Consider the following 197,198-nt stretch of genomic DNA (forward strand, 5'->3'; position numbering starts at 1 on the left):
GCGCCAAATGCAGGAACCAGCGCGTCTAAGCCCCTCGCCCACGGAGTGGGAGAGGGGTTTGGGGTGAGGGCCGTCGCATGCCAGAGACGAAGTTGGGTCACCCGCGCAAGCCCACAAAGATTTTTATGAAGTTTTCGTGACCTCCGGTGGTTTCGGCCCGGCCAGCCCGTCTAGAGAGCAGGCAGTCACAGGGATTGAGGAAAACAAGATGAGGGAGAAGAAGATGTTCGGGAGCATTGGCGTGCCGCGTCGCGTGGTCTGCGCGACCTGCGCCGCCGCCGGCGTGCTCGGCGCCTCGCTGGCGCAGGCGCAGGCCGCGCCAGCCGCGCAGGGCGTGCCGGCCGCGTCCGAGGCGCCCGCCAAGGCCGATGTCGCGCCCGCCAGGCAGGGCGCGCCGACCACGTCCGAAGCGCCCACCCAGGCCCCCGCCGACACCGCGCCGGCCGCCGACGACACCCGCCCCGTCGACGTCTACGAGTACCTGGTGCGCGGCAACACCGTGCTGGACGCCCGCGCGATCGAGCGCGCGGTGCTGCCCTACCTCGGCCCGGCCCGCTCCCGCAAGGACATCGACGGCGCGCGCGAGGCGCTGGCCGCCGCCTACCAGGCCGCCGGCTACCAGTCGATCTACGTCGACCTGCCCGAGCAGCAGGTCACCGACGGCGTCGTGATCCTGCAGGTCAGCGAGGTGCGCGTGGGCCGCCTGCGCGTGACCGGCAGCGAGTACTCCTCGCTGACCGAGCTGCGCGACCAGGTCCCGTCCCTGCGCGAGGGCGAGGTGCCCAACTTCCAGCAGGCGCAGACCGAGCTCAACGCGCTCAACCGCGGCGGCCAGCGCCAGGTCATGCCCCTGGTCCGCCAGGGCGCCATGCCCGGCACCATGGACGTGGACCTCAAGGTCGACGACCGCAGCCCCTGGCGCGTGAGCGCCGGCCTGAACAACGACAAGAGCGCCGACACCCGCGCCCTGCGCGCCAGCCTGTCCGTCGGCCATGACAACCTCTGGCAGGCGGGGCACAGCGCCTCGCTCAGCCTGTTCGCGACGCCGCAGGACTACCGCCAGACCAACGTCGTCTCCGGGTCCTACACCGCGCCGATCAAAGGCAGCCACTGGGCCGTCGAGGCCTCGGGCTACGTCTCCGACAGCCAGATCGCCACGCTGGGCGGCACCACCGTGCTGGGCAAGGGCCACGCGGCCGGCCTCAAGGCCACCTACACCGTGCCCGATGCCGGCGTGTGGTGGCACGCGCTGAGCCTGGGCCTGGACGTCAAGCGCAACCGCGAGGCCGTGCGCGTCGGCGTCACCGCCGACAACGTGCCGCTGGACTACGTCCCGCTGACGCTCAGCTACTCCGGCGTTCGCAGCGGCGAGGACAGCCAGCTCGCGCTGGGCGTGTCCGCCGTGGTCGGCACCCGCGGCCTGCTGGGCTACGGCAGCGACTGGCGCCAGTTCGACTACAAGCGCTACAAGGCCTCGCCCGGCTTCCTCGTGCTCAAGGGCGACCTCAACGGCAGCCACAACCTCTGGGGCGGCGCGCAGATCGCCACGCGCCTGGCGGTGCAGGCCAGCGACTCCGCGCTGGTGTCGGCCGAGCAGATGGCCGCCGGCGGCATGAACTCGGTGCGCGGCTACCTGTCGGCCGAGCGCGTCGGCGACGTGGGCGTGGTCGGCTCCTTCGAGCTGCGCAGCCCGGCGCTGAGCCTCTCGGCCATCGCGCTCGAGAACGCGCGCCTGTACGCCTTCTTCGACTTCGGCCATCTGCGCCTGCGCGACCCGCTGCCCGAGCAGCAGAGCCGCTTCACGCTGTATTCGAGAGGCCTGGGCGCGAGCTTCGCGCTGGGCCCGGGCCTCAGCGGCCGCCTGGACTACGGCTACCCGCTGCGCGCGGGGGAGCGCACCCGCCTCCACGACGCGCGCCTCACCTTCAATCTCAACGCCAGCTACTGAGCCGGCCAGGAGCACCCTGTCATGCGACGCATCCTCTTTCTCGCGCTCTCCCTGATGGGCGCCTTGTGGCCGGGCCTGTCCCACGCCTGGTGGCAACCCGACTGGGCCTACCGCAAGCCCATCACGCTGGACGCCGGCCCGCAGGGCGCGGCCATCGGCGGCGACGCCGGCCGCGCGCCCGTGCTGGTGCGCCTGCACACCGGCAACTTCAGCTTCGAGGGCGTGTCCGAGAACGGCGCCGACCTGCGCTTCGTCGCGGCCGACGACAAGACCGTGCTCAACCACCAGATCGAGCAGTTCGACCCACTGCTGGGCATGGCCCTGGTGTGGGTGGACGTGCCGGCGCTGCCGGCCGGCACGCCGCAGCAGATCTGGATGTACTACGGGAACAAGAAGGCGGCGGCTTCCGGCAACGGCCAGCGCAGCTTCGACCCGGACTACACGCTGGTCTACCACTTCGCCGAGGCCAACGCCCCGGCCCGCGACACCACCGCCTACGGGAACAACGCGCAGACCACCGTGGTCTCCGCCGAGGGCACCGTCATCGGCCGCGGCGCGCAGCTGGGCCGCGCGCCGCTGATGCTGCCGGCCTCGCCCTCGCTGGCGGTGGCCGCGGGCTCGCCCTTCACCTTCAGCGCCTGGATCCGTCCCGAGGCGCTGGGACCGCGCCAGATCGTCTACGCGCGCCATGACGGCAGTGCGCAGCTGATCCTCGGCGTCGACCAGGGCGTGCCCTTCGTCGAGGTCAACGGCCAGCGCAGCGCGCCGGGCCAGCCCGTGCAGGCCGGCCAGTGGTCGCACCTGGCGCTCAAGGCCACGGCCGACAGCGTCACGCTGCTGGTGGGCGGCCGCGTCGCCTCGCGCCTGAGCACCGGCCTGCCGGCGCTCGGCACCGCCGCCGCCGTCGGCGCGGACGGCCCGCAAGGGCAGGGCGCCTTCGCCGGCGCGATCGACGAGCTGCGCCTGTCCAAGGTCGCGCGCCCCGACGCGCTGCTGCTGGCCGACGCGGTGTCGCAGGGCTCCGACTCCAAGCTGACGAAGTTCGGCGCCGACGAGCAGCAGGCGGGCAAGAGCCACTTCGGCTTCATCCTGGCCGCGATGCCGCTGGACGCCTGGGTCGTGGTCGCGATCCTGGGCCTGATGATGGCCGTGTCCTGGATCATCATGATCGGCAAGGGCCGCGCCTTCGGCGCCATGGAGCGCGCCAACACGGACTTCATGACCCGCTTCCGCGAGACCGCCGGCAACCCGCTGGACTCGCTCGCCAGCGGCGACCGCGTCGCCGCGGCGGTGAAGGCCGATTCCCCGCTGTGGCGCCTGTATGCCGTCGCCATCGAGGAACTGCAGCGCCGCCATGAGCGCGGCTACGACGTGAACGCGGTGTCCGCCTCGACCATCGGCGCCATCCGCGCCGCGATGGACGGCGTGATGGTGCGCGAGTCCGAGAAGATGGCGCGCCGCATGAACTGGCTGTCCACCACCATCGAGGGCGCGCCCTACGTCGGCCTGTTCGGCACCGTGATCGGGATCATGCTGGTCTTCGTCGTGGCCGCGATGGCGGGCGCGGTGGACATCAACTCGGTCGCGCCGGGCATGGCCGCCGCGCTGCTGTGCACGGCCGCGGGCCTGGGCGTCGCGATCCCGGCGCTGTTCGGCTACAACTGGCTGGCCGCGCGCTCCGACGCGATCGGCGCCGACATGGCCGTCTTCGTCGACGAGTTCTCCACCCGCCTGGCCGAGGAGCAGGGCGAGGGCCGCCAGGCGCGCGCGCCGGTGACGACGATGCGGAGCGCCTGACCATGGCCAGCGCAGCGAAGTTCGGCGTCAAGAAGCGCGCCGGCGGCATCAACATCACGCCCTTCGTCGACGTGCTGCTGGTCGTGCTGGTCATCTTCATCCTGACCAGCAACGCCAGCATCCCCGGCATCAAGGTCGACCTGCCCAAGGCCAGCTCGTCCACGCCGCTGGAGAAGCCCAAGACCAAGGCCATCACCATCGACGCGGGCGGCCGCATCTTCCTGGACGCCTACCCGGTGTCGCTGGCGGAGCTCGAGGAGCGCCTGCGCACCGAGAAGGCGCTGACCCCGGACTTCCCGGTGATCGTGCGCGGCGAGTCCGCCGTGCAGTACGCCAAGGTGGTCGAGGTGCTGGACCTGCTGCGTCGCATCGAGCTCAACCAGGTCGGCCTGGTCACGGGCAAGCCCAGCTGAGGACGCGGCGTGGACTCGAACCGTCTTTCCCCCGGGCCGCTGCGCGCGCTCTGGCGCCGCTGGGGCGGCTGGGCCGTCGGCGCGGGCGTGCTGCTGCTGGCGGCGGGCCTGCTCTGGCACCTGCTGTCGGACACGGCCGCGCAGCGTCGCGAGGCGCCGCGCACCGCGCTGCTGACGCTGCCGCCGCCCCCGCCGCCTCCACCGCCGCCCGAGCCCGAGAAGCGCCCCGATCCGGAACCCGTGAAGCCCGAGAAGATCGTCGAGCCGACGCCCACGCCGGAGAAGCCGGCCGACAAGCCGATGGACGACGCCAAGGCGCCGGACGCGGCCAAGGACCTGGGCGACCCGGTGACCATCGCCGGCGACGCGCAGGCCGGCAACGACGCCTTCGGCATCCAGGCCGGACGTGGCGGCGGCTCGGCCGGCACCGGGACCGGCGGTGGCGGCCTGGGCGGCGCGAGCTATGCGCGCTACGTCTCCAGCCGGCTGCAGCAGGCGCTGTCGCGGGATCCGCGCACGCGTCAGCTGGCCTTCGAGGACCTGCGGCTGGACCTGTGGCTGGACGCCGCGGGCAAGCCCTCCCGCGTGGAGCTGGTGCAGGGCTCGGGCACCTCGCGCACCGACGGCCTGGTGCTGGCGGTGCTGCGCGAGCTGGAGGCGCTCGACGAGCGCCCGCCCGCGTCCATGCGCTACCCGATGCGTGTCTCCATGAAGGGCGTGCGGCCCTGAGCCCGCGCGGCCGGCGAGCGGCCGCGACGCCCCCTCATTCCGACTTTCGAGAGTTCGTCATGATCGTCATGAAACAAGTTGCTGAACGATTCCCCCTGGCCGGCGCGGTGGACCGCGTCGACGCCGCCCCCGCGCCGCGACGCGCGCGGCCGCTGAACACCGTGGCCGTCGCGAGCCTGCTGTCGCTGGCCGCGCTGTGCGCGCCGGTGCTGGCGCACGCGCAGGCCGCGGGCGGCACGCCCGCCGGCGAGAGCACCATGGTCCAGCTGATCCGCGGCCTCATGAAGAGCGGCGCGCTGGCCAAGGACGTGGGCGAGGCACTGCTGGCGCAGGCCCAGGCCGAGGCCATGGCCAACCAGGCCGCGCAGCGCAAGGCCGCGACGGCCGGCGCGGGCGCCGGGGGGGCGGTCGCGGCCGCCGGTGGCGCGGTCACGCGGGCCGAGGGCGGCGACGTGCGCGTGACCTACGTGCCGCAGGTGGTCAAGGACCAGATCCGCGACGAGGTGCGCGCCGAGGTGATGGCACAGGCCAAGGCCGAGGGCTGGGCCGCGCCGAACGAGACGCCGGAGTGGTCCAAGCGCGTGCGCGTCGAGGGCGACGTGCGGCTGCGCAACGAGTCGCGGCTCTACTCGGGCAACAACAGCAACCAGGAAGTCAACTTCGCCGCCATCAACGACGGCAACGCCTACGACGTCAACCCCAACACCGCCGCGGGCCTGCCGCCGCTGCTCAACACGCGCCAGAACCGCGACAATCTGTGGCGCGTGCGCGCCCGGCTGGGCGTCGTGGCCACCCTGTCCGACGAGACCCAGGCCGGCGTGCGCGTCGCCACCGGCAGCGACGCCAGCCCCGTCTCCACGACGCAGACGCTGGGCGGCGGGCTCGGCAAGAAGTCGATCTGGCTGGACCAGGCCTGGCTGTCCTACGCGCCGCTCAAGGGGCTGACGCTGACGGGCGGCCGCTTCGGCAACCCCTTCGTGTCGACCGACGTGCTGTTCTCGTCCGACCTGAACTTCGACGGCGTCGCGGCGAAGGCGAGGTTCGTGCCGTCCAACAACCCGGGCGTGGAGCTCTTCGGCACCGGCGGCTTCATCCCGCTGGAGTACCTGGGCGCCGACTTCCCCAAGACGGCGCAGAACAAGACCGCCAGCAAGAACAAGTGGCTGCTGGGCCTGCAGGGCGGCGTGAAGTGGCAGCTCGACGCGTCCAACCGGGTCGAGGCCGCAGTGGCGGGCTACGACTTCCGCAACATCAGTGGCGTGCGCTCGGCCCCCTGCGCGCTGTACGCGGGCGAGGACCACTGCAGCACCGACTGGTCGCGGCCGGTCTTCATGCAGCGCGGCAACACCATCATGGCGCTGCGCGACATCGCGCTGAATCCGGACAACCCGGCCAACACGCCGATGCCGCAGTACTTCGGCCTGGCCTCGCGCTTCCGCCTGCTGGACGTGAACCTGCGCTGGGACACGCGCATCGCCGGCAGCTACGGCCTGCGCCTGGACGGCAACTACCTGCGCAACCTGGCCTACAAGGCCGACGAGATGTTCGCGCGCTCGGGCAACAACATCCTCAACAACTTCGACGGCTCGGGCGGCACGACGCGCGCGGCCTTCCGCAGCGGCGGCTCGGCCTACCTGCTCCAGGCCACCTTCGGCTGGCCGACGGTGCAGGCGCGCGGCGAATGGAACGTGCTGGCCGCCTACAAGCGCATCGAGCCCGACGCGCTGCCCGACGGCTACAACGACTCGACCTTCCACGGCGGCGGCACGAACGCGCGCGGCTTCATCGTGGGCGGCTCCTACGCCTTCGACAAGAACGCGTGGTTCACCGGCCGCTGGATCTCGTCGAAGGAGGTCTACGGCGCGCCGATGTCCATCGACACGCTGCAGATCGACTTCAACGCCCGCTTCTGAGGACGACGCCCATGCCTTCCGAATCCCTGTCCCGCCACGGCCCGACGCGGTCGACGGCGATCCCGCCGTCGCCCTCCGCGACGCCCGTGGGCGCGCGATCGCCCCTGGCACGATCGGGCCCGCGGGCCGCCGTGGCCGCGATGCTCGCCGGACTGGCGCTGGCCGCGCCCTGGACGGCGCAGGCCCAGGGCGCGCAGCCATCGATGGAGGAGCGTCTGCGCACGCAGCTGCGCGCCACCACGGCGCAGCTGCAGCAGGCCCAGAACGAGCTGGCCGCGCTGAAGAGCGCCGCGCCCGCGCCGGCCGCGCCGGCGGCCAGGCCGGCGGAGCTCGAGGCGCTGCGCCGCGAGCTGGCCGAGAGCCGCGCCGCGCTGGCCCGGGAGCGCGAGGCCCGCGGTCAGCGCGACGAGCGCGATCAGCAGCTGGCCGCCGCGCGCGACGCGGCGCAGGGCGCGTCGGAGCGCTCCACCGCGCAGGTGGCGCAGTTCCGGGCCGCCTACGACCAACTGCTCAAGCTGGCCCGCGAGTCCGAGGCCGAGCGTCAACGCCTGGCGGCCGGCGCCGCCGCGCAGGACGCGGCGATCAAGCAATGCCAGGTGAAGAACCAGCAGCTGTACGAGGTGGGGCTGGACGTGCTCAAGGCCTACGAGACGCTGGGCCCGGGCACGATCCTCGCGACGCGCCTGCCCTTCGCCGCGAGGAGCCGCGTGCGCCTGGACGAGGTCGCCCAGCAGTACGGCGACAAGCTGTACGACGGTCGCTTCGACCCGCGCGCGGCGCAGGAGCCGGCGCCGGCCGCGCCCACCGCGACGCCGACGGGATCCGCCGCCACGCAGGCGCCGGCTGAGGGCGGGCGGTGAACCTCCCGGGGCAGCGCCCGCCGCGGCACCCGCGGTGGCGCCCCTTCGATCCGATGCGCGCGCGGTCTGGCGCGGACGACGGCACGCGCGTGATCGGTGCTTCGGCGATGTCAGCGATGTCGGCGATTGCCCCGAACGAGACCCGCTGCGCGAGCAGCACGAACACGAATACGAGCATGATGACCATGACGAACGAGCAACCGACCCCGAACGCCGCCGACGCGGCCCTGCTGACCGCGCTGGACGCCGGCGTCGTCGCCGCGGCGATCCAGGCCGCCGGCTGCGGCGTCACGCCGGTCGAGCAGGACGGCGTGGTGCTCCTGCACAGCGCCAGCCAGGGGATCGGCTTCCAGGTGTTGTGGGGGAACCCCGCGCCGGTGGTCGACGCGGGACCGGCCGCCGGCCAGCGTCGCTATGCGGACCTGACGCTGAGCTGCCCGCTGCGGGTGCAGGGCGGCACGCTGCCGGAGTCGCTGCTGTCGGACTGGCATCGCGCCAAGCGCTTCGCCCGCGTCGCGCGCCATGGCGAGCATGTGGTCCTGGAGATGGACGTGATCGCCGTGGGCGGCATCTCGCGCACGCATCTGGAGGTGCAGTTGCAGCTGTGGACGCAGATGATGGGCCAGTTCTTCAGCTTCCTCCGCAACTTCCGGCCGGAGGAGAGCACCACCGCGACGGCGTCGGCGGCGAGCGAGTCGACCGGGGCGTCGGCCTCGGCGCCCGTCATCGACGCGGCGGCCCCGACCCTCGCCGACGGCGCGGCCCAGCCCGCATGACCTGACCCCGTTCAGGGGTGGGCGGCCTCGCCCGCGGCCGCCGCCCGCGTCATCGGGCGGCGCGCCACGCCGCTCACCACCGCAGCCAGCGCCGGCCGGCCCACGCGCCCAGGCCGGCCGACGCGGCCATCCCCAGCACGTACCAGACGGCGAGGAAGGGCGCGTCCATCTCCGGGCAGTGCAGCGAGTAGACGCAGGCCCCGACCGCGCCGGCGAGCCAGCCGGCCATCGCGCCGGTCAGCATCGGCCGCGTCGGCGCCAGCCCCCGCAGCGCCCAGAACAGACCGGCCCCGACCGGCAGCGCCGTCGCCACCACGTTGAACACGCACACGCGCCAGGTGCTGCCCAGCAGCAGGTCCGCGCGCGCGGCCGGGTCGGCCTGGAGCAGCACGGTCACGGCCCAGATCCAGAGCAGCAGCACCGGCAGGCCGGCGCCGATCCACCAGCCCCGCACCCGCGCGCCGGGATGGGCCAGGCGGAAGACCACGACCAGCCCGCTCGCGGCGACCGCCAGCGGCATCGCCACCTTCTCCCAGAACACCGGCATGAACACGATGCGCGACAGGTCCGCCCGCAGGCCGTAGGCGGCGGCCACCCAGGCCAGCGCGACCAGGGCGCCCGCCGCCAGCGCCAGCGCGAAGCGGCGCTCTCCCGCATGTCGGGGGACGGGGGCGGTGTCCGCCGCCAGCAGTCCGATCAGGTCGTCGGTCTTCATGAGGATTCCTTCCATTGGCGCGCCAGCGCCTTGAGCCCGCGGTGCACGCCGACCTTCACCGCCGATTCGCTCATGCCGGTCAGGCGCGCGGTCTCCTGCACCGACAGCCCCTCCAGCTTGGTGTGCAGGATGGACAGCCGCTGGTGGCTGGGCAAGCCGTCCAGCAGCCGGTCCAGATCGCGCCGCGCGTCGCCGGCCTCGTGGTCCGCCTGCGCGAACACGGCCAGCTCCTCGTCCAGCGGCTCGTGCAGCGCCTCGTGCCGCTCGCGTCGTCGCCACAGGTCCACCAGCTTGTAGCGGGCCACCGCGTGCACCCAGGCCGTCAGCGGCTCGCCGCGACGGTAGGTCTGGCGCTGTGCGTGCACGGCCATCAGCGTCTCCTGGACCAGGTCCTCGACCTCGTCCGGCAGCTGCTGCAGGCGACGTCGGAAATAGCCGCGCAGCAGCGCGCCCAGCGTCTGCAGGAAGAGGTGGTAGGCCGCCCCGTCCCCGTCCAGTCCGGCCAGGAAGAGGGCGTGCAGCTCGGGTTCCGTCGCGATCACGGGATCTATTCGCGTCATGGCCTGGAAAGGTTACAGCGGGCCTCAAAAAAATAGTCGCGGGATTTCGAGGTGGCGCTGTAACCCGGCGGCCGCCCGCCGCGAATTAGCCATCGGAACGTCACCGCGGCGCCATCGGCGGGCGGGGCGTCCGACCCACAAGCGTCTTTCAACTTTCACCTGGAGTGCCTCATGAACAGCACCAACACCTCGACTTCCGTCCGCTTCGTCCTGTCCGCGCTGGCCGCGCTGTCCGCCGGCGCCGCGCTGGCCCAGCAGCCGCAGATGCCCGACGCCAAGGCCGCCGACGCCAAGGAGAAGTGCTACGGCGTGGCGATGGCCGGCAAGAACGACTGCGCGGCCGGCCCCGGCACCACCTGCGCCGGCACGGCCAAGGCCGACTACCAGCCCAACAGCTGGAAGTACGTGCCGGCGGGCACCTGCACCAGCATCAAGACGCCCAAGGGCATGGGCTCGCTGACCCCGATGAAGGGCTGAGGCCGTGAGCGGCGTCCTCGGCGCGGGCCTGGGCTTCAAGCCGGAATTCGCGGAGCACGCGCTGCGGGCGCGCGCGCCGGGGCTCTGGTTCGAGGTCCATCCCGAGAACTACCTGGTGGCGGGCGGCCCGCGGCTGGCCTTGCTCGACGCGCTGCGCGACGCGCATCCGCTGTCGCTGCACGGCGTGTCGATGTCGCTGGCCGGGGACGAGCCGCCGGACGCCGATCACCTGGACCGCCTCGCCGCGCTGGTGCGGCGGGTGCGGCCCGCGCTGGTGTCGGAGCACCTGGCCTGGAGCCGCTCGGGCGGCGCCTACGCGCCGGACCTGCTGCCGGTGCCGCGCACCACCGAGGCCTTGCGCCGCGTGGCGGCCAATGTCTCGCGCATGCAGGACCGGCTCGGCTGCCGCGTGGCCATCGAGAACCCGTCCCACTACCTGCGCCTGGACGCGCACGAGTGGGACGAGGTCGACTTCCTGCACGAGCTCGCGCGCCGCAGCGGCTGCGGGCTGCTGGTCGACGTGAACAACGTGTTCGTGTCGGCGGCCAACGTCGGGGTCGACGCGGCGCGCTGGATCGATCGCGTCGACGGGGCGTTGGTGATGGAGATCCATGTCGCGGGACATCAGGCGGATCCGGCGCTCGGCGACGGGCTGCTGATCGACAGCCATGACGCGCCCGTCGCGGCACCGGTCTGGGCCCTGCTGGAGTGCCTCACCGCGCGCATCGGGCCGCGGCCCACGCTGCTCGAGCGCGACGGCAAGCTGCCGGCCTTCGACGCGCTGATGGCGGAGCGCGCCATCGCCCACGCGCTCCACGCGCGGCAGGCTCAACAGCCGCAAGCACCGCAAGCACCGCAAGCACCGCAAGAACCGCAGCGGCCGCGAGCGCTTCAGCCGGCTCGAAACGCCGCGCCGCTGGAGGTCTCGCCATGACGCTCGCCGAGTTCCAGCAGAGTTTCTGGCGCGAGCTGTGGGCCGAGCACGCCTCGTCGGTCTGGGCCGCGCAGCCCGGCCTGGCGGTCTATCGCAACACCGTGCTCCAGGGCTGCATCGACGCGCTGCGGTCCTTGTACCCGGCGGTGCGGCGGCTGGCGGGCGACGACTGGCTCGCCGCCACCGCACTGGCCTACGCGCGCGAGCAGCCGCCCTCGGACGGCGGTCTGCACGGCTACGGCGCGCGCTTCCCCGACTTCATCGCCCACGCGCTCGCCCAGGGCGAGCACGCCGACGACTGGCCCTGGCTGTCCGAGGTCGCGCGCCTGGACCGGCTCTGGAGCGAGAGCCATGTCGCGGCCGATGCCCCGGTGTTGTCGCTGGCCGCGCTCGCGGGGCCCGCCGGACCCGACGGCGAGGGGCTCGCGCGCCTGCGGCTGTGGCCGCATCCGGCCGCGCGCTGGCATCGCAGCGAGGACTGGCCGGTCTTCAGCCTGTGGGAAGCGGCGCGATCGGCGAAGGACGATCCCAATCCGCCGCATTGGCACGGGCAGGCGGTCCTGATGACGCGCTCCGAGGGCGCGGTCGAGGCCGTCGAACTGGATGCCGGCGACCACGCGCTGCTCGTGGGCTGCGCGCGGGGACTGGTTCTCGGCGAGGCGCTCGACGCGGCGCTGCGCCATCACCCGATGACGGATCCCGGCGCCGCGCTGGCCCGTCTGATCACACGAGGCGCCTTCACGGCGATCACCGCATGAACACCATCCATCCCCGCGAGGTCGAGTCCACCTCCGTCCCCCTCGTCGGCACGGCCGGCCCATCGCCACGCAGGGCGGGGCGGTGGACCGGTTCATGAGCCGCGTCGTCGATGGGCTCGACGGTCTCGGCGAGCGGCTGCGCCGCGTGTTGCCCGACGACCTGCTGCTGCTGGCCTGCCGCTTCAGCATCGCGGGCGTTTTCTGGCTTTCCGGCCGCACCAAGGTGGAGGGCTGGTTCACGCTGACCGACACCACCTTCCTGCTCTTTCGCCAGGACTACGCGCTGCCGCTGATCCCGCCGGAGATCGCGGCCTATTTGGCCACGACGGCCGAGCACGCGCTGCCGATCCTGCTGGTGCTGGGCCTGGGGACGCGCTTCGCGGCGCTGGGCGTGCTGGGCATGACGGCGGTGATCCAGACCTTCGTCTATCCCTCGGCCTGGCCCACCCACCTGAGCTGGGCCGCGCCGATGCTGGTGCTGCTCGGCCGGGGCGGCGGCCGCTGGTCGCTGGATCAGCTGATCGCGCGGCGCTGGCGGACCAGGTAACCCAGCGACAGCACCCCCAGCCAGACGGGGATCAGGTAGACGGACAGGCGCAGGCCCGGGGTCATGTACATCACCACCAGCATGCCGGCCATGAAGACCAGGCAGAACAGGTTGGTGAGCGGATAGCCCAGGCTCTTGAACCGGGTCTCCTGGCCCGCGGCGCGCTTGGCGGCGCGGAACTTCAGGTGGATCACGCTGATCAGCGCCCAGTTGATGACGACGGCCGAGACCACCAGGCCCATCAGGAACTCGAAGGCGCCGCCGGGCATCAGGTAGTTGATCAGCACGCAGACACCGGTGGCGGCGGCCGAGGCGGCCAGCGCCGCGACCGGGATGCCGCGCCGGTTCACCGCGAGCAGCGCCTGGGGCGCGTTGCCCTGCTGCGCGAGGCCGAAGAGCATGCGGCTGTTGCAGTACACGCCGCTGTTGTAGACGGACAGGGCCGCCGTCAGCACGACGATGTTGAGCACCGTCGCGACCGCGTCGCTGCCCAGGGCCTGGAAGATCAGCACGAAGGGGCTGCCGCCGCCGGCCACCTTCTGCCAGGGGTACAGCGCCAGCAGGATGGCCAGCGCGCCGATGTAGAAGATCAGGATGCGGTAGATGACCTGGTTGGTCGCGCGCGGGATGCTGTGGCCGGGGTCGTCGGCCTCGGCGGCGGTGATGCCCACCAGCTCGAGACCCCCGTAGGAGAACATGATCCCCGCCATGGCCATCGCCAGGCCGGTCACGCCGTTGGGGAAGAAGCCGCCGTGCTGCCAGAGGTTGGCGACGGTGGCCTCGGGACCGCCGTGGCCGCTGATCAGCAGCCACAGGCCGAAGCCGATCATCCCGATGATCGCGAGCACCTTGACGATGGAGAACCAGAACTCGGTCTCGCCATAGGACTTCACGCTGGCCAGGTTGATCAGGTTGATGACCGCGAAGAAGACCAGGGCCGAGACCCAGTGCGGCATGTCGGGCCACCAGTAGCGCACGTAGACGCCGACGGCGGAGAGCTCGGCCATGCCGACGAGGATGTAGAGGAACCAGTAGTTCCAGCCCGACAGGAAGCCGGCGAAGTGGCCGAGGTATTTGTTGGCGAAGTGGCTGAAGGAGCCGGCGACCGGCTCGTCCACGACCATCTCGCCGAGCTGCCGCATGATGAAGAAGGCGACCAGACCGGCGAGGCCGTAGCCCAGCAGGACCGAGGGGCCGGCGAGCTGGATGGTCTGGGCGATGCCCAGGAACAGGCCGGTGCCGATGGCGCCGCCGAGCGCGATGAGCTGGATGTGGCGGTTCTTCAGACCACGCTGGAGGTGGTTGTCTGGCGGGGAGGACTGCATTCTCTTGAGGCGACGGCCGTGGGGCACGTCACCGACTGCTGCGGAGAAGCGGGCATTTTCCTCGATCGGACAAATGCCTCGCGCCAGGGCGCGAGGGGTCATTGGACGCCCTCTTCCGCTGCGCGGGCGAGGGAGCAATGCAGGCTCGCTGACTTCGACGGCCCTCACCCCAAACCCCTCTCCCACTCCGTGGGCGAGGGGCCGCGATGCGCTCAGCATCTCGGGATGGGTTCGTCGCCCAGCATCTCAGGATGGGGTCGTCGCTCAGCATCTCAGGATGGGGTCGTCGCTCAACATCTCAGGATGGGTGCGTCGCTCACCATCTCGGGGTGGGGGTATGTCTTGCTTGGCCTGTCTGCCCCGCGAGTGCCTGAGCGCTGGCGACTCCCTCTCCCGCTGCGCGGGAGAGGGCGGGGGTGAGGGCCGTCGCACACCAGAGCCTTAATCGCTCCCGCGCCCGCGCAGCGGGAGAGGGAGTCCAATGACCCCTCGCGCCGTGGCGCGAGGCACTTCTCAGCGCAGCAACACACGCCGCCCCAGCGCCGCCAGCGGCCGGATCACCGCGCGCTGCACGCCCGGGCGCAGCGCCAGCGGCTTGATGGCCATGCGGATGGCCAGTTCCATCGGCAGGTGCGCGCCCACCAGGTCGATGGCGCGCTGGGCCAGCGCCTCGGCGTCGGCGATCGGCGCGGGCCCGCCGTCGATCGCGCCGCTCCTGAGCCGCCAGGCCACCGCATGCCGCAGCGCGATCGTGGCGTCCTCCCGCCGCAGTTCCAGCGCGCGACGCACCAGCGCCGCCAGCACCTGGCCGCGATGCAGCTTCTCGCGCTCGCGGTACTTCTGGAAGTAGGCGTAGAAATGCTTGTAGTGCTGGACCTCGTCGCCGCGGATGCGCCAGAACAGGTCGCGCAGCACCGGCTCGTCGCAGGCCTCGTGCAGGGCCTGGTAGTAGGTGGTGGTGCCCATCTCGACGATGCAGCGCGCCGCCATCTCCTGGCCGCGCGTGGGCTCGAGCTCGTCCATGGTGCACAGCCGGGCGTACTCGACGAAGAAGTCCGCGTAGGCGGCCTCCCAGTCGAAGCCGGGCCAGACCCGCTGGACATAGGCGCGCAGCGCGCGGCCGTGCTGCAGCTCCTCGGGCTCCCACTGGCGGTCGAGCCAGCCGGCGACCTCCTCGTCGTCCTCGAAGCGCTCGATCAGGTTGCGGGTGTAGGTGTCGCTGCCGCTCTCGACGAAGGAGGCGCTGCACACCAGCAGAAACAGCGAGTCGTTGTGGCGAATCCGGTCGACGTCGATGTCGTTGAGCGCCAGGTCCTCGATCGACCAGTGCGCCGCGGTCTGAAGTTCGGTCATGGAGGTTCAGCCGGCAATCGGCATGCGGAGACCTGGCCATGCTGCCCGCGCACTGTGTTCCGGGTGTGAACCCGCCTGGGGAGGCTGTGTCGGAAGGTGAACGAAGAACGCGGACGGCGACGTCCGGGTTCCGGTCAGTCCCGACCGCGCGCGGCGCCCGCCAGCGGACGACGCACGCGGCCCGCGCTCACTGCAGGTTCAGCGCGTTCGTCAGGTCGCCCATGGGTTGACCGCCGGCGGCCTTGAGCGCGTCGTCGCGCTTCTGCAGGCCGGGCAGCGTCGTCAGGCCGAAGCGGCGCGTGATCAGGCGCAGCACCGAGGCGGTGTCGTACTGGGTGTGGTCCACCGTGCCCATCTTCGAGAAGGGCGAGATCACCAGCGCCGGGATGCGCGTGCCCGGGCCCACCTTGTCGCCCTTGGGCGGCGCGACGTGGTCCCACTGGCCGCCGTTCTCGTCGTACGTGACGACGATCACCATGTTCTTCCACTGCGGGCTGGCCTGCAGCTTGGCCACCAGGTCGGCGATCTTCTGGTCCGCGTTGGCGATGTTGGTGTAGCCCGGGTGCTGGTTGTACAGGCCTTCCGGCTTGTAGAAGGTCACCGCCGGCAGCGTGCCCGCGGCCGCGTCCTTGACCAGGTCGTCGTAGTCCTTCAGGTGGGCCGCGCGGTCCGAGGCGTGGGTCACCGGGTCCATGTTGGCGTAGTAGTTGAAGGGCTGGTGATGTGGCTGGAAGTCCACCGCGTCCGCCGCCGCCACGCCGTTGGCGTTGCCCGCGTAGATCACCGTGCGCTTGGCCGTGGCCACCTGCTGGCCGTCCTTGGACGCGTTGTTCCAGGAGCCGCCATACCAGGCCCAGTTCACGCTCTTGGCCGTGAGCAGGTCGCCGATGTTCTGCTGCGTCTGCACCGGCAGCGTGGTGCTCTTGGAGGCGTCCGCGTACAGCGCGTCGTTGCCGTTGAGGTCGGCCGGGCCGTTGCCCGAGGGCTGGAAGGCCGGCTGCATGGTGTTGACGGCGTAGAACTTGTTGTCGCCGAAGTAGTTGGCCGGCGTGATGTTGCCGCTGCCCGCGAAGGTCGGCGCGCCGTCCAGGGCCGAGGCCTTGCTCGTGCCGGCCAGCGTCAGGTTGCTCGTGTACGAGCCGTCGGCGTTCTTGTCCAGGACCTGGATCGTGGGCTTGGCGGCGGCCGTGTCGGCGTTCGGGTACTCCGGCGCGCAGGCGCAGATCAGGTACTGGTGGTTCAGGAAGGAACCGCCGAACGCGCCCTGGAAGAAGTTGTCGGCCAGGGTGAATTGCTGCGCCAGCTTGTACAGCGGCGAGGCGCTGTAGTCGAAGTAGCCCATCACCAGGCCGCCCGAATCGCCGAAGGCGGCGAACATGTCGTTCTTGCCGCCGTTGATCTGCATCTGGTTCTCGAAGAAGCGGTGATACAGGTCGCGCGTGATGACGCTGCCGTCGATGGTGGCGTTGGCGCTGGCCTGGAAGGCGGTGCCGACGTTGAAGGGCGCGTTGGCCAGGCCGGCGCTCTGCGCCTGCGTCACGTTGACGGTGCTGCCCGGCGCGGTCACGCCGCCCCAGACCGGCGGCAAGGTGGCCAGCACGGTGCCGTTGCGGTCCTTCTGCGCGATGTAGGCGGCGGTGACCTTGCCGGTCGCGTCGACCACCGTGCTCAGGCCGTTGGCGCCCGGGAAGTTCCCGTACAGGTTGTCGAAGGCGCGGTTCTCCGCATAGATCACGACGATGTTCTGGACCTTGTTCTGCAGCGCGGTGGTCGTGTCCACCGGCGCGTCGTTGCTGTCGCTGCCGAAGCAGCCGCCCAGGGTCAGCAGCGCGCCCAGCGCGATCGGGGTCAGGACGTGCTTCAGGCGCGGGGTACGGAATGCAATCTTCATGAGCGGACTCCAGCAAGGAGAAATGGCGAACGGCGCGCAGCTTCGTGTCGGCACATGACATGTCCGTGTCATTCGTTGCCGGTACACCGTGGTTTGCGCACAGTTCCTGCGCGATGCGTGAGGATGTCGTTAAGAACCTTTCGCGACACCGTTAATCTGTGCGAATTCCTTGCTGTTCCCCGTTCCCGTTGCCTGCCGTACCGCCGTGACCGTCCTGCCTGACTCCCGATCCGTGACCGCCCCCATTCAGGTGCTCCAGAATTCGCCCGCGCGGGCATCCCGGTGGCGCCGCCCCGTCCCGGTGCTCGCGATGGGCGCGGTCTGCGTCGCGGTCGACGCGTTCGTGGGCCAGGCGTTGGGCGGTGGCGCCGCGCGGGCGGCGACGGCCGGATCCGCGGCATCGGCGCCCGCGGCGCCCAAGCCCTTCTACGCGACCGCCTTCGAGCGCCGTCCCGGCGCCAACGAGCTCACCGAGATCGGCCGCAAGCTCTTCTTCGACAAGACGCTGTCGGCCTCGGGGGTCATGTCTTGCGCGTCCTGCCATGACCCGGCCCATGCCTACGGACCACCGAACGCGCTGCCCGTGCAACTGGGCGGCCCGACGGGTGCCGTGCCAGGCCTGAGGGCGGTGCCCTCGCTGAAGTATCGGCAGACGACGCCGCAGTTCTCCGAGCACTTCTTCGACAACGACGGCGACGACAGCCTGGACCAGGGCCCCACCGGCGGCTTCGCGTGGGACGGCCGCGCCGCGTCGGCGCACGAGCAGGCCGAGGCGCCCTTGCTCTCGCCCTTCGAGATGGCCAACGCGGACCGGGCGGGCGTCGTGGCGCGGATGCGGGGCTCGGCCAACGCGGCGCTGCTGCGGCAGGCCTTCGGCCCCCATGTGCTCGACGACCCGGGTCTGGCCTGGAACGCGCTGGTACTGGCGCTGGAGGTCTTCCAGCAGAGCCCCCGGGACTTCGCCCCCTTCAGCAGCCGCTACGACGCCTACCTGCGCGGCAAGGGCGTGCTGACGCCGGCCGAGGCGCGCGGGCTGGCGCTCTTCGAGGCCAAGGACAAGGGGAACTGCGCGTCCTGCCATCCCAGCGTGATCAAGCGCGGCGCGATGCCGGTCTTCACCGACATGGGCCACATCGCCATCGGCGTGCCGCGCAACGCCGCCATCCCGGCCAACCGCGACGCCGCCTTCCACGACCTGGGCACCTGCGGTCCGCTGCGCACCGACCTGAAGGACCACCCCGAGTACTGCGGGCTGTTCAAGACCCCGTCGTTGCGCAACGTGGCGACGCGGCGGGTGTTCTTCCACAACGGGGTCATGCATTCGCTGGAGGAGGCGGTGCGCTTCTACGCGCAGCGCGACACGAACCCGGAGCGCTTCTATCCCCGCGATGGCCGGGGCCACGTGAAGGTCTTCGACGACCTGCCGGCGAAGTACCGCGACAACCTCAACGACGAGGCGCCGTTCGGCGGCAAGCGCGGCGGCAAGCCCGCGCTGAGCGAGCCCGAGATCCGCGACATCGTCGCCTTCCTGAAGACCCTGGACGACGCCGCGCCGGCGCCCGCGGCCGGGCGCTGAGCGCCCCCGGTGGCGACCCCGTTTGCGGCGCCGGCACGACGCCGGGACGCAGGCTCCGGGTCTGTCAGGTTGACGCCAGCGATGGGGTGGTTAATCCTGCCTTCGCTCATCAAACCAACAAGCCCAACAGGAGACTTCATGGAGCGTCGTTCGTTCGTCAAGCAGGCGGGTCTGGCCGGGGTGCTGGCCGCCGGGGCGGCTCCGGCCGTGGTGCATGCGCAGGCCAATCTGCGCTGGCGCATGGCATCGAGCTTCCCCAAGCAGCTCGACACCATCTACGGCGCCGGCGAGGTCTTCGCCAAGAAGGTGAGCGAGCTCAGCGGCGGCAAGTTCCAGATCAGCGTCCATGCGGGCGGCGAGCTGATGCCGGCCTTCGGCGTGGTGGACGGCGTGCAGAACGGCACCGTCGAGATCGCCCACACCGTCCCCTACTACTTCTTCGGCAAGGACGAGACCTTCGCCATCGGCAGCGCCATCCCATTCGGGCTGAACTCGCGCCAGATGACCGCGTGGACCTATCACGGCAACGGCCTGAAGCTGATGCGCGAGTTCTACCGGAACTACAACATCATCAACTTCCCCGGCGGCAACACCGGCGCGCAGATGGCGGGCTGGTATCGCAAGGAGATCAAGTCGGCGGCCGACTTCAAGGGCCTGAAGTTCCGCATCGGCGGCTTCGCCGGCCGCGTGATCGAGCGCATGGGCGGCGTGCCGCAGAACCTGCCGGGCGGGGAGCTCTATTCCGCGCTGGAGAAGGGCACCATCGACGCGGCCGAGTGGGTGGGCCCGTACGACGACCTGAAGCTGGGCTTCGACAAGGTCGCCCCGTACTACTACTACCCGGGCTGGTGGGAGGGCGGTCCGCAGGTGGACTTCTACCTGAACATCAAGGCCTACAACGCGCTGAGCCCGGAATACAAGGCCATCGTGGAAGCGGCCTCGGCCTACACCCACGTGGACATGCAGGCCAAGTACGACGTCGTGAACCCGCAGGCGCTCAAGCAGCTGGTGGGCGGCGGCAAGACCAAGCTGATGCGCTTCCCCAAGGACGCGATGGACCTGGCGTTCAAGGAGTCGATGCAGCTGTACGCCGAGCTGTCGGCCAAGAACCCCAACTGGAAGAAGGTCTACGAGGACTACGCCAACTTCCGCCGCGACCAGAACCTGTGGTTCCGCTTCGCCGAGGCGGGCTTCGACGACTACATGCAGTCGCAGCGCTTCTGAGCCTCCCGCGGGACGGGCCGCGCGACGGGAGTCGCCGCGGCCACCCCGACGTGAATCGAGCCGGCGCTCCCGCGAGGGAGCCCGGCTCGATGTCCATGGGCGGGCGCCAAGCGGCGCCCAGGGGCGGATCAGTCGTTCAGGAAGGGCAGGGTGTCCTGGAAGTCCTGGGCCTCGACCTTGCGGGCGACCAGGCGGGCGCAGCCCTTCAGGCGGGAGAGATCCTCGGAGACCAGCGCGGGATTGGCCTGCAGGCTGAAGCAGCACACGGTGCCGAAGATGCGGCCGTCGGACAGCACCACCGGCGTGCTCAGGTGGGCGCCGATGGGCACCGGGGTGGCGGGGAGCTCGTACTGCCGGGCGACCTGGGACGCGTCGGTCATGAGTTCGGGGGCGCGACCCTCGACGATGCGCTGGCAGTAGCTCTGTTCCAGCGGGGCGGCGTCGCCCACGGCCACCTCGATCGCGGAATGGCCGTCGACGAAGCGGAAGACCCGCTCACCGTCGAGGAACTCCGAGACGAAGACCACGTCCATGTGGAGCTGCTCGCGCAGGCCCTTGAGGACGTCGCTGATGCGGGCGTCGAGATCGGTGTCGAAGGTGTCCGAGGTGGCGGCCAGCAGTTCGGAGATGGCCACGTCGAGGGAATGAGCGGTGAACGGGCGGTCGTACATCTGATGCGAGACGGCGGATGGGTGAAGCTCAAGCTACCACCGGCGCAGGGCCGGATGGCGCTCCGACGAAGGGCTCAAGGTTACAGCCTGTAGGGGCCGGGCGGACCTTCGGAAACTGGGGGACGGGCTCTATGCGAATGCCGATCGCGAGCCTAGACTTCCGGGCGTTTCCTGCCATTCGCCCCTTGTCGCCGGAGAAGCTCCACGGGTGTCGCGTCGCGCGATGCGAACCCCAGTGACGGCCACGCGCACAAGGAGGCCCGAACCACACGCCGACACGGCGACAGGAGGGTGGTCATGTGGGAACGATGGTTGACGAGCGCCCCCAACATCGCGGGCACGCTGTCCATTTCCGCGGGGCTGGCGCTGATTCCGGCGTCGGGCCTGCTCGACGATTCGAAGTTCAGGGAGAAATGCGAGCGCGCCGCGCAGGCGACGGCGGAGCGCATGGCCCGAGCGACGCCGCAGGCCACCGCGCCCACGCCCGCGCGGGCGGCCAGCGCGACGCGCCTCCCGGTCCGCTGAGCGAGACGCCGGCACGCGCCCGGCACGCGCCCGACATCCGGGCTTCACCTCCCGTTCACCGACCTTCAGCGGATCCTCAGGTGCCGGACAGGCTTCCGACGGCCTGCGCTGGCATCCTGGGCGGCATCGGGGCGCGCCGCCACGGGCGCGCGGGATGTCGACCATGGACCTGCCGACGATGGATCTGGACGAGCCTCAGGCGCAGCGGCCCGCGCAGACGGAGTTCATCGCGCTGGCCCTGGGGCTGCTGCTCGTGCTGGCCTGGTCCGCGAGCGGTCTGGATCTCGTCGTGGCGCGGCATTTCGGGTCGGCGCGCGGTTTCGACTGGCGCGATGCCTGGCTCACCCGGCGCCTGATCCACGACGGCTCGACCGGGGTCGCCTGCGCCGCGATGGCGCTGCTGGCCGGCTCCCTCCTGTTTTCCGTCCCCCTCCTGCGAGACGTGCCGCGCGCATGGCGCTGGCGCTGGATCGCGACCACGCTGGCCAGCATCCTGCTCGTCGTGGTGCTGCGCCAGCAGAGCGGCGTGAGCTGCCCCTGGTCCCTCAAGGAGTTCGGGGGCGTCGCCGCCGCCTGGACCTCCTGGACCTGGCTGGGCGGCAGCGACGGCGGCCCCGGTCAGTGCTTCCCGTCGGCGCATGCGGCGATCGGCTTCGCCTTCCTCTGCGGCTGGCACGCGCTGCGACCCCATGCGCCGCGCGCGGCCACGGTGTGGCTGATCGCGAGCCTGGTCTTCGGCCTGGCGCTCAGCGCGACGCAGGTCGTGCGCGGGGCCCACTTCGTGAGCCACTGCCTGTGGTCGGCCTGGCTCTGCTGGGCGACCGCGGTCGTCGCCTTCCGCGTGATGCCGCTTCGCGGGCGGTGAGACGCCGTCGCGCCACGCGACGCGATACGGCCCGCGCCGCGTGACCGGTCGCGCACGAGCGCTCAGAACATCGTCGAGCGATGCGCGCCGAGCGCCGCCATCACGCCGTCGGCCACCGCCAGCGTCACGTTCCCGGCCGCGCGCGCGGCGTCGCCGCAGGCGAACACGTTCTTGAGGCTGGTCTCCTGCGTCGGTCCGACCTGGATGAAGGGCCCCATCGGCCCGTCCTCCATCGCGCAGCCGAGTTGCGCCGCGATCGGGCTGCTCGGCGAGGTGCGCGGCTGCGTGAACAGCCCGTTCATCGACAGCCTGCGGCCGTCCTGCAGCACGACCTCGGCGAGACCCTCGATGCGGACGATGGGCGTGGGCTCCACGACCGTCCCGCGGCGGGCGAGGGCGTCGAACTCCTCGTCGCTCGGCGTGAAGGCGCCGTTGAGGAACAAGGTCGGCGAGCCCCAGTCGGGCAGCATGAGCCCGTGGTGCTGCGCCATCGCGGAGCTGGCGATGATGCCGATGCGGCCGGCGTCCATCTCGTAGCCATGGCAGTAGGGGCAGTGGAAGACGCTGCGTCCCCAGCGCTCGGCAAGACCTGGCACCGGCGGCAGCTCGTCGCGCACGCCGGTGGCCAGGATCAGACGGCCGGCGTCGACGGTCAGCGCGCCGACGCGGAACTCGAAGCGGCCGTCGTCCCGCGTGCGGGCCTGGTCGGCGAGGCCCTCCAGCCAATGGACCGTGGGATAGCGGAGCAACTGCCGGCGCGCCTCGGCGGCGATGGCGGCGGGGGCGCGGCCGTCCTGGGTGAGGAAGCCGTGCGATTCGCCGTCCGCCTCGTCCACGAAGCGGTTGCGGCGCTGGCCGGCGTCGACGACCAGGACCTGGCGGCGGGCGCGCGCCAGTTGCAGCGCGGCGGACAGGCCGGCATAGCTGCCGCCGATGATGGCGAAATCAGTCTTCATGGCGGTGCTCCTCGAGTCGGTGATGCCCGTCGCCGCCGGCCTGGTGGTGCCGGGCCAGGCGGTGATGGAAGTCGCGGGACAGGGCGGCCAGTGTCACCGTGCCCAGGCGCTTGAGCAGGGCGGCCTCGGCCTCCTGCACCGCGGCGCCGAGCGACTCGTTCACCGCCTGCGCGACCAGGCACTCGGGCCGGTCCTCGCGGAAGCCGAGCGACACGAGCGCCGGCGCGCCGAGGGCCTCATGGACGTCGCGCAGGGTGATGCGGTCGAGCGGGCAACTGATCACCCAGCCGCCGCCATGGCCCTTGGCCGACGCCACGAAGCCGGCCTCGCGCAGGCCGGTCATCAGGCGGCGCAGGACGACCGGGTTGGTCGACATCGCGGCGGCGAGGGACTCCGAGGTCGAGGGGCCGTCCCCCTCCGCCATGTGGAGGAGGACGTGCAGGACATCCGACAGCTGGCTGCTTGGTTTCATGCAACATTATGAGTTGCATGAGAAAGACCTTGTGACGGAACGGGAGAAGCCGGGCGGGCGGCGAGGGCGCGCCGACCGGTGGCGACGAGCAGGACGATCAGCGCGGCCTGCAGCACCAGCGCGAAGATCGAGGCCTCGAGCCCGAACTCCCCGCCGCTGAGCCAGGTGGGCTGCTGGCCGAAGTGGACCTGGAACCAGGCCTGGTGCGAGGAGATGCCGCTCACGCCGAAGCCCAGCGATTGCTGCAGCAGGTTCCAGCCGAAGTGCAGGCCGATGGGCAGCGCGAGCGAGCCGGTGCGCAGGTAGAGGACGGTCTGGAGGACGCCGTTGGCGAAGAGGTTGGCCATTGCCGTGGCCAGCAGCGCGGGACCGACCTCGAGGTTGCCCGGCAGGTGGGCGATGCAGAAGAGCAGCCCGAAGAGCACGGTCGCCGGCCAGACGCCCATGCCGCGCAGGGCGCGCTGGAAGGCGAAGCCGCGGAACAGCAGTTCCTCGAAGAGCGCGCCGCCGAGGAAGGTGGCGACGAGCTTGAGCTCGACGGCCCAGGTGGGGCCGGCCATGGGGCTGAGCCGCACGTCGGCCCACAGCATCACGGCCGCGGCGCTGACGCCGATCATGGCGGCGCCGGCCAGGACGCCCAGGACGGATTCACGCAGGAAGCGGCCGTCCAGCCGCAGGCCGAGATCGGCGACGCGGGACCCCTCCAGCCGGGTGGCCCCGTAGGTGATGGCCAGGCCCATGACGGTGATCAGGATGGCGCTGGGCGCGAAGGGTTTGACGGAGGCGGGGAGGCTGTGACCGACGACGCCGACGATCACGAAGCAGGCCATGGCCGCCAGGATGAAGAAGAGGCTTTTCCAGCCGTCACGGACCTGGGCCCGTTCGTTGCGCAGGGAGAGTGTCAAGGTCGCTCCTCCGGAGGGGTGTGGTGGATCAAGGCGGGCGCATGATCTCCACTCGCCGTCCGGCGGGCGACCGCGCGCCGCCGCAACGACGTCGCGCATTGACGAACTGCAGGGGCGGGCGACGAACGGGAAGGGCGTCGCTATCTCAGGCGCTGGTCGTAGCGCCAGGCGCGGACCTTCGCGGCACTGATCTGTCTTGCGTCGGCGTGCACGGGATTCAACAGGACGTTGAACTCCTCGGGGACCAGCACCGAGGGCACGACCAGCAGCGCGCTCTCTCCTTGGGCGAGCCAGCCATCGCCGAGATCGAGCGAGATTCGTCCGACAGGGATGGCGTCCCAGCCGGGGTTGATGGTCTCCGTGAGCAGGGCCTGCTTGCGGGCCCAGATCTCGTCGGGGATGTCGACGCGAACGAGGTATCGATTCAGCGGCAGCGCGCCGCCGCCGAGATGGACCATGGTTTCGAGGCAGGCCAGCGCGGCGGTCGTGGACAGGTAGACGACGGCGCGTCCGGGGCGGTTCCAGCGGCCGCCGGTGATCTCGGCGCCGCGTCCCTTGAGGTCCTCGGCGACGTCGTCCGGCGTGTCCGTTCCAATGCGCCAGAGATGCACCGTCACGCGTAGGCCCCGCTCTGCATCTGGGCGACCAGTCCGGACACCAGGAGCTGACCTTCCGCGGTGTCCATGTACTCGGCGGGGCGCCGCCCGGCCAATGCGGGGACCGGGCCATCCAACCACGACCAGGTCCACGCGGCCGCGTCGAAGCCACTGGGGTCGCCCGACTCGTCGACCATGGTCTGGACCTGACCGATCAATCGGATCAGGCCCATGATCCGGGAACTCTCGTCGGGGGAGAGCATGCGGCCCTCACGCGCCTTGCGCTCGATCGTGGCGCGTGCCAGTCCGAGGGCGCCGAGCAGCCGTTCCTTGGAGAGCCCCATCCGGCCGGCAAGCGTCTCGACGATGCCGGGGGGCAAGCCTTGCTTCACCAGGGACACACGCTCCAGGGGATCGGACTTGTGGAAGGCGACGAAGTCCTCGCCGCGCCACTGACCCGACTCCGCGAACCTGGCCAATGCGGCGCCGGCAGCCGAAGGGGGCTGGGCCGTCGGGCGCGCTCGAGCGAGGCCGCGCGACGACGGGGGCGGCGGAGAGGTCTTGGACATGAAGCGCTCCTTTGAGCGCTGAGTATCGCTCGATTGAGCGTATGGCAAAGCGGCATGCATCGAGATCCTCGCTGGGCGGTTCGGCCGTTGGAGGAGGCGAGTCTCGGCGACGCTGGGCGAGCGCGCGATCCGCTGAACCAGTCGTTGTGAGGTCCCGGACAGCATGGATGCGGGGATCCCGCCCCTGGAGTAGGGGAGAGCAGGCCGGCGGCGTGCCTGCTCGCGGCCCGGTCGGGGACTGACGATCATTCGGGCAGCGGCGATCAGTCGGACGAGGGTTGGCGTCAGGCCCGCGCCAGCACCTCCCGGATCGCCCGCGTCAGCGTCCCCAGCTCGATGGGCTTGGCGACGTAGGCCTGGAAGCCGGCCGCCAGGCCTTCCTGCCGGTCCGCGACCATGGCGAAGGCGGTCAGCGCCACCGCCGGCAGCGCCTCCGGGCCGCCGCCGGGCAGTTGCCGCACCGCGCGGATCAGCGATCGACCGTCCATCTCCGGCATCCCGATGTCCGAGACCAGCAGGTCGAAGCGATCGGGGGCCTCGCGCAGCAGGTCAAGCGCCTCCCTCGCGCTCGCGGCCACGAACACCTTCGCGCCCAGCCGGCTCAGCGCCACCTGGCCGACATCGCGTGCATCCTCCTCGTCGTCCACCAGCAGCACCCGCACGCCCGCCAGGCTGTCCTCCGACAGGTCCACCGGCTCGGTCGAGGGCGGCGGGGGCAGGGCACAGTCCGGCAGCGGTGGCAGGCGCAGCTCGAAGGTCGCGCCGCCGCCCGGGCCGGGGCTGTCCGCGGCGATCCGGCCCTGATGCAGCGTCGCGATCGCCCGGGCGATGGCCAGCCCCAGACCCAGCCCGCCGGCCTTGCGCGTCGAGGACCCGTCCTCCTGCCGCAGCCGATCGAAGACATAGGGCAGGAACGCCGGCGAGATGCCGCGCCCCGTGTCCCTGACCCGCAGCACCGCGCCGTCCTCGTCCAGCGCCACCTCGACGTCCACGCGGCCGCCGCTCTCGGTGAACTTGATCGCGTTGCCGATCAGGTTGGTCATCACCTGCGACAGGCGTTGCGCGTCGCCGGAGACCCACACCGCGTCGGGCGCGCGGCAGTTCAGCGCCACGCCCTTGCCCTGGGCCTCGTGCAGCGCGCCCAGCACCGACTCCGACGCCAGCGCCGCCAGGTCCAGCGGCGCCGGTTGCAGCACCAGCTTGCCGGCCACCACCGCGCTCATGTCCAGCAGGTCGTTGATCATCCGCGCCTGCAGCTGGGCGTTGCGGCGGATCACCGCCGCGGCCTTGCCCAGCAGCGGATGGGCGTCGGCGAAGTTGCCAAGGATGTCCGCCCAGCCGGTGATCGCGCTCAGCGGCGAGCGCAGCTCGTGCGACAGCACCGCCAGGAACTGGTCCTTGAGCTCGTTGGCGCGCTCCGCCGCCGCCTTGCCCTCGCGCAGCGCCTGCTGCGCCTCGTAGGCCGGCGTGGCGTCGCGGATGATCTTGGAGTAGCCCGTCAGGTCGCCCGCGGCATTGAAGTGCGGCGTCACCACGCCCTCGGCGCGGAAGCGCGATCCGTCCCGCCGCATCAGCCAGCGGTCGTCGCGCGCCGCGCCCTGGGTCGAGGCCATCGCCAGCTCGTTCTCCAGCACGTCGGCCGCCCGGTCCTCCGGCGTCAGCAGGAGCTCCGCCGACAGGCCGCGCACGGCATCCAGCGCGTGGCCGAAGATCGTGCTCGCCGCGCGGTTCCAGTCGCGGATGCGGCCCTCGGTGTCCAGCAGCACCACCGCGTAATCGTGCAGCGAGTCCACCACCCGCGCATACAGCGCGTCGGCCTCGCGCAGCTGGGCCTCGACCTGGCGCTGGGCCTCGCGCTGACGCACCTCGCGCAGCGCGCGGTCGATGGCCACGGGGAGCCGCGCCAGCCGGCCCTTCATGACGTAGTCGGTGGCACCGCGCTTGAGCAGCTCCACCGTGTTCTCCTCGCCGATCACGCCGGACACGAAGATGAAGGGCGTGCCCGGCACCGCGTGCTGCGCGAGCGCAAGCGCCTCCGCGCCGGTGAAGCCGGGCAGCTGGTAGTCCGACAGGATCAGGTCGAAGCGCTGCGTCTCCAGCGCGCCCAGCAGCCCGGGCTCGTCCTTGACCCAGGTCACCCGCGCGCGCGGATGGGTGGTCTCGAGCGAGGCCTGCAGCAGCTCGGCATCGAAGGTCGAGTCCTCCAGCAGCAGGATCTCGAGCGGCGGCTCGGGCTCGGACACGCGTTCAGTCATGGGTCATTCGTAGCGTCGCGTGGCGCGCAGCGAGCCCGGTGGCGGCTCGTTGAGCACGGCCCAGAACACGCCCAGGTCGGCGATCGCCGAGACGAACTGCTGGAAGTCCACCGGCTTGACCACGTAGGCGTTGACGCCCAGTTCGTAGCTCTGCACCACGTCCGACTCCGTCTGCGACGAGGTCAGCATCACCACCGGGATGCTCTTGAGCGGCTCGGTGCCGCGCACCGCCTTGAGCACCTCCAGGCCGTTCACCTTGGGCAGCTTCAGGTCCAGCAGGATCACGGCGGGATTGCCCTCCGAGCGGCCGCCGTGCGCGCCCTCGCGGTTCAGGTAGTCCAGCGCCTCGGCGCCGTCGCGCACCACGACCACCTCGTTGGCCAGCTGGCTGCGCGCCAGCGCGACCAGGGTGAGCTCCAGGTCGCGGGCGTCGTCCTCGACGAGCAGGATAGGCTTGAGCATGTCGGTGCGGGTCGTGGGTGTCGTCATCGTCGTCATCGTTGTTGGCGTCGTCTTCGTCCTTGTCGGTGGGGGTCAGGCCTTGCGCTCGCCGTCGATCTCGGCCGTCGCCGTCATCGCCGCGTCGCGCAGCGCGCCATCGAGGGCCGCCTCACCGGACTGGGCCTCCTGCATCTCGCGCGTGGGCAGCGTGAAGCCGAAGCGCGCGCCGTGGTCCGGCGCGCCCCAGGCCTCGACCTGACCGCCGTGGCGCTCGACGATGCGGCGCACGCTGGCCAGGCCGATGCCGGTGCCCTCGAAGGATTCGGTCTGGTGCAGCCGCTGGAACACGCCGAACAGCTTGCCCACGTACTTCATCTGGAAGCCCACGCCGTTGTCCGTCACCCGCAGGCCCGCGCCCTGAGGGCCGGCGATGCCTTCGATCTCGATGCGGGCGGGGTCGCGCGGCCGCGTGTACTTCACGGCGTTGCCGATGAGGTTGCGCACGGCCACCTGCAGCAGCACCGGATCGCCCCACAGCGCCGGCAGCGGCCGCTGGACGCGCCATTCGATGCGGCGGTCCTGGAGCTGGGTGTTCTGCTCGTCGATCAGGTCGTCGACGAGGTGCTCGGTGTGGATGGCGGACGGCTTGAGCGCCGAGCGCCCCATGCGCGAGAAGTCCAGCAGCGCGTCCACGAGCTGGCCCGCATGGGCCGAGGCCTCCTTCACATGGGCCAGATAGCGGCGCGAACGCTCGGAGAGGCCGGCGCCTTCCATCTCCAGCACCAGGTCGACGAAGCCGGCGATGTGGCGCATGGGGGCGCGCAGGTCATGGGACACGGTGTAGGAGAAGGCTTCCAGCTCCTTGTTGACGCGGCCCAGCTCCATCGCCACCTCGGCCATCTCCTCGGCGCGGCGCAGCACGATGCCGATCAGCGCCTGGCGCAGTTCCTGCACCGCGTTGACCTCGCCGGGCGTCCAGGGCAGGGAGCGGCCGCCGACCTGTTCCCGCCAGCTGTCGAAGCTGAGCCGCGGATGCAGGCGCTGGCGCGCGTCGGCGGCGAGCTCCTTGCGCGGATCGCCGGCCCACACGATGGTCTGCACGATCTCCGGCCGGAACCACACGATGTAGTGGCGGTGCAGCTTGGAGATCGAGATCGCCAGCAGGCCCGCGGTCGTGCCGAGCTCGGCGGCCAGCGCCGGCGCCTCCAGGGGCAGCCGGTCGCCGTGCCAGACCTCGTCGATGCGGTTGCCCAGCCACTGGCCCAGCTGGACCAGCGTGCCGTGGGACGGGGTCTCGCCCACCGACCAGCATTGGTCGTTGAGGATCACCGCGGCGCCCGTCGCGCGGCCCAGGCGCAGCAGCGGGCCGGGCTCGTCCATCAGGCGCTGCAGCGTCGCGTCGCTGTCCGCCAGGTGGGCGACGATGGCCAGCGTCAGCTGCCGCAGGCGCAGCTGCTCGGTGACCTGCTCGTTCTCCTCCTTGGCCTCGATCTGCAGCGACAGCAGCTGGCCCAGGTGCTCGCAGGCCATGCGGGTCTGCCACGACAGGTGCCGGGGGGCGTGGTCGTGGCAGGACACCAGGCCCCACAGCCGGCCGCCGACCATGATGGACACCGACATCGAGGCCAGCGTCCCCATGTTGCGCATGTACTCGAGGTGCACCGGCGACACGCTGCGCAGCGCGGCCTGGGAGAGGTCGAGCGCCGTGCCGTCGCGGCCGTCGACGAAGCGCACGGGGACCGGCTGGTAGTGCGCGTCGGCGATCAGCCGGATGTGGTTGACGCGGTAGAGCTCGCGCGCCTGGGGCGGGATGTCCGCGGCGGGGAAGTGGTGGCCGGCGTAGCTGGCGTAGCCGCGGTCCAGGACCTCGGCCAGCACCTCGCCGTGGCCGTCGGCGTCGAAGCGGTAGGCCAGGCAGCGGCCGAATCCGGTGAGCCGCTTCATCTCGGCGACCACGACGCGGCAGAGCTCGTCCACCGCGCTGGTGCGCTGCATCAGGGGCACGAGGTGACGCGCCAGGCTGTAGATCGGGGCGCGGGTGCCGGCGTCGGCGGCGTCCGGGAGCTCGGGTTCCAGCTCGACATAGACGAGGTCGCCGAGGCGGTGACCGGTCGCATGGAGCCGGCGGCCGCCAAGTGCCAGCGGCCCGCAGGACACCGGCCCCTCGCCGTCGCGCAGGGCGTGGCGCGTGTCGAGCACCGGGCCCAGCGCGTCCTCGATGTAGGCGGCGAGCAGGCCGTCCGGCGCGTCGAGCAGGGCGGCCCAGTTCTCGCTGCGGGCTGTCAGGCGACCCTCGCGCAGGTCGAAGACCGCCAGCCAGCCATGGGGCTGGATCGCGCCGGGAATGCGGATCGGCTCGCTGGCGCAATGGGCCAACTGGGCGTCGGACAGCGAGGAGACGGGCGGCGGCGTCTGCGTCATGGACAAGGGCGGGGCGAGGAGCGGCAAGTGGAGGGGATCGTCGCCCGGGCAAATGCCGTTCCCGGGGGATGATGCGGGCTCGCAGACGGGCGGTGGGAGCGGGATTTGCCGAACCGTCCCGATGCCCGTCCCCCGTGGACGCCCCCTTGGACCTCTTGCCGCAGGGTTTGCCATGCCGCACGCCGTCATCGTCGACGACAACCTCGAATCCAGCGAGACGCTGGCCATCCTCCTGGAAATGGAGGGCTACTCCGCCGCCACGGCGGCCTCGCTCCGCGACGCCCGCCAGCAGATCGCGGACCATCGGCCCGACGTCATGGTGCTCGACCGGGCGCTGCCGGACGGGCAGGGGATGGACTTCATCGTGGAGGCGTTGAAGGGCGGGCCGATGACGGTGGTCATGCTCACGGGGACCTCGGATCCGGGGGACGCGGCGGAAGCGATCCGGCGGGGGGCGGCGGCCTACCTGGTGAAGCCGGCGACGATCGATCAGCTCAAGGCGGTGCTGGATCGGGCGCCGTTGTCGGCGTAGGGGTGGGGAGGGGCCCGAAGACCCTCACCCCAACCCTCTCCCGCAAGCGGGAGAGGGGGCACACCGCGCACTGTCAATCGCGGGGGCGCGGTCCCTGTGCGCTCCCTCTCCCGCTTGCGGGAGAGGGCAGGGGTGAGGGTCTTCGGCCTCCGCAGGCCTCGGTCCCGTGTTCTCAGCGGAACTCGTCCAGCTGAATCCCGTGACGGTGGAGCTTGTCGTACAGCGTCTTGCGTGGCGTCCCCAGCAATTCCATCGCGGCGGGGACCTTGCCGCCCGAGCGGCGCAGCGCCTGCTCGATCAGCGCCTTCTCGACCATCTCCATCTGGCGAGCCAGCCCCAGCGTCGGCACGGCCTGCAGCGCCTCGCTGCTGTCCAGGTCGTCCAGCGCCAGCACGAAGCGGTCCGCGGCGTTGCGGATCTCCCGGACGTTGCCCGGCCAGTCATGCGCCATCAACTCGCGCAGCTTCTCCGGCGTCAGCTCCGGTGCCTCGCGCTCGTAGCGCTTGCAGGCCTGCGCGACGAAGTGCTCGAACAGCAGCGGAATGTCCTCGCGCCGCTCCCGCAGCGGGGGCAGCGTCAGGGTCGCGATGTTCAGGCGGTAGTAGAGGTCGCTGCGGAACTGGCCGCGCTCGCCCAGCTCCTTCAGGTCGGCCTTGCTCGCGGCGATGAAGCGCACGTTGATCGGCTGTTCCTCGTTCGAGCCCAGGCGCTCGACGCGACGCTCCTGCAGCACGCGCAGCAGCTTGATCTGCAGCGGGATCGGCATGGTCTCGATCTCGTCGAGCAGCAGCGTGCCGCCGTTGGCGTGCTCCAGCTTGCCGATGCGGCGCTTGCCCGCCGAGGTGAACGCGCCGGACTCGTGACCGAAAAGCTCGCTCTCGAAAAGCGCCTCGGGCAGACCGCCGCAGTTGATCGCCACGAAGTGGCGGTCGCGGCGCGGGCTCTGGTCGTGCAGGCAGCGGGCGACCAGCTCCTTGCCGGTCCCCGTCTCGCCCAGGATCATCACGTCGGCCGAGGTCGACGCCAGGTTCAGCACCTGGCGACGCAGCTGCTGCATCGAGGCCGACTTGCCCAGCAGCGCGGCCTCGATGCCGCTGGCCGCCTGCAGCTGCGAGCGCAGCTCGTCCGCCGAATGGCGCAGCATCCGCAGGTCCAGCGCGCGGCGCGTCGTGTCCAGCAGGCGCTCGGGCGCGAAAGGCTTCTCGATGAAGTCGTAGGCGCCGGTGCGCATGGCCTGCACCGCCATCTGCACGTCGCCGTGCGCGGTGATCAGGATCACCGGGATGCCGGGATCCGTGCTCTGCACGTGCGCCAGCAGCGCGCGGCCGTCCATGCCGGGCAGCCGCACGTCGGTGATCAGGATCACCTGCGCGCCGGGCTGCAGATGCGGCAGCGCCTCCTCCGCCGTGCGGCACGGCACCACGCTCAAGCCCTCGAGCTCCAGCGTCTGGGTCAGGCTGACCCGCACCGGCAGGTCGTCCTCGACGAACACGACCTTGTAGCCCTCAAACATACTGACCCTCCTCGGCCTGCCAGGTCTCGACCGCGAGGTCGAACTCGAAACTCATGCCCTGATCGAGCCGGTGCGCCCGCAAGGCGCCGCCGAACTCGTGAACGATCTTCGACGAGATCACCAGTCCCAACCCCAGACCCTCGCCCGCGGGCTTGGTCGTGAAGAAGGGCTCGAAGAGGCGAGGCAGCAAGGCCTCGCCCAAGCCCGGTCCGCTGTCCTGGACCTGCACCAGCACGCGCTGGCCGTCCTCCAGCGGCACCGCCGCCACGCGCAGGCGCCGCTCGGCGCCGTCGTGCGGCGGCTCCGACGCGATCGCGTCGATGGCGTTGGCGAACAGGTTCACCAGCACCTGCTCCAGCCGGTTGGACTCGGCCCGCACCCGCAGCCCCTCGGGCACCTCGACCTCGAAGCGCAGGTCCAGCGCGCGGGTCCGGTGCTCCAGCAGCAGCTTGGCGTTGTTGACGCAGCTCAGCAGCGACACGGCCATGCTCACCCGCTCCGCCTTGCGGGCGAAGCTCTTGAGCTGGCGCGTGATCTGCCCCATGCGTTCGACCATCTCGTCCATCGTCTGCAGGTTGTCCGCGACCGCTTGCGTGCGGCCGGCCTCCAGCAACCTTTGCGAATTCCGTGCCAGCGCGCGCAAGGCGGTCAGCGGCTGATTCACTTCGTGCGACAGACCGGCCGACATCTGCCCCAGCACCGCCAGCTTGCTGGTCTGCAGCAGCTCGCCCTCGGCCTGTTCGCGCTGCGCGATCTGCTCCAGCAGCTCCTCGTTGGTCTGGCGCAGCTCGGCCGTGCGCTCGTCCACCGTGCGCTCGAGCTGGGCGTGCGCGTCCTGCAACTGGCCCTTGGCGTGGAAGAGCTGCCGCAGCGCCCGCCGCCGCGAGGCCAGGTACAGCAGCAGCATGCCGATGGCCGCGCCGAAGGCCGCGCCGCTCCAGGCGGCGAGCCGCGCCTGGCGCCGCACCTCGGACAGGTCGGACAGCGCCAGCAGCCGCAGGCCCAGCGGCAGCAGCTGCCGCTCCTGCGCCAGCAGCGTGGCGCTGGCGGGGGCGGGCGCCCGCACCAGCAGGCTGTTGTAGGCCTCCAGCGCGCCGGGCAGGCCCAGGTCCGGACCCACCTTGGGGTAGCGCGCGCTGGCCTGCAGCCGGTCGCGCTCGGCCGCGTCGGCGTGGTTGAGCACCGCGTAGCGCCAGTCCTCCACCGAGCTCATGATCACCACGCCCTGGTCGTCCGACACCAGGATGCGCTCCCCCTGCGAGCGCAGCCCCAGGTCCACCCAGGTCGCCTCCAGCGGGGCGAGGTTGAGCTTGACCACGATCACGCCCTGCAGGGTCTGGTTGCGGCGCAACGGATGCAGCAGGAAGAAGTTGGTGCTGCCGGTGGCGCCGGCCTGGCCCGCGTCGGCGGCGAAGAAGTGGTGGCGGTCCTGCGCGATCGCCTGCTGCAGGCGCAGCGGCGGGGTCAGCGGCTCGCTGGACGCCAGCACGCGGCCCTCGGGGTCGGCGACGAAGATCTGGGTCGTGCCCGCCCGGACGTTCACCCGCGCCAGCGCCAGGCTGGCGGCCCGCCGCAGCGACTCGTCCTCGGGCTGCTCCATCAGCCGGGTGACGCTGTCGTCGATGGCCAACAGGCTGGGCAGGTAGGCGTGGCGGCCCAGCTCGGTCTGCAGGTTGGAGGCGTAGAGCTCCAGCCGCTCCGTCGCCAGCGCGCTGAGCTGGTCCAGGCTGGCGCGCTCGCTCAACCGGTGGCCCAGCAGCAGGCCGGCCAGCATCAGCACCCCGGTGAGATACAGGTAGAAGCTGGGCCGGCCGAGTTGTTGCGTCAGCCGCTGCTGCAGGGTGGGGGTGGGGGCTGCCGAATCCATGGGGGGCGAAAAACGACGCCTAGTGTGCCCAAGTTGGCACGGGCGGTGCATGGCACGCCCCCGTTTTTTCTCCTCTGGCGACTATTCGCCCGGCTGGCTAGGCGGTTTGTGCGGATTTCCGCACCCCGTTGCGTGGCCGAGACTGGAAGCACAGTGCCGGACGCTGTCCGCGAAGCGTGACACGTCGGTGAATACCCTCGAAACGAGCGGGCTGGCACGGGGGTTGCACCCCTCGGCCCGTCACGCGGCGCAAGCCGTGTCCAACAACATGCTGGGGCCCTATGGAGATACTTTTTCAGCAGATCATCAACGGACTGGTGCTGGGGAGCATGTATGCCCTCGTCGCGCTGGGATACACGATGGTCTACGGGATCATCAACCTCATCAACTTCGCGCACGGCGAGGTGCTGATGGTCGGCGCGATGGTGAGCTGGACGGTCGTGACCGCGCTGGCGCCGCTGGGCCTGCCCGGCTGGATGCTCATGATCATCGCGCTGTGCTGCGCGATCGTCGTCTGCACGCTGCTCAACTTCGCGATCGAGAAGATCGCCTACCGGCCGCTGCGCAACGCGCCGCGCCTGGCCCCGCTGATCACCGCCATGGGCATGTCGCTGCTGCTGCAGACCCTGGCCATGATCATCTGGAAGCCGAACCCCAAGCCCTTCCCGCAGCTGCTGCCCGCTGACCCGATCATGATCGGCGGCGCGGTGATCACGGTCACCCAGATCCTGATCCTGGTGTCGACGGTGGTGATCCTGGGCGGCCTGATGTTCCTGGTGAATCACACCAAGATGGGCCGCGCGATGCGCGCCACCGCCGAGAACCCGCGCGTGGCCGCGCTGATGGGCGTCAAGCCCGACTTCGTCATCTCGATGACCTTCGTGATCGGCGCCTCGCTGGCCGCGGTGGCCGGCATGATGTGGGCGGCCAACTACGGCACGGTGCAGCACTCGATGGGCTTCATGCCCGGCCTGAAGGCCTTCACCGCCGCGGTGCTGGGCGGCATCGGCAACCTCGCCGGCGCCATGGTCGGCGGCGTGCTGCTGGGCCTGATCGAGGCGATCGGCGCCGGCTACCTGGGCGACCTGACCGGCGGCGTGCTGGGCAGCAACTACGCCGACATCTTCGCGTTCATCGCGCTGATCCTCGTCCTGACGCTGCGCCCCTCCGGCCTGCTCGGCGAGCGCGTCGCGGACCGCGCCTGAGGAGCCTCACATGCAGAACAACAAGTCCACCAAACTCATCGCCTTCCTGATCGCCGGCGTGCTGCTGCTGGCGCTCCCGCTGTTCGCGCAGTCCTTCGGCAACGGCCCGGTGCGGATCATCGACCTGGCGCTGCTGTACGTGCTGCTGGCCCTGGGCCTGAACATCGTCGTCGGCTACGCCGGCCTGCTCGACCTGGGCTACGTCGCGTTCTACGCGGTCGGGGCCTACATGGCGGCGCTGCTCAGCAGTCCGCACCTGGCCGAGAACTTCGAGAACATCGCGGCGAGCTTCCCCAACGGGCTGCACCTCCCGCTGATCCTCACGATCCTGGCCGCGGCGGCGCTGGCCGGCTTCTTCGGCATGCTGCTGGGCGCGCCCACGCTGAAGCTGCGCGGCGACTACCTGGCCATCGTGACGCTGGGCTTCGGCGAGATCATCCGGGTGTTCCTGAACAACATGGAGTACCCGCTGAACATCACCAACGGTCCGCGCGGCATCGGTCAGATCGACGGCGTGCGCTTCCTGGGCTTCGAGTTCAACCAGGCGCACGAGTTCTTCGGCTTCACCGTCAACTCGGTGACGATGTACTACTACCTGTTCCTGGCGCTGGTGGTGGGCTCGGTGCTGGTGTGCTACCGCCTGGAGACCTCCCGCATCGGTCGCGCCTGGATGGCCATCCGCGAGGACGAGATCGCCGCCAAGGCCATGGGCATCAACACCCGCAACATGAAGCTGCTGGCCTTCGGCATGGGCGCCACCTTCGGCGGCGTGGCCGGCTCGATGTTCGCGTCCTTCCAGGGCTTCGTCTCGCCGGAATCCTTCAGCCTGCAGGAGTCCGTGATGATCGTCGCCATGGTGGTCCTGGGCGGCATCGGCCATATCCCGGGCGTGATCCTGGGCGCGCTGCTGCTGGCCGCGCTTCCCGAAGTGCTGCGCTACGTCGCCGGTCCGCTGCAGGAGCTGACCGACGGCCGGCTGGACGCCGCCATCCTGCGCCAGCTGCTGATCGCGCTGGCCATGATCGTGATCATGCTGATGCGCCCGCGCGGCCTGTGGCCGTCGCCCGAGCACGGCAAGTCGCGGCCGCAGCCGGCCGACGGCAAGTCCGCCAAGCCCGCCGCCAAGGCGGCCTGACCGGCAGGAGCAAGAACGAATGACTGAAACCGTGTTGAAAGTGGCCGGCGCGTCCAAGCGCTTCGGCGGTCTGCAGGCGCTGTCGGACGTCGCCATCGAGATCCGCAAGGGCCAGGTCTACGGCCTGATCGGTCCGAACGGCGCCGGCAAGACGACCTTCTTCAATGTCATCACCGGCCTGTACGTGCCCGACGCGGGCACCTTCGAGCTGGGTGGCCAGGCCTACAAGCCGCAGGCGGTGCACCAGGTCGCCAAGACCGGCATCGCGCGGACCTTCCAGAACATCCGCCTGTTCGCCGAGATGACGGCGCTGGAGAACGTGATGGTCGGCCGCCACGTGCGCACGAGCTCGGGCCTGATCGGCGCGGTGCTGCGCACGCCCGGCTTCAAGCGCGAGGAAGCCGAGATCGAGGCCCGCGCCCGCGAGCTGCTGGCCTACGTGGGCATCGAGCGCCATGCCGACTTCAAGGCGCGCACGCTGTCCTACGGCGACCAGCGCCGGCTGGAGATCGCGCGGGCGCTGGCCACCGATCCCAAGCTGATCGCGCTGGACGAGCCGGCGGCCGGCATGAACGCGACCGAGAAGGTCGTGCTGCGCGAGCTGATCGACCGCATCCGCAACGACGGCCGCACCATCCTGCTGATCGAGCACGACGTGAAGCTGGTGATGGGCCTGTGCGACCGCGTGACCGTGCTGGACTACGGCAAGCAGATCGCCGAGGGCACGCCCGCGGACGTGCAGCGCAACCCCAAGGTGATCGAGGCGTATCTGGGCGCGCACGCGGCCCACGAGGCGCACGCGGCTCCCTGACCGGCACAAGGAAAGCAAGACGATGGCAGACAACATCCTCCTCAAGGTCGAGGGGCTCAAGGTCGCGTACGGCGGCATCCAGGCGGTCAAGGGCGTGGACTTCGACGTCCGCCAGGGCGAGCTGGTGAGCCTGATCGGCGCCAACGGCGCCGGCAAGACGACGACGCTCAAGGCCGTGACCGGGCTGCAGCCGCTGGCCGTGGGCGACATCAAGTTCCTGGACCGCTCGATCAAGGGCCAGGGCGCCTGGAACCTGGCCAAGCAGGGCCTGGTGATGGTCCCGGAAGGTCGCGGCACGTTCACGCGCATGACCATCACCGAGAACCTCATGATGGGCGCCTACATCCGCAACGACGCGGAGATCGAGGCCGACATCGACAAGGTCTTCGGCCTGTTCCCGCGCCTGAAGGAACGTCGCAACCAACTGGCCGGCACCATGTCGGGCGGCGAGCAGCAGATGCTGGCGATGGGCCGCGCGCTGATGGCGCGTCCCAAGCTGCTGCTGCTGGACGAGCCCTCGATGGGCCTGTCCCCCATCATGGTCGACAAGATCTTCGAGGTCGTGAACGACATCCACCGACAAGGGGTCACCGTGCTGCTGGTCGAGCAGAACGCCAGCCGCGCGCTGGAACTGGCGACCCGCGGCTACGTGATGGAGTCCGGCACGATCACCATGCAGGGCGACGGCAAGACGCTGCTGAACGACCCGAAGGTGCGGGCCGCCTATCTGGGCGAGTGAGCCCGGCGGAAGCAGCAACGAGAAAGGGCCGCGAGGCCCTTTTTTCATGGTCCCGCGACTGCCGTGACCTGGCGTCGCGAGACGCCCGCTGCGACGGCGTCCGCCAAACCCGCGGGCCAGCGCCTGAGCGCGCCACCGCTGCAGCCGCGGCGCGTCACGCTTTGTCAGGAGCGGCGTTTGCAGCGATTGGAAATCGCTCCGGCAGCCTCATCATTGCCCGATGTCCGCCGACCCCGCCGCCAAGCCCCGCCTACGCCGTCCCGTGCGGCCCAAGGCCGAGGCGCCCGTGGCCGCCCACGATTTCCACCCCGCCGTGCAGGCCTGGTTCGCGCGCGCGTTTCCCGCGCCCACGCCCGCTCAGGCCGCCGCCTGGCCGGCGATCCAGGCGGGCCGGCACACGCTGGTCGCCGCGCCGACCGGCTCGGGCAAGACGCTGACCGCCTTCCTCGCCGCGCTGGATGCGCTGGTGCGGCGCGGCCTCTCGCCCGAGGGCCTGCCGGACGAGTGCTGCGTCGTCTACGTCTCGCCGCTCAAGGCGCTGTCCAACGACATCCAGCTCAACCTCGAGGCGCCGCTGGCCGGCATCCGCGAGGAGCTCGCCCGCCTGGGCCTGCCCGACGTCCATCTCCGCACGGCGGTGCGCACCGGCGACACGCCCGCCGGCGAGCGCCAGCAGGTGCTGCGCCGTCCGCCGCACATCGTCGTCACGACGCCCGAGTCCTTGTACGTGCTGATGGGCTCGGCCTCGGGGCGGCGGATGCTGGCGTCGGTCCGCAGCGTGATCGTCGACGAGATCCATGCGCTCGCGTCGAGCAAGCGCGGCAGCCACCTGGCGCTGACGCTGGAGCGGCTGCAGGCGCTGACCGGCGCGCCGCTGACGCGCATCGGCCTGTCGGCGACGCAGAAACCGATCGAGGTGGTGGCGCGCTTCCTCACCGGCGACGCGCCCTGCGAGATCGTCGACATCGGCTACGGCCGCGAGCGCGATCTCGCGCTGGAGCTGCCGCCCACGCCGCTGTCCGTCGTGATGTCCACCGACCAGTGGGAGCAGGTCTACGCCCGGGTGGCGGAGCTGGTGCTGCGGCACCGCACGACGCTGGTCTTCGTCAACACCCGCCGCATGGCCGAGCGCGCCGCGCGCCACCTGGGCGAGCGCCTGGGCCGGGAGCGGGTGGCCGCGCACCACGGCAGCCTCGCCAAGGAGGCGCGGCTGCAGGCCGAGCGGTGCCTCAAGGCCGGCGAGCTGCGGGTGCTGGTGGCCACCGCCTCGCTGGAGCTGGGCCTGGACATCGGGGAGGTGGACCTGGTGTGCCAGCTCGGCTCGCCGCGCTCGATCGCGACCTTCCTGCAGCGGGCGGGCCGCTCGCGCCACCAGGTCGGCGGCGTGCCCAAGGCGCGGCTGTTCCCGCAGACCCGCGACGAGCTGGTCGAATGCGCCGCGCTGCTCGACGCCGTCCGGCGCGGGGAGCTGGACGCGCTGCGCGTGCCCGTCGCGCCGCTGGACGTGCTCGCGCAGCAGATCGTGGCGGAGGTCGCCTGCCAGGAGTGGGGCGAGGCCCCGCTGTACGACCTGATCCGCCGGGCCTGGCCCTATCGCGCGTTGTCGCGGGAGGACTTCGGCGCCACGCTGCGCATGGTCTCGGAGGGCTTCGGCACCCGCCAGGGGCCGCGCGGCGGCTACGTGCACCGGGACGCCGTCCACCAGTTGCTGCGCGAGCGCAAGGGCGCGCGCATGACCGCGCTGACCTCGGGCGGGACCATTCCCGACGCGGGCGACTACACGGTGATCCTGGAGCCGCAGGCCGACAAGATCGGGACCGTCAACGAGGACTTCGCCGTCGAGAGTCTGGCCGGGGACGTGTTCCAGCTCGGCAACACGAGCTACCGCATCCTGCGCGTGGAGCCGGGGCGCGTGCGGGTCGAGGACGCGCAGGGGGCCGCGCCCAACATTCCGTTCTGGCTGGGCGAGGCGCCCGGGCGCACCGACGAGCTGTCGCAGGCCGTGTCGCGCCTGCGGGCGGACTTCGAGCGGTGCTGGCGCGCGGGCGGCGAGGCTGACGCGCTCGCCTGGGCGCGCGAGGTGCTGCGACTCGACGAGGAGTCCGCGGCGCAGCTGGTGGACTACCTCGCGCGCGGTCTGGCCGCGCTGGGTGTGCTGCCGACGCAGGACCGCATCCTGCTGGAACGCTTCTTCGACGAGAGCGGCGGCATGCAACTGCTGATCCATTCGCCACGCGGCAGCCGGCTCAATCGTGCCTGGGGCCTGGCGCTGCGCAAGCGCTTCTGCCGCCAGTTCAACTTCGAGCTCCAGGCCGCGGCGACGGAGGACGTGATCGTGCTGTCGCTGTCGACCAGCCACAGCTTCCCGCTGCCCGAGGTGGCGCGCTACCTGCACAGCGCCAGCGCCGAGCACGTGCTGATCCAGGCGCTGCTGGACGCGCCGCTGTTCGGGGTGCGCTGGCGCTGGAACGCGACGACCGCGCTGGCGCTGCCGCGCATGCGCGGCGGGCAGAAGGTCGCGCCGCAGTTGCAGCGGATGAAGTCCGAGGACCTGCTCGCGGCGGTCTTCCCCGATCAGGTCGCGTGCCTGGAGAACATCGTCGGCGAGCGCGAGGTGCCCGACCACCCGCTGGTGCGGCAGACGCTGGACGACTGCCTGCACGACGCCATGGACACGGCGGGCTGGCTGGCGCTGCTGCGCCGCATGGAGGCCGGCGAGGTCGAGGTGATCGCGCGCGATCTGCCGGCGCCGTCGCCGCTGGCGGCCGAGGCGCTCAACGCGCGGCCGTATGCCTTCCTCGACGATGCGCCCATCGAGGAGCGCCGCACGCTGGCCGTGCAGAGCCGGCGCTACGGGGAGCCCGCGCCGGGCGATGAGCTGGGTCAGCTGTCGCCCGAGGCCATCGCGGCGGTGCGCGAGGAGGCCTGGCCGCGCGCCCGCGACGCCGACGAGATGCACGAGGCGCTGCTCACCCTGGGCGTCGTGACCGATGCCGAGGCCGCCGGGCAGGCGCAGTGGTCGGCGCATCTGGCAGCACTGGTGGCCGCGCGCCGCGCGACGCGGCTGGTGCCGGTGGGCGAGGGCGGTGCGGGCCCGGGCGCTCCGTCGGCCGGGACGACGTCGAAGGCATCGAGGGCTAGGCCGGCATCGTCGGATGAGCGCGGTGCCGGGCACGCGCCGGGCGACGCGGGCGGCGGGCTGTGGGTCTGCGTGGAACGGCTCGCCGATCTGCGGCTCATCCATGCGGGCGCGGCCGAGCATCCGTCGTTGACACCGCCGCCGGACTTCGCGCAGCCGTCGGGGTCGCGCGAGGACGCGTTGCGGGACCTGCTGCGTGGGCGACTCGGCGGGCTCGGCCCGGTGACGGCGACCTCGCTCGCGACGGCGCTTCGGCTGCCGCGCGCGGACATCGAGGGCAGCCTGCTCGCGCTGCAGACCGAAGGCGTCGTCATGCAAGGACAGTTCACGCCGGGGCGCGCGGCCGATGCCGACGTCGAATGGTGCGAGCGCCATCTGCTCGCCCGGATCCATCGCTACACGCTGAAGCGGCTGCGCCAGGAGATCGAACCCTGCCAGCCGCGCGATTTCATGCGCTTCCTGCTCGACTGGCAGCACGCGGGCCCGACGCATCGGCTGGAAGGTCGCGAGGCCTTGCCGGAGGTGCTCGCGATGCTGGAAGGCTATGAGGCCGCGGCCGGTCAATGGGAATCGGAGATCCTCCCCGCGCGCCTGGGCGACTACGCCAGCGCCTGGCTGGACGAGCTGTGCACGGCGGGGCGCATGACCTGGTCGCGGCTGCGGCCGTCGACCTCGGCCGGCGGCGGCGCGGGCGGCTCGTTGAAGACAACGCCGGTGCTGCTGGTGCCACGCCGGCAGGCGGCGGTGTGGTCGCGCGTGGCGCCCTCGGGTGAGGACGGCGCGGGCGAGCCCGGCTCCCGCGCGCAGCGGGTGCTGGCCTTCCTCGCCAGCCATGGCGCCGCGTTCTTCGACGAGATGCGACAGGACACGCGCTTGTTGCCGGCGGAACTCGAGGACGCGCTGGCCGAGTTGGTGCAGCGCGGTCGCGTGACCTGCGACAGCTTCGCGGGCCTGCGGGCGCTGATGCGGCCCGCGTCCAAGCGCACGCCCTCGCGGGCATCGGCGGCGCGCGCCGGGCGCGGCGGCCGGGCCTTCCTGCCGCTGACGGGCGTGGAGGACGCGGGGCGGTGGTCGTTGGTGGCGGAGCGCCTGGAACCGGCGTCGCCGGAGGACGTCGAGCATGTGGTGCGGACGCTGCTGCGCCGTTATGGCGTGATCGCGTGGCGCCTGCTGGAGCGGGAAGCGGCCTGGCTGCCACCGTGGCGGGCGCTGGTGCGGGTGTGTCGACGGTTGGAGGCGCGGGGTGAGCTGCGCGGGGGACGTTTCATCGCCGGGCTGAGCGGCGAGCAGTTCGCGCTGCCGGAGGCGGTGGCGCGGCTGCGCGAGGTGCGGCGGCAGAAACCGGACGAGCGCTGGACCGTGCTGTCCGCCGCCGATCCGGCGAACCTGCTGGGGACGGTGGTCCTCGGCGAGAAGCTGCCGCGGATGGCGGGCGCGCGCGTGTTGTGGCGCGGCGGTGTGCCCGTGGCGACGCAGCAGGGCGGGGAGACGCGGTGGCTGGTCGAGCTCGAGATGGCGGAGCGGCGGGAGGCGGAGCTGTGGTTGCTGGGCGGAAGACCCTCACCCCGACCCTCTCCCGCAGAGCGGGAGAGGGAGTGAGCCGGGCCGTGCGATCGGGGCGTGGGGGCGAGTGGCGGGGTGCCGGAAGACCCTCACCCCGACCCTCTCCCGCAGAGCGGGAGAGGGAGTGACCCGGTCCGGGCGATCGAGTCGTTGGGGCGAGTGGGCCAGTGGGCGAGTGGCCGGGGTCAGGCGGCGAAGCCGCCGTCGATCAGCAGGTCGCCGCCGGTGACGAAGCCGGCTTCGGGACCGGCCAGGTAGGCCACCATCGCGGCGATCTCGTCGGCCTTGCCGTGGCGGCGCAGCGCCATCAGGTCATGCAGGCCGGCGCCGAACTCGGTGTTCTCCGGGTTCATGTCGGTGTCGACCGGGCCCGGGGCCACGTTGTTCACCGTGATGCCGCGCGGACCCAGGTCCCGCGCCAGGCCCTTGACCAGGCCGACCAGCGCCGACTTGCTCATCGCGTAGGTCGCGCCGCCGGCGAAGGGCATGCGCTGCGCGTTGGTGCTGCCGATGTTGATGATCCGGCCGCCTTCCTTCATGTGCCTGGCCGCCGCCTGCGAGGCGACGAAGACCGAGCGCACGTTCACCGCCACGGTCTGGTCGAAGTCGGCCAGGGTGAAGCTCTCCAGCGGGCCGACCTTCAGCACGCCGGCGCTGTTGACCAGGATGTCCAGGCGGCCGAACTGCTCGGCCACGCTGTCGATCGCCAGCGTCAGCGCCGCGGCGTCGGTCGCGTCGGCCTTGATCGCGAGGGCGCGGCCACCGGTGGCCTTGATCTCCTCGACCAGCGCCTCGGCGGCGATGGCCGACGCGGCGTAGCCGATGGCGACGGTCGCGCCTTCGCGGGCCAGGCGGCGGGCAGTGGCGGCGCCGATGCCGCGCGAGCCGCCGTGGATGAAGGCGACCTTGCCGTTCAGCGTGCCGGTGGCGGTCTTGGAGGTGGTGTTCAGGGTGCTCATGACGGGTTCCTTGTCGGAAGTGGAGGTTGGTGAAGCGAAGTTTGGGCGTCCGGACCTGATCCCGGTAGTCGATAAACGTCGCTTTCAGCTTCAACCATTGGTATAAGGTCGCCCCATGTTGACCGAACTCCGCAGCTACCTGGACGCCTTCATCGCCGCCGCCGACGAGGGCAGCTTCTCGGCCGCGGCGCGCCGGTTGGGGCTCACGCCGGCGGCGGTCAGCAAGAGCGTCGGCCAGTTCGAGGCCCGTCTGGGCGTGCGGCTCTTCCAGCGCAGCACCCGGCGCCTGGCGCTCACCACCGACGGCGAGCGCCTGTATGGCCAGGTGCGCCTGCCCTGGGGCGAGATCGGCGACGCGCTGACCGATCTGCGCCAGGGCGCCGGCAAGCCCGCCGGGACGCTGAAGGTCGCGCTGGCCCACACCGTGGGCCGCGAGTACTTCGTCCCGTTGATGGGCGAGTTCGTGCGCCGCTATCCGGACGTCGTGCCCGACCTGCATTTCGACAACCGCCAGGTCGACCTCATCGCCGAGGGCTTCGATGTCGCCATCGGCGGCGGCATCGAGCTCACCGACGCCCTGATCGCGCGCGAGCTCGCACGGCTGCGCATCGTGCTGGTGGCCGCGCCGGCCTATCTCCAGGCCCATCCCGCGCCGGGCCACCCGTCCGAGCTCGCGCGGCATCGCGGCCTGCTGCGGCGACAGCTGAGCTCGGGCCGACTCGCGCCCTGGGCCCTGAAGAGCGAGGCGGGCGAGGAGGTCGTCGCCAGCGTGCGGCCCGTGATGGTGCTGGACGACCCCGAGGCGATCGCCCGCGCGGCCGCCACCGGCATGGGCATCGCGATGCTGCCGCGACCGCACGCCTTGCCGCTGCTGGAGCGCGGCGATCTGGTGCGCGTGCTGCCCGACTGGTACGCCGAGGCCCGCCCGCTGTCGATCTACTACACCAGCCGCAAGCTGGTGCCGGCCAAGGTCCGGGTCTTCGTCGACTACATCGTCAAGGAATTCCAGGCCAGCGGGCAGGCCGCGCGCTTCAGCGCGCGCTGAGCCACCGCGGCGTCCCGACGCGCCGCGGACCGCGCACCGTGGTCCGAGACCCGAGACCCGAGACCCGAGACCCGAGACCCACCTGACGCAGTCATGAATTCTTGAATGCTGGAAATCACATCCAGTATGATGGAATGATGGATGTCGACCAACACGTGGCGCGGCGCATCCGCGACCTGCGCGCCCACAGCCAATGGACGCTCGAGCGTCTGGCCGAGCTCAGCGGCGTGAGCCGCTCCACCATCTCCGCGATCGAGCGCGCCGAGACCAGTCCCACCGCCACCGTGCTGCACAAGCTGGCCACGGCCTTCGGCATTCCGCTGGCGGCGCTGTTCTCCGAGGATGCGGAGGACGCCGAGCCCTCGCCGCTGGCGCGTTTCGCGGACCAGCAGACCTGGACCGATCCCGCCTCCGGCTATGTGCGCCGGCAGGTGTCGCCCACCGGCGCCGATCCGGCGATCGAGCTGGCCGAAGTCGTGTTCCCCGCCGGCAAGACGGTGGACTTCAACAGCCCGTCGCGCCGCGTCGTCCATCACCAGCTGGTGTGGATGCTGGAGGGCGAGATGGAGGTCACCGTCGGCGACGAGGCCTGGCGCCTGAAGCCCGGCGACTGCCTGGCCGTGGTGCTGGACCGGCGCATCGCCTTCCGCAATCCCACCCGCAAGGCCGCGCGCTACGCGGTCGCCCTGACCCAGAGAACCCCGAGGACCTCCTGATGAACGCCCCCAAGACCGTCCCTCCGCTCGTGCCTTGCAGCTTCGAGCGCCATGCGCCCGCGATCCTCGAGATCCTCAACGACGCGATCCTGACCTCGACCGCGCTGTACGACTACCAGGCCCGGACGATGGACCACATGGTCACCTGGTTCGACGTCAAGGCCCGGGGCGGCTTCCCGGTGCTGGGCATCGAGGATCCGGACGGCCCGGCGGGCGCGCTGCTGGCCTTCGGCAGCTTCGGCGCCTTCCGGCCGTTTCCGGCCAACAAGTACACGGTCGAGCACTCGGTCTACGTGCGCAAGGACCAGCGCGGGAAGGGCCTGGGCCGCGTGGTGCTGGAGGCCCTCGTCGCGGCCGCGACCGAGCGTCAGCTGCACTGCATGATCGGTGGCATCGACGCGACCAACGCCGGCAGCATCGCGCTGCACGAGCGGCTGGGCTTCCGGCATGTGGGCACGCTGCCGCAGGTGGGCTTCAAGTTCTCGAAATGGCTGGACCTGGCCTTCTACCAACTGATCCTGCCCACGCCCGCCGAACCCGTCGACGGTTGACGTCGAGATCGGACCCCCGAGGCAGAATCCGGACGTTCGGGGCGGGACCAGGCCGGCGTCAGGCCTGCTGGGACGCCTGGTTTTGAGGAATGGAGCGGCATCAATGGCACTGACGAAGAAGGGTGAGTTCTGGTACGGGACCACGTCCGGCGACACCCAGGCGGAACTGCGCAGCTACAGCATTGCGAATCGTCACGAGGCCGTCAGGTTCGCCTCGTCCAAATGCGATTGCGGATGCCGGACCTTCGCGCTGCAGACGGATGAGGAGGCCGGGGTGGCCATCCGCACCTGCACCGACTGCGGGCAGGAGCACCTGATGGGCGACAGTGGGGACCACGTCGCGGACGCCGCGCCCGAGACGCACGAATGCGTGTGCGAGAACGAGGTGTTCGAGCTGGTGTCCGGCGTCTCCGTGTACGAGGGCACCCATGACGTGCGCTGGTACTACATCGCGTGCCGCTGCGTGGAATGCAATCTGGTCGGGGTCTTCGCGGACTGGAAGTGCGAAGCCGGTGATGCGGCGGCCTTCCTCGCGAAGGTCTGAGCGGGACGTCATCGATGGGCGTGACGGGCTCCATGACCCGCGGCGCTGCGATGCTGCCGGGGATCTAGGCTGGGAGCGGACGCACCTGGTGCGCTCAAACGAGCACGAACTTGAACGCTCGAATATGCGGGATCGCCCCGCCATCGCGGCGCAACTGCAAGGTGTGCACGCCAGCGGCGACGCCTATCGAGCCCTGCCGCATGAATTGAAATGCCTCCCAGCCGCCCGTCGTCGCCGCACAGGTTCCGGCAAGCAACTCCATGTCCATTTGGAACTCGGTCGGGCGCGACTCCAAGGCAGCGTACTCGACGTAGAAGTCATAGTTGCCGGTGGCGGGGAATGCGATCTGATACTTCGCCATGCATTCGAACGGCGGTTCTCCCGATGATCGCGGTTGCGTATAGATGACTCCTTCGCCGACGGGTCCTCCGACGAGGATATGAGCCGACGAGTTGAAGTCTGAAGCCCTACGGAGAATGATCGTTTCCATGCTCATCCTTGAGTCACACCTCCGGCACGATGATCGAGAGAAGGGGGAGACGCATCCCCAACGTTGATGAGACGGACTCGAGGCGAATCGCCTGATTTTCAGCTGGAGGACACCGTGCTCCCATACGCTGGTCGGTGCCGGTGCTGCATCCCCGTGAACGTGATGCCGGCCGTACCTGCACCAGCGCCTACCGACCTTGACTGCTGCTCATGAGGGGCGCCATGGAACTTCGTTGCGAGCCAGGAGCCGCAGCGACACAGCGTGTACGCCACTTCGATACTGATCAGCGGCCACTAGTTGAGACTGTTTGCGGCAGCACTGCGGCCAGGCCGAGGACTGCTTCAGGCTGGTGTGAGACGTTCGTCGCTGAAGGCCTAAACAGCGGGAGCTGTCAACACCGGTCATCGAGCGCCGGCAGCTTCGACCGACCACTTCACGGCCGATTCCCGCCCCCCGAACACGGCCAGCGAGCGGGAGGCGGCGCCAAACGACCGCTCCCGCAGACCCCATCCGGCTCAATGCGACCCGTTGCGACCGCAGCGTCTTCGTCCCGGCCGGCAGCTATGTGTCCATAGCGGAAGTGCAGTTAGGCCAGGTGCGCCGCCAAGAACCGGACGTTCAACGTTCGAGCTAAGCTGCCGCTAGGCAGATGGCTTCCGACCGCCCGGAAGGCAGAATGCCACAGGCCCATGAAGTGGCCAAGCGACGCCCGCCGTAGCGAGTCATGTTGAGCCATTGGTTTGGCGTGATTCGAGAACGCGCGCTCTTCTGCTATCTGGGAGGATAAGACCAACATGCCGACAAGGAAGATCCCTGCAGCCAAGAAGCAAAGTGGCAAACAGCCAGCTAGTACTTCAATCCATCGATTTGAGCCGGCAAAGCTGGACTCACTATTCGTGGCGCTCGATGCAATCGCTTGGCTGGATACGCCCAGCACTGCGCAGGTTGCTCAGTTCGCGGGCATTGACCCTCGTACCGCTGGAAAGCTACTAAAGAACGCATGCCAAATCGGCCTCGCCGATGCCGTAGGGTCTGGCTACGCCTTGACCCTGCCGTACCCTTACAAAGGGTCAAAGGAACAAAAGGAAGCCGTAGTTAAGGAGGCCTTGGTTCGGCTGCCGTTGCTTACTGGAGTTCGGCAGTTCCTACGGTTGGGCGATAGGACCGAAGTAGCGCTTCGTAAAGCTGCAACGATTGCAGGCGTCACACCCTTTGTCCCAACCGACCTTAATCCGCTCTTGGAGTGGGCGCAGACGTTGGGGGCGCTGCAACCCAGTCTAGTTGCCGAAGATCTAGTTGAGGCGGCCGCGATTGGTAAGGAGGAGCGCCACCGGCAAGAAAAGGACCGCCGAATCGCATTTCTTTCTCATAGCTCCAAAGACAAGCCGTTCATTCGTCAACTCGCCGCCGACCTCACCGCAAATGGCATAGATGTATGGCTTGATGAGCAGCGAATACGAGTTGGAGACTCCATTCCGGAAAAGCTGGCACAAGGGCTTGCCGGATCAGACTTCTTCTTGATCGCCATGAGCGAGCACTCAGCTGGTTCGGCGTGGGTTCAGAAAGAGCTGAACAATGCCCTAGTCCATGAGGTTCAGAGGCGCAACGTACACATTCTTCCATTGCGACTGGACGACACGCCAATGCCCACGATCATCAGTGACAAGAAGTACGCCGACTTCTCGAAGTCTTATAAATCGGGGTTGGACGAGCTGCTTGCAGCTTTGAAGGGGAGCGTATGACTGCGACACCAGCGAAGAAGGTTCGGCAAATGCCGAAGGGCGGAAGAAAAGGAGGCTCAGTTTTTCCGCGGGTGGCACTTGCTGATGCCCTCGGTTACGCGAAGAAGTTGGTGAGTAAGACTCATACTGGCCCGCAGACGAGGGACGTGATCCTAATGGGAGTGATCGGCTCGAAGCACGAGAAGGGGGAGGTTGGCATGTCCGCCCTCAAGCAGTACGGCCTCATGACCGGCGACACCAAATCTAACTTCTCCGCAGACGATCTAGCCAAGAAAATCTCAGCGGCACCGCCAGAGGAACTTATCCCGCTGTATCGCAGGGCTGCGCTGAAGCCGGCAATCTTTAGGGCGCTCTTCGAGACGTATCACGGTGACACTGTCTCCAAGGCCAAGTTAAAGCAGCGAGCGGCTGACCTCAAGGTCCACCCCGACGAAACAGGAAACTGTGTAGACCTGTATTCCGCAAGTATGGTCACCGCGCAACTGGTGACCATTGCAGGGGATCAAGTCGCCCATCTCGCCTCTGCCGAAGCATCGGCACCGTCCGTACAACTTAATGATGAAGTAGATTGCAATGCCTCGGAGGCTGAGGCGCTTGCGAGCGACAAATCCGCCGCCAGCGGCAAGTTGGATGGCGTCGTGGCGGCTCCACAAGAAGGCACCACAATGTCCACCAAAGGCGACGGTGCATCGGCACGTGAGATTGATGGGGGAACCGCTCCCCGTGCCGTCTTTAATGTCCACGTGACTCTCGATGCTAGTTTGGATGTCGAGAAGTTGGAAAAACAGTTGGCTTTGCTGCGTCGGTACGGAGCGCTCTAATTGCTTGCTGAGCACGAGCGTTTAGCGTCAGGTGCCCTGGGCTGATGCCCAACCGCCTCGCTCAAGCGTAGCGCCAGCGGCAAGCGGCCACCCCGAGCGGCCCTTTGGTCCACGATGCACTGCGCGGGACGGGCCGTTTGCCGCTGTCGCCCGCTTCGCTCGACAGTTGAACGTCCGGTTCGCGGCGGCGCACTTGGCGTGGCTGTACTTCCGCTATGGGTTGAATGCGCCGGCTCGTCCGTCATTGCAGCGGTCATTCCTGTCTACATGAAACAGTGGGCGGCGACCGGACGGCCTGGGCGGCCGCTTCGCTCACGACAGCCGTCATAGCGGCTGGCTGGTTGACGGCTGTGGCGATGGCGGCTCTGGGGCCGAGACCGTAAGGCCGCCTACTTGCCGCAGAGGACCGCAACCGCTGCAAAGCCGACGCCTTCCCCAAGCTGAAGTCGCCCCGGCATCGCCGCGGAAACGGACCTTAGACTTGGCGAGCCAATCGATCGCCCCAGTCCGAGACCATCTTTCCGGCGGGTCGGCGAAGAGCACCCGAAGCGAACTCAACCCAGGGACGAAGTGAATCGAGCCAGCGCTTACGCGTTGCTTGCAAGCGAGCTGGAGGCATGCCGCCGACTGCCTTGGCTCAGGCTCGTCGACCTGATTGGGCAGAAGCCAGTCGAGAAGCTTGTTGTCGTCGACGGCGAGGAACTTCTGCTTGAGGTTCAGGCCACGTGGGCTTCGGCCAAGAGGTCGTCGGTCCATGTGACCGCCATTGCCTATGGTCCCAGCCACCTGACGATGGAACGTCTCGAGGAGCGTCTGACGATTGCCATGAGTGGCTCCCGTGCCGCATGACTCGAACGACGTCCCGCGCCCCTCATGTGAGGGTCGCCGGCCGGCAACGCCGGACGCGCCGCTGCGGGACACTTGCCGGATGGGGGCAAGTTCATGAATGTCGAGTGGCTGGTGATCCTGGCGATGGCCGTCTGCATCGCGATGCTGCTCTCGCGGCTGTCGCAGCAGGGGCGGCGGCACGACCGCGCGCGCCGTCGCGCCGATCGCCTGACGCAGGTCCTGCTCACGCTGTCGCGCGCGAATCGCATGGTGCTGCGCATCGACGACGAGCACGAGCTCTTCCGCGAGGCCTGCCGGATCTGCATCGACGCGGGCCATGCCGTGCTGGCCACGGTCTACCTGAAGGAGGGCCACCTGGCGCATCGCGTCGCCAGCGCCGGCCCCGCCGCCGAGGTGCTGCGCAATGTGCCGAATCCGCTGGACCTCAGCGCGCCCGAATTCCAGTCCACCTACACCGCCCGCGTGCTGCGCGAGGGCGTCAGCGCGCTCAGCAACAACTACGGGCTGGACGCCACCGGCGGACGCTGGCGCACCGAGGCCGTGGCCGAGGGCATCCGCGCGATCGCCTGGATCCCGGTGCGTCGTGGGGACGCGACCGTGGCCGTTCTGATGCTCTGCGCCGGCGAGCTCGACTTCTTCGACGCCGAGCTCATGGGCTTGCTGGAGGAGTTGGGCGCCGACCTGTCCTACGCGCTCAACCTCATCGACGAACGGCGGCATGCGCACAAACGTGCATGAACGTGCGAAAGCAAGAATAAACGTGCATACTCGCGGCTCTTCATCCGAGAGCCGCCATGTCGACCATCGATCTGCCGCAAGCCCGCCGCCAGCTCATCGCCGAGCGGCTGGCCGCCGGCCACGCCGTCATCGCCGCCGATCTGGCGGCTGAGTTCGGGCTGTCCGAGGACGCCATCCGGCGCGACCTGCGGGCGCTCGCCGCCGAGGGGCTGTGCCGCCGCGTCTACGGCGGCGCGGTGCCGGTCACCGCGGGCGATCCGCCGCTGGCGGCGCGTCTGCGCGAGGCGCCGGATCGCAAGTCGGCCCTGGCCCGCGCCGGCGCCGCGACGGTGCAGCCGGGCGAGCTCGTCTTCATCGACACCGGCAGCACCAACCTGGCCCTGGTGGACTTCCTGCCCGAGGACGCCGGCCTGACCGTCGCCACCAACGGCGTGGACGTGGCGGCGGCGGTGCTGCATCGGCAGGACCTGCGCCTGATCGTGATCGGCGGGGAGGTCGATCCGCATCTGGGCGGTTGCGTCGATGCCGCCGCGGTCGAGTCGCTGCGCGACCTGCGCATCGACCGCTGCTTCGTCGGCGCCTGCGCGCTGAGCACGCAGGGCCTGATGACGCCGCAGTTCAACGAGGCCACCTTCAAGCGCACCGTGATCCGCAACAGCCGGCATCGCGTCGCGCTGATCACCTCGGACAAGGTCGCCGCCCAGGCGCCGCACCGCATCGCCGAGCTGTCGGCGCTGCAGACGGTGGTGCTGGAGCAGGGCGCCGATGCGGGCGTCATCGACGCGCTGCGCGAGGCCGGCGTCGCGGTGATCCAGGTGGAGGCGGCGCGATGAGCGCGTCCGTCCCGACCCTCGCGCCGGCGACCGCCGCCGTGGACCGCCCCGAGCACCGGCTGGCCGTGCGGCTGGCCTTCCTGGTGGCGGGCTTCGGCATCGCCTGCTGGGCACCGCTGGTGCCCTTCGCCCGCGAGCGCCTGGGCATCGACGACGGCGCGCTCGGCGCGCTGCTGCTGTGCCTGGGCCTGGGCTCGGTCGCGGCGATGGTGGCGGCCGGCGCGCTGAGCACGCGCTTCGGCACGCGGCCGGTGATCGTCGGCAGCGGGCTCGGACTCGCGCTCGTGCTGCCGTGGCTGGTGGTCGCCGCTTCGCCGTGGACGCTTGGCCTGGCGCTGATGGCCTTCGGCGCCTGCCTCGGGTCGCTCGACGTCGCGATGAACATCAATGCGCTGGAGGTGGAACGCGGCGCGGGCCGGCCGATGATGTCCGGCTTCCACGCGCTGTACAGCGTCGGTGGCTTCATCGGCGCGGGCGTCATGACGCTGCTGCTGTCGACCGGCTTCGAACCCTTGCATGCGGTGCTGCTCGCCGCCGCGCCGATGGTGGTGGCGATGGTCGTCGCCTGGCCCTACGTGCTGGCGACAGGCCGGTCCGCCGAGGGGCCGCTGTTCGTGCGGCCGCGCGGTGTCGTCTGGCTGATGGCGCTGCTGGCCGCCGCGACCTTCCTGGCCGAGGGCGCCGTCCTGGATTGGGGCGCGCTGCTGATCACCGGCGCCGGCCTGGTGCCCGAGGCGCAGGGCGGGCTGGGCTTCATGCTGTTCTCGGTGGCGATGACCGCGGGCCGCTTCGCGGGCGATGCGATCGTGTCACGGCTCGGCGACCGCGCGACGCTGCGCGTCGGCGGCCTGGTCGCGGTGGCGGGCGTCGCGGCGCTGCTGCTCGCGTCATCACCGATCGTGGCCTTCGTCGGCTTCGTGCTGATCGGCCTGGGCGCGTCGAATCTGGTGCCGGTGCTGTTCCGCCGCGCCGGCCAGCAGAGCGTGATGCCCGCGGCCTTCGCCGTGTCGGCGGTCACGACCGCCGGCTATGCCGGCGTGCTGCTGGGGCCGGCGCTGATCGGCTTCCTGGCGCAGGCGATCGGGCTGGCCTCCGCGTTCTGGCTGCTCGCCGCGCTGCTGGTGCTGGTGCCGCTGAGCGCCGGTCGTCTGACGCGATAGGGCGGGCGTCGCGCCGCGCTTCAGCGCTCCTCGCGTGAGCCCTGGGGCTCGACGATGCCGCCGTTGCCGTTGCCGTTGCCGTTGCCGTTGCCTTGGCCGTGGCTGGGGCTGTCGCCGGGGCTGGTGTTGTCGCTCTCGTCGCTCGATGCCGCCTGCTGTCGGCGTCGGAAGGCCGCGACCTCGCCCAGCTTGAGCCCCTCGGGCCAGTGGCGCAGCTTCCCTTGTCCGACGCGCTGGGCCTTGTAGATCCCCGTGTGGCCGGAGAACAGATAGCTCACCACGCAGGCGAGCCCGGCGAAGACGCCGATCTCCGCGCCGAAGAGTTCCATCGCCATCAGCGTGCAGGCCAGCGGCGTGTTGGCCGCCCCGGCGAAGACGGCGACGAAGCCCAGTGCCGCGAGCATGGGGAAGGGCAGATGCAGCAGCGGCGCGAGCGCATTGCCCAGCGTCGCGCCGATGTAGAACAGCGGCGTCACCTCGCCCCCCTTGAAGCCGGTGCCCAGCGACGCGACGGTCAGGCCCATCTTGGCGGCGAACTCCCACGGGGCCGCGGGCTGCTGGAAGGCCTCGACGATGGACGGGATGCCCAGGCCCGCGTAGCGCCACGCGCCGGTGAACCAGACCAGCGCCGCGATCGCGAGACCGCCGACCAGCGGGCGCAGCGGCGCGTAGGCGATGTGTCGCTTCATGAAGGCCGAGGCCGCATGGGTGGCCTCCGCGAAGACCATGCCCACCAGCCCGAACACGATGCCGGCGACGAGGACCGCGCCCAGCGACCACGGGCCGATGCCCGGGAGCGCGCCGGCCGCGTAGTGGACGTGATGCACGCCCCACAGGCCGGTGACCTGATCGGCGACGACGGCGGCGACCACGCAGGGCAGCAGCGCGTCGTAGCGCAGGCGGCCGATGGCCAGCACCTCCAGCCCGAAGATCGCGCCGGCCAGCGGCGTGCCGAAGACCGAGGCGAAGCCCGCGCTGATGCCGGCCATCAGCAGGATGCGGCGGTCCTCGGGACGCAATTTGAAGACGTGGGTGAACTGGTCGGCGAGCGCGCCGCCCATCTGCACCGCCGTGCCCTCGCGCCCGACCGAGGCGCCGAACAGGTGCGAGACCACGGTGCTGAACAGGATCAGCGGCGCCATGCGCAGCGGCACGACCTGCCGGGGGTCGTGGATCTCGTCGATCAGCAGGTTGTTGCCGGCCTCCACCTCGCGGCCGAGCTTCAGGTAGAGCCAGCCCACCGCGAAGCCTGCCAGCGGCAGGCCCCAGATCAGCCAGCGATGGTGCTCGCGGGTGGTCGTGGCCCAGTCCAGCGCGAGCAGGAACACGGCCGAGGCCGAGCCGGCCAGCACGGCCACCGCGCAGGCGAGCAGCAGCCAGCGCCCGAGGTAGGGCAGCAGGGGGAGGGGTTCTGGAAGGGTGTCGAAGCGCTTCATCGTGTCGCCGGGTGGGTACGGGGCAAACCTGGTCGATGAAGGCTCGAGGCGAACGCCCACAAAGCCCCGGTCTCCCAGGACGTTGTAGGCATCATCAGCGTCACGTCGGGCGGGGCCCGGCCGTGAGGCGGTTCGCGGAGGCATGCCATCTCCGAAGCGGCGCAGTGTAGCCGAGCCCCCCGGCCGTCGGGTCGTGCGCCGTGCCGGCGCGTCAGCCGGCGAGCAGCGCCGGCAGCCGCCCCAGCGCCGCCGCCAGCGCCTCGTCCTGCATCGCGCTGTCGCCGACCAGCACGGCCGGCGGCAGGTCGCTCCGATGGCACAGCGCGCCCAGCCCCTGGAAGCGCAGCCCCACGCGGGCGGCCCGATCGAGGAAGGCCGCTTCGGTGAGGCCGGGCGGCAGCCACCAGGCGAAATGGAAACCCCCTTGCTCGCCGGTGAGGTGGAGCTGCTCGCGCGGGACCACGGCCTGCAGCGCCTCGACGACCCGCGCGCGCCGCTGCGCATAGACCGCCCGTGAGCGCCGCACGTGGCGCGCGAAGGCGCCGCTTTCCAGGAAGCGGGCCAGCGCCGCCTGCTCCAGCACGCTGATCGAGCGGCCTGTCGCGTACCGGCCGTCCAGGAAGCGCGAGGCCAGCACCCGCGGCACCACCGCATAGCCGATCCGCAGGCCGGCGAACAGGGTCTTGTTGAAGCTGCCGCAGTGAATGACGCGGTCGCCCTGGTCCAGGCTCTTGAGCGCCGGCAGTGGCGCGGCCTGGTAGTTGAACTCGCTGTCGTAGTCGTCCTCGATGAGCCACGCGCCCTGGGCCTGCGCCCAGGCCAGCAGCTCCAGCCGCCGCGAGATCGGCATCGTGACGCCCGTCGGCGACTGGTGCGCCGGCGTGACGTGGACCAGCCTCGCCGCCTCGTGCCGCCGGGCCTCGGTCACCGAGAAGCCGTGCGCGTCGATGGGCAGCGGGATCACGCGATCGGTGTAGCCGCGGAAGATCGTGCTGGCGGTGGGATAGCAGGGATCCTCGACCAGCGTGGTGTCGCCGGGGCCGACCAGCACCCGCGCGCAGAGGTCGATGGCATGGCGGATGCCCGAGACCACCAGGAGCTGGTCCGGGTCGCAGGCGATGCCGCGCGCCGCGCCCAGGTAGCGCGCGATCTGCTCGCGCAACGCGCGCGAGCCGCGCGGGTCCTCGTCGGCCAGGGCCTGGACCGGCGTCGTCCGCAGCGCGTGTGCGAGGCAGCGCTTCCATTCGGCCATCGGAAAGAGGCCGGGATCGGCCACGCGCGCGATGAAGCCGGCGTTCAGGCGACCGGTGTCGGTGGGGGGCGTCGAGGGGCCAGGTCTTGCCGCGATCGAGGCGGGCCGTTCAGGATCGAGGAAGCGATCCGGCACCTGCGCGCAGACATAGGTGCCGGAGCCGGGGACGCCGACCACGTAGCCCTCGGCGCGCAACTGGTCGTAGGCCCATTCGACGGTGGAGCGCGACACGCCCATGCGCTGCGCCAGGCTGCGCGTCGACGGCACCCGGGCTTGCGCGGCGAGCGCGCCGCCCAGGATCTGGCCGCGCAGGGTCTCGTAGACCCAGGCCTGCTTGCCGTTCTCGGCGACGGGCGGCGACATGGCGAGATCGAGGCTCGATTCACGCTTGCCGCGATGGCCGCGTGCGCCGCCTTTGCCAGACGCGCCGTGGTCGCTGAAGGATTCAAGTGGCTGGGTCATCTGTCGAGAAATGGCTCTTGGAGGCCATCCAGTCGGAACGTAGATTCTGCGCTCATCGGGCGACGTTTCCCTGTCGGAGCGCGCCCCGACTCACGCCTGAACCCACGCCATGGACACCGCCCCGACCTCGCCGAACCCCGCCAATCCCGCCAATCCCGCCAATCCCGCCAATCCCGCCAATCCCGCGAATCCCGCCAATCCCGCGAATCCCGCCAACTCCGCGCTCGCCGACAAGCTCGCGAGCCCCGTCGACGCATCGACCGCCCGCCACATCGCCCTGAACACCGGTGCCTTCAGCGTCAAGCCCGGCCAGACGCTGCTCCATGCCGCGCTGGCGGCTGGGGTCTCGGTGCCGTACTCGTGCCAGCGCGGGGCCTGCGGTTCCTGCCGCGTGCGGGTGGTGTCCGGCTCGCACGAGCGCATCCGGCCCGCGACCGCGGACGGCTTCCGCGTCGCCGAGGACGAGCTGCTGATGTGCCAGTGCCGACCCACCTCGGACATGCGGCTGCATGTGCCCGACTGGACGCCCAAGCCCGTGCCGAGGATCGACCTGAGCGCCGCCGACGCGCCGGCCTGGGAGCAGGTGGGGGAGGGCTTCGACCTGCGCGGCGTGCTGGAGGCCCGGCGTCTGAGCATCGAGGCCGTGGAGCGCATCGGGCGCCTGATGACACCCGGCATGACCACGCAGCAGGGCCTGGACGCGGCGGAACGCTGCCTGCGCGAGATGGGTTCGATCCGGACTTGGCACCCGACCTACATCCGCTTCGGCGCGGATGCGCAGTTCCCGTGGAACCGGCCGCTGGACCGGGCGCGCGTGCTGCGGGAGCGGGACGTGATCGTGGTGGACATCGGCCCCGTGTGGGGCGAGTACGAGGGCGATTACGGCGACACCTTTGTCGTCGGCGACGATCCGGAGCACCAGGCCTGCGCGCGGGCCGCGCGCGAGATCCACGCCGAGACCCGTGCCGAATGGGCGCGCGGCCTCACGGGCGTCGAGCTCTACGATTTCGCCGCCGCCCGGGCGAGCGCGCGTGGCTATGAACTGGTGCCCGAGGTGGCGGGACATCGGATCGCGGACTTCCCGCACGCGCTGTACGGAAAGCAGGACCTGGCCAAGGCCGGCTTCGCGCCGGCCCACGGCTTGTGGGTGCTGGAGATCCAGATCCGGCAACCGGAACGGCAGATCGGGGCGTTCTACGAGGATGTGCTGCTGGGGGAAGAGGCCTTGGCCTGAGGTTCGCCCCCCGGGGCGTCAAGGAGGACTGTTCCCTGCGCAATCGCGAAGTCCTCGGTGCGGTCGGCCGCGGCCAGGCCGGATTCGCGATCGATCCGCGGACCGGCCAGCACTTGCCTCCCCCATGGGACGGTATTGCGGCCGATCGATTCGGAGAGACACTGCGCCGTCATTCAAAGGGAGAACAACTTGACAGCTCGCATCTTGTCGATGGCCGCCGGCCTGCTCATGGCCGGCACCCTGTTGACCGCTCATGCCGCGGAGGTGGATTACAAGCTGCTGCCGAACTTCGGCGTCTCGGTCGGAGAGCCGTTCCCGCTCGATGCGCTCGTCGATCCGGAGGGCAAGGCGACCGGGCGAGATCGATGGCTCGGCAAGCGGGTGCTGATCAACTTCTATACGCGGCATTGCGCGCCCTGCATCAAGGAAGTCCCAAAGCTCAATGAAGTGATGAAGCGCCGCGGCGACATCCACGTCCTCGCCATCACGCCCGATTCGGGCGTCGAGGCGGCCAAGTATGCGAAGCAGCACGGACTGAACTGGCCGGTGGCGGCCGATGCGGAGTCATTGCTCTTCAAGCAGTTGAAGGTCATGGCCTTCCCCGCGTTCGCGCTGCTCGACGACAAGGGCCGGCTGATGGCGACCGTCCAGGCCAACCAGCTCGGCGGCGAGGATGGCCACGCCACCGTGGCCGGCATCGAGACCTGGTTGGACACGCAGCTGGCCAAGGCGGCGAACTGAGCGGGGCGGCGTCGCCGCTCCGGCGGCACTGGGCCCCGCCGACAGGGGCCCCGTGGACAGGGGGGCGCGATGTCGCCATGAAGCAGAAGGGGCCCTCGCGGGCCCCTTGTCTTCTTCTGGCGGCCGAAGCCGCGAGCCCGGTGGCAGCTTCGATCAGGCCGGCTTGACCAGCAGCGAACGCGCCCAGGCGTCGGCTTCACGGGCCGGCGTCAGACCGCTGACCTTCACGCGGTCCAGCAGCTCGGCCACGCGGCCGCGGATCTGGCCGACCTCGGCCATCACGGCCGCTTCCTCGCCTTCGCCGCGGAACTCGCGCGCGACGCTGATGATGCCGCCGGCGTTCACCAGGTAGTCCGGCAGGTAGGCGATGCCGCGGGCCTGCAGCGCGTCGCCATCCGCGGCGGTGGCCAGCTGGTTGTTGGCCGCGCCGGCGATCAGGCGGGCCTTCAGCGCCGGGATGGACACCGCGTTCAGCGTCGCGCCCAGCGCGCAGGGCGCTACCACGTCGACGTCCGCCGCCAGGATCTCGCCCACGCCCACCGCCTGCGCGCCCAGCTCGGCCACCGCGCGGGCGACCTTCTCGCCGTTGACGTCGGCGACGACCAGCTTGGCACCGGCCTGGTGCAGGAACTCGGCCAGATGCCAGCCCACCGCGCCCAGACCCTGCAGCGCCACGCGCACGCCGTCCAGCGATTCGCGGCCCAGCACGCGCTTGACGCCTTCATCGATGGAGACGAACACGCCCCAGGCCGTCTTCGGGCTGGGGTCGCCACCGAAGGCGCCGTCGCGCGGGATGCCCGACACGTACTGGGTGTGGGCCATCATGCCCTTCATGTCGGCGGTGGTCGTGCCCACGTCCTCGGCGGTGATGTAGGCGCCGTCCAGCGACTGCACCGCGCGGCCGAAGGCCGCGAACAGCGCGGCGCGGTCGAACTCGCCCTGCGGCTTGATGATCACGGCCTTGCCGCCGCCGAAGGGCAGGTTGGCCAGGGCGTTCTTGTGGCTCATGCCCTGCGACAGGCGCAGCGCGTCGTTCAGCGCGGCCAGCTCGTTGTCGTAGCTCCAGAAGCGGCAGCCGCCGAAGGCCGGGCCGCGCGCGGTGCTGTGCACCGCCAGGATCGCCTTCAGACCGGTCACGGGATCGGCGGCCAGCAGCACGCGCTCGTGCGGGGCCTGGTCCGGGAGACCGAAGAGCGAGGAGGGGAGGGAGTCGGACGAGCCGGCGGCCAGCGCGCGGGCGATGTCGGTGAGGGCGTTCATGGATGAGCCTGCACTTGTGATGCTTGAAGAGAAACCGGCGCCGTGAGCGGCGCCGATGCGACCCGCACGCGCTTGTGACGCATGGGGGGCCGCCAGTGTAAGCGGAGCGCCCCGGGCGACCGCCCACCCGGGCCCGTCGCCCCGTCCAGGGGACGGCCTCTCCTTGGCGTACAGCCCACGCCCGTGATACACCCTGGGTTCGGAGTCGTGCGTAGTGCGCACGTTTTCAGGGAGGCTCCGTGTCAGACAACCCCGCCGACGACCGGTTCCGGTCGATCGTGGAGGCGATTCCGAGCGCCATCGTGCTGGTGGACCGGGAGCGCCGCATCCGGCTGGTCAACCGCAAGGCCGAGGAGCTCTTCGGCTACGCGCGCGAGGAACTGCTGGGCACCACGGTCGAGACGCTGATCCCCAGCCGCTTCCAGGCCGGTCACCCGCGCCATGTGAGCGACTTCTTCGCGCGGCCGGAGACCCGGGCCATGGGCGCGGGGCGCGACCTCTTCGGGCGCCGCAAGAACGGCGAGGAGGTCCCCATCGAGATCGGCCTGAGCCCCATCGACACCGCCGAGGGCCTGTGCACGCTGGCGTCCATCATCGACATCACCGAGCGCAAGCGGGCCCAGGAGCGTTTCGAGCTGGTGGTCGAGGCCTCGCCCAGCGCGATGATCATGATCGACGCCTCGCGCCGCATCCGGCTGGTCAACCGGCGCGCGGAGGAGATGTTCGGCTACGAGCGGGCCGAGTTCCTGGGGCAGCCCGTCGAGATGCTGGTGCCGGAGCGCTACCGGGCCGGGCATCCGGGCCATGTGGCCTCGTTCTCGGGCCGGCCCGAGGCGCGGCCCATGGGCGCGGGGCGCGAGCTCTTCGGCCTGCGCAAGGACGGCTCGGAGATGCCGGTGGAGATCGGCCTGACCCCGATCGCCGCGCCCGACGGGCATTTCGTGGTCGCCTCCATCATCGACATCACCGAGCGCCGCCGCAGCGAGGACGAGCTGCGGCGCAGCAACGCGGAGCTGGAGCAGTTCGCCTACGTCGCCTCGCACGACCTGCAGGAGCCGCTGCGCATGGTCGCCAACTACACCGAGCTGCTGGCCCAGCGCTACGCCGGCCAGATCGACGAGCGCGCCGACAAGTACATCCGCTACGCCTCCGACGGCGCGCGCCGCATGCAGCGCCTGGTGGCGGATCTGCTGGCCTACTCGCGGGTGGGCTCGCAGGGCAAGCCGCTGGTGCCGGTGGAGGCCGGCCAGGTGCTGGAGGCGGTCACCCATGCGCTGCAGCGGCTGCTGCGCGAGTCGGGCGGCACGGTCGAGGCCGACCCGCTGCCGCGCGTGCAGGCCGACGAGGGCCAGCTGCACCAGCTGCTGCAGAACCTGATCAGCAACGCGATCAAGTTCCGCTCGGAGGCGCCACCGCGGGTCAGGATCTCGGCGCGTCCGCAGGGGCATCGCTGGCTGTTCCAGGTCAGCGACAACGGCATCGGCATCGACATGCAGTACGCGCAGCGCGTCTTCCAGATGTTCCAGCGCCTGCACGAGCTGGGCCGCTACGAGGGCAGCGGCATCGGCCTGGCCATCGCCAAGCGCATCGTCGAGCGCCATGGCGGCGCGATCTGGATCGACTCCGCGCCGGGGCAGGGCAGCACCGTGTCCTTCACCCTGCCGCCGGCCCGCACGGAAGGAGCCTGAGCCCATGAGCCAACCGCTGAACATCCTCCTCATCGAGGACAACCCCGGTGACGCCGACCTGGTGGCGGAGACCCTGGAGCAGAGCCGGCTGCGGCTGGACATCGCCGTGGCGGTCGACGGGGCGCAGGCGCTGTCGCGGCTGCTGCGCGAGCCGCCCTACGAGGACACCGCCCGGCCCGACCTGATCCTGCTCGACCTGAACCTGCCCAAGGTCGGCGGCCGCGAGGTGCTGGCCCGCATCAAGACCGAGCCCGAGCTCAAGGAGATTCCAGTGGTGGTGCTGACCTCCTCGGACGCGGAGCACGACATCGTCAAGAGCTACCAGCTGGGCGCCAACTGCTACGTGACCAAGCCGGTGGGGCTGGTGGCCTTCCAGTCCATCGTGAAGGCGGTGGAGGGCTTCTGGTTCACGGTGGTGAAGCTGCCATGAGCGCGCTGCCCGACGATCTCGCCGTGCCGGCCGCCGCCCGTCGCCCGGTCCTGCCCATCCTGCTGGTCGAGGACAACGACGGCGACGCCGACCTCATCACCGAACTGCTGGCCGAGGCCGCGCCGTCGCCGCCGCGTCCGGTGGTGCGCGCCACCCGGCTGTCCGAGGCCGTGGCCTTGCTGGAGCGCCACCGGGTGGCCGCCGTGCTCCTGGACCTGCACCTGCCCGACGCCGCCGGCATCGAATGCGTCAGCGCCGTGCGGGCCCAGGCGCGGGACACGCCCATCGTGGTGCTCACCGGCATGGAGGACGATGCCCTGGCCTTGTCCTGCATGACCGCCGGCGCCCAGGACTACCTGTCCAAGCAGGATGTGCGGCCGCGCACGCTGGTGCGCGCGATCGACTACGCCGAGGCGCGCACCCGCGAGGCCCGCGTGCGGATGCGGGCCCAGGCCCTGCGCCTGCGCAGCGCCGAGCTCGAGCTGGAGAACAAGCGCATCCTCGAGGTCAGCCGCCACAAGGGCCGTCTGCTGGCCAACATGTCGCACGAGCTGCGCACCCCGTTGAACGCCGTGATCGGGTTCTCGCAGTTGCTGGCCGACGGCGCGGCCGCGTTGCCGCCGGACCGCGTGCGCAACTACGCCGGCCACATCCTCTCGAGCGGGCGGCACCTGCTGGGCCTGATCAACGATGTCCTGGACTTGGCCCGGCTGGAAGCCGGCGGGATGGAGCTGCATCCGGGCGAGACCAATGTCGCCGACGTGGCGAGAGAGGTCCTCGACGTGGTCACCGGCAGCTTCGCCGACAAGCCGCTCGCGGTGGACCTGGAGATCGACGACCACCTGGGACTGGTCTGGACCGATGCGTTGCGTTTGCGCCAGGTGCTCTACAACTACCTCTCGAACGCCTGGAAGTTCACGCCCGAGGGCGGTCACCTGACGGTACGCGCCGGACCCTGTGGCGATCACCGCTTCCGCGTCGAGGTCGAGGACACCGGGCCGGGCATCGCCGAGGAGGACCTGGCGCGGCTGTTTACCGAGTTCACGCAGTTGCCGGGCGCCTCGCGTTCGCCCTATCCCGGGACGGGACTGGGGCTGGCCCTGACCAAGCGCATCGTGGAGGCCCAGGGCGGCCGCGTGGGCGCGCGCAGCGAGCTCGGGCGAGGCTCCACCTTCTTCGCGGAGCTGCCCGATCCCGAGGAGCATGGCCTGGCGGACCCGCCCCGTCCGTCCTGAGCGCGCGTCGGAGAACGCCGCGCCCCCGGCGCCTCAGCGCCCCATGAACGCGTCGGCGCGCAGGGTCACGACCAGCGTGTCGCGGTGACCGGGATGGGTCGGGTCGACGGGCTGGATGGGTGTGGTCTCGTGGATGACGCGCTCGTCGTCGAGCAGCAGCAGCGTCCAGGGCTCCATCATCGTGAAGCGCTGGCCGCGCGGGCCGTCCGCCTCGAAGACGCGGGACTCGCCGCCCTTGATGCCCTGACGGGCCAGCATGAACACCGCCACCAGGTCGACGCCGTCGCGGTGCGCGCCCTCGGGCGTGGGTCGGCCGATGCCGCCGGCCGTGTCGATGCGGAACTGATGCGCCTCGACGAACCAGGGGCGCGCGCCCTTGAGCCGGTCCGCGACCCCGGCCAGGCCCAGCAGCAGACGCGGCCAGATCGGCAGGTCGACAGCGGCCGGCTCCATGGGCTCGAACCAGCGCTCGATGCCGCCGTGCAGGGCGTTGTAGTCCACCGGCTGCCAGTGCGCGCGGTGCGGCGCCAGGCGCACCGCCGGATCGGCCTGCGCGTCGACGACAAAGCTCGCGTGGCGGCGGAAGCGGTAGCGACCGCCGTCGCGCAGGTAGGCGTCGGGCGGCAGGTCGTTCCAGAAGGATTGCAGCGCGCGCAGGTCCGTGGCCTGGCAGTGCAGCCAATGCGTGAGGCTCTCCGGCGCGATGACCGTGTGGCCGAGGTCCTGCAGTTGCTGCTCGAACTGCGCGGCGCTGGAGTAGGGCGGCGGGAAGTGCTTCATGTCCCCAAGTATCGGACGGCCCCGCCTGCCCTGGCACATGTCACGCCCCCGACGCGGGATTCGCGGTGCGGAAGGCGGATGACCGGCATCAACGAAACGTGAAGCCCCGAGCGACCGAGTGGGCCCCCAGCGGGAGGCCCCAGCTCACATCGACCCGACGGTCGACATGAGCCTCGTCGCGGGCACGTCGGCTCAGGCGGCGTGCTTGTCGGCTTCGGAAGTGAACGCGTCCGCGTAGAACTCCTCCACCGGGAGGTGGCATCGCGCGACGAAGTCGCGCTGCGCGGACTCGACCATGATGGGCGCGCCGCAGGCGTAGATCTGGTGGCGCGACAGGTCCGGCAGGTCGGCCATCACGGCCTGGTGGACGAAGCCGGTGCGGCCGGTCCAGGCGTCCTCGGGCTTGGGCTCGGACAGCACCGGGACGTAGGTCAGCGTGGGCATCGCGGCCGCGGCCTGGACGGCCCAGTCGTGCAGGTACAGGTCGGCCTTGCCGCGCGCGCCCCAGTACAGCGTGACCGGGCGGGTGATGCCCTGGTCCTGGATGCGTTCGAGGATGGCCTTGATCGGCGCGAAACCGGTGCCCGAGGCCAGCAGCACGATGGGCTTGTCGCTGTCCTCGCGCAGGAAGAAGCTGCCGAACGGGCCTTCCATGCGCAGGATGTCCTTCTCCTTGAGCGCGCCGAAGACGTGGTCGGTGAACTTGCCGCCGGGCATGTGGCGGATGTGCAGTTCGATCGCGGGCGGCGTGCCCAGGCGGCTGGGCGCGTTGGCCATCGAGTAGCTGCGGCGCGCGCCGTCGCGCAGGATGAACTCGACATACTGGCCGGCGCGGAACTGCAGGTTCTGGTTGGCCGGCAGCTGCAGCTTGACGACCGCGACGTCGGCGGCCGGCTTCTCCAGCGTCAGCACGCGGCTGGGCAGCTTCAGGACGGGGAACTCGCCGGCGCCGGGCACGGTGCGGGCCTCGACGGTGCAGTCGGTCTGCGGGCGGGCGCAGCAGGTGAGCACGAAGCCGGCGGCCTCCTCGTCCGCGGACAGCGCCTTGGGCTGATGCTCGCCATGGATCACCTGGCCTTCGACCAGCTTGCTCTTGCAGGAGCCGCAGGCGCCGTCCTTGCAGCCATACGGGAGGCCGATGCCCTGGCGGATGGCGGCGGCCAGCAGGGTCTCGTCGTCGTCGACGGTGTAGTTGCGGCCGGCGGGCAGGACGGTGACCTGGAAGCTCATGGTGCGGGATAGCGACGTGGAGGAGGGCGCGCGAGCACCCGGAAATGGGGCGAAGCGACACGGCCCGCGCGGTCCGGAAGACCAGGGCGCGAGCCGTACACTGGGCCGCCATTTTGCCTGAGCCCCAATCCCTCGTCCGCCCGCGCGGCCTCTCGCCGCGCATCGACGACTTCTCCCTCGCCCATGACCGGACCGAATCCCGCCCCGCCCCCGCCCGTACCGATGGACACCGCGCGCCGCGCCCGCCGCGAGCGCCTGCTGATCGTCGGCTGCGGCGACGTCGGCCTGCGGGTGCTGCGGCAGTTGGCGGGACGCTGGACGGTCCTCGCGCTGACCAGCAGCGCGGCACGCGTGCCCGCGCTGCGCGCGGCGGGCGCGGTGCCGCTGGTGGGGAGTCTGGACGATCCGGGGACGTTGCGGCGGCTGGCCGGTGTGGCCGACCGGGTGCTGCATCTGGCGCCGCCGGCCGCGCAGGGGCGCGACGATGCCCGCACCCGCCGGCTGCTGCAGGCGCTGTCGCGCGGCGCGGCGCCGCTGCATCTGGTCTACGCGAGCACCAGCGGCGTCTACGGCGACTGCGGTGGCGCGCGCATCGACGAGACGCGTCCGACGAATCCCGCCAACGATCGCGCCTGGCGGCGCGTCGATGCCGAGACGCAACTGCGCCGTTGGGGGCGGGAGACCGGCTGCCCGGTGACGATCCTGCGCGTGCCCGGCATCTACGCCTTCGACCGCGAGGGCGGTCATCCGCGCGAGCGTCTGGCCAAGGGGCTGCCGGTGCTGGCGCGCGCGGACGACGTCTACACGAATCACATCCAGGCCGACGACCTGGCGCGGGCCTGCCGTCTCGCGCTGCTGCGCGGTCCCGCGGGCCGCGTGATCCACGCGAGCGACGACAGCGAGCTGTTGATGGGCGACTACTTCGAGCTGGCCGCGCGGCTGTGCGGCCTGCCGCCGCCGGCGCGCGTGGCGCGGGCGGACGCGGCGACGGTGTTCTCGCCGATGCAGATGAGCTTCATGAATGAATCGCGCCGGATGGACAACGGTCGCCTCAAGCGGGAGCTGCGACAGCGGCTGCGCTATCCGACGCCGGCCGACGGCCTGCTGGCGGTGGAGACCTGACCCCAGTCCCTTGATCGCTGAACGCTGATCGCTGATCGAGGGACGGGTCATGTCGGCGAGGGCGGCGACCGGGCGCCGCCGACTCAGCGCCGTGGGCTGCGCCAGTGGTTGATGATCAGCCAGGCGCCGAGCATGCCGCCCAGGTGGGCGAAGTGGGCGATGCCGCGACCGCCGGTGAAGCCCAGGATCAGTTCCAGTCCGCCGAAGATCGCGACGAAGTACTTCACCTTCATCGGGATGGGCGGGAACAGCGGCATGATCACGCGCTCGCCGAACTGCAGGCCGTAGGCCAGCAGCAGCCCGAACAGCGCGCCGGAGGCGCCCACGGTGGTGGACATCGAGTTGGTGACCAGCGTGAACACCAGCTGCGCCGCGGCGCCCGTGAGCGCGCTGGCCAGCAGCAGCACGCCGTAGCGCGTGCGGCCGAGCACGGTCTCCAGCTCCGCGCCGAACATCCACAGCCCCAGCATGTTGAAGAACAGGTGCAGGAAGTCGCCGTGCAGGAAGGCGTAGGTGATGGGCTGCCAGATCTCGAAACGGCCGCTGTTCAGCGGCCAGAGCCACATCGCGATGAAGAAGGGCTCGCCCGGCATCAGGAAGGTCAGGCAGAACAGGCCCACGCAGAACAGCATCAGGGCCTTGGTCACCGGAGGGATGAAGGGCATGGGGAAGCGTCTTCGAATGGCGCCACCAGGGGCGCGTGGCTGAGGCGGGCGTCCCGTCGTCGGGGCCCGGGCGTTCGGGCGAGTGTATCCAAGCCTGATACAGGCAAGCACTGGCCCCCGATGGTCGCGCCGAGCGTCACCGAAGGAATGTCCGAAAGTGATCGCGGGGGTCGTCAGAGAGGGGGGCGCAGTGAGGCCGCGATCGCCGGAAACGCGGAACGGATCGCGGAACAGATGCGGAACGTGGTGGTGCTGATGACGCGTGCGGGACACCTGCATTCAGAGGTGGTGCCCGGAGTCGGACTCGAACCGACACGCCTTGCGGCGGGGGATTTTGAGTCCCCTGCGTCTACCGATTTCGCCATCCGGGCGTCATCAGCAACGCGGCCCCGGTCGGATGACGCTGGGGCCACTGCGCGGGCCTGCAACTGAAGCTTCGTCGTGGACAGAGCCAGAGGGGCCGCGAAAGAAAAGGCATTATGCCACCACGGCCACACGCCGACTGAGAGAATGCGCGGCTATGAGTGAATCAAGCGCCTTCGATCCCAAGAGCTACCCGACCCTGGAAGACGTGATCGGCAACACGCCGCTGGTGCGACTGCAACGGGTGCTCGGGCCCGAGCTGGCCGCGCGCGGCAATGTGCTGCTGGCCAAGCTGGAGGGCAACAACCCCGCCGGCTCGGTGAAGGACCGTCCCGCCATCAGCATGATCAAGCGTGCCGAGGAGCGCGGCGAGATCAAGCCCGGCGACACGCTGATCGAGGCGACCTCGGGCAACACCGGCATCGCGCTGGCGATGGCCGCGGCGATCCGCGGATACCGCATGGTGCTGATCATGCCGGAGGACCTGTCGATCGAACGCGCCCAGACCATGAAGGCGTTCGGCGCCGAGCTCATCCTGACGCCGCGCTCGGGCGGCATGGAATACGCCCGCGACCTGGCCGAGCAGATGCAGCGCGACGGCAAGGGCCGGGTGCTGGACCAGTTCGCCAACAACGACAACCCGCGCATCCATTACGAGACCACCGGTCCCGAGATCTGGCGCGACACCGGCGGCCGCGTGACCCACTTCGTCAGCGCGATGGGCACGACCGGCACCATCACCGGCGTGTCGCGCTTCCTCAAGGAGAAGAACCCCGAGGTGCGCATCGTCGGCGCGCAGCCGGCCGAAGGCTCGCGCATCCCGGGCATCCGCAAGTGGCCGCAGGCCTATCTGCCGAAGATCTACCGCGCCGAGAACGTCGATGAGCTGGTGCTGGTCGGCCAGTCCGACGCCGAGGACATGGCCCGCCGCCTCGCCCGCGAGGAAGGCCTGTTCGGCGGCATCAGCGCCGCGGGCGCCTGCTGGGTCGCGCTGCAGATCGCGCGCCAGGTCAGCAACGCCACCATCGTCTTCGTCGTCTGCGACCGCGGCGACCGCTACCTGTCGACGGGCGTCTTCCCGGCCTGAGGCCGCGGACCCGCCCACGACGCCAGCGCCCGCCGCCTCGACCGCGCCACGCCCCTCACGGCCGCCCGTCCGGGGCCATCCACCACGAGCCGCCGCCATGACCTTCCGCTTCTGCCCGCAATGCGCCTCGGAGCTTGCCTGGATCGAGCTGCCCGAGGACGGCGGCCCCAAGACCCGGCTGCGCTGCCCGAACTGCGACTTCACGCACTGGAACAACCCGACGCCGGTGCTGGCCGCCATCGTCGAATGCGTGGATCGCGAGGGGCAGGTCTTGCTGGCGCGCAACGCGGCCTGGCCGATGCGCTTCTTCGGGCTGATCACCGGCTTCATGGAGGCGGGCGAGACACCGGAGGAGGGCATCCGGCGGGAGGTGCTGGAGGAGACCTCGCTGGAGGCGCTCGGGGCGACGCTGATCGGCGTCTACGACTTCCAGAAGAAGAACCAGGTCCTGATCGCGTACCACGTGCCGGCGCGCGGCGAGATCGCGCTCTCGCCCGAGCTGATCGAGTACACGCTGACGCCGCCGGAGCAGCTCGAATGCTGGCCCGCGGGCACCGGGCAGGCGTTGGCGCAATGGCTGCGCAACCGCGGCATCGAACCCCAGTGGATGCCGCCGCCGACCTGAGCGGCGGCGCCTCCCGGACCGGGGCTCGCGACCTCTAGAATCCCGACTCACCGCCGCGCGCGGCCGTTCCCGCGAGGGGCTGCCCCGCGGCCAGCAAGGACGCTCTCATGGACATTCACAAGGAACTCGACACCCGCGGCCTGAACTGCCCGCTGCCCATCCTCAAGGCCAAGAAGGCGCTGGCGGAGATGGAGAGCGGCCAGCTGCTGAAGGTGGTCGCCACGGATCCGGGCTCGACGCGCGACTTCCAGGCCTTCGCCCGCCAGACCGGCAACGAGCTGGTCGAGCAGAGCGCCAGCGGTGACGAGTTCATCCACGTGCTCAAGCGCCGCTGAGACCCGGCGGCGGAAGCGCCGCGACGAACGCTTCGACACCGCCCGTGCGGTCCGTTGCAAATGCAGAAGGCCACGCATCGCGTGGCCTTCGTCGTTTCCGCCGCCCGATCGATCGGGCCGGTGGTCCTTGCCGTCAGATCTCCAGCGTCTTCAGGTACTCGCGGAAGCTCGCGCCCAGCTGCGGGTGATCCAGCGCCAGCTCGACGTTGGCCTGCAGGAAGCCTTCCTTGCTGCCGCAGTCGTAGCGCTTGCCTTCATAGCGGAAGGCGAAGACCTTCTCGCGGCGCATCAGCGCGGCGATGCCGTCGGTCAGCTGGATCTCGCCGCCCACGCCGCGGGGCTGGGTGGCGATCTCGCGGAACACGCCCGGGGTCAGGATGTAGCGGCCGGCCACGCCCAGGCGCGACGGGGCGTCCTCGGGATTGGGCTTCTCGACCATGTGGGTCAGGTCCATCAGGCGATCGCTGATGGGCGCGCCGGCGACGATGCCGTAGCGCTTGGTGTGCTCGGCCGGCACTTCCTGGACCGCCAGGATGCTGGCCTGCCACTCGGAGAACTGGTCCACCATCTGCTTGAGCACGGGGGCTTGCCGACCATCAGGTCGTCGGCCAGCAGCACCGCGAAGGGCTCGTTCACGACGACGCACTGCGCGCACAGCACCGCGTGGCCCAGGCCCAGGGCCTTGGGTTGGCGGATGTAGATGCACTCCATGTCGTCGGGCTTGATCGAGTGGACCAGCGCGAGCAGTTCCTTCTTGCCAGCGGCTTCCAGCTCGGTCTCGAGCTCGAAGGCAGTGTCGAAATGGTCAGGGATGGCGCGCTTGTTGCGGCCGTTCACGAAGATCATCTGGCGGATGCCGGCCGCGTAGGCCTCCTCGACCGCGTACTGGATCAAGGGCTTGTCCACCACGGGCAACATCTCCTTGGGCTGAGCCTTGGTGGCGGGCAGAAAGCGCGTTCCCAAGCCTGCGACCGGAAAGATTGCCTTGTTGATAAGGGCCATTTACGTACACTCCCGCGAGTAGTTGCGTTGGGCATTGTTGCATGGCAGCAATGCAAGAAAGTCAAACAATCCTCTCCAAATCCCTCATGTCAGTGCTCGTCCTGGAACCGCTGGAGGCCGACGTCCTGGACTGGCTGGCCGAGCGCCATGCGGTCCAGGCGGTGCCCGAACTCGCGGCGGTTCCCTCGGCCCTGAAGGAACATGTTGCGCAGGCCCAGGCAATTTTCCTGCCCGCCTCGATCGCGCTCGATGGCGAGACGATTCGCCGGGCGCCGCGTCTGCGTGCGGTCGGTCGCATTGGCGCCGGAGCGGAGAACATCGACCTGGACGCCTGCCGCGCCGCCAACATCGAGGTGGTGCGCGCGCCGACGGCCGCGGCCTCGGCCGAGGCGGAGTTCGTCATCGGCGCCTTGCTCGCGCTGCTGCGCCGGGTGCCGGTGCAGTCGGTGGACGGGTCCTGGGTCGGTCGCGAACTGGGCTGCGCCACCGTGGGCCTGGTCGGCCTGACGCCGGCGGCGCGCCAGCTGGCCACGCTGCTGCCGGTCTTCGGCGCGCGGGTCATCGGCTACGACCCCAGCCTGCATCACGCCGATCCGCTCTGGGCCCAGTGGGGCATCGAGCCCTACGGTCTGCGCGAGCTGATGCAGGCGGCCGACGCGGTCAGCGTGCAGCTGGCCTACTTCCCGCGCTATCGCGGTCTGATCGGGGAACGGGTCCTGGGCTTTTGCAAGCCGGCCCAGGTGATGGTGTCGACCTCGCACTCGGCGCTGTTCGACGAGCAGGCCCTGGCCGACGCCTTGCACGCCGGGCGGCTGCTGGCGGTCTGGATGGACCTGATGGAGCCGGGCCTGATGGAAAACGGGCGCCCGCTGCATGGGGCGCCCGGTCTGCAGGTCACGCCGCGGGTGGCGACGACGACGCGCGAGTCACGGATGCGGGCCGCGTGGAGCGTGGCACGCAGGATCTCGGAGGTCCTGTCCGTGCCCGCCGCGCAGCCCGACTTCAGGCCGACGCACCCAGGCGCGCTGCCTGATCTTTTAGCCGAACCAAAGTGGCGCTGAAGTCGGCGATGCGCTGACGCTCCTGCGCCACCACGGCCTCCGGCGCGCGCGCCACGAAGCTCTCGTTGCCCAGCTTGGCCTCGGCCTTGGCGACCTCGCCCTCCAGGCGCGCGATCTCCTTGGCGATGCGGGCCTGCTCGGCGGCCACGTCGATCTCGACCTTCAGCGCCAGGCGCGCGGCGCCGTGCACCAGCACCGGCGACATGGCGCTCTGCGCGTTGAACGCGGCCTCGTCCTCGATCAGCTCCACGCTCTGCAGCTTGGCCAGCACCTTCAGCGCCGGCGCCGCTTCACGCAGGAAGCTCAGATCGCCGCCGGCCAGCAGCGGCACGCGGTCGGACGGGCTCAGGCCCATCTCGCCGCGCAGGCTGCGGCAGGTGCCCACCACCGCCTTGAGCTGCTCCACCCAGGCCACGGCCTGCGGGTCGATGCGCTCGGGTTGGGCGATGGGGTACTGCGCGCTCACCAGATAGTCGGTCGACTTGCGGCCCGCGATGGGCGCCACGGTCTGCCAGAGCTCTTCGGTGATGAAGGGCGCGATCGGGTGCAGCAGACGCAGGATGGTCTCCAGCACGCGGATCAGCGTGCGGCGCGTGGCGCGCTGCGCGGCCTCGTTGCCCTCGGCCTGCGCGGTCTGCAGCTGGACCTTGGCCAGCTCCAGATACCAGTCGCAGTACTCGTCCCACACGAAGGAATAGATCGCGTTGGCGACCTGGTCCAAGCGGTAGTCCGTGAAGCCTTGGGCCACGGCCTGCTCGACCTTCTGCAGCTCGCTGACGATCCAGCGGTCGGCCTGCGAGAACTGCAGGTAGCCGTGGGCCTTGCCGCCGGGCGCGCACTCTTCCTTGCTGTGCTCCATCAGGCCGCAGTCCTGGCCCTCGGTGTTCATCAGCACGAAGCGGGTCGCGTTCCAGAGCTTGTTGCAGAAGTTGCGGTAACCCTCGCAGCGCTTGCTGTCGAAGTTGACGCTGCGGCCCAGGGTCGCCATCGCGGCGAAGGTGAAGCGCAGCGCGTCGGCGCCGTAGCCGGGGATGCCCTCGGGGAATTCCTTCTCCGTGGCCTTGCGCACCTTGGGCGCGGTCTCGGGTTTGCGCAGGCCCTGGGTGCGCTTGTCCAGCAGCGGGGCCAGCTCGATGCCGTCGATCAGGTCGACCGGGTCCAGCACGTTGCCCTCGGACTTGCTCATCTTCTTGCCCTGCGCATCCAGCACCAGGCCGTGGATGTACACATGCTTGAAGGGCACCTTGCCCGTGAAGTGCGTGGTCATCATGATCATCCGGGCGACCCAGAAGAAGATGATGTCGTAGCCCGTCACCAGCACCGAGGACGGGAGGAACAGGTCCTGCTCCAGCGTCTTCTCCGGCCAGCCCAGGGTGGAGAAGGGGACCATCGCCGACGAGTACCAGGTGTCCAGCACGTCCTCGTCGCGGGTCAGCGGGCCGGTGTAACCAGCGGCCGCGGCCTTGGCCTGCGCCTCGGCCTCGTCATGGGCGACGAAGATCTCGCCGGTGCTGGCGTACCAGGCCGGGATCCGGTGGCCCCACCAGAGCTGGCGCGAGATGCACCAGTCCTGGATGTTGTTCATCCACTGGTTGTAGGTGTTGACCCAGTTCTCGGGCACGAACTTGACCTCGCCGCTGGCGACGACGTCGATGGCCTTCTGCGCGATGGACTTGCCGTCGCGGCCCGGCTTGTTCGTGGCGATGAACCACTGGTCGGTCAGCATGGGCTCGATGACCTGGCCGGTGCGGGTGCAGCGCGGCACCATCAGCTTGTGCTTCTTGATCTCGACCAGCAGGCCTTGTTCTTCCAGCGCGGCGACGATGCGCTTGCGCGCGACGAAGCGGTCCAGGCCGCGGTACTCGGCGGGGATCTCGTCCAGCGAGTCCACCACGGTCGCGTCCAGGCTGAAGATCGTGATCATCGGCAGCTGATGGCGCTGACCGACCTGGTAGTCGTTGGTGTCATGCGCCGGCGTGACCTTGACGACGCCGGTGCCGAATTCCTTGTCCACGTACTCGTCGGCGATCACCGGCACCAGACGGCCAGTGATGGGCAGCTTCACCTGCTGGCCGATCAGGTGCTTGTAGCGCTCGTCCTCGGGGTGGACCATCACCGCCGTGTCGCCCAGCATCGTTTCAGGACGCGTGGTGGCGACGACCAGCGACTCGTCGCCCTCGGCCATCGGATAGCGGATGTGCCACAGCGAGCCGTCCTCCTCCTCGCTCTCGACCTCCAGGTCGGAGACGGCGGACTTCAGGATCGGATCCCAGCTCACCAGACGCTTGCCGCGGTAGATCAGGCCTTCCTCGTGCAGCTTGACGAAGGTGTCGGTGACCACCTTGGACAGCTTCTCGTCCATGGTGAAGTACTCGTGGTCCCAGGACACCGAGTCGCCCATGCGGCGCATCTGCTGCGTGATCGTGGAGCCGGACTGCTGCTTCCATTCCCAGACGCGGGCGACGAAATTCTTGCGACCCAGGTCGTGACGGTTCTGGCCCTGGCCCTGCAACTGGCGCTCGACCACGATCTGCGTGGCGATGCCGGCGTGGTCCGTGCCCGGGACCCACAGCGTGTTCTGGCCCAGCATGCGGTGGTAGCGGGTCAACGAGTCCATGATGGTCTGGTTGAACGCATGGCCCATGTGCAGCGTGCCGGTGACGTTCGGAGGGGGCAGCTGGATGCTGAAGGACGGCTTCGCCGGATCGAGCGTCGGCTTGTAGAGGCCCTTGGACTCCCACAGCGGGCCCCAATGGGCTTCCAGAGAAGAGGGTTCGAAGGACTTGGCGAGTTCGGTCATGGAGGAGCTCCGCCTCTCGGCGGTGTCATCTGGGCAAGGGACACAAGGTGAGCCGGCGATTGTAGAGGCGCCCCACCCGGACCCCGCGGGACGCGGCCGGAACATGCAGGGGACACCGGCAGGGGACAAGCAGGGGGAATCGGCGCGGTCCGGCGCCAGGCGCGGCGCGGGCGCACGATCGCGTGACGGCCCCTGTCGAAAGTGGGCCCCCTGACGCGTCGTGTCAGCAGGGACGCCGTTTCCCCCCGAAGAGGCATTCCGTCGGTCGGGGCGGTGGCGATACAAAACGAAAAGCAGCGATACCGCGGTGAGATGCCCCGGCGAGCGGGCATGGGAATCATGGCGACATGGATTCACCGCCCGGACACCCGGGCTTTACCGAGGAACCGCACCATGCATTTGTTTCGACGCTGGAGTCACCCCCATGAACGTCACCACCATCACGTCGGCCACGATGGCCGCTTCGGTCCTTTCGGCCCTGTGTGTGACGCTGGCTTCCACGGCCCGCTGCCCGTCGACGGACCCTGGTTCCGCTTCGGCGGTTTCGGTGGCTTCCCGCATGGCTGGGGAGGCATCGGCGGCTTCGGACATCGCCACGGCCACCACGGTCGCCATGGTCACCACGGTGGTCATGGGCGGTCCGGCTTCCACCGGGGCCTGGGACCCGATGCCCAAGGCCGCCGCGGTGAAAGGCTGCAAGCCCGGGCCAGTGCCCTTCTGGACCTGAGCGAGAGCCAGGAGCTGCGGCTCGAGCACGTGCTCGAGCTGCTGCGCGCCGCGCGGCGCGCGCTGAAGGCGCTGGCGCGCGGCCCCGAGGTGGCCCGTCTGATCGAGACGGACAACTTCCGCCGCGACGAGGCGCAGGAGCTCTTCGACGGCCAGATCGAGGCCTTGCGGGCGACCGGTCCGGCGCTGGTGGCCGCCTTCGGCGACTTCTTCGACGCGCTGGATTTCGACCAGCAGCAGATGCTGCGATTCGCCCTGCGGCGCCTGCGTCGGCGCTCGGGTCGCGAGGATCAGGAGGAGCGCGACACCCGCGGCCCGCGCGGCGGCCGGCATCGGGACGACCGCGACGAGCGCGACGGCGAGGCCTTCTGATGGACGCGCGCGAGTGCCGGCAGCCCCCGGGGCTGCTGCGGCCGGTCATCGACCGCAACCGCTGCGAGGGCAAGGGCGACTGCGTCGCGGTCTGCCCGCACGACGTCTTCCTGGTCGGCACGCTGCCGGCGAATCGCCGCCAGGAGCTGAGCCTCTTCGGCAAGCTGCGCGGCTACGCGCACGGCTGGCAGCAGGCCTTCACCCCCAATGCCGATGCCTGCCGGGCCTGCGGCCATTGCGTGAAGGCCTGCCCCGAGCGCGCGATCACGCTGGTCCGCACCCGCCACAATGGACGGCACGATGCATCGCTTGCTGCTGATTGACGACGACGAGGCGCTGGCCGCGCCGCTGGCGCACTACCTGGCGCGTTTCGACTTCGAGCTGAGCGCGGTGACGCGGCCCAGCGCCGCGTTCGCGCGCCTGGCCGAGGAGCGTTTCGACGCGCTCATCCTGGACGGCATGCTCCCCGAGATGGACGGCTTCGCCTTCTGCAAGCGGGTCCGGGGCGGCACGGACCCGTGGAAGGACATGCCCATCCTGATGCTGACCGCGCGCGGCGACCTGACCGACCGCGTGGTCGGCCTGGAGCTGGGCGCGGACGACTACCTGGCCAAGCCCTTCGAGCCGCGTGAACTCGCGGCCCGGCTGCAGACCATCCTGCGCCGTGCGCGCCTGGCGCCCGCCGCGGCCGCGCCGGCCACGCTGCTGCGCTTCGAGGGCCTGGAGATCGACACCGCGCGCCGCCAGGTGTCCTCGGACGCCGGGGCGATCGAGCTGACCAGCACCGAGTACGAGTTGCTGGTGATGCTGGCCCGGGAGCCGGGTCGGGTCTTCTCGCGCGACGAGATCCTGAACCGGATCCGCGGCCAGGACGCCGAGCTCTTCACCCGCGCCGTGGACATCCTGGTGAGCCGGATGCGCCGCAAGCTCGAGCCGCTGGAGGCGCTGAAGACGCTGCGCAACGCAGGCTACTGCTTCGCGCTGCCGCCGCGCGGGGAGGGCGGGGCATGAGGGGGCCTCGCCATCCGTATGACCATTGGGGGCCCCGAGGTCCTCGCGGGCCGAGAGATCCGCGCGACCCGCGCGGCCCTCACGGGGCGCAGGGGCCGGACCATCCGCCGTCGGACGACGATCCCCGCGGCCGCCGCGAGGCCCGCCATCGCGCCCACTACGAGGAGCAACTGCGCCGCATGGAGGAGCTGGGTCATCTGCACGGGCTGAAGAAGCTCAAGCGGATGCGGCAGTTCCAGCGCTGGATGGCGATGGAGGCGGGCGCGATCCCGTTCCCGCGTCAGCGCGACTGGCGCTGGCACTGGCGCGCGCGGCACCGCTGGCATCAGCGCTGGCATCGCCATCACGCGCAGTTCCAGCATTCGCTGGGCGCGCGGCTGATCGCGATCTTCATCCTGCTGGCCTGCCTGAGCAGCGTGATCCTGTGGGGCGCGATGCAGCTGGACTACGGCCTGGTCTGGGCGGTGCCGCTGCTGCTGCTGGTGACAGGTCTTGCCTACGGCGGGATCCGGCACATGATCCGGCCGCTGCGGGCGCTGGCGGCGGGCGCCGAGGCTTTCGGGCGGGGCGACCTGAGCTATCGGGTGCTGGTCCATCACCGCGACGAGATCGGCGATCTCGCGCACCGCTTCAACCAGATGGCCGAGGACATCCAGGCGATGCTGGACGGCAAGCGGGCGCTGTTGCTGGCCATCAGCCACGAGCTGCGCAGCCCGTTGACCCGGGCGCGGCTGCATGCCGAGCTGGTCGACGAGAGCCCCTCCAAGGCCTCGCTGCTCGACGAGCTGGGGCAGATGCGGGAGCTGATCTCCGCGCTGCTGGAGAGCGAGCGGCTCGGCAGCGGCCACCGTGCGCTGCAGGTGTCGGATTGCGATCTCGGCGCGCTGGCGCGGGAGCAGGACCAACCCGGCGTCGCGCTGCGCATCGACCGCGACCTGCCGGTGCTGAAGCTGGACCGGATGCGCGTGCAGCTGCTGCTGCGCAACCTGGTGCACAACGCGCTGCGGCACAACGACGCGGCCGCGGGACCGGTGCTGGTCGCCGTCGAACGTGATGGCGACGGCGCGCGCGTCACCGTCCGCGACCACGGTCCGGGGGTGCCGTCCGAGTCGCTCGCGCAGTTGGGCCAGCCGTTCTACCGGCCGGACGAGGCCCGCGCCCGCAGCGACGGCGGCGTGGGGCTGGGTCTGTCGCTGTGCCGGCTGGTGGCCGAGGCGCATGGCAGCCAGCTGCGGCTGCGCAACGCGTCCCCGGGGTTCGAGGCGTCGGTGCGTTTCGGCGCAGGGTGACTCCCGGTGGCGCGGCGCGGACATGGCAGGATGCGCCGATGCCCGCCAACTCCCCCGAGACCCTGCTGCGCGACCTGGCCCGGCTGCGCCGTGTCCGTGACCGTATCGATCGCGACTACGCCCAGCCGCTGGATGTCGACGCGCTGGCCGCCGGCATCGGCATGTCGGCCGGCCACCTGAGCCGCCAGTTCCGGCTGGCCTATGGCGAGTCGGTCTATTCGTATCTCATGACCCGCCGCATCGAGCGCGCCATGGCGCTGTTGCGCCGGGGCGACCTCAGCGTGACCGAGGTCTGCTTCGAGGTGGGCTGCTCGTCGCTGGGGACCTTCAGCACGCGGTTCTCCGAGCTGGTGGGCGTGTCGCCCAGCGTCTACCGGCGCGACTCGGCGGGGGAGGCCGAGGGCATCCCGTCCTGCGTCGCCAAGCAGGTGACGCGACCGATCAGGAATCGAGAAGCGCCGTCCGGCGGGGATGCCTAGACTGCCTCCCATGGTTCGGAACCGGCGCGGCGACGGCCGCGCGATCACCCCCGCCAACCTCCATTCATCGGGAGACTGACATGAGCATCACCATCCACTCGACCTTCCTGCCCCACACCGACGCGGAGACCTCGCTGGCCTTCTACCGCGACGTGCTGGACTTCGAGATCCGCAAGGACGTGGCCTTCGGCGGCAACCGCTGGATCACCATCGGACCGAAGGGCAAGCCCGACACCTCCATCGTGCTGTTCCCGCCGAACGCGACGCCCGGCGTCACCGACGACGAGAAGCGCACCATCGCCGAGATGATGGCCAAGGGCACCTACGCGATGCTGCTGCTGGGCTCGCAGGACCTGGACGCCACCTTCCAGCGCCTGCAGGCCGGCGACGCCGAGATCGTCCAGGAACCCACCGACCAGCCCTATGGCGTGCGCGACATGGGCGTGCGGGATCCGGCGGGGAACATGATCCGGATCCAGCAGCTGAAGTGACCGGGAGCTCGGCCAGGGCCGCGCGGCGGCCACCATGGCCGGGCGCTTGAACCGCGGCGAGGGCATCGCTCCGGTAAGACGGCGGTAAGTCGAGCGACTCGACCATCCGCCCGTCTTCACTTGGAGTCGCCTCGATGGCCGCCTTTCTGTCCTCCGCCTCCCCGGCGTCGTCTCTCCCTTCGTCAGCGTCCTCGCCCGCGCCCGCGTCCGCGCCCCGATACGAGCCCTCCTTGCGCGCTCCGCGCTGGATTCCCAGCCTGCCAGGGGCCGCCGCGACCTTGCGCGTCGGCGCGCTGCTGGCGCTGACGGCGACGCTTGCCGTGCTCGCCCCCGGCGCCCACGCGCAGGTCTTCGGCGATCGCGACCCCGCCGCCGCCTCGTCGACGACGCTCGGCCTGGGCGTCGCCGGCGCCTTCCGCCAACGGCCATACGCGGGCGCCGACCGCAAGAACGACGTCGTGCCCGTGCTCTTCGTCGAGAGCCCCTGGTTCCGCCTCTCCGGTGGCGCCGCCGATCTCAAGCTGTGGCGTCACCAGTTCGCGCCTGGCAACAGCCTGGAGGCCAGCGCCCGCCTGAAGTACGAGCCCGAGGGCTACAAGGCGGGCGACTCGCCGGCACTGGCCGGCATGGACAAGCGCAAGGACGCGTTCCTGGGCGGCGGCGCGCTGGCTTGGCGCACGCCCTGGGTCGATGTCGGCGCCGAGTGGGTGGCCGACCTCGCCGGCGACAGCAAGGGCCAGAAGCTGAGCCTGCAGGTCGAGCACCGCTTCACGCTGGGCCCGTTGGGCGTCACGCCGCGCGCCAAGGCCCAGTGGCTGGACAGGAAGTACGTCGACTACTACTTCGGGGTCCGCGCGGCCGAGGTGCTGCCGGGGCGCGCGCTCTATCTCGGCGAGGCCGCCACCACCGCGGAAGCGGGCGTGCGCGTCGACTACGCGATCGGGCGCCGGCACTCGGTGTTCATCGATGCTAGCGTCACGCGTCTGCCGGACGAGATCCGGCAGAGCCCCATCGTCTCGCGCAAGGACAGCTCGCGCCTGGCGGTCGGCTACCTGTACCGCTTCTGACGCCGGGGCCTCTCGCGCTTCCGGCTTCCCGTTCCCCATCCCCTGTTCCCCGAGTCCCGTCGCCGTCCCCATGAATCGAATCGCCCTGGTCGAGGACCATCTCCGGCTCGCCGAGCTGATCCGGCAGGCGCTGCAGACCGCCGGCATTCCCACGGACGTCTTCCACGCGATGGAGGCGGCCTGGGTCGCGCATCGCGAGCTCGGCTACGCGGCGCTCGTCATCGACCGGGGCTTGCCGGATGGCGACGGGCTGGCCCTGGTCAAGCGCTTGCGCGGCGCGGGGCAGGGGACGCCCTGCCTGATGCTCACCGCGCGCGACGCGCTGCATGACCGCGTCGAGGGGTTGGAGTCGGGCGCGGACGACTACCTCGTCAAGCCCTTCCCGATGGAGGAACTGGTGGCCCGCGTGCGCGCGCTGATGCGCCGCCCGGCGGCGGTGCGGTCCGAGCGCGCTGTCTTCGGCGACCTCGAGGTGGTGGCGGAGGAAGGGCTGCTTCGCTGCGGGGCGCAGTCCACCGCGCTCGCGCCGGCCGAGCTGCAGATCGCCGTCGCGCTGGTGCGACTGCAGGGGCGCATGGCCCGCCGCGGCGCGCTGGAGGCGGCTGCCTGGGGGCTGTCCGACGCCGTCACGCCGAACGCGCTGGACGTGGCGCTGCATCGGCTGCGCAAGAAGCTGGCCTCGGTGGGCTCGCGGCTGCGCATCGTCAATCACAGGAGTCTGGGCTATGGCCTACAAGATCCGCTGGCCGAATAGCCTGCGCAACCGCGTGCTGGCGGTGCTCGCGGTCAGCATGGCGCTGAGCGCGCTGCTGGTGGGCGCGGCCGCGAGCCTGCTGTGGGATCCGTTCTCCCGCTGGGTGCTGCGCACGCAGATCGAGGACAACGGCGTCGCGCTGGTCGGGCTGCTGCGCTTCGACGCGCAAGGGCGTCCCACCGGCTTCGACGCCCGCAAGATCGAACCGTGGGTGTTCGACAGCTTCCGGTCCGAGGTGATGCTGCGGGTCTCGGACGCGCAAGGGCAGGTCATCTTCTCGACCGATGGCCAGACGGGCCTGCTGACCCGCGACGGGGCGCGCTTCGAGCCCCGCCGGCAGGCCTTCAGCTTCGTGCGCGACGGCGTGGCGATGCATGGCACGACCATCCCCTTCCAGCGCGACGGTCGTCAGCTGTATGGGCAGTTCGCCGTCACCGACCGGGTGGTGCTGCTGATGCGCACCTCGATCGGATTCGATGTGCTGCGGCAGGGGACGCTGGCGCTGGGCGGAACCTTCGTGCTGGTCTTCCTGGTGATCCTGCACCATGCGCTGTGGCGGGCGCTGAAGCCGGTGCGCCAGGCCTCCAGCGCGGCCCGGCGGATCGCGCCGCGCACGCTCGGCGAGCGCCTGTCCGTCGCCGACCAGCCGCGCGAGCTGCGCCCGCTGGTCGAGGCCTTCAACGCCGCGCTGGACCGCCTGCAGCGGGGCTTCCAGACGCAGCAGGACTTTCTCTCGAACGCCGCGCACGAGCTCAAGACGCCGCTGGCGCTGATCCGCGCGCAGGTCGAGCTGACCGAGCCGGGCATCTGGCGCGAGCAGGTGCTGGAGGACGTCGACCGCGTGGCTCGGCAGGTGCAGCAGCTCCTGCTGCTGGCCGAGGCCAGCGAGCCGCAGAACTACCGCATCGAGGCCATCGACCCCGGTCCCGCGGTGCGCGAGGTCTTCGACTTCATGGAGCGCGTGGCGACGCGGCGCGGCGTCACCTTGGGCTTGCGGCTGGACCCGGCGCTGTGCCTGTGGCGGGCCGACCGCGGCGCGCTGTTCACGCTGCTGAAGAACCTGGTCGAGAACGCGATCCAGCACAGCCCGCCGGGAGGCGTCGTCACGCTCGCGGCCGGGCCGGCGGGGTTCTCGGTGTCGGATCAGGGGCGGGGCGTGGACCCGCGGGACCTGCCGCGCATCTTCGAGCGCTTCTGGCGCGGCGCCGACCGGCGCGAGCAGGGCGCCGGGCTGGGGCTGGCGATCTGCACGGAGATCGCCGCGGCGCATGGCTGGCGCTTGAGCGCGCAGGGGCGGTCGCCGGGATTGGCGGTGAGATGCGGCATGACGGCCGAGGCCGAGGCGCCGGACGATCGCGACGACGAGGACAAGGACGAGGCCGGTGGCCCGCCGCCGTCACCGCGCGCGCCGATGCCGATGACCGAGCCCCCGTTCCTGTCGCGGCGCTCGAACCCGGCGGCCTACTCGCGCGCGATGCTGCGGGCGCTGTTCTGATCGTCGATCCCGCGCATCGGGAGACGCCCGGCGTCCGATGCCGAGGGCTGGGCGGCGATCGCCGCCTGGGCGCGGGCCAGGGCGCGCTGGCGCTCGAGGTCCTTGAGCTCCGGCGGGACCGTCAGCGTGGCCCCCCGCGGCGACGCGTAGAGGATCAGCGGATTCTCGCGAGCCGGGTCCGAGACCTCGGCGACGCGTTGGCGGAGCCGTTCGCGCTCGGTGACCAGGGCCTGATATCGGCGGTAGGCCTCGGCACGGTCCTCGGCGGACACGTGGGGCGCGGTCAGGCGCTCATTCAGCCGCTGGACCTCGGCGTCGATCTCGACGATGCGCTCGCGCAGCGGCTGCACGGCGACGATCGCCGGCTGGAAGGCCGAGACCGTGCCCACCCCGAGCAACAGCATCAGCGGCAGCGCGAGGGCGGTGGCGTGGCGAGACAGGCGTCGGGTCATGTCGAGGACGTCGAGTGCGGATCGGCGCATCTTACGGGGCTCGCGGACTCGGAGAGGACTCGGAGCGGGCCCGGTGCGAGCTCGGCGCGAGCTCAGTGAGCACTCGGTGAGCGTCCCGGCGCGGGGTCAGGCCTTGACGGCCTTGGTCTTCTTCGGCGGATTGAGCGCGGCGGCGGCCCTGAAGAGCGCCTTCAGCGCCTGCTCGTTGATGGCCTCGCCTTCGCGGATGTCGATCGCGCGGCGCGCGTTGCCTTCCAGGCTGGCGTTGAACAGCCCGGCCGGATCCTCGACCTTCGCGCCCTTGGGGAAGGTCAGCTTCACGGCCTGCTTGTAGACCTCGCCGGTGCAGAGATGGCCGTTGTGAGCCCACACGGGCACGGCCCACTTCCATTCCTCGACGACGTCGGGGAGGGCCTCGTGCATCAGCGCGCGGACCTTGGCCAGCACCTTCCCGCGCCAGTCGCCCAGTTCCTCGATGCGGGCATCGATCAGCGAGGACGCGGCATCGCCGGTCGGCGCCGGCGCGGCCTTGGCCGACGGTCGCGGTGTCGCCTTGGCCGCGGGCTTCGCGGGCGCCTTGGCCAGCGCTGTCGCGGCGGGCTTCGCGGTGGACGTCGTCGCTGTCTTGGCCGCTGTCTTGGTCACGGTCTTGGCGGCGCGCGGCGCGGGGGACTTGGCTGCTGGCATCGGCATCGGATCGCGAAGTGGGCGAGCGCCGCATGTTGCCAGCACCGCCCTCGGTGAGCCAGTCCGGCTTTCCCCGAGCGGTCGGGGAAAGCCGGCGCGTCATCAGCCCTGCTGGCTCGCGAAGGTCGCCTTGTACGGCGCCTGCGCGTCCTCGCGGGTGTTGACTTCCAGCATCACGTCGCCGGGCAGCCAGCAGAAGAAGCGCGAGCCGCGCACGTGCTCGATCAGCGGGGTCTGCATCGGCACCTGGTCCGCGACCATGGCCGCGTACAGCTGCTCGAGCTCGGCCCGCGTGGCCAGCTCGACGCCGATGTGGAAGTTGCCGGGCCAGGCGACGTCACGGTCGCGCGCGTCCTCGATGACGATGTCCCAGCCGTCCTTCTTCACCACGCAGCTGGTGCCGAAGGGCAGGGTCTTCGCGTCGAGGTAGTGCTCGAAGAAGGCGACGGTGCCCGGCACGTCGTGCGTGGGCAGACTCATGTGGTTGAGCGTGGTGCGGGGGAAGCCGGAGGACGTGGTCGCGGACGCGCGGGCCAGGTCGGTGGACGGGATCGCTTGAGCAGAGGGGTTCGTGGTCATGGTGAAGGTCGATGTCGGTCGCCGCGCGGCCTCGTGGGCCATCGCGCGGACGTGAGGGGATGAACCCCGACGCGACGGACGCGCGCGGACAGGCGGGCGCGATCCGGGTCGTCGGAGCGGGAATGCGAGGAAGTGGGGAGTCGTCGTCCCGGACGGGCGGGGCCCGTGGGGAGCCCGGCGTTCGCAGCCGGTTCGGGCGGGGTGCCCGGTGGGGGATCAGCATCGTCGAACCTCGCGCGCGAGCCGGCTGGCACGCACGAGGGCGATCCAGATCGGCAGGTTGGCGCGTTGGTTGACGTTGAACGCTTACGGCATCCGGCGGGCGCGAGGGTCGATGACATCGACGTCGTGGGCTGCCGGAGCGGGCGCGATATTAGGGGCGAGTCCCCGCGCGGGTCAAGTGACGAATGGGATGGGCCCACGCGCCATGCGGCGATGTCGCGGCGCGGCCATCGTTGCCGCCATGAAAAAGGGCCGCCCTCGCGGACGGCCCTCGGGGCACGGTGTCGCGGCCGCCGCGCCGGCTCGAGCGACGCGGCGACGCGGGGCCGGCGGGTCCGACGATCAGAACTCGTAGGACGCGTTGACCGACAGGAAGCGGCCGTAGGCGTTGGCGACGCTGCCGGTCACGCCCACCTCCGTCTCGTTCGGATCCAGCGGCGGGCGGGAGTCGGCCAGGTTGCGCACGGTCGCGCTCAGGCGCATGCCCTTGAAGCCCTTGTAGCTGACCGAGAAGTCCAGCGTGCGCCAGGCCTTCATGCGGCACAGGTCGGCGTAGCCGCCGCTGACCAGCGTCGAGTCGCAGCTCGCGCCCGCGTCGAAGCTCTGGAAGCCGCTCTGGTAGTTGCCCGTCAGCGTGGCGGACCACGACGCGCGCGACCAGTTGATGCTGGCCGCCGCCTTGCTGCGCGGCACCTTGTAGTAGCCCAGCGTCTCCACGGTGGGCTGACCGGCCTCGGTCTGCTGCTTGCGCATCAGCATGCGGGTGCCGCGCAGGCCCAGCTTGACCATGCCGTACTCGCCCAGCGCGAGGCGTTGCGACAGGTCGTAGTCCACGCCGGAGGTGCGCGTCATCGCCAGGTTCAGGTAGGGGCGGCGGACCTGGAAGACCTGGCCCAGCGTGCCGTCGGTCGTGGGCAGGCGCAGCACCATGCCGGGGAACTCGGACTCGCGGTTCAGGATCTCCTGCGCGCTCAGGCGGTCCACCTCGCCGCGGCGCTCGATGTACCAGCCGTCGACGATGATCTCCGACGACTTGGACGGCGCGAACAGCACGCCCAGCGTGTACGAGTCCGACTTCTCCGGCTTCAGGTCCGGGTTGGCCAGCGACACCGTCGACAGGCTCAGCGAGCAGTTGTTGTTGGTCGAGTCCACCACCGGGCACAGACGCGGATCGCGGTAGCCCGAGCTGAACGAGAACACCGAGGACTTGCTGATCTGCGACAGCGAGGGGGCGCGGAAGCCGTTGGCCCAGCTGCCGCGCAGCGCGATGGCGCTGGTGAGCTGGTACTTGGCGCCGACCTTGGCGGTCACCGCGTTGCCGAAGTCCGTGTAGTGCTCGGCGCGCAGGGCCGTCTGCGTCTCCAGACCCTTGATGAAGGGCGCCTGCACCTCGGCGTAGGCGGCGGCCACGTTGCGCGAGCCGCTGGCCTCGCCGATGCCGCGGCCGATGATGTCGCCGGCCGCGGTGCGCGGGTCGGCGCCGACCTCGAAGCTCTCATGGCGGAACTCGCCGCCCACGCCCAGCATCGCGGCGCCGCCGGCGAGCTGACCGATCTCGCGCGAACCGCGCAGGTCGGCCGAGCTGGTCTGCGCCTTGCCCCAGTCGTGCAGGTCGGGCGACATGAGGGCCAGGGTCTCGGCGCTGTTGACACCGCCGAAGACGTAGCTGCCGTTGTTGACCACCTGGTTCAGGCCGGACAGGCTCAGACGGCCGTGCAGGTCCTTGGTGTTGCGCTGGAAGTGGTGCAGCAGGCCGCCGTCGATGTCCCAGCCGTTCCACTCGGTGGAGCCGCTCACGACCATGCGCACGTTGTCCGCCTCGGTGCTGTAGCCGTAGGGGATGTCGGCGAAGCGGTAGCGCAGGCCCAGCACCGTGGGCTTGGTGTAGGTCGTCGTGCCGCCGCTGCTGTTGGGCAGCTTGACCGGGTTGCTGGCGCTGGCCAGGCGGGTCGGGTTCTGCGGGTGGTTGGCGGGCAGCGCCAGGCCCATGTACTGCACCGTGTTGCCTTGCGAGTCGCCCCAGGTGGTCAGCGATTCGGAGCGGCTGGTGGGCGAGTCGGTGTACTCGTTCTTCACCCGCGAGGCCATGATCTCCGCCGACAGCGTGGTCACCGCGTTCACGCGCAGCGCGCCGCGCGCGAAGACCGAGCCGCGCTTCTGCTCGCCCACGTAGGAGGCGTACTGGTTGGAGTCCCACAGGCAGCGCGGCGTGCTCACCGTGGACGAGTAGGGCGCCTGCGTCGCGCAGTCGCTGGACAGCATGCCGCGGAAGCTGCCGCTCAGGCCGTTGTTGTAGGTGTAGAGGTTGCCCGGGTAGGACGAGGTGGAGCTGGGCACCAGGCGGTTGTAGAGCTTGGTGAGGATGTCGCTGCGGACCAGGTCGGGCGCCTCCTTGATGCCCACGCCGTCGCGCAGATAGACCTCGGCGCCGAGCATGACGTTGTAGCCGTCGTCGGCGATGTTGCCGAAGCCGACCATCCCGTTGACGGTCTGGTTCTTGAACAGGCCGTCGAAGCGCTGCTTGGCGTTGACCTCGATCAGGCGGCCCTGGTAGTCGTTGCGCAGGATCACGTTGACCACGCCGGCCAGCGCGTCGGAGCCGTACAGCGAGGACGCGCCGGACTTCAGGATCTCCACGCGCTCGACCGCCGACATGGGGATCGAGTTGATGTTGAACACCGTCGACTGGCCGCTGTTGGGGTCGACCACGCCGGCCGGCGCGATGCGGCGGCCGTTGATCAGCACCAGCGTCGCCGCCGAGCCCATGCCGCGCATCGAGATCGACGCGGTGCCCGCGGCGAAGCCGTTGCCCGAGCCCAGGTCGTCCAGGCCGCCGGCGCCGGTGGAGGGATCCATGCGCAGCAGCTCGTCCAGCGAGGTGGCGCCGGAGCGCAGGATGTCCTCGCGCTTGAGGATGGTCACCGGGGCGGGCGTCTCGGCGTCCAGCCGCTTGATCATGGTGCCGGTGACCTCGACCTTCTCGAGCTTGTGGTCGGGCGTGGCCGGGGTCGAGGGCGCGGTCTGCGCCGCGGCCGGCAGGGTGGCCGCCAGGCAGGCGAGGGCGACGAGGGAGAGACGGGTCTTCATGGTGGGAGGCCTATCGGTGAGAGGAAGGAAAGGAACGGAGGGACCGGACGGCCACAGCGGAGCGCGGCGCCCCGGGGCGGGGCGTCGTGGGCAAGCTCGGCGGTGGGGAGGTTCAGACGCCCGGGATGGGCGAAGCCGGCCGGGCGGCACGGGGCCGCGTCGGCAAGGGCGAGGGGGACCGCGCGAGGCGGTCGGGATCAGCTCAGCGCGCGGCGGCCAGTTCGGCGCGGGCGCGCTGGAGGTCGCGCTGGAACTCGGGGTTCAGGTCCAGCTGGGACACCACGGCGGTCGCGAGCTGTCGACCCGCTTCCACGTCGCTGGGGAAGTGCATGCCGCAGATCAGGCGGCTCTCGGCGTAGTCGCGGGCCCGGGCCAGCAGGGCCGGGGCCTTGTCGGGCGCGACGCGAGCCAGCACCAGGGCGGTGGTCCAGCCGTAGGTCGAGTGGCCCGAAGGGTAGGAGGTGCGCTGCTGCGCGTCCGGATCGGGCTTGGACGTGCCGGTGCGGCCGCAGACGTGCTCCAGGGTCAGGCGTTGATAGGGGCGCAGCCGACGGTAGAGGGTCTTGGCCGCGAAGGCCGGCTGGCCGGCCTGCCGCACCGAACGGTTCAGCAGGTCGATCAGCGCCGGGAATCGGTCGCGGCGCAGCTCGACGCCCAGCACGGGCGCGAAGCGGTCGTAGAGGAACTCGCCGTCGGTCTCGGCCATGGCGCGGCGCTCGGCGTCGACCTGCTGGCGCGCCAGCACGGCGGCGACGTCGTCGCGGTCGGCCTGCGTGCCTTCCTCGGGCGGCGGCGGCAGCGTCGTCGCATGCAGCGGCGTGACGTCCACATAAGGCTTCACGTTCTTGTGGCTGACCGCGGGCGTCTCCCACTCGGGCGAGGCGGCACGCGCCACCTCGGCGCCGAGCGACAGCAGCGTCGCCAGCAGGAACAGCGCCTGGGCGCCACGCTTGGAACGGGGGGAGGGTTCGTTCTGCATGGTTGGCATTGTCTGTTTGTGTAAAAAAATCGCAAATCAATACTTACCCGCATCGCGTCGCACAACGGATGAGGGACAGTGTGTCGGTCTGATGCATGATCCGGCCCGCCATTCGCACGGCAAGACCGCAGATCGCCTCGCGCCCGGGACCGAGACCACCATGAGTGCCAACACACAAGAGCAATCCCTTCACATCGCCACGCTGCTGATGCGGCCGCTGATCCGGCTGCTGGTGCGCGAGGGCGTCGGCCTGGCCGAACTGGTCGAGCTGTCCAAGCGCGTCTACATCGAGCAGGCCGCGGCGCAACTCGAGGACGAGGGCCGGCGCATCACCGATGCGGCGCTGAGCACGCTGACCGGCGTGCATCGCAAGGACGTCAAGCGCATCGGCGCGGAGGCGCCGCTGGCGCAGACCGAGCGCCGTCGCAAGAGCCTGCTGGACGCGGTGATGTCGCTGTGGAGCGGCGATGCGCGCTTCATCGACGAGCGCGGCGCGCCGCGCGCGCTGGAGCGCCGCAGCACCACGCGCGAGGCCGGGGCCGAGACCTTCGAGGACCTCATCGAGGAAGTCACCAAGGGCGTCCCGCCCAAGGCCCTGCTGGACGCGTGGCTGCAGCAGGGCGCGGTGGCCCTCGACGACGCGGGCCGCGTGCGCTGGGCCCAGCCCGAGCGCGCCGCCGGCGAGGAGCTGCAGAGTCTGACGCGCAGCGCGCGCATCGCGGCGGACCGCATGCAGGCGGCGTGGGAGAAGCAGTCGGGCGGCGAGGCCGGGCACTTCCTGTTCTCGGTGCGCGGCGAGGGGCTGCTGGACGACGACGTCGAGCGCCTGCACGCCCTGGTGCGGCGCTGGGGCCGGCGCTTCAGCGACCGGCTCAACCGCGAGGTGACGCTGGCCCAGGCGCGCGGCCGCAGGACCGGCGGGGCGCAGCGCTACAGCTTCGGCTTGCAGAGCTATGCGGAGCCGGTGCGGCTGGAGGCCTGGCAGCTCGACGAGACCGCCTCGCCGCGACAGGCCGTGGCGGCGCAGAACTGAGGCGGCCCGTGCCGCGCGGACGCGGCCGGGCCGGTGCGATGGACGACGACTTCATTCCCAGAACGATGAGCACTCGATCGACGATGAGCCGGCGCGGCTGGCTGCGACTGGCGGGCGGCACGCTGGCGGCACTGCAGCCGCTGTTCGGCGACGCCAGCCTGTGGGCCGCCCCTGCCCGCCTGGGCGAGAACATGACCGCCGACGGGGTGCCGCGCTTCGAGCACCACGCGCTGGGCGGCGAGCGGGAACTGCCGGCGTTGCGCTTCGCGGGCTGGCATCCGGTCAAGCCGGAGATGCTGGTGCTGATGCGGCGCGGCCCGAGCCAGCAGCTGCACCGCCTCGCGGGGCCAGGTCTTGCGCCGGAGCCGCTGACCGAGGGCCGCGATGGCGTCGGCAGCGCGAAGTGGGAGCCCACGGCCGGCTACCTCGTGTTCACGCGCGATCAGGGCGGCAACGAGGCGTGGCGGCTCTACCGGCTCGATGCCGGCGGCGATGCGCCCGTGGCGATCACGCCCGAGGGGGAGCGCGTCAGCGAGTACGCCTTCCTGCCGGCGGGCCAGGGGCTGGTCTATCTGCAGGAGCGCCTGGATCGGCGGCCGCGCCCGGGGACGCCGGTCGAGGATGACGGCGAGGACGGCGGCGAGGACGAGCGTGTCGAGGCCCCGCGTGTCGCCGCATCCGGTGTCGAGTCCGCCCTGGCGGTCGACGACGGCATGAAGGACGTGGGCCAGGAGGGGGCGAAGGATGCGGCGAGGGAGGTTGATGCCTCGAAGCTGCTGTCCACGAGTCCGGCGCTGGCCAACCTGTGGTGGGTCGATCCGGCCCGGCCCCAGGAGCGACGCCTGCTCGGCGCCACCGCCGGCCGCCTCACCGGACTGCGCGTCAGTCCGGCGGGGCGCGTCCTGGCGATGGTCACGCGCGACGGCCGCAGCCAGACGCTGGCCTTCGCGCTCGACGGCAGCGGCGCGCGGGCGCCCGGCGCCGCGGCACGCCTGGGCCTGGGGACGGGTGAACGGACCGAGGACATCCTCTGGCGCCGCAACGCGGCGGTGGGCGAATTCCGTCATCTGGTCCGCGACGACGTGGCCCATGGCCGCCATCGCAACGAGCTCACCGATGTCGGCGCTGATCTCGAGGGCCTGGCCGAGCCGCCCGCGGGCAGCGATCGTCCGCTGGCGCTCGTCTACAACGTGGCCGGGGTGTCCGCGCTGCGGCTGTATCGTCCGGGGACCTCGCCGGTCGAGATCGCGCAAGACCTGGCCCCGGGTGTGATCCGCGGCGTCAGCTGGCACCCGACCCTGCCGCTGCTGGGCTTCGAGCAGGTCTCGGCGGAGAGCCCGAGCCGCCTCTACGTCCACGCGCTGGAAGAGGGCACGACGCGCCCCTGGAGCGCCGCGGGCGAGGGCGTGCCATTGCGGTCCGCGGTGCTGCGTTGGAAGAGCTTCGACGGGCTCGAGATCACCGGGCTGCACATCGCGCCACCGGCCCGCTTCACCGGGCCGCGCCCCGTCTACATCAGCCTGCACGGCGGTCCCTCGTCGCAGGCCCGCCCGGGCTACGTGGCCGGCGTGTTGCGCGCGCTGGTGGAGCAACTGGGCATGCACCTCGTGATGCCCAACGTGCGCGGCTCCGACGGCTTCGGGAAGACCTTCCTCAAGCTCGACAACGGCCGGCTGCGCGAGGATGCGGTGAAGGACGTGAGCGCGCTGCTGGACCTGGTCGCCACCCGCTCCGACATGGACGCGGCGCGGGTCGTGGTGGCGGGCGGCAGCTATGGCGGCTACCTCTCCCTCGCCGTGGCGACGCATGAGTCCCCGCGGCTGGCGGGCAGCATCTGCCGGGTGGGCATCGCCAACTTCGTCTCCTTCCTGGAGAACACCGAGAGCTACCGGCGCGACAACCGGCGCGCCGAGTACGGCGACGAACGGGATCCGGCGATGCGCGAGTTCCTGACCTCGATCTCGCCGCTCACGCATGCGGAGGCGGTGAGGAAACCGCTCATGGTCGTCCACGGCCGCAACGACCCGCGCGTGCCATTCGGCGAGGCGCAGGCCATGGTCGCCGCGGTCCGCGCGCAGGGCACGCCCGTGTGGTTCGTCAGCGCGAGCGACGAGGGGCACAGCTTCACGAAGGCCGACAACCGCGCCTACCTGAACCAGGCCAGCTTCGAGTTCGTGCGGCGCGTGATCGGCGGGATCAGCCTGGAGCGTTGATCGGGCCCCGCCCGCGAGGGGCGGGCGCCTCGATGCTCAGGCCTTCGACTCGGCGAGGTAGTTGTTCTTGACCTTGACGTAGTGCTCGGCGGAGTAGCGCAGGAAGGCGAGCTCGTCGTCGTTGAGCGGGCGCACCTGCACGGCGGGCCGACCCATGTAGAGGTGGCCGCTCTTGAGCGTCTTGCCGGGCGAGACCAGGCTGCCGGCGCCGATCATGACGCGGTCCTCGATCACCACGTCGTCCATCACGATGGAGCCCATGCCCACCAGGCACTCGTTGCCGATCCTGCAGCCATGCAGGATCACCGAGTGGCCGATGGTGACGTGGTCGCCGATGATCAGCGGCGAGCCGTCCGGCTTCTTCGGATGCTTGTGGGACACATGGCCCATCGTGAAGTCCTGGATGTTGCTCGCCGCGCCGATGACGATGCGGTTCACGTCGCCGCGCAGCACGGTGTTGCACCAGACCGAGCTGTCCGGGCCGAGGGTGACATCCCCGATCACCTGCGCGGACTCGTGGACGAAGACGCGGTCGGACAATGCGGGCCGGGTGGACAGGTAAGGAGACAGCGGCATGGCGGGCGAAGGTGGCAAACGGAAGAAGGCGACGATTGTCGCGGCACCCGCGCGGACGCGGAAGACCTCGGCCGCGCCCAAGCCCGCGCCCCCGAGGGCGGCCCGGGCCCCGCGTCATCGGCATCACGTCTATGTCGTCGAGCTGTCCGACCGCGTCTGGAACGAGCCCCGCTTCCGCAAGGCCAATCCCGACTGGCGCCTGGGCATGCCCTTCGTCTACGTCGGCATGACGGGGCTCGATCCGGACCTGCGCTTCGACAAGCACAAGGCGGGGATCCAGGCCAATCGTTTCGTCTTCGACTACGGCCTGCGGCTGCTGCCCCAGCTCTACGAGGTCTACAACCCCATGCCCTACGAGGCCGCCAAGGACATGGAGGTGGAACTCGCCATCGGGCTGCGCGAGGCCGGCTACGGTGTGTGGCAGGCCTGAATCTGTTTCGGTACAGACGCGGCGCATGATGGGCGCCTTCTTCGTTCTCTCTGTCTTGGACCTGGAGCTGATCGCATGACCGCCTTGCCGACCTACGACGACGTCGTCGCCGCCGCCCGCCGCATCGAGGGGCACGCCCACCGCACGCCGGTGCTCACGTCGCGCACGCTGGATGAGATGCTCGGCGCGCAGGTCTTCTTCAAGTGCGAGAACTTCCAGCGCATGGGCGCGTTCAAGTTCCGCGGCGCGTTCAACGCGCTGTCGCGCTTCACGCCGGAGCAGCGCGCCCGTGGCGTGGTCGCCTTCTCGTCGGGCAACCACGCGCAGGCGATCGCGCTGTCGGCGCGGATCCTGGGCATGTCGGCCGTGATCGTGATGCCCAAGGACGCGCCCGCCGCGAAGATCGCCGCGACGCGCGGCTACGGCGGCGAGGTGGTCCTCTTCGACCGCTACACCGAGGACCGCGAGCAGATCGGCCGTGAGCTCGCCGAGTCCCGCGGCCTGACGCTGATCCCGCCCTACGACCATGCCGACGTGCTGTGCGGGCAGGGCACCGCGGCGAAGGAGCTGATCGAGGAGGTCGGCGCGCTGGACGCGATGTTCACGCCGCTGGGCGGCGGCGGACTGCTGTCCGGCGCGGCGCTGGCGACCCGCGCGCTGTCGCCGGCCGCGAAGATCTACGGCGTCGAGCCCGAGGCCGGCAACGACGGTCAGCAGTCCTTCCGCGGTGGGCGGCTGGTCCGCATCGACACGCCGCGGACCATCGCCGACGGCGTGCAGACCCAGCAGCTGGGCCACATCACCTTCGCGCTGATCCGGCAGCTGGTCGACGACGTGGTCACCGTGTCCGACGCGGAGCTGGTCGACTGCATGGGCTTCTTCGCGAGCCGGATGAAGATGCTGGTGGAGCCGACCGGCTGCCTGGGCCTGGCCGCCGTGAAACGCATGAAGGACCAGCTCCGGGGTCAGCGCATCGGCGTCGTCATCAGCGGCGGCAACGTGGACCTGGCGCGCTTCGGCGAGCTGATCGGCGAGGCGGGAACTCAACGCGCCGCATAAGGCTCGGCCAACCGCTCGTTCTCGTCGATCCGCAGCCGCTTGCCCAGGGCCGGGAAGGCCCGCTGGGCGCAGCCCTGTCGATCGCACAGCTTGCACCCCGGCCCGATCGGCGTCGCGCCGTCCGGGTCGCCCAGATCCAGCCCCTTCGCATAGACCAGCTGCCCCGCGTGCCGCAGGTCGCAGCCCAGCGCCACCGAGAACTCCCGCGCCGGCGAGCCATAGCCGCCCGTCGGCCGGGTCTCGCAATGCGCGATCCACAGATAGCTGCGCCCGTCGGGCATGCGCGCCACCTGCGTGAGCACGCGGCCCGGCTGGCCGAAGGCCTCGTAGACGTTCCACAGCGGACAGGTGCCGCCGCCGCGTGAGAAGTGGAAGTCGGTCGCCGACTGCCGCTTGGAGATGTTGCCCGCGCGGTCCACGCGGACGAAGAAGAAGGGCACGCCGCGCGCCTCGCGCCGCTGCAGCGTCGACAGGCGGTGGCAGGCCGACTCGAAGCTCACCCCGAAGCGCTTGGCCAGCAGCGCGATGTCGTGCCGCAGCTCCTGCGCCGCGGCCAGGAAGATCCGGTACGGCAAGGTCAACGCGCCGGCGAAGTAGTTGCCCAGGCCGATGCGCGCCAACGCCGCCGCCTCCGCGCTGAAGGGGGCTGAAGCGATCAGCTCATCCATCTCCGCGCCGCATTCCAGGTAGGCCAGTTGCGTCGCCATCTGGAAGGCGCGCTGCGCCGGCGACAGCGCGTCCGACAGGAGCAGCAGCCGCTGCGTCGGCTCGAAGCGCCGCGCCCGCTCGTCGCTCCAGAGCTGCACCTGGATGCCGTGGGTCTGGCGCAGATGCGCCTCCAGCTTCGTCACCAGGGCCTGCTGGGTCAGCGTCTGGTTCGATTCGCCCGCCAGCCGCCGCGCCAGCGCCTCGGCCGCGCGGTCCAGCACATCCATGTGGTTGTTCTGGCTGTAGAAGAAGTCCCGTACCTCCTCGTGCGGTCCGGGGCCGGAGCCCAGCCCGTCCTCGCGCTCATCCCCGCCCAGGCTGATCACGCGCTGCTCCGCGCCGCGCGCGCGGCCATGCAGCCGCAGCATCAGCTGCGCCATCGCCGGCATCTGTTGCACCAGCGTGCGCAGCTCCGCCTCGGGCACGCCGCCGGGCACCGGGGTCTCCGCGACGATCTCCTGCAACTGCGCGTACAGCCGCGCCTCGTCGTCCTCGGAGAAGAACTGCAGGTCCACGCCCAGCGTCGACTGCATCCGCAGCAGCACGGCGACGCTCAGCGGCCGCTCGTTGTTCTCGAGCTGGTTCACGTAGCTGGGCGACAGCTTGAGCAACTGCGCGAGCGCGGCCTGGGTCAGGCCGCGCTGCTCGCGCAGGGTCTTGAGCTTCACCCCGAGGAAGGTCTTGCGCATGGTGCGGGCGATTGTCGTCCAAACCGACGGCCGACTTCGCAAACTTCGCAGATTTCACTGTTCGGCTTCGCACTTCATGGCCGTTTCAGCCATTGAGCGAAGCCGGCGAGGCTGCGAAGATTGCGAACCATGCGCACCCCGCAAGCCTCGATCGCCGCGCTCGACTGGACCCGGACCGTGGCGGCCTTGCCGCCCGGCGAGCTCCATCGCACCGAGCTGATCGTCCCGTCACTGGCCAACCATTACGGCACGCTGTTCGCGCCCGAAGGGCTGGCGATGCTGGGCCGCGTGGCCTACCTCACCGCCGCCCAGCACAGCGTGCAGCCGGTGGTGATGGCCTCCGCGGGCGAGATCGATTTCCTCGTGCCGGTTCCCGTGGGCGCGCTGCTGCACCTGCATGGCCGGGTCACGCGCGTCGGGGCCAGCTCGCTGACCGTGCAGGTGCACGCCGCCATCGACGAGGACGCCGGCACCGCCTTCCGCGAGGCGCTGCGCGGCAGCTTCGAGCTGGTGGCCGTCGACGGCGACGGCCGACCGGTGCGCCTGCGCACTCGCCAGAGCCGCGAAGGCGTCAGCGCCGCCGCCCGATCTGAATTACCGTACCGACCGCTCGGCGATCCGCCCGCGGTCGCCCCCTGATTCCCCAGTTCCTGATCCACTTCCGACTTCATCCAGGAGACAAGCCCATGAGCGACAACGCCGCCACCACCGCCCCCGGCTTCAAGCCCAAGAAATCCGTCGCGCTGTCCGGCGTCGCGGCCGGCACGACCGCGCTGTGCACCGTCGGCCGCAGCGGCAACGACCTGCACTATCGCGGCTACGACATCCTGGATCTGGCCGGTCAGTGCGAGTTCGAGGAAATCGCCCATCTGCTGGTGCACGGCAAGCTGCCCAACGCCGCCGAACTGCGCGCCTACAAGAACAAGCTGAAGTCGCTGCGCGGCCTGCCCGCCGCCGTGATGGACGCGCTGGAGACGCTGCCCGCCGCCGCGCATCCGATGGACGTGATGCGCACCGGCGTCTCGGCGCTGGGCTGCTCGCTCCCGGAGAAGGACGACCACAACCTGCCCGGCGCGCGCGACATCGCCGACAAGCTGATGGCCTCGCTGGGCTCGATGCTGCTGTACTGGTACCACTACAGCCACAACGGCCGCAGCATCGAGGTCGAGACCGACGACGACTCCATCGGCGCCCACTTCCTGCACCTGCTGCACGGCGAGCCGCCCAGCAAGAGCTGGGAACGCGCGATGCACACCTCGCTGATCCTCTACGCGGAGCACGAGTTCAACGCCTCGACCTTCACCGCGCGCGTGATCGCGGGCACGGGCAGCGACATGCACTCGGCCATCGCCGGCGCGATCGGCGCGTTGCGCGGCCCCAAGCACGGCGGCGCCAACGAGGTCGCCTTCGAGGTGCAGAAGCGCTACGAGACCCCCGATGAAGCCGAGGCCGACATCCGCCGCCGCGTCGAGGCCAAGGAAGTCGTGATCGGCTTCGGCCATCCGGTCTACACCGTCAGCGATCCGCGCAACGAGGTCATCAAGAAGGTCGCGCACGAGCTGTCCAAGGAAGCCGGCACGACCAAGATGTACGACATCGCCGAGCGCCTGGAGCGCACGATGTGGGACGCCAAGAAGATGTTCCCCAACCTGGACTGGTTCAGCGCGGTGAGCTATCACATGATGGGCGTGCCGACGGCGATGTTTACGCCGCTGTTCGTGATCGCGCGCACCAGCGGCTGGGCCGCCCACGTGGTCGAGCAGCGTCAGGACAACAAGATCATCCGCCCCAGCGCCGTGTACACCGGCCCCGAGGACCAGGTCTTCGTCCCCATCGCGCAGCGCAAGTAAACGACGTTCGTCTCATGCCTTTGCTTGCCCGCGCGCCGTGACCGGTGCCGCGGGCTTGCGCTTTCAGAATCCAGCTTCGAGTCAGGCCAGCCATGCCAGCCAACGCCACCTCCACGCCCAAGGACACCATCGTGTCCACCGCGTCGCTCAACCAGCCGTATCGCAAGCCGCTGCCGGGCACTTCGCTCGAGTGGTTCGACGCCCGCGAGGCCGTCGAGGCGCTGCGTCCCGGCGCCTGGGCGCGCCTGTCCTACACCGGCCGCGTGCACGCCGAGAACCTCGTGCGCCGCTGCGATCCGGCGATCCTCGATGAATGCCTGACGCAGATCGCCGAAGGCCGCAGCGATCGCGACTTCCCGTGGTTCCCCGCGCGCGTCGTCTGCCACGACATCCTGGGCCAGACCGCGCTGGTGGACCTGGCCGGTCTGCGCGACGCGATCGCCGATCAGGGCGGTGATCCGGCGCAGGTGAATCCGGTCGTCCCGGTGCAGCTGATCGTCGACCACTCGCTGGCCGTCGAGTGCGGCGGCGACGATCCGCAGGCCTTCGACAAGAACCGCGCCATCGAGGACCGCCGCAACGAGGACCGCTTCCACTTCATCGAGTGGTGCCGCACCGCGTTCCGCAATGTCGACGTGATCCCGCCGGGGAACGGGATCATGCATCAGATCAATCTGGAGCGGATGTCCCCGGTCATCCACGTCGACCGCGGCGTGGCCTATCCCGACACCTGCGTCGGCACCGACAGCCACACGCCGCATGTGGACGCGTTGGGCGTGATCGCCGTGGGCGTGGGCGGCCTGGAGGCGGAGAACGTCATGCTGGGCCGCGCCTCGTGGATGCGCCTGCCCGACATCGTCGGCGTCGAGCTGACCGGCCGCCGCAAGCCCGGCATCACCGCCACCGACCTGGTGCTGGCGCTGACCGAGTTCCTGCGCAAGGAACGCGTGGTCGGCGCCTATCTGGAGTTCTACGGGGACGGCGTCTCCGGCCTGACGCTGGGCGACCGCGCGACCATCTCCAACATGGCGCCCGAGTACGGCGCCACCGCCGCGCTGTTCTCCATCGACGAGCAGACCCTGAGCTACCTGCGCCTGACCGGCCGCGAGGAGGCGCAGGTCCGGCTGGTCGAGACCTACGCGAAGGCGGCGGGCCTGTGGTCCGGCGCGGGCAACACGCTGGCCAAGGCCGAGTACCCGCGCGTGCTGCGCTTCGACCTGGGCACGGTCGAGCGCAACATGGCCGGCCCGTCGAATCCGCATCGCCGTCTGCCGACCTCGGCGCTGGCCGAGCGCGGCATCGCCGGCGCCTGGACCGACGAGCCGGGCAAGATGCCGGACGGCGCGGTGATCATCGCGGCCATCACCAGCTGCACCAACACCAGCAACCCGCGCAACGTGATCGCCGCCGGCCTGCTGGCCCGCAACGCCCGCCGCCTGGGCCTGGTGCGCAAGCCCTGGGTGAAGTCCTCGCTGGCGCCGGGCTCGCGCACGGTGACGCTGTATCTGGAGGAGGCCGGCCTGCTGGACGACCTGGAAGCGCTGGGCTTCGGCGTCGTTGCCTATGCCTGCACCTCGTGCAACGGCATGTCGGGCGCGCTGGATCCCAAGATTGAGCGCGAGATCGTCGACCGCGACCTGTACGCGACGGCGGTGCTCTCGGGCAATCGCAACTTCGACGGCCGCATCCATCCGCGCGCCAAGCAGGCCTTCCTGGCCTCGCCGCCGCTGGTGGTGGCCTATGCGCTGGCCGGCACCATCCGCTTCGACATCGAGCGCGATGTGCTGGGCGTGGTCGACGGCCGCGAGATCCGCCTGCAGGACCTGTGGCCGGAGGACGCCGAGATCGATGCGCTGGTGGCCAAGTGCGTGAAGCCGGAGCAGTTCCGCCGCGTCTACGAGCCGATGTTCGCGATCGCCCCGGCCGCCGCGGCCGCGACGACGCCGCTGTATGACTGGCGCGCGCAGTCCACCTACATCCGCCGTCCCCCGTACTGGGAAGGCGCGCTGGCGGGCGAACGCACCCTGCGAGGCATGCGCGCGCTGGCGGTGCTGCCGGACAACATCACCACCGACCACCTGTCTCCGTCCAACGCGATCATGCTGGACTCCGCCGCCGGCGAGTACCTTGCCAAGATGGGCCTGCCGGAGGAGGACTTCAACTCCTACGCGACCCACCGCGGCGACCACCTGACCGCGCAGCGCGCGACCTTCGCCAACCCGACGCTGAAGAACGAGATGGTCCGCGACGCCGACGGCGCCGTGATCGCCGGCTCGCTCGCGCGTCTGGAGCCCGAGGGTCAGGTCATGCGCATGTGGGAGGCCATCGAGACCTACATGGAGCGCCGCCAGCCGCTGATCATCGTGGCGGGCGCGGACTACGGGCAGGGCTCGTCGCGCGACTGGGCGGCCAAGGGCGTGCGCCTGGCCGGCGTCGAGGCCATCGCGGCCGAGGGCTTCGAGCGCATCCACCGCACCAACCTGATCGGCATGGGCGTGCTGCCGCTGGAGTTCCAGCCCGGCACGACGCGTCTGACGCTGGGGCTGGACGGCTCCGAGACCTACGACGTGGCGGGCGAGCTGTCGCCACGCGCGACGATGACGCTGATCGTGAACCGTCGCGACGGCGAGCGCGTCGAGGTGCCGGTGCGCTGCCGCCTGGACACGGCCGAGGAGGTCGCGATCTACCAGGCCGGCGGCGTGCTGCAACGCTTCGCGCAGGACTTCCTGGCCGCGGCCGAAGCCGCTTGATCGGCTCGATCTGACCCGGACATCACCGAGATCCTCGACATCATCGAAACCACCATGGCATTCCTTCCTCAAGTGAAAGTCCCCGCGGTGTACATGCGGGGCGGCACCAGCAAGGGCGTGTTCTTCCGTCTGGAAGACCTGCCCGAGGCCTGCCGCGTGCCCGGCGCGGCGCGTGACCGCCTGCTGATGCGGGTGATCGGCAGCCCCGATCCCTATGGCAAGCAGATCGACGGCATGGGCGGCGCGACCTCGAGCACCAGCAAGACGGTGATCGTGTCGCGCAGCACGCGGCCAGACCACGACGTCGACTACCTGTTCGGCCAGGTCGCGATCGACACGGCGCTGGTGGACTGGTCCGGCAACTGCGGCAACCTGTCCGCCGCGGTCGGTCCGTTCGCGATCCAGGGCGGGCTGATCGACGCGGCCACGCTGCCGCGCGACGGCATCGCCACGGTCCGCATCTGGCAGGCCAACATCGGCAAGACCATCATCGCGAAGGTCCCGATGCGCGACGGTCAGGTGCAGGAGAGCGGCGATTTCGAGCTCGACGGCGTCACCTTCCCGGCGGCGGAGGTCGAGCTGACCTTCGTCGATCCGGGCGATGACGACGGCGACGCGGGCGAGGGCGGCGGCGCGATGTTCCCGACCGGCAAGGTGGTCGACGAGCTGCATCTGCCCGAGGAGCTGGTGGCCGGCGGCCGACTGCGCGCGACGCTGATCAACGCGGGCATCCCGGCGGTCTTCGTCGACGCGAAGGACCTGGGCTACAGCGGCACCGAGCTGCAGGACGCGATCAACGGCGACCCGGCGGCGCTCAAGCGCCTGGAGGCGATCCGCGCGCATGCGGCGCTGCACATGGGTCTGATCAAGACGCTGGAAGAGGCGCGCGTGCGGCAGCACACGCCCAAGCTGGCCTTCGTCGCGCCGCCCGCGAGCTATCGCGCGTCCAGCGGCAAGACGGTGGAGGCCGGCGGCATCGACGTGCTGGTGCGGGCCATGTCCATGGGCAAGCTGCACCACGCGATGATGGGCACGGCGGCGGTGGCGATCGGCACCGCGGCGGCGATTCCCGGCACCCTGGTGTGCGAGGCCGCGGGCGGCAAGCCGCTGCCGGCGGTGCGCTTCGGTCACCCGTCGGGCACGCTGCGCGTGGGCGCCGAGGCGGTCGAGGAGGGCGGCCAATGGCGCGTCACCCGCGCGGTGATGAGCCGCAGCGCCCGCATCCTGATGGAGGGCTCGGTGCGCGTGCCCGCCGAGTCGCTCTGAATCCAGGGCCAAGTTCCGCATGACGACCCGGCCGGCGCCCGCGTTCATCGCGATGGCGCGCGGATCGGAATCCATCCATTGATTCATTCATCGAAGAGACAACCATGACATCGACCCGCAAGACCCTGCGCAAGCTGGTGAACGAGCGCCGCGGCGTGCTGGTGCCGGGCGCGTTCAACGCGCTGTCGGCCAAGGTGATCGAGGACCTCGGTTTCGAGGCGCTGTACGTGACCGGCGCCGGCGTGACCAACATGTGGTTCGGCCTGCCGGACCAGGGCTTCATGGGCCTGGCCGAGATCGCCGACCACACCGCCCGCATCCGCGACGCGGTGGAGCTGCCGCTGATCGTCGACGCCGACACCGGCTTCGGCAACGCGCTGAACGTGCGGCACACGGTGCGGGTGCTCGAACGCGCCGGCGCCGACTGCATCCAGCTGGAGGACCAGGTCGCGCCCAAGCGCTGCGGCCACTTCAACGGCAAGGAGGTCATCTCGACCGAGGAAGCCGTCAGCAAGATCAAGGCGGCGGTGGATGCGCGACGTGATCCGGACTTCCTGATCATGGCCCGCACCGACGCCTGCGCCACGCTGGGCTTCGAGGCCGCCATCGAACGCGCGCAGCGGTTCGCCGAGGCGGGCGCGGACATCCTGTTCGTCGAGGCGGTGACCAAGCCGGACGAGATCCGCGCGCTGCCGCAGCGCCTGTCCACGCCGCAGCTGATGAACATGGTGATCGGCGGCAAGACCCCGATCACCGACGCCAGCGAGCTGCAGCAGATGGGCTACGGCGTGGTGCTGTACGCCAACGCGGCGCTGCAGGGCGCGGTGGCCGGCATGCAGAAGGCACTGGGCGTGCTCAAGGCCAACAAGCGCATCGACGAGGATCCGGCCCTGGTCGTGCCCTTCGCCGAGCGCCAACGCCTGGTCGGCAAGCCGGAATGGGATGCGCTGGAGAAGAAGTACACCTGACGCCTTGCGTTCGAGGCCGCCCCGTGACGCCGGCCTCCTGACGCGTCGCGTCAGCAGCGGCGAAGGCGGGCGGCCAGGAGGGCAGCCGCGGGCCGTCGCGAGTCGGGAGACTCGCTACAGTCGGTCGCATGACCGACAGCCCCCGCGCCTGGATCCGCCTGCCCTCCGGGGCCGCGCTCGACCTGATCAATCCTTCGCCCGACGCCTGGACCGACGAGGACCTGGCGCTGCGGCTCGCGCGCACCTATCGATGGGGCGGCGAATCCGTCTGGCCGTGGCCGCTGTCGGTGGCGCAGCACTCGCTGCTGGTGCTGGCGCTGCGGCGTCAATGGGCCGAGGACGCGGGAGAACCGCTGAACCGTGAAGCCGCGCTCGCCGAGTTGCTGCACGACGCCGAGGAGGGCTTCCTCGGATTCGACTGCATTTCGCCGCTGAAGCGTGTGCTGGGCGAGCCCTTCCGCGTCGTCGGCGACCGCCTGATGCAGGCGATCTGGACGCGCTACCGCTTGCCGGACTGGACGCCGGAGACGCATGCCCTGCACAAGCGCGCCGACAGCATCGCGGCGGCCTCGGAAGCCGTGCACTGCACCGGCTGGTCCGAGCGCGAGGTCCGCGAGGTGCTGGGCATCACGCATCCCGTGCTGGCGGAGGACCTGCTGCAGACGATCCATGGCGGCAAGCCCTGGGAGCCCTGGGCGTCGGATGTGGCGGCGGAACGGTTTCTGGCGGTGTTGAATCAGCTGGCCGCCAATCGCTCTGATCAGTATCAACAGGGGGAGTGACCTCCCTGAATCACTTCCCCCATCAAGTCCACATTTCGGTGGAGAGACTGACGCCCGGATCGTGAGGAAACTGCAGCCTTTCAGGTCGATGGCCTGGTGACCAAGGAGCAGTTCATGACGATGACGACGAGTGACGACGGGCAAGGCGTCGAGGGCCTTTCGAAGGCCCTGCAGTTTCCGAACGCGATCTTCGGCGCGATGGCCGACGAGGACCTGGAGGCGCGGTGCGAGGACGCTGCCTGGGACAAGGTGCCGGATGAGCTTCGTCGCGTGCTCGCGCACCACCACGCGTCGGCGGACTACGTGCTGTTGATCCTCAAGCGCGCCGCGCGGTTCGCCCGACGGCACTCCCTGCGCCTCGCGGGCCCACCTTGGCTGGACATCACCTGTGTGGACGATGTGGCGGCCGGCGCCATGTACGTCGTCCCGCTCGACATGAGTCCGAAGAAGTCGCTCGTCTGGGATGAGCGCTTTCTGACTCGACTCGCCGATCAGGACCTGCTCAAGGGATTCTTCATGGTGAGCTTCTGCGGGCGCTCCGAGGCCTGAACGGGTTCATCCATCCCGACAAGGCTTGTCGGGCGGACGTCGCCAGTCGATCGCGACGGATAGGCGAGCACCTCGCGTTGCAGCGCACGCTTCGCGTGAAGGCGGACTACAAGATCGACCTGAGCGTGACGACACGCATGCTAGAACGGCAGGTCGACTTGGCGAGACAGCTCTTCGCGGACTGCGCCGGCCGCTCGGGATGGGCCAGGCAACCTGGTCGATCCCGGCCCACGGGTGCGCCGCTCACAGCCCCTTCATGTCATACCGGATCCCGAACCACGCCTGGCGGCCGAGGCCCTGGTAGTCCCGGACCGGTTGCACGTCGCGATCGGCGACGTTGAGCATCTTGGCCTCCAGACGCCATTGCGGCAGGAACTTCCACGACGCGCGCAGGTCCAGCACCGCGTAGGCGCCCAGGTTTCCACCCACGTCCGGACGCGCGCCGACGTCCGTCAGCGTCGCGCCCACGCTCCACGTACCGGTGTCGTAATCGGCGGAAACGCTTTCCTGATGCGCCGCGCGGCGCAGCAGGCGCGTGCGCTTGAGCTCGTCCTGCGCATCCAGGAAGTCGACCGTGGCGTTCAGGCTCAGGTTGCCGACGCGGTGCGAACCGGTCAGCGTCGCGCCCGTCATCTTGGCGCGACCCACGTTGCCCGCGCAGCCGAAGTAGCCCTTCGGGCAGTCCGTGCCCATCGGATCGGGGTTGTAGGCGATCTGGTCCCGCACCTTGTTGCGATAGACGGTCGCCGAGGCGCTCGACGCGCCCGAGGTCCAGTTCAGCCCCAGTTCGATGCTGCGGCCACGTTCCGGACGGATGGTCGGGATGCCGTACTGCGGGAAGTACAGGTCGTTGAAGCTCGGCGCGCGGAAGGTCTTGCCCGCCAGCGCGCGCACCTTCAGCTCGCTCGTCAATGCATAGCTCGCGCCCAGGTTGCCGGTCGTGTTGCCGCCGTAGGCCGAGTTGTCGTCACGGCGCAGGCTGCCCTCCAGCGCGATCGGGCCGAACTCGCCCGTGTAGCCGGCGATGTAGGCGTTGTTGGTCCGCTTGGGCGCCGACGGGAAGACGTCCGCCCGCACCTTCTCGCTCAGATGCTCGTAGGCCAGCACGACCTGCTGACCCGCGCCGACGCGCAGCGCGTTCTGCCAGGTGACCTGGTCGCGGTCCGTCTTGTAGCGGCTCGGGAAGCCGCCGCCGCTGAGCGAGTCATCCGTGTTGCGCGCCACCTGCGCCGAGGTCGTCCAGATCGGCGACAGCGTGCCGCGGTAGTCGGCCGCGATCGAGCGGGTCTTCAGCCTGTTGCGGAAGTCGGGCGACGGATCGGCGTTGAAGTTGGCGTCGAAGTCCGCGCTGTCGTACTGCGCATTCAGGCGGCTCTGCGTGGCGCTCAGGCCGATGCGATGGCCCTCGGCCGGTGTGAAGCCCAGGCGGGCTGCCGCGGTCGTGCGGCCGAAGCCGTCGCGGTCCGGGTTGTAGTAGCCGTTGGCGTCATGGGGACGGATCGCCGAGACGCCCTCGCTGGTCTCGCGACCGACGCTGGCCGCGTAGTCGAAGCCCGCCTGCGCGCCGCTGACGCCGAAATCGGCCTGGCGCGAGTTGTTGCCCCCGACGGCCGCGTGGCCCGTGACGCTCAGCGGGCCCTGGCCCTTCTTCGTGAAGATCTGGATCACGCCGCCCACGGCGTCCGCGCCGTACAGGCCGGAGGCGGGACCGCGCAGCACCTCGATGTGATCGATCTGGGCCAGGCTCATGGCCTCGAAGGCGGTCTGGGCCAGCGTGGCCGAACCCACGCGCACGCCGTCCACCAGCACGATCGCGCCGCTGGCGTTGTTGCCGCGGATCAGGTAGCCGGCGCTCTGGCCCGGGCCGCCGTTGCGGGTGATCTGCAGGCCGGCGTAGCGGCGCAGGGCTTCCTCGACGGTGTCGGCGCCGCCGTCGCGCAGCGTCTCTGCGTCGATCAGGACGATGTCGGCGACGCTCTTGCTCAGCGGCTGCGCTTCGCGCGTGCCGGTGACGACGACGCGATCCAGCGGCGAGCTGCTCGATTGCGCCAGCGCGGCGACGGGCACGGCGCCGAGCGCGAGCAGGGCGGCGTGGGAGAGGGCGGTCAGGGCGCCGCGCGTGGCGAGGGCCGAGACGTGGGTGGACGGACGCGAGGACGGACGCGCGAGGGACGACGCGGCGCGGGACAGGATGGGCTGCATGGCGAAGAGGAACTGCGAGGGCTGCACTGGACCGCTTCCCCGCGGTCGCATGCGACATGGAGCACCGCGCGCCTGGGGCGCATGCGGCGGCTCCGCCTGTTGGCCGGTATCCGGGCTGTCGGAATCGAACCCGTGTCGCCTTCCCGGGCGGCGAGCCCAGTGGTCTCAGGACACGTGCCGCGCGCCGTCGAGGTCCGGATCGGACGTCGTGCGCGCCTTCCGCTTACCGTTGCGGGGGCAGCTCAGGTTGGGGCCTCGGCCGCGATGGGCGCGGCCCTTCCTGATTCCCGTTGAACTGCGCCGGAGGATTCCGGCAGCGAGCACCAACGGGGCGGGATCTTAGCGAGCCCACTGATGCGTCCGCGCCACGCCGGGTGTGCTTGTCCCTCGCGCGATGCTCATGGGGACCGATGCGTCCGGCCGCGCGGAGGCGTCGGCCGCGCGGGGCTCAGGCGCCGCCGGTGAACCGGTACGACACCAGCGACTCCCGGTCGTTGTCCGCCACCAGCCGCTTGCCGGCCGGCGGGAAGGCGCGCTGCACGCAATGCTCGCGCGGGCAGGTGCGACAGCCCGGGCCGATGGGCACGGCCGGGGCGCTCGCGTCCAGCGCGGTGCCGTCGGCGTAGACCAGGTCCCGCGCGTGCGCCACGTCGCAGCCCAGCCCGATCGCGAAGTGCTTCTTCTGCGCGTGATACCCGCCGCTGCCGTGCCGCTCGATGGTCCTCGCGATGCCGAAGAAGCGGCTGCCGTCGGGCATCTCCGCCACCTGCGTCAGGATGCGGCCCGGCTGCGCGAAGGCCTCGTGCACGTGCCACAGCGGACAGGCCCCGCCGTGCCGCGCGAAGTGGAAGGTCGTGGCGCTCTGCCGCTTGGAGATGTTGCCCGCCTGATCCACGCGGACGAAGTAGAACGGGACGCCGCGCGCGCCGGGGCGTTGCATCGTCGAGAGCCGATGGCAGACCGTCTCCACGCCGACGTGGAAGCGCTGCTGCAGCAGCTCCAGGTCGTAGCGGCAGCCGCGCGCCGCGGTCAGGAAGGCGCCGTAGGGCAGCAGCAGCGCGCCCGCGAAGTAGTGGGCCACGCCCTGACGCGCCAGCGCCCGCGTGGCGTCGTCCTGGAAGCCGGCATCGTGCAGGGCGGTGTCGATGGCGGCGGACTCCGCCAGCAACGCGTACTGCGTGGCGATCTGGAAGGCCTGCTGCGCGTCGGTCAGGTGACCGGGCAAGCGCAGCCGGCGGCGGCGCGCGTCGAAGTGGCGCAGCAGCGCGCCGTCGCCCTCGCTCGCGTCCAGGTCCACCGACACGCCGCAGCGCCGCAGCATCAGCTCGCGCAGCGGCCCCGCGCGGTGCGTGGGGGAGAGCGACAGCTCCGCCGCCAGCCGCTCGGCCCGATGGTCCAGATCGTCGAGGTAGTTGTTGTGCCGGTTGAAGAAGTCCCGCACCGCCTCGTGCGGCAGCGGCTCCGCGCGCGAGGCCGCCAGCCATTCGTCCGGCGCCCCTTCCTCGCCGTAATAGCGGTCGACCAGCAGCGCATGTTCCTCCTGCAGGCGCAGGTGCCGCTGGTGCAGCGCCACGAAGGCCTCGGCCAGCTCGGGCGCCTGCTCGACCATCCGCGCCACCTGCGCCGGCGAGATCGCGCCGCCCACCACCGTCCGGTCGCGCAGCGCCGCGTCCAGCTCGGCGAGCAGGCGCTGGTCCTGCTCCTCGGAGAACTGCGCGATGTCGCCGCCGAAGACCTCGGCCAGTTTCAGCAGCACGCTGGCGGTGACGGGGCGCTGGTTGGTCTCGATCTGCGAGACATAGCTCAAGGACAGCCCCAGCCGCGCGGCGAGCTGGCTCTGGTTCCATTCCAGCTGCTCGCGCAGGCGCCGCACCCGCGCGCCGACGAAGAGCTTGCGCGAGCCGCCGGAGCCGCCGCCGCCCGATCCGCCGCCCGCCGCGCCGGTGCCGGGAGCCTCGCCGGGGAGGGCGGAGGCGCTTCTCGTGGACTTCATGGTCGTCTTCCCGATGGATTTCACCGATTCCACACCCTTCACTGGATCCTTGCGAAGTGATTCGCAGGTTCGCCTTCTTGCAAGGCTTTCAGAGAGGGCGACAGGGGCTTTCCTCTGGCGTCTTGTGAAAGGTGTGGATAAATTTCGTGTGAATTCTATAAACCCTTTGGAGACTTCCATGACCCGCGACGACCTGCCCCGCATCCCGCTGCTGATCAACGGCGAATTCGTCCAGTCGCGCACCACCGAATGGCGCGACGTGATCAACCCGGCGACGCAGCAGGTGCTGGCCCGCGTGCCCATGGCCACGGCCGAGGAAGTCGAGGCCGCCATCGCCTCCGGCCGCGAGGCCTTCAAGACCTGGCGCAAGACCCCCATCGGTCAGCGCGCCCGCATCTTCCTGAAGTACCAGCAGCTGATCCGCGAGAACATGAAGTCGCTGGCCGCGACGCTGACCGCCGAGCAGGGCAAGACCCTGGCGGACGCCGAGGGCGACGTGTTCCGCGGGCTGGAGGTGGTGGAGCACGCCGCCAACATCGGCAGCCTGCAGATGGGCGAGCTGGCCCACAACGTGGCCGGTGGCGTCGACACCTATACCCTGCTGCAGCCGCTGGGCGTGTGCGCCGGCATCACCCCGTTCAACTTCCCCGCGATGATCCCGCTGTGGATGTTCCCGATGGCCATCGCCACCGGCAACACCTTCGTGCTCAAGCCCTCCGAGCAGGACCCGATGGTCACGATGCGCCTGGTGGAGCTGGCGCTCGAGGCCGGCATCCCCAAGGGCGTGCTCAACGTGGTGCACGGCGGCGAATCCGTCGTCAACACGCTGTGCGACCACCCCGACATCAAGGCCGTGTCCTTCGTCGGCTCGACCCGCGTCGGCACGCTGGTGCACGACCGCGCGACCAAGGCCGGCAAGCGCGTGCAATGCATGATGGGCGCGAAGAACCACGCCATCGTGATGCCCGACGCGCACAAGGAGCAGACGCTCAACGCGTTGGCCGGCGCCTCGTTCGGCGCGGCCGGTCAGCGCTGCATGGCGGTGTCGGTGGCGGTGCTGGTGGGCGCGGCGCGCGACTGGCTGCCCGAGCTGGTCGAGAAGGCCCGCGGCCTGAAGATCGGCGCCGGCGACGCGGCCGGCACCGACGTCGGTCCGCTGATCTCCTGCGCCGCGCGCGACCGCGTCGAGCACCTGATCGCCCGCGGCATCGAGGACGGCGCCACGCTGTCGCTGGACGGCCGCAAGCCGTCGCTGGACGCCGCGCTCAAGGACGGCAACTTCGTCGGCCCGACGATCTTCAGCGGCGTGAAGCCCGGCATGACCATCTATGACCAGGAGATCTTCGGCCCGGTCCTGTGCGTCGCGGAAGCCGAGACCATGGACGAGGCGATCGCGATGATCAACGCCAACCCCAACGGCAACGGCACGGCCATCTTCACGCAGTCGGGCGCCGCGGCGCGCCGCTTCGAGGAAGAGATCGACGTCGGCCAGGTGGGCATCAACGTGCCCATCCCGGTGCCGGTCCCGCTGTTCTCCTTCACCGGCTCGCGCGCCAGCAAGCTGGGCGACCTGGGCCCCTACGGCAAGCAGGTGATCATGTTCTACACCCAGACCAAGACCGTCACCGCGCGCTGGTTCGACGACGCCTCGACCGGGGGCGTCAACACGACGATCAGCCTGAAGTGAGGTCCCGATGGACTTCGAACTGAACGAACAGCAGCTGGCCTTCCAGCAGGCGGCGCGCGATTTCGCCCGCTCGGAGATGGCGCCGCACGCCGCGGAGTGGGACGCGCAGGCGATCTTCCCGCGCGAGGCGCTGCGCCATGCCGGCGAGCTGGGCTTCTGCGGCCTGTACGCCCCCGAAGCGGCGGGCGGTCTGGGCGTCCCGCGCCTGGACGCGACCATCGTGTTCGAGGAGCTGGCCGCGGCCTGCCCCTCGACGACCGCCTTCATCAGCATCCACAACATGGCGACGTGGATGGTGGCGACCTTCGGCACGCCGGAAGTCGTCGAGCGATGGGGCCCGGCGCTGTGCAGCGGCGAGAAGCTCGCCTCGTACTGCCTGACCGAGCCCGGCGCGGGCTCGGACGCGGCCTCGCTGCGCACCAGCGCGCGCAAGGACGGTGACGTCTACGTGATCGACGGCGGCAAGGCCTTCATCTCCGGCGCCGGCTCGACCGACGTGCTGGTGGTGATGGCCCGCACGGGCGGTCCGGGCGCGGACGGGATCTCCGCCTTCCTCGTCGAGGCCGACAGCCCCGGCATCCAGTACGGCCGCAAGGAAGACAAGATGGGCTGGAACAGCCAGCCCACGCGCGCCATCGCTTTCGACGGCGTGCGGGTCCCGGCCTCGCAGCTGCTGGGCGAGGAAGGGCAGGGCTTCCGCATCGCGATGCAGGGGTTGGACGGGGGGCGCATCAACATCGCCACCTGCTCGGTCGGCGCGGCGCAGGGCGCGCTCACCGCGGCGCAGCGCTACATGCACGAGCGCCGCCAGTTCGGTCGCCCGCTGGCCGACATGCAGGCGCTGCAGTTCAAGCTCGCCGACATGGCGACCGAGCTGGTGGCCGCGCGCCAGATGGTGCGGCTGGCCGCATCCAAGCTGGATGCGAAGTCGCCCGACGCGCAGGTCTATTGCGCGATGGCCAAGCGGCTGGCGACGGACCTGGGCTTCAACGTCTGCAACGAGGCGCTGCAGATCCATGGCGGTTACGGCTACATCCGCGAATACCCGCTGGAGCGCCTGCTGCGCGACGCGCGCGTGCACCAGATCCTGGAGGGCACGAACGAGATCATGCGGGTGATCGTCGCGCGCCGCATGCTGCAGGACCAGGCGCCCGAGACCATCCGCTGAACCCTTCCGCGAGCGCCCCGACGACGGGGCGCTTGCCCTTCATCGACGCGGCCCTCCACGCGACCTCGGCACGACACCGGCCGGAAGTCGCCCCGAGATCGACGCGGAGCCGCAGAGCAGAGAGAACCCCATGACCGATTCGACCCCCACGACGAGCGCCACGCCGGACGGCTACGCCGGCCTGCGCGTGGAGAAGCGCGGCCACACCGCGATCGTCACGCTGACGAATCCGCCCGCCCACACCTGGACCGCCGACAGCCTGAGCGCGCTGACCCGCCTGGTGGGCGATCTCGACGCCGATCGCGACATCTACGCGCTGGTGATCACCGGCGATGGCGAGAAGTTCTTCAGCGCCGGCGCCGATCTGAAGCTCTTCGCCGATGGCGACAAGGGCCGCGCGGCGACCATGGCCAAGCGTTTCGGCGAGGCCTTCGAGGCGCTGGCGGGCTTCCGCGGCGTGAGCATCGCGGCGATCAACGGCTACGCGATGGGCGGCGGGCTGGAATGCGCGCTCGCCTGCGACCTGCGCATCGCCGAGTCGCACGCCGTCATGGCGCTGCCCGAGGCCACCGTCGGTCTGCTGCCCTGCGCGGGCGGCACGCAGTGGCTGAGCTGGACCGTGGGCGAGAGCTGGGCCAAGCGCATGGTGCTGCTGGGCGAGCGCGTGGACGCGGAGACCGCGCTGCGCATCGGCCTGGCCGACGAGATCGCGGCCAAGGGCGAGTCGCTGGCCAAGGCGCTGCAATGGGCCGAGCGCGTGCAGGCGCAAAGCCCCACCAGCGTGGCCGCCTGCAAGCAACTGATCCAGGGCGCGCGCCACGCGGCGCCGTGGTCGCGGCTGCCGGCCGAGCGCGAGGCTTTCGTGGCCTTGTTCGACACCGAGGACCAGCGCGAAGGCGTGCAGGCCTTCCTGGGCAAGCGCAGCCCCCAGTGGCGCAATCGTTGAGGACGACGGGATGACGCAGTTGAAGGAAGCTTCCAGGAACGAAGCCAAGGTCGAGGGCCAGGACGTGGCCTCCGCGCCGGTGCTGTTCCGCACGCTGGTGACGGCGTCCGGCCACCGCTTCGGCCACGCGACGCTGAACGCGCCGGCCAGCCTGAACGCGCTGACGCTGGAGATGGTCGACCTGCTGTACGCGCAGTTGACCGCCTGGGCCGAGGATCCGACCGTCGTCGGCGTGGTGCTGGACGGCGCCGGCGAGAAGGCGCTGTGCGCCGGCGGCGACGTGGTCGGCCTGTACCGCGCGATGCGCGCGGCCGGCGCGGGCAAGGTGCCGCCCGAGGCCGCCGAGTTCTTCGAGCGCGAGTACCGCCTCGACTACCTGATCCACCGCTATCCCAAGCCCTTCCTGGTGTGGGGCCACGGCATCGTGATGGGCGGCGGCATCGGCCTGATGGCGGGCGCCTCGCACCGCGTCGTCACGCCGCGAAGCCGGCTCGCGATGCCCGAGATCACGCTGGGTCTGTATCCCGACGTGGGCGGCAGCTGGTTCCTGTCGCGCCTGCCGGGGCGAACGGGTCTGTTCCTCGCGCTGACCGGCGCGCCGCTGAACGCCGCCGACGCGCTGTGGGCGGGCCTGGCCGATCGCGCCGCGCGCGCGGAGGACCATGGCGTGATGCTCGAGGCCATCGCCGCCGCGAAGTGGCACGGCGAGCACGCGGCCGACGCGGAGCAGCTCGACGACGTGCTGCGCGCGCTGCCGCAGGCGGAGCTCTCGCTCGCGCCCTCGCAGCTGGCGGCGCACCGCGAGCGCATCGATGCGCTGATCGGTCCGCACGACAGCCTCGCGACGATCGCGCCGCGGCTGCGATCGCTGGCCTGCGAATCGGACACCTGGCTGGCCACGGCCGGCGCGGCGTTCCAGAAGGGGTCGCCGACCTCGGCGGTGCTGGCCATCGCGTTGCAGCGGCGTCTGCGCCAGGCCTCGCTGGCGGAGGTCTTCCGCCTCGAGTACCAGGCCTCGGTGGGCTGCTGCGTGCATCCCGATTTCGCCGAGGGCGTGCGGGCGCTGCTGGTCGACAAGGACAAGAACCCGCGCTGGCAAGGCGGCGTGGTGGACGGTCACGGCGACGCGCATGTGGACCAGCTGCTCAAGCCGCGCTTCGAGGGCGAGCATCCGCTGGCGGATCTGCGCTGAGCGCGGCACCATCCCGCGGAACCCCCGCATCCACCGAGCATCGGCCGGCAGGTTCCGCCGGCCTTTCACGAGCATCCATCGGAACAGTCCGGCCCCGGCCGGGCGCCACGGCGGCGAAGGCCGTCATGACGGCCGCGAGGGCGGCGGATCGATCGACAACAAGGAGACCCGCATGAGCAACACGAACCACACGGGCGGCGCGCGCGTCGCCTTCATCGGCCTGGGCCACATGGGCGGCCCGATGGCGGCCAACCTGGCGAAGCACGGCTACGCCGTCTCCGCCTTCGACCTGAGCGCGGACGCGCTGCGGAAGGCACGCGAGGCCGGCGTGGCGGTCGCGCCGTCGGCGCTGGCGGCGGTGGAGGGCGCGTCGGTGGTGATCTCGATGCTGCCGGCCAGCCGGCACGTCGAGGGCCTGTACCTCGGCGACGGCGCGCTGATGGCGGCGATCCCGGCCGGCGCCCTGGTCATCGACTGCAGCACCATCGCCCCCGCCAGCGCGCAGCGCGTGGCCAAGGCGGCGGCCGATCGCGGCCTGGCGATGCTGGACGCGCCGGTGTCCGGCGGCGTGGCGGGCGCGGCGGCGGGCACGCTGACCTTCATCGTCGGCGGCGACGCCGCGGCGCTGGAACGCGCGCGTCCGGTGCTGCAGGCGATGGGGAAGAACATCTTCCACATGGGTGCGTCGGGCGCCGGTCAGGTGGCCAAGCTCTGCAACAACATGGCGCTGGGCGTGATCATGGCCGTCACCGGCGAGGCGCTGGCGCTGGGCGTGGCGCACGGGCTGGATCCGCAGGCGCTGTCGGCCATGATGGCCGTCAGCACCGGCCGAAGCTGGGCGACCGAGGTCTGCAACCCCTGGCCCGGCGTGAAGCCGGAAGCCCCCGCGTCGCGGGGCTACAGCGGTGGCTTCGGCAACGACCTGATGCTCAAGGACCTGGGGTTGGCCGTCGAGGCCGCGCTGGGCACCGGGGCCGCGGTCCCGCTGGGCGAGCTGGCGCGCAATCTCTACGCGCTCAACAGCCGCGCGGGCCGCGGCGGGCTGGACTTCTCCAGCGTGCAGCAGCTGCTGCTCAAGGCCGAGTGAAGACGGGCGGCTGACGCCGCTACGGCGACGGATCGACAAGCCGCACGGCGCGTCGATCCCGCGCGGGGCCCCGGACGGGGCCGCCGCGCAGGGCGGGCGCGCCTGAAGCCGTTCTCGGGAGAGAAGGCCCGGGGCGCGCCGCCGGGCTCACATGAACAGGTGTTCGCCGGCGTTCTCGCCGCCCAGGACCACGTAGTTCACCTTGCGCAGGTCGGCCAGCGCGCGGCCGCCGGCGTAGGAGATGGAGCTCTGCACGTCCTCTTCCATCTCGCGCAGCGTGTCGGCCAGGTGGCCCTTGACCGGCTCGAGGATGCGCTTGCCTTCGACGTGCTTGTACTCGCCCTTGTTGAAGTCGGACGCGGAGCCGTAGTACTCCTTGTAGCGCTTGCCGTCGACCTCGACGGTCTGGCCGGGCGACTCCTCGTGACCGGCGAACAGCGAGCCGATCATGACCATCGACGCGCCGAAGCGCACGCTCTTGGCGATGTCGCCGTGGTGGCGGATGCCGCCGTCGGCCACGATGGGCTTGGTGGCCACGCGCGCGCACCACTTCAGCGCCGACAGCTGCCAGCCGCCGGTGCCGAAACCGGTCTTCAGCCGCGTGATGCAGACCTTGCCCGGGCCGATGCCGACCTTGGTGGCGTCCGCGCCCCAGTTCTCGAGGTCGATCACGCCCTCGGGCGTGCCGACGTTGCCGGCGATGACGAAGGTGTCGGGCAGCTTGCGCTTGATGTGGCCGATCATGCGCTGGACGGAGTCCGCGTGACCGTGGGCGATGTCGATGGTGATGTAGTCGGCGCCCAGGCCCTCGGCGGCGAGGCGGTCGATCAGGGCGTAGTCCGCGTCCTTCACGCCGGCGCTGAGCGAGACCATCAGGCCCTTGTCGCGCATCGTCCGGGCGAACTTGATCGCGTCCAGGTCGAAGCGGTGCATCACGTAGAAGTAACCGTTGGCGGCCAGCCATTCGGTGATGGACTCGTCCACCACCGTCTTCATGTTGGCCGGCACGACCGGCAGCTTGAAGCGCCGGGGGCCGAACTCGACGGAGGTGTCGCACTCGCCGCGGCTGTCCACGCGGCACTTGCGGGGCAGCAGCAGGATGTTGTCGTAGTCAAAGATTTCCATGGTCCAAAGTCGCAATGTCGGGCTGCGTTGATGCAGTGCATGCCCTGGGCTGCGAGCGCTTGACTTGGGACCCGGCCAAAAAAAACCGGGTCCCAAAATTTGGGCCCGGTGGCTCATTCTACGCATGACCACGGGAGCCCGTGCCGCGTTGCGGTGCAACATGCACGGATCGGGGGCTTTTGGACGCAGTTCGCTAAACTTGCGCCCCTTGGCCCCATCCCCGGGGCGCCACGCAAAGACAAGCACATGCACGACGTCGTCATCAGCGGTACCGGCCTTTATCAGCCTCCCCACGTCATCACCAACGCCGAGCTGGTGGAGGCCTTCAACCGCTACGTGGACCTGCAGAACGCGCAGCACGCCGAGGCGATCGCCGCCGGCACGCGCGAGGCGCTGGTCCACTCCAACGTCGAGTTCATCGAGAAGGCCTCCGGCATCAAGCAGCGCTACGTGATCGAGAAGGACGGCGTGCTGGATCCGACCCGCATGTACCCGCGCTTCGAGGAACGCGCCGACGACCAGCTCTCGCTGATGGCCGAGATCGCCGTGGACGCCGCCCGTAAGGCGCTGGCCGCCGCCGGCAGGCAGCCCCAGGACGTGGACGCGGTGTTCTGCTCCGCGGCCAACATGCAGCGCGCCTACCCGGCGATGGCGGTCGAGATCCAGCAGGCGCTGGGCGCGGGCGGCTACGGCTTCGACATGAACGTGGCCTGCTCGTCGGCCACCTTCGCGCTGGAGCAGGCCTACAACGCGGTGCGCTCGGGCGCCTCCAAGTGCGTGCTGATCGTGAATCCGGAGATCACCTCGGCCCACCTGGAGTGGAAGGACCGGGACTGCCACTTCATCTTCGGCGACGTGTGCACGGCCATCCTGGTCGAGCGCGCCGATCTGGCGACCGCGCCGGAGCAGTGGAGCATCCTGGGCACCAAGCTGGCGACCCAGTTCTCCAACAACATCCGCAACAACTTCGGCTTCATGAACAAGGCCGAGGACAGCGATCCGGACGCGCGCGACAAGACCTTCCGCCAGGAAGGCCGCAAGGTGTTCAAGGAAGTGGTCCCCATCGCGGCCGCCCACATCGAGAACCACCTGGCGACGCTGCACATCCAGCCGACGGACGTGAGCCGCTACTGGCTGCACCAGGCCAACCTGGGCATGAACCAGCTGGTCATCAAGAAGCTGGTCGGCGGCGAGGCCGGCGCGGAGATCGCGCCGCTGATCCTGGACACCTACGCCAACACGGCCTCGGCCGGCTCGGTGATCGCCTTCCACGAGCACCGCGGCAACCTGAAGTCGGGCGACCTGGGCGTCATCTGCTCCTTCGGCGCCGGGTACTCGGTGGGCAGCGTCATCGTCAAGAAGCGCTGAGCGACGGACGCGGCGCCGGGCGGATCGGGAGATCCGCGCCGGTGCCGACCGCGCCGGCCGCGCGGCTGGCGTAGCCGCCGGTGGCGAGACTCCAGGTCCGCAGCGTGACCGGCGACTCGCGCGTCGCCGAGGACCATTCACCCGCGAGGCGGACCGCCAGGCGCTGACCGCGCTCGCCGAGCGCGTCGTTCCAGCGCGCCAGCGCCTCCAGGGTGCTCGGCCGCAGCCAGACGTCCCAGGGCTCCTCCTCGGCGTCGAGCGACTTGAAGGCTTGGTGCAGCGCCTCGGCGAGCGCCTCCAGCCGCCACAGCGCGGCCTGCGAGGGACAGCTCGCCCGGAAGCGCCGGATCAAATGGTTCTTCCCCGACTGCTGCCTCGCGTGCACGGTGAACAGGCGCTGGATCTGCTGGACGCCCAGCCGCACCGAGCGGCAGGGCAGCGGCGCGCACAGCGGCAGCAACGGCGCCGCCCGGGGACGATCGACGAAGGCGGGCCCCAGCATCAGCGCGGCCAGTCGCCGCCAGGCGTCCGGTCGCAGGCCGTGCGTCGCGTGCGGCGCTCCCGCCAGCGCGAGCACCTCGTCGAAGCCGCGGGTGCCTTTCGCGCGATTGGCCATGGCGCTCATCAGCGCGAGGTTGCCCGCCGCGTAGGCGCCGTCGTTGTTGAGCCGGTCCACCGACCAGTCGTCGGGACCTTGCGCGCCATGCGTCAGGCGGCGGCGCGTCACCGGGCAGACCTCGATGTCGAGCTCGCGCAGCAGGTCCGGGGTGACGTCGTCCGCCACCAGCCGGCCGCGGGCGAGGGCGCTCAGGCGCAGCTGCAGCCATTTGCGTTCGAAGCGGTCGGCGCCGCCACGGCCGGGGCGCCGATGCAGGGCCTCGTCGAAGCCCTCGAGCACGGCCGTCGGCCAGCCCGCGTCGCGCTCCCATCGGGTCATCCGGCACAGGTCGTGGCCGAGCCGCCGCCCGGCCTCCAGCAGACCCGCGTCCTGCGGGCCGCCCATCGTGGAATTCATCGCAATATCTCCCCGCGGACGGCCGGTGAGGGCGATCGCGCGCTGGGTCCGCCTCGACGACGCATGGGGCAGGGCCAGGCCTGCGGGCGTGCGGTCGGTGCGGAAGGGTCAGGTCATGCGGCCGTCTCGCACGCCTGCGGCGTCGAACGGATCGACGACCGCGGGGCGCGCGAGGACGGCCGGCCCAGGGGCGGACTCAGACCCGGGGAGGACGCCTCAGGAGCGGAAGCGAGGCGTCGTCCCAGCGGTCGCTGGCGGCGGGCTGCCAACGGCCGTTGGCGCGCGGAGACGGCAGGCGGAGTGCCTGGACCGGTGGGGCGATGGGCAGGCTCAGCGCGGCGAGCAGCGTCGAACCGTCGCTCGCGTGCGGATCCGCATCGACCACCACGCTGCCGTCGCGGGCGTCGTGGTGATGGCGCTCGGTGTCGCCGTGGAAATGGAGCGGGGAATGCGGCGGGACATGAGGCTGGACCTGGACCTGGACCTGGACCTGGACCTGGGCCGCCGCGACTCGGGTCGACGCGTGGGGGTGATCGTCGTCGTGGACCGGCGTGTCGAGCGTCCGGTGGACGTCGACCCGCGCGGCCTTCATCGGGGGCGTCGTCGTCCACGCACCGAGCAGCTGGCTCAGGCCCTCATGGACCATCGCCTTCCACGAGAACATCGCGAAGTGCAGGTGTCCATGCGGCGCGTCGTCGCGGTGGTGGTGCGTGGGGCCCTTGGCCGCGAGCAGCGCGCCCCCCGAGCCGTACACCAGCATCGCCACGGCAAGCAGCAGCGCCACGACCTGACGGACGTGGCGCGAGTGCAGGCTGGCGTGGAACGGACCCGGGCGCATCGGGTCGCAGGTTGATCGTCTCCCGTGACACACCCGTGAAAGGACGGCGACAGCGCGCGTCTCGGAGCCTCGCCACCCCGATCAGCCCGGCCCCGCTGGACGCCATGGGCGCGGTCGAGCCGCGGTGGGTGTCCCGGCGCGCGGGCGTGGACGCGTCAGCGTCGCCCGCTGGCCTCGATGCGGATGTCGTCGCCCTTGCAGGTCTCGCCGCCGCCGCGCTGCGGGGTGTCGCCCAGCAGCTCCTTGAGCGAGCCGCCCGCCTTGTAGTCCCGCGGCAGGCGCACGCGGATCTCCGTCAGGTAGCGGCCCGAGCACAGCAGGGTCACGCTGTCGCGGTACTGGTCGCTGCCGGTGGCGTCCTTGAGCTTCTCGTAGAAGGCTTTGCGCGAGATCGTCCCGCCGATGTTGGCCCGGATGTACTGGCCCGGCGCGGACTCGTCGACCTGCTTGACCAGATCGACCGCGCGGCGGAAGTAGGCGTCGGCGTCCAGCGTCGTCTGGCAGGTGCCGTGCTTGGCCCATTCGTACTGGCCGAACTTGCTCTCGTACAGGAAGTTGGGCATCCACGGGCCGATGTAGGCCACCGTCTCCTTGGACAGCTTCAGCGGCGCGCCGCCGCAGTTGCCGTAGCTGATGCCGCAGCTCTGGCGGTTGGGCCACAGACCGTGCAGGGTCAGGTGGGTCACCGTCAGCTGGCCGGATTCCATGGCCTCGCACTCGGGCTTGCCGCGCTTGCCGCCGGGCGTCCACTCGCAGAAGCCCGGCTGCCAGGACATCGCCAGCACGAAGCCGTCGTACTGGTCCGGCGTCTGGCAGACCGCGCGGCCCGACACCGGTGCCGGCATCGGCGCGCCCGGGGCGGTGCCGCCCGTGTTGCCGGCGGGCGAGGACGAGGTGCTCGCGCCGCTGCCGCAGTCGTTGGCGACCCAGCGTTCGGCGGGCTTGGCGCCGGGGACCTGGACGCGGGTCCAGCCGGCGTCGTGGGACTCGAGGATCGCGTAGCCCGTGCCCGGGGACAGCTTCACGTCACCGGGATTGGTGCTCTTGCGGAAGGACTGGAAGGCCTCGCAGGCGCGCGAGGCGGTGAAGGTGCCGCTGGCGGGACCGGCCCAGGCCGAGGGCAGGACGGCGAGCGCCAGCGAGGCGAGGGCGAGGCGGACCGGGAAGAGGGCGGAGAGGCGCATGGACACGAGGCGTGAGGCCGGCTGAAACGACAGCCGGCTTTGTACGTCATCTGGCCGGCCCGCGAAATGACTTCGGCCACCGAGGATCGGTGGCGAGGCCTCGGCGTCGGCGCTCCGAGCAGTTCGGCGCCGCTCCGTCGATCCGGTGGCCCGGGCGAGCGGCCCGCGCGTCAGAACCCGACGGACACGCCCAGCCCCAGCACCCAGTCGGCGGTCTGCTTCGTCAGGCCGCGATTGAGGGAGGCGTCGAGCTGCAGCCGCTTGTCGACCAGCCAGGTCACGCCGGTGCCGGCGGAGATGCTCCGGCCCCCATTGCGGTTGGAGGCCAGTTGGTCGCCGGCGATCTCCACATAGCCCTTCCAGCGGTCGTTGATGGGCCAGCCCAGCGAGGCGCCCAGAATGCCGCCGATGAAGTGACCGCCGTCGTCGCGGCGGTCGCGGTACAGGCCGCCGATCAGGCCGGCGGACCAGTCGTGCGGCAAGTCCCATTCCGCCGTCAGGCGCAGCGAGGGGCGCACCCCGTTGCCGCGGAAGGCCGCGGAGCCGCTGTCCATGTCGACGTGCAGCAGCCACGCCAGGCCGGGCTTGCCGGTGTCGCCGTCGGCGTCCTGCACGTGCCACTTCACGCCCAGCGCCGTGTCGGCCCAGCCGCTTGCGGTCGAGGTGCCGTTCGCGTCGGTCGCGCGCAGGCGCTGGTAGCCGTCGGTCTCGACGCGGAACTCCCAGTCCTGCGCGAAGCCGAAGCGCAGCAGGGTCGGCGTCGACCACAGCCGGCTGCGCACGCCGTCGCTCTTGTCGCGCTGGTAGCCCAGGCCGGTCTCGATCAGCACCTTGCCCTTGCCGACGGTGCTGCTCGACTCGACGATGCCGGGCTGGTCCGGCTCGATCGCGTCGTCGGGCGCGTCCGCGGCCCAGACGGGCGCGGCGGCCAGGAGGAGGGCGCCGAGGGCGCCCGGGGTGGTCTGCTTCACTCGCATCTCAGCCTCCCTTCTCTCCGGCCCACCAGGACGGGGCCACGCCCGAGGATGCCGGCTTGGGCGGCAAGGGCTGCAGCGCCCCCGCCGCACCAGGGGCCGGCGGCGTGCCCGCGCCCGGCGGCTGCAGCGCGCCCTCGGCGCCTGGGGGCGCCGAGGCGGCGTCCGACGCGCCCAGCGCGGGCGGCATCGGGCCGATGGTCTTGAGCCCGGCGTCCCCGGCGAACTCGGTGTAGACCCAGTCCGGTCCGAACGGACCTTCCTGCTGGGTCACGCCCTCGCTCGGCGGCTGGATCTCCGACGGGGCGACGCCCTTGAGCGCCACCTGCATGTAGTCGATCCAGGCCGGCAGGGCCACGCCGCCGCCGGACTCGCCCTGACCCAGGCTGCGGGGCTGGTCGTAGCCGATCCAGACCACCGTGGCCACGCGGCGCTGGAAGCCCGCGAACCAGGCGTCCACCGCGTCGTTGGTCGTGCCGGTCTTGCCGTACAGGTCGTAGCGCTTGAGCGCGGCGCTCGCGCGGTAGGCCGTGCCGCGCACCGCCACCTCGTGCAGCAGCGAGCCGGTCAGGTAGGCGTTGCGCTCGCTGATGGCGCGGCGGTCCTCGGTGAGCGTCTCGGGCTCGGCCTGGAACAGCACCTGGTTCTGCGCGTCGACGATCTTCGTGACCAGCAGCGGCTTGAGCAGGTAGCCCCCGTTGGCGAAGACCGAATACGCGCTGGCCATCTGCAGCGGCGTCACCGAGCCCGAGCCCAGCGCCAGCGTCAGGTTGGACGGCTGCTTGTCCACGTCGATGCCGAACTTGCCGGCCCAGGACCGGCCGCGATCCGGCGTGAACTGCTCCAGCAGCCGGATGGTGACCATGTTCTTGGACTTGGCCAGCGCCTGGCGCAGGGTCATCGGGCCGTCGTACTGGCCGTCCGAGTTGCGCGGCGCCCAGTCGCCCTGGACGAAGGGCGCGTCGTCCACCAGCGTGGCCGGGCTGGCGCCGTTCTCCATCGCCATCGAGTACAGGAAGGGCTTGAAGCTGGAGCCCGGCTGGCGCCAGGCCTGGGTCGCGTGGTTGAACTGGTTGCGATTGAAGTCGAAGCCGCCCACCAGCGCCAGGATGCGGCCGGTGTCGGGCTCGACCGAGACCAGCGCGCCCTCGGCCTCGGGCGATTGCGTCACCGCCCAGGCGCCCTTGGGGAAGTCCTTGGTCGGCGCGCCGCGCAGCACCCGGATGATGGAGCCGCGCTGGATGCGCAGGTTGGGCTTGGCCTTCTCCGACAGCGCCGACTGCACCGAGCGCACGCCCTCGCCGCGGATCTCGATGTCGTCGCCGTCCTGCAGCGAGGCGTAGATGCGGTTGTTCGAGACCTGCGTCACCACGGCGGCGCGCAGATCGTCGTTGTCAGGGTGCTCGTTGAGCGCCTGGGAGATCGCCGCGTCCTGCTCGGCGGCGTCCATGCCCTCGGGCAGGTCGACGTCGGCCTCGGGGCCGCGCCAGGGGCGGCGGCGCTCGTAGTCCATCAGCGTGCGGCGCAGCGCCTTGTACGCGGCGATCTGGTCGTCCATCTTCAGCGTCGTGGTGACGCGCAGGCCGCGGCTGTAGGCCTCGTCGCCGTACTGGGCATGGATGACCTGGCGCACCATCTCGGCCGCGTACTGGCCGTACGGGAGCCGCTGGTCCTGCGCGGTGCGCAGCTTCTGGGGCTCGTCGCGGGCGTGGGTGGCCTGCTCGGGCGTGATCATCCCGACGTCCACCATGCGCTGCAGCACCACCGCCTGACGACGCTTGGCCGCCTTGAGGTTGCTGATCGGGTTGGCGCGGTAGGGGTTCTGCGGCAGGCCGGCCAGCATCGCGATCTCGCCGGTCGACAGGTCCTTGAGCGACTTGCCGTAGTAGGCCTGGGCGGCGGCCTCGAAGCCGTAGGCGCGCTGTCCCAGGTAGATCTGGTTCATGTAGATCTCCAGGATCTTGTCCTTGGAGAGCTGGCTCTCAATCTTGAAGGCCAGCAGGATCTCGACGAACTTGCGGGTGTAGAGCTTGCGCTTGGTCAGGTAGAGGTCGCGCGCCAGCTGCTGGGTGATCGTCGACGCGCCTTGGCTGCGCGACGAGGAGAACAGGTTGACCCAGAAGGCCCGCATCATCCCCGGGACGTAGATGCCCTGGTGGTCGTAGAAGTTGGTGTCCTCGACCGCCAGCAGCGCCTGCTGCATCTCCTTGGGGATCTTGTCGATGGGCAGGTAGCTGCGGCGCTCGGCGCCGAACTCGGCCAGCAGCTCGCCCTCGGCGGTGTAGACGCGCAGCGGCTGCTTGGGGTTGTAGTCCGTCAGCTGCGCCAGGTCGGGCAGGCCCGGCCAGATGATGGCGGCCGCGCCGCCGATGAGCAGCAGCAGCGCGAGCACGCCCGCGCCGGACCACACGGCGATGCGCTTCCAGGCCGGGAGCGTGCGCAGCGAGGCGCGCAGCGGCCCGGTGCGCCGCCACAGCGCAAGGAAGAAGGCTTTGACGGCGTGGGCGATTCGAAGAAGCAGCGGCATCAGGGGCGCACGAGTCCAGGTCGGCGGATTATCGTCAGTCCCCGCGAGCCGTCCTGGCCGGACGTCATGTCGCAACAATCCCTACACGGAAGACACACGGTGGCGGTACCGGGGTGGGGCGGCAGGGCAGGCGGCACGCCCGGGTCCGGCGACCAACCGGGGCGGGCTCAGCCGACGCGCAGGTTCAGGGTGGTGAAGACCAGGGCGTTCAGGGCGACATGCAGGCCGATGGCGACCTCGATGCGGCGGGTCAGCGCGTAGGCCAGGCCATAGCCCAGGCCGGCCAGCGTGGCCAGGCCGACATAGGCGATCCCGCCCGCCGCGTGCGCCGCGCCGAACAGCAACGCCGCCACCAGCACCGGCAGCCAGCCGCGCGCGGTGCGCAGGTCGGTGCCGAGGCGCCGCGCCAGCAGGCCCTGGACGACGCCGCGGAAGGCGGCTTCCTCGGCGACGCAGGTGAGGAAGAGGTTGGCCGTCAGGAACAGGCCCGCGTTGTCGGGCCAGCGCAGCGTGGGCTGACCGATGCCCGACGCCACCGCCAGCAACCAGGGGACCGCCAGCGTGGCCACGATCACCGCCGGCAGGGCCCAGGGCGGCGTGCCGGTCCGCTGCGCCAGGCGCGACAGGGCCGTCGCGCTGGCCACGCGGACGCGGCGCTGCTGCGTGGCCATGACGGCCAGCATCAGCAGGCCGGCCACGCCCTTGTCGAAGTTCAGGTACTTGAGCGTCGGCGCCCGCTGGTCGGAGGCGGACACCAGGTAGGTCGGATTCAGGAAGCCCGGCAGCAGGTGCAGGGACAGCGCCAGCCCGAGGACCAGCATCAGCAGCATCAGGGCCAGTTCCCGGCGCGGCCGGCCGGCGGCCGCGATCGTCATCCAGGCCAGGGCGGCCAGGGCGCCGATCGGCGCCAGCGCGGCGATCCCGAGCTGCCCGTTCACCTGACCGGCGGTCACGGCCATGATCAGGGTGGCCAGCCAGGGCCAGGGCGCCGTCACGGGCAGCAGGGTCATCGCGATCGACAGGCACAGGAGCAGGTGGCTGAGCGGCATCGGCGGTCGGAGGTCGTTGCGGGGGGGGCGCCCCCGCGGCGCCGTGGGCGACGGGGCGAGGGCGCCGGAGTATCACCGAGCGCGCGGCCCCGGTGAGGTATCGTGCCGGCCCATGCATGAGATGACTTTCTACTGGCACGACTACGAGACCTTCGGACGCGTGCCGCGCCGCGACCGTCCGGCCCAGTTCGCCGGCATCCGCACCGACGCGGACCTGAACGAGATCGGCGATCCGCTGATGGTGTACTGCCAGCCCGCCACCGACGCGCTGCCCGATCCCGAGTCCTGCCTGCTGACCGGCATCCTGCCCCAGACCTGCGCCGAGCAGGGCCTGCCCGAGCACCGCTTCGCCGCCGCCATCCACGAGGAGCTGGCGCGCCCCGGCACCGTGGGCCTGGGCTACAACACCATCCGCTTCGACGACGAGGTCACGCGCTTCCTGTTCTGGCGCAACCTCATCGACCCCTATGCCCGCGAGTGGCAGAACGACTGCGGCCGCTGGGACCTGCTGGACGTGGTGCGCTGCGCCTACGCGCTGCGGCCCGAGGGCATCCAGTGGCCCAGGCACGAGGACGGCCGGCCGTCCTTCAAGCTGGAGCATCTGACGGCCGCCAACGGCCTGGCCCACGAGGCGGCGCACGATGCGCTGTCCGACGTCCGCGCCACCATCGCGCTGGCCCGCCTGATCAAGCAGCAGCAACCGCGCCTGTGGGACTTCTGCCTGAAGCTGCGCAAGAAGGACGCGGTGTGGGCCGAGATCGGCGCGCATCGGCCCTTCCTGCACATCTCCGGCATGTACGGGCCGGATCGGGGCTGCATCGCGCTGGTGTGGCCGCTGGCGCAGCATCCGACCAACAAGAACGAGCTGATCGTCTGGGACCTGTCCGCCGATCCGTCCGAGCTGCTGGGCCTGGACGCCGAGACCATCCGCCTGCGGATGTACACGAAGCAGGACGAGTTGCCCGAGGGCGTGACCCGGCTGCCGATCAAGACCATCCATGTCAACAAGTCGCCGATCGTGATCTCGGCGCTGAAGATCCTGTCGCCGGAGATGGCCGGCCGCTGGGGCCTGGACATCGCCGCCGGTCTGGCGAACGCCGAGATCCTGGCCGCGCGCGGCGGCGAGCTGACGCGGCTGTGGCCGCAGGTGTTCCAGCGGCCGGGCGGCGGCGCGGCCGCGGTCGACGTGGACGAGGACCTGTACGGCGGCTTCGTCGGCAACGAGGACCGGCGCACGCTGGAGCGCTTGCGCGGGCTGTCGGGCGAGGCGCTCGCGGGTCGCGTCGCGCAGGGCAAGGCGGTCTTCGACGACGGCCGGCTGGACGAGATCCTGTTCCGCTACCGCGCCCGCAACTTCGCCGAATGGCTGAACGAGGGCGAGCGGGAGCGCTGGGAGCGCCATTGCGCGGAGCGCCTGCACCTGGGGCAGGGCGGGGCGCAGACGCTGGAGGCCTTCTTCGAGCGCATCGACACGCTCGGCCAGGCGGCCGAGGAGTCGGACGACGAGCGCGCCCAGGAGATCCTGTCCGCCCTGTACGAGTGGGCGGAGCAGATCGCGCCGCCGCCGCCCTGAGGCCGTCACCGGTCTGACGGTCCGGCCCCGGCCCGGACGCCCTCGCGCCGAGGTGGCGGTCGAGCCTTCGGTCGTCGGCGAGAGGCGGGGCCGCCGTCCCCGGCCCCGGAACGAGGTCCTCTCCGGGGTTCCCAGCGCCCGCCAAAACGGGTACACCTGCGGCATTCCCCAGGAGACGACATGCAATCCCAACACGACGCCGCCGATCCCATCGCCGCCCGCATGCGGGCGCTGCTGGTGCGTGCGCCGCTGGCGGTGGCCTTCGTGGCCGCCGGCCGCTTCGAGGTGGTCAGCGAGCAGTTCAACCATCTCTTCGGCCACGGCGACGACACCGACCTGACCGGTCAGGACCAACGCGGCGTGGTGGTCTCCGAATCCGCCCAGCAGGCCTTGCAGGCCCGCGTCGGCGCGGCCTTCGCCGCCGGCCGGCCGCTGGACGAGGAAATCGAGTTCGTGCGCCGGGACGGCTCCCGCTTCTGGGGGCGGCTGCAGGCCACCCCCGTGCACTGGGAGCATCCAGCGGGCGAGGCGATGTGGGTCGTCGACGACGTCACCGCCGCCCGCACGCAGCGCATGCAGCCGACCTGGTCGGCCAAGCACGACGAGGTGACCGAGCTCTCCAACCGGCGCGAGATCGAGCGTCGCCTGGCCGAGCACGTCGGCAGCCGGCGGCATGAGCCGGTGTCGGTGCTCTTCGTCGACATCGATCGCTTCAGCGACATCGTCCAGGGCATGGGCGGGGAGGTCGCCGAGCACTTCCTGTACGGCCTGGGCCAGATGCTGGTGACCAAGGTGCGGGCGTCCGACACGGTGGCGCGGCTGGAGAACGACCATTTCGTCGTCCTGCTGCCGGACTGCGACCAGCACTACGCCCAGATCGTGGCCGAGAAGATGCGCGGCGCCATCGCCGCCTACCGGCTGCGCTGGGGCCTGCACCGCGCTCGGGTGAAGGCCAGTCTGGGTGTGGTCCAGCTGCAGCCCTCGCTGGATACGGTGGATGCGGTGCTCGGGGCTGGTCAGCTCGCCTGCACTGAAGCCAAGGCCGCTGGCGGCGACAGCGTCCGGGTGTTCGTGTCCAGCGGCAGCTATGAGGAGCTGGCGGGCGCCTGAACCCGAAGACCCTCACCCCAGCCCTCTCCCGCAAGCGGGCGAGGGGGCCATGCAGGGCCGGGCGATTCGGGGTGGCGGGGGGCCTGAGAACGACGCTCGGTGCCGGATACTCCCTTTCCCTTTCCCTTTCCCTTTCCCTTTCCCTCTCCCTCTCCCTCTCCCTCTCCCGCGGGGCGGGAGAGGGTCGGGGTGAGGGTGGGAGCGTGGCAGTCCCATGGCGCCGCTCGGCGTAGCCGATCGCCGGAAACTAGGGTTTATACCTGGCGTTTTGACGTGAAGAACTGGCGGGAAAAACCCATTCTTTTCTAAAGATCGGCTGGGAAATGCCGATGACGGCGAATAGAGTGACCGCTTGAGACCCGCCGAAACGACGTCGGGCCAGCGCAGTACGAGGGTTCCGCCATGTCCACGATCAGCCTGTCGACCGCCTTGTCCGGCATGTCCGCCGCGAATGAACGGCTGCGCGCGTCCGCCAACAACGTGGCCAACGCGAACACGCCGGGCTACCGTCGCGAGCGCATCGAGGCCCAGACCGCCGAGGACGGCAATGGCGTGACCACCCAGGTCACCAAGCTCCCCGAGCCCGGCGCCGACCTGACCGCCGACCTGGTCGAGCAGAAATCCGCCACCTACGCTTTCGTCGGCAACCTGCGGGTGCTGCAGACCCAGATCCGCGCCGAGGGCTCGCTGCTCGACATCCACGTCTGAGCCTCGCGGGCGTTCCCGCTCGCCATGAAAGACGGCCGCATCGCGCGGCCGTTGGCATTTCTGGCGTGTTCCCCGGACGGTGCCGGACTTCCCCAGGCGCTCGCGGGCGGACCCGGAGGCCGCCGCGCCGCGGGGGCGAGGCCACCGTCCGAGCGCCGATCAGGGCGCCAGCTCGAAGGTCGCCGACCCGTCGCCGTTGTCCTTGACCAGCGTCACCTGCGGCGTCTCCTTCAGGTGCGCGATCGCGCCGTTGCCGGAGACGAAGCGCAGCGCCACGCCCGGCACTGGCTGGATGCGCCAGGACGGCTGACCCACCGCGGCGCTCAGCGAGGACTGGGCGGCCAGGAAATGGGCGACCGCCTCGCGGGTCTCGTCCGGGGCGTCGACGACGACCTTGTCCGAGCCCAGCGCCGGGAAGTGCCCGCCGCCGAAGGCGCGGTAGTTGTTCGTCACCACCAGGAACTCGGCCCGCTCATCCAGCGGCTGGCCGCGCCAGCGCAGGTCCACCACGCGATGCGCGTCCGACACCCGCTTGCCGTCACGGTCGAAGCGCGCCGGCTGGGTCAGGTCCAGCGCGTAGCGCAGACCATCGTCCTGGCCCAGCATCATGTCGAAGTTGAAGCTGGGGTACTGGGTGTCGACCACGTCCTGCTGCGCCGGTCCCTGGGGGTCGATGCGGCGGAACTGGCCGGCGGACATCTCCAGCCAGTCGCGCACCTGCGCGCCGCTGAGCTTCAGCACCTTGACCGTGTTCGGGTAGACGTACAGGTCGGCGACATGCTTGATCGCGACCGGACCGGCCGGGATGTCGGTGTACTGCGTCCAGCCCTGGCGGCCGCCGCTCTTGAACGGGGCCGCGGCCGACAGCATCGGCAGCTTCTCCAGCGCCGTGCCCTGGACCGCCTTGAGCGCGTAGGCCAGTTGCGCGCGGGCGACCAAGCGCACCGCGGCGCCATCCAGCACCTGAGAGAAGTAGCTCTGGATGGGCTGGTCCGCCACCGCGACCTGGCTGCGGACGTAGTCCAGCGTGGCCTGGTGCTCCTTGGCGATGACGACGGCCGGCATCGGGTCCGCGTCGACCAGCGGCTTGCGGGTGGCGCGGTCGAAGATCGGGCGCAGGCTGGCGCGGCTGGCCGCCACCTGCCATCGCTTGCCGGACTGCGTCAGCGTCAGGTCCACGATGCCCAGGTGGTCGCCCCAGCGGCCCGGCATCACGGCGGGGGTGCCGAAGAGCTTGCCTTGCTCGAGGTCCACGCCCGGATAGCCGGCGAAGCTCGGACCGGGGAACTCGGTGTGGGCGTGACCCAGCAGCAGCACGTCCACGCCCTTCACCCGGGCGAGCTGGGCGGCCATGTTCTCGGAGAGCTTGGGCAGCTCGGTCTTGTCGATGCCGGTGTGGGCGATGACGACGACCAGATCCGCCCCCTGCTTGCGCAGCGCCTCGACCTGCGTACGGGCGGCGTCGACCATGTCGATCACGGTGACCTTCCCAGCGAGGTTCTGGCGGTCCCACTCCAGGATCTGCGGCGGCGTGACGCCGACCACGCCGATCTTGAGCGTGTGCGTCTTGCCGGACTCGTCGCGCATCTCGCGCGTGAGCAGCGTGCTGGGCGTGAAGGCGTGGCGGCGGCCGTCGGCCTCCATCACGTTGGCGTTCAGGTAGGGGAACTGCGCGCCGGCGATGGCCTGGCGCAGGAAGGGCAGGCCGTAGTTGAACTCGTGGTTGCCGAGATTGGCGGCGTCCACGTCCAGCAGGTTCAGGATCTTGTAGGCCGGGTGGATGTCACCGGCCTTGAGCGGCTTGACGCGGGCCACCACGTCGCCCAGCGGGTTGCCCTGCAGCAGGTCGCCGTTGTCGAACAGCAGGCTGTTGGGCGACTCGGCGCGGGCGCGGTGGATCAGCGTCACCGTCTTGGCCAGACCGAACTCCTGCGACTCCCGATCCTGGTAGTAGTCGTAGTTCAGCAGGTTCATGTGGATGTCGCTGGTCTCCAGCACGCGCAGGCGGAGCTCCGCGGCGCGGGCCGCGAGCGGCGACATCGTGACGGCGATCAGGCCCAGCGCGGCCAGCGCGCGGGTGACCAGGCGGGCCAGGGGGCGGGCGGGCGCGAGGCGGCTCATGCCCAGTCGGTCCCGGCGACGAGCGCGGCGATGGCGCGCTGGAAGCCGTCGGCGTCGATCGCGTCGAAGCGGGCGGGTTCGGGGCTGTCCAGGTCGAAGACCGCGCGCAGGCGGCCGTCGACGACGACGGGGAGCACCAGTTCCGAACGCGAGGCCGCGTCGCAGGCGATGTGACCGGGGAAGGCGTGCACGTCCTCGACGAGCTGGACTTCCTGCGTGCGGGCGCAGGCGCCGCAGACGCCGCGCTCGAAGGCGATGCGCACGCAGGCGACCTTGCCCTGGAACGGGCCGAGGACCAGCTCGCGCTCGTTCCTGGCATTGACCATGTAGAAGCCGGACCAGTTCAGCTGCGGGACCGAGTTGAAGACCAGCGCCGCGAACTGGGCCAGGTTGGCGAGCCAGTCGCGCTCGCCGTGCAGGACGGCCTGGGTCTGGGCGACGAGGGTGTCGTAGGAGGCGCGCTTGGCCTCGGGGCTGGACATGTCCAGCAGGGGCGTGGGGTCGAAGCTCATGGGGCGGGATTGTCGCGGGAGAACGTGACGCCCGCGCGCCGTGGGGGCGATCGACGGCCGCGCGCGCGGGTCCGGGCGGCGGTCGCCGCTCCGTCGCCCGGTCGAGGGCCTGGACCGGCCCGCGGCGTCAGGCGTTCAGCCCCACAGGACCGGCTTGTTCACCATCAGGTAGAAGACCACCAGCACGGCGATGAAGGCGGGATAGCCCAGGCCTTCCCACCAGCGGGCGAAGTGCCAGTAGCGCGCGGGCAGGGCCTGGCCGCTGGCCAGCGCGGCGTCGGCCATCTTCGAGAGCTGGATCTGCAGCCACAGCACCGGCAGCCAGCAGGCGCCCGCGAGCAGGTACAGCGCGATGGACACCGCCAGCCAGGGCGTGTCCAGCGACCAGCCGGCCTGCATGGCCAGCCACACCCCAGTGACCGGCTGCACGATCACGGCCGGCGTGGTGAACCACAGGTCCGCGCGCTTGACCAGCCGCGCCACCACCGCCTGCGCGGCCAGCGAGCCGCTGCGGTTGGCGAAGAACAGGTAGAAGGCCGAGCCGAAGCCCGTGCCGGCCAGCAGCACGCTCGAGACGATGTGCAGCCACTTGATGACGAGATAGGTGTTCATGAGGTCCTCCCTGGGGTCAGGTCTTGTCGACGTTGAGCTCGGTGTCCATCCGTGATCGGGATCCGGGTCGATGTCGAGTCGCTGTAGCTGTAGCTGTAGCTGTAGCTGTCGTTGTCGTTGTCGTTGTCGGGCGGCCCCGCGGCCGGGCGCGATTCTGTCGCGGGTTGAGGGCTCACGCGGGCGCGTCCTCGTCCAGGATCAGCAGGAGCACCGCGATCGGCAGGTTCTTGGTCAGGCTGCCCAGCGGGTCCAGCCACAGCGAGGGCAGGATCAGCGTGGCGACCCCGGTCATCAGCAGCATCACCGCGCCCGCGAGCCGGTAGACCCAGCGGCGGTGCCAGCGCCACATCGCCAGTCCGATGAAGAGATCGGCCAGCGCGCCCGCCACGATCAGCGGCGCGATCCAGCGCTCCGGCGTCGCCGCGGCGACCAGCAGGGCACGGCTCTGGCCGTCGAGCTCGACCAGGCTCGCGGCGGCCGTGGCCAGCCACAGCGCGACGAGCACGCCACGCGCCAGCACCCGCGTGCGGCGGTGGCGGAAGTTGATCAGACCGATGCCCATGCGGCCTCCATGAACTGCTCGACGGGAATCGGCGCGCGACCCAGCACGCGGGCGAAGGCCTGCGCGTCGCCGACGTTCTCCTGCTCCAACAGGGACAGGGCCTCGCTGCTCCAGGGCTGGGCGCTGACGAGGTCGCCCAGCCGGGCGCTCCAGCGGCTGGGCAGGTCCGGCAGCGGGATCACGGTGGCGGGACCGTGCCCGCGCTGGCGGCGCAGCTCGCCGAGGTAGTCGGCCAGCGTCAGCGCCCGCGGACCGACGGCGGTGACGATGTCCGGGCCGCCGTCCTGGAGCAGGCGCAGCACGGCCAGCGCGACATCCGGCACCGCGACCGGCTGCACGCGGGCCTGGACCGCGGCGCGCGGCAGGATGAGCAGCGGCATCCGGGCCAAGGCCATGAAGAGCGCGGTGCTCGCGCCGCCGCGGCCGAAGACGATGCTCGGGCGCAGCACCAGACCGTCGAGGCGGCCCTCGGCGCGCAGGCGCAGCAGGACCTCGTCGGCGGCGCGCTTGGTCGTCGCATAGCGGGTATCGCCGCAGTCGACGCCGTTGGCCGACACCTGCACCACGCGCGCCACGCCGGCCCGGGCGCAGGCCTCGAAGAGCGCGGCCGGCGCCTGGTGGTGGATGGGCTCGAGCTGGCGGGCGCCGGTGTCGCGCAGGATGCCCACCGCGTTGACGACGGCGTCGAAACCGGCGACGCGCGGCTCCCAGGTCTTGGGGTCGAGGTCGCGTTGGAAGTCCTGCGTGCGGGAGCTGCCTTCGGTGACCGAGAGACCGGCTTCTCGAAGCGCGCGCACGATGCGCCGGCCGAGGAAGCCGCTGGCGCCGCAGACCAGGACGGAGCGGATGGCGGGGGTCATGAGGCGTCTCCGGCGTGAGCAAACTGGGGTGTCGCAGCGGCGGTCTGCAAGCGCGGGGACAGGGTCCACTCGGTCATGACATCACTCCTTGGGTTGGTCGTTTGACTATCTCGAAGTTTCAGTAAAAACAGAAATCATTGGCCAAAAAAGGGGCGGGTCAGGACCCGTCTCCGCGGACGAAGCGCTGGACACTCGCGCCCAGCTTCAGCACCTTCTCCAGCGTGCTGGGGGAGAGCCGCATCATCTCGTCCGACCAGGCGCCCAGCGTCTCCATGAAGCGCAGCGCCTCGCGGACGCGGTCCTGGGCGTCGGGGGGGTCCTGGTCGAAGGACTCGTCCTTGACGAGTTCGGTCAGCATGCGGACCGTGGGATCGAACTCGCGGTGCTTGCGCTCCCGCACGATGGTGCGGAACAGCTCCCACACGTCCACCGAGGTCTCGAAGTAGTCGCGGCGATCGCCCAGCACGTGGGTGACGCGGATCAGGTTCCAGCTGGTCAGTTCCTTGAGGCTGGTGCTGACGTTGGAGCGCGCGACCGACAGGGTCTCGGCCATCTGCTCGGCGTTCAGCGGCTGACCGTGGATGTAGAGCAGGGCATGGATCTGCGCCACGGTGCGATTCACACCCCAGGCGCTGCCCATCTCGCCCCAGTGCAGGACGAATCGGCGGGCGGTGTTGCTGAGTTCCATGGGGTTGGAGTGTAGGTCGACAGAAATTTCTGTCAATACAGAAATTGACGTCGAAGATCGCTTCGAATGGCAGTGAATCTCCGCCCGGCTCGACTCGACCGGTCCCGTCCGGACCGAGAGCGAAGGCGATCGGGTGAGCGCCCAATGACAAGGGCCCGGAGACTTTCGCCACCGGGCCCGGGGGCAGGGGACTCAACACCCCCGCGGTCTTCAGCCGCTGAGCGGCCGATCGATCAGGCGACCGTCTTGGCCGTGTCCGCGTATTCCTCGATCTGGTCGAAGTTCATGTAGCGGTAGACGCTGGCCTTGTCGGCGTCGATCACGCCCATTTCCTTGAGGTACTCCTCCTTGGTCGGCAGGCGGCCCAGGCGGGACGCGATCGCCGCCAGCTCGGCCGAGCCCAGGAACACGTTGGTGTTCTTGCCCAGACGGTTGGGGAAGTTGCGGGTCGAGGTCGAGATGACCGTCGCGCCTTCGCGGACCTGCGCCTGGTTGCCCATGCACAGCGAGCAGCCCGGCATTTCGGTGCGCGCGCCGGCGGTGCCGAAGGCGGCGTAATGGCCTTCCTTGATCAGCTCGCTCTGGTCCATCTTGGTCGGCGGGGCGACCCACAGCTTGACCGGGATGTCGCGCTGGCCGCCCAGCAGCTTGGCCGCCGCGCGGAAGTGACCGATGTTGGTCATGCACGAGCCGATGAAGGCTTCGTCGATCTTGGTGCCGGCGACGTCGGATAGGAACTTGGCGTCGTCCGGGTCGTTCGGGCAGCAGACGATCGGCTCGGTGATGTCGGCCAGGTCGATCTCGAACACGGCGGCGTATTCGGCGTCCTTGTCGGCCTCGAGCAGGTCCGGCTTGGCCAGCCAGGCCTCGACCTTCTCGATGCGGCGTTGCAGCGTCTTCGCGTCCGCGTAGCCGTCGGCGATCATGTTCTTCATCAGCACGATGTTGCTGGTGAGGTACTCCTTGATCGGCGCCGGGTTCAGCTTGATCGTGCAGCCGGCGGCGGAGCGCTCGGCCGAGGCGTCGGACAGCTCGAAGGCCTGTTCCACCTTCAGGTCGGGCAGACCTTCGATTTCCAGGATGCGGCCCGAGAAGATGTTCTTCTTGCCGGCCTTGGCCACGGTCAGCAGACCGGCCTTGATCGCGTACAGCGGGATCGCATGGACCAGGTCGCGCAGGGTGACGCCCGGTTGCATCTCGCCCTTGAAGCGGACCAGCACCGATTCCGGCATGTCCAGCGGCATCACGCCGGTCGCGGCGCCGAAGGCCACCAGGCCCGAACCCGCCGGGAACGAGATGCCGATCGGGAAACGGGTGTGCGAGTCGCCGCCGGTGCCGACGGTGTCGGGCAGCAGCAGACGGTTCAGCCAGCTGTGGATCACGCCGTCGCCCGGACGCAGGGCCACGCCGCCGCGGTTGGAGATGAAGGCGGGCAGCTCACGGTGCGTCTTGACGTCGACCGGCTTCGGGTAGGCGGCCGTGTGGCAGAAGGACTGCATCACCAGGTCGGCCGAGAAGCCCAGGCAAGCCAGGTCCTTCAGCTCGTCGCGGGTCATCGGGCCGGTCGTGTCCTGCGAACCGACGGTGGTCATCTTGGGCTCGCAGTAGGTGCCCGGGCGCACGCCTTGGCCTTCCGGCAGACCGACCGCGCGGCCGACCATCTTCTGCGCCAGCGTGAAGCCGGCCTTGGTCTCGGCCGGCGCTTGCGGCAGGCGGAACAGCGTCGAAGCGGGCAGACCCAGGAACTCGCGCGCCTTGGCGGTCAGCGAGCGGCCGATGATCAGGTTGATCCGGCCGCCGGCGCGGACTTCGTCGAACAGCACGTCGCTCTTGAGCTTGAACTCGGCGACGGTCTCGCCGTTCTTCACCAGCTTGCCGTCATAAGGCAGCACGTCGATGACGTCGCCCATCTCCAGCTTGGACACGTCGACCTCGATGGGCAGCGAGCCCGAGTCTTCCTGCGTGTTGAAGAAGATGGGGGCGATCTTGCCGCCCAGCGTCACGCCGCCGAAGCGCTTGTTCGGGACGAAGGGGATGTCCTGGCCGGTGGCCCAGATCACCGAGTTGGTCGCCGACTTGCGCGAGGAGCCGGTGCCGACCACGTCGCCGACGTAGGCCACGATGTGGCCCTTCTTCTTCAGGTCCTCGATGAACTGCATCGGCCCGCGCTTGCCGTCTTCTTCCGGCTTGAAGGCCGCGTCGGGACGCGTGTTCTTCAGCATCGCCAGGTAATGCAGCGGGATGTCCGGGCGGCTCCAGGCGTCCGGCGCCGGGGACAGGTCGTCGGTGTTGGTTTCGCCGGGGACCTTGAAGACGGTGATGGTGATCTTCTTCTCGACTTCCGGACGCGAGGTGAACCACTCGGCGTCGGCCCAGCTCTGCATCACTTCCTTGGCCTTGGCGTTGCCGGCCTTGGCCTTGGTCGCCACGTCGTTGAAGTAGTCGAACATCAGCAGGGTCTTCTTCAGACCGTCGGCCGCGACGCCGGCGACTTCGGCGTCGTCCAGCAGCTCGATCAGCGGATGCACGTTGTAGCCGCCGACCATGGTGCCCAGCAGCTCGGTGGCCTTGGCCTTGGAGATCAGACCGACCTTCAGATCACCGTGCGCGACGGCGGCCAGGAAGCTGGCCTTGACCTTGGCGGCGTCGTCCACGCCCGGGGGCACGCGATGCGTCAGCAGGTCCAGCAGGAAGGCGTCTTCGCCGGCGGGCGGGTTCTTGATCAGCTCGATCAGCTCGGCAACTTGCTTCGCGTCGAGCGGCAGCGGCGGGATGCCGAGGGCGGCGCGCTCGGCTTCGTGTTGGCGGTAGGCTTGCAGCATGCGAACTCCAGTTTCTGTGGTCTCTGCTTGGGTCGGAAAGCGGGTCTCGGGGGTCAGGGTGCGCTGGGCACGATGACCTTCAGGCCCTTGAAATAGTCTCGGAAGAAGCCCTGGTCGCGGGTGATCAGGCCCTCGCATTGCAGCATCGCGTGGGCGCCGACCAGGAAGTCGGGCATGGCCTTGGAGCCGGACTCGGACGCGCCCGCGGCGGTCTTGCCGGCGGCCTTCTCGGCCAGGCGCTGCTTGAACTTGCGTTGCATCTCGCCGGCGCGGATGGCGGCGCGCTGGTCGATGGCCAGGAAGCGCAGGCCCATCTCCTCCAGCGCGTCCATCACCTCGGAGCCGTGGCCCAGGCCGGCGGTGACCTCGGTCAGCACGACGTCGCACAGCACCACCGGACCGCTGGACAGCGCCAGCCGCAGGGCGGCCTCGGCCGCGTCGGCGCCGGGCGCGTCGCCCAGGAGGTCGATGAGGACGGAGCTGTCGACGGCGATCATCGGATCAGGCCTCGGACGCCTCGTCGGACGAGCGGCCGCGCAGGTCGCGCATCACGTCGTCGGTGGTGGTGCCCTCGGGCAGCTTGAAGCGGCCGCGGGCGCGGGAGATGGCGTCGTCGACGTTCTTGCGCAGGATGATGCGCGCGCCGTCCAGTTCGACCTTCAGCGTGGTGCCCTTGGTCAGGCCCAGCGCGTCACGGACGGCCTTGGGCAAGGTGATCTGACCTCGTTCGGCGACGGTGGCTTCCATGCTGCGGGCTCCTGACGATCCTGGGAGATTAGGCGACGGCCTTGGCGAATTCATGACCGGTCATGTTCGGTACGGCACCGTGGGTATGACGCGGAAAGTATGCATTGATTGTACGTACTTTCAGTTCGCGAAAGCCAGCGCCGGAGGAGGAAGCCCGACAGCGCCAGTATGGATAGGCCCGGCGAGCCGCCGTCTTTGGCGTCCCGCGGCCGGGCGGATGTCCTTGGCGGCCCGGCGCGGAGGATCGTTCATGAAAAAGCCGCCTCGAGGGCGGCTTCGTCGGTCGGCGCGGGAGCGGCTTACTGCGCGCTCGGCGTGATGCCCAGGCCCTGGCCGGCGGGCGCCGAGGCGGAGCGGGCGGCCTCGATGGCGGCGCGCTGGTCGGGGTTGACGCAGTCGTCGACCAGGCGCTGGCCGGCCTTGACGTCCAGCAGCATGGACTTGTTGGCGATCTGGACCATCAGCGTGCGACCGGTGACGTCCTCCAGGCGCAGCGCGCCCGTGGTCGACAGCACCGGCTTCATCGTCAGCGTTTCCTTCTTGTAGGCCACGTTGATGTAGCCGGCGTGCTTGGCGTCGGGCTCGATCTCGATGGTCTGCTTGAACTCGCACTCGTACTTGCCGAGGTAGGCCTGCTTGGCGGCGGCCAGCTGTTCCTCGTTGGCTTCCGGCAGCGGGGGCGGAGGAGGCGGTGTCTTGGCGGCGGGCTTGCGGCCCTTGGCGGGCGTCGCGGCCTTGGCCTTGGCGGCGGCGGGCTTGGCCGGCGTGCCGTTGGCGGCGGGTTGGGCGGCGGCGATGCCGGCGGTCAGCGTCAGCGCGGCGGCGGCGCCGGACAGGAGGAGGGCGGTCAGTCGCATTCGGGAATGGAGGGTGAGGACCTGAAAAAACACCAGCTCATGCGGGTGCTCGAAAAAGCAAAACGCCGGAGCGCGGCGATGCGCGATTGTCACCGCTCGCGGCAGGCCCGGCGGCGCGAATTAATGTGTCAAAGGGTTGATCGACCCTAGGGCAATCACTGCTTGTGCGCGCCGCGGTGCGCGGCGGGCGCGAAGCGCGTGACCATCGCGTGAAAACGCGATCGGCATGTTCGCGATGCGTCGCTCACAGGGGCGAGGGCTGAGGGGCGAACCAGGCCTGCTCGACCTCCGTCGGCAGGACCTGTCCGGTGCTATGCGCGCGCTGCAGCAGATGCCAGAACAGCCGGTAGCTGGCGCGGTCGTGGAGCATGTCGCGATGCTGGATCGGGCCCCACTGCGCGGCCTGCGCGGCGAGCAGGATCTCGATGGCTTCGTCGATCTCCGCGACGCTGGGCGCGAAGGCGTCGACGATGGGGCGGATCTGATTCGGATGGATGCTCCACATCCGCGTGTAGCCGAACTCGCGCGCGGCGCGCTCGGCGGCGGACTGGATGGCGCGCTCGCTCTTGAACTCGGTGACCACGCAGTGCGAGGGCGTCTTGCCGAAGGCGTGCGCCGCGGCGGCGATCTCGAGCTTGGCGCGGCGCACCAGCGGATGGGTGAACTGGCCCTCGACCGTCAGCGCCGAGCGGGGGATCGCGCCGCGATGGGCGGAGACGAAGTCCATCAGCCCGAAGGACAGTGACTCGATGCGTGGATGCGCGGCGAAGGCCATCGCGTCGCGCAGCGCGCCATGGGTCTCGATCAGGGTGTGCAGCGGGAGCGGCTTGCGGACGTGGTGACGGGCGAGCGCGCCGTCGATGAAGTCGATCGCGCGCTGCAGGTCCGCCAGGCCCTCGGGCTTGGGGATCATGAGATAGGCGAGCTTCTCGCCGCCGCCGGCGATCACGGCCTCGACATCGGCTTCGAACGACGGGTGCGAGACGGGGTGCACCCGCACGCCGACGCGGCCGTGCGCGTTCAAGGCGCCGTTGAGCAGGTGCAGCACCAGCAGCATGTGCTCGGCCTCGCCGCCGACGGGCGCGCCGTCCTCGCAGTCCAGGGTGATGTCGAACACCGGGCCCATCGCGACCTGCAGCTCCAGGCTCTTGATCATGCGGGCCTCGACGCCGCAGTAATGGTCGACCACCGGCAGGACCGTGGGCGCGCGGCCTTCCTCGAAGAGGGCGTCGGCGGGATGGAGGGCGGTGCTCATCGGTGGGGAATGGGTGTCGGGAAAGAAGAAGGGCCGGCCCTCTTGCGAAGGCCGGCCCGTCGAGTGTCGCTCAGCGTGGAGACCCTGCGGGTCTCGGGCTGGGGATCAGAGCAGGTGCTTGACGCCGTTCTGCTCTTCCAGCAGCTCGTTCAGCGTCTTGTTGATGCACTCTTGCGAGAAGGCGTCGATCTCCAGGCCCTGGACGATCTTGTACTCGCCGTTCTCGACGGTCACCGGGTAGCCGAACATGACGTCCTTGGGGATGCCGTACTCGCCGCCCGACGGGATGCCCATCGTGACCCACTTGCCGTTGGTGCCCAGGGCCCAGTCACGCATGTGGTCGATGGCGGCGTTGGCGGCCGAGGCGGCCGACGACAGGCCACGGGCGGCGATGATCGCCGCGCCGCGCTTGCCGACGGTCGGCAGGAAGGTGTTGCGGTTCCACTCTTCGTCGTTGATCAGGTCCTTGACCGACTGGCCGTCGATGGTGGCGTAGCGGTAGTCCGCGTACATCGTCGGCGAGTGGTTGCCCCACACGGCCAGCTTCTCGATGCCGGCGACCGGCTTGCCGGTCTTGGCGGCGATCTGCGAGGCGGCGCGGTTGTGGTCCAGGCGCAGCATGGCGGTGAAGTTCTTGGCCGGCAGGTCCGGGGCCGACTTCATCGCGATGTAGGCGTTGGTGTTGGCCGGGTTGCCGACCACCAGCACGCGCACGTTGCGCGAGGCGACGGCGTTCAGGGCCTTGCCTTGCACCGTGAAGATCTGGGCGTTGGCGGCCAGCAGGTCCGAACGCTCCATGCCCGGGCCGCGCGGACGCGCGCCGACCAGCAGCGCGTAGTCGGTGTCCTTGAAGGCGGTCATCGGATCGCTGTGGGCTTCGATGCCGGCCAGCAGCGGGAAGGCGCAGTCTTCCAGTTCCATGATCACGCCCTTGAGCGCGTTCTGGGCCTTCTCGTCAGGGATCTCCAGCAGCTGCAGGATGACGGGCTGGTCCTTGCCCAGCATCTCGCCGGAAGCGATGCGGAACAGCAGGGCGTAGCCGATCTGGCCGGCGGCGCCGGTGACGGCGACGCGAACGGGTTTCTTGCTCATCAGAGGTCTCCGAGAAGTGCGAGTGAATTGATGCGGGAGGCGCGCTGCGCGCCTGGCGGCGGCAAGTGTAGGCCAGCACGGGCGCGGCACGCATACCGATAGGGTCTTCTTCGCCCACCGGTGCCCGGGACGTCCCTCTAAATCGGCGAGGCTTCCTCTCTGTGGCGGGCGCATTGCGGCAATCTGACACTCTTGTGTCTTATATAAGACTAATCTCCTCGGTCTCCCGGTCGGAAGATGGACGCTGGCGCCGCGTTTGTGCTCGAATGCCGGCCCATGTCGCCCCCCGCCGCCCCGGTCCATCCCGTGACGCCGCTCAATGAGCTGGCGCGCGCCGAGGCCGCGCCGTCGTTCAGCCCGCTGTATCGCCAGATCAAGGGGCTGATCCTCAAGGGCCTGCAGGCCGGGGAGTGGAAGGCGGGCGAGATCATCCCCAGCGAGATGGAGCTGGCCGCGCGCTTCGGTGTCAGCCAGGGCACCGTCCGCAAGGCCGTCGACGAACTGGCCGCCGACAACCTGCTGGTGCGCCGGCAAGGGAAGGGGACCTTCGTCGCCACCCACGCCGAGCAGCAGCAGCAATACCGCTTCCTGAGGCTGACGCCGGAGGGCGACGCGTCCGCGACGCTCGGCCGCCAGCTGCTGGATTGCCGCCGTCAGCGCGCGCCCGCCTGGATCGCCAAGCTGATGCAGCTGCGCGCGGGCGATCCGGTGATCGAGATCCGCCGCCTGCTGCACAGCGACGGCCGGCCGGTGGTGCTCGACGACATCTGGCTGCCCGGTGCGCTCTTCAAGGGTCTGACGACCGAGAGGCTGCTGGAGCATCGCGGACCGTTTTACGGTCTGCTCGAAACCGAATTCGGCGTGCACATGATTCGCGCGCAGGAAAAGATCCGGGCGGTCGCGGCGGACGAAGAATCCGCCGCGCCGCTGCAGGTAGCGCTGGGCAGTCCGCTGCTGAGCGTGGAGCGGCTCTCCTTCACCTACGGCGACAAGCCGGTGGAGTTGCGCCGCGGTCTCTACAACACCTCCCATCACTTCTATCGCAACGACCTGAATTGATTCTTTCGCATGGCCTCGCTGACGTTTTCATGGCACGCCATGAGCGCGATAGGCGAACCAGACACCCTTCCGGGGTGTTGCGTTGCAATAAAATCTTCGGGTTTCACATCCATTACAAGGTCGGACATGACGGACGCCACTCAAGCCACCACGAAGAAACGACCGGTCTACACCAACATCCATGTGACGCAGATCGTGTCGTATCGCCTGCCCCCGGCCGGCATCGTCTCGATCCTGCACCGCATCAGCGGCCTGCTGATGTTCTTCCTGCTCCCCTTCGTGATCTGGATGTTCGACACCAGCCTCACGTCGGAGATCTCGTACGAGACCTTCACCGCCGCTTTCGTGTCCGGCATTGGCTTCCTGCCCGGCTGGTTCATCAAGCTGGTGGCACTGGCGCTGATCTGGGGCTACCTGCACCACTTCATCGCCGGCGTGCGTCACCTGTACATGGACGCGACGCATAGCGTGAGCAAGGAATTCGGCAAGAGCAGCGCCGTCGCGACGCTGGTGCTGAGCGTCGTGCTGACCCTGGCGCTGGGCGCCAAGCTGTTCGGCCTGTATTGATTCCGCCGCGATCGCGCGGCCGGCAGGCCGCTCGATCGGGGATGAATTCCGACGATTGACCCAAGAGGCAAATCAACAATGACAACCTACGGAAGCAAGCGCATCGTCACCGGTGCGCATTACGGCCTGCGCGACTGGATGGCGCAACGCGCCACCGCGCTGCTCATGGCGCTGTTCACCATCGTGCTGCTCGCGCAAGTGCTGTTCACCAGCCAGCCGATCGGCTACGACCTGTGGGCGGGCATCTTCAGCAAGCAATGGATGAAGTTCCTGACCTTCGCGCTGATCGTCTCGCTGGGCTATCACGCCTGGGTCGGCGTGCGCGACATCTGGATGGATTACGTGAAACCGGTGGGCCTGCGTCTGGCGCTGCATGTGTTCACGCTGGTGTGGTTGACGGGTTGCGCGGGTTGGGCGATCCAAGTGCTCTGGAGGCTGTAAGAAATGCAAAACGGAACCTCGCTGCCCAAGCGTAAATTCGACGTCGTCATCGTGGGAGCCGGCGGCTCCGGCATGCGCGCCTCGCTCCAGCTGTCGCTGGCCGGGCTGAACGTCGCCGTCCTGTCCAAGGTCTTCCCGACCCGCTCGCACACCGTGGCCGCTCAAGGCGGCATCGGCGCCAGCCTGGGCAACATGTCGGAAGACAACTGGCACTACCACTTCTACGACACCGTCAAGGGCTCGGACTGGCTGGGTGACCAGGACGCCATCGAGTTCATGTGCCGTGAGGCGCCCAAGGTCGTCTACGAGCTCGAGCACTTCGGCATGCCGTTCGACCGCAACCCGGACGGCACGATCTACCAGCGTCCGTTCGGCGGCCACACGGCCAACTACGGCGAGAAGCCGGTCCAGCGCGCCTGCGCCGCGGCCGACCGCACCGGCCACGCGCTGCTGCACACGCTGTACCAGCAGAACGTCAAGGCCCGCACCAACTTCTTCGTGGAGTGGATGGCGCTGGACCTGATCCGCGACGCCGACGGCGACGTGGTCGGCGTGACCGCGCTGGAAATGGAAACGGGCGACGTCCACATCCTGGAAGCCAAGACCGTGCTGCTGGCCACCGGTGGTGCCGGCCGCATCTTCGCCGCCTCGACCAACGCGTTCATCAACACCGGCGACGGCCTGGGCATGGCGGCGCGCGCCGGCATCCCGCTGCAGGACATGGAGTTCTGGCAGTTCCACCCGACCGGCGTGGCCGGCGCGGGCGTGCTGCTGACCGAAGGCTGCCGCGGCGAGGGCGCGATCCTGCGCAACGCCAACGGCGAGCGCTTCATGGAGCGCTACGCCCCGACGCTGAAGGACCTGGCGCCGCGTGACTTCGTCTCGCGCTGTATGGACCAGGAGATCAAGGAAGGTCGCGGCTGCGGTCCCAACAAGGACTACGTCGTGCTGGACATGACCCACCTGGGTGGCGACACCATCGCCAAGCGCCTGCCCTCGGTGCTGGAGATCGGCCACAACTTCGCCAACGTCGACATCACGAAGGAACCCATCCCCGTCGTGCCGACCATCCATTACCAGATGGGTGGCATCCCGACCAACATCCACGGCCAGGTCGTGGTGCAGAAGGGCGACGATCACAAGAGCGTGGTCAACGGCCTGTACGCGGTGGGCGAGTGCTCCTGCGTGTCGGTGCACGGCGCCAACCGTCTGGGCACCAACTCGCTGCTGGACCTGGTGGTCTTCGGCCGCGCCGCGGGCAACCACATCGTCGAGGCGCACAAGGCCTTCAAGGCCGCGGGCGTCGCCCACAAGCCGCTGCCCAAGGACGCCGCCGACAAGACGCTGGCGCGCCTGGCGCGTCTGGAGTCCAACACCGGCGGTGAATACGCGCAGCAGGTCGCCGACGACCTGCGCGCCGCGATGCAGTCGCACGCTGGCGTGTTCCGCACCAGCAAGCTGCTGGACGAGGGCGTCGTCGCCATCGCCGCCATCCGCGAGCGGGTCAAGAACATCACGCTGAAGGACAAGTCCAAGGTCTTCAACACCGCGCGTGTCGAGGCCCTGGAAGTGGACAACCTGATCGAGGCCGCGCAGGCCACGATCGTGTCCGCCGCCGCCCGCAAGGAATGCCGTGGCGCCCACACCGTGAACGACTTCGAGCGCAGCGCGGACGATGCGGAGTTCCCGCTGGGCCGCAACGACAAGGAATGGATGAAGCACACCCTGTGGCATTCCGAGTCCAACAGCCTGACCTACAAGCCGGTCAATCTGCAACCGCTGACCGTCGACAGCGTCCCCCCGAAGGTCCGTACCTTCTGATCGGCCGCAGGAGCATCCAGAAATGATCAAGCGCACTTTCAAGATCTACCGCTACGACCCGGACAAGGACGCCAAGCCGTACATGCAGACCATCGAGCTCGAGCTCGCGGGCAACGAACGCATGCTGCTGGACGCCTTGCTCAAGCTCAAGGTGGTCGATCCGTCGCTGTCCTTCCGTCGCTCGTGCCGCGAAGGCGTGTGCGGCTCGGACGCGATGAACATCAACGGCAAGAACGGTCTGGCCTGCCTGACCAACCTGCGCTCGCTGCCGGACGTGATCGTCCTGAAGCCGCTGCCGGGTCTGCCCGTCGTCCGCGACCTGATCGTGGACATGACGCAGTTCTTCAAGCAGTACAACTCGATCCGCCCGTTCCTGGTGAACGAGGAAGCGCCGCCCGAGAAGGAGCGCCTGCAGTCCCCCGAGGAGCGCGAAGAGCTCAACGGCCTGTACGAGTGCATCCTGTGCGCGAGCTGCTCGACGAGCTGCCCCAGCTTCTGGTGGAACCCCGACAAGTTCGTCGGTCCCGCCGGCCTGCTGCAGGCCTACCGCTTCATCGCCGACAGCCGCGACCAGGCCACCTCGGAGCGCCTCGACAACCTCGAGGACCCGTACCGTCTGTTCCGCTGCCACACCATCATGAACTGCGTCGACGTCTGCCCGAAGGGTCTGAACCCGACGAAGGCGATCGGCAAGATCAAGGAACTGATGGTGCGTCGCGCCGTCTGAGGACGCGGTCCGCATCAGCATTCGCACCGGCAGTACGCGCATGAGTCACGCCTCGCCCGACAACCTCGTTTCCGAGAGGGATCTCTCCAAGCTTCGGTGGCGCTGCCGCCGTGGTCTGCTGGAGAATGACCTCTTCATCGAGCGCTTCTTCCAGCGGCACGAAACTCGGCTCACCGAGTTCCACGCGGAAGGGCTGCGGCAGTTGATGGACCTGTCCGACAACGACCTGCTCGACCTGATGCTGGCTCGCAAGGAGCCGGCGGACGACCTGGATCGGCCCGACGTGCATGCCGTGCTCGCGCTGCTGCGGACCCAGTAAACAAGAAACCCCCGAAGTCATAAGGAATGCCCATGACCCCGTCTGACGTCAAAGCCACCCTGTCGTTCTCCGATGGCAGCCCGCAAATCGATCTCCCGCTGTACAAGGGCACGATCGGTCCGGATGTCATCGACATCCGCAAGCTGTATGGCCAGACGGGCAAGTTCACCTACGACCCGGGCTTCCTGTCGACCGCCTCGTGCAACTCGACCATCACCTACATCGACGGCGACAAGGGCGAGCTGCTGTACCGCGGCTACCCGATCGAGCAGCTGGCGGTGAACTGCGACTACCTCGAGACCTGCTACCTGCTGCTGTACGGGGAGCTGCCCAACCCGTCGCAGAAGGAAGAGTTCGTCAACCGCGTGACCAACCACACGATGGTCAACGAGCAGATGCAGTTCTTCCTGCGCGGTTTCCGTCGCGACGCCCACCCGATGGCCGTCATGACGGGCCTGGTGGGCGCGATGTCGGCCTTCTATCACGACAGCACCGACATCAATAACCCCGAGCACCGCGAGATCGCCGCGATCCGTCTGATCGCGAAGATGCCGACGCTGGTGGCGATGGCCTACAAGTACACGATCGGCCAGCCCTACATCTATCCGAAGAACGACCTCTCGTACGCCGGCAACTTCATGCGCATGATGTTCGCCACGCCCTGCGAGGAGTACAAGCCCAACGACGTGCTGGTCCGCGCGATGGACCGCATCTTCACGCTGCACGCCGACCACGAGCAGAACGCCTCGACCTCGACCGTGCGTCTGTGCGGCTCGTCGGGCACGAACCCGTTCGCCGCGATCGCGGCCGGCGTGGCCTGCCTGTGGGGCCCGGCGCACGGCGGCGCCAACGAAGCCGCGCTGAACATGCTGGAAGACATCCAGCGCAACGGCGGCGTGGCCAAGATCGGCGAGTTCATCAAGCAGGTGAAGGACAAGAACAGCGGCGTCAAGCTGATGGGCTTCGGTCACCGCGTCTACAAGAACTACGATCCGCGCGCCAAGCTGATGCGCGAGACCTGCCATGAAGTCCTGAACGAGCTGGGTCTGCACAACGACCCGATGTTCAAGCTGGCCATGGAGCTGGAGAAGATCGCGCTGGAAGACGAATACTTCGTCGCCCGCAAGCTGTACCCGAACGTCGACTTCTACTCCGGCATCGTGCAGCGCGCGATCGGCATCCCGGTTCCGCTGTTCACCGCGATCTTCGCGCTGGCCCGCACGGTCGGCTGGATCGCCCAGCTGAACGAGATGATCGGCGACCCCGAGTACAAGATCGGCCGCCCGCGTCAGCTCTTCGTCGGCGCCACCCCGCGCGACGTCAAGCCGATCGCCCAGCGCTGATCGACCTGAGATCGGGCCGCTTGCGCGGTCCGATGCCGAGAAGCCCCTGGCCGCAAGGCGCAGGGGCTTTTTCACATGGGTGCTGTGTGAGTCGCGACCCGCGGCGACGGTGCGGAGCAGAGACCGAGTGCGGTCCGTGGCGATGGTCGACCGGCGTCTGAATATTTGATGCGCGACCTCCGCCCGGAGGGGGAATGCATCACCGATCAGGTATGCTCTGCAAACGTTTGCAAACGATCGAATCCGCCAGTTTGGCACGAGACAAGGACCGAATCTACCGATGAGCACCATCAAGGATGTGGCCGCTTTGGCGGGGGTGTCCTTCACCACGGTCTCCCACGTGCTGAACAACACCCGGCCGGTGAGCGCCGAGGCCCGTGCCCGCGTGCTGGCCGCCGTCGACGAGATCGGCTATCTGCCCAGCGCCGTCGCCCGCTCCCTGCGTCGCAGCGAGACCAAGATCGTCGGCGTCCTTGTCCCCAACGTCCGCAACCCCTTCTTTGCCGAGCTCGTCGTCGGCGTCGAGGAGTGGTGCCGGCAGGCCGGGTACTCGGTCTTTCTCTGCAACTCGGACAACGAACCCAAGCATCAGCAGGCCTATCTGCGCACGCTGCTCGAGAAGCGCATCGACGGCCTGCTGCTGAGCTCCGCCGGCGACACCGAGGCGCTGGCCGGCACCTTCCGCCACGCGAGCGTCCCCGTCGTCACCGTCGACCGCCTGGTGCCCGGCGCGCGCGCGGACCGCGTCAGCGTCAACAACCAGCTGGGCGCCTTCGAGGTGGTGCGCCATCTGCTCGAGCTGGGCCATCGCCGCATCGGCTGCGTCAGCGGCCCGGCGGAATTCGAGGTCACCACCGAACGCGTCGCCGGCTGGCGCAACGCGCTGAGCCAGCGCGGCCTGCAGGCCCGCGAGGAGTGGCTGGCCGAGAGCGACTTCAGCACCGCCGGCGGCTACGAGGCCGTCAAGGCGCTGCTGAAGCGGCAACCCGAGCTGACCGCCATCTTCACCTGCAACGACCTGATGGGCATGGGCGCGCTGCGTGCCGCGGCGGAGATGGGGCTCAGCGTCCCGCGCCAGCTCTCGGTCGTGGGCTTCGACGCGATCGAGCTCGGCAGCTATGTCTATCCCGCGCTGACCAGCGTGGGCTGCTCGATCCGCGACCTGGGCCGCGAGGCCGGCCGCGCGCTGATCGAGCGTATCGAGAATCCCCAGGCGCCCTTCAAGGACCTGCAACTCGTGCCGCACGTGGTGCTGCGCGAGAGCACCGCGGCGCCGTCGTCCCCGGAGACTGCATGACTTCAGCATCGGCTCCCGCCACCGTCGTGGTGGTGGGCAGCATCAACATGGACCTCGTGGCGCACGCCGCGCGCCTGCCCGCGCCGGGTGAAACCCTGATCGGCGAGTCCTTCGCCGGCACGCCCGGCGGCAAGGGCGGCAACCAGGCGGTGGCCGCGTCGCGGCTGGGCGCCGAGGTCGCGATCATCGGCCGCATCGGCATGCGCCAGCACGGCCAGGACCTGATCGCCGCGCTGCAGGCCGAGCGCGTGCGCACGGACGCCGTCCGCCGCGATGAGCGCGCCTGGCCCGGCGTGGCCGTGATCATGGTCGCCAGCGAGGGCGGCGAGAACGCCATCGTCGTCGTCCCCGGCAGCAACGCCGATCTGGACACGGGCGACGTGGAGCAGGGCGGGGCGCTGCTGCGTCAGGCCAAGGTGGTCGTCGCGCAGTTGGAGGTGCCGGTGCCGGCCGTCCAGCGCGCCTTCGAGATCGCCCGGGAAGCCGGCGTGACCACCGTGCTGAACGCCGCGCCCGCGCAGGAGCTGCCGGCCGCGCTGCTCGCGCTGAGCGACTGGCTGATCGTCAACGAGACCGAGGCCCTGCAACTGGCCCGCGACGTCCAGCTGGCCGGCGACGCCTGCGAGCTCGACATCGCCCGCGCGACCGCCAAGGAGCTGCGCGCGCGGGGGCCGCGTCATGTGCTGGTCACGATCGGCGGCGCCGGCGCCTGGCTGCTGTGCGACGCGCATCCCGAAGGGCTGCATCTGGTCGCCCCCCGCGTCGACGCGGTGGATACAGTCGGTGCCGGCGACACGCTGGTGGGCGGACTCGCCGTTGGTCTGGCCGAGGGCCTGGTGCCGGCGCGCGCCGTCGCGCTGGGCCAGTCGGCCGCGGCGCTGTCGGTCAGCCGCTCCGGCGTGCAGCAAGCGATGCCGCACCGCTCCGAGCTGCCGGACCTGCCCGAGCTCCATGCGCTGACGGCTCTGGCCGAGCAAGCCGCCGCCGCTCAAACGGCCGCCGCAGGCAAGGCCTGACCCCGGTGCGCGCGTCCGCGATGTCGTGGAGGCGCGCTTCGATCAACGATCTCTGACCCTGGACGCAGTATCCCCATGGACAGCACCCGCATCCCCGTCATCTTCGACACGGACCCCGGCATCGACGACGCGCTCGCGCTCGCGCTGCTGGCGAGCCACCCGCGCTTCGACCTGCTGGCCGTGACCTCGGCCTTCGGCAACGCGTCGGTCGACATCACCACCCGCAACGCGCAAGGTCTGGCCGCGCTGTATCGCAAGGACATCCCGGTCGCCCGCGGCGCCGAGGGCCCGCTGCGCGACGAGCGCCGCCGCGAGCACGCCACCCACGTCCATGGCGACGACGGCATCGGCGGCCTGAGCGCCCAGCTGCCCGCGCCGACGCGCCCGCTGGACCCCCGTCCCGCGGACCAGCTGCTGTGCGACCTGGTCAACGAGCGACCGGGCGAGATCACGCTCGTCGCCGTCGGCCCGTTCACCAACCTGGCCCTCGCGCTCCAGCGCGACCCGTCGATCGCCGCGAAGGTGAAGGGCGTGATCGTGATGGGCGGCGCCTTCGGCCTGCGCGGCCACGGCGGCAACGTCAGCCCGGTGGCCGAGGCCAACATCATGGCCGACCCCGAGGCCGCCGATCGGGTCTTCACCGCGCCCTGGCCGGTGACCATCGTCGGTCTGGACGTGACGCAGGAAGCGATCATGCGCGAGGCCGACCTGGCCAAGCTGCAGGGGCGCGGCGATGGCGCCGGCGATCTGCTGTGGCAGGCCACGCGGCACTACCAGCGCTTCTACGACGAGCGCGACGGCATCGGCGGCATCTACGCCCACGACGCCAGCGCCGCGGCCATCCTGCTGGTGCCGGAGGCCTTCACGCTGCGCCGCGGTCCGGTGCGCGTGGTGCTGGAGGGCATCGCCACCGGCCAGACCATCCAGGACTGGCGCAACGAGCACGGCAGCGGCACCGCCTGGAGCGGCCACCCGGCGCAGCAGGTCTGCGTCGAGGTCGACGCGCCGCGCGTGCTGGCCCTGTTCGACGAGATCTTCTGACCGAGATCCACTGACCGCCGCCCGAGGCGACCGGTCCGCGCGGAGCGTCCCCGCGACGGCGCCTTCGAGAATCAAGACAATGCACGACGCGCCGCGCGGCGCGTTCAAGGAGAACCCGAGATGACGACCCAAGCCGTGAAGCTGCTGTTGCCCCGTTGGCTGATCACCATGACCCCGGACAGCCCGGTGCTGGAGAACCACGCCCTGGCCATCGAGGGTGAGCGCATCGCCGCCGTGCTGCCTCGCGAGGAGGCGCTGCAGCGCTATGCCAGCGCCGAGCGCGTCGAGCTGCCGCACCACGTGCTGATTCCCGGCCTGATCAACGCGCACACGCACTCGGCGATGTCGCTGCTGCGCGGCGTGGCCGACGACCTGGCGCTGATGGACTGGCTGAACAACCACATCTGGCCGCTGGAGCGCCAGTGGGTCAGCGAGGACTGGACCTACACCGGCTCGCTGCTGTCGGCGGCCGAGGCCATCCGCGGCGGCGTGACCTACCTGAACGACATGTACTTCTTCCCCACCGCGATGGCTCGCGCCGCGGTGGACAGCGGCATCCGCGCCGGCGTGTCGATCAACGTCATCGACTTCCCCACCGGCTACGCCGCCAATGCCCAGGACTACATCGCCAAGGGCCTGGCCGCCTATGAGCAGTTCAAGGGCGAGAAGCTGTTGGACTGGACCAGCGCGCCGCATGCGCCGTACACGGTCTCCGACGAGACCTTCGTCCAGCTGCGCGAGCTGTCCGAGAAGTACGACCTGCAGATGCACTGCCACATCCACGAGACGCAGGACGAGATCGACGGCAGCATCAAGCAGTACGGGGAGCGTCCGCTGGCGCGCCTGCACAAGCTGGGCCTGCTCAACGCGAAGATGATCGCGGTGCACATGGTCCACCTGAACGACGCGGAGATCGACCTCGTCGCGAAGCAGGGCGTGCACCTGGTCCACAACCCCAGCTCCAACCTGAAGCTCGCCTCGGGCGTGGCGCCGGTCAAGGCGCTGGAAGCCGCCGGCGTGAACACCATCCTGGGCACGGACGGCGCGGCCTCCAACAACCGCCAGGACATGTTCAGCGAGATCCGCGCCGCGGCGCTGCTGGCCAAGGGCGTGACGGGCGATCCGCTGACCGTGTCCGCGCGCACCGCGCTGGAGATGGCCACCGTGCGCGCCGCCAAGGCCATGGGCCGCGCCAGCGACCTGGGCACGCTGGAGGCCGGCAAGCTGGCCGACGTCGTCGCCGTGGCGCTGGATTCGATCGAATGCCAGCCCGTCTATCACGCCGACGCGCAGCTCGTTTATGTCGCCGGCCGTGAACATGTCACGGACGTGTGGGTGGGCGGTCGCCAGCTGCTGGCAAATCGCAACGTTGTGACCATCGACACCTCGGGATTGCTGGGTCGCGTGCAGGACATCGTCGCTAAGATGCGCGCCGGGCGCTGAGCCCCCCTGAACGTGGGGGTGCCGGCGCCGTGGCGCCGGCGTCCTCGCGACCGCCGGCTGGCAGGAGACAGTGCCGGCGCGACTCAACCCGCCGGCGGGATACAACAGCATGAACACCCCTTCCTGGAGCCGGCGCCTGGGCGCCTCCTTCGCCGTCGCCGCGGCGGCCATGAGCCTGAGCGGCGCCGCCCACGCGGACATCCTGATCGGCCAGACGGCCGGCTTCACCGGCCAGGTGGCCGCCAGCGTCAAGGAACTGACGCTCGGCGCGAAGCTCTACATCGACAAGGTCAACGCCAATGGCGGCGTCAACGGCCAGAAGATCGACCTGGTGTCGATGGACGACGGCTTCGAGCCCAAGCGCGCCGCGGCCAACGCCCAGACCTTGATCGACAAGGGCGCCGTGGCGATGTTCCTGACCCGCGGCACGCCGCACACGCAGGCCGTGATGCCGCTGCTGGAGAAGGCGCAGGTGCCGCTGGTGGCCCCGTCCACCGGCGCGATGCTGCTGCACAAGCCGGTCAACCCGTATGTCTTCAACGTCCGCTCGACGTATCAGCGCGAGGCCGAGCGGGCCGTGCAGCTGCTGCTGGAGATGGGCAACACCCGCATCGCCCTGGTGCAGGTCAACGACACCTTCGGCGCCGACGGCGTGACCGGCGCGATGAACGGCTTCAACGGCCGCAACGTCAAGCCGCTGGTGCACCTGACCTATGACCGCGAGAAGCCGGACATCCCCGGCGTGGTCAAGAAGCTGATCGCGGCGGACCCGCAGGTCGTGCTGCTGGTGGCCTCGCAGCAGATCACCTCGGACACGATCAACGCGCTGCGCGCGGCGGGTTCGCGCATCCTGGGCGCGACGCTGTCCAACAACGCGTCCAACGGCTTCGTGCAGCTGCTGGGCCAGAACGCCGCCGGCGTGATCGTCTCGCAGGTCTTCCCCAGCGAGCGCAGCAACAACATCCCGATGGTGCGCGAGCTCGGCGACCTGGTGAAGGCCAAGCCCGCCGAGTCCGGCGGCCAGGTCACGCCCGCGATGATGGAAGGCTTCGCCTCGGCCAAGGTGCTGGTGGAGGCGCTCAAGCGCGCGGGCAAGGACACCACGCGCGCCGGGGTGCTCAAGGCGCTGAACGGCATGTCCAAGTACGACCTGGGCGGCATGGAGCTGGGCTACAGCCCGACGGACCACACCGGCACCAACTACGCGGACATCGCCATCATCGACCCGCGCGGCCGCTTCCTGCGCTGATGCGGCGGGCCATCGCCGGCGTCGGGAGGCGTCCGGCGGTGCGCTCAGGCACCACGATCCGCCGGGTAAACCCGGTGCGATGAGCGGTGCTGGCTAGAATGGCGGGCTCACGCCGCGGCGACGCGCGGCGCAACCCCCCGGGATCCCATGGCCAGCACCCAAACCCCCAAGCATCTGATTCACTTCGAGGGGGGCAATGCCCTCTCGTCCTTCCGGGCCGCGGCGCTGCTGGCGCGACTGCAGGCCGTCAGCGACCGCGTCACCGCGGTCCATGCGCGCCACGTGCACTGGGTCTGGACCGATTCGGCCCCCGGGGCGGAGCAGGGCGCCAAGCTGCAATCGCTGCTCGACTACGGCGACCGCTATGAAGGCCCGGCCGAGGGCGCGCTGATCGTCGTCGCCCCGCGACTGGGCACGCTGAGCCCCTGGGCCTCCAAGGCCACCGACATCGCCCACAACTGCGGCCTGGACATCCACCGCGTGGAGCGGGTCACCGAATTCCGCCTGACGCTCAAGACCGGCCTGCTGGGCGGCCTGACCGGTGGCGCCAAGCCGCTGTCGCAGGACGAGCTGCTGGCCTGCGCCGAGCTGCTGCACGACCGCATGACCGAGAGCGTACTGTTCTCGCGCGCGGACGCGGCCCACCTCTTCGACGACAAGCAGGCCCAGCCGCTGGCCCACGTGGACGTGATCGGCCGCGGCCGCGTCGCGCTGGACGAGGCCAACGGCGCCTGGGGCCTGGCGATGTCGGAGGACGAGATCGTCTATCTGGACGACGCCTTCCGCAAGCTGGGCCGCAACCCCAGCGATGTCGAGCTCATGATGTTCGCGCAGGCCAACAGCGAGCACTGCCGTCACAAGATCTTCAACGCCCAGTTCACCATCGACGGCGAGGCGCAGCCGCTGTCGCTGTTCGGCATGATCCGCAACACCGAGAAGCTCTCGCCGCAGCACACGGTGATCGCCTACTCGGACAACGCCGCGGTGATGGAAGGCCACGCGATCGAGCGCTGGATCCCGGCCGGCGACCGCCGCGCCCCGAAGTACGAGGCCCGTGCCGAGACCGCGCACGTGCTGATGAAGGTCGAGACGCACAACCACCCGACGGCCATCTCCCCGCACCCGGGCGCCTCCACCGGCGCCGGCGGCGAGATTCGCGACGAGGGTGCGACCGGCCGCGGCTCCAAGCCCAAGGCCGGCCTGACCGGCTTCTCGGTCTCCAACCTGCACCTGCCCGGCCTGAGCGAGCCCTGGGAACAGAACCCCGTCGGCAAGCCGGCGCACATCGCCAGCCCGCTGCAGATCATGACCGAGGGCCCGCTGGGCGGCGCCGCGTTCAACAACGAGTTCGGCCGTCCGAATCTGGGCGGCTACTTCCGCGTCTACGAGCAGGACGTCGACGGCATCCGCCGCGGCTATCACAAGCCCATCATGATCGCCGGCGGCCTGGGCGCGATCCGCTCGGACCTGACCAAGAAGATCGAGTTCCCCGCGGGCTCGCTGCTGATCCAGCTGGGCGGCCCCGGCATGCGCATCGGCATGGGCGGCAGCGCGGCCAGCTCCATGGCGGCGGGCACCAACACGGCCGACCTGGACTTCGACTCGGTCCAGCGCGGCAACCCCGAGATCCAGCGCCGTGCGCAGGAGGTCATCAACCACTGCTGGGGCCTGGCCGAGCGCAACCCCATCCTGGCGGTGCATGACGTCGGCGCGGGCGGCATCTCCAACGCCTTCCCGGAACTGGTGAACGACGCCGGCCGGGGCGCGACCTTCGACCTGAGCCGGGTCCCGCTCGAGGAGAGCGGGCTGGCCCCGAAGGAGATCTGGTGCAACGAGAGCCAGGAGCGCTACGTCCTGGCGATCGCCCCGGAGAGCCTGGAGCTCTTCAAGTCCATGTGCGAGCGCGAGCGCTGCCCGTTCGCGGTCGTCGGCGTGACGACCGAGCACCGCGAGCTGGTGCTGGAGGACGGCCCGCGGGGCGAGCGCGCCATCGACATGCCGATGGACGTGCTGCTGGGCAAGCCGCCCAAGATGCATCGCGAGGTGACGCGCGTGGCCCGCTCGGGCGGCGCGCTGTCGCTGGACGGCGTCGAGCTGGCCACGGCCGCTCGCACCGTGCTGCGTCACCCGACGGTGGCCTCCAAGCGCTTCCTGATCAGCATCGGCGACCGTACCGTGGGCGGCCTGAACCACCGCGACCAGATGGTCGGTCCGTGGCAGATCCCGGTGGCCGACTGCGCGGTCACGCTGGCCGACTTCAAGGGCTTCGCCGGCGAGGCGATGAGCATGGGCGAGCGCACGCCGCTGGCCTCGGTCGACGGTCCCGCCTCCGGCCGCATGGCGGTCGGCGAGGCCATCACCAACCTGCTGGCCGCGCCCATCGAGCTGGCGCGGGTGAAGCTGTCCGCCAACTGGATGGCCGCCTGCGGCGAAGCCGGCGAGGACGCCGCGCTGTACGACACGGTCAAGGCCGTGGGCATGGAACTGTGCCCGGCGCTGGGCATCTCGATCCCGGTGGGCAAGGATTCGCTGTCCATGCGCACGCGCTGGACCGACGAGGGCCAGACCAGGCAGGTGACGGCGCCGGTGTCGCTGATCGTCACGGCCTTCGCCTCGCTGAGCGACGTGCGCGGCACGCTGACGCCGCAGCTGCAGGACGGTGACACCACGCTGATCCTGGTAGACCTGGGCGAGGGCCGCATGCGCATGGGCGGCTCCATCCTGGCGCAGACGCTGAACCAGTTCGGCCCCAGCGTGCCGGACCTGGACAACCCCGCGCTGCTGAAGTCGCTGGTCGACGCGGTCAACGACCTGCGCGGCCAGGGCAAGCTGCTGGCGTACCACGACCGCAGCGACGGCGGCCTGTTCGCGGCCGCGATGGAGATGGCCTTCGCGGGCCAGCGCGGCGTGAGCCTGAACGTCGACATGCTGGTCACCGAAGGGGACGGCATCAGCGACAGCCGCGCCGAGATGGGCGACTCCAAGAACTGGGCCGCGCAGGTCAGCGGCCGCCGCGACGAGCTGACGCTCAAGGCGCTGTTCAACGAGGAGCTGGGCGCGGTGCTGCAGGTCGCCACCGGTGACCGCGACGCGGTGCTGCAGACGCTGCGCGCGCACGGTCTGTCCAAGCTGAGCCACGTGGTCGGCAAGACCAACGAGACCCGGCAGGCGGAAGTCTGGCGCGACGCCAAGAAGGTCTTCGCCGCATCGCTGAACGCGCTGCAGGAGGAGTGGGACCAGGTCTCGTGGCGCATCGCCCGCGACCGCGACAACCCCGCCTGCGCGGACCAGGAGCACGCGCTGGCGGTGACGCCGGACGCGGGCCTGCACTGGCTGCCCAGCTTCGACGTCAAGGACGACGTGGCCGCCCCGTACATCGCCAGCGGCGTGCGTCCGAAGGTCGCGATCCTGCGCGAGCAGGGCGTGAACTCGCATGTCGAGATGTCCTACGCGATGGCGCAGGCCGGCTTCGACGCGTACGACGTGCACATGAGCGACCTGCAGGCCGGCGCGGTCGATCTGAAGGACTTCAAGGGCTTCGTGGCCTGCGGCGGCTTCAGCTACGGCGACACGCTGGGCGCGGGCGAGGGCTGGGCGCGGTCGATCCTGTTCAACCCGGTGCTGAAGGCGGCCTTCGAGGCCTTCTTCGCGCGATCCGACAGCTTCGCGCTGGGCGTGTGCAACGGCTGCCAGATGCTGGCGGCGCTGTCGCCCATGATCCCGGGCGCGCAGCACTGGCCCAAGTTCGTCCGCAACCGCAGCGAGCAGTTCGAGGCCCGTCTGGCGCAGGTCGAGATCGTCGAGTCGCCGAGCATCTTCTTCACCGGGATGGCCGGCAGCCGCCTGCCCATCGCGGTCGCGCACGGCGAGGGCTTCGCGGACTTCTCGCAGCGCGGCGACCCGTCGCAGGTGCTGCGCGCGATGCGCTATGTCGACGGCAAGGGCCAGCCGACCGAGCAGTACCCGCTGAACCCGAACGGCAGCCCGCAGGGCCTGACCGCGGTGACCACGGCCGATGGCCGCTTCACCGCGCTGATGCCGCATCCGGAGCGCGTGTTCCGCAACGTGCAGATGAGCTGGACCGGCGGCGACAAGGGCGAGTTCAGCCCCTGGATGCGCATGTTCCGCAACGCGCGGAAGTGGGTGGGCTGATCCCGGGCGCGTGAAGGCGGCCCTTGCGGCGCCCGTGGCTGACCAAAGTCAACGGCCACGGCGCCCGAGTGCTTCTACAGTGGCGTGGTCACAAGCAAGGACCTCGACCTCATGGCCACTGCCGTCGCCTCCCGCCTCTACGCCGAACACCAGGGCGCTGTCCACGATCCCATGCGCTTCGCCGGTCAGCCGGTGATTCCACGCCCCTCGGACAACGCCATCCAATGCGCCGAGCTGGTCAAGGAGCTGGCGGGTGCGCCGCGTACCCAGCCGGACAACTGGAAGAAGGGCATGGCGCTGACTCCCGCGGTCGTGGCGTCGCTGACGCTGGGGACGCCGATCGCCAGCGGCTGGGACGCCCGCGGCTTCTATCCCAACGGGAACACCGGTCAGCACTCCGGCATCTACGCGGGCGTGGTGCTGGACAAGAAGTCCAACGAGGTGATCGGTTTCAAGATCATCGAGCAGTACCGCGGCCTCCTGCGCATCCAGGCGCGTGAGGTCTACTTCGATCCGGCCGCGCACGGGAAAGCGTCCAGCTACCTGAACAACGGCCTTGGCTACGCGACGATCCAATGGTGAGCACGCTTCTTCATGCCGCGCGCCGACGCGCGATGGGTGGCGCCGTCCTCGCGGCGCTGGGCCTGAGCGCCGGCGTGGCGATGGCCGCGCCGGAACCCTTCAGCTGCCCGGCGCAGATCGCCGGCACGGCGCAGACGGCCCAGGACGTGCCCGCGGGCTGGCAGTCCGTCGTCGACCAACCCGTGGCCGTGCACGTGCTGCAGGGCTTCCGGATCAACCTGGGTCCGCTGGACACCGCCGATGGCGACGTGCCCGACGACACGGTGGAGAAGGGGGACGGCAAGGGCGGCAAGCGGGAGACGACCACCTGGAAGCTGGCCGGCAAACGCGGCGCGTATGCCGTCTGCCAGTACGCCGCGACCAAGCTGGTGCTCGCGCGGCCGCTCGACGGCTACACGCAATGCACCCTGGTCAATCACCGTCGGCGCGAGGGCGTGTACCGCCTGGAGTCGGCCGGCTGCCAGTGAGCCGGCGGGCCTGAGCCCCGCGGCCGCGGCCGTCGCCCCCTGACGGCGACGGGCAGCGAAGGCCAGCGGCCGTGAACCTCAGGCCTTCGCTGCCGCGACGCCCGCGAGCAGTTCGTACGAGCGCTTGCGCGCCGCCGCGTCGTGCACCGCGCAGGCGACGATGAACTCGTCGGCGCCGGTGCGTTCGAACGTGGCCTCGAGTCCTTCACGCACGGTGCGCGGCGACCCGACGATGGACTCCGCCAGCATGCGTTCCACCGCGAGCTTCTCTCCCGCGGTCCACCGCGCGTCCATGTCGTCCACCGGCCGCGGCAGCGGTCCCCGTTGCCCGCGCTGCATGCCCAGGAATCGCTGCTGCAGCGAGGTGAACAGCTTCAGCGCCTCGGCGTCCGTATCGGCCACGATGACGTTGAGCCCGACCATCGCATGCGGCTTCGGATGCTTCACGCTGGGCCGGTACTGCGCCCGATAGATCTCCAGCGCCTGCATCAGCATGGCCGGCGCGAAGTGCGACGCGAACGCGAAGGGCAGGCCCAGGTAGGCCGCCAGCTGCGCCCCGTAGAGGCTGGATCCCAGCAGCCAGATCGGCACTTCGGTGCCTTGACCGGGGATGGCGCGCACGACCTGACCCTCCTGCTCGTGCGCGAGGTAGGCGGTCAGCTCCAGCACGTCCTCGGGGAAGCGATCCTCGTGCGCGGTCGACAGATGACGGCGCAGCGCGCGCATCGTCGGCCCGTCGGTGCCGGGCGCGCGGCCCAGGCCCAGGTCGATGCGTCCCGGGAACAGCGTGGCCAGCGTGCCGAACTGCTCGGCGATGGTCAGCGGCGCGTGGTTGGGCAGCATGATGCCGCCCGAGCCGACGCGGATGGTCTCCGTCGCGCCCGCGATCTGCCCGATCAGCACGGCCGTCGCGGAGGACGCGACCCCGTCCATGTTGTGATGCTCGGCGACCCAGTAGCGCTGGTAGCCGAGGCGCTCGGCATGCTGGGCCAGCGCGATGCTGTCGCGCAGCGCCTGCGCGGCGGTGCTGTCCTCGACGATGGGCGCGAGGTCGAGGACGCTCAGCGGGGGAAGGGGCGTTCGTTCGGTCATGGCGGCGCAGTCTAGGCGCGGACCCCGGACCGGAGTGGCGGGAGGGTTATGGCACGCCCTCGGCGCCTGTGGCAGGGGCGCCCACCGGGCGCTCAGTCGCTGCTCAGCGCGGCCTGCACCTGCCGGGTCTTGCCGCCGTTCCACACCGTGAGCGTCACCTTCTCGCCGAGCTGCCGCTGCTCCAGCAGGTTGAGCATGTCGTCGAGGTCCGCCACCGGCTTGCCGTCGACGGCGGTGATGATGTCGCCGCCGATGATGCGGCCGTCCCGCCCGCGCATGAAGGGCTTGAGCCCGGCCTGCGCCGCGCCGCCGCCGCTCTGGATGCCGATCAGCACCACGCCCTTGGGCAGCCGCAGCACCTCTCGCAGTTGCTCGGAACCGGCGGTCACGCCCAGCGCCGGCCGGATCACGCGGCCGTTCTTGATCAGCTGCGGGACGATGCGGTTCACCTCGTCCGCCGGGATCGCGAAGCCGATGCCGTTGCTGCCGCCGCTGGGGCTGAAGATCGACGTGTTCACGCCGATCAGCCGACCCGCGGAATCCAGCAGCGGTCCGCCCGAGTTGCCCGGGTTGATGGCCGCGTCGGTCTGGATCGCGCCGCGGATGGTGCGCTGGGTCATGGACTCGATCTCGCGGTTGAGCGCGGAGACGATGCCGCGCGTCAGGGTCTGGTCGAGGCCGAACGGATTGCCGATCGCGTAGACGGTCTGGCCGACCAGCAGCTCGCGGCTGCTGCCCATCGGGACGGGGAGCAGTTTCTCGCGCGGGGCGGCGATGCGCAGCACGGCCAGGTCGCGGTCGGGATCGACGCCGATCAGCTTGGCGTCGAAGGTGCTCTGGTCGGAGAGCGTCACCTTCGCGGCCGAGGCGCCCCGGATCACATGGAAGTTGGTGACGACGTGACCCTGCTCGTCCCACAGGAAGCCCGAGCCCGTGCCGCTGGGGACCTCGGTCACGTTGCGGGAGAAGAAGTCCCGCTGCTGCGCCAGGGTGGTGATGTGCACCACCGAGGGGGACACCTTGCGGAACACGGCGATGTTGTTCTGCTCCTGGGCGTCGAGCGGGCCTCGCGGGGTCACGGGGCGCGGGGTCTGGGCGCCGACGGTGGTGGCGATCGCGAGCAGGGTGACGAGCAGCAGTCGGGTCATGGCGGTCGATTATGGGGCGCCTCCCGGCGGGACTGGCGACGTCCCATTCCTGGCGCCCTCACGAAGACCCTCACCCCAACCCTCTCCCGCAAGCGGGCGAGGGAGTCGATCCGGGACGCTCGCAGGGACGAGCAGGTTCCCCCTCCCGCTGTGCGGGAGAAGGGGCGATCGGCAACCCTCGCCGGCTCTTTCCCCTCTCCCGCTGCGCGGGAGAGGGGCAGGGGTGAGGGCCGGTGCAGGCAGCGAGCGCGGGGCCGGGCCTTTCCCAGGCAGCGAGCGCGGGGTCAGGTCGTGCCCAGATGGGGAATCGCGGCGGTGTCCATGAACTCCCGCTTGCGGCGCAACGCCTCGTCGTCGTCGGCGAAGCGCCGGGCGATGTCCTGGAACTGCGGCTGGATGCGGATGAAGGCCTCGACGACGTCCGGGTCGAAGTGCCGGCCCGCCCCCTCGGCGATGAGGACGGCGGCCTGGTCGTGCGGCATGCCGTCCTTGTAGACGCGGCGGCTGATCAGCGCGTCGTAGACGTCCGCCAGCGCCATCAACCGCGCGGAGATCGGGATCGCGTCGCCCCGCAGCCCCTGCGGATAGCCGGACCCGTCCCACTTCTCCTGATGCCCGTAGGCGATGTCCTTGGCCATGGCCAGGAAGGCCACCGGCGTGCCCAGCTGCGCCTCGGCCTGGGCGATGGCGTCGCGTCCCAGCGTCGGATGCGACTTCATGATCTCGAACTCCTCCGGCGTGTAGCGGCCCGGCTTGAGCAGGATGCGGTCCGGAATGCCCACCTTGCCGATGTCGTGCAGCGGGGCCGACTTGAACAGCGTGGCGATGTAGGCCGGCGTCAGCGTCGCCGCGAAGCGCGGATGCGCCCGCAGCGCCTCGGCCAGCACCTGGACGTAATGCTGGGTGCGGCGGATGTGGTTGCCGGTGTCGCTGTCCCGCGTCTCCGCCAGCGAGGCCATCGCGTGGATGGTCACGTCCTGGATCGCGGACAGCTCGGCGCTGCGCCGCGCGACCTCGGCCTCCAGGAAGGCGGCCTTGTCCCGCAGGAAGTCCGCGCTGGCCTTGAGCGTCAGGTGCGTGCGCACTCGCGCCATCACGATGGGCGGGCTGATGGGCTTGGTGATGTAGTCCACCGCGCCCAGCGCCAGGCCGCGCATCTCGTCGGCGACATCGGCCTTGGCGGTCAGGAAGATCACCGGGATCTCGCGCGTGTCGGGATCCGCCTTGAGCCGGGCGCAGACCTCGTAGCCGTCCATGCCCGGCATCATCACGTCCAGCAGGATCAGGTCGGGCCGCGGGTCGCCGGCCGCGATGCGCAGGGCCTTCTCGCCGCCGGTGGCGATCTTGACGCGGTAGCGGTCGCGCAGCAGCTCGCTCATCAGCGTCAGGTTGTCCGGCGTGTCGTCGACGACCAGCAAGGTCGCGCCGTCGGTCGGATCGGAGGACGGGTTCATGAGGGCCTCCCGGACGTGGAATCGGACAAGACGTCGTCGTTGCCGTCGGTGCCGACGGTGCCGCTGCCGAAGGTCTCGCGCGCCTCGCGGATCAGGACGAGGGCCGCGTCGAAGTCGAAGCGCGCCGTCGCGTCCACGGCGCGGCGCAGCAGGCGCAGGTGGGCCGTCGGCAAGGTCACGCGATCGAGCAGCCGGTCAAGCTCCCGCGCGACATCGCCGGCGCGCGAGTCGCTGTCGTCGAGCAGCGCCGTCAGCCGGTCCAGCAAGGGGGCGAGGGCGCCCGGGGGCGGCGATGGCGGCGATCCGGTCGACGGGGAGGCGGAGGCCGCCAGGTCCCGTGCGGATTCCGCGGGCGTGCTGCTCCAGGCGCTGGCCGACGGTGGATCGGCGAGCGCCTCGCGCGCCTGATGCCGGCCCAGCGAGACCAGCAGCGCCGCCAGCAGCGATTGCGCGCGCGTGAGCAACGGCTCGCGCTCGTCGACGGCGACGCGCTTCGCGCAGGCTTGCTCGAGCGCGCCGGCGGCGGCGGCCAGCGGCTTGGCGCCCAGCGTCGCCGCGGCGCCGCGCAGCGAATGCGCCAGCCGGGTCATCCCCACATGGTCGCCGGCCGCGGCGGCCTCGGCGAAGTCGGCGGCGAAGTCGATCTGCGTGTCCAGGAAGGTGCGCAGCAGCTTGCGATAGAGCGACGGCAGGTGGCCCGCCGTCGCGAGCCCGGCCTGCTGGTCCAGCCCCGCGATCGGCGGCAGCAGCCCCGCCGCGCCCAGGGCGCCCCCCGATCCCACCGATCTCGTCGATGCCGCCGATCCGGTCGATGCCACAGATGCCGCCGATGCCGTTGATCCCGCCGATCCCGCCGATCCCGTTGATCCCGCCGATCCCGCCGATCCCGTTGATCCCGTTGATCCGGTCGATCCGGCCGACCCCGGCTTGCCGCCGGCGGCCACCGATGTCGCGGGCGGCGCCGCTCCAGGCTTGCCCGCGCCGCTGTCGCTGGATCCCAACCCGCCTCCCGTGGCGCGGTCGCCGTCACGAGAGGCCGTGCCGCTGTCGAGCGGCTCGCCCTGTCCGCGCCGCGTGTCGATGCGCCGGCCCGCGCCGGAGCGCGTGTCCATCGGCACCTCCGCCGCGGGATGGGCCGGCCGCACCCAGCGCGCCAGGGTCTCGAACAGCGCGTCGACGTCGAGCGGCTTGGGGATGTGGTCGTTCATCCCCGCCTCGAGCACCTTCTCGCGGTCGCCGCTCATCGCGTTGGCGGTCATCGCGATGATGGGCAAGGTCCGCCAGCGCGGGTCCTCCCGCAGCGCGCGCGTGGCCGCGTAGCCGTCCAGCACCGGCATCTGGATGTCCATCAGCACGCCGTCGTAGCCGCCGGGCGCCTCGGCCAGCAGGTCCAAGGCGACCTGGCCGTTGACCGCCAGCGTGACGTGCAGGCCCGCGTCCTCCAGCAGCGCGGCGGCCAGTTCCTGGTTGAGCTCGTTGTCCTCGGCCACGAGCACCCGCGCGCCGGCCAGCTGCCGCATCGCCTCCTGCGTGGACTGGCGGCGGCGCTCGGCGGTGGGGGCGGGGCGGTCGACATGGCCCAGGGCCTCGCCGATGGCGCTCAGCAGCGAGGAGGCGGTCACCGGCTTGGTCAGCAGCACCGGCCGGCGCGAGGCCGGGGACGCCGCCTGCGACGCGGCCAGCGCCGCGGTGAGCGAGTCGTCCCGCCCGAACGAGGTCACCAGCACCACGGCAGGCGCCTGGTCCAGCCGCCCGTCGCCGAGCTGGCGCGCGGCCTCGATGCCGTCGATGCCGGGCATCTGCCAGTCCATCAGCACCAGCGCGTAGGGATGGCCCCCGTCCTGCGCGCGCTCGACCTCCTGCAGGGCCTGCGCGCCGTCGGCGGCGGTGGCCACGTCCAGGCCGAAGCTCGTGCCCAGCGTCGACAGGATCTCGCGCGCGGCGCGGTTGTCGTCGACCACCAGCGTGCGCAGCCGCGCCAGCTCGTGCGCCATCAGGGCGCGCCGCGCCGGCAGGTCCGAGCCCTCCGGCTGCAGGCCGAAGCGCGCGCTGAAGTGGAAGGTCGAGCCCCGGTCCGGCGCGGACTCCAGCCAGATGCGGCCGCCCATCATCTCGACCAGCTGCTTGCAGATCGCCAGCCCCAGGCCGCTGCCGCCGTACTTGCGCGTGGTCGAGCTGTCGGCCTGGCTGAAGCTGCGGAACAGCCGCGCCTGCTGGTCCGGCGTCATGCCGATGCCGGTGTCGCGCACCCAGAAGTGCAGCTCGACCTCGGGCTCGGGCGGCGCGTCCAGGCCGGCTCCGTCGGCGGCGCGCATCGCGGGGTTGGCCTCGATGCCCACGATGATCTCGCCACGGTCGGTGAACTTGGCCGCGTTGTTGCCGAGGTTCACCAGCACCTGCCCGAGGCGAAGCGGATCGCCGATCAGCGCGGTGGGCAGCTCCGGCGGCAGCTGCAGCAGCAGTTCGAGGCCCTTGTCCTCGACGCGGAAGCCGATCAGGTTGACCAGGTGCTCCAGCACCTCCTCCAGGCGGAAGGGCACGCGTTCCAGGCTCAGCTTGCCGGCCTCGATGCGGCTGAAGTCCAGGATGTCGTCGATCACGCCCAGCAGGTTCTCGGCCGAGCGATGCACCTTCTCGATGTAATTGCGCTGCCGCGCGTCCAGCCCTGTCTGCAGCGCCAGGTGCGACATGCCGATGATGGCGTTCATCGGCGTGCGGATCTCGTGGCTCATGTTGGCCAGGAAGTCGGACTTGGCATGGGCGGCGGCCTCGGCCGCCTCCTTGAGCGCCTGCAGCTCGCGATGCTGGTCCTGCAGCTGGCGGTGCTGCTCCTGCAACTCCAGGTCCTTGCGGTCGCGCGCGGCGCGGTGCGCCAGGCCTCGCAGCGAGGCACCCATCAGGCCGAAGGCCAGCAGCGCCACCAGCGCGCCGATCGCCAGCCGCGTGCTCATCGGCTCCAGCGCGGACAGATCGCCCAGCAGGACCAGTTTCCACGGGCCGGCCGGGTCGTTCCAGGCGATGTCGGCGTGCACCACCGCATGGGACTGCCCGTCGACCTCGGCGCCCGTCTGCCCGAGGTCGAAGGGCAGGCGGTGGATCTCAGCCGGCACGGCGAAGAGCTTGCCGAACTGGCGGCTGGCGGTGAGCGCCGCGGCGCGCGCGGGCGTGACGTCGCCGTTCAGGCTCATGCGCCATTCGGGCCGGCTGGCGGCCAGCACCACGCCGTGCGGCGAGACCAGCAGCGCGCCGGCGTAGCTGCGGGTGTCGAGGAAGCGGTCCAGCGCGTCCGCGTAGAGCCGGGCCGCGACCACGCCGATGATCTCGCCCGTCTGGCCGGGGACGCGGTAGACCGGCGCGGCCAGCCAGTAGGCGCGCTCGCCGGTGGTCAGGCTGATGCCGGCGAAGACATTGGGCTGGCCGCGCATGGCCTGCCGGAAGTACTGGCGGAAGCTGACGTCCAGGCCGATGGGCGGGGCGCCCTCGTCGTCCCACTCGCCCACGATCCGGCCCTGGGCATTGACGACGTAGGCCTGCTGCGCGCCGACGCTCAGCGCCAGCACCTCCAGCGCATCGGCGGCGGGACGGGTGCGGCGGGCGAGCTGGGTGTCGGTGACGAGCGCGGCCTGCTTGATCGCGGGATTGAGCTGGCCGGACAGCACCACCGCGCCCATGCCCTTGCCGGTCAGCGTCAGGCCCTGCAGGCCGAGCGCCTCGCGCTGCGCGGCATTGGCGAGCGTGCGGCGGAAGTCGTGCTCGAGCGAGCGGCGATGGGCTTCGCTGACGACCGCGCCCAACGCGATCGCCGTCAGCGCGGCAAGAGTCCAGGCGACCCGGCGATGCCCGAGCAGCCATTCCGACACACGACCCATCCCTTTCCTCCCCAGGAAAGCCCGGTCGGCGGGCGCCGGGCCTGTTTGGATGCTGGTTGCGAAGCCTCGGGGCAGTGTAGGGGAGCGCGGGCGGGCGTCAACGCCCGTCGCGCCACAACGCGTCGCCGTCCTACACGGCCGGTCCGGCGGGCTGGCTAGGATCGCCGTCATGGCCGACCCGCATCCGGACCGATCGCCCCGCGAGCCCGGCCCCGACGACCTGGTGATCGCCCGGCCCGAGGGGCTGTACTGCCCACCCGGCGATTTCTACATCGACCCTTGGCGCCCCGTCGACCGGGCCGTCATCACGCACGGCCACAGCGATCACGCGCGCCGGGGCCATGCGCATTACCTCGCGCATCGCGACAGCGCCGCCATCCTGCGGCGCCGGCTGGGCGAGGACATCACCCTGCAGACGCTGGCCTACGGCGAGGTCGTCACCCATCACGGCGTGCGGCTGTCCCTGCATCCGGCGGGTCATGTGCTGGGCTCGGCCCAGGTCCGGCTGGAACACGCGGGCCGCGTCTGGGTCGCGTCGGGCGACTACAAGCTCGAGGCCGACGGGACCTGCGCGCCCTTCGAGCCGGTGCGCTGCGACACCTTCATCACCGAGTCCACCTTCGGCCTGCCGATCTACCGGTGGCCGTCGCAGGCGGCGCTGTTCGCCGAGATCGACGCCTGGTGGCGCGCCAACGCGCGGGCGGGACGCGCCTCGGTGCTGTACGCCTACGCGCTGGGCAAGGCGCAGCGGCTGCAGCATGGCGTGGACGCGTCGATCGGGCCCATCGTCGCGCATGGCGCGGTCGAGCCGCTGAACGCGATCTACCGCGAGGCGGGCGTGACATTGCCGCGGACGTTCCACGCGATGGATCCGGTGCTCGACCGGGCGGCCCTGTCACGCGCGCTGGTGATCGCGCCGCCCTCGGCCGCGCGCTCGCCGTGGCTGCGGCGCTTCGGCGCGGATCTCTCGGACGCCTTCGCCAGCGGCTGGATGCGGTTGCGCGGCACGCGGCGGCGGCGGGGCGTCGACCGCGGCTTCGTCGTGTCGGACCACGCCGACTGGCCCGGCCTGATGGCGGCGATCCGCGGCACGGGCGCGGAGCGCGTCTTCGTCACGCATGGCAGCGTGCCGGTGATGGTGCGTTGGCTCAACGAGCAGGGCCTGCGCGCGCAGGCCTTCGCCACCGAGTACGGCGAGGAGGACGACGCCCCGGCGGCCGGCGAGCCTCCGGAGGTGGGCGATCCCCAGGAGGGCGGCGCATGAGAGCCTTCGCCGCCCTCTACCGCGATCTGGACGCCTCCACCTCCAGCCTCGCCAAGCAGGCCGCGCTGCAGGCCTTTCTGCGCGCCGCGCCGCCGGAGGACGCCGCCTGGGCCGTCTACTTCCTCGCGGGCGGCAAGCCGCGGCAGCTCGTGCCGACGAAGCTGCTGCGCGAGCAGGCCCGGCTCGCCGCCGGGCTGCCCGAGTGGCTCTTCGACGAGAGCTACGAGGCGGTCGGCGATCTGGCCGAGACCCTGTCGCTGCTGTTGCCCGAGCCCACGGCGGTCGTCGAGCGCCCCTTGTCCGTCTGGATGGCCGAGCATCTGCTGCCGCTGCGCGGCATGCCGCCCGAGGCGCTCGCCCCCACGCTGCAGAGCCAATGGGCCGCGTTGGCCGTCGAGCAGCGCTTCGCCTACTTCAAGCTGATCACCGGCGCGCTGCGGGTCGGCGTCTCGCGCTTGCAAGTGACGCAGGCCCTGGCGGCGGTGAGCGGTGTCGATGCCAAGCTCGTCGCGCAGCGCCTGATGGGCTATACGCATGTCGGCGCGCGTCCCACCGCCGAGGACTACGCGGCGCTCGTCGCGCCGCCCGGCCCCGAGGCGGAGACCGGCCCCTCGCGCGGCGCTCAGCCGTATCCCTTCTTCCTCGCGCACCCGTTCAACGCGCCGATCGATGACTTCGACGCGCAGCTGGGGCCGCCCGCGGACTGGCTCGTCGAGTGGAAGTGGGACGGCATCCGCGCGCAGCTGGTCCGGCGGGCCGGTGAGGTCGCGATCTGGTCCCGCGGCGAGGAGCTCATCACCGACCGCTTCCCCGAGCTCCGCGCCCTCGGCGAGGCCTTGCCCGAGGGCACGGTGCTGGATGGCGAGATCCTGATCTGGCGCGACGACCAGGTCCGGCCCTTCGCCGAGCTGCAGCAGCGCATCGGCCGCAAGACCCTGAGCGCCAGGCTGTTGCGCGAACTGCCGGCGGCGCTGTGCGTCTACGACCTGCTGGAGGAGGGCGGCGACGACCTGCGCGCACGGCCCCAGCAGGAGCGCCGCGCGCGGCTGGAGCAGCTGGTGGCGGTGCATCCGCTGCCGGGCCTCATCCTGAGCCCGCTCGTGTCCGGCGTCGACTGGGCCGACCTGGCGCGGCAGCGCGAGCAGGCGCGGGCCCGGGGCGTCGAGGGCTTCATGCTCAAGCGGATCGACGCGCGCTACGGCGTGGGTCGGACCAAGGACGTGGGCGTGTGGTGGAAGTGGAAGATCGATCCGCTGTCGGTCGACGCGGTGCTGATCTACGCGCAGCGGGGCCACGGCCGGCGCGCCAGTCTCTACACCGACTACACCTTCGCCGTCTGGAACGGGCCGCGGGACGACCCGGCGCGCCAGCTGGTGCCCTTCGCCAAGGCCTATTCGGGCCTGACGGACGCGGAGATCCGGGAGGTGGACGCCGTCGTGCGCCGCACCACGGTGGAGAGCTTCGGGCCGGTGCGCAGCGTCACGCCGACGCTGGTGTTCGAGCTGGGCTTCGAGGGCATCGCGCGCAGCGGTCGGCACAAGAGCGGCATCGCGGTGCGCTTCCCCCGCATGCTGCGGCGACGCGAGGACAAGCCCGTGGCCGAGGCCGACACCCTCCAGTCCCTGCAGGCGCTGCTGCCCGAGGGCGACGCGTGAAGCGGGCCGCGCCGCCCTCGGCGAACGACGCGGCGGACTCGCCGGCGGGCCCCGGCGCGCGAGCGTCCTCCGTCATCGAGGAGTGGCTCGCGGAGAAGGGCTGGACGCCGTTCCCCTTCCAGCGCCGCGTCTGGGCGGAGATGGCCGCCGGTCGCAGCGGTCTGCTGCACTCGAGCACGGGCAGCGGCAAGACGCTGGCCGTGTGGCTGGGCGCGCTCGGCGCCCTGCGCGAGTCGGTCGGCGAGGCGACGCTCGCGCGCGGCAAGCCGGTGGCGCCCCCACTGGCCGTCCTGTGGATCACGCCGATGCGGGCGCTCGCGGCCGACACGCTGCGGGCGATCGAGGCGCCGATGGCCGCGCTGTGCCCCGCCTGGAGCGCGGGCCTGCGCAGCGGCGACACCACGACCTCCCAGCGCGCCGCGCAGGACCGGCGCCTGCCCACGGTGCTGGTCACCACGCCGGAGAGCCTGTCCCTGCTGCTGTCCCGGGCCGACGCGAGCGAGCAACTCGGCCGCGTGCGTCTGGTCGTCGTCGACGAATGGCACGAGCTGATGGGCAACAAGCGCGGCGTGCAGACCCAGCTCGCGCTGGCCCGGCTGCGGCGCTGGCGGGCGGCACGTGGCGCCGGCCTCATGACCTGGGGGCTCTCGGCGACGCTGGGTCATCTGGACGAGGCGTTGCGGACGCTGGTCGGCACCGGATCGGCCGCTTCGACGTCCGCTTTCGACGCCGATGCCGATGCCGATGCCGATGCCGATGCCGATGCCGATGCCGATGCCGACGCCGCTTCCCTGCCGGCATCGACCGCCGCGACCGCATCCGGGTCGCGCGTCGGGGCCACCGCGTCGCGAGAGGCCGTGCTCGTGCAGGGCGAGACCGACAAGACCCTGATCATCGACACGCTGCTGCCCGAGACGGTCGAACGCTTCGCCTGGGCCGGACACATGGGCCTGCGCATGCTGCCCCAGGTCGTGGACGCCATCGCGTCGAGCGCGAGCAGTCTGGTCTTCACCAACACGCGCTCGCAGGCGGAGCAGTGGTATCGCGCGCTGCTCGGGGCCCGGCCCGACTGGGCCGGCGTACTGACCTTGCACCACGGCTCGCTGGACCGCGAGCTGCGGGAGTGGGTCGAGCTCGGGCTGAAGGAAGGCCGGGTGAAGGCGGCGGTCTGCACCTCCAGCCTGGACCTGGGCGTCGACTTCCTGCCGGTGGAGCGGGTGCTGCAGATCGGCTCGGCCAAGGGCGTGGCGCGGCTGGTGCAGCGGGCCGGCCGGTCGGGCCATGCGCCAGGTCGACCGTCGCGGATCACGCTGGTGCCCACGCACGGGCTGGAGCTGGTGGAGGCCGCCGCGGCCCGCGAGGCCGTGCGGCAGGGGCGCATCGAGTCGCGACACAGTCCGCGCGAGCCGCTGGACGTGCTGGTCCAGCACCTGGTCACCGTCGCGCTGGGCGGCGGCTTTCGGCCAGAGGCGCTGCGCGAGGAGATCGGCACGACCGTGGCCTACGAGGCGCTGCCGGACGCCGCCTGGCAGTGGTGCCTGGACTTCGTGCGCCAGGGCGGTCCGTCGCTGACCGCTTATCCGGACTATCACCGCGTGGTGCCCGACGAGGACGGGCTCTGGCGCGTGCCCGACGCGCGACTGGCGCGCCGTCACCGGGCCAACATCGGGACCATCGTCAGCGACGCGGCGATGCAGGTGCGGTTCATCACCGGCGGAAGCCTCGGCACCGTCGAGGAGAGCTTCATCGCCCGCCTGAAGCCGGGCGATGCCTTCATGTTCGGGGGCAGGCTGCTGGAGCTGGTGCGCGTCGAGCAGATGACCGCGCTGGTGCGGCGCGCTGCCTCGAGCCGGGCGGCGCTGCCGCGCTGGAACGGCGGCCGGATGCCGCTGTCCAGCACCCTGGCCGATGCCGTGCTACGTGAACTGGCCGAGGCGGACGAGGGCCGCTTCGACTCGCCGGAGATGCGCGCCGTGCGGCCGCTGATCGACGTGCAACGGCGATGGTCCGGCGTGCCGCGCCCGGACACGCTGGTGGCCGAGACGCTCAAGACGCGGGAGGGCTGGCATCTGTTCCTCTATCCCTTCGCCGGCCGCCAGGTGCATCTCGGCCTGGCGGGCTTGATGGCCTGGCGGGCCGCGCAGCCGGAGGCGGGCACCTTCTCGATCGCGCTGAACGACTACGGGTTGGAGCTGCTGAGCGCCCGCCCCATCGACTGGGCCGAGCGCCTCCCGGGCTTGCTGCGCGTGCCGCCCGAGGCCGCCTTGCTGGACGAGGTCCTGGCCAGTCTGAACGCCACCGAGCTGGCGCGGCGCCGCTTCCGCGAGATCGCGCGCATCGCGGGACTGATCTTCCAGAGCCATCCCGGGGAGCGCCGCAGCAGCCGCCAACTGCAGGCGTCGGCGACCCTGTTCTTCGAAGTCTTCCAGCAGTACGACCCCGGCAACCGGCTGCTCGCGCAGGCGGAGCAGGAATTGCTGACGCAGGAGCTGGATCTGCGCCGCCTCGCGGACGCCCTGAGGCGGATGGCGGGGCAGACCTTGCGGATCCATGCGCTCAAGCGTCCCACGCCGCTGGCCTTTCCGCTGATGGTCGAGCGCTTCCGCGAGAAGCTGAGCAACGAATCGCTCGCGGATCGGCTGGCGCGCATGGTGGCGTCGCTGGAACGCAGCGCGGGTGACCCCACATGAGCCGGCATCATGGCGCCATGAACGCCACGCCCCCAGGCATCGACCGCGCGACCGACCGCGATCCGCCGGCCGGGGCCCTGGCGCTGACGCTGGCGGGCGAGCGGGTGTGGCTGCTGCCCGAGCGCGCGCTGTGGTGGCCGGCGGCACGGACGGTCTTCGTCGCCGACGTGCATCTGGGCAAGGCCGCGGCCTATCGGGCGCTGGGCCAGCCGGTGCCCTCGGGCACGACGCGCGACAACCTGGCGCGTCTGAGCGGGCTGCTCGATGGCACGGGCGCCGCGCGGCTGGTGGTGTTGGGCGACCTGCTGCATGCGGCGGCGGCGCACCAGGCGCAGGTGCTCGATCCGGTGCACAGCTGGCGCGAGCGGCATGCCGCGCTGGACTGCGTGCTGATCCGCGGCAACCACGACAGCCGCGCCGGAGATCCGCCATCGTCCCTGCGCATCGTGATCGAGGACGAGCCCTGGCGGATCGGTCCCTTCGCCGCCTGCCATCACCCGCGCCGGGTGGCCGAGGCCCATGTGCTGGCCGGCCATCTGCATCCGGCCGTGACCCTGCGCGGGCGCGCGCATGAGCGCCACCGGCTGCCATGCTTCTGCGAGTCCGAAGGGCTGATGATCCTGCCGGCCTTCGGCGCGTTCACGGGGACGACGCTGGCGGGGCTGCCGGCGGGCGCGCGCTGCCATGCGGTCGGGGGCGGCGCGGTCTGGGCGGCGCCGTAGCGGGGCGGGCCGCGCGACGCGCGGCGTCGATGTCAGAGGTGGAAGCCGCCGACGTCGGTGTGGAAGTCGCCGACCTCGGTCCATTCGCGCAGGTCGGACGGGACGGCGAAGTGCTTGGCGAGCTCGCCGGCCGCTTCCTCGGCGGTGGCGAAGGACTCGCCCCAGGGCATGCTGTCGTGTTTCACGCGCCAGCGCTTGGACAGGCGCGGCTTGATCGTGAAGGTGCCGTCCAGGCTCTGGAACACGTAAGAGACGGTGTCGAGGTCCATGCTGTGCGCTCCGGATCGCCTCCAAGCGGCGACCCTAACGCATGTGGCGGCAACTGTCATGCCCGCGTCGCGCGCGGTGGGGACGGGCGGAGTGGCGGACGGGCCGGTCCCGACGGCCGCGGGAAGGGCCTCGGACTCACGCGGGTGCGCATAGGGCATGGCGCGCGCAGCGCGCGGGGCGGGCGGCATCGCGCTTGCCGCACCATGCGCACCCTATGAAAAATTCCTGGCGATTCTTCCGGGCGGGCGGTGCCGATCAGGCACGCATCAGTACCGCCGACGACCTGCTCCAACTGCGCGACCTCGACCAGAAGCGCTGGGTCGCGCTGGCCTGCCCCACGCGCGGCCTCGAATTCGACGAACGCACCCTCGACCTGATCGACCTGGACCGCGACGGCCGCATCCGCGCGCCCGAACTGGTCGCCGCCTGCGAATGGGTCGGCGCGCGCCTGCGGGACTGGGACCCGCTGCTGCGCGGCGAGTCGCGGCTGGCGATCGCCTCGCTGGCCGACACGGAGGAAGGCCGCGCGCTGGCCGAGGAGGCGCGGCGCACGCTCACACTGGCGGCGATGGACACGCACGCCGATATCGGTCTCGAGGAGATCCGCGAGCGCCAGACCCATCTGACGACCGAGCGCCACAACGGCGACGGCATCGTGCCGGTCGAGTCCTTCGAGGACGCCGCCGAGCGCGCGCTGGCGCGACGCATCGGCGAGACCCTGGGCACGGTGGCCGACGCGGGCGGCGAGCCGGGCATCGACGAGACGCGCATCGCCACCTTCTTCGACCAGGCGGCGACGCTGCTGGCCTGGCATCGCGAGGGCGAGGCCGATTGCGCCGGCCGGCGCGCCGCCGCGATGGCGGTGCAGGCGGTGCATGACAAGGTGGAGGACTTCTTCGCCCGCTGCCGACTGGCCAGCTACGACGCCTCGGCCGCCGCGACGCTGAACGCGACCGATCCGGAGCAGCTCAAGCAGCACGCGTCGGCGCTGCTGTCGCTCGACGCGGGACCGCTGCGGCAACTGCCGATGGCGCCGGTCGCGGCCCACGCGGCGCTGCCGCTGGACGATCGCGCGAATCCGGCGTGGCGCGTCGCGCTGGGGACGCTGCGCGAGCAGGCCGTGCGGCCGCTGCTGGGCCGCGACGCGACGGAGATCACCGAGACCGACTGGCGCCTGCTCAAGGAGCAGGTGCAGGCCTGTCGCGAGTGGCTGTCGCGCCAGCCCACCGGACCGGTGGCCGCGTTGGGCGTGGACGCGGTGGCGGCGCTGGTCGGCGCCGCGGCGGTGGAGGACGCCGCGGGCGGGAGCGCCGATGGCGCCGAGGCGCTGCGGGCACGGCTGCTCCAGCGCATCGAGGAGGACCGCGCGGCCGCGCCGCGGCATGCGGCCCTGAACGACCTCGAGAAGCTGGTGCTGCTGCAGCGCGGTCTGCTGCGGCTGGCGCGCAACTTCGTGTCCTTCGAGGACTTCTACGAGGGCGACGGCGCGGTGTTCCAGGCCGGCACGCTGTTCCTGGACGGGCGCGCCTGCGAGCTGACGGTGGAGGTGGCCGACCCCGCCAAGCACGCCGGCATCGCGGGTCTGGCCAAGGCCTACCTGGCCTACTGCGAATGCACGCGCCTGAACCAGAAGCGGACCATCGTGGCGGTGGTCAGCGCGGGCGACGTGGACTTCCTCTTCGTCGGCCGCAACGGGCTGTTCTACGACCGTGAGGGTCAGGACTGGGACGCGCGCATCGTCAAGGTGATCGAGAACCCGATCAGCGTCGGCCAGGCCTTCCTGTCGCCGTACAAGAAGCTGGTGCGGCTGGTCGAGGAGCAGGTGGCCAAGCGCGCCGCGGCCAGCGACACGATGCAGCAGGGCAAGCTGGGCGACCTGGCTGGGCGCATCGCCACGGCCGACAAGGCGGCCGATCCCGCGGCCCCGGCGGCGCCCGCCGCGCCGGCCGGCGTCCCGGGCGCCCCGGGCCGGCGCGTGGACGTCGGCACCGTGGCCGCCTTGGGCGTGGCGCTGGGCAGCATCAGCACGGTGATCGTGGGCCTGTTCGGGCGCTTCGTGGACCTGGGGTGGTGGATCCCGCTGGCGCTGGTGGGGATCATGCTGTCGATCTCGGGACCGAGCATGCTGATCGCGTGGCTGAAGCTGCGCCAGCGCAGCCTGGGTCCGATCCTGGACGCGAGCGGCTGGGCCATCAACAACCGGATGAAGCTGAGCACGCGTCTGGGCACCTCGCTGACCAAGCGCCCGCCGCCCGTGCCGCATGCGGTGAAGCTGCCCGAGGTGCCGGCGCTGCGCCGGCGCGGCGCACAGGATCCGGACGTCGGGAACGAGGCGACGGCTGGCTGATCGACGCGGACGCGCGTCGAGACCCGAGGCCGGGCACGGGCCGGAACTGGAGCCGGAAACGGAAACGGAAACGGAACCCGAGCACAAGCACGAGCGCAGGCCCGCGTCGGGCCGTGCCGTGCCGAGGGGCGGACGCGGCAACCGGGCGCGAGTCAGTCGAGCTGCGACGGCGTGGTGCCGCGGTGCGCCGGTCCGCCGAGGACATCGGCCTTGCCGCTGCCGTTGCCATTGGTCCCGGGGTGCTTCTTGCGCTTGCGCACGACCTTGGGGCCCCACTCGAGGATGGCGAAGGCCAGGAGGGTGCTGAGCACGGCGGTGGCCTCGCGGCCGAGTCCGCAGGCCACGCCGATGGCGGCGACCATCCAGATGCCGGCGGCGCTGGTCAGGCCGTGGACCTGTTCCTCGTCGGTGAGCTTGAGGATGGCGCCCGCGCCGAGGAAACCGATGCCGGCGATGACGCCTTGCATGACGCGGCTGAGGTCGGTGAGGTGCATCCCGCCTTGCTCGGGCACGAGCACGAAGAGCGCCGCGCCGATGGACACCAGCATGTGGGTGCGCATGCCCGCGGCCTTGCCATGCTGCTCGCGCTGATAGCCGAGCAGCCCGCCGAGCGCGGCGGCCAGCAGCAAGCGGACGGTGATGCGGGTGAGCTGCTGGACATCCGGGATGTCCGAGAACTCGTCACGCAGGGTCGCGAGGATCGCGTCGATCATGAAGGACGGTGGGCGCTGAGGGCCTCCGAGCCGGAGACCGGGCGCGACGCCGCCGCGGGCGCCGCGGGGTGATCGTAGCGGGAGCGCGCGCCACTTTCCTCCAGCCCTCGATCCCGACGCCGATCCAGGCGTGGATTCAATGAAACGCCTTCAAGAACAGCGCGCCGAGCGCGCCAAGCGCGCCAGAGCTCAAGGTCGCCCCTCCGACCCACTTGAACAAGCGGCTGCTGATCCGATCATCGACACGAGAGAGCAGATCCTGGGCGTACTCCCGAAACTCGGCCCTCATCTCTTTCCTGAAGCTCTCGGACTCCGATTTCATCTCCTGCCGGAAGCGTTCGGACTCGGCCTTCATGTCTTGCCTGAACTCGCTGAACTCTTCCCGCATGTCCTGGCGGAACCGGTCGAACTCCGCTCGCATCTCTTGGCGGAACTTGTCCGATTCCGCTCGCATGTCTCGACGGAAGTCGGCGGACTCGGCCTTGATGTCCTGCCGGAACTTGTCGGACTCCGACTTGAGGCCGTCGACCTGCCGCTGCATGTGCTTGAAGTCCGACCTCAACTCCGTGATGTGGAGATCGGTCTGAGACTGTCGGTCATTGAGGCGCTGCAGGCTGGCATGGATGGCTTGCAGATCCTGGAGGTGACTGGAAGGGGGGAGGATCTCGACGGATTCGGGCTTGCGCGTGGGCAGCAGCACGGGTGGGCTGCCGTGCGTGGGCGAGGGTTCGGAAGAAGACGCGGCCATGAAGCACTCCTTGGGGCGACGGGGAGGCTGCAAATCCTAGAAGCGCCTGGACGGGCGTGCTGTCGCAACGACGCCGAAAGCCGAGCCGGTTTGACGAGCCGCAAACTTTTCGCGTTGGCGACCACTGCGCTTCGAACCGCCGCGCCGATCTAGACGAACAGCGCCGCCAGTCGCCGCAGCGCGTCCTCGCTCATGGTCCGGTCCACGCGGCGGTCGGCGTTGTTGAAGTCGTGCTCGCCCTGCGCCTGCACGAGCAGGCCGTCCCGACGCGGGACCACCATCAGGTTGTGGCCGCGCCAGGCCACCATGTAGTCGACCTCCGGCTGCGGCACCAGTCGCGCGATCTGGCCGCGCACCGGGATCAGCGACTCGTCCCCGAACAGCGCCCGCGCGCCGTAGCCGGTGCAGTTCACGATCGTGCGCTCGGGCAGCGCGGCGAGCTCGCGGGGATGCGTGAACTCGCGCGTCACGATCTCGCCGCCGTCGCGGTGGAAGTCCTCCAGCAGCATCCGCTGGTAGGGCCGGATGTTGAAGGTCATCTGCGTGAATCGGCGCGCATGCGGCACCGGGAACGGATGTTCCGCCGGCGACAGCGCCCGCGAGCGCGGATGCAGGTCGGGGATCAGGTCCAGGAGCTCGGGGTAATCGGGCTCGGTGGCAGGACCGTGGGACGGGAGGGGCTGCTCGAAGGGCGTGTCCGAGAGCACGTAGCCGTCGCGCCATTCCACCGGCGAGCCGGCGATTCCCAGCAGGTCCTGCCAGGCCTTGAAGCTGTGCCGCGCCATGCCTTCCCACATCGCGTTGAAGGCCGGCGTGGCGTACGACGCGGCGACGATGCGCGACTCCGGCGACCACATGCCGGTGGCGAAGGTGGAGGCCACTTCGGGTGGCCGCTCGCGGCAGTAGATGCGGACCTGGAAGCCCGCCCGCTGCGCCACGCGCGCCGTCGTCAGGCCCACCGCGCCGGAGCCGATCACCGCGATGCGCCGGGCGCCCGCGGCCCGGATCAGCGGCAGCGCGCCCAGCGTCGCGGAGCCCCAGGACAAGGACCAGCCCGCGCCGCCGTGCCCGTAGTGGTGGACGATGGTCTTGCCGTGTAGCCGCTGCGACTCGATGCGCGGACCGGCCATGCGGAAGGGCCGCGTGCACACGGTGATGTCGACGATGCGATCGGCGCTTACCCGCATGCGCGAGGGACGCGGGAGCTCGGCGAAGGCCAGCCGGCCCGGGACCGGACCGGGACCCGAGGCGGCCGATGCCGGCGCGTTGGCGGCCTCGGCGGCGGGTGGGGTGGGTGAGACCGCTTGCGCGCGGCCGGCGAGCGGCCATGCGGCGGCGCAGGCGCTCGCGGCGCCGAGCCAGTGACGTCGGTTCATCAGGAACTCCAGGGGGCGCCGGCCCGCGCCGGTCCGGGCGAGCCGGGACCTCCCGGCCTGCCCGCGGATCTCAGGCGATCAGGCGATCAGGTGATCGCGCGATCGCGTGATCGGCCGATCAGGTCAGCTCGGCGAGCTTGGACAGCGACTTGCGGATCAGCGACGCGTCCCGCAGCCGCTGGGCCGAGCCGTCGGTGTCCAGCAGCACGACGGTGATCGTGCGGCCGCCGCTCTTCATCCGCATCGCCAGGCAGCGGCCAGCTTCCTCGGTATAGCCGGTCTTGGAGAGCTTGATGTCCCAGCCCTTGGCGCCGACCAGGTGATTGGTGTTGCGCAGCTCGCGCGGCCGGCCGTCGACGGCGACCTCGCTGGACTTGTCGCTGCTGATGCGCGCGATCGCCGGATAGCGCGACGCCGCGGCGGCGATGCGAGCGACCTCGGACGCGGTCGAGGTGTTGGTCGGCGACAGGCCGGTCGGGTCCGCCAGCGAGGTGTGACGCAGGCCCAGCGCGCGGATCTTGGCCTCGACCGCCAGCTCGAAGGCGGGCATGCCGCCGGGGAAGTGGCGCGCCAGCGCCGACGCGGCGCGGTTCTCGGACGAGATCAGCGCCAGCTCCAGCGCCGCCTCGCGGCTCATGGTCGCGCCGACCTTGACGCGCGACTTGCTGTGCTTGAGCCGGTCCACGTCGGCGTCGTCGATGCGGATCAGCTCGGCCATGTCCTGTTTCGCGTCCAGCACCACCATCGCGGTCATCAGCTTGGTCAGCGAGGCGATGGGCACGACGGCGTCCGCGTCCTTGGCCATCAGCACCTGGCCGCTGTCGTCGATCACCAGCATGTGGCGGGCGTTGACCGGCAGCTTCATCAGCGGGGCCGCGGCCTCCACCGTGGGGGTGGGCGCGGTGGGCGCGATCGGCGCGGCCGACGTCGCGGGGGACGGCGCGACGGCCGGCGGGAACTGGGGCGACCGCGCCAGCGGCGGCGTGGCGGCGGGCGCGCTCGCGGCATCCGGGCTCGAGGGCGCGGGCGTGAGCTCGCCGTTGGGGCCGATGGCGGCGGTGGTCGGGGCCGTGGTGGGCACGACGACCTCAGGGTCGCTGCTGGCGGCTCGCACGATCAGGCTGCCGCAGAGCAGCAACAGGGCGGGCAGCGCGAGGCGCCAGTTCGTGTGGGCAAGGGTGCGGAGAGCGGTGTCGCGGATCGTCACGGCGGTCGGGGAGGGCTGGCGGCGAGGTGGGCGGCCAGGGGCCGCTCGGGGGTCATCTGTTGACTGGCGCGGAGTTTAATTTCTTCCGCGTCCGCGTCCGCGCACATGCGGGCTTCCCGTGACGTGCGTTACACGGCGCGCGCGGCGACGGCGCCTTAATCCCAGGCCTTGCGCAGCTTGGCCGCGACGTCCAGCGCCGGCTTGAGCAGCTCGGGCAGCGGCGCCTGCCGCTCGTTGGCCGGGCCGGTCTTGTCGAAGTGGCGAGCGACCTTGCCGGGCAGGAAGCGGGACACGGTCGCATACAGATGGCGATCGCCGTGGCGCGCCTGCTGGGTCACGTAGAAGCGCTGCGGCGCCATGACCGCCAGGTGCTCCTTGGCCCGCGTCATGGCGACGTAGAGCAGCCGCCGCTCCTCCTCGATCTGCGCCTGCGCGCCGGTGCTGAGGTCCGAGGGCATGCAGCCGTCGACGCAGTTGAGCAGGTAGACCGCGTTCCACTCCTGGCCCTTGGCCGAGTGGATGGTGGACAGGATCAGGTAGTCCTCGTCCTTGAGCGGCACGCCGGACTCGTCGCTGCTGGCTTCCGGCGGATCGAGGGTGAGCTCGGTCAGGAAGCGCTCGCGCGAGCCGTAGCCCTGCGCGATGCGGGCGATCTGCTCCAGGTCGGCCTGCCGCACCGGGGCGTCGTCATGCAGGCGCTCCAGGTGCGGGGCGTACCAGGTGATCACCTCCTCGAGGTCCATCGGCCAGCGGTCGGAGGCGCCGTCCAGGCCACCGCCGCCGTCACCGTCACCGCCGCCGTCGCCGCTGTCGCTGTCGCCGTCATCGCCACCGAGCAGGCGCAGCATCAGCGCGCGCAGACTCGCCCAGCCGGCCGCCGCGGCGGCGGGCGGCTTGAAGTCGCGCAGCGCCTGCACGGGGTCGGGGGCGGGCGCCATCTCGTCGAGCAGCCGTCGCGCGCTCGCCGGGCCGAAGCCCGGGAGCAACTGCGCGACGCGGAAGCCCGACAGCCGGCCGCGCGGGTTCTCGGCCCAGCGCAGCACGCTGAGGACGTCCTTCACATGGGTGCTCTCGAGAAATTTCAGCCCGCCGAACTTGACGAACGGGATGTTGCGACGCGTGAGCTCCAGCTCCAGCGGCGCGCTGTGGCTGGAGGTGCGGAAGAGCACCGCCTGGCGCTTGAGCTTGAGGCCTTGCTCGCGGCGCTCGAGCACCTTGTCGGCGACCCAGATCGCCTGGCGCGCCTCGTCGTCGACGGTGACCAGCTGCGGGCGCTCGCTGGAGGTCTTGTCGGTCCACAGGCGCTTGTCGTGGCGGTCCTTGGCCATCTCGATCACCGCGTTGGAGGCGTCGAGGATGGGTTGCGTCGAGCGGTAGTTGCGCTCCAGCGCGACGACGCGGGCGGGCGGGTCGTACTGGGTCGGGAACTCCAGGATGTTGCGGACCTCGGCGGCGCGGAAGGAATAGATCGCCTGCGCGTCGTCGCCGACCACGGTGAGGCGATCGCCGCCGGGCTTCAGGCGCTTGAGGAGGGTCGCCTGCAGGCGGTTGGTGTCCTGGTACTCGTCGACCAGCACATGCTGGAAGCGTTCGCCGAGCTCGGCGGCCAGGGTGTCGTCGCTCATCAGCTCGGACCAGTAGAGCAGCAGGTCGTCGTAGTCGAGCAGCTGCTGGCGCTGCTTCTCCTCGACGTAGGCCTTGAACAGGCGCTTGAGGTCGTCGTGGGCGGGGAAGACCCAGGGGAAGTGCTCCTGGAGCACCTGGTCCAGGCGGGCCTCGGCGTTCACGACGCGCGAGTAGATCGTCAGGCAGGTGCCCTTGAGCGGGAAGCGGTCGGCGGTCTCGGCCAGGCCCAGCGCCTGACGCTGCCAGCCCATCAGGTCCTCGGCGTCCGCGCGGTCGAGGATGGTGAAGTTGGGGACCAGGCCGATGCGGTGGGCGTACTCGCGCAGCAGGCGGGCGCCGACGCTGTGGAAGGTGCCGGCCCAGGGGAAGCGCGGCGGCATCTGGGAGGCGCGCAGGCCGAGGGCGCGATGGAGCATGCGGCCGGCGCGGCGCTCCATCTCGCCGGCGGCGCGGCGGGAGAAGGTCAGGAGCAGGAGTCGTTGCGGGTCGGCGCCGGCCTGGATGAGGCGGGCGACGCGGGCGGCGAGGGTCTTGGTCTTGCCGGAACCGGCGCCGGCGATGACCAGCAGCGGGCCGTGACGGTCCAGCGTGGCCAGGCCGTGCTCGACCGCGGCGCGCTGCTCCGGGTTGAGGTCGGCGTAGACGTCCTGGGGCTGGGCGACGTCGGCGGCGAGGGCTTCGGCGGGGGGCATGGGGGCGGATGATAGCTGTACGTAAAAACAGCCATTCAGGTCGCCCCCACAACGCTCGGCCTCTCGACTCCCTCGCCCGCGGGGCGGGAGGGCGGCAGTCGGCAAGACCCCGAAGACCCTCACCCCAGCCCTCTCCCGCAAGCGGGCGAGGGAGTCGAGGGGCTCGCGGTCTTCGATGTCTCGATGAACTCGGTGCCTTCTCTCTCCCTCTCCCGCGGGGCGGGAGAGGGCGGGGGTGAGGGTGGGAGGGCGGCAGTCAGCAAGACCTCGAGGCCTCGCCGACGACGGGGTATGCGGCTTGCCACGCGAGGAGCAGACTTCCTCGATGCTCATGGTCCAACTGCTCGTCATCCTGTCCGCGCTGTCCATGCCCCTGGTCGCCTGGGCCTCCCAGCGCGGCTACTTCGGCCCCGACAACGGCGCGATCTCCGACCGCTACCCCACGCTGCTGGTCGCCGACGGCTACGCCTTCTCCATCTGGGGCGTGATCTTCCTGCTCGATCTGGTGCTCGCCCTCTGGCTGCTGCGCGGCAACCACCACGTGCCCGATCGCGACGGGCATCGCGACTCCCATCGCTGCCATTGGCTGGTGATCCTCGGCTTCGCGCTCACCGCCAGCTGGATGATCGTCTTCTCCCAGCAATGGTTCTGGCTCGCGCTGGCCGTCATCTGGGCCTCGCTCGTCTGTCTGCTGTGGGCGGCGATGCTGCTCGCGCGGGCGGTCCCGCGCGGCGCGCCATCGTGGCTCGCGGTCCTGCCGCTCGCGCTGCATGGCGGCTGGCTGTCGCTGGCGGCGTTCCTCGACACCGCGCAGACCATCGTCGCCGCGCAGCTGCTGCCGACGGCCGATCAGCTCCCGTGGACGCTGGTGCTGTGGGCGCTCGCGGGCCTGCTGCTGCTGGTGGCCAACGCGCGCCTGCACGCGCCGGGCACGGGGCCCGCGGCGTTGGGCTATGCCGCCGCCGCGGTCTGGGGGCTCGTCGGGGTCCACCTCAAGCAGTTGTCCTCGACGATGCCCGGCGCCCACGTCTCCGCGTGGGTCGCCGTCGCGCTGGCCGTGGTGCTCGCGGCGCAGACGCTGTGGCTGCGCCTGCGCGCGCGGCCGCCGTCACGGCCGATCAGGCCAGGCGACGCTCGTCCTTCGCATCGAACAGATGCGCCGACTCCGCCGCCCATTGCAGGCGCACCGCGTCACCGACGTGGAGGTGGGGATTCCCCGCCACGCGCGACGTGATCGGCCCCATCGGCGTGTCGACCAGCAGATAGGTCTCCGGGCCGGTGGGCTCGATCATCTTCAGCGTGCCTGGCACGCCGTCGTCGGCCAGCCGGATGTGCTCGGGCCGCAGGCCGTAGAGCACGCCGCCGTTCGCGCTGGCCGCGTTCACCGACGCCTGCTGCGCCGCGTTGATCGGCAGCGCCACGCCGTTGGCCGCGATCGCGTCGCCGCGGCGCTCGGCGCTGACGAAGTTCATCGTCGGGGAGCCGATGAACTCGGCCACGAAGCGGTTGGCCGGCCGGGTGTAGATCTCCTCCGGCGTGCCGAACTGCTGCACCAGACCGTCGCGCATCACCGCGATGCGGTCGCCCAGCGTCATCGCCTCGACCTGGTCGTGGGTGACGTAGACCGTCGTGGTCTTCGTGCGCTGATGCAGCAGCTTGATCTCGGCCCGCATCTCGATGCGCAGCTTGGCGTCGAGGTTGGACAGCGGCTCGTCGAACAGGAAGAGCTTGGGATCGCGCGCCAGCGCGCGGCCCATCGCCACGCGCTGCCGCTGGCCGCCCGACAGCTGGCCCGGCTTGCGGTCCAGCAGGTGGCCGATCTGCAGCATCTTGGCCACGCGCTGCACGGTCTCGTCGCGCTGGGCCTTGGGGACCTTGCGCATCTCCAGGCCGAAGGCGATGTTCTGCGCGACGTTCATGTTGGGGTAGAGCGCGTAGCTCTGGAACACCATCGCGATGTCGCGGTCCTTGCTCGGCGCGTAGGTGACGTCGCGATCGCCGATGTGGATGGACCCCGAGGTCGGATGCTCCAGCCCGGCGATCATCGCCAGCAGCGTGGACTTGCCGCAGCCCGAGGGGCCGACCAGGATCAGGAATTCGCCCGCCTCGATGGAGAGGTCGATGCCCTTGAGAATGTCCGCCGCGCCGTAGCTCTTGCGGACTTGCGAAATGGTGAGCGCGCCCATGGCGTGTGACTCCTCTTAACCCTTGACCGCGCCGGCCGTGAGCCCGCGCACGAAGTACTTGCCGGCGACGATGTAGACCACCAGCGTCGGCAGCGCGGCGATCAGCGCCGCGGCCATGTCCACGTTGTATTCCTTGACCGAGCTCGAGGTGTTGGCCAGGTTGTTCAGGCCGACGGTGATCGGCTTGCTGTCCGCGCCCGAGAACACCACCCCGTACAGGAAGTCGTTCCAGATCGCGGTGAACTGCCAGATCAGCGTGACCACCAGGATCGGCGTCGACAGCGGCACCACGATCCGCCAGAAGATCTGCCAGAACGAGGCCCCGTCCAGCGTCGCCGCCTTCACCAGCTCGTCGGGCAGGCCGGCGTAGTAGTTGCGGAAGAACAGCGTCGTCGAGGGCATGCCCGCGAGCACGTGGACCAGGATCAGGCCCCAGACCGAGCTCGCGATGCCCAGGTGACCGAGCACCTGGCTCATCGGCAGCAGCACGACCTGCATCGGCATGAACACGCCGAACAGCAGCATCGCGAACAGCAGCTCGCTGCCGCGGAAGCGCCACTTGGTCAGCACGTAGCCGTTGAGCGCGCCCAGCGCGGTGGAGATCAGCACCGCGGGCACGACCATGAACACCGAGTTCATGAAGAAGGGCGCCAGGCCGCCGCAGTCGGTGCCGGTGCAGGCGCTGGACCAGGCCTTGGACCAGGCGGCGAGGCTGGGGCTCATCGGCAGCGACAGCAGGGTGCCGTTGCGGACCTCGTCCATGCTCTTGAGCGAGGTGCTGACCATCACGTACAGCGGCGCCAGGAAGAAGACCGCGAACAGCGCCAGCGCCGTCCACAGCAGCAGGCGCTGCAGCGTCAGGCCGCGCGCGCGCGACGGGGTGAGGGGGGAGGATGCGTGCATGTCGCCTCGCTCAGGACTTCGAGCGCAGCTCGGAATAGAGATAAGGGACGACGATGGCGGCGATGGTCGCCAGCATCATCGTGGCGCTGGCCGCGCCCAGGCCGATCTGGCCGCGGGTGAAGGCCATCGTGTACATGAAGGTCGCGGGCAGGTCGGTCGCGTAGCCGGGACCGCCGGCCGTCAGCGCCATCACCAGGTCGAAGCTCTTGATCGCCAGGTGGGCCACCACCATCAGCGTCGAGAAGAACACCGGTCGCAGCGTCGGGATGATGATGCGCCAGTAGATGCGCGGCAGCGAGGCGCCGTCCACCTGCGCGGCCTTGATGATCGAGTCGTCGATGCCGCGCAGCCCCGCCAGGAACAGCGCCATCACGAAGCCCGAGGACTGCCACACGCCGGCGATGACGACGCAGTAGATGGCCATGTCCGGGTCGACCAGCCAGTCGAAGCTGAAGTGGGGGAAGCCCCATTGCTGCATCAGGTGCTCGATGCCCAGGCCGGGGTTGAGGATCCACTTCCAGGCCGTGCCCGTGACGATGAAGGACAGCGCCATCGGGTACAGGTAGACGGTGCGCAGCACGCCTTCGCCGCGGATCTTCTGGTCCAGCAGGATGGCCAGCAGCAGGCCCACCACCAGCGCGCCGCCGATGAACAGGCCGCCGAAGAGGCCCAGGTTGGTCAGGGCCAGCCACCAGCGCTCGTTGTCGAACAGGGCCCGGTACTGGTCCAGGCCGACGAACTCGTAGTTGGGCAGCAGGCGCGAGGCCGACAGCGACAGATAGCCGTTCCAGGCCATCAGCCCATAGATGAAGAGGAAGGAGACGAGGAAGGTCGGCGCGACCACCAGCTTGGGAAGCCAGGGACTGCGAGGGGCTCTTGAGGCGGACATGCGTGGGCGGACCTGCGGCGCACGCGGGGCGTGCGGGATGAAGCTTCTGAACGGAGCGGAGGAACGGACCTGCGATCGGATCGAGGGGAGGGGCGGCCCCGTGCGGCGCCGCCCCGTCCGTCTCAGATCGTCACCGGGTTCAGCGGACTCACTTGGACTTGGCGGCGGCGGCCAGACGCGTCTGCGCGTCCTTGGCCGTCATCTTGTCGCTGTTCCAGAACTGGCTCACGACGTCCTTCATCGCGCCCTCGGCGGCGGCGTGCACCGCCATGCCGTGCGCGATCGAGGGCACCAGCGTGCCGGCCTTGGCATCGGCGGCGAAGTCCGCGGCCGACTGCTTGGCGCAGTCGTCGAACTTGTCCATCTTCATGCCGGTGCGCACCGGGATCGAGCCCTTGTTCAGGTTGAACAGCTCCTGGAACTCCGGCGACATGATCGCGGTGGCCAGGTCCTGCTGGGCCTTCTCGTTGGCGGCGTTCTTGAGCTTGAACATCGCGAACGAGTCGATGTTGAAGGTGAACGCCTTCTGCGTGCCGGGGGCGGCGGCGCAGATGAAGTCCTTGCCCGGCACCTTGCCCGCGGCGACGAACTCGCCCTTGGCCCAGTCGCCCATCAGCTGCATGCCGGCCTCGCCCTTGATCACCATGGCGGTGGCCAGGTTCCAGTCGCGGCCCGGGGCGTTCTTGTCGGTGTAGTCCTTGATGCGCTTGAAGGTTGTCAGCACCTTCTCCATCGTCGGGCCGGTCAGCGTGACGGGATCCAGCTGGACCAGCGCCTTCTTGTAGAAGTCCACGCCGCCGACGCCCAGGGCGACGGATTCGAAGGTGGTGAAGTCCTGCCAGTTCTGGCCGCCATGGGCCACCGGGACGATGCCGGCCTTCTTGAGCGCCTCGGCGGTGACGAAGAACTCGTCCCAGGTGGTCGGCAGCTTGGCGCCGGCCTTCTTCAGGGCCTCGGGGTTGGCCCAGATCCAGTTGACGCGGTGGACGTTGACCGGGGCCGCGATGTAGTGGCCCTGGTACTTCATGATGTTGGCCACCACGGGCGGGATGACCTCGTCCCACTTGCCGGCCTTGGCCACGCCGTCGATGTTGGTGAGCACGCCTTCCTGCGCCCATTCCTGCAGCGAGGGGCCCTTGATCTGCGCGGCCGCCGGGGCGTTGCCCGACACGACGCGGGACTTCAGCACGGTCATGGCGGAGTCGCCGCCGCCGCCGGCCACGGCGAAGTCCTTCCAGGTGTGGCCCTGCTTCTGCAGCGTGGCCTTCAGGGCGGTGGCGGCCTTGGCCTCGCCGCCGCTGGTCCACCAGTGCAGGACCTCGACCTCGCCGGCCTGGGCCGCGCCCGCGGCCAGCAGCGCGCACAGCGCCGCGGCGCGAGAGAGATGCTTGAGCTTCATCATCGTGTTGTCTCCTTGTTCCGGGGGGAAGATGCGGTCAGTGTGTCACTCAGAACCACACTTCGACCTGGGCGCCGAAGCTGGTGCCCGAGGTCTCGTTGTCGAAGCCGGGCTGGCCGGTCACGTTGCCGGCGGCGCGGTTCCACTTGGCGTGGGTCACGTAGAGGCGGAACTCGGGACGGTCCATCAGGGCCGGGCCGGTGGACAGCGTGGGGGCGAAGGTCACCTTGGTCAGGCGCGCGGTCTGGCCGCCGTCGGGCTTGTACTGGGAGACGCCGGCCTCGGTCAGCAGCTTGAAGTTGCGGGTGACGCCGTAGGACACGCGGCCGCCGACGGAGGTCGAGACCGTCGCCTTGCCGGCGTTGTCCTTCTCGTTGGCCCACAGCAGCATGCCCATGCCGCCCCAGGCGCCTTCCTGGAAGTTCACCGACTCGACGATGCGGAACTTCTTGGCCGCGGAGGTGGCGGTCTGGTCGCCGAAGTTGGAGTTCAGGCCGGCCGAGCCCTGGGCGTACTGCACCCAGACCACGTTGTTCAGCGAGCTGCCGAACAGCTTGTTCTGGTTGTGGCGGATGGCCAGGCCCCAGCCGTTGGTGCCGCCGGCGAACTGGGACTTGGTCACCGTGCCGAAGACGTTCAGCGCGCCGTCCTGGCCGGTCGCGATGTCCATGTACTCGAAGTTGCCGCGGTGGCCGGGGCGCTGGTTGTTGTCCTTGTCGTTCGTGTAGTAAGCGACGCCGAACTTGCCGGGGCCCAGGTTCAAGCCCTTGAAGCCGGCGCCGATGCCGGCCATCTCGGTGAAGTAGGTGTCGACGATGTGCACGTCGCCGCGACGGCCGCGTTCCTTGCCGGCCCAGACCGTCATCTCGGGCGCGAAGTCGAAGCCCTTGGCCTCGGTGTACATCTGGGCCAGGCGCAGGTGCTTGGTGTCGTCGGCGTCGGAGTGGGGGTTCCAGTAGTCCGTCATCAGCACGACCTTGTAGTCGATGCCGTCCTTCTTGAAGCCCTGGGCGAGCTGGAACTCGCCGTAGATGTCGCACTCGTTGCCCAGGCGGTACTTCATGCCGTTGGTGCCGCCGTTCAGGGCGTAGCAGGCGCGGCTCTCACCGTGCTGCGTGCCGCCGGGACCGGCCCGGAAGTAGCCGGTGAAGTCCACCGCGCTGGCGGAACCGGCGGCGAAGAGCAGGCCGGCGGCGATCGAGAGGGGCGCTCGCAAAAGCGGGAAGCGGGTCATGTTCAGGTCTCCGTTGTGGGTCCGCGAAACGCAGCTCCGGGCGTGCGTCGTTAAGCAGACGTTCATTTTTCTTGCATGCGGGCTGAACTTTAATTTTTCATTAATCAAACTATATTGGTGCTTACCACTACCGTTGTATGAGCTTGTTTGGGGATGTTTCGTGCGGTATGCGCGCGAGTGGGCCGGTCAGGTGCGGGGGGCCGTTTGCGATAGAGCGCTGGAGACTCCCTCTCCCGCTTGCGGGAGAGGGCAGGGGTGAGGGTCTTCGGCGGCCGCTCAGGCCGCCGGCACGCTGAGCGTCACGCGCAGCCCACGCGGCTCCGCGTCGGAAAGCGCGATCCGCCCCCCGTGCCGCTCGACGATCTCCTTGACGATCGCCAGCCCCAGGCCACAGCCGTTGCCCTCGTGGGTGCCGCGGAAGAAGCGCTCGAAGACCTGCTCCCGCAGGGCCTCGGGCACGCCGGGACCGTTGTCGCTGACGATCAGCTCGACCTCGGCGCCGGCCCGCCGGACCTGCACCGTCACGCTCGAGCCGCGACCCGCGTAGCGCATCGCGTTGTCGACCAGGTTCACCAGCGCCTCGCGCAGCAGCAGCGCGATGCCGGTCACCTCCACCGATTCGGATGCCGTGGCCTGGTCCGCCCCGTCGTCATCGCGGTCGCCGCAATCGGGACCGTCGTAGCCCAGGTCGACCTGCTGCTGCAGCGCGCGCGGCACCAGCTCGGCCGTCACCTCGCGCGCGAGCCGCCCCAGGTCCAGCCTCACCGGCGTCTGCCGCGTGACCGATTCGGGCTCGGTGCGCGCCAGCGCCAGCAACTGGTTCACCAGATGCGCGCTGCGGGCGGCGCTCTCCTGCACCCGCGCCAGCCGCATGGTCAGCGGCCCGGGCGGGGCCTCGGCCAGCGCGAGCTCGCTCTGGCTCTTGAGACCGGCCAGCGGCGTGCGCAGCTGATGCGCGGCGTCGCTGATGAAGCGCCGCTGGCCCTGCACGTTGTGGCGCACGGCGTCGAGCAGGTCGTTGATCGCCTGCGCGAGCGAGCGCAGCTCCTGCGGCGCGGCGTCGAGCTCGATGGGCCGCAGGTCGTTGGGCTTGCGGCCCTCGACCAGCCGCCGCAGGCGCGCGATCGGGGCGAGCCCGGCGCCGACGCCGGCCCACACGATCATGCTCATCAGCACGATCAGGACGGACAGCGGCAGCATGGTGTCGATCAGCAGCCGGCGCGCGAGCAGCTCGCGGTTGGCGCTGGAGCGCGCCACCTGCACCAGCATGGTCTGCTGCGCCTTGGGGTTCTCGCCGAACTGCAGGTACAGCGCGGCCACGCGCACCGGGGAGGCGGGCTGGCCGTCACCGTCGGCGCCGTCGAGCTCCCCGTCGTAGAACTGGGCCTCGCCCAGTGGCGGGCTGGCCGGCTTGGCCGGCGGGCTCGGCAGGTTGCGGTTGCCCAGGATGAACTGGCCCGGCGGCGAGCTCACGGTGTAGAGCAGCTTGTCGCTGGGGTCGGCCTCCAGCACGTCCTGCGCGGCGCGCGGGAAGTCGATCAGCAGGCCGTTGCCCATGGGCTTGACCTGCCGCGCCAGCGAGCGCGTGGCCTGCAGCAGCGTGGCGTCGACCGCCTCGTTGGCGTAGCGGCCCGCCAGGCGATAGCTGAACAGCGCCCCGGCCAGCCACAGCACGATCTGCGGCAGCAGCAGCCACAGCAGCAGCTGGCGCTTGAGCGAGAAGCGGGACGAGGGGCCCATGAGCGCGAGCGGACGGGGTGGGGGGCGACGCGGGCAGGGGCGACGGGACGGGCGCGGCGAGCCCGCCCTCAGGCGCGCTCGAGCTCCAGCAGATAGCCCAGGCCCCGCACCGTGCGGATCGCCACCTGCGCGCCCTCGAGCTTGCGGCGCAGGCGGTGGATGTAGACCTCGACCGCGTTGTTGGCGCCGGCCCCGTCGCCGGCCGCGCTCGCGCCGCCCGACCAGGCCTGGTTGATCTGCTCTTTCGTGATCACGCGGCCCTGGTGGGTGAGCAGCAGATCCAGCAGGTCGAACTCGCGCGGGCTGAGCTCCAGCATGTCGCCGCGCACCTGCGCGCTGCGCGTCTCGCGCTGCATGCTGAGCTGCCCGAGCTCGGTGCTGGCCTTGAGCGCGCGGCTGCGACGCAGCAGGGCGCGCAGCCGGGCCTCCAGCTCAGGGAAGTCGAAAGGCTTGGTGAGGTAGTCGTCGGCGCCGGCGTTCAGGCCGGCGACGCGGTCCTCCAGGCTGTCCAGCGCGGTGAGGATCAGCACCGGCAGCGAGGCATCGGTCTGGCGCAGCTGCCGCAGCACCTCCAGGCCGTCGACCATCGGCAGGCCGATGTCGAGCACGACCACGTCGAAGGTCTGCTTGGCGAGCAGGTACTGCGCGACCGCGCCGTTGGGCGCGTGCTCCACGCTGAAACCACAGGCGCGCATCTGTTCGCACAGGGCGTCGGCCAGGATGGCATCGTCTTCGGCGAGCAAAAGATTCATGAACGGCAGATTAACAGGCCCGGGCCACGCCCCTGCATGGGGCAAGCCCGGGGCGTGCAACGCCCGCGCGCCTCATGACGGGGCGTGACCTCCGTCACGACGAGCCCGACCGGATGGGCCGTGCGGGCCATCGACCGACGTGGACTTGCGACTTCGTCGCTTGCCGGCGGGCCGGCGCGGGAGGAACATGCGCCCTGTCGTACACCCTCCGGCTCAGCCGCCCGCCACGCCACCATGAACGCCGCCGACCTCAAGCAGCCGCTTTGGCGCGTCGTCTACACGAAGGCGGCGAACCTGCACAGCAGCGGGGATGCCGCCGGCCCGTGGCACCCCGACAAGGACCATGTCGAGCGCTGCGCCGCGTTGCTGCGCCACATGGAGCAGACGGTCGGCATCCAGAGCAACGCCCAGGCGGCCAACAACGCGTCGACCTGGTTGAAGCAGAGCTGAGCGTCTCGGCCTCGCGCGGCCTCAATCGTCCGCTTCCGCTTCCGGTTTCGTCGCGCATGGGCCCGCGCAGGCGTGCCCGCGTGACGGCCCTCGCATAAGCACAGACGATTTCCTCGCTTCGGCCGATGCGGCCGCGCGGGAACACTCGGCGGCATCGCGCCTTCCGGCGCTCGAGCTTCCCCGCCGATGACCGCACCCGTCCTGCGTCGTGCCGACGCCCCCGCTTCGCCCCCCTCCGGACCCGCCGGCGCCGCGCCGCCGCTCGCCGAGGTGCTGGGCCCCGGCCTCGACCGTCTGGCCGCGCAACTGGACGAGACCGCCATCCGCCGCGATCGCGAGGGCGGCCATGCCGCCGCCGAGCGCGAGCTGATCCGCGCCAGCGGCCTGCTCGCGCTGACGATCCCGACGGCGCTCGGCGGGCTGGGCGGCGACATCGTCGATTTCTACGGCGTCGTGCGGCGCCTGGCCCGCATCGACAGCGCGCTCGCGCATGTGCTGGCCTTCCACCATCTGCAGCTCTACGGCGTGTCGCTCTACGGCGGCCCGGCCGCCATCGCGCACGGCGCGCGCCATCTGCGCGAGACCGCCGAGCAGCGCCTGTTCTGGGGCAATGCGCTCAACCCCGCCGACACGCGCCTCGTCGCCGCGCGCGAGGGCGGCGGCTGGCGCCTGGACGGGACGAAGAGCTTCTGCTCCGGCGCGCTGGGCTCGGACCGGCTGACGATCTCCGCGACGACCGAGGACGGCGGCTTCCTGATCGGCATCGTGCCGACGCGACGCGAGGGCGTGACGGTCGAGGGCGACTGGGATGCCTTCGGTCAGCGCCAGACCGACAGCGGCACGGTGCGCTTCGACCGCGTGCGGCTGGACGGCGACGAACTGCTGCAGGTGCCCGGTGTCAGCCCGACGCCGCGCGCGACGCTGCGGTCCCAGATCGCGCAGCTGATCATGAGCCACCTCTACCTCGGCCTGGCCGAGGGCGCCTTCGACGCGGCGCGCCGCTACACGGCGACGCGCGCCCGCGCCTGGGCCGCCTCGGGCGTCGCCCGCGCGGTCGACGATCCGCTGGTGCAGCACCGCTACGGCGACCTCTGGCTGAAGGTGCGCGCGGCGCAGTCGGTCACCGCCGAGGCCGTCGTCCGGCTGCGCGACGCGCTCGATCGCGGCGAGGCCCTGACGGCGCCGGAACGTGGCGAGGTCGCCATCGCCGGCGCCGAGGCCAAGGTCCTGGCGCATCGCGCGAGCGTGGAGGTCGGCAGCCAGCTCTTCGAGCTCACCGGCGCGCGCAGCACCTCGGCCGAGTTCGGGCTGGACCGCTACTGGCGCAACGCGCGCGTCCACACGCTGCACGACCCGGTGGACTACAAGCTGCGCGACCTCGGCCGCTTCCAGCTCGACGGGCGCGTCCCCGAACCCACCGGCTACGCCTGATTCCCGCCGCGCGGCGTCCGGGTCTCGGCCCGGCGTGCCCCGCGCTCCTTCGTCCGACCGCGGAGCCTTCCCCATGACCGACCCGCTCATCCGCCTCGACGGCGTCTCCAAGTCCTTCACCTTGCCGGATGGCGCTCGCTTCGACGCGGTCCGCGACCTGAGCCTGAGCGTGCACGCGGGCGAGATCCTCGGTCTGATCGGCAAGAGCGGCGCGGGCAAGTCCACGCTGCTGCGGCTGATCAACCTGCTGGAGCGGCCCGATGCCGGCCGCGTGCATCTGAACGGCCGCGACCTGACGGCGCTCAAGCCGGCCGAGTTGCGCCGCGAGCGTCAGCGGCTGGGGATGATCTTCCAGCAGTTCAACCTGCTGCAGAACGCGACTGCGGCGCAGAACGTCGCCTTCCCGCTGGCCTTGCATGGCGGCCGCTCGCGCCGCGAGATCGCCGATCGCGCGGCCGAATGCCTGGCCCTGGTCGGCCTGGCCGACAAGGCCGACCACTACCCGGCGCAGCTGAGCGGCGGCCAGAAGCAGCGCGTGGCGATCGCGCGGGCGCTCGCGCCGCAGCCCGACGTGCTGCTCTGCGACGAGCCGACCTCGGCGCTCGATGCCGAGACCACGCGGGAACTGCTCGCCACGCTGGGCGACATCAACGCGCGCCTGGGGGTGACCCTCGTGATCGTCACGCACGAGCTCGAGGTCGTGCAGACCCTGTGCCGACGCGCCGCGGTCATCGCGGATGGCCACCTCGTCGAGCAGTTCGACGTGGCGGATGCCGCGCGCGCGGCGGTGTCGCCGCTCGGACGGGCGCTCGCGCGCCTGCAACGCCAGGCGGCGCTGGTGTCGACCCTCGACGCGCCCGTGGACGAGCCGCCTGACGCGCGTCCCGCCCCCGTGGCGCGCCTTCCGGTCGAAGTGACCGCCACCGGCGCCGGCTCGGACCACGGTCCCGCCGCCGCCCGTTCGCCCCGAAACGTCGATGCCCGCCAGGAGGCCGTGAATGTCTGACGCCCTGATCGAACTGCTGCCCGAGCTCTGGACCGCGCTCGGCCAGACCGCGCTGATGCTGGCCATCGGCCTGGGCGCGGCGGTGATCGTCGGCGGCCCGCTGGGCGTGCTGCTGTTCCTGCTGAGCCCCGGCCAGTCGCTGTCCGGCCCTCGTGGCGCGAGGGTGCTGCATCGGCTGCTGAGCGCGCTGGTGAACACCGTGCGCAGCTTCCCTTTCATCATCCTGCTGGTGGCGCTGGTGCCGATCACGCGCGTGGTCGCCGGCACCTCCATCGGGCCGCTGGCGGCGGCGGTGCCGCTGTCCTTCGCGGCGATTCCGTACTTCGCGCGGCTGGTCGAGCAGTGCCTGCGCGAGGTCCCCCGAGGCGTCATCGAGGCCGCCCAGGCGATGGGCGCGTCGGAGCTGCAGATCGTCTGGCGCGTGCTGGTGCGCGAGGCGAGGGCGGGGCTGGTGAGCGCGCTGACCGTCCTGTCCATCAGCTTCCTGTCCTATTCGGCGGTGGCCGGCGTGGTCGGTGGCGGCGGCATCGGCGACCTCGCGATCCGCTACGGCTACTACCGCTTCCAGACCGACGTGATGGTGATCACCGTGGCCATCCTCGTCGCGCTCGTGCAGCTGATCCAGTTCACGGGCAACCGCCTCGCGCGCCGGCTCGACAAGCGATGAGCCAGGCCGCGCCCCACGCGGCCCACGCCGCCGATCCGCGCGCCGACCTCGGCCGCGGTGATCGCGCCCGACCCCATTCCAACCACCCGAGGGACCTTCCGATGACCATTGCCCGTCGCACGCTGCTGACCTTGACGCTGGCCCTGAGCGCCGGCGCGCTGACCGCGCCCGCGCTCGCGCAGGACAAGAAGGAGCTCACCATCGGCGCCACCGCCGGCTCCAACATCGAGGTGCTGAGGCTGGGCATCAAGCCGCTGCTGGAGAAGCGCGGCTACAAGGTCAAGCTGGTCGAGTTCAACGACTACGTGCAGCCCAACATCGCGTTGGCGCAGGGCGCGCTGGACGCCAACTTCTTCCAGCACATCATCTATCTCAATCGCTTCCGCGAGGACCGCGGGCTGGACCTGGTCGACGTGGTGCAAGGGCCGATGGCGCCTTTCGGGATCTACTCGAAGAAGCGCAAGAGCCTGGCCGAGGCGCGGCCCGGCGATCGCATCACGCTGGCCAACGATCCCGCCAACCTGGCGCACGGCCTCGCGCTGCTGGCCGAGCAGAAGCTGATCACCCTGAAGCCCGGCGCGGATCCGATCCGCGTGACCGAGAAGGACGTGGCGGCGAATCCGCTCAAGCTGAAGCTGCAGCCCATCGAGGCGGCGCAGATCCCGCGCACGCTGGACGACGCGGAGTACGCGATCGTCAACGGCAACTTCGCGATCTCCAGCGGGCTGAAGCTGACCGACGCGCTGGTGCTGGAGAAGACACCCGACCACTACCTGCTGGTCGTGGCGGTGAAGTCCAAGGACAAGGCGCAGCCTTGGTCCCAGGCCATCGTCGAGGCCTTCCACGCGCCGGAGTTCAAGACGGTGCTGGACCAGAAGTTCCCCGGCTACGCGCGGCCGGCCTTCCTGCAATGAGCGGCCCTTCCGAGCGATCGCCCGCGCGCGACGACGACGCCGACGCGGCGCCGGACGCGGCGTCCGCGGGCGCCGCCACCCCGACCCGAGCGCGGCGGATCCGCTTCAACGCCTTCGCGATGAACACGGTCGGGCACCAGTCGCCCGGGCTGTGGACGCATGCGCGCGACGAGTCGCATCGCTACACCGACCCGGACTACTGGGTCGAGCTGGCGACGCTGCTGGAGCGCGGCGGCTTCGACAGCGTGTTCCTCGCGGACGTGCTGGGCGTGTACGACGTGCACGGTGGATCGCCCGACGCGGCGCTGCGCCACGCGACGCAGGTGCCGCTGAACGACCCACTGCTGGTCGTGCCGCTGATGGCGGCGGCGACGAGGCACCTGGGCTTCGGCGTCACCTGCGCGCTGACCTACGAGCAGCCCTACAGCTTCGCGCGCCGCATGTCGACGCTGGACCACCTGACGCGCGGCCGCATCGGCTGGAACATCGTCACCGGCTACCTCGACAGCGCCGCGCGCAACCTGGGCCAGTCGCAGCAGCGCGCGCACGACGAGCGCTACGACCTCGCGGACGAGTACCTCGAGGTGGTCTACAAGCTGTGGGAACTGAGCTGGGAAGAGGGCGCGGTGCGGCGCGACAAGGCCGCGCGGGTCTTCGTCGATCCGGCGAAGGTCCATGCGATCGGGCATCACGGCGAGCATTACCGCGTGCCCGGCATCCACCTGTGCGAGCCCTCGCCGCAGCGCACGCCGGTGCTCTTCCAGGCGGGGACATCGAGCCGCGGCCGCGCCTTCGCCGGTCGGCATGCGGAGTGCGTCTTCGTCAGCGGCCCCAGCGTCGCGGTGCTGCGGAGCTATGTCGACGGCCTGCGCCAGGCGACCCGCGAGGCCGGCCGATCCGGCGAGGACGTGCTGATCTACGGCCAGGCGCTGATCGTCACCGCGCCGACGAGCGCCGAGGCCCGGGCCAAGCACGAGGCGCTCAAACGCCACGTCGATGTCGAGGCCGCGCTGACGCTGCTGTCCGGCTGGACGGGCGTGGACTTCAGCCGCTATCCGCTGGACGCGACCATCGACTACCTCGACACGCAGGCGGGCCGCACGGCGCTGGCCTCGTTCAGCAGCGCGGATCCGACGCGGCGCTGGACGGTCCGCGAGGCGGCCGAGTTCATCGGTCTCGGCGGCCGCGGTCCGGTCTTCGTCGGCGATCCGGCGGAGATCGCGGATCAGCTGATCGCCTGGCAGGACGCGACCGGGCTCGACGGCTTCAACCTCGCGTACGCGCTGGCGCACGAGACCTTCCGTGATGTCGTGGACCTGGTCGTGCCCGAGCTGCGCCGCCGTGGCCGCTATCGACCGGTGGACGGGCCGGGCGCCGATGACGATGCGCGGCCGAGGACGCTGCGCGCCCGGCTCTTCGATCGCGGTGACCGCCTGCCCGCGACGCATGCGGGGCGACTCGTCCGCCTTGCCGAGGTCGCGCCCTCCGGGCCGGGGGCGTCGTCCGAGGCGGCCGTGCCGGCGCCGGACGGTGCCGACTTGCCTGCCCTGACCATTCCCTTGACGGAGCCCGTCGCATGACCCGTGAGACTTTCCCGACCCGCCGCGAGGCACTCGCCTTGGGCCTGAGCGTCGCCGCCGGCCTGGCCGCCGGTCCGGCGCGCGCGCAGACCGCGGGCGCCCCCAAGGAGTTGCGGCTGGATTACGCCTACTACTCGCCGACCAGCCTGGTGCTGCGCCGCTTCGGCTGGCTGGAGGAGGACCTGGCCAAGGACGGCATCGGCGTGCGCTGGGTGCTGAGCGCGGGCAGCAACCGCGCGCTCGAGTACCTCAACGCGGGCAGCATCGACATCGGCTCCACCGCCGGCCTGGCAGCCCTGCTGGCCCGCGCGAACGGCAATCCGATCCGCGCGCCCTACATCTTCTCGAGGCCGGAATGGACCGCGCTGGTGGTGCGCGGCGACTCGGGCATCCGCTCGCTCGCGGACCTGAAGGGCCGCAGGATCGCGGCGACCAAGGGCACCGATCCCTACCTGTTCCTGCTGCGCGCGCTGCACACGGTGGGCCTGAAGCGGACCGACATCGAGCACGTCGCGCTGCAGCACGCCGATGGCCGCGCGGCGCTGGAACAGGGGCGCGTCGACGCCTGGGCGGGGCTGGATCCGCTGATGGCGGCCAGCGAGCTCGACGCCGGATCGAAGCTGCTCTACCGCAACGTCGGTTTCAACACCTACGGCTTCCTCAACGTGCGCGAGGAGTTCCTGACCCGGCATCCGCAGGTCGTCCGTCGCGCGATCGCGGCCTACGAGCGCGCACGCGCCTGGACGCTGGCCAACCCCTCGGACGCCGCGAGGATCCTCGCGGAGGAGGCCAAGGTCAGCCTGCCGGTGGCCCTGCTGCAGGTGAAGCTGCGCAGCGACTTCCAGCATCCGCTGCCGGGCGACGAGCACCTGAAGGCCTTGCAGGCCGCGTCGCCGATCCTCACGGCGGAGCAGCTGGTGCGACCGGGCGTGGACCTGAACCGCACGATCGCCGACCTGGTCGACACGCGCTTCGCGGCCGGCCTGGTGAAGGCCTGAGGCCCGGCCCATGAGCGCGGATCCCGATCTGATCGCGCGGGCGGTGGCCTCGCTGGGTCCGGTGATGCCGGAGCCGCTGGCGAACGACGCGCGGGTGGCGCGAGGAACGCTGGCGTCCGGGGCCATCGCCGCGGGTCTCGATCCGCGGCGATGGCCGGCCTGGCTGCTGGGCGCGCTGCCGCCAGTGGCGGTGCTGATGCTCGCGGAGGCGGCCGTGCGGCTTGGCTGGATCGCGCCGCATCTGTTGCCCGCGCCCAGCGATGTGCTGGAGGCGCTGGTGCGGATGCTGCGCGACGGCCAGCTCTCGCAGCATGTGCTGGCGAGCACGCTTCGCGTGGCCGGCGGCTTCGCGCTGGGCGCGGGGCTGGCGGTGCTGCTGGGCGCGCTGGTCGGGCTGTCCGGCTTCGCGGCCGCCTTGCTCACGCCGAGCTTCCAGGCCTTGCGCGCGATCCCGTCGCTCGCGTGGGTGCCCTTGCTGCTGCTGTGGCTGGGGATCGACGAGGCGTCCAAGGTGGCGCTGATCGCGATCGGCGCGTTCTTCCCCGTCTACATGGGCGTGGCCTCGGGCATCCGTGACGTGGATCGCAAGCTGGTCGAGGTCGCCCGGCTGCGCGGGCTCGGGCGGATCGCGCTCGCGCGGCGCGTGCTGCTGCCGGCCGCGTTGCCGGCGGTGCTCACGGGGCTGCGCAACGGGCTCAGCCTGGCGTGGATGTTCATGGTCGCCGCGGAGCTGATCGCGGCCAGCCGCGGCCTGGGCTATCTGCTGACCGATGGCCGGGAGACGGGGCGTGCCGACCTGGTGCTCGCGGCGATCGTCCTGCTGGCCGTGCTGGGCAAGCTCAGCGACGGGGCCATGGCCGCGATCGAGCGCCGCGCGCTGCGCTGGCGGGACAGCTTTGGAGGAACGACATGAGCTTGGTCGAGGTGGAGGTGAGGGCGAAGCGGTTCTTCGCTGGGACTGCCGCTCCCGCCACGATCGCCGGCGAGGGCGGCGTGGCGGCGTCCGGCGGGCGGCGAGGCACTGCGGTGCTGACGGATGTCCGCTTCGAACTGGCCGCGGGCGAGGTGCTCGGCGTGGTTGGCGCGAGCGGCTGCGGCAAGAGCACGCTGCTGCGCATCGTGGCCGGGCTGGATCCCGACTTCGAAGGGGAGGTGCGCTTGGATGGGCGTGTCCGTCGCGGGCCGGATCGGGACATCGGGGTCGTCTTCCAGGAGCCGCGGCTGTTCCCTTGGCTGACGGTGGCCGAGAACGTCGGCTTCGACCTCGGCCAGGGCCATGACGAGGCCTGGGTGCGGACGCTGCTCGACGAGGTCGGCCTGGGCGAGCTGGAGGACGCGCTGCCGCGCCAGCTCTCGGGCGGTCAGGCTCAACGGGCCGCGATCGCCCGGGCGCTCTACACGCGGCCGCGCGTGCTGCTGCTCGACGAGCCGTTCTCGGCGCTGGACGCGTTCACGCGGATGCGGCTGCAGGATCTGGTGAGGGAGGTCGCCCGATCGCATGGGACCAGCCTGCTGCTGGTCACGCATGACATCGAGGAGGCGGTGCTGCTGGCGGATCGGGTGCTGGTGCTCGGATCGTCGCCGGGGAGGATCGTGCGGGAGATCGAGGTCACGCTGCATCACCCGCGCGGTCGAGGCAGCGCCGAGGTGGCGGCGCTCCGGGGGCAGGTGTTGTCGGAGCTGGAACGGGTGGCGTGACGGCAGCCCGAAGACCCTCACCCCAACCCTCTCCCGCAAGCGGGCGAGGGGGCAAGAGGGCTCGCTGACTTCAACGGCCCTCACCCCCAACCCCTCTCCCACCCCGTGGGCGAGGGGAGGCCCGCACCAGGCATCCTCGCAACCGCAACGCAACCGCAACCGCAACCGCAACCGCAACCGCAACCGCAACCGCAACGGCAACGGCAACGGCAACCGCAACGGCAACGGCAACGGCAACGGCAACGGCAACGGCAACGGCAACGGCAACGGCAACGGCAACGGCAA

General features: G+C 70.6%; 171 protein-coding genes, 1 tRNA gene, 1 pseudogene and 2 riboswitches. Of the genes and pseudogenes, 101 read left to right on the forward strand and 72 right to left on the reverse strand.

Annotated features, from left to right (window positions below):
- Positions 1–223 precede the first annotated feature (223 nt).
- The 7 genes from MCHT01_RS06030 (at position 224) to MCHT01_RS06060 (ending at position 8,436) form a co-directional block, all read left to right on the forward strand.
- Positions 224–1,948 (forward strand): ShlB/FhaC/HecB family hemolysin secretion/activation protein, encoded by a 1,725-nt coding sequence (locus tag MCHT01_RS06030; protein ID WP_084452058.1) that lies wholly within the window; start codon positions 224–226, stop codon positions 1,946–1,948.
- 21 nt (positions 1,949–1,969) lie between these two features.
- Positions 1,970–3,745 (forward strand): DUF2341 domain-containing protein, encoded by a 1,776-nt coding sequence (locus tag MCHT01_RS06035; RefSeq protein ID WP_067063719.1) that lies wholly within the window; start codon positions 1,970–1,972, stop codon positions 3,743–3,745.
- Between the two features lie 2 nt (positions 3,746–3,747).
- The gene (locus MCHT01_RS06040; RefSeq protein WP_067063721.1) at positions 3,748–4,158 is read left to right on the forward strand and encodes an ExbD/TolR family protein; all 411 of its coding nucleotides are present in this window, start codon (positions 3,748–3,750) and stop codon (positions 4,156–4,158) included.
- A 9-nt stretch (positions 4,159–4,167) separates the two neighbouring features.
- A complete protein-coding gene (locus MCHT01_RS06045) occupies positions 4,168–4,887 on the forward strand; it encodes a hypothetical protein (RefSeq protein WP_245643175.1) in 720 nt (239 codons plus the stop codon).
- Positions 4,888–4,946: 59 nt separating this feature from the next.
- Positions 4,947–6,800, forward strand: a complete 1,854-nt coding sequence (locus MCHT01_RS06050) for a putative porin (protein ID WP_218017874.1) — start codon at positions 4,947–4,949, stop codon at positions 6,798–6,800.
- Positions 6,801–6,811: 11 nt separating this feature from the next.
- On the forward strand, positions 6,812–7,660 hold the full coding sequence (locus MCHT01_RS06055; RefSeq protein WP_067063724.1) for a hypothetical protein: 849 nt from the start codon (positions 6,812–6,814) through the stop codon (positions 7,658–7,660).
- A gap of 176 nt (positions 7,661–7,836) precedes the next feature.
- Entirely contained in the window at positions 7,837–8,436 is a 600-nt protein-coding gene (locus tag MCHT01_RS06060; RefSeq protein ID WP_067064031.1) for a YbjN domain-containing protein, read from the forward strand.
- A 73-nt stretch (positions 8,437–8,509) separates the two neighbouring features.
- Here MCHT01_RS06060 and MCHT01_RS06065 read toward each other — a convergent pair whose 3' ends face one another.
- Together MCHT01_RS06065 and MCHT01_RS06070 are read right to left on the reverse strand one after the other, a co-directional pair.
- A complete protein-coding gene (locus tag MCHT01_RS06065; RefSeq protein WP_067063727.1) occupies positions 8,510–9,151 on the reverse strand; it encodes an NrsF family protein in 642 nt (213 codons plus the stop codon).
- Positions 9,148–9,711, reverse strand: a complete 564-nt coding sequence (locus MCHT01_RS06070; RefSeq protein WP_067063729.1) for a sigma-70 family RNA polymerase sigma factor — start codon at positions 9,709–9,711, stop codon at positions 9,148–9,150. Before MCHT01_RS06070 ends, MCHT01_RS06065 begins: the two co-directional genes overlap by 4 nt.
- Before the next feature lie 171 nt (positions 9,712–9,882).
- Between MCHT01_RS06070 and MCHT01_RS06075 the strand changes: the two genes are divergently transcribed.
- The 4 genes from MCHT01_RS06075 (at position 9,883) to MCHT01_RS06090 (ending at position 12,427) form a co-directional block, all read left to right on the forward strand.
- Entirely contained in the window at positions 9,883–10,188 is a 306-nt protein-coding gene (locus MCHT01_RS06075; RefSeq protein WP_067063731.1) for a BufA1 family periplasmic bufferin-type metallophore, read from the forward strand.
- Positions 10,189–10,192: 4 nt separating this feature from the next.
- The gene (bufB, locus tag MCHT01_RS06080; protein WP_084451999.1) at positions 10,193–11,122 is read left to right on the forward strand and encodes an MNIO family bufferin maturase; all 930 of its coding nucleotides are present in this window, start codon (positions 10,193–10,195) and stop codon (positions 11,120–11,122) included.
- The gene (locus MCHT01_RS06085; RefSeq protein ID WP_067063733.1) at positions 11,119–11,880 is read left to right on the forward strand and encodes an HvfC/BufC N-terminal domain-containing protein; all 762 of its coding nucleotides are present in this window, start codon (positions 11,119–11,121) and stop codon (positions 11,878–11,880) included. The genes bufB and MCHT01_RS06085 overlap by 4 nt, the downstream gene beginning before the upstream one ends.
- Positions 11,881–11,974: 94 nt before the next feature.
- The gene (locus tag MCHT01_RS06090; RefSeq protein WP_067063736.1) at positions 11,975–12,427 is read left to right on the forward strand and encodes a DoxX family protein; all 453 of its coding nucleotides are present in this window, start codon (positions 11,975–11,977) and stop codon (positions 12,425–12,427) included.
- Here the strand turns inward: MCHT01_RS06090 and MCHT01_RS06095 are convergent.
- From MCHT01_RS06095 to acpA, 3 genes are all read right to left on the reverse strand, one after another.
- Positions 12,394–13,752 (reverse strand): amino acid permease, encoded by a 1,359-nt coding sequence (locus tag MCHT01_RS06095; protein WP_067063738.1) that lies wholly within the window; start codon positions 13,750–13,752, stop codon positions 12,394–12,396. The genes MCHT01_RS06090 and MCHT01_RS06095 overlap by 34 nt on opposite strands.
- 513 nt (positions 13,753–14,265) lie before the next feature.
- Positions 14,266–15,105: a ferritin-like domain-containing protein gene (locus MCHT01_RS06100; RefSeq protein ID WP_067063741.1), complete on the reverse strand. Its 840-nt coding sequence runs from the start codon at positions 15,103–15,105 to the stop codon at positions 14,266–14,268.
- A gap of 187 nt (positions 15,106–15,292) precedes the next feature.
- Positions 15,293–16,996 carry an acid phosphatase gene (gene acpA, locus MCHT01_RS06105; RefSeq protein WP_067063742.1) on the reverse strand — a complete coding sequence of 568 codons (1,704 nt, stop codon included), beginning with the start codon at positions 16,994–16,996 and terminating at the stop codon, positions 15,293–15,295.
- Positions 16,997–17,306: 310 nt separating this feature from the next.
- Here acpA and MCHT01_RS06110 point away from each other — a divergent pair, with 310 nt between their 5' ends.
- Positions 17,307–18,572, forward strand: coding sequence for a cytochrome-c peroxidase (locus tag MCHT01_RS06110; RefSeq protein WP_067063745.1), 1,266 nt, complete (start codon positions 17,307–17,309; stop codon positions 18,570–18,572).
- A gap of 138 nt (positions 18,573–18,710) precedes the next feature.
- Entirely contained in the window at positions 18,711–19,796 is a 1,086-nt protein-coding gene (locus MCHT01_RS06115; protein ID WP_067063746.1) for a TRAP transporter substrate-binding protein, read from the forward strand.
- Positions 19,797–19,924: 128 nt separating this feature from the next.
- Here MCHT01_RS06115 and MCHT01_RS06120 read toward each other — a convergent pair whose 3' ends face one another.
- Positions 19,925–20,431 (reverse strand): GAF domain-containing protein, encoded by a 507-nt coding sequence (locus MCHT01_RS06120; RefSeq protein WP_169806100.1) that lies wholly within the window; start codon positions 20,429–20,431, stop codon positions 19,925–19,927.
- Between the two features lie 333 nt (positions 20,432–20,764).
- Here MCHT01_RS06120 and MCHT01_RS06125 point away from each other — a divergent pair, with 333 nt between their 5' ends.
- Together MCHT01_RS06125 and MCHT01_RS06130 are read left to right on the forward strand one after the other, a co-directional pair.
- On the forward strand, positions 20,765–20,992 hold the full coding sequence (locus MCHT01_RS06125) for a hypothetical protein (RefSeq protein WP_067063750.1): 228 nt from the start codon (positions 20,765–20,767) through the stop codon (positions 20,990–20,992).
- 163 nt (positions 20,993–21,155) lie between these two features.
- On the forward strand, positions 21,156–21,857 hold the full coding sequence (locus tag MCHT01_RS06130) for a phosphatase PAP2 family protein (protein ID WP_245643177.1): 702 nt from the start codon (positions 21,156–21,158) through the stop codon (positions 21,855–21,857).
- 62 nt (positions 21,858–21,919) lie between these two features.
- Here MCHT01_RS06130 and MCHT01_RS06135 read toward each other — a convergent pair whose 3' ends face one another.
- The 8 genes from MCHT01_RS06135 to MCHT01_RS06170 form a co-directional block, all read right to left on the reverse strand.
- Entirely contained in the window at positions 21,920–22,813 is an 894-nt protein-coding gene (locus MCHT01_RS06135) for an NAD(P)/FAD-dependent oxidoreductase (RefSeq protein ID WP_067063752.1), read from the reverse strand.
- The gene (locus MCHT01_RS06140; protein ID WP_067063755.1) at positions 22,803–23,285 is read right to left on the reverse strand and encodes an Rrf2 family transcriptional regulator; all 483 of its coding nucleotides are present in this window, start codon (positions 23,283–23,285) and stop codon (positions 22,803–22,805) included. The genes MCHT01_RS06135 and MCHT01_RS06140 overlap by 11 nt, the downstream gene beginning before the upstream one ends.
- Positions 23,282–24,190: a CPBP family intramembrane glutamic endopeptidase gene (locus tag MCHT01_RS06145; protein ID WP_067063757.1), complete on the reverse strand. Its 909-nt coding sequence runs from the start codon at positions 24,188–24,190 to the stop codon at positions 23,282–23,284. Before MCHT01_RS06145 ends, MCHT01_RS06140 begins: the two co-directional genes overlap by 4 nt.
- A gap of 140 nt (positions 24,191–24,330) precedes the next feature.
- Positions 24,331–24,807 (reverse strand): RES family NAD+ phosphorylase, encoded by a 477-nt coding sequence (locus tag MCHT01_RS06150; protein ID WP_067063760.1) that lies wholly within the window; start codon positions 24,805–24,807, stop codon positions 24,331–24,333.
- Positions 24,804–25,355, reverse strand: coding sequence for an Xre family toxin-antitoxin system antitoxin (locus tag MCHT01_RS27295; protein WP_245643178.1), 552 nt, complete (start codon positions 25,353–25,355; stop codon positions 24,804–24,806). The genes MCHT01_RS06150 and MCHT01_RS27295 overlap by 4 nt, the downstream gene beginning before the upstream one ends.
- A 284-nt stretch (positions 25,356–25,639) precedes the next feature.
- Positions 25,640–27,610 carry a hybrid sensor histidine kinase/response regulator gene (locus MCHT01_RS06160; RefSeq protein WP_067063763.1) on the reverse strand — a complete coding sequence of 657 codons (1,971 nt, stop codon included), beginning with the start codon at positions 27,608–27,610 and terminating at the stop codon, positions 25,640–25,642.
- A 3-nt stretch (positions 27,611–27,613) separates the two neighbouring features.
- Positions 27,614–28,072 (reverse strand): response regulator, encoded by a 459-nt coding sequence (locus tag MCHT01_RS06165; RefSeq protein ID WP_067064036.1) that lies wholly within the window; start codon positions 28,070–28,072, stop codon positions 27,614–27,616.
- Positions 28,073–28,144: 72 nt separating this feature from the next.
- Entirely contained in the window at positions 28,145–30,499 is a 2,355-nt protein-coding gene (locus MCHT01_RS06170; RefSeq protein ID WP_245643179.1) for an ATP-binding protein, read from the reverse strand.
- A gap of 145 nt (positions 30,500–30,644) precedes the next feature.
- Between MCHT01_RS06170 and MCHT01_RS26685 the strand changes: the two genes are divergently transcribed.
- Positions 30,645–31,004, forward strand: coding sequence for a response regulator (locus MCHT01_RS26685; protein ID WP_067063765.1), 360 nt, complete (start codon positions 30,645–30,647; stop codon positions 31,002–31,004).
- 172 nt (positions 31,005–31,176) lie between these two features.
- On the opposite strand, the gene MCHT01_RS06180 is transcribed toward MCHT01_RS26685, so the two are convergent.
- On the reverse strand, positions 31,177–32,517 hold the full coding sequence (locus tag MCHT01_RS06180; RefSeq protein ID WP_067063767.1) for a sigma-54-dependent transcriptional regulator: 1,341 nt from the start codon (positions 32,515–32,517) through the stop codon (positions 31,177–31,179).
- Positions 32,510–34,384: a sensor histidine kinase gene (locus MCHT01_RS06185; protein WP_067063770.1), complete on the reverse strand. Its 1,875-nt coding sequence runs from the start codon at positions 34,382–34,384 to the stop codon at positions 32,510–32,512. Before MCHT01_RS06185 ends, MCHT01_RS06180 begins: the two co-directional genes overlap by 8 nt.
- Before the next feature lie 281 nt (positions 34,385–34,665).
- Between MCHT01_RS06185 and MCHT01_RS06190 the strand changes: the two genes are divergently transcribed.
- The 5 genes from MCHT01_RS06190 to MCHT01_RS06210 all read left to right on the forward strand — a co-directional run bounded on the left by MCHT01_RS06190 (position 34,666) and on the right by MCHT01_RS06210 (position 43,012).
- Positions 34,666–35,589: a branched-chain amino acid ABC transporter permease gene (locus MCHT01_RS06190; RefSeq protein ID WP_067063772.1), complete on the forward strand. Its 924-nt coding sequence runs from the start codon at positions 34,666–34,668 to the stop codon at positions 35,587–35,589.
- 10 nt (positions 35,590–35,599) lie between these two features.
- Positions 35,600–36,724: an ABC transporter permease subunit gene (locus MCHT01_RS06195; protein ID WP_067063776.1), complete on the forward strand. Its 1,125-nt coding sequence runs from the start codon at positions 35,600–35,602 to the stop codon at positions 36,722–36,724.
- Positions 36,725–36,743: 19 nt separating this feature from the next.
- A complete protein-coding gene (locus tag MCHT01_RS06200) occupies positions 36,744–37,535 on the forward strand; it encodes an ABC transporter ATP-binding protein (RefSeq protein WP_067063779.1) in 792 nt (263 codons plus the stop codon).
- Between the two features lie 22 nt (positions 37,536–37,557).
- Positions 37,558–38,274 carry an ABC transporter ATP-binding protein gene (locus MCHT01_RS06205; protein WP_067063781.1) on the forward strand — a complete coding sequence of 239 codons (717 nt, stop codon included), beginning with the start codon at positions 37,558–37,560 and terminating at the stop codon, positions 38,272–38,274.
- A 220-nt stretch (positions 38,275–38,494) separates the two neighbouring features.
- Positions 38,495–43,012, forward strand: a complete 4,518-nt coding sequence (locus MCHT01_RS06210) for a DEAD/DEAH box helicase (RefSeq protein ID WP_084452005.1) — start codon at positions 38,495–38,497, stop codon at positions 43,010–43,012.
- 149 nt (positions 43,013–43,161) lie between these two features.
- On the opposite strand, the gene MCHT01_RS06215 is transcribed toward MCHT01_RS06210, so the two are convergent.
- Entirely contained in the window at positions 43,162–43,935 is a 774-nt protein-coding gene (locus tag MCHT01_RS06215) for an SDR family oxidoreductase (protein WP_067063784.1), read from the reverse strand.
- Between the two features lie 115 nt (positions 43,936–44,050).
- On the opposite strand from MCHT01_RS06215, the gene MCHT01_RS06220 reads away from it, so the two are divergent.
- From MCHT01_RS06220 to MCHT01_RS06235, 4 genes are all read left to right on the forward strand, one after another.
- Entirely contained in the window at positions 44,051–44,980 is a 930-nt protein-coding gene (locus MCHT01_RS06220) for a LysR family transcriptional regulator (RefSeq protein WP_067063787.1), read from the forward strand.
- A 137-nt stretch (positions 44,981–45,117) separates the two neighbouring features.
- Positions 45,118–45,696, forward strand: coding sequence for a helix-turn-helix domain-containing protein (locus tag MCHT01_RS06225; protein ID WP_067064040.1), 579 nt, complete (start codon positions 45,118–45,120; stop codon positions 45,694–45,696).
- Positions 45,696–46,247, forward strand: coding sequence for a GNAT family N-acetyltransferase (locus tag MCHT01_RS06230; protein ID WP_067063790.1), 552 nt, complete (start codon positions 45,696–45,698; stop codon positions 46,245–46,247). Before MCHT01_RS06225 ends, MCHT01_RS06230 begins: the two co-directional genes overlap by 1 nt.
- A gap of 103 nt (positions 46,248–46,350) precedes the next feature.
- Positions 46,351–46,791 carry a hypothetical protein gene (locus tag MCHT01_RS06235; RefSeq protein ID WP_067063793.1) on the forward strand — a complete coding sequence of 147 codons (441 nt, stop codon included), beginning with the start codon at positions 46,351–46,353 and terminating at the stop codon, positions 46,789–46,791.
- A 94-nt stretch (positions 46,792–46,885) separates the two neighbouring features.
- Here MCHT01_RS06235 and MCHT01_RS06240 read toward each other — a convergent pair whose 3' ends face one another.
- Entirely contained in the window at positions 46,886–47,281 is a 396-nt protein-coding gene (locus MCHT01_RS06240) for a carbohydrate-binding protein (RefSeq protein ID WP_148661416.1), read from the reverse strand.
- Positions 47,282–48,075: 794 nt separating this feature from the next.
- Between MCHT01_RS06240 and MCHT01_RS25505 the strand changes: the two genes are divergently transcribed.
- The 6 genes from MCHT01_RS25505 (at position 48,076) to MCHT01_RS06260 (ending at position 53,424) form a co-directional block, all read left to right on the forward strand.
- Positions 48,076–49,023 (forward strand): toll/interleukin-1 receptor domain-containing protein, encoded by a 948-nt coding sequence (locus tag MCHT01_RS25505; protein WP_084452007.1) that lies wholly within the window; start codon positions 48,076–48,078, stop codon positions 49,021–49,023.
- 197 nt (positions 49,024–49,220) lie between these two features.
- Positions 49,221–49,844 carry a hypothetical protein gene (locus MCHT01_RS26050; protein WP_148661417.1) on the forward strand — a complete coding sequence of 208 codons (624 nt, stop codon included), beginning with the start codon at positions 49,221–49,223 and terminating at the stop codon, positions 49,842–49,844.
- Positions 49,845–50,414: 570 nt separating this feature from the next.
- Positions 50,415–50,693 carry a hypothetical protein gene (locus tag MCHT01_RS06245; protein WP_148661418.1) on the forward strand — a complete coding sequence of 93 codons (279 nt, stop codon included), beginning with the start codon at positions 50,415–50,417 and terminating at the stop codon, positions 50,691–50,693.
- A 93-nt stretch (positions 50,694–50,786) separates the two neighbouring features.
- Positions 50,787–51,431: a GAF domain-containing protein gene (locus MCHT01_RS06250; RefSeq protein ID WP_067063801.1), complete on the forward strand. Its 645-nt coding sequence runs from the start codon at positions 50,787–50,789 to the stop codon at positions 51,429–51,431.
- Between the two features lie 56 nt (positions 51,432–51,487).
- Positions 51,488–52,264, forward strand: coding sequence for a DeoR/GlpR family DNA-binding transcription regulator (locus MCHT01_RS06255; protein ID WP_067063804.1), 777 nt, complete (start codon positions 51,488–51,490; stop codon positions 52,262–52,264).
- Positions 52,261–53,424, forward strand: a complete 1,164-nt coding sequence (locus MCHT01_RS06260) for an MFS transporter (RefSeq protein ID WP_067063806.1) — start codon at positions 52,261–52,263, stop codon at positions 53,422–53,424. Before MCHT01_RS06255 ends, MCHT01_RS06260 begins: the two co-directional genes overlap by 4 nt.
- 20 nt (positions 53,425–53,444) lie before the next feature.
- Here the strand turns inward: MCHT01_RS06260 and MCHT01_RS06265 are convergent, their stop codons facing one another.
- Positions 53,445–54,860, reverse strand: coding sequence for a voltage-gated chloride channel family protein (locus tag MCHT01_RS06265; RefSeq protein ID WP_084452009.1), 1,416 nt, complete (start codon positions 54,858–54,860; stop codon positions 53,445–53,447).
- Positions 54,861–54,938: 78 nt separating this feature from the next.
- Positions 54,939–55,022, reverse strand: a riboswitch (Fluoride riboswitch).
- A 49-nt stretch (positions 55,023–55,071) separates the two neighbouring features.
- Positions 55,072–56,475, reverse strand: a complete 1,404-nt coding sequence (gene pdxR, locus MCHT01_RS06270; protein ID WP_067063809.1) for a MocR-like pyridoxine biosynthesis transcription factor PdxR — start codon at positions 56,473–56,475, stop codon at positions 55,072–55,074.
- 208 nt (positions 56,476–56,683) lie between these two features.
- On the opposite strand from pdxR, the gene MCHT01_RS06275 reads away from it, so the two are divergent.
- The gene (locus MCHT01_RS06275) at positions 56,684–57,808 is read left to right on the forward strand and encodes a M24 family metallopeptidase (protein WP_067063811.1); all 1,125 of its coding nucleotides are present in this window, start codon (positions 56,684–56,686) and stop codon (positions 57,806–57,808) included.
- Between the two features lie 189 nt (positions 57,809–57,997).
- On the forward strand, positions 57,998–58,549 hold the full coding sequence (locus tag MCHT01_RS06280; protein WP_148661419.1) for a TlpA family protein disulfide reductase: 552 nt from the start codon (positions 57,998–58,000) through the stop codon (positions 58,547–58,549).
- Between the two features lie 153 nt (positions 58,550–58,702).
- Here MCHT01_RS06280 and MCHT01_RS06285 read toward each other — a convergent pair whose 3' ends face one another.
- On the reverse strand, positions 58,703–59,809 hold the full coding sequence (locus MCHT01_RS06285) for a Glu/Leu/Phe/Val family dehydrogenase (protein ID WP_084452013.1): 1,107 nt from the start codon (positions 59,807–59,809) through the stop codon (positions 58,703–58,705).
- Between the two features lie 239 nt (positions 59,810–60,048).
- Between MCHT01_RS06285 and MCHT01_RS06290 the strand changes: the two genes are divergently transcribed.
- From MCHT01_RS06290 to MCHT01_RS06300, 3 genes are read left to right on the forward strand one after another with little or no spacing between them, the layout of a single operon-like run.
- Positions 60,049–61,497, forward strand: coding sequence for a sensor histidine kinase (locus MCHT01_RS06290; RefSeq protein ID WP_067063814.1), 1,449 nt, complete (start codon positions 60,049–60,051; stop codon positions 61,495–61,497).
- A 4-nt stretch (positions 61,498–61,501) separates the two neighbouring features.
- Positions 61,502–61,927: a response regulator gene (locus MCHT01_RS06295; RefSeq protein ID WP_067063817.1), complete on the forward strand. Its 426-nt coding sequence runs from the start codon at positions 61,502–61,504 to the stop codon at positions 61,925–61,927.
- Positions 61,924–63,162: a hybrid sensor histidine kinase/response regulator gene (locus tag MCHT01_RS06300; RefSeq protein WP_067063818.1), complete on the forward strand. Its 1,239-nt coding sequence runs from the start codon at positions 61,924–61,926 to the stop codon at positions 63,160–63,162. The genes MCHT01_RS06295 and MCHT01_RS06300 overlap by 4 nt, the downstream gene beginning before the upstream one ends.
- Positions 63,163–63,195: 33 nt before the next feature.
- On the opposite strand, the gene MCHT01_RS06305 is transcribed toward MCHT01_RS06300, so the two are convergent.
- Positions 63,196–63,942, reverse strand: coding sequence for a 2OG-Fe dioxygenase family protein (locus tag MCHT01_RS06305; protein WP_067063821.1), 747 nt, complete (start codon positions 63,940–63,942; stop codon positions 63,196–63,198).
- Positions 63,943–64,134: 192 nt separating this feature from the next.
- Positions 64,135–65,172 (reverse strand): CDP-6-deoxy-delta-3,4-glucoseen reductase, encoded by a 1,038-nt coding sequence (locus tag MCHT01_RS06310; RefSeq protein ID WP_067063823.1) that lies wholly within the window; start codon positions 65,170–65,172, stop codon positions 64,135–64,137.
- A 222-nt stretch (positions 65,173–65,394) separates the two neighbouring features.
- Here MCHT01_RS06310 and MCHT01_RS06315 point away from each other — a divergent pair, with 222 nt between their 5' ends.
- Positions 65,395–66,294: an SDR family oxidoreductase gene (locus MCHT01_RS06315; RefSeq protein WP_067063825.1), complete on the forward strand. Its 900-nt coding sequence runs from the start codon at positions 65,395–65,397 to the stop codon at positions 66,292–66,294.
- 83 nt (positions 66,295–66,377) lie between these two features.
- Here MCHT01_RS06315 and MCHT01_RS06320 read toward each other — a convergent pair whose 3' ends face one another.
- Together MCHT01_RS06320 and MCHT01_RS06325 are read right to left on the reverse strand one after the other, a co-directional pair.
- Positions 66,378–66,959 (reverse strand): rhomboid family intramembrane serine protease, encoded by a 582-nt coding sequence (locus tag MCHT01_RS06320; RefSeq protein ID WP_067063828.1) that lies wholly within the window; start codon positions 66,957–66,959, stop codon positions 66,378–66,380.
- A gap of 286 nt (positions 66,960–67,245) precedes the next feature.
- Positions 67,246–67,330, reverse strand: a tRNA-Leu gene (locus MCHT01_RS06325).
- Positions 67,331–67,479: 149 nt separating this feature from the next.
- On the opposite strand from MCHT01_RS06325, the gene cysM reads away from it, so the two are divergent.
- The 3 genes from cysM to MCHT01_RS06340 all read left to right on the forward strand — a co-directional run bounded on the left by cysM (position 67,480) and on the right by MCHT01_RS06340 (position 69,369).
- A complete protein-coding gene (gene cysM / locus MCHT01_RS06330) occupies positions 67,480–68,409 on the forward strand; it encodes a cysteine synthase CysM (RefSeq protein WP_067063830.1) in 930 nt (309 codons plus the stop codon).
- Between the two features lie 97 nt (positions 68,410–68,506).
- The gene (locus MCHT01_RS06335; RefSeq protein ID WP_067063832.1) at positions 68,507–69,034 is read left to right on the forward strand and encodes an NUDIX hydrolase; all 528 of its coding nucleotides are present in this window, start codon (positions 68,507–68,509) and stop codon (positions 69,032–69,034) included.
- 107 nt (positions 69,035–69,141) lie between these two features.
- Positions 69,142–69,369, forward strand: a complete 228-nt coding sequence (locus MCHT01_RS06340) for a sulfurtransferase TusA family protein (protein ID WP_067063834.1) — start codon at positions 69,142–69,144, stop codon at positions 69,367–69,369.
- A 133-nt stretch (positions 69,370–69,502) separates the two neighbouring features.
- On the opposite strand, the pseudogene galU reads toward MCHT01_RS06340, so the two are convergent.
- Positions 69,503–70,371, reverse strand: a pseudogene (gene galU / locus MCHT01_RS06345) (UTP--glucose-1-phosphate uridylyltransferase GalU).
- Positions 70,372–70,457: 86 nt separating this feature from the next.
- On the opposite strand from galU, the gene MCHT01_RS06350 reads away from it, so the two are divergent.
- Positions 70,458–71,432, forward strand: coding sequence for an NAD(P)-dependent oxidoreductase (locus tag MCHT01_RS06350; RefSeq protein WP_067063836.1), 975 nt, complete (start codon positions 70,458–70,460; stop codon positions 71,430–71,432).
- Here the strand turns inward: MCHT01_RS06350 and MCHT01_RS06355 are convergent.
- Positions 71,374–74,232: a valine--tRNA ligase gene (locus MCHT01_RS06355; RefSeq protein WP_067063838.1), complete on the reverse strand. Its 2,859-nt coding sequence runs from the start codon at positions 74,230–74,232 to the stop codon at positions 71,374–71,376. The two genes, MCHT01_RS06350 and MCHT01_RS06355, sit on opposite strands and share 59 nt — an antisense overlap.
- A 424-nt stretch (positions 74,233–74,656) precedes the next feature.
- On the opposite strand from MCHT01_RS06355, the gene MCHT01_RS26055 reads away from it, so the two are divergent.
- From MCHT01_RS26055 to MCHT01_RS06400, 10 genes are all read left to right on the forward strand, one after another.
- Positions 74,657–74,959: a hypothetical protein gene (locus MCHT01_RS26055; RefSeq protein WP_148661420.1), complete on the forward strand. Its 303-nt coding sequence runs from the start codon at positions 74,657–74,659 to the stop codon at positions 74,957–74,959.
- Positions 74,960–74,988: 29 nt separating this feature from the next.
- Entirely contained in the window at positions 74,989–75,330 is a 342-nt protein-coding gene (locus tag MCHT01_RS06365) for a hypothetical protein (protein WP_067063843.1), read from the forward strand.
- Entirely contained in the window at positions 75,330–75,653 is a 324-nt protein-coding gene (locus tag MCHT01_RS25510; RefSeq protein WP_084452072.1) for a 4Fe-4S dicluster domain-containing protein, read from the forward strand. Before MCHT01_RS06365 ends, MCHT01_RS25510 begins: the two co-directional genes overlap by 1 nt.
- On the forward strand, positions 75,631–76,341 hold the full coding sequence (locus tag MCHT01_RS06370) for a response regulator transcription factor (protein ID WP_067064043.1): 711 nt from the start codon (positions 75,631–75,633) through the stop codon (positions 76,339–76,341). Before MCHT01_RS25510 ends, MCHT01_RS06370 begins: the two co-directional genes overlap by 23 nt.
- Before the next feature lie 179 nt (positions 76,342–76,520).
- Entirely contained in the window at positions 76,521–77,630 is a 1,110-nt protein-coding gene (locus MCHT01_RS06375) for a HAMP domain-containing sensor histidine kinase (RefSeq protein ID WP_067063846.1), read from the forward strand.
- Between the two features lie 38 nt (positions 77,631–77,668).
- Positions 77,669–78,109: a helix-turn-helix transcriptional regulator gene (locus MCHT01_RS06380; protein WP_067063848.1), complete on the forward strand. Its 441-nt coding sequence runs from the start codon at positions 77,669–77,671 to the stop codon at positions 78,107–78,109.
- Positions 78,110–78,189: 80 nt separating this feature from the next.
- On the forward strand, positions 78,190–78,600 hold the full coding sequence (locus MCHT01_RS06385) for a VOC family protein (RefSeq protein ID WP_067063850.1): 411 nt from the start codon (positions 78,190–78,192) through the stop codon (positions 78,598–78,600).
- A gap of 230 nt (positions 78,601–78,830) precedes the next feature.
- Positions 78,831–79,667, forward strand: coding sequence for a MipA/OmpV family protein (locus MCHT01_RS06390; protein WP_169806101.1), 837 nt, complete (start codon positions 78,831–78,833; stop codon positions 79,665–79,667).
- 70 nt (positions 79,668–79,737) lie between these two features.
- Positions 79,738–80,421: a response regulator transcription factor gene (locus tag MCHT01_RS06395; protein ID WP_067063856.1), complete on the forward strand. Its 684-nt coding sequence runs from the start codon at positions 79,738–79,740 to the stop codon at positions 80,419–80,421.
- Complete coding sequence (locus MCHT01_RS06400; protein ID WP_067063858.1) at positions 80,393–81,916, forward strand: sensor histidine kinase; 1,524 nt, start codon at positions 80,393–80,395, stop codon at positions 81,914–81,916. The genes MCHT01_RS06395 and MCHT01_RS06400 overlap by 29 nt, the downstream gene beginning before the upstream one ends.
- Here MCHT01_RS06400 and MCHT01_RS06405 read toward each other — a convergent pair.
- From MCHT01_RS06405 to MCHT01_RS06425, 5 genes are all read right to left on the reverse strand, one after another.
- On the reverse strand, positions 81,883–82,368 hold the full coding sequence (locus MCHT01_RS06405; protein WP_148661421.1) for a hypothetical protein: 486 nt from the start codon (positions 82,366–82,368) through the stop codon (positions 81,883–81,885). The genes MCHT01_RS06400 and MCHT01_RS06405 overlap by 34 nt on opposite strands.
- 126 nt (positions 82,369–82,494) lie before the next feature.
- Positions 82,495–82,860 (reverse strand): DUF1801 domain-containing protein, encoded by a 366-nt coding sequence (locus tag MCHT01_RS06410; RefSeq protein WP_245643183.1) that lies wholly within the window; start codon positions 82,858–82,860, stop codon positions 82,495–82,497.
- A 297-nt stretch (positions 82,861–83,157) separates the two neighbouring features.
- The gene (locus tag MCHT01_RS06415; protein WP_245643180.1) at positions 83,158–83,634 is read right to left on the reverse strand and encodes a VOC family protein; all 477 of its coding nucleotides are present in this window, start codon (positions 83,632–83,634) and stop codon (positions 83,158–83,160) included.
- Positions 83,635–84,198: 564 nt separating this feature from the next.
- The gene (locus tag MCHT01_RS06420) at positions 84,199–86,943 is read right to left on the reverse strand and encodes a TonB-dependent receptor (RefSeq protein WP_067063863.1); all 2,745 of its coding nucleotides are present in this window, start codon (positions 86,941–86,943) and stop codon (positions 84,199–84,201) included.
- A gap of 202 nt (positions 86,944–87,145) precedes the next feature.
- Entirely contained in the window at positions 87,146–87,931 is a 786-nt protein-coding gene (locus MCHT01_RS06425; protein WP_084452019.1) for an acid phosphatase, read from the reverse strand.
- Positions 87,932–88,082: 151 nt separating this feature from the next.
- Between MCHT01_RS06425 and MCHT01_RS26060 the strand changes: the two genes are divergently transcribed.
- A complete protein-coding gene (locus MCHT01_RS26060) occupies positions 88,083–88,955 on the forward strand; it encodes a DUF6502 family protein (protein ID WP_148661422.1) in 873 nt (290 codons plus the stop codon).
- 65 nt (positions 88,956–89,020) lie between these two features.
- Positions 89,021–91,168, forward strand: a complete 2,148-nt coding sequence (locus tag MCHT01_RS06435; protein WP_148661423.1) for a S9 family peptidase — start codon at positions 89,021–89,023, stop codon at positions 91,166–91,168.
- Between the two features lie 36 nt (positions 91,169–91,204).
- On the opposite strand, the gene MCHT01_RS06440 is transcribed toward MCHT01_RS06435, so the two are convergent.
- Positions 91,205–91,744, reverse strand: a complete 540-nt coding sequence (locus MCHT01_RS06440; RefSeq protein WP_067063873.1) for a gamma carbonic anhydrase family protein — start codon at positions 91,742–91,744, stop codon at positions 91,205–91,207.
- A 142-nt stretch (positions 91,745–91,886) separates the two neighbouring features.
- On the opposite strand from MCHT01_RS06440, the gene MCHT01_RS06445 reads away from it, so the two are divergent.
- Positions 91,887–92,174 carry a hypothetical protein gene (locus tag MCHT01_RS06445; RefSeq protein ID WP_067064048.1) on the forward strand — a complete coding sequence of 96 codons (288 nt, stop codon included), beginning with the start codon at positions 91,887–91,889 and terminating at the stop codon, positions 92,172–92,174.
- 75 nt (positions 92,175–92,249) lie between these two features.
- A complete protein-coding gene (locus MCHT01_RS06450; protein ID WP_067063874.1) occupies positions 92,250–93,233 on the forward strand; it encodes a threo-3-hydroxy-L-aspartate ammonia-lyase in 984 nt (327 codons plus the stop codon).
- Here the strand turns inward: MCHT01_RS06450 and MCHT01_RS06455 are convergent.
- A complete protein-coding gene (locus tag MCHT01_RS06455; protein WP_067063877.1) occupies positions 93,218–94,630 on the reverse strand; it encodes a short-chain fatty acyl-CoA regulator family protein in 1,413 nt (470 codons plus the stop codon). The genes MCHT01_RS06450 and MCHT01_RS06455 overlap by 16 nt on opposite strands.
- 129 nt (positions 94,631–94,759) lie before the next feature.
- On the opposite strand from MCHT01_RS06455, the gene MCHT01_RS06460 reads away from it, so the two are divergent.
- The 7 genes from MCHT01_RS06460 to MCHT01_RS06490 all read left to right on the forward strand — a co-directional run bounded on the left by MCHT01_RS06460 (position 94,760) and on the right by MCHT01_RS06490 (position 102,795).
- Complete coding sequence (locus MCHT01_RS06460; RefSeq protein ID WP_084452025.1) at positions 94,760–95,269, forward strand: acyl-CoA thioesterase; 510 nt, start codon at positions 94,760–94,762, stop codon at positions 95,267–95,269.
- A 47-nt stretch (positions 95,270–95,316) separates the two neighbouring features.
- Positions 95,317–96,480 (forward strand): bifunctional 2-methylcitrate synthase/citrate synthase, encoded by a 1,164-nt coding sequence (gene prpC / locus MCHT01_RS06465; RefSeq protein WP_067063879.1) that lies wholly within the window; start codon positions 95,317–95,319, stop codon positions 96,478–96,480.
- Positions 96,481–96,572: 92 nt separating this feature from the next.
- Entirely contained in the window at positions 96,573–99,230 is a 2,658-nt protein-coding gene (gene acnD, locus MCHT01_RS06470) for a Fe/S-dependent 2-methylisocitrate dehydratase AcnD (RefSeq protein WP_067063882.1), read from the forward strand.
- 54 nt (positions 99,231–99,284) lie between these two features.
- Positions 99,285–100,496 carry a 2-methylaconitate cis-trans isomerase PrpF gene (gene prpF, locus MCHT01_RS06475; RefSeq protein WP_067063884.1) on the forward strand — a complete coding sequence of 404 codons (1,212 nt, stop codon included), beginning with the start codon at positions 99,285–99,287 and terminating at the stop codon, positions 100,494–100,496.
- A 104-nt stretch (positions 100,497–100,600) separates the two neighbouring features.
- Complete coding sequence (locus tag MCHT01_RS06480; RefSeq protein ID WP_067063886.1) at positions 100,601–101,464, forward strand: isocitrate lyase/PEP mutase family protein; 864 nt, start codon at positions 100,601–100,603, stop codon at positions 101,462–101,464.
- A 128-nt stretch (positions 101,465–101,592) separates the two neighbouring features.
- Positions 101,593–102,246 (forward strand): phosphohydrolase, encoded by a 654-nt coding sequence (locus MCHT01_RS06485; RefSeq protein ID WP_067063888.1) that lies wholly within the window; start codon positions 101,593–101,595, stop codon positions 102,244–102,246.
- Between the two features lie 114 nt (positions 102,247–102,360).
- The gene (locus tag MCHT01_RS06490; protein ID WP_148661424.1) at positions 102,361–102,795 is read left to right on the forward strand and encodes a hypothetical protein; all 435 of its coding nucleotides are present in this window, start codon (positions 102,361–102,363) and stop codon (positions 102,793–102,795) included.
- Between the two features lie 243 nt (positions 102,796–103,038).
- Here MCHT01_RS06490 and MCHT01_RS06495 read toward each other — a convergent pair whose 3' ends face one another.
- Complete coding sequence (locus tag MCHT01_RS06495) at positions 103,039–105,024, reverse strand: TonB-dependent receptor domain-containing protein (protein ID WP_067063893.1); 1,986 nt, start codon at positions 105,022–105,024, stop codon at positions 103,039–103,041.
- A gap of 57 nt (positions 105,025–105,081) precedes the next feature.
- A riboswitch (cobalamin riboswitch) is annotated at positions 105,082–105,340 on the reverse strand.
- 105 nt (positions 105,341–105,445) lie between these two features.
- A complete protein-coding gene (locus MCHT01_RS06500; RefSeq protein ID WP_084452077.1) occupies positions 105,446–106,990 on the reverse strand; it encodes a helix-turn-helix domain-containing protein in 1,545 nt (514 codons plus the stop codon).
- A gap of 178 nt (positions 106,991–107,168) precedes the next feature.
- On the opposite strand from MCHT01_RS06500, the gene MCHT01_RS06505 reads away from it, so the two are divergent.
- The 5 genes from MCHT01_RS06505 to mmsB all read left to right on the forward strand — a co-directional run bounded on the left by MCHT01_RS06505 (position 107,169) and on the right by mmsB (position 113,070).
- Positions 107,169–108,677, forward strand: coding sequence for a CoA-acylating methylmalonate-semialdehyde dehydrogenase (locus MCHT01_RS06505; protein ID WP_067063895.1), 1,509 nt, complete (start codon positions 107,169–107,171; stop codon positions 108,675–108,677).
- A gap of 7 nt (positions 108,678–108,684) precedes the next feature.
- Positions 108,685–109,845, forward strand: a complete 1,161-nt coding sequence (locus tag MCHT01_RS06510) for an acyl-CoA dehydrogenase family protein (RefSeq protein WP_067063898.1) — start codon at positions 108,685–108,687, stop codon at positions 109,843–109,845.
- 130 nt (positions 109,846–109,975) lie between these two features.
- Positions 109,976–110,791, forward strand: coding sequence for an enoyl-CoA hydratase (locus MCHT01_RS06515; RefSeq protein WP_067063901.1), 816 nt, complete (start codon positions 109,976–109,978; stop codon positions 110,789–110,791).
- A gap of 10 nt (positions 110,792–110,801) precedes the next feature.
- Entirely contained in the window at positions 110,802–111,983 is a 1,182-nt protein-coding gene (locus MCHT01_RS06520) for an enoyl-CoA hydratase/isomerase family protein (RefSeq protein WP_084452029.1), read from the forward strand.
- Positions 111,984–112,155: 172 nt separating this feature from the next.
- The gene (gene mmsB / locus MCHT01_RS06525; RefSeq protein WP_067063904.1) at positions 112,156–113,070 is read left to right on the forward strand and encodes a 3-hydroxyisobutyrate dehydrogenase; all 915 of its coding nucleotides are present in this window, start codon (positions 112,156–112,158) and stop codon (positions 113,068–113,070) included.
- A gap of 147 nt (positions 113,071–113,217) precedes the next feature.
- Here the strand turns inward: mmsB and MCHT01_RS06530 are convergent, their stop codons facing one another.
- Positions 113,218–114,195 carry a GMP reductase gene (locus tag MCHT01_RS06530; protein WP_067063905.1) on the reverse strand — a complete coding sequence of 326 codons (978 nt, stop codon included), beginning with the start codon at positions 114,193–114,195 and terminating at the stop codon, positions 113,218–113,220.
- Positions 114,196–114,441: 246 nt separating this feature from the next.
- Between MCHT01_RS06530 and MCHT01_RS06535 the strand changes: the two genes are divergently transcribed.
- Complete coding sequence (locus tag MCHT01_RS06535; RefSeq protein ID WP_067063911.1) at positions 114,442–115,563, forward strand: beta-ketoacyl-ACP synthase III; 1,122 nt, start codon at positions 114,442–114,444, stop codon at positions 115,561–115,563.
- Here MCHT01_RS06535 and MCHT01_RS06540 read toward each other — a convergent pair.
- From MCHT01_RS06540 to MCHT01_RS06565, 6 genes are all read right to left on the reverse strand, one after another.
- Positions 115,550–116,578, reverse strand: a complete 1,029-nt coding sequence (locus MCHT01_RS06540) for a hypothetical protein (RefSeq protein WP_148661425.1) — start codon at positions 116,576–116,578, stop codon at positions 115,550–115,552. The genes MCHT01_RS06535 and MCHT01_RS06540 overlap by 14 nt on opposite strands.
- Positions 116,579–116,774: 196 nt before the next feature.
- Entirely contained in the window at positions 116,775–117,416 is a 642-nt protein-coding gene (locus MCHT01_RS06545; RefSeq protein ID WP_067063916.1) for a hypothetical protein, read from the reverse strand.
- Between the two features lie 155 nt (positions 117,417–117,571).
- Positions 117,572–118,600 carry a ribonuclease T2 family protein gene (locus MCHT01_RS06550; protein WP_067063918.1) on the reverse strand — a complete coding sequence of 343 codons (1,029 nt, stop codon included), beginning with the start codon at positions 118,598–118,600 and terminating at the stop codon, positions 117,572–117,574.
- A 170-nt stretch (positions 118,601–118,770) separates the two neighbouring features.
- The gene (locus MCHT01_RS06555) at positions 118,771–119,577 is read right to left on the reverse strand and encodes a transporter (protein WP_067063921.1); all 807 of its coding nucleotides are present in this window, start codon (positions 119,575–119,577) and stop codon (positions 118,771–118,773) included.
- A 1-nt stretch (position 119,578) separates the two neighbouring features.
- Entirely contained in the window at positions 119,579–122,101 is a 2,523-nt protein-coding gene (locus tag MCHT01_RS06560; protein ID WP_084452031.1) for a penicillin-binding protein 1A, read from the reverse strand.
- Positions 122,102–122,268: 167 nt separating this feature from the next.
- On the reverse strand, positions 122,269–123,150 hold the full coding sequence (locus MCHT01_RS06565) for a CPBP family intramembrane glutamic endopeptidase (protein ID WP_067063923.1): 882 nt from the start codon (positions 123,148–123,150) through the stop codon (positions 122,269–122,271).
- Between the two features lie 112 nt (positions 123,151–123,262).
- Here MCHT01_RS06565 and sbcB point away from each other — a divergent pair, with 112 nt between their 5' ends.
- From sbcB to MCHT01_RS06580, 3 genes are all read left to right on the forward strand, one after another.
- Positions 123,263–124,723: an exodeoxyribonuclease I gene (sbcB, locus tag MCHT01_RS06570; protein ID WP_067063925.1), complete on the forward strand. Its 1,461-nt coding sequence runs from the start codon at positions 123,263–123,265 to the stop codon at positions 124,721–124,723.
- Between the two features lie 180 nt (positions 124,724–124,903).
- Positions 124,904–125,833 carry a GGDEF domain-containing protein gene (locus MCHT01_RS06575; RefSeq protein WP_067063928.1) on the forward strand — a complete coding sequence of 310 codons (930 nt, stop codon included), beginning with the start codon at positions 124,904–124,906 and terminating at the stop codon, positions 125,831–125,833.
- 402 nt (positions 125,834–126,235) lie between these two features.
- Complete coding sequence (locus tag MCHT01_RS06580) at positions 126,236–126,541, forward strand: flagellar basal body protein (protein ID WP_067063930.1); 306 nt, start codon at positions 126,236–126,238, stop codon at positions 126,539–126,541.
- Between the two features lie 159 nt (positions 126,542–126,700).
- On the opposite strand, the gene MCHT01_RS06585 is transcribed toward MCHT01_RS06580, so the two are convergent.
- The 12 genes from MCHT01_RS06585 to MCHT01_RS06640 all read right to left on the reverse strand — a co-directional run bounded on the left by MCHT01_RS06585 (position 126,701) and on the right by MCHT01_RS06640 (position 138,669).
- Positions 126,701–128,662, reverse strand: coding sequence for a bifunctional 2',3'-cyclic-nucleotide 2'-phosphodiesterase/3'-nucleotidase (locus tag MCHT01_RS06585; RefSeq protein ID WP_084452033.1), 1,962 nt, complete (start codon positions 128,660–128,662; stop codon positions 126,701–126,703).
- Positions 128,659–129,174: a free L-methionine (R)-S-oxide reductase MsrC gene (msrC, locus tag MCHT01_RS06590; RefSeq protein ID WP_084452035.1), complete on the reverse strand. Its 516-nt coding sequence runs from the start codon at positions 129,172–129,174 to the stop codon at positions 128,659–128,661. Before msrC ends, MCHT01_RS06585 begins: the two co-directional genes overlap by 4 nt.
- Positions 129,175–129,309: 135 nt before the next feature.
- A complete protein-coding gene (locus tag MCHT01_RS06595; protein ID WP_067063932.1) occupies positions 129,310–129,786 on the reverse strand; it encodes a DUF2269 family protein in 477 nt (158 codons plus the stop codon).
- Between the two features lie 172 nt (positions 129,787–129,958).
- Positions 129,959–130,348 (reverse strand): DoxX-like family protein, encoded by a 390-nt coding sequence (locus tag MCHT01_RS06600; protein WP_067063935.1) that lies wholly within the window; start codon positions 130,346–130,348, stop codon positions 129,959–129,961.
- Positions 130,333–131,208 (reverse strand): NAD-dependent epimerase/dehydratase family protein, encoded by an 876-nt coding sequence (locus MCHT01_RS06605; protein ID WP_067063937.1) that lies wholly within the window; start codon positions 131,206–131,208, stop codon positions 130,333–130,335. Before MCHT01_RS06605 ends, MCHT01_RS06600 begins: the two co-directional genes overlap by 16 nt.
- A 157-nt stretch (positions 131,209–131,365) precedes the next feature.
- Positions 131,366–131,896 carry a GbsR/MarR family transcriptional regulator gene (locus MCHT01_RS06610; RefSeq protein ID WP_067063940.1) on the reverse strand — a complete coding sequence of 177 codons (531 nt, stop codon included), beginning with the start codon at positions 131,894–131,896 and terminating at the stop codon, positions 131,366–131,368.
- 233 nt (positions 131,897–132,129) lie between these two features.
- Positions 132,130–134,718, reverse strand: coding sequence for a bifunctional aconitate hydratase 2/2-methylisocitrate dehydratase (acnB, locus tag MCHT01_RS06615; protein WP_067063942.1), 2,589 nt, complete (start codon positions 134,716–134,718; stop codon positions 132,130–132,132).
- A 53-nt stretch (positions 134,719–134,771) separates the two neighbouring features.
- Positions 134,772–135,215, reverse strand: coding sequence for a type II toxin-antitoxin system VapC family toxin (locus tag MCHT01_RS06620; RefSeq protein WP_067063944.1), 444 nt, complete (start codon positions 135,213–135,215; stop codon positions 134,772–134,774).
- Between the two features lie 4 nt (positions 135,216–135,219).
- Entirely contained in the window at positions 135,220–135,465 is a 246-nt protein-coding gene (locus MCHT01_RS06625) for an AbrB/MazE/SpoVT family DNA-binding domain-containing protein (protein ID WP_067063946.1), read from the reverse strand.
- 299 nt (positions 135,466–135,764) lie between these two features.
- A complete protein-coding gene (locus MCHT01_RS06630; RefSeq protein WP_067063949.1) occupies positions 135,765–136,322 on the reverse strand; it encodes a hypothetical protein in 558 nt (185 codons plus the stop codon).
- 244 nt (positions 136,323–136,566) lie between these two features.
- Positions 136,567–137,577: an HpcH/HpaI aldolase/citrate lyase family protein gene (locus MCHT01_RS06635; protein ID WP_067063951.1), complete on the reverse strand. Its 1,011-nt coding sequence runs from the start codon at positions 137,575–137,577 to the stop codon at positions 136,567–136,569.
- A 105-nt stretch (positions 137,578–137,682) separates the two neighbouring features.
- Positions 137,683–138,669, reverse strand: a complete 987-nt coding sequence (locus MCHT01_RS06640) for a malate dehydrogenase (protein ID WP_067063953.1) — start codon at positions 138,667–138,669, stop codon at positions 137,683–137,685.
- Between the two features lie 276 nt (positions 138,670–138,945).
- Here MCHT01_RS06640 and MCHT01_RS06645 point away from each other — a divergent pair, with 276 nt between their 5' ends.
- The 15 genes from MCHT01_RS06645 to MCHT01_RS06715 all read left to right on the forward strand — a co-directional run bounded on the left by MCHT01_RS06645 (position 138,946) and on the right by MCHT01_RS06715 (position 156,193).
- Positions 138,946–139,728 carry a GntR family transcriptional regulator gene (locus tag MCHT01_RS06645; protein ID WP_067063956.1) on the forward strand — a complete coding sequence of 261 codons (783 nt, stop codon included), beginning with the start codon at positions 138,946–138,948 and terminating at the stop codon, positions 139,726–139,728.
- Positions 139,729–139,854: 126 nt separating this feature from the next.
- On the forward strand, positions 139,855–140,295 hold the full coding sequence (gene sdhC / locus MCHT01_RS06650; protein WP_067063957.1) for a succinate dehydrogenase, cytochrome b556 subunit: 441 nt from the start codon (positions 139,855–139,857) through the stop codon (positions 140,293–140,295).
- Between the two features lie 78 nt (positions 140,296–140,373).
- A complete protein-coding gene (gene sdhD / locus MCHT01_RS06655; protein WP_067063960.1) occupies positions 140,374–140,736 on the forward strand; it encodes a succinate dehydrogenase, hydrophobic membrane anchor protein in 363 nt (120 codons plus the stop codon).
- A 3-nt stretch (positions 140,737–140,739) separates the two neighbouring features.
- Positions 140,740–142,557 carry a succinate dehydrogenase flavoprotein subunit gene (sdhA, locus tag MCHT01_RS06660; protein ID WP_067063962.1) on the forward strand — a complete coding sequence of 606 codons (1,818 nt, stop codon included), beginning with the start codon at positions 140,740–140,742 and terminating at the stop codon, positions 142,555–142,557.
- 22 nt (positions 142,558–142,579) lie between these two features.
- Positions 142,580–143,284: a succinate dehydrogenase iron-sulfur subunit gene (locus tag MCHT01_RS06665; protein WP_067063965.1), complete on the forward strand. Its 705-nt coding sequence runs from the start codon at positions 142,580–142,582 to the stop codon at positions 143,282–143,284.
- 40 nt (positions 143,285–143,324) lie between these two features.
- Positions 143,325–143,603: an FAD assembly factor SdhE gene (locus MCHT01_RS06670; RefSeq protein ID WP_067063968.1), complete on the forward strand. Its 279-nt coding sequence runs from the start codon at positions 143,325–143,327 to the stop codon at positions 143,601–143,603.
- A 32-nt stretch (positions 143,604–143,635) separates the two neighbouring features.
- Positions 143,636–144,946: a citrate synthase gene (gltA, locus tag MCHT01_RS06675; protein WP_067063969.1), complete on the forward strand. Its 1,311-nt coding sequence runs from the start codon at positions 143,636–143,638 to the stop codon at positions 144,944–144,946.
- A 280-nt stretch (positions 144,947–145,226) separates the two neighbouring features.
- The gene (locus MCHT01_RS06680; protein ID WP_067063972.1) at positions 145,227–146,243 is read left to right on the forward strand and encodes a LacI family DNA-binding transcriptional regulator; all 1,017 of its coding nucleotides are present in this window, start codon (positions 145,227–145,229) and stop codon (positions 146,241–146,243) included.
- On the forward strand, positions 146,240–147,259 hold the full coding sequence (locus MCHT01_RS06685) for a ribokinase (protein WP_084452039.1): 1,020 nt from the start codon (positions 146,240–146,242) through the stop codon (positions 147,257–147,259). Before MCHT01_RS06680 ends, MCHT01_RS06685 begins: the two co-directional genes overlap by 4 nt.
- Before the next feature lie 75 nt (positions 147,260–147,334).
- Entirely contained in the window at positions 147,335–148,300 is a 966-nt protein-coding gene (locus MCHT01_RS06690) for a nucleoside hydrolase (protein WP_067063976.1), read from the forward strand.
- A gap of 120 nt (positions 148,301–148,420) precedes the next feature.
- Complete coding sequence (locus MCHT01_RS06695; RefSeq protein WP_067063978.1) at positions 148,421–149,743, forward strand: TRZ/ATZ family hydrolase; 1,323 nt, start codon at positions 148,421–148,423, stop codon at positions 149,741–149,743.
- A 109-nt stretch (positions 149,744–149,852) separates the two neighbouring features.
- Positions 149,853–150,992, forward strand: coding sequence for an ABC transporter substrate-binding protein (locus tag MCHT01_RS06700; RefSeq protein ID WP_067063980.1), 1,140 nt, complete (start codon positions 149,853–149,855; stop codon positions 150,990–150,992).
- A 147-nt stretch (positions 150,993–151,139) separates the two neighbouring features.
- Complete coding sequence (purL, locus tag MCHT01_RS06705) at positions 151,140–155,144, forward strand: phosphoribosylformylglycinamidine synthase (RefSeq protein ID WP_067063983.1); 4,005 nt, start codon at positions 151,140–151,142, stop codon at positions 155,142–155,144.
- Positions 155,145–155,255: 111 nt separating this feature from the next.
- A complete protein-coding gene (locus tag MCHT01_RS06710) occupies positions 155,256–155,726 on the forward strand; it encodes a BPSL0067 family protein (RefSeq protein ID WP_067063985.1) in 471 nt (156 codons plus the stop codon).
- Positions 155,723–156,193 carry an STY0301 family protein gene (locus MCHT01_RS06715; protein ID WP_148661426.1) on the forward strand — a complete coding sequence of 157 codons (471 nt, stop codon included), beginning with the start codon at positions 155,723–155,725 and terminating at the stop codon, positions 156,191–156,193. The genes MCHT01_RS06710 and MCHT01_RS06715 overlap by 4 nt, the downstream gene beginning before the upstream one ends.
- 78 nt (positions 156,194–156,271) lie before the next feature.
- Here MCHT01_RS06715 and MCHT01_RS06720 read toward each other — a convergent pair whose 3' ends face one another.
- The 4 genes from MCHT01_RS06720 to MCHT01_RS06735 all read right to left on the reverse strand — a co-directional run bounded on the left by MCHT01_RS06720 (position 156,272) and on the right by MCHT01_RS06735 (position 163,756).
- Positions 156,272–157,285: an LLM class flavin-dependent oxidoreductase gene (locus MCHT01_RS06720; protein ID WP_067063988.1), complete on the reverse strand. Its 1,014-nt coding sequence runs from the start codon at positions 157,283–157,285 to the stop codon at positions 156,272–156,274.
- 92 nt (positions 157,286–157,377) lie between these two features.
- A complete protein-coding gene (locus tag MCHT01_RS06725) occupies positions 157,378–158,433 on the reverse strand; it encodes a S1C family serine protease (RefSeq protein WP_067063990.1) in 1,056 nt (351 codons plus the stop codon).
- A 284-nt stretch (positions 158,434–158,717) separates the two neighbouring features.
- Positions 158,718–159,887, reverse strand: coding sequence for a response regulator (locus MCHT01_RS06730; RefSeq protein ID WP_067063992.1), 1,170 nt, complete (start codon positions 159,885–159,887; stop codon positions 158,718–158,720).
- Positions 159,884–163,756 (reverse strand): response regulator, encoded by a 3,873-nt coding sequence (locus tag MCHT01_RS06735; RefSeq protein ID WP_067063993.1) that lies wholly within the window; start codon positions 163,754–163,756, stop codon positions 159,884–159,886. The genes MCHT01_RS06730 and MCHT01_RS06735 overlap by 4 nt, the downstream gene beginning before the upstream one ends.
- Before the next feature lie 169 nt (positions 163,757–163,925).
- Between MCHT01_RS06735 and MCHT01_RS06740 the strand changes: the two genes are divergently transcribed.
- From MCHT01_RS06740 to pdeM, 4 genes are all read left to right on the forward strand, one after another.
- Complete coding sequence (locus MCHT01_RS06740; protein WP_067063995.1) at positions 163,926–165,020, forward strand: ligase-associated DNA damage response exonuclease; 1,095 nt, start codon at positions 163,926–163,928, stop codon at positions 165,018–165,020.
- On the forward strand, positions 165,017–166,675 hold the full coding sequence (locus MCHT01_RS06745; RefSeq protein ID WP_067063997.1) for an ATP-dependent DNA ligase: 1,659 nt from the start codon (positions 165,017–165,019) through the stop codon (positions 166,673–166,675). The genes MCHT01_RS06740 and MCHT01_RS06745 overlap by 4 nt, the downstream gene beginning before the upstream one ends.
- Before the next feature lie 140 nt (positions 166,676–166,815).
- Positions 166,816–169,365, forward strand: coding sequence for a DEAD/DEAH box helicase (locus MCHT01_RS27110; protein ID WP_245643184.1), 2,550 nt, complete (start codon positions 166,816–166,818; stop codon positions 169,363–169,365).
- Positions 169,366–169,382: 17 nt separating this feature from the next.
- The gene (gene pdeM / locus MCHT01_RS06755; RefSeq protein WP_067064056.1) at positions 169,383–170,087 is read left to right on the forward strand and encodes a ligase-associated DNA damage response endonuclease PdeM; all 705 of its coding nucleotides are present in this window, start codon (positions 169,383–169,385) and stop codon (positions 170,085–170,087) included.
- Between the two features lie 32 nt (positions 170,088–170,119).
- On the opposite strand, the gene MCHT01_RS06760 is transcribed toward pdeM, so the two are convergent.
- The gene (locus tag MCHT01_RS06760) at positions 170,120–170,356 is read right to left on the reverse strand and encodes a hypothetical protein (protein ID WP_067064000.1); all 237 of its coding nucleotides are present in this window, start codon (positions 170,354–170,356) and stop codon (positions 170,120–170,122) included.
- A gap of 215 nt (positions 170,357–170,571) precedes the next feature.
- Here MCHT01_RS06760 and MCHT01_RS06765 point away from each other — a divergent pair, with 215 nt between their 5' ends.
- Positions 170,572–172,704 carry a hypothetical protein gene (locus MCHT01_RS06765; protein WP_067064001.1) on the forward strand — a complete coding sequence of 711 codons (2,133 nt, stop codon included), beginning with the start codon at positions 170,572–170,574 and terminating at the stop codon, positions 172,702–172,704.
- A gap of 152 nt (positions 172,705–172,856) precedes the next feature.
- Here MCHT01_RS06765 and MCHT01_RS06770 read toward each other — a convergent pair whose 3' ends face one another.
- The 5 genes from MCHT01_RS06770 to MCHT01_RS06790 all read right to left on the reverse strand — a co-directional run bounded on the left by MCHT01_RS06770 (position 172,857) and on the right by MCHT01_RS06790 (position 179,066).
- Positions 172,857–173,417 carry an MgtC/SapB family protein gene (locus MCHT01_RS06770; RefSeq protein WP_067064003.1) on the reverse strand — a complete coding sequence of 187 codons (561 nt, stop codon included), beginning with the start codon at positions 173,415–173,417 and terminating at the stop codon, positions 172,857–172,859.
- A gap of 136 nt (positions 173,418–173,553) precedes the next feature.
- Positions 173,554–174,165: an OmpH family outer membrane protein gene (locus tag MCHT01_RS06775; protein WP_067064005.1), complete on the reverse strand. Its 612-nt coding sequence runs from the start codon at positions 174,163–174,165 to the stop codon at positions 173,554–173,556.
- A 149-nt stretch (positions 174,166–174,314) separates the two neighbouring features.
- The gene (locus tag MCHT01_RS06780) at positions 174,315–175,541 is read right to left on the reverse strand and encodes an FAD-dependent oxidoreductase (protein ID WP_067064007.1); all 1,227 of its coding nucleotides are present in this window, start codon (positions 175,539–175,541) and stop codon (positions 174,315–174,317) included.
- Positions 175,542–175,659: 118 nt separating this feature from the next.
- Complete coding sequence (locus tag MCHT01_RS06785) at positions 175,660–176,748, reverse strand: serine hydrolase (protein ID WP_245643181.1); 1,089 nt, start codon at positions 176,746–176,748, stop codon at positions 175,660–175,662.
- Positions 176,749–176,903: 155 nt separating this feature from the next.
- Positions 176,904–179,066 (reverse strand): ATP-dependent helicase, encoded by a 2,163-nt coding sequence (locus tag MCHT01_RS06790; RefSeq protein WP_067064008.1) that lies wholly within the window; start codon positions 179,064–179,066, stop codon positions 176,904–176,906.
- Positions 179,067–179,391: 325 nt separating this feature from the next.
- Between MCHT01_RS06790 and MCHT01_RS25520 the strand changes: the two genes are divergently transcribed.
- On the forward strand, positions 179,392–180,300 hold the full coding sequence (locus tag MCHT01_RS25520) for a TspO-related membrane protein (RefSeq protein ID WP_218017875.1): 909 nt from the start codon (positions 179,392–179,394) through the stop codon (positions 180,298–180,300).
- On the opposite strand, the gene MCHT01_RS06795 is transcribed toward MCHT01_RS25520, so the two are convergent.
- The 7 genes from MCHT01_RS06795 to MCHT01_RS06825 form a co-directional block, all read right to left on the reverse strand.
- On the reverse strand, positions 180,185–181,252 hold the full coding sequence (locus MCHT01_RS06795) for an ABC transporter ATP-binding protein (RefSeq protein WP_067064010.1): 1,068 nt from the start codon (positions 181,250–181,252) through the stop codon (positions 180,185–180,187). The genes MCHT01_RS25520 and MCHT01_RS06795 overlap by 116 nt on opposite strands.
- Before the next feature lie 15 nt (positions 181,253–181,267).
- The gene (locus MCHT01_RS06800; RefSeq protein WP_067064012.1) at positions 181,268–182,155 is read right to left on the reverse strand and encodes a carbohydrate ABC transporter permease; all 888 of its coding nucleotides are present in this window, start codon (positions 182,153–182,155) and stop codon (positions 181,268–181,270) included.
- Positions 182,156–182,165: 10 nt separating this feature from the next.
- A complete protein-coding gene (locus MCHT01_RS06805) occupies positions 182,166–183,044 on the reverse strand; it encodes a carbohydrate ABC transporter permease (protein ID WP_067064013.1) in 879 nt (292 codons plus the stop codon).
- A gap of 148 nt (positions 183,045–183,192) precedes the next feature.
- Positions 183,193–184,446: an ABC transporter substrate-binding protein gene (locus tag MCHT01_RS06810; protein WP_067064015.1), complete on the reverse strand. Its 1,254-nt coding sequence runs from the start codon at positions 184,444–184,446 to the stop codon at positions 183,193–183,195.
- Positions 184,447–184,492: 46 nt separating this feature from the next.
- A complete protein-coding gene (locus tag MCHT01_RS06815; protein ID WP_067064017.1) occupies positions 184,493–185,677 on the reverse strand; it encodes a maltoporin in 1,185 nt (394 codons plus the stop codon).
- 276 nt (positions 185,678–185,953) lie between these two features.
- The gene (locus tag MCHT01_RS06820) at positions 185,954–187,417 is read right to left on the reverse strand and encodes a sensor histidine kinase (protein WP_067064018.1); all 1,464 of its coding nucleotides are present in this window, start codon (positions 187,415–187,417) and stop codon (positions 185,954–185,956) included.
- Positions 187,418–187,485: 68 nt separating this feature from the next.
- Positions 187,486–188,169, reverse strand: a complete 684-nt coding sequence (locus MCHT01_RS06825) for a response regulator transcription factor (RefSeq protein ID WP_067064020.1) — start codon at positions 188,167–188,169, stop codon at positions 187,486–187,488.
- A gap of 234 nt (positions 188,170–188,403) precedes the next feature.
- Here MCHT01_RS06825 and MCHT01_RS06830 point away from each other — a divergent pair, with 234 nt between their 5' ends.
- The 9 genes from MCHT01_RS06830 to MCHT01_RS06870 all read left to right on the forward strand — a co-directional run bounded on the left by MCHT01_RS06830 (position 188,404) and on the right by MCHT01_RS06870 (position 196,913).
- Complete coding sequence (locus MCHT01_RS06830; protein WP_067064022.1) at positions 188,404–188,619, forward strand: hypothetical protein; 216 nt, start codon at positions 188,404–188,406, stop codon at positions 188,617–188,619.
- Positions 188,620–188,805: 186 nt separating this feature from the next.
- Positions 188,806–190,050: an acyl-CoA dehydrogenase family protein gene (locus MCHT01_RS06835; protein WP_084452050.1), complete on the forward strand. Its 1,245-nt coding sequence runs from the start codon at positions 188,806–188,808 to the stop codon at positions 190,048–190,050.
- 73 nt (positions 190,051–190,123) lie between these two features.
- Positions 190,124–191,056: a methionine ABC transporter ATP-binding protein gene (locus MCHT01_RS06840; protein ID WP_084452052.1), complete on the forward strand. Its 933-nt coding sequence runs from the start codon at positions 190,124–190,126 to the stop codon at positions 191,054–191,056.
- Entirely contained in the window at positions 191,049–191,723 is a 675-nt protein-coding gene (locus MCHT01_RS06845) for a methionine ABC transporter permease (protein WP_067064024.1), read from the forward strand. Before MCHT01_RS06840 ends, MCHT01_RS06845 begins: the two co-directional genes overlap by 8 nt.
- A 101-nt stretch (positions 191,724–191,824) precedes the next feature.
- Positions 191,825–192,637, forward strand: coding sequence for a MetQ/NlpA family ABC transporter substrate-binding protein (locus MCHT01_RS06850; RefSeq protein ID WP_067064062.1), 813 nt, complete (start codon positions 191,825–191,827; stop codon positions 192,635–192,637).
- On the forward strand, positions 192,634–194,217 hold the full coding sequence (locus MCHT01_RS06855; RefSeq protein ID WP_084452054.1) for an LLM class flavin-dependent oxidoreductase: 1,584 nt from the start codon (positions 192,634–192,636) through the stop codon (positions 194,215–194,217). The genes MCHT01_RS06850 and MCHT01_RS06855 overlap by 4 nt, the downstream gene beginning before the upstream one ends.
- The gene (locus tag MCHT01_RS06860; protein ID WP_067064025.1) at positions 194,214–195,215 is read left to right on the forward strand and encodes an aliphatic sulfonate ABC transporter substrate-binding protein; all 1,002 of its coding nucleotides are present in this window, start codon (positions 194,214–194,216) and stop codon (positions 195,213–195,215) included. Before MCHT01_RS06855 ends, MCHT01_RS06860 begins: the two co-directional genes overlap by 4 nt.
- 64 nt (positions 195,216–195,279) lie before the next feature.
- Positions 195,280–196,128 (forward strand): ABC transporter permease, encoded by an 849-nt coding sequence (locus MCHT01_RS06865; protein WP_067064064.1) that lies wholly within the window; start codon positions 195,280–195,282, stop codon positions 196,126–196,128.
- Entirely contained in the window at positions 196,125–196,913 is a 789-nt protein-coding gene (locus tag MCHT01_RS06870; protein WP_084452056.1) for an ABC transporter ATP-binding protein, read from the forward strand. The genes MCHT01_RS06865 and MCHT01_RS06870 overlap by 4 nt, the downstream gene beginning before the upstream one ends.
- Positions 196,914–197,198: the final 285 nt, after the last annotated feature.

It is taken from the genome of Mitsuaria chitosanitabida ATCC BAA-476 = NBRC 102408, assembly GCF_001598255.1.
In the GTDB taxonomy this organism is placed as follows: Bacteria; Pseudomonadota; Gammaproteobacteria; order Burkholderiales; family Burkholderiaceae_C; genus Roseateles; species Roseateles chitosanitabidus.

Coding starts and splice junctions, on each gene's coding strand:
- MCHT01_RS06030 (WP_084452058.1), top strand. CDS start 224: ATGTTCGGGAGCATTGGCGTGCCGCGTCGCGTGGTCTGCGCGACCTGC.
- MCHT01_RS06035 (WP_067063719.1), top strand. CDS start 1,970: ATGCGACGCATCCTCTTTCTCGCGCTCTCCCTGATGGGCGCCTTGTGG.
- MCHT01_RS06040 (WP_067063721.1), top strand. CDS start 3,748: ATGGCCAGCGCAGCGAAGTTCGGCGTCAAGAAGCGCGCCGGCGGCATC.
- MCHT01_RS06050 (WP_218017874.1), top strand. CDS start 4,947: ATGATCGTCATGAAACAAGTTGCTGAACGATTCCCCCTGGCCGGCGCG.
- MCHT01_RS06055 (WP_067063724.1), top strand. CDS start 6,812: ATGCCTTCCGAATCCCTGTCCCGCCACGGCCCGACGCGGTCGACGGCG.
- MCHT01_RS06060 (WP_067064031.1), top strand. CDS start 7,837: ATGATGACCATGACGAACGAGCAACCGACCCCGAACGCCGCCGACGCG.
- MCHT01_RS06065 (WP_067063727.1), bottom strand. CDS start 9,151: ATGAAGACCGACGACCTGATCGGACTGCTGGCGGCGGACACCGCCCCC.
- MCHT01_RS06070 (WP_067063729.1), bottom strand. CDS start 9,711: ATGACGCGAATAGATCCCGTGATCGCGACGGAACCCGAGCTGCACGCC.
- MCHT01_RS06075 (WP_067063731.1), top strand. CDS start 9,883: ATGAACAGCACCAACACCTCGACTTCCGTCCGCTTCGTCCTGTCCGCG.
- MCHT01_RS06085 (WP_067063733.1), top strand. CDS start 11,119: ATGACGCTCGCCGAGTTCCAGCAGAGTTTCTGGCGCGAGCTGTGGGCC.
- MCHT01_RS06090 (WP_067063736.1), top strand. CDS start 11,975: ATGAGCCGCGTCGTCGATGGGCTCGACGGTCTCGGCGAGCGGCTGCGC.
- MCHT01_RS06095 (WP_067063738.1), bottom strand. CDS start 13,752: ATGCAGTCCTCCCCGCCAGACAACCACCTCCAGCGTGGTCTGAAGAAC.
- MCHT01_RS06100 (WP_067063741.1), bottom strand. CDS start 15,105: ATGACCGAACTTCAGACCGCGGCGCACTGGTCGATCGAGGACCTGGCG.
- acpA (WP_067063742.1), bottom strand. CDS start 16,996: ATGAAGATTGCATTCCGTACCCCGCGCCTGAAGCACGTCCTGACCCCG.
- MCHT01_RS06110 (WP_067063745.1), top strand. CDS start 17,307: ATGGGCGCGGTCTGCGTCGCGGTCGACGCGTTCGTGGGCCAGGCGTTG.
- MCHT01_RS06115 (WP_067063746.1), top strand. CDS start 18,711: ATGGAGCGTCGTTCGTTCGTCAAGCAGGCGGGTCTGGCCGGGGTGCTG.
- MCHT01_RS06125 (WP_067063750.1), top strand. CDS start 20,765: ATGTGGGAACGATGGTTGACGAGCGCCCCCAACATCGCGGGCACGCTG.
- MCHT01_RS06130 (WP_245643177.1), top strand. CDS start 21,156: ATGGACCTGCCGACGATGGATCTGGACGAGCCTCAGGCGCAGCGGCCC.
- MCHT01_RS06135 (WP_067063752.1), bottom strand. CDS start 22,813: ATGAAGACTGATTTCGCCATCATCGGCGGCAGCTATGCCGGCCTGTCC.
- MCHT01_RS06140 (WP_067063755.1), bottom strand. CDS start 23,285: ATGAAACCAAGCAGCCAGCTGTCGGATGTCCTGCACGTCCTCCTCCAC.
- MCHT01_RS27295 (WP_245643178.1), bottom strand. CDS start 25,355: ATGTCCAAGACCTCTCCGCCGCCCCCGTCGTCGCGCGGCCTCGCTCGA.
- MCHT01_RS06160 (WP_067063763.1), bottom strand. CDS start 27,610: ATGACTGAACGCGTGTCCGAGCCCGAGCCGCCGCTCGAGATCCTGCTG.
- MCHT01_RS06165 (WP_067064036.1), bottom strand. CDS start 28,072: ATGCTCAAGCCTATCCTGCTCGTCGAGGACGACGCCCGCGACCTGGAG.
- MCHT01_RS26685 (WP_067063765.1), top strand. CDS start 30,645: ATGCCGCACGCCGTCATCGTCGACGACAACCTCGAATCCAGCGAGACG.
- MCHT01_RS06180 (WP_067063767.1), bottom strand. CDS start 32,517: ATGTTTGAGGGCTACAAGGTCGTGTTCGTCGAGGACGACCTGCCGGTG.
- MCHT01_RS06185 (WP_067063770.1), bottom strand. CDS start 34,384: ATGGATTCGGCAGCCCCCACCCCCACCCTGCAGCAGCGGCTGACGCAA.
- MCHT01_RS06190 (WP_067063772.1), top strand. CDS start 34,666: ATGGAGATACTTTTTCAGCAGATCATCAACGGACTGGTGCTGGGGAGC.
- MCHT01_RS06195 (WP_067063776.1), top strand. CDS start 35,600: ATGCAGAACAACAAGTCCACCAAACTCATCGCCTTCCTGATCGCCGGC.
- MCHT01_RS06200 (WP_067063779.1), top strand. CDS start 36,744: ATGACTGAAACCGTGTTGAAAGTGGCCGGCGCGTCCAAGCGCTTCGGC.
- MCHT01_RS06205 (WP_067063781.1), top strand. CDS start 37,558: ATGGCAGACAACATCCTCCTCAAGGTCGAGGGGCTCAAGGTCGCGTAC.
- MCHT01_RS06210 (WP_084452005.1), top strand. CDS start 38,495: ATGTCCGCCGACCCCGCCGCCAAGCCCCGCCTACGCCGTCCCGTGCGG.
- MCHT01_RS06215 (WP_067063784.1), bottom strand. CDS start 43,935: ATGAGCACCCTGAACACCACCTCCAAGACCGCCACCGGCACGCTGAAC.
- MCHT01_RS06220 (WP_067063787.1), top strand. CDS start 44,051: ATGTTGACCGAACTCCGCAGCTACCTGGACGCCTTCATCGCCGCCGCC.
- MCHT01_RS06225 (WP_067064040.1), top strand. CDS start 45,118: ATGGATGTCGACCAACACGTGGCGCGGCGCATCCGCGACCTGCGCGCC.
- MCHT01_RS06230 (WP_067063790.1), top strand. CDS start 45,696: ATGAACGCCCCCAAGACCGTCCCTCCGCTCGTGCCTTGCAGCTTCGAG.
- MCHT01_RS06235 (WP_067063793.1), top strand. CDS start 46,351: ATGGCACTGACGAAGAAGGGTGAGTTCTGGTACGGGACCACGTCCGGC.
- MCHT01_RS06240 (WP_148661416.1), bottom strand. CDS start 47,281: ATGGAAACGATCATTCTCCGTAGGGCTTCAGACTTCAACTCGTCGGCT.
- MCHT01_RS25505 (WP_084452007.1), top strand. CDS start 48,076: ATGCCGACAAGGAAGATCCCTGCAGCCAAGAAGCAAAGTGGCAAACAG.
- MCHT01_RS26050 (WP_148661417.1), top strand. CDS start 49,221: ATGTCCGCCCTCAAGCAGTACGGCCTCATGACCGGCGACACCAAATCT.
- MCHT01_RS06250 (WP_067063801.1), top strand. CDS start 50,787: ATGAATGTCGAGTGGCTGGTGATCCTGGCGATGGCCGTCTGCATCGCG.
- MCHT01_RS06255 (WP_067063804.1), top strand. CDS start 51,488: ATGTCGACCATCGATCTGCCGCAAGCCCGCCGCCAGCTCATCGCCGAG.
- MCHT01_RS06260 (WP_067063806.1), top strand. CDS start 52,261: ATGAGCGCGTCCGTCCCGACCCTCGCGCCGGCGACCGCCGCCGTGGAC.
- MCHT01_RS06265 (WP_084452009.1), bottom strand. CDS start 54,860: ATGAAGCGCTTCGACACCCTTCCAGAACCCCTCCCCCTGCTGCCCTAC.
- pdxR (WP_067063809.1), bottom strand. CDS start 56,475: ATGTCGCCGCCCGTCGCCGAGAACGGCAAGCAGGCCTGGGTCTACGAG.
- MCHT01_RS06275 (WP_067063811.1), top strand. CDS start 56,684: ATGGACACCGCCCCGACCTCGCCGAACCCCGCCAATCCCGCCAATCCC.
- MCHT01_RS06285 (WP_084452013.1), bottom strand. CDS start 59,809: ATGAACGCCCTCACCGACATCGCCCGCGCGCTGGCCGCCGGCTCGTCC.
- MCHT01_RS06295 (WP_067063817.1), top strand. CDS start 61,502: ATGAGCCAACCGCTGAACATCCTCCTCATCGAGGACAACCCCGGTGAC.
- MCHT01_RS06300 (WP_067063818.1), top strand. CDS start 61,924: ATGAGCGCGCTGCCCGACGATCTCGCCGTGCCGGCCGCCGCCCGTCGC.
- MCHT01_RS06305 (WP_067063821.1), bottom strand. CDS start 63,942: ATGAAGCACTTCCCGCCGCCCTACTCCAGCGCCGCGCAGTTCGAGCAG.
- MCHT01_RS06310 (WP_067063823.1), bottom strand. CDS start 65,172: ATGAGCTTCCAGGTCACCGTCCTGCCCGCCGGCCGCAACTACACCGTC.
- MCHT01_RS06315 (WP_067063825.1), top strand. CDS start 65,395: ATGGACACCGCGCGCCGCGCCCGCCGCGAGCGCCTGCTGATCGTCGGC.
- MCHT01_RS06320 (WP_067063828.1), bottom strand. CDS start 66,959: ATGCCCTTCATCCCTCCGGTGACCAAGGCCCTGATGCTGTTCTGCGTG.
- cysM (WP_067063830.1), top strand. CDS start 67,480: ATGAGTGAATCAAGCGCCTTCGATCCCAAGAGCTACCCGACCCTGGAA.
- MCHT01_RS06335 (WP_067063832.1), top strand. CDS start 68,507: ATGACCTTCCGCTTCTGCCCGCAATGCGCCTCGGAGCTTGCCTGGATC.
- MCHT01_RS06340 (WP_067063834.1), top strand. CDS start 69,142: ATGGACATTCACAAGGAACTCGACACCCGCGGCCTGAACTGCCCGCTG.
- MCHT01_RS06350 (WP_067063836.1), top strand. CDS start 70,458: ATGTCAGTGCTCGTCCTGGAACCGCTGGAGGCCGACGTCCTGGACTGG.
- MCHT01_RS06355 (WP_067063838.1), bottom strand. CDS start 74,232: ATGACCGAACTCGCCAAGTCCTTCGAACCCTCTTCTCTGGAAGCCCAT.
- MCHT01_RS26055 (WP_148661420.1), top strand. CDS start 74,657: ATGAACGTCACCACCATCACGTCGGCCACGATGGCCGCTTCGGTCCTT.
- MCHT01_RS25510 (WP_084452072.1), top strand. CDS start 75,330: ATGGACGCGCGCGAGTGCCGGCAGCCCCCGGGGCTGCTGCGGCCGGTC.
- MCHT01_RS06370 (WP_067064043.1), top strand. CDS start 75,631: ATGCATCGCTTGCTGCTGATTGACGACGACGAGGCGCTGGCCGCGCCG.
- MCHT01_RS06375 (WP_067063846.1), top strand. CDS start 76,521: ATGGAGGAGCTGGGTCATCTGCACGGGCTGAAGAAGCTCAAGCGGATG.
- MCHT01_RS06380 (WP_067063848.1), top strand. CDS start 77,669: ATGCCCGCCAACTCCCCCGAGACCCTGCTGCGCGACCTGGCCCGGCTG.
- MCHT01_RS06385 (WP_067063850.1), top strand. CDS start 78,190: ATGAGCATCACCATCCACTCGACCTTCCTGCCCCACACCGACGCGGAG.
- MCHT01_RS06395 (WP_067063856.1), top strand. CDS start 79,738: ATGAATCGAATCGCCCTGGTCGAGGACCATCTCCGGCTCGCCGAGCTG.
- MCHT01_RS06400 (WP_067063858.1), top strand. CDS start 80,393: ATGGCCTACAAGATCCGCTGGCCGAATAGCCTGCGCAACCGCGTGCTG.
- MCHT01_RS06405 (WP_148661421.1), bottom strand. CDS start 82,368: ATGACCCGACGCCTGTCTCGCCACGCCACCGCCCTCGCGCTGCCGCTG.
- MCHT01_RS06415 (WP_245643180.1), bottom strand. CDS start 83,634: ATGACCACGAACCCCTCTGCTCAAGCGATCCCGTCCACCGACCTGGCC.
- MCHT01_RS06420 (WP_067063863.1), bottom strand. CDS start 86,943: ATGAAGACCCGTCTCTCCCTCGTCGCCCTCGCCTGCCTGGCGGCCACC.
- MCHT01_RS06425 (WP_084452019.1), bottom strand. CDS start 87,931: ATGCCAACCATGCAGAACGAACCCTCCCCCCGTTCCAAGCGTGGCGCC.
- MCHT01_RS26060 (WP_148661422.1), top strand. CDS start 88,083: ATGAGTGCCAACACACAAGAGCAATCCCTTCACATCGCCACGCTGCTG.
- MCHT01_RS06435 (WP_148661423.1), top strand. CDS start 89,021: ATGAGCACTCGATCGACGATGAGCCGGCGCGGCTGGCTGCGACTGGCG.
- MCHT01_RS06440 (WP_067063873.1), bottom strand. CDS start 91,744: ATGCCGCTGTCTCCTTACCTGTCCACCCGGCCCGCATTGTCCGACCGC.
- MCHT01_RS06450 (WP_067063874.1), top strand. CDS start 92,250: ATGACCGCCTTGCCGACCTACGACGACGTCGTCGCCGCCGCCCGCCGC.
- MCHT01_RS06455 (WP_067063877.1), bottom strand. CDS start 94,630: ATGCGCAAGACCTTCCTCGGGGTGAAGCTCAAGACCCTGCGCGAGCAG.
- MCHT01_RS06460 (WP_084452025.1), top strand. CDS start 94,760: ATGCGCACCCCGCAAGCCTCGATCGCCGCGCTCGACTGGACCCGGACC.
- prpC (WP_067063879.1), top strand. CDS start 95,317: ATGAGCGACAACGCCGCCACCACCGCCCCCGGCTTCAAGCCCAAGAAA.
- acnD (WP_067063882.1), top strand. CDS start 96,573: ATGCCAGCCAACGCCACCTCCACGCCCAAGGACACCATCGTGTCCACC.
- prpF (WP_067063884.1), top strand. CDS start 99,285: ATGGCATTCCTTCCTCAAGTGAAAGTCCCCGCGGTGTACATGCGGGGC.
- MCHT01_RS06480 (WP_067063886.1), top strand. CDS start 100,601: ATGACATCGACCCGCAAGACCCTGCGCAAGCTGGTGAACGAGCGCCGC.
- MCHT01_RS06485 (WP_067063888.1), top strand. CDS start 101,593: ATGACCGACAGCCCCCGCGCCTGGATCCGCCTGCCCTCCGGGGCCGCG.
- MCHT01_RS06490 (WP_148661424.1), top strand. CDS start 102,361: ATGACGATGACGACGAGTGACGACGGGCAAGGCGTCGAGGGCCTTTCG.
- MCHT01_RS06500 (WP_084452077.1), bottom strand. CDS start 106,990: ATGAAGTCCACGAGAAGCGCCTCCGCCCTCCCCGGCGAGGCTCCCGGC.
- MCHT01_RS06505 (WP_067063895.1), top strand. CDS start 107,169: ATGACCCGCGACGACCTGCCCCGCATCCCGCTGCTGATCAACGGCGAA.
- MCHT01_RS06510 (WP_067063898.1), top strand. CDS start 108,685: ATGGACTTCGAACTGAACGAACAGCAGCTGGCCTTCCAGCAGGCGGCG.
- MCHT01_RS06515 (WP_067063901.1), top strand. CDS start 109,976: ATGACCGATTCGACCCCCACGACGAGCGCCACGCCGGACGGCTACGCC.
- MCHT01_RS06520 (WP_084452029.1), top strand. CDS start 110,802: ATGACGCAGTTGAAGGAAGCTTCCAGGAACGAAGCCAAGGTCGAGGGC.
- mmsB (WP_067063904.1), top strand. CDS start 112,156: ATGAGCAACACGAACCACACGGGCGGCGCGCGCGTCGCCTTCATCGGC.
- MCHT01_RS06530 (WP_067063905.1), bottom strand. CDS start 114,195: ATGGAAATCTTTGACTACGACAACATCCTGCTGCTGCCCCGCAAGTGC.
- MCHT01_RS06535 (WP_067063911.1), top strand. CDS start 114,442: ATGCACGACGTCGTCATCAGCGGTACCGGCCTTTATCAGCCTCCCCAC.
- MCHT01_RS06540 (WP_148661425.1), bottom strand. CDS start 116,578: ATGAATTCCACGATGGGCGGCCCGCAGGACGCGGGTCTGCTGGAGGCC.
- MCHT01_RS06545 (WP_067063916.1), bottom strand. CDS start 117,416: ATGCGCCCGGGTCCGTTCCACGCCAGCCTGCACTCGCGCCACGTCCGT.
- MCHT01_RS06550 (WP_067063918.1), bottom strand. CDS start 118,600: ATGCGCCTCTCCGCCCTCTTCCCGGTCCGCCTCGCCCTCGCCTCGCTG.
- MCHT01_RS06555 (WP_067063921.1), bottom strand. CDS start 119,577: ATGCGAGTGAAGCAGACCACCCCGGGCGCCCTCGGCGCCCTCCTCCTG.
- MCHT01_RS06560 (WP_084452031.1), bottom strand. CDS start 122,101: ATGCCGCTGCTTCTTCGAATCGCCCACGCCGTCAAAGCCTTCTTCCTT.
- MCHT01_RS06565 (WP_067063923.1), bottom strand. CDS start 123,150: ATGCCGCTCAGCCACCTGCTCCTGTGCCTGTCGATCGCGATGACCCTG.
- sbcB (WP_067063925.1), top strand. CDS start 123,263: ATGCATGAGATGACTTTCTACTGGCACGACTACGAGACCTTCGGACGC.
- MCHT01_RS06575 (WP_067063928.1), top strand. CDS start 124,904: ATGCAATCCCAACACGACGCCGCCGATCCCATCGCCGCCCGCATGCGG.
- MCHT01_RS06580 (WP_067063930.1), top strand. CDS start 126,236: ATGTCCACGATCAGCCTGTCGACCGCCTTGTCCGGCATGTCCGCCGCG.
- MCHT01_RS06585 (WP_084452033.1), bottom strand. CDS start 128,662: ATGAGCCGCCTCGCGCCCGCCCGCCCCCTGGCCCGCCTGGTCACCCGC.
- msrC (WP_084452035.1), bottom strand. CDS start 129,174: ATGAGCTTCGACCCCACGCCCCTGCTGGACATGTCCAGCCCCGAGGCC.
- MCHT01_RS06595 (WP_067063932.1), bottom strand. CDS start 129,786: ATGAACACCTATCTCGTCATCAAGTGGCTGCACATCGTCTCGAGCGTG.
- MCHT01_RS06600 (WP_067063935.1), bottom strand. CDS start 130,348: ATGGGCATCGGTCTGATCAACTTCCGCCACCGCCGCACGCGGGTGCTG.
- MCHT01_RS06605 (WP_067063937.1), bottom strand. CDS start 131,208: ATGACCCCCGCCATCCGCTCCGTCCTGGTCTGCGGCGCCAGCGGCTTC.
- MCHT01_RS06610 (WP_067063940.1), bottom strand. CDS start 131,896: ATGGAACTCAGCAACACCGCCCGCCGATTCGTCCTGCACTGGGGCGAG.
- acnB (WP_067063942.1), bottom strand. CDS start 134,718: ATGCTGCAAGCCTACCGCCAACACGAAGCCGAGCGCGCCGCCCTCGGC.
- MCHT01_RS06620 (WP_067063944.1), bottom strand. CDS start 135,215: ATGATCGCCGTCGACAGCTCCGTCCTCATCGACCTCCTGGGCGACGCG.
- MCHT01_RS06625 (WP_067063946.1), bottom strand. CDS start 135,465: ATGGAAGCCACCGTCGCCGAACGAGGTCAGATCACCTTGCCCAAGGCC.
- MCHT01_RS06630 (WP_067063949.1), bottom strand. CDS start 136,322: ATGCGACTGACCGCCCTCCTCCTGTCCGGCGCCGCCGCCGCGCTGACG.
- MCHT01_RS06635 (WP_067063951.1), bottom strand. CDS start 137,577: ATGAGCACCGCCCTCCATCCCGCCGACGCCCTCTTCGAGGAAGGCCGC.
- MCHT01_RS06640 (WP_067063953.1), bottom strand. CDS start 138,669: ATGAGCAAGAAACCCGTTCGCGTCGCCGTCACCGGCGCCGCCGGCCAG.
- MCHT01_RS06645 (WP_067063956.1), top strand. CDS start 138,946: ATGTCGCCCCCCGCCGCCCCGGTCCATCCCGTGACGCCGCTCAATGAG.
- sdhC (WP_067063957.1), top strand. CDS start 139,855: ATGACGGACGCCACTCAAGCCACCACGAAGAAACGACCGGTCTACACC.
- sdhD (WP_067063960.1), top strand. CDS start 140,374: ATGACAACCTACGGAAGCAAGCGCATCGTCACCGGTGCGCATTACGGC.
- sdhA (WP_067063962.1), top strand. CDS start 140,740: ATGCAAAACGGAACCTCGCTGCCCAAGCGTAAATTCGACGTCGTCATC.
- MCHT01_RS06665 (WP_067063965.1), top strand. CDS start 142,580: ATGATCAAGCGCACTTTCAAGATCTACCGCTACGACCCGGACAAGGAC.
- MCHT01_RS06670 (WP_067063968.1), top strand. CDS start 143,325: ATGAGTCACGCCTCGCCCGACAACCTCGTTTCCGAGAGGGATCTCTCC.
- gltA (WP_067063969.1), top strand. CDS start 143,636: ATGACCCCGTCTGACGTCAAAGCCACCCTGTCGTTCTCCGATGGCAGC.
- MCHT01_RS06680 (WP_067063972.1), top strand. CDS start 145,227: ATGAGCACCATCAAGGATGTGGCCGCTTTGGCGGGGGTGTCCTTCACC.
- MCHT01_RS06685 (WP_084452039.1), top strand. CDS start 146,240: ATGACTTCAGCATCGGCTCCCGCCACCGTCGTGGTGGTGGGCAGCATC.
- MCHT01_RS06690 (WP_067063976.1), top strand. CDS start 147,335: ATGGACAGCACCCGCATCCCCGTCATCTTCGACACGGACCCCGGCATC.
- MCHT01_RS06695 (WP_067063978.1), top strand. CDS start 148,421: ATGACGACCCAAGCCGTGAAGCTGCTGTTGCCCCGTTGGCTGATCACC.
- MCHT01_RS06700 (WP_067063980.1), top strand. CDS start 149,853: ATGAACACCCCTTCCTGGAGCCGGCGCCTGGGCGCCTCCTTCGCCGTC.
- purL (WP_067063983.1), top strand. CDS start 151,140: ATGGCCAGCACCCAAACCCCCAAGCATCTGATTCACTTCGAGGGGGGC.
- MCHT01_RS06710 (WP_067063985.1), top strand. CDS start 155,256: ATGGCCACTGCCGTCGCCTCCCGCCTCTACGCCGAACACCAGGGCGCT.
- MCHT01_RS06720 (WP_067063988.1), bottom strand. CDS start 157,285: ATGACCGAACGAACGCCCCTTCCCCCGCTGAGCGTCCTCGACCTCGCG.
- MCHT01_RS06725 (WP_067063990.1), bottom strand. CDS start 158,433: ATGACCCGACTGCTGCTCGTCACCCTGCTCGCGATCGCCACCACCGTC.
- MCHT01_RS06730 (WP_067063992.1), bottom strand. CDS start 159,887: ATGAACCCGTCCTCCGATCCGACCGACGGCGCGACCTTGCTGGTCGTC.
- MCHT01_RS06735 (WP_067063993.1), bottom strand. CDS start 163,756: ATGGGTCGTGTGTCGGAATGGCTGCTCGGGCATCGCCGGGTCGCCTGG.
- MCHT01_RS06740 (WP_067063995.1), top strand. CDS start 163,926: ATGGCCGACCCGCATCCGGACCGATCGCCCCGCGAGCCCGGCCCCGAC.
- MCHT01_RS06745 (WP_067063997.1), top strand. CDS start 165,017: ATGAGAGCCTTCGCCGCCCTCTACCGCGATCTGGACGCCTCCACCTCC.
- MCHT01_RS27110 (WP_245643184.1), top strand. CDS start 166,816: ATGGCCGCCGGTCGCAGCGGTCTGCTGCACTCGAGCACGGGCAGCGGC.
- pdeM (WP_067064056.1), top strand. CDS start 169,383: ATGAACGCCACGCCCCCAGGCATCGACCGCGCGACCGACCGCGATCCG.
- MCHT01_RS06760 (WP_067064000.1), bottom strand. CDS start 170,356: ATGGACCTCGACACCGTCTCTTACGTGTTCCAGAGCCTGGACGGCACC.
- MCHT01_RS06765 (WP_067064001.1), top strand. CDS start 170,572: ATGAAAAATTCCTGGCGATTCTTCCGGGCGGGCGGTGCCGATCAGGCA.
- MCHT01_RS06770 (WP_067064003.1), bottom strand. CDS start 173,417: ATGATCGACGCGATCCTCGCGACCCTGCGTGACGAGTTCTCGGACATC.
- MCHT01_RS06775 (WP_067064005.1), bottom strand. CDS start 174,165: ATGGCCGCGTCTTCTTCCGAACCCTCGCCCACGCACGGCAGCCCACCC.
- MCHT01_RS06780 (WP_067064007.1), bottom strand. CDS start 175,541: ATGAACCGACGTCACTGGCTCGGCGCCGCGAGCGCCTGCGCCGCCGCA.
- MCHT01_RS06790 (WP_067064008.1), bottom strand. CDS start 179,066: ATGCCCCCCGCCGAAGCCCTCGCCGCCGACGTCGCCCAGCCCCAGGAC.
- MCHT01_RS25520 (WP_218017875.1), top strand. CDS start 179,392: ATGCTCATGGTCCAACTGCTCGTCATCCTGTCCGCGCTGTCCATGCCC.
- MCHT01_RS06795 (WP_067064010.1), bottom strand. CDS start 181,252: ATGGGCGCGCTCACCATTTCGCAAGTCCGCAAGAGCTACGGCGCGGCG.
- MCHT01_RS06800 (WP_067064012.1), bottom strand. CDS start 182,155: ATGCACGCATCCTCCCCCCTCACCCCGTCGCGCGCGCGCGGCCTGACG.
- MCHT01_RS06805 (WP_067064013.1), bottom strand. CDS start 183,044: ATGTCCGCCTCAAGAGCCCCTCGCAGTCCCTGGCTTCCCAAGCTGGTG.
- MCHT01_RS06810 (WP_067064015.1), bottom strand. CDS start 184,446: ATGATGAAGCTCAAGCATCTCTCTCGCGCCGCGGCGCTGTGCGCGCTG.
- MCHT01_RS06815 (WP_067064017.1), bottom strand. CDS start 185,677: ATGACCCGCTTCCCGCTTTTGCGAGCGCCCCTCTCGATCGCCGCCGGC.
- MCHT01_RS06820 (WP_067064018.1), bottom strand. CDS start 187,417: ATGGGCCCCTCGTCCCGCTTCTCGCTCAAGCGCCAGCTGCTGCTGTGG.
- MCHT01_RS06825 (WP_067064020.1), bottom strand. CDS start 188,169: ATGAATCTTTTGCTCGCCGAAGACGATGCCATCCTGGCCGACGCCCTG.
- MCHT01_RS06830 (WP_067064022.1), top strand. CDS start 188,404: ATGAACGCCGCCGACCTCAAGCAGCCGCTTTGGCGCGTCGTCTACACG.
- MCHT01_RS06835 (WP_084452050.1), top strand. CDS start 188,806: ATGACCGCACCCGTCCTGCGTCGTGCCGACGCCCCCGCTTCGCCCCCC.
- MCHT01_RS06840 (WP_084452052.1), top strand. CDS start 190,124: ATGACCGACCCGCTCATCCGCCTCGACGGCGTCTCCAAGTCCTTCACC.
- MCHT01_RS06845 (WP_067064024.1), top strand. CDS start 191,049: ATGTCTGACGCCCTGATCGAACTGCTGCCCGAGCTCTGGACCGCGCTC.
- MCHT01_RS06850 (WP_067064062.1), top strand. CDS start 191,825: ATGACCATTGCCCGTCGCACGCTGCTGACCTTGACGCTGGCCCTGAGC.
- MCHT01_RS06855 (WP_084452054.1), top strand. CDS start 192,634: ATGAGCGGCCCTTCCGAGCGATCGCCCGCGCGCGACGACGACGCCGAC.
- MCHT01_RS06860 (WP_067064025.1), top strand. CDS start 194,214: ATGACCCGTGAGACTTTCCCGACCCGCCGCGAGGCACTCGCCTTGGGC.
- MCHT01_RS06865 (WP_067064064.1), top strand. CDS start 195,280: ATGCCGGAGCCGCTGGCGAACGACGCGCGGGTGGCGCGAGGAACGCTG.
- MCHT01_RS06870 (WP_084452056.1), top strand. CDS start 196,125: ATGAGCTTGGTCGAGGTGGAGGTGAGGGCGAAGCGGTTCTTCGCTGGG.